The organism is Caulobacter sp. GW821-FHT12D05, from assembly GCF_058807295.1.
In genome coordinates, this window is the sequence record NZ_JBXAQO010000002.1 from 224,903 (window position 1) to 444,998 (window position 220,096).

Below are 220,096 nucleotides of genomic sequence, written 5' to 3' on the forward strand. Positions count from 1 at the left end.
AGGCCGCCGTGGGCGCCGCCGTGTTCAAGGTCGCCGCCGTCGAGAAGAAGCCCGGCAAGCGCTCGCCCGCCCCGCCCTTCACCACCTCGACCCTGCAGCAGGAAGCCGCCCGCAAGCTGGGCTTCAGCGCCCAGCGCACCATGCAGGCCGCCCAGAAGCTGTATGAAGGCATCGACATCGGCGGCGAGACCGTCGGTCTGATCACCTACATGCGTACGGACGGCGTGTCGGTCGAGCCGGAAGGCATCGCCGAGGCGCGCAGCGTGATCGGCAGCGTCTATGGCGCGCCGTACGTCCCCGAGACCCCGCGCTACTACAAGGCCAAGGCCAAGAACGCCCAGGAGGCCCACGAAGCCATCCGCCCGACCAGCCTGAACCGCAACCCCGGCTCGCTGCGCCTGGAGTCGGACCTGGGCCGCCTGTACGAGCTGATCTGGAAGCGCATGATCGCTTCGCAGATGGAAAGCGCCCGCATCGAGCGCACCACGGTCGACCTGGAAAGCAGCGATGGCCAGACCGGCATGCGCGCCACGGGTCAGGTCGTGCTCTTCCCCGGCTATCTGGCCGTCTATGAGGAGGGCCGCGACGACGAGGGCGACGAAGACAGCGCCCGCCTGCCGATGATCGAGGAAGGCGCCGCCGCCAAGGTCATCGAGGCCCGCGCCGACCAGCATTTCACCGAACCGCCGCCGCGCTATTCGGAAGCCAGCCTGGTCAAGAAGATGGAAGAGCTGGGGATCGGCCGTCCGTCGACCTACGCCTCGGTCCTGACCGTGCTGCGCGACCGCGAATACGTGAAGATGGACAAGCAGCGCTTCGTCCCCGAGGACAAGGGCCGCCTGGTCACCGCGTTCCTGGAGCAGTTCTTCAAGCGCTACGTCGAGTACGACTTCACCGCCGCCCTGGAAGAGCAGCTCGACCTGGTGTCGGACGGCAAGCTGGACTGGAAGCAGTTCCTTCGTGACTTCTGGAAGGACTTCCACGCCGCTGTCGGCGAGATCGCCGAGCTGCGCACGACCAACGTCCTGGACGCGCTGAACGAGGCCCTGGGTCCGCACATCTTCCCCGACAAGGGCGATGGCTCCAACCCGCGCCTGTGCCCGACCTGCGGCTCGGGCCAGCTGTCGCTGAAGACCGGCAAGTTCGGCGCCTTCATCGGCTGCTCGAACTATCCGGAGTGCCGCTACACCCGCCAGCTGGGCGTGTCGGAAGGCGACGGCGAGGCCGAGAGCGCCGACAAGGAACTGGGGGCCAACCCGGCGACCGGCCTGGCCGTGTGGCTGAAGAACGGTCGCTTTGGCCCCTATGTCGAGGAACTGGCCGCGCCGGACAGCGGCGAGAAGCCCAAACGCTCGTCCCTGCCCAAGGGCTGGATCGCCTCGGCCATGGACCTAGAGAAGGCCCTGCGCCTGCTCTCGCTGCCGCGTGAAGTCGGCAAGCACCCCGACGATGGCAAGGTCATCACGGCGGGCCTGGGGCGCTTCGGGCCGTTCGTGCTGCACGACGGCACCTACGCCAATCTGGAGAACGCCGACGAGGTGTTCGACGTTGGTCTGAACCGCGCCGTCGCCATCCTGGCCGACAAGCGGGCCGGCGGCGGACGTCCGCAGCGCGGCGCCGCGGCGGCTCTGGCCGAGCTCGGCAACCACCCCGAGGACGGTAAGCCGGTGCGCGTGCTGTCGGGCCGCTTTGGCCCATACATCAAGCACGGCGACACCAACGCCAACGTGCCCAAGGGCAAGGACCCGGCCTCCATCACCATGGACGAGGCCGTGGCCCTGATCGCCGAACGCGCCGCCAAGGGCGGCGGCAAGAAGCCGGCGAAGAAGGCGGCTGCGCCGAAGAAGGCCGCCGCTAAGGTTGAAGGTGATGCGCCGGCCAAGAAAACGGCCGCGAAGAAGCCTGCCGCCAAGAAGCCGGCTGCGAAGAAAGCCGCGCCCAAGGCTAAGGCGACCGAGACGACCGAGGACGGCGCCGCACCGTGGGACGACGAGGCCTAAACCTGTTCAGGCCCTAGGGAGGGGAGTACAGTTTCATCATGACGACGCTGGAACGTCCCCTGCCGCTGCATGTCGTGGTGTCCGCGCTGATCCTGTGCTGCGTGGGCGGCTTCGCCATGGGCCTGACCAACGCCATGAAGATCGATCGCGGCGGCCTGGAAACCTCCAAGCAGCCGCTGGCCGAGGCCTCGGGCGTGCCGGTCAAGGACGCCGCCCCCGCCCTCGCCTACGAGCCGCCGCCGGTCGAAAAGCCCAAGCCCAAGGCCGTCGAGGTCGAGACCGCCGAACAGGAAGCCCCGATCGCTTCCCCGGTCGTCGAGGCTCCGCCTTCGACACCCACGCCCGCCGCCGCCCCGGCCGCGGCGAAGCCCGCCGAAGCGCCGCCGCCTCGGTCGATCGAGGATCTGTACTAGGGTCCCTGATACTGCCCCATGTCTGGCCATGCCCCCGCAAAGCGCGGTAAGGCAGGACATGGCCAAACTTCGCCCGACTAAGACTTTCAAGCCCAAGCCGCCCGCCGGCCTGCCCGACCGCGATACGCTGATCGCGTTCCTGCGCGACGCCGGTGAGAGCGGCAAGGCCGACATCGCCCGCCACTTCGGCCTGAAGGGCGGCGACCGCCGCGCCCTGCGCGAGATGATCCGCGAGCTGGAGGCCCAGGGCGCCCTGGCCAAACGCGGGCGTAAAGGCTTCGCGGAAGCTGGCTCCCTGCCCCCCGTCGGCGTGGCCGACGTGGTCGACCGCGATGGCGACGGCGAGCTCTACGTCAAACTGACCAAGTCGGACGACGACGTCCCCAATGTCCGCCTGGCCCCGACCAAGGGCGAGGCCGCCGCCGGCGCGCCGGGCCTGGGCGACCGCCTGCTGGTCCGCTTCGAGCGCCTGGAGACCGGCGAGTTCGAGGCCAAGCTGATCAAGAAGCTGGGCCAGAGCGCTCACAAGGTGCTGGGCGTCATCCGCAAGCACCGCAAGGAAATCCGCGTCGAGCCGGTCGACCGCAAGTCCAAGGACGTGCTGGTCCTGGATCCCAGCGTCGCCCACGACTTCAAGGACGGCGATCTCGTCCTCGCCCAGGTCGGCACGCATGGCGGTCGTTATGGTCCCAAGCCCGGCAAGGTGCTGGAGGTGGTGGGCACGGAGAACGATCCCCGCGCCGCCTCGCTGATCGCCATCCACAGCCACGGCATCCCGACCGGCTTCTCCGAAGCCGCCGAGGCCGAGGCCAGGACCGCCGTCGAGCCGACGCTGACGGGTCGCGAGGACCTGCGGCATCTGCCGTTCGTGACCATCGACCCCGTGGACGCCCGCGACCACGACGACGCCGTCTTCGCCCACCTCGACGAGGACTCGACCAATGTGGGCGGCTGGGTGGTCTGGGTGGCCATCGCCGACGTCGCGGCCTATGTGCGCCCCGGCTCGGCCCTGGACCGCGACGCCCGCGAGAAGGGCAACAGCGTCTACTTCCCCGACCGGGTCGAGCCGATGCTGCCCGAGACTTTGTCGAACGGCCTGTGCTCGCTGCGTGAGAGCGAGAACCGGGCCACGCTGGCCGTGCGGATGGTGTTCGACAAGTCGGGCCGCAAGAAGGGCCACAAGTTCGTGCGCGGCCTGATGCGTTCGGCCGCCAAGCTGTCCTACGAGCAGGCCCAGTCGGCGATCGACGGCCAGCCGGACGACAAGTCCGGCCCGCTGCTGGAGCCGATCCTGCAGCCCCTGTGGGAAGCCTATCGGACGATGAAGATCGGCCGCGACGCCCGCTCGCCCCTGGCGATCGAGAGCGACGAACGCCGGATCATCATCCGCGAGGGCGAGATCCTGTCGATCACCAAGCGCGCCAGCCTGGAGGCCCACAAGCTGATCGAGGAGATGATGGTGCAGGCCAATGTCTGCGCCGCCGAGAGCCTGGAGGCCAAGCGCTCGCCCCTGATCTACCGGGTGCACGACACGCCCAGCCTCGAGAAGATGCAGAACCTCTCCGACTTCCTGCAGACGCTGGAGATCCGCTGGGACAAGGGCCAGGCCCCGCAGACCGCGCGCTTCAACAAGCTGCTGGACGAGACGCGCGAGGGCGCCAATGCGGCGATCATCAACGAGGTGGTCCTGCGCACCCAGATGCAGGCCCACTACAACAGCGAGAACATCGGCCACTTCGGCCTGAACCTGGCCAAGTACGCCCACTTCACCAGCCCGATCCGGCGTTATGCCGACCTGATCGTCCACCGGGGCCTGATCCGGGCCCTGGGCCTGGGCGACGACGGCCTCACCGATCAAGACATCGCCCAGATCAAGGACACGGCCGAGGTCATCACCCACGCCGAGCGCCGGGCCATGGCCGCCGAGCGCGACGCCACGGACCGCTACATCGCCGCCTTCCTGGCCGACCGGGTGGGCGCGACCTTCGCGGGCCGGGTTACCGGGGTCACCCGCTTTGGCCTGTTCATTAAGCTGGCCGACACCGGCGCCGACGGCCTGGTGCCGGTCTCGACCCTGGGCGAGGAGTTCTTCGTCCACGACGAGAAGCTGCACGCCCTGGTCGGCGACCGGACCGGCCAGCGCTGGACGCTGGGCATGAACGTCGAGGTCAAGCTGGTCGAGGCCACGCCCGTGACCGGCGGCCTGCTGTTCGAGATGCTGAGCGATCCGATGCCGGCCGATCCGAAGATGCCGCGTCCCAGGCTCGGGGCCAGGCGGCAGGCGGCGGTGAAACCGCGCGGCGGGCTGCCGAAGGGCGTGCGACGCGGGAAGCGGCGCTAGTTGAGATCAGATCCTCCCCCTAGTGGGGGAGGTGTCGGCTCGAAGAGACGACGGAGGGGGAAGAGGCAGGCTCAGCAGCACTTCCCCCTCCGGCCTTCGGCCGCCTCCCCCGCTAGGGGGAGGATCTACTTGGCCGCGATGGCCTCTTCCAACTTGTCCGCCATCATCTTCTGATCCGCGACCGACGGGTGCCAGTGGCAGGCGCCGCGGTCCATGTCGGTGATCCGCACGGCCTTGGCGCCGGTGCGGTCGGCGACTTCGGCGACATCTTCGGCAAAGGTGTCGCCAGCGATCAGGAACACCCGCGCGCTGGGCCGGCTGGTCTTCAGGCCCTGCACGAAGGTCACGTAGGTCTCGCGGTAGTCATGCCGCAGCGCCGCCTCGTCGACCCAGGTCTCGCCGGCGTGCAGCGGCGTTGAGAAGTCGTTGGTGCCCAGGCCGATGACGACCACGTCCGGCTTCCAGGCGTCGTTCGCCACGCGCGGCTCGGCCTGCCCCGGGATCACGCGCGGGAACAGGAACGGCAGCGGCTCGCCCGGCGCCACGCCGTTGTAGTTCCTGACCACGCCCCGGCCCGAGAAGGCCTCGATGCGGTAGTCGGCGTCCAGGCGACCGGCCAGGATCGGCCCGAAGGCCAGGCTGGTGTCGGTCAGATCGTGGACCTGTTGCTCCGTGCAATCGCGGGTGGTCGAGCGCACGCCGTAGCCGACCGTGTGGGAGTCGCCGATGAACTCGATCCGGCGCGGGCGGACGGGCGCGGGCAGCGCCCTGCCCTGCTCGACGAAGAACCCTTCGAACCGCGCCGAGCCGGTCTGGCTCTCGGTCAGCTTGTCCAGCCGCACCACGTGCGGGCCGGGACCCAGGTCGCCTAGCTTCAGACGGGTCTCGCCGGGATTGGCCAGCTCGGCCTTGCGGACGCCATCGACGCTGACGGCCAGGTGCTCGGCGCCGGGCTGAACCGCGATCTCGACCTCGGGACCAGTGAAGCGCCCCTCGAAATAGACCCCTGGCCAGCCGAAGTCGTATGCGCCCTCTGGCGCGGGCGCGACACGCCCCCCGATGTTCAGGGGCGTCTGGACCAGGGCGGCGGCGAGGAGAAGCGCGAGCATGTCCTCTTCTCAAGCGGGATGCGCGCTACGTCAAACCCCGCTATGGCACAGGCATGCGCGCAGAGATCGAACCCTTCCACGCCATCGCCATCAGCCGCCTGGCTCACCAGCTAAAGGCCGAGGGGCGCTCGATCATCCACATGGAGTTCGGTCAGCCCTCGACCGGCGCCCCCAGCAAGGCGATCGCGACGGCGCACCAGATCCTGGACGCCGAGGCCATGGGCTATTGGGAAAGCCCACTGCTGCGCGAACGCATCGCCCAGCGCTACCAGACGCTCTACGGCGTCACGGTCGAGCCCGAGCGGATCGTGCTGACCTGCGGAGCCTCGCCGGCGCTGGTCCTGGCCCTGTCCAGCGTGTTCACGCCCGGCGACCGCATCGCCCTGGCCCGCCCCGGCTATGTCGCCTATCGCAACAGCCTCAAGGCCCTGCACCTCACGCCAGTCGAGATCGCCTGCGGGCCGGAAGACCGCTTCCAGCTGACGGCCAAGCATCTGGCCGAGCTGGACCCCGCCCCGGCCGGCGTCATCGTCGCCAGCCCGGCCAACCCGACCGGCACGATCATCGCGCCCGAAGAGCTGGAAGCCATCGCCAAGGTCTGTCGCGAACGCGGCATCCGCATCATCAGCGACGAGATCTATCACGGCCTCAGCTACACCGGCCGCACGCCCTCGATGCTGGAGTTCGCGCCCGACGCCCTGATCGTCAACAGCTTCAGCAAGTACTTCAGCATGGCCGGCTGGCGGCTGGGCTGGCTGCTGGTGCCGCTGGGCGAGGACCTGGACCGAGCGCGGGCCTATGTCGGCAACCTATTCCTGACCGCGCCGTCGCTGTCGCAGCACGCGGGTCTCGCGGCCATGGACTGCATCGACGAGCTGGAAGCCCATATCGACGTCTACCGCGCCAACCGCGAGTTGATGCTGGACGCCCTGCCGGCCCTGGGTCTCCGCAAGATCGCCCCGCCGGACGGGGCCTTCTACATCTGGGCCGACATCGGCCACCTGACGGACGACTCGCTGGGGTTCTGCCAGCAGTTGCTGAAGGACACCGGCGTCGCCACCGCGCCCGGCGTCGACTTCGATCCCGTCGAGGGCAAGCACTTCATCCGCTTCAGCTTCGCGGTGTCGACGCCCGAGGTCGAGGAGGCCCTGCGCCGCATCACCCCGTGGTTCGCGGCGAGAGCGGCGGCCGAGTAGATCCTCCCCCGCTAGGGGGAGGATTTGAGCCCCCTACTTCTTCTCCAGATAATCCAGCGCCATGAAGACCTCGGCCTTCACCCCCGTCTCGAACACCGCCTCGTCCACATCGAAGAACGGCGAGTGGTTGGCCGGGGCCGTCGCCGCCGGCACGTCGGCCTTGCGGCCGCCCAACTGCACGAACACCCCCGGGACCTTCTCGGCGTACATCGAGAAATCCTCGGCCCCGGTCACCAGCGCCGCCTTGTCGTCGACCTTGCCGGCCGAGGCCTTTTCCAGGCTGGCCTTGACCCAGCCCGACAGCGCCGGGTCGTTGTAGGTCACCGGATAGGGCTGGCTGAAGACCGCCTCGGCCTTGGCGCCATAGCGGTCGCCGATGCTGGCCACCGTCTTCTGCACCTTGGCGACCAGGTCCTCGTGGCGGGCCTTGGAGAAGGTCCGCATGGTCCCCTCCATCTTCAGGTCCTCGGGGATGATGTTCTGGCGCATGCCCATGTTGATCACCGCGATGGTCACGACCGACGGCGAGGCGCCGACATCGACCTGGCGGGCGGCGATCTGGTTCATGGCCTGGATGATGTCGGCGGCCACGCTGGCCATGTCGACGCCCGCCCAGGGTCGCGCGCCATGGGTCTGCTTGCCCTTCACTGTGATCGTCAGCCGGTCGGACGAGGCGTAGAAGCCCTCGGGCCGGTAGTTCAGCTGATGGGCGTCGCCGGGACCGATGTGGACGCCGAAGATCGCGTCGACCTTGGGCTGGTCCAGCGCCCCGTCGCGGATCATCAGCTTGGCGCCGCCCTCCTCGCCGGCCTGCGGGCCTTCCTCGGCGGGCTGGAAGATCAGGACGACGGTGCCCTTGATGTCCTTCTTCATGCCGGCCAGCACCGTCGCCGTGCCCAGCAACATGGCCACGTGGGTGTCGTGGCCGCAGGCGTGCATGACGGGCACCGTGCGGCCTTCCCAGGTCGCCGTGACCTTGGAGGCGAACGGCAGGCCGGTCTTCTCCTCGACCGGCAGGGCGTCCATGTCGGCGCGCAGAGCCACGACCTTGCCGGGCTTGCCGCCCTTCAGGATACCCACGACGCCGGTCTTGCCGACGTTCTCGCGCACTTCGAAGCCCAGGGCTTTCAGCTCCTTGGCGATCAGGGCCGAGGTGCGGACCTCCTGGTTGCCCAGTTCGGGATGCTCATGGATGTCGCGCCGCCAGGCGATGACCTTGGGCTGGACGGCCTTGGCCGCCGCCTCGACCTGGGCCTTGGAAGGCGCGGCCAACGCAGGCGCGCCAACAGCCAGGCCGGCGACCAGCGCCAGCGTCGAAATCCGTCCGATCATGGTGAAGCCCCTCAAGAATACGCCCTGACGTTACGTCGGTCTTTCCAGGCCGCGCAATCGGTCTAACCTCGCCGGCATGACCCTGCCGCCGATCGACGCCAAATTCGACACGATCAACGACGGCGCCGTGCGCGAGACCGGCGCGACGATCACGCCCAAGCATGCGGCGACCGTGATCATCGTCCGCACCGACGGCCCCTCGCCGCGCCTCTTGATGGGCCGGCGCAACGGCGGCGTCGCCTTCATGCCCGACAAGTGGGTGTTCCCCGGCGGACGAGTCGACAAGACCGACTACGACGCCCCCAGCGCCAGCGAGCTGTCACCCGACGTCGCCGCGCGCCTGGGCCTCGAGCCCCGTCACCCCAAGCCTGCCCGCCTGGCCCGCGCCCTGGCCCTAGCGGCCGTGCGCGAGACGTTCGAGGAGACTGGCCTGCTGCTGGCCAAGGACGCCCCTGTACGGCCCGGCGCGGGGCCCTGGCGGCCATTCCTGGCCCAAGGCGCCCTGCCCGACCTGGCGCCGCTGTCCTTCGTCGCCCGCGCTATCACCCCGCCCTATCGCCCGCGCCGCTTCGACGCCCGCTTCTTCATGGCCCCCTCCGAGGCGCTGCTAAGCCTGGATCGCCGCCCCGACTGCGGCGAGCTGGACGAGATCGCCTGGGTCGACTTCCAGGAGGCCATGGCTCTCGACCTGCCCAACATCACCCGCTTCGTGGTGCACGAGATCGGCCAGAGGTTGGCGGACACTGGACGACCGGCTCCCTTCATGCGTTTCCTGAACGGAAAGCGGCATCTGACCCACCTCTGAGTGGGTCCCCCTTCTTTCTTAGAGGGGACTGGGGAGGAGATTCGCGAATGATCGGTACGATTCTGGCTTTGGCTCTGCAGGCAACGCCCGCACCGCCGCCATCGGACATCAACAAGCTCGCCTTTATCAGCGGCTGCTGGACCCTGACCCGGCCCAACGGCGCCAAGATCGAAGAGCAGTGGCTGGCCCCGGCCGGCGGCGCGATGATCGGCATGAGTCGCACGGTCCGCGACGGCAAGCTGCGCGAGTTCGAGTTCATGCGCATTTTGCCCGCCGCCGACGGCAAGCTGCAGTACGTGGCGATTCCCTCCGGCCAGGCCGAGGCGGCCTTCCCGGTGAAGGAGATCGCCGACAACGCCGTGACCTTCGAGAACCCGCAGCACGACTTCCCGCAGCGGATCCTGTATCGCCTGGTCGACAAGGACACCCTGGTGGCCCGGATCGAGGGCTCCGTTGGGGGTCAGGCCCGGTCGGCGGACTTTCCTTACAAGCGGTGTACCGCCGCCAATTGACTTTGAGCTGCCGATGAGTATGTTCCGCGCCTCTTATTTCCAACGCGCGGGAACCTGCGCGACCATCGCAGGGATTCGACCATGGCCAAACCGGCTTCCATCAAGATCCGCCTGAACTCGACGGCGGACACGGGCTTCTTCTACGTCACCAAGAAGAACGCCCGCACCAAGACCGAAAAGATGGTGCTGAAGAAGTACGATCCGGTCATCCGCAAGCACGTCGAATTCCGCGAAGGCAAGATCAAGTAAGATCGCTTCGCGCGCTACGACACACGAAAACGCCCGGCTAGCGATAGCCGGGCGTTTTTGATTCTGGCTGCCTACCGCCCGATCCAGAGCCAGCGGAAGAACGCGAAGCTCCCCCACAGGACGGTGACGATCAGCAGCACCGGTCCCACGCAGACGGCGGCGAACGCGCCCAGCATCGCGGCGGTCGATAGCCCGCCCGACAGATGTTCACTGGCCTGCGCGCCCAGCACGAACAGGACCACACAGGTCAAAATGCCCAGGACCAGCCATCCGGCCGGAAATGGATGCTTCTTGGCTCGAACTCTTGCTCTCATCACCACACGCCCTCCCGCATAGGATGCATACGGAGGATGTGCGACAGGAATGTTCGAGGTCCTAAAAAAGCGACCTAACTCTTGTTAACCACGCTGGACTGCCATCCAGGCAGTCAGGCGGCGTTGGTGACCGCCCGCTTGGCCAGCAGCGTCTGGGCCACGCCGAAGGTGCGTTCGTTGTCGACGTCGATGGCGTGGGCGCCGTCGGCCAGCACCACCGGCTCGACCTTGAGTCGGAAGCGGCGGCCCAGGCGCATCAGCGCCCCGCGCAGCGACAGCCGGCCCATCAGCAGCAGAGCCAGGTTGATCGGCCCTAGGGCCATGATCATCCGCATCGGCTTCTTGGCGAACTGCCCGCCGCTGCGGAAGCTCTCGGCCGCCGAGGTCGCGGCGGGGCCGGCGAAGGCGTAGAGATTGCAGTTCGAATAGGCGTCGTCCCAGAACTTGTAGAACCGGCGCTGGCCCTCGGGATGGGCTGCCAGGACGGAGGCTTGCGTCGCCATGGCCAGGGAGACGTCCGCCCCGCCCTCGAGCGCCGCCAACACCTCGGTCACCGCCCCTGGCGTCAGCAGGACGTTGTCGCCCGTGGTCACCAGGATCGGCATGTCGCCCACGCCCTCGACGGCGGCATAGACGCTGTCGGCCAGGTTGTTGGCGGCCGGGACGTAGTCGATCAGCAGCCTGCCGCCGTGCGGCAGCGCCGCGTCGATCAGGGGCGCGGTCCCGGGCTCGACCACGATGCGCAGGCGCGTCAGGCCCGGCGTCGCCGCCAAGGCGTCGACCACGTGGCGCACCAGCGGCGCGCCCTGGATCGGCACGAGGTTCTTGTTCACGACCCCGGCCGCTTCGGCCAACGGGTCCACCCTGCCCGGCCGCTGTCCAGCCAGGATCACGCCGACGAAGGGCTTAGGCAGCGACAAAGTCGAACGCCTTCTGCAGCAGGCCCTGGCGCTCCAGGCTCTCGGTCAGGATGGTCTCGATCAGCTGGGCGTGGCTCCAGCCCATCTGCTGGGCGGCCATCGAGATGGTCTTCTTGGACCACAGATTGCAGTTCAGGTTCACTTCCAGGAACTGGACCTCACCGGTGGCGAGGTCGAGGCGGAACTCGAAGCGGCCGTAGTCGAACGGCATGAACTCGCGCATCATTTCGCGGGCGCGGGTCTCGGCGGTGCGTTGCAGGACGCCGGCCTCCAGCGGCCGGATCTCGTAGGCCTGACCGCCGACCAGGTTGCGCTTCTCCTGATAGGTGCGCAGCTGGGCCGGGTTGATCTGCTCGACGATCTGGGTCGGCAGGATGAAGGGCTCGCCGTTCAGGGTGATGGCCGAGACCTCGATGTCGTGGCCCTGGACGAACGGCTCGACGATGACGTCATGGCCCTCTTCCTGGAGGGCGACCACCGCCTCGCGCACGCCGTCCCAGTCGAAGGCGTCGCCGACGCCCCAGCTGGCCGAGGAGGCGTTAGGCTTGATCACGAAGTGGTCGCCGGGCGGCAGCAGGGCCGGATCCAGCGGCGCGCCGCGGCGATAGACGGCCCACGGCGCGGTCGGCACGCCGCGCGCGACGGCGGCGCGCTTGGTCAGATGCTTGTCGTCCGACAGGCCGCGCAGGATCGGGCTGGCGCCCAGATACGGCAGGGCCAGGCGGTTGCAGAGCAGCGGCACCAGCATCTCGGAATTCAGGAAGCCGGCGCGGTTCAGCAGCGGGAACACGAAGTCGACGTTCGGGCGCTCGAACAGCACGCTGTACTCGTCGGCCACCATCAGGTTGACGCCGATGTCTTCCAGGGTCTCACGCATCTCGCAGTGATAGACCGCGTGCGTGCCGTCCTCGGGATGCAGCTCGCCCCGCCCCTTGGCGTGCTTGGCGATCAGCATGATGCGCAGGGCGCGCTTGGCCTCGAGCGGAAGGCTTCGCGGAGCAGCGTAGCGGGTCATCGGTTGCCTCCTGAGGCCCGGCGACCGACGGGCCCCTTACCCACGGCCGCCTGGATGACGAGGTTCCGAGCCTAAAAGCGCCCCGTGACGGGGGCGCTACGGTTTCATGGCAAGATGATAAGCCAGCAGCGCGCCGTAGCGGCCGCCACCCAGGCCCTGGCGGGCGGCGCGCTGGGGCATCAGAACGCCGGGCTTGCCGTTGCCCTCGATCAGCACCGGGCCGTCGGGGGTCAGGGCCACGTCCCAGCCGATCAGGGCGTAGTCGGAGAAGGCCTCGGCGTGGGCGCGGCGGACCAGGCCCTTGGCCGCGGCCCAGTCCGGCAGCTTGCGGCCGATGATCGTCGCGCCCGTGACCGGGTGCACGGCGTGGTCGCCGCCGCCATAGCCCTTGCAGGCCAGGCCCAGGGTGCCGATCGGCAGGTCGACGGCGCAGATCAGCCCGCCGGCCTTCATGTTGTCGACCCGCGCGCCGGCGACTGAGGCAAAGCGGAAGGTGGCGCTGACGGCCTCGGGCGCGCCGACCTCGTCGACCATGGTCACGATCCGCACGGTCGGCAGGGCGTCCAAAGCGAGGCCCAGCAGCGAGGGATGCGGCAGGACGCGATCCTGGACCACGAAAGCGCCTCGGCCACGCGGCAGGCGGGCGGTCAGGTCGGCGGCGTCCTTGACCTTCTCCAGCACCACGACGCCGTCGCCGCCCTCCCCGTCCGTTGGCTTGAGGACCAGGTCGCGGCCGGCAGGGTCGGCCTTTAGGTCCGGGCGGCCGTCGCGGACGATGGCCACGGTCCGGGGCGTCGGCAGGCTGGCCGTCTGGCAGCGGGCCTGGAAACGCGCCTTGTCGGCCAGGGCGCAGCGCGCGGTCCAGCCCAGCGGGTTGATGCGCTTGTTCAGCGCCGCGTCTTCGTAGCGCCGGATATAGTCGTCCAGCTGGCCCGCCTCGGTGATACGAAACAGCGCCAGGTCGTTGGGATCGGCGAAGCGGGCGCGGGCGATCTGGATGGCGCGCGTGCGCCAGGCCTCGTCCAGGCCGAACGCCTTCTGCACCTTGGCCGCGCGCCACGGGATCCAGGCCTTGAAGGCCAACCCGACCAGCGCGTCCAGCCCCGCCCGCAGCGGCCCGCGCCGGGTCTGGCGACGGGCGTAGTGCGCTGTCAGGCAGCGCGCCGACACCGGCGCGGTGACGCCGGGATAGATCCCGTACGCCTTCTTGAGAAAGTAGAAGCGGTCGTAGCCCATGCCATTCCCCCGGACGGGAAGGACTAGCGACCGCTTGTGACGATTCTAGAACGCCGTTCTAACAAGCTTGACCATAAACCAGCGGCCTGCACACGCCGTCGACATCGGCGGGCGGCTTAACGCCCGTGGCGGCGGCGATGGTCGGCGCGATGTCGACCGTATCCAGCGGCAGGACTCGCTCGTGCGGGGTCGCGCCCTTCCACCAGAACAGGATCGGCACGCGTCGGTCATAGTCCCAAGGGCTGCCGTGGGTGGAGACATAGGTCGCCCCCGCCGTCGCCGGCACGCGATAGGGCTTGAAGGCGATCAGGATGTCGCCCACCCGGCCCGGAAAGGCGCTGCGGCGCAGGCGCTCGGCGACCGAGATCTCTTCCGGATAGGCGTCGGCGGGCGCGGCTTCCATCGTCAGGATGACGTTGGAGTCGAAGGCTTCGGCCACGGCCGGGTCGCGCTTGATCAGGACCAGGGCGGCGGCGGTGACGCGGGCGCGATCGGTGATCGAGGGCGCCTTGCCGTCGGCCCCGACGACATAGACCTGGTCGATGCCGCCATCGGCCTTCAGCGGATCCCACGACAGGCCAAGGTCCGTGCGCAGCTGCTTGTTCAGCCCGGCGATCCACGGCTTGCCCAGGACGCGCTCGCTGTCATAGCCCTCGTCATGCAGGCGCTCGGCGAAGTCGGCGCCGCCGTGGTCGGCGGCCAGGACGACCAGGACCCCGCCCTTCACCTTGTCCAGGCCCTTGAGGAACGCGCCCAGGCGGTCATCCAGGCGAGCGATCTGGTCGCACATCTCCGGCCCGCGCGTGCCGTAGCGGTGGCCGATGAAGTCGGTGGCCGACAGGCTGACCGTCAGCACATCGACCTGCGGGCCATCGCCCAGGCCGTAGGTCTCGCGCAGGCCTTGAGCAAGCTCCAGGGTCGCCGCGTCGGTATAGGGGCTGGCATAGAGGTCGCGCTGCTTGCCGGCCTCGTCGGCCGCCGTCGGGATCGGCAGGCCAGCATGCCACTTGCGGTCGCCGGTCTGGTAGTCGGCCTCCAACGCCTTGCAACGCTTGGCCGAGTCCTTGGCGTAGTCCCAGGTGAACGGGTGCTTCTTGAGATCCGCCGCCAGCTTGGTGTTGAGGGCGGCGACGGGCTTGAGCCGCTCTTCCGCCGTCTGGCCCTCGCGGACATAGGTCGTGAAGCCAAAGCCCGGCTGGTACCAGAACTGGCCGTCAGCCCGGTGGCCCGACATGGTGATCGCGCCGCGATCCTTGCCCGAGACCCCGAACACCCGGCTCTTGGGTGAGACCTCTTTCAGCCAGTCGCCATAGGTGGTGGCGATCATGTTGGCGGGCGACACCGCCCTGCCCTTCGGGTCGTCCGCCAGGGTCACGCTGGGATCGGCCAGGCAGTAGACCGTCTTGCCCGTGGCGCGGTCGTACCAGTCATTGGCGCTGATGCCGGTCTTGTTGGGATGCTTGCCCGTCAGCAGGGTCGAGTGGCCCGGGCACGTCTCGGTGAAGGCGTGCGACTGGTAGCCATTCGGATAGACGATCCCGCTGCTCAACGTCGCCAGACCGCCAGTGAACTCCGGCCGGTGCTGGGCGTAGAGATTGGCGCTGAACTGGTCGACCGAGATGACCACGACCAGCTTGGGATCGGGTTTAGTCTCGGCCTGCGCGACAAAACCCATGGAAACGGCGGCGGCCATGACGCCGCAGGTAAGCATCTTCTTCATGCGAGCGATTTCGCCCGAACGCTTCATCCGTGCAAGGATGGAAGGGTTTCAGCGCGGAAATGTGAAGCTGGCGCCTGCTAAGCGGCCTTGCCGACCACCGCGTTCCGGCCCGAGGCCTTGGCCTGGTACACGCCTTCGTCAGCGCGCTTGAGCAGGGCTTCGGGCGTGTCGCCCTGGCCGATCGTGGCCGAAACGCCGACCGAGATGGTCACCGTCAGCAGCTCCTGACCGTGGGCCACCTTGAAGGGCGAGCCGGCGACGTTGTTGCGGATCCGCTCGGCGATACGCAGGGCGTCGGCCAGCTGGGTGTCGGGCATCACCACCACGAACTCCTCGCCCCCGAAGCGGCACGGCAGGTCGATGGCGCGGACGTTCGACGCCAGGCGCAGGGCGAACTCGCGCAGCACCTCGTCGCCGATGTCGTGGCCGAAGGTGTCGTTGATCTTCTTGAAGAAATCGATGTCGATCAGCAGGGCCGAGACCGGCTCGCCGCCCATGGTCGCGCGCTTGACCAGCGAGTCGAGCTGGCCGGTCATGTAGCGGCGATTGTGCAGGCCGGTGAGCTGGTCGGTGACGGCCAGCTCCAGCGAGTGATCCAGGTTGTTGCGCAGATAATCGGTGTAGCGCTTGCGCTGGATCTGCGTCTTGACGCGGGCCGACAGCTCTTGCGGGTCCACCGGACGCGACAGGATGTCGTTCACGCCGATCTCCAGCGCCTTGACCATGCGGCCGCGGTCGTCGGGATCGACCATGGCCAGGACCGGCAGCTGGCGAGTGCGCTCTTCGGACCGCAGCGAAGCGGTGAAGCGCAGGCCGTCGAAGCCCTTGGCCGAAGCATTGACGATGACCAGGTCGACCGGACCGCCGGCGCTGACCTTGGCCTTTTCGGGATCGCTCTCGATGACCGGGCGATGCTCGACGCCCAGCTCGGCGGCGATGCGCTGGGCTTGGCGTTCGTTGTCGTCGACCACCAGGATCCGGCCACCCAGGCCGTCCAGGCGGGCGGCGGCGCCGGCGATCACGCCGATGCGGCGGCCCGAGGCCTCGCGCTGGCGCAGTTCGTCGATGACCAGCTTGAAGCGGGTCAGGCTGCGCACGCGGGCGAACAGCATGACGTCGTCGATGGGCTTGGTCAGAAAGTCCGAAGCGCCCGATTCCAGGCCCTGGATGCGATCGGCGCGGCCGTCCAGGGCCGTGATCAGCACCACCGGGATGTGGCGGGTGGTCGGGTCTTCTTTCAGTTTGCGGCAGACGGTGAAACCGTCCATGCCGGGCATCATCACGTCCAGCAGGATGATGTCGGGCAGGTCCTTGGCGGCCATGGCCAGGGCCGTCGGCCCGTCCATGGCGGTCGAGACCTCATAGTACTCGGCCGTCAGCTTGGCCTCGAGCAGGCGGACATTGGCCTCGATGTCATCGACGACGAGGATCCGGGCGCTCATGCAGCGGGGACCTTGTCCAGCAGGCGCTTGATCACGTCCAGGAAGTGGACCACCGAGATCGGCTTGGAGATGTAGGCTTCGCAGCCGCCCTCGCGAATCCGCTCCTCGTCGCCCTTCATGGCGAACGCGGTGACGGCCACGACCGGGATATGCGCCAGGTCGTCGTCTTCCTTGAGCCACTTGGTGACTTCCAGCCCGGAAATCTCCGGCAGCTGAATGTCCATCAGAATCAAGTCGGGCTTGTTGTCGCGAGCAATGGACAGCGCCGACAGACCCTCGCGGGTCTGCAGGGTCTCGTAACCCTGGGCTTCGAGCAGATCATGAAAGAGCTTCATGTTCAGCTCGTTATCCTCCACGATGAGGACCTTCTTCGTCATCCTTACCCCGACCAAACGGTCACGTGACGACACATAGGGATTCGCGCCGTCTTCCAGAACCTGATGGCACGAATATCCTTAAGCCCGCGCTAATCGCGTTAAGACCCAACGATCCGAGATCATGGAACAGCAGTACTCCGACCTCCAGGCCTGCGCCATTTCCCCCGCCGCGCCGCTGGTCATCGTCGATGTCGACGAGGTGCTGGCCCAGTTCATGCGCGGCTTCGGCGCCTTTGTGGAACGCCATGGCTTCGAGCTGCGGGTCGACCGTTTCGCCCTGTTCCAGAACCTCTATCGGCCTGGAGAGACGGAACACCTCGATCTGATCGCGGGCAAGGCCCTGTTCGACGATTTCTTCCGCGACGGGGCCGACGACCTGATGCCGGCGATCGGTGCGGCCGACGCCCTGGCCGACCTGTCGACGCGCGCCGAGGTGGTCATCCTGACCAATGCGCCCGAGCACGGACGCCTGGCGCGGATCAAGTGGCTGAAAACCCACGGCTTCGACTATCCCCTGATCATCAACAGCGGCCCCAAGGGACCGCCCGCCGCCGAACTGTCCGATCGAACCACGGGCCCCGCCGTCTTCATCGATGACCTTTTGCCGCAGCTCGAATCGGTGGCTGAGAAGGCCCCGCGTGTCGGCCGGTTCCAGATGGTCAGCGACGAGCGCCTGCGCCCCTTCGCCCCCTCCGCCCCCGATCGTCACACGCGCATAGACGAGTGGCCCGCCCTGAAGGCGGCGATCGAGGAGCGTCTGTTCACATGATCCGCTTCGGCATCGATTTCGGCGGCACCAAGATCGAGGCCGCCGCCCTCGACGCGCAGGGCCAGTTCGTCGCCCGCGTCCGCAAGCCCAATCCGGGCAACTACAAGGACGCGCTGGAGGTCGTGGCCGAGCTTGTCAAGGACGCCGAGGCCATGGCCGGCGCGACCTGCGCGCGGCTGGGTATGGGCATCCCCGGCTCGATCTCGCCCCGCAGTGGCCTGATCCGCAACGCCAACAGCACCTATCTGAACGGCCAGCGCTTCGGCGAGGACCTGTCCCAGCGCCTGGCCCGTCAGGTGCGGCTGGCCAACGACGCCAACTGCCTGGCCCTGTCCGAAGCCGCCGACGGCGCGGGCGCCGGCGCGCATGTAGTGTTCGCCGTCATCATCGGCACCGGCTGCGGCGGCGGGGTCGTCGTCGATGGCAAGATTATCGACGGCCACAACGGCTTCGGCGGCGAATGGGGTCACATGCCCCTGCCCTGGCCCAAGCCCGAGGAATATCCCGGCCCCGAGTGCTGGTGTGGCCGCAAGGGGTGCATGGAGAAGTGGGTCTCCGGCCCAGCCTTCTCGCACGACGCGGGCTTCCCCACCGGCCAGGCGACCATGGACGCCATCCAGTCGGGCGACGCCTCGGCCGCCGCGGCCCTGGACCGCTATGTCGATCGCCTGAGCCGAGGCCTGGCCGCGATCTGCGACATCATCGATCCGGACGTCATCGTGCTCGGCGGCGGCATGTCCAACGTCGATGCCCTGTACGAGCGCCTGCCCGCCGCCATCGCTCCGCACGTTTTCTCGGACGTCTTCGAGACGCCAGTGAAGAAGGCCGCCCACGGCGACAGCTCGGGCGTGCGCGGCGCGGTCTGGCTGTGGCCGCCGGAGGCCTAGGGAGCCCTTCATGAAGTCCCTGTGCCGCGACTGCGGGTGGACGGGCGAGGCCAAGGTCTCGCGCTGTCCGTCCTGCGCCTCGCCGCGCGTGGTCTTCCACGAGGAACTGGGCACGCTGTCGATCGCCCACCTGGACTGCGACGCCTTCTACGCCTCGGTGGAAAAGCGGGACAATCCGGCCTTGCGCGACCTGCCGGTCATCGTCGGCGGCGGCAAGCGCGGGGTGGTGACCACCGCCTGCTACATCGCCCGCATGAGCGGCCCGCGCTCGGCCATGCCGATGTACAAGGCGCTGAAGCTGTGCCCGCAAGCCGTGGTTATCAAGCCCAACTTCGCCAAGTACAAGGAAGAGAGCCGGCGCATCCACGAGAAGCTGGACAAGCTGACGCCGCTGATCCAGCCGCTATCGCTGGACGAGGCCTGGATCGACCTGACCGGCACCGAGCGCCTGCATGGCGCGACGCCCGCCCAGATGCTGGCCCGCCTGCAGGCCGAGATCGAGCGCGACATCGGCCTGACCGTCTCGATCGGTCTGGCCCCCAACAAGTTCCTGGCCAAGATCGCGTCAGAGCTGGACAAGCCGCGCGGCTTCTCGGCCATCGGCGCCGCTGAAGCCCAGAGCTTCCTGGCGAACAAGCCCGTCAGCATCCTTCCGGGCGTGGGGCCGGCCACCGTCGCGTCCCTGGCCGAGATCGGCCTGAAGACCGTGGGCGACATCGCCGCCGCTGACCTGAAGCTGCTGGCCAATCGCCTGGGCGCGGGCGGCCTGCGCCTGCACCGCCTGGCCCACGGCCAGGACAGCCGAATGGTCGATCCCGACCAGTCGCGTAAGACGATTAGCGCCGAGACCACCTTCAACGACGACCTGCACAAGCGCGAGGACCTGGAGGACGAGCTGTGGCCCCTCTGCGAGAAGGTCGCCAAGCAGGCTCGCAAGGAAGGCGTGGCCGGCCGGGTGGCGACGCTGAAGCTGCGCACACCCGACTTCAAGATCCACACCCGCCGCCGCACCTTGGCCATACCGACCCAGACCGCCCGCACCCTGTTCCAGGTGGCCCGCGAGCTCTTGGCGGCCGAAAAGCCAGGCCAGCCCTACCGCCTGATCGGCGCGGGCCTGACCGAGTTCGTCGACGCCGAAACCGCCGGCGCCGACATGTTCGCGGACGAAGAGCGCCGCACGCTCAAGAACGAGACGGCCATCGACGCCCTGCGCGGAAAATTCGGCGCCGCAGCCGTGATTAGTGGGCGGGCACTAAAGGGGCGCTAGCCGAGTCGCGGACATCACCCCTTGCGCGGCGCATCGTCGCTAACCATTTGGGCCTTCCACCCACGGAACCGTTCGCGCGCGGTCTTCGCTCTCCCAAATGTGAAGCCGAATTCCTGGGCGTCCCTGTGCTAAAGCGGCGCAGGCGCGTCTCAGGCTCTTCCAATGCCGCCGCGTTTCCATATCTAATTCAGGCAGGCGGGTGATTTGCTCGCCAGGAGAGAACAAGTCGATGGCCGAGCGGAAGCAAGGCGGACAAAGCAACGGCGCTGGGTCGTCGGTCGTCACGGAAGTGAAGCCGAAGACGCAGAAGCCCTCGCTTTATCGAGTTCTGATTCTCAACGACGACTACACTCCCATGGAGTTCGTGGTCTACGTTCTCGAACGGTTCTTCAACAAGTCGCGTGAAGACGCTACCCGTATCATGCTGCACGTTCACCAGAACGGCGTCGGTGTCTGCGGTGTCTACACATACGAAGTCGCAGAAACCAAGGTCGCCCAAGTCATCGACTCGGCGCGACGCCATCAGCACCCGTTACAGTGCACCATGGAAAAGGACTGAGGAGCCTCCCCGTTGCCCTCTTTTTCGCGCCCCCTGGAAGAGTCCCTGCATCGCGCCGTCGCGTACGCCAACCAGCGTAAGCACGAGTACGCCACGCTCGAGCACCTTCTGCTTTCCCTGACCGACGACGAGGACGCCGCCGGAGTTATGCGCGCGTGCGACGTTGATCTCGCCGCGCTGAAGAAGAGCCTCTCGAACTATCTCGACGTCGAACTGGCCTCGCTGGTTGTCGACGACGACGAGGACGCCAAGCCGACCGCCGGCTTCCAGCGCGTGATCCAGCGCGCGGTGATTCACGTCCAGTCGTCGGGCCGCGAAGAGGTCACCGGCGCCAATGTTCTGGTCGCCATCTTCTCCGAACGCGAAAGCCACGCCGCCTACTTCCTGCAAGAGCAGGACATGACGCGGTACGACGCGGTCAACTTCATCGCCCACGGCATCGCCAAGAAGGCCGGCGCCTCCGAGACCAAGAACGTCAAGGGCGCCAGCGCCGGTTCGAACTCGGCCGAGGACGACGGCGAGAAGCCCAACACCAAGACGGGCGGCGAGGCTCTGGAAGCCTATTGCGTCGACCTCAACGAAAAGGCCCGCCAGGGCAAGGTCGACCCGCTGATCGGCCGCGCGAACGAAGTGGAACGCGCGATCCAGATCCTGTGCCGTCGCACCAAGAACAACCCGCTGCTCGTGGGTGATCCCGGCGTCGGCAAGACCGCCATCGCCGAGGGCCTGGCCCGCAAGATCGTCACGCACCAGGTCCCCGAGGTCCTGGAAGGCGCCACCATCTACTCGCTCGACATGGGCGCGCTGTTGGCCGGCACCCGCTATCGCGGCGACTTCGAGGAACGCGTGAAGCAGGTCGTGAAGGAACTCGAGAACCACCCGAACGCGGTGCTGTTCATCGACGAGATCCACACCGTGATCGGCGCTGGCGCGACCAGCGGCGGGGCTATGGACGCCTCGAACCTGCTGAAGCCGGCCCTGGCCTCGGGCAGCCTGCGCTGCATGGGTTCGACCACCTACAAGGAGTTCCGCCAGCACTTCGAGAAGGATCGGGCCCTGGTCCGTCGCTTCCAGAAGATCGACGTGAACGAACCGACGGTGGAAGACACCATCAAGATCCTCAAGGGTCTGAAGACCTACTACGAGGACTTCCACAAGCTGAAGTACACCGCCGAGGCCCTGAAGGTCGCGGTGGAGCTGTCGGCCAAGTACATCACCGACCGCAAGCTGCCGGACAAGGCGATCGACGTGATCGACGAAGCCGGCGCTGGCCAGATGCTGCTGCCGGAAAGCCGTCGCAAGAAAGTCCTGGGCGTCAAGGAAATCGAAGCCGTCGTGGCCAAGATCGCCCGCATCCCGCCCAAGTCGGTCTCCAAGTCCGACACCGAGGCCCTGAAGGAACTGGAAGCGGACCTGAAGCGCGCCGTGTTCGGTCAGGACGAGGCTCTGCTGCAACTGTCCTCGGCCATGAAGCTGGCCCGGGCCGGCCTGCGCGACGCGGACAAGCCGATCGGCTCGTTCCTGTTCAGCGGTCCGACCGGCGTCGGCAAGACCGAAGCCGCCAAGCAGCTGGCCCAGACGCTCGGCATCGAAATGATCCGCTTCGACATGTCGGAGTACATGGAGCGCCATACCGTGAGCCGCCTGATCGGCGCCCCTCCCGGCTATGTCGGCTATGACCAAGGCGGCCAGCTGACCGACGCCGTCGATCAGCACCCGCACGCGGTCGTGCTGCTCGACGAGATCGAGAAGGCCCACCAGGACGTCTACAATATCCTGCTGCAGGTCATGGATCACGGCGTGCTGACCGACAGCAACGGCAAGAAGGTCGACTTCAGGAACGTCATCCTGATCATGACCACCAATGCCGGCGCGTCGGACGCCCAGCGCCAGTCGATCGGTTTCGGCCGCGACAAGGTGGTCGGCGAGGAAGAGGCCGCCCTCAAGCGCCTGTTCACGCCGGAATTCCGCAACCGCCTCGACGCGGTGGTGGCCTTCAAGCCGCTGACGGCCGACATCATCCGCCAGGTCGTGCAGAAGTTCGTCATGCAGATGGAGGCCCAGCTGGCCGACCGGAACGTGACGATCTCGCTGACCGACGACGCGGCCGACTGGCTGGCCAAGAACGGCTTCGACGAACTCTACGGCGCCCGCCCGCTGGGTCGCGTCATCCAGGAGCACATCAAGAAGCCCCTGGCCGACGACATCCTGTTCGGACGCCTGGTGCGCGGCGGCCACGTCACCGTGGTGCTGGAGAACGGCAAGATCGCCTTCGAGATCGAAGGCACGCCGGATCCGAAGGCCAGCAAGACCGACGAAGCCGAACCGGCTTTGGCCGAGTAAGGCTTGCTTTCAGACTTGAGCGAAGGGCCCGGAGCGATCCGGGCCCTTTTCGTTTGGGTCGCGGGAAAATTGTGGACGAAACGAGAACAAACGATTAGCGTGTGTTCTATGGCAACGATCGCTTTCGACACGCTCAACGCTTCCAAACGGCTCCGCGAAGCCGGCATGGACGAACGCGCGGCGAGGCCGTCATCGAAATTATGCAGCAGACCACCATGCTTCCGGACATCAGTGATCTGGCCACCAAGACCGAGCTGCTGGCGACAAAAGCCGAGCTCAAGACGGACATCGCGCTTCTCCGTGCGGATCTCAGCGAAAAGATCCGCATGCAAGGCTGGGCGATCCTCGGCGGCATGGCGGTGCTGCTGGCGTTCTATACGGCGCTGGCCAAGCTGATCGCTTAGGCGCACCTAACGCCACCGTAACTTGATCCCGCTCCCCCGCCCCACGACAGTCGGGACGACTGAGGGGAGAGTTCGCATGAAGACGGTGCTCGCGGCCGCGTTTGGGGCCGCCTTGATCCTGCCCATCGCAGCCCATGCCGAGACGCCCGCCGGCCGCTTCGAGCCCGGCCCCTGCCCTTTCGAGACCGCGCCCGGCGAGAAGATCGACTGCGGCGTGCTGATCGTTCCCGAGAACCGCGCCAAGCCCGGCAGCCGATCGATCCGCCTGCCCGTCGTCATCCAGCGCGCTCGCACGGCGACACCGACCAAGGACGCCCTGATCTTCATGCCCGGCGGTCCGGGCGTGACGGCCATGGCCAATGCCCGTTCGAGCAAGGGCAATCCGTTCCTGGAGACCCGCGACCAGATCCTGGTCGAGCCGCGCGGCGGCCATGCCGCCCAGCCGGCGCTGGAATGTCCGGAGGTCGCCGCGGCTCGCGAAGCCCCCGCCTCCAACCCTCCCGCCGTGACCCGAGCGGCGACCGCCTGCCGAGCGCGCCTGGTCGCCGCCGGGGTCGATCTGGACGGCTACACCAGCGCCGAGACCGCTGATGACATCGAGGTCGCCCGTGCGGCCTTGGGCTACGACAAGCTGAACCTCTACGGCCTGTCCTACGGTGGCCGCCTGGCCCTGACCGTCCTGCGCCGTCATCCTGATAGCGTGCGCGCCGTGGTGCTCGACTCGCCGCTACCGCCGCATGTGAACTACGACGAGACCGCCACGGCTGGCCTACGCCGAGCGTTGAACCTGGTGCTGGATGGCTGCGCCGTCGACCCGGCCTGCTCGCGCGCCTATCCGAAGCTGTCGACCGATTTCGCCGCCCTAATCGTTGGCGCCGACCGCAAGCCGCTGATGATCGAGGGCCACCCCGCCCGCGGCGCCGAGATCGCCAACGCCCTGGCCGAAACCCTGGGCGATCAGAAAACAGCGCCCCTCCTGCCCCGCATTATCGCCGAGGCCGCCGCCGGCCGCACCGCCGAGCTCGCGCCCTTGATCACCCGCGCCAGGGGCTCGTCCAACTTCGCCTGGGGCCTGCGCCTGTCGGTCTGGTGCGCCGAGGAGATGCCGTTCGAGGATCCCGCCCGCGTCGCCGACCAGGTCTCGCCCCGCCATGGACTGGGCGGCGTCGACGTCCGCACGGTCGCGCCCGAAACTTGCCAGGCCTGGAAGGTCGCCCCCGCCCCGGCGGTCGAGAACACGCCGGTTAAGAGCGACGTTCCGGTGCTGATCTTCGCGGGCGCGCTGGACGCCAACACCCCGCCGGCCTGGGCCCAGAGCCTGCTGGCCGACCTGCCCAACGCCCAGTTCGTACTGATGCCCGGCCGCGCCCACGGCGCATCTTTCAACGCCTGCGCCGGCCGCATGACCGTAGCCTTCGTCAACGACCCGGCCAAGCCGCTCGACACGCGCTGTGTCACCCAGCTGCGCGGCCCCGACTGGAGCCTGTCGGCGGCGAAACCCTAGGTTCGCAGGTGCCGCTCGCCGGCGCGGATCAGCAGGCGCTCGGCGCGTTCGGCATCCAGGCCGGCAGGATTGAAGACTTCCAGACCGACCTCGGCCAGCAGCGTCTGGTCCGCGACGCCCAGGCGATGCTGACCCATGTTCCAGTCGCGGAACCTGCGACGCTCGGCCGGACCGTCAGCAAGGGCCTTCAGATCGGCGTGGCGTCTGTCCAGGGCGATCCGCGCGTAGGTCTCCTCGACGGCGGTCGCGGGGCCTTCCAACCACTGCAGGAAACAGCCCTCGCCCGCCAGCAGGAAGCCGGTGACGTCCACCAGGCGGTTGTTCTGGATCGAGGCGTTGACGATCGTCCGCACCGCCTCGCCGAAGTCCCCGTCGCCCGCGAAACGGCTGGCATAGATCAGGCGGCGCAAGCCTTTGCGGCCTTCCTCGAATTCAAGCATGGCTTTCCCGGGCCTGGCGTCGTCGCCGGTACCGCTAACGCGTCAAACGTTAAAGAGCGCCGAGCGCGGACGAAGACCGTTCCCGATGCGGGTTCGGTTTCCGTGCGGCTACAGCGCCGCCGAGATCTTCGCCGCCAGGACCTTCAGCTCTTCGACATCGGCCATGCCGCCTTCGCCATGACGCCCCAGGGCCGCGCCCTCGTAACGCGGGATGACGTGGAAATGCAGGTGGAAGATCGTCTGGCCGGCCGGAGCGCCGTTGAACTGGGTGACGACCACGCCATCGGGCTTCAGGGCCGCGACGACCGCGCGGGTCAGCTTCTGGGTCGCGGCCGTCAGGTCGGCCAGAACCTCGGGCTCGACCTCCAGCAGGTTGCGGGCCTGGCTGACCTTGGAGATCACCAGGGCGTGGCCGGGCGACTGCGGGAAGACGTCCATGAAGGCCAGGACCTTGTCGTCCTCGAACACCTTCACGCTGGGGATCTCGCCGCGGATGATCTTGGCGAAGATGTTGTCGGCGTCGTAGCGTCCGTCGAGGCTCATGGGCGTCTCCTTCTGGAGGACGGTCGTAGCAAACGGGGGGATGCGCGCAACCATGGATAACAAGCCCCAAGGCCTCACCGAACAGCAGCAGAAGTGGTTCGCCTCGGTCCGCGCCAATCTGGAGCGCGAGACCGGCAAGACGCTGGAGCAATGGGTCGAGATCGTCCGCCGCGAATGCCCCGAGACTAAACCTCGCGCCCGCACCGACTGGCTGAAGGCGACCTACGGCATCGGCGTGAACCGCGCCGCCACGATCTTCTCTGTCGCCTATCCCGAGACCGGCTGGGAGGACGCTGACGCCCTGCGCGCCGCGCTGTGGACCGACCCGGCCGGGGCCGCAATCCTGGAAGCGGTTGAGGCGGCGGTCGCCGACTTCGAGGGCCTGGTGACCGGCCAGCGCAAGGGCTTCACCGCCTGGTCCCGCAAATCCCAGTTCGCGGCCCTGAAGCCGCTCAAGGGCGGCCAGGCGGTGCTGGGTCTGGCGCTCACGCCCGACGCCTCCCCGCGCCTGCTGGAGCCCAAGAACGAAGGCTGGTCCGAACGCCTGAAGGCCAAGCTGACCCTGGCCTCGCCCGCCGAGGTCGACGACGCGGTCAAGGCGCTGCTGAAGGCGGCCTGGGAGCGGTCGTAGACTGTGGCGCCATGCCGCACGGTTAGCCAACGCGCTGTAAAGCTAGCGCGCCCATAGCTGCCGTCATGACGGCGCGCGCCTACACACCCTATTCGCAGCAGGCGTTCGAGAAGTACTACGCTCGAACCTATTCCGGTCACGTGCTGATGCGGATCGGCAGCATCGCCATGGTGGCGATGATCCTGCTGTATCTGAAGGCGATCTCGCCTTGGGTCGCGCTGGGCTGGTTCGTCGCTTACGTGTCGTCCGAAGGGGCGACCATGACCTGGTGGCGGCGTGTCGTGCCGCGCCTGGCCGGCGCGACGCAAGAGCAGTTCCGGGTCTTCCAGAACCAACTGATCGCCATCACGATCCTGATGACGTCGACCTCCTCCGGACCGCTTCTGCTCACCCATCCGACGACGAACACGGCCGTCGTAACCCTGGTGGTCGTCTCCGCCGGGATTCTGATGACCTGCGCCGCCCAGCACACCCTGACACGCAATATGATCCTGTGGACCGCGCCGGTCCCGGCTCTGGTTCTGCTCTACAGCGTGACCCGCCTGCAGTCGGGGGCGGAGGCCTGGGTCCTGGCGGCGCTGGGCGTGTGCTTCGTGGTCAATGCCCGCGACCTGCAGATCGCCAACGCCGTGTCCTATGAGGAGGTCATCCAGGACCAGCTCAACGCCGAGGAAGCCAACCAGGCCAAAAGCACCTTCCTGGCCACGGTCTCCCACGAGATCCGCACGCCGCTCAACGGCATCCTGGGCATGGCCCAGGCCATGTCGCGCGAGCCGATGACCGGCCATCAGCATGAGCGCCTGCGGGTGCTGCAGCAGTCCGGCGCGACCTTGCTGACCCTGCTCAACGACATGCTGGACATGGCCAAGATCGAAGCCGGCAAGATCCAGCTAGAACCCCTGGACTTCGCCCCCGAGACGCTGGGTCGCGATGCGTGCGACGCTTTCGGCGCCATCGCGATGGAGAAGGGCCTGACCCTGTCCTTCGAGACACGGGGGCCGCACGGCCTCTATCGGGGCGACCCGACGCGGGTGCGACAGATCCTCTACAACCTGATCGGCAACGCCGTGAAGTTCACGGATCACGGGCGCGTGGACGTGCGACTGGAATGCGAGGCGGCGGGGTTCACATTCGCCGTCGCGGACACCGGGGTCGGTTTCTCCGATACGGCCCGAGGCGCACTCTTCGAGAAGTTCAGCCAGGGGGACGCCACCACGACCCGGCGCTTCGGCGGCTCGGGCCTGGGCCTGCCGATCTCGCGCGACCTCGCCCGGCTGATGGGCGGCGACATCGCGGTCGCCAGCCGCCTGGGCGAGGGTTCCACCTTCCGTGTCGCCCTGCCTCTGCCCCGGGCCGCCCTGCCGGCCGCCACTCCCTTGACCACGCCGGCGGCCGAACGCCTAACCGCCGCGCCCGGCGAACGCCTTGTCATTCTGGTCGCCGAGGACAATCCGATCAATCAGCTGGTGTTGCGCAGCCTGCTCGCCGGCGCCGGGGTCGACCTGGAGGTGGTCGAGGACGGCCGCCTGGCGCTGGAGGCCTGGCGGCGGCGGGCCTTCGACCTGATCCTCATGGACATCAACATGCCGGTCATGGACGGGCTGAGCGCCACACGCGCGATCAGGACCGAGGAACATGCCGGCGCCCGCGTCCGCATCCCGATCATCGCCCTGACCGCCAACGCCATGGACCACCAGAAGCAGGACTATCTTGCCGCGGGCATGGACGCCCATGTCAGCAAACCGATCGACCTGACCACGCTGTTTGCCGCCATCGCCGATGTCCTGGCGACCGCGCCGGTCAAGCACGCCGTCGCCAGCTGAGACGTCAATAGCTTCACCCTAGGAACGGCCCTCTCTGGCCTTCGTTGGTCTCCGCGAAACAAGGAGATCCACAATGTCCAAGGAAGCCGATTTGGCCGCCAAGTTCTGGAAGGCCCTGAAGTCCGACCGCACCGTGATGCTGGGCCTACCCGATGTCGACGGCGGCCGCGCCCAGCCGATGACCGCCCTGATCGAGGGTGATCACTCCGGTCCGATTTGGATCTTCACCTCGTCGGAGACCGACCTCGTCCACTCGCTGAACAGCCAAGGTCGCGATGCCTTCATCCACTTCCAGGACAAGGGCCACCACCTGTTCGCTGCGGTCGACGGCCGCCTGCGGATCGACACCGACTACGAGACGATCGACCGCCTCTGGAACCCCTTCATCGCCGCCTGGTTCGAGGGCAAGGACGATCCCAAGCTGCGCCTGCTGCGCTTCGAGCCGGCCGACGCCCAGATCTGGCTGAACGAGAACAACCTGTTCGCCGGCGTGAAGATGCTGCTCGGGGCAGATCCGAAGAAGGAATACAAGGACAAGGTCGGCGAGGTTCGTCTGAACTAGCCCCTACTCGCGCTCGTCGCGGCGCGGATCCGGCGCATGGCGGAAGGGTGAGTACTCTTCCGTCAGCATCTCGATGTCGCTTTCGACCGCCGCGCGTTCCTGCGCCAGATAGCGGGCGACCGGTTCACGCAGCGCCGGGTCGGCGATCCAGTGCGCCGAGTAGACGGCGCTGGGCAGGTAGCCGCGGGCGATCTTGTGCTGCCCCTGCGCGCCGGCCTCGACACGCGGCAGGCCCAGCCGGATCGCGTGTTCGATGGCCTGGTAGTAGCAGAGCTCGAAGTGCAGGAACGGCACGTCCTCGGTGCAGCCCCAGTGGCGGCCGTACAGGCAGTCGCGGCCGATAAGGTTCAGCGCCCCCGCGATCCAGTCGCCGCCCGGCCGGCGGGCCAGGATCAGCAGCACCTTGTCGGCCATCCGCTCATGTAGCAGCGAGAAGAAGCGGCGGTTTAGATACGGCCGGCCCCACTTGCGGCTGCCGGTGTCCATGTAGAAGCCGAAGAACGCGTCCCAATGTTCCTCGGTGAGCTCATCGCCGGTCAGGGCCACGATCTCGAGCCCGTCCTGGGCGTCTCGGCGCTCGCGGCGGATGGTCTTGCGGCGGTTGGCCGACAGGGCCGCCAAGAAGTCGTCGAAGGTCGTGTAGCCCTGGTTCTCCCAGTGGAACTGCTGGTCCTGGCGCAGCAGCATGCCCCGCTCGCCCATCCAAGCCCACTCCTCCTCGACGGGGAAGGTCACGTGCAAGGACGAAGCGCCCATGCGGTCGCACAGGGTCAGGGCCCCGCCCAGCAAGGCGTTGCGGCCATCGTCTGGATCGACGTCCGGCCGCACGATCAGCCGCGAGCCGGTCACCGGCGAGAACGGCGAAGAGCATTGGAGCTTGGGGTAGTACCGCCCCCCGGCCCGCTCATAGGCGTCGGCCCAGGCGTGGTCGAAGACGTATTCACCCTGGCTGTGGGACTTCAGATAAAGCGGCATGACGCCGGCGACGGCGTCATTATCGTCCAGCACCGACAGGTGCTGCTGCGCCCAACCGGTGCGGGGCCCGACGCAGCCGCTGTCTTCCAGGATCGACAGGAAGTCGTAGCTGACGAAGGGGTCGCCGGTATGGGCGGCGCAGGCGTCCCAGGCGTCCTTGCCGATCTCGGCGATGTCGCGATGGACGCGAACCGCCGACTGGACCGAACTCACGCCGTGAAGCCCTCGAAGATCAGATTGTCGCAATGATCCTTCACGCCTTCCCACTGGTCGGGCGAGCGGACCGTCCAGGCGACGATCGGCATGCCCTTGGCGCGATATAGGTCAGCGCGCGGGCTGGGCAACATGTCCAGGCCCAGGGCCAGGAAATCAGGCCGCGCGATCTCGACCTGCTCCAGGGCCGCCAGCGACTTGCGCATTTCGGGGGCGAGCTTGCGGGCGCCCTCGTCGTTCCAGCTGTAGCTGTCCAGGCCGCGCAGGATCTGCGGGTGATGGTCGGCGAACCAGGCGTGCGAGTACGGGTTGAAGCCGATCACGGCGGTCGGACCATTGTGGTCGACCAGGATGTCGGTGACCCGCTTCTCCAGCGGACCGACATCGCCGAAGGGCGTCTTCAGCTCGATGAAGACCATGGCCCGGTGGCCGATCATCGTCAGCGTATCGGCCAGGGTCGGAATGGTCTCGTCCGTGCCTTTCAGGGCCATGGCCCCCAGCTCGGCGGCGGTGTGATCGCGCAGGCGGCCTTCCTGGCCGGTCATGCGTTCCAGGCGCTCGTCATGGAAGACCACCGCCTCGCCGTCGGCGGTCAGCTGGACGTCCAGCTCGATGCCATAGCCGCCCGCGCAGGCGGCCTGGAAGGCGGCCAGGCTGTTCTCCGGCGCCCCCTCGGGGGTCCAGAGGCCGCGATGGGCCACCGGCGGGTCGAACAGGCGCTCCCACGCCTCGCCGAAGACATCGGTCGAGGGGCGTTCGCGCGAGCGCATCAGGCGATCTCCACCACCGCATCGACCTCGACCGCGAAGCCGAGGGGCAGCTTGTAGACACCCACCGCCGAGCGGGCGTGGCGGCCGGCGTCGCCCAGGGCCTCGACCATCAGGTCCGAGCAGCCGTTGATGACCTTGGGGATGTCGATGAAGTCCGGGCCGGCCTGGACAAAGCCGCCCAGCTTCACGACGCGGACCACGCGATCCAGGTCGCCGTCGCAGGCGGCCTTCATCTGGGCCAGCAGGTTGATCCCGCACAGGCGCGCGGCCTTCTGGGCGGTCTCCAGGTCGACGTCGACGCCGACCGTGCCCTTGACGCCGCCATCGGCCGCGATCGAGATCTGGCCGGAGATGGTCACCAGATTGCCGGAGCGCACGAAGGGCACGTAGTTAGCCACCGGCGCCACCGGCTGGGGCAGCTCGATCCCGATCGCCTTCAGACGTTCCTCGACCTTCGACATGCACGCGCTCCCTTGAACTGGTGCGGCATGCTTAACGCGGTGCGATCAGGCGCAAAAGAAAAAAGCCCGGACCTTTCGGTCCGAGCCCTTCAATCCGGAATTCCGAGTGCTCTTAGCGAGCGGCTTGGAACTTCTCGACGGCGGCGCTGGCGCGTTCGTTCAGCGGCTTCACCGAGTCCTTGATCGAGGCCGAGACGATCTCCGAGGCCTTGCTGACCTGGGCGATGTAGGCCTCCAGAGCCGACTTGGCCCAAGCGGTCTGCAGTTCGACGGCTTCTTGGACGCTCTTGGCGCCGGCCAGCGACTTGGCGGCGGCGACCTGGTCTTCGACGGCCTTCTTCGAGTAGGCGAAGGTCTGGGCGCCCAGGGCTTCAGCGCCCTTGGTGGCGGCGGTCACCGAAGCGACGACGGCTTCCAGGTTCTTCTTCGAGTGGGTGTTGGCTTCAGCCAGAGCGGCCAGCGACTTCTCGACGCCGTCCTTGAACGCTTGGTTCGAAGCGGCGGTGTATTGCTCGACGGTGTTCTTGACGGTTTCGGCGGCGGCCATGGGAGTCTCCTGGGAGGAAGAAGGCGGGCGGGGCGGAACAAGCGAGCTGCAACTCGCCCATCTGCGCTTGGAACACCGCGGTTCTCTCATGTTGCAGTGCAGCAGTCAACAAATTTGTGCAGCGCACCATGACGCAACGTCAGCCGCCAAAGCTACAGCATTGGCGCCACGCGATTGATTTATTCGCGCCTGCGGCAAGATCGCTCACCAGTTGTTTACTTTAGCGAAAGGCCGCTTCCATCATGCTACTGGTCACGCGTGTAGCGGTGCGGAACCGCTTCCCAGTTCAAATGACGGACGCTGCTCGATGTTCGCCAAGCTTACCTCCGCCCGTTCCCTGCTAGCCGCCGCCGGCCTGGCCCTGTCGTGCCTGTTCGGTATGGCCGCACCCAGCGTTGCTCAAGCGGCCATACCGTATTTGCAGCTGAACGCTCAGGAACCGAAATACGCGGCGATCGTGATCGACGCCAATTCGGGTGAAGTCCTTTACGACAAAAGGGCCGACAGCCCTCGCTATCCGGCGTCCGTGACCAAGGTCATGACCCTGTACCTGACCTTCGAGGCGCTGAGCGAAGGCCGCCTGAAGCTGACGGACCGGGTCGTCATGTCGCCCCGCGCGGCGGCCCAGGCCCCGACCAAGATCGGCATCTCGCCGGGCGACAGCCTGTCGGTTGACGAGGCCATCAAGGCCATGACCGTGAAGTCGGCCAACGACGTCGCCGTGGCCATGGCCGAGCGACTCGCCGGCAGTGAGTCGCGCTTTTCCGCCCTGATGACCCTGCGCGGCCAGGAGCTGGGCATGCGCAATACCCGTTTTGTGAACGCCTCGGGCCTGCCGGACAGCCGCCAGATCTCGACCGCGCGTGACCTGGCCATCCTGTCGCGCGCCACCATGCGCGACTTCCCGCAGTACTACAGCTACTTCGCCGTGAAGGGCTTCTACTTCCGGGGCAACTACGTCAAAGGCCACAACCGCCTGCTGGACAGCATGGAAGGGTTCGACGGCCTCAAGACCGGCTACACCAACGCTTCGGGCTTCAACCTCGCCGGCTCGGCCGTGCGCGACGGTCGCCGCCTGATCGCCGTGGTCCTGGGCGGCCCCTCGACCGCCTGGCGCGACAACAATATGGAAGACCTGCTGCTGACCGGCTTCGACGTGATGAAGCGCCGTTCGCGCGGCGAGCGCACCAGCATTGCCGCCAATATCTACGAAGAAGAGCCCTCGGGCCCGATCGAGCGCCCCTCGACCGAACAGGGCGACGGCGACCAGGCCGGCCTGCGGATCGTGCTGACCGAGAACCCGCACCCGACCCCGGTGAAGGTCTCCCCCACCCTGCGCGACGCCAAGAAGGAAGCTCCCAAGGCGACCAAGAAGCCCAAGGGCGAATGGGGCGTGCAGGTCGGCGCCTTCAAGTCCAAGTCGCTGGCCAACGACCAGCTGAAGCTGGTGCGCGGTCGCTTCGCCAAGATGGTCGCCGAGGCCGAGGGCGCCGTCGAAGGCGCCGGCGGCACCTTCCGCGCCCAGTTCCAGGGCATGACCTCGGACGCCGCCCGCAGCGCCTGCTCGGCCCTGAAGGCCAAGCGCGTGCCCTGCATGGTGCTGCAGCCGTAAGGCTCTCGGACAGTCCAGAAACAACAAACCCCGGAAGGCCTGGCCTTCCGGGGTTTTGCTTTTCTAGCCCTCGGCGATGACTTTGCGGATCAGCCTGGCGATCCGCTCGACGCCCTCTTCGATCTGGGCGTCGGTCGGCAGTGAGTAGCTGAGGCGGATGGCGTTGGCCTTCTGGACCTCGGCATAGAACGGCGCGCCGGGCACGAAGGCCACGCGCTCTTCCTCGATGGCCCGGGCCAGCAGGGCCGCGCCGTCGATCCCTTCCGGCAGGTCGATCCAGACGAACATGCCGCCCTCGGGACGCGACCAGGTCACACCCTCCGGCATCACCCGCTCCAGGGCCGCCAGCATCACCCGCGCCTTGGCGCCATAAGCTCCGCGCAGACGGTGCAGGTGCTGGTCATAGCCTTCCGAGACGGCGCGGTGGGCGACCATCTGGTTGATCGTCGAGACGTGCAGGTCCGCGCCCTGCTTCAGCAGCACCAGCTTCTCGATCACCGCCTTGGGACCGCAGACCCAGCCGATGCGCAAGGCCGGCGACAGGGTCTTGGACAGGGTGCCCAGGAACATGGTGCGAGCGTTGTCGATGCCGCCCGAGCGGGCGATGTCCAGACTCAGCAGGGTTGGCGTCGGCTCGCCGATGAAGCGCAGCTCACGATAGGCGGCGTCCTCGACCAGGGTCATGTCCAGCGACGTGGCCATGTCGAGGATCGCCTCGCGCTCGGCCAAGGTCAGGCTGACGCCGGTCGGGTTGGCGAAGTCAGGGACGAAATAGCCCAGCGCGCCCGCCGGCAGGTCGGTTTCGCCGCCGCTCAGCGCCGCGTCCGGCAGGTCGCGATAGGCCGGCTGATAGCCGTTGAAGGCCTGCAGCGCGCCCAGATAGGTCGGACGGGCCACCACGACGGTGTCATCGGGGCTGACGAACAGCTTGCCGATCAAGTCCAGCGCCTGCTGCGAGCCGGCGGTCAGCATGATGTTGTGCGGCTCGCACGGCATGCCGTCGCGGGTCATACGCTCGGCGATCCACTGGCGCAGCGGCAGGTAACCTTCGCTGACCGAGTATTGCAACGCCTGCCGCGAGAGGGCCGCGTCGGTCAGGATGGCGTCGTAGCCGGCCTGGATCTGCTCGGCCGGGAACAGGCCGGGATCAGGGATGCCGCCGGCGAACGACAGGATGTCGGGCTGGTCCAGCAACTTGAGCAGCTCGCGGATCTCGCTGGCGCGGACGCGGCTCATGCGATCGCTGAAGCGCGCGGCCCACTCGGCGGCGCGGTCGATGGTCTGGGTAGTCATGGGGTGATCGAAGTCCGAACTTGAATGACGCTTGAGCCGCGTGCGGCGGCTCGCTCTGAACCAAAGGTTAGAGCGTCATACCGAGCAGGTCGGGCCGGACGACCGGCGGCGCCAGAAGCGTTCGCGATTGATCATGACCCTCTCCTAGCTCAGCTGCGGCGCTTGATCAAACGATCCCGCGCGGCATTCAGCTGGGCGGCCAGACCTTCGGTGCCGCCCTTGTCCGGGTGGGCCATCTGGATCAGGCGGGTGTAGGCCGCCTTGACCTCGGCCAGGCTGGCGTCGGCGCCCACGCCCAGGATGGCGCGAGCCTCGGACAGGCTGAGCTCGGGCTTGGGCGGCTGGACCATCTCGCGGCGGATCAGGGGCCGGCGACGGGCCTCGGTGACGCTCCACAGGCCGATGACGCCCAGCACGATGCCGGTGCCCCACGAGCCGCGGATCGTGGCGTAGGCGGCTCCAGCGAAGGCGGCGATCGAGGCCGCGCCCGCGCCCACCCGCCAGCCGTCGCCGTTCAGGAACCTGCGCCCCTTCGGCCAGAGCAGGAAGACGAGGATGGCCGCGCCCAGCAGCAGGTACAGCATCGCAACTCCGGATACGAAAACGGGCGGCAGGGTCGCCCCGGCCGCCCGCTCCTAGTCATGTAGCCGCTGGACTACTGCGCCGCCAGAAGCGTCTCGCCCGAATAGGCTGACAGGCCCAGGCTGTGCATCAGGGCGCGCAGTTCCTGGCGGGCCGCCAGATGCTGCAGCGACACCGGCACCGGACGCACTTGCGGCGACAGGTCGGCGATGGTCAGGCCGAACGGGAACAGCTCGCGATAGATGACGCGATCGCGCAGGCCGGGGCCGATGCGGAAGCCGACGCGCTTGGCGAGCGCCGTCAGACGGTCCTCCAGGCGCTTGCGGTTACGAGCTTCGGTGGTGGCGAGGCGGTTACGCAGCACCACCCAGTCCATGGCCTGGCGCTGGCCCGACAGGGCGCGCTGCTTGCGGCCTTCCCAGACGGTCAGCGAATAGAGGCTGGGCTTGGTCAGCTCCAAGGTCACCGGATCGACGGTGCCCAGCATGTCGAAGTCGACGAAGCTGTCGTTCATCGGCGTGACCACCAGGTCCGCGCGGCCGTGGGCCAGACGGGTGATGGCGCTGTCGCCGCCGGGGGTGTCGATCAGGATGAAGTCGCACTCTTCCGCCGCCTTGGCGAAGGCGGCTTCGAAACCCGCGACCTGTTCTTCTTCCGACTTCTCGGCCAGGGCGATGTCGTTGTCGCTAAGGGTCAGGGACAGCGGCATGGGCAGGTCCAGCTTCTTGCTGGCCGTCCAGGCGACGCGGTTCTCGAAGAACCGGCCCGAGGTGCGTTGGCGAAGGTCCAGGTCGAGGACGGCGACCTTGGCGCCGCCGTACAGCAGCGCGGTGACAAGGTGGACGGCGATGGTGGACTTGCCCGCACCACCTTTTTCGTTGCCGACGACGATGACGCGCGTTTCGGCCATGGCTCGATCCTCGATGCGTCGCGACTCGGCGCGACCTTGGACTGAAGGTTAACACGATGTTACCAGCGCCCTACCGGGTCAACCGGTTCAATCCACAGGCATAATTGTCGCACCCCCGACATTGTGTTCCCGCAAGGGATAGTGGACCTGAAAGGACCGCGAGGTCATAAGCCGGGCCTGTCCGCGTGGAGCCCTTCAGTATGAGCAGCCCGACCATCGTCCGCACCGTCGCCGAGATGCGCGAGCACGTGCGCGCCTGGAAGGCCGCCGGCCAGCGCGTGGCCCTGGTCCCGACCATGGGCGCCCTGCACGAGGGTCACCTGTCCTTGATCAAGATCGCCCAGCAGAACGCCGACCGGGTGATCGCCACGATCTTCGTCAATCCCAAGCAGTTCGCCCCGCACGAGGACTTCGACGCCTATCCGCGCGGCGAGGCCGTCGATGTCGAGAAGCTGGCCAGCGTCGACTGTGACCTGCTGTTCGCCCCCAACGGCGCGGAAATGTACGCCCCCGGCTTCGCCACGGCGATCAGCGTCTCGGGCGTCTCCGAACCGCTGGAAGGCGCGGCGCGCCCGCAGTTCTTTGGCGGCGTGGCGACCGTGGTGGCCAAGCTGTTCATCCAGAGCCAGGCCGACGTCGCCGTGTTCGGCGAGAAGGACTACCAGCAGCTGCAGGTGGTCAAGCGCATGGCCCGCGACCTGGACATCCCCATCGAGATCATCGGCGCCCCGACGGCGCGGGCGCAGGACGGCCTGGCCCTGTCCTCGCGCAACGCCTACCTGTCGGCGGACGAGCGCGCCGCCGCCGTGGCCCTGCCCACCGCGATGAAGGCCGCCGCGGCAGAAGTCGCCGCCGGCGGCCGCATCGACGAGGCCGAGCAAAAGGCGACGGCCGCCCTGAAGGCGGCCGGCTTTGGTCAGGTCGATTATGTGGAAGTGCGCGAAGCCAGCGACCTGTCGCGCCTGGGTCCTGGCGCGATCGGCGACGCCAAGGGTCGGATCCTGGTCGCCGCGTGGCTGGGCAAGACGCGGCTGATCGACAACATGGCCGTTGCGTAGTTAGATTGGCCTGAGGGCGATCAAGAGGCCGGCGATCAGGCCCACGAACAGCATCCCCACGCCCAAGGCGGCAAAACCGGCCTTCATCGTCATCCCTCCACAGTCCCCTGCGGCAAGATGACACTCGCCTCAGTTGCTGAAACGCTAACAGCTCGCCAGAAAGTTTTCTACCAGGCGCCCAATTCGCGGAGCTGCCTCGCCAGATCCGGCGGCAGGTCGGCGGCCTCGCTCGCGGTCAGGTCGGGCGGCGCGTCCTCGGGCTTGAGGTAGCGCCAGCCCTGGAAGGCCCGGCGCGGCTGGGGCGCGACGCGGATGATCGGCGGATCCACGGTCACCTCGCAGCGCGAGGCCGCGCCCTCGCCGATGGTGTCGATAGCCAGGATCGTCTGGCGGCACAGGATCTGCCCCTTGAACACCCGATACAGCGAGCCGCCGTCCAGGACCTCGTCGATCCGCTTGGGCGTCATGCGGGTGTGCATGACCCAGGGCTGGCTCTTGTCCTGGTGCCAGGCCAGGAGATCGTCGATCGTTTCGCAGCCGACGACCAGCTTGATGATGTGCAACGCCATGGGTCGGTAGATAGCGCGCCGGCCCAGCAAGGCAACAGGCGCTGATACACGGAGGTGACCTCCACGCTCGCCCGATGGGTGAAACCCGTCGACGTCCGCATGACAGCGTTATCCACTGCGGCCATCGCGTTTCTGTGGGGGCGCGAGGGGGGCTTCAGAGCCCGACACCGCCGTTACGGACGCCTTGTGGGGGGCCGTCCGCAGCGGCGGTTCTGTTTTGGGCGGAATGTTGGATCGCGGACGATCCGGCCCCATTATCCCTTCATGTCCCCACCCCGCGTCCGCGTCATCGATCTCGAGACCGCAGGCTCCGGCCCCAACGATGTCTGCGAGATCGGCTGGCAGGACGTCGTCCAGGACGCCGACGGCCGCTGGCGGCTCGATGACGAGCGCGGCGCGCACCTGGTCAATCCGGGCCACCCGATCCCGGCCGACACCATGTCGGTGCACCACATCTTGGACAGCGAAGTCGCCGACGCGCCGTTCTGGAAGGCTGTCGCGCCCGGCGTGCTGAAGCCCGAAGGCGGCGTCCTGGCCCTGGCCGCCCACCGCGCGGCGTTCGAGCAGCGCTACTGCACGCCCCGGCACACCGGCGGCGCGGCCTGGATCTGCACCTGGAAATGCGCTCTGCGGCTATGGCCGCAGCTGCAAAGCTTCTCCAACCAGATGCTGCGTTATCAGCGCATGCCCGAAGGCTTGGTCCACGAGCTGGGCCTGCCCGCCCATCGCGCCCTGCCCGACGCCTATGTCACGGCCCATCATCTGCGCGACATGCTGAACGAAGCTTCGCTGGAGCAACTGCTGGCCTGGAGCGCCGAGCCCGGCCTCCTACCCCGCGTGCCGACCGGGCCGGACCGGGGCAAACCTTGGCGGCGCCTGGACGACGAGGCCCTGCGCGCCTTCGCCCGCGAGCGCGACCCGGCCTTGCGTTTCAGCGCCGAGACCGAGCTGCGCCGAAGGGGCGAAACACTCGAGCCCGCCCCGGCCGAACCGGCGCAGCGAACCCTGCTCTGAAAACGCAAAAGCCCCCGCCGGCGAACCGGCGGGGGCCTTGAGGATGACGCTAAGCGTAGAAGCTTACGCGCCGCCCGGGAAGCGGAAGGGAACCTTCACCGAACCGGTCTTGGCGCCCATCGGCAGCTTCTCGGCGATGCACATGGCGGCCTTGTCGAAACCCTTACCGCCGGCGCTGTTGTCGACGACCTTGCAGTCCGACAGCTTGCCGTCGGCGGCATTGCATTCCAGCATCACCTGAGCGGCGTCACGGGTGTTGGCGAACTGCTGCAGGCAGCGGCCCATCTGGTCTTCGAAACCACCGGCGGCCGAAGCGGCTTGAGCGACGAAGAAGCTGCCAGCGATACCCGCGGCGAAAGCGATCGAGAGTTTCATACCCACCTAATTCCTTCTGGAAGCGAACCAAACTTGTGAGGATGGTTATCGCGCCTAAGCCCTAAGGAACGGCCAAGGTTTGCGGTTAATCATTTCCAAAAATGGTGAACGCCGGCGTAGGGCTAACGAGGGGCCTAACGTGGTGGTGAGCACGTCCCAAAAGGACTATGGTCTCGACCAGATCCGAACAGCTTGAATCCAGATCGTCGTCACCCCTCACAGGAGATGATCATGGCCCGTCTCAAGTCTCTGACCTGGCTCGCTCTGACGCCGCTGCTCCTGCCCATGCCGACCTCGGCGCAAGGGCCCGGTGAAATCACCTTCTACAGTCAGATCGCCTTCCGAGGTCAGTCGTTCACGGTGAACGGTCCTCGGGAGAACGCGCGTATCCCGTTCACCATCCGCAGCGCTCGGTTGGGTCGTGGGGGGCCTTGGGAGATCTGCACCGGCGCGCGCTACCAGGGTCGCTGCCAGACCGTCGACAAGGATCAGGGCAATATCGCCTGGACGGTCAACTCGGCCCGCCCTGCTCGCCAAGGCCCCGCCCCTCCCGGCCCGCCCGGCAACAACCAATCCCTGCGCGGCATGAGCGCCGAGTTCTTCCCGCAGCCCAGCGATCGCGGCGGCCGGGTTCCCACCTGTCGTCAGGCGACAGCGGCCTGCGCGGCCGAGGCGGCCGACCGCTTCTGTCAGGGACGCGGCTGGACCGCCGCGTCTTACGAACGACAAGAAACCGTGGCTGGTCGCGTGTATCTGGCCGACGTCCTGTGCACGCGGACGCGATAGGAGACCTGAATGCTGAAGCCGATCGCCCTGGGACTCGCGACGATCCTCGTCACGGGTTGCGCGACAACCGCTCCCTCCAAGGCGCCGCCTGCCCCTGAGGAGCACCGCGTCACCTATGGCTGTGATCGTGGACCCGACCTGACGGTGGTCTACACCGAAGGCCAGGCCAGCATCATCGGCTCGGATGGCACCGCCGCGATCGTGCTGCCGCAGAAGCCGGCGGCGTCGGGCGTCCGGTACGAGACGCCCACCCACTCGATCCGCGGCAAGGGCGACGAGGTCACCTATACCGTGGGCCGGATGGTCCCGATGACCTGCAAGGCGCGCTAGGCGCTGGCTTCAAGCCGCGCCAGCACCACGCCCTCACTGACCTGACCGCCGGCGACGACGGTCAGCTCAGCCACCACGCCGTCGAACGGCGCGGCCAGGGCGTGCTCCATCTTCATGGCCTCCAGCGTCAGCAGGGTTTGGCCCTTAGTGACCGCCTGGCCAGCCTCGACGGCGACCGAGACGATCTTGCCCGGCATCGGCGACAGGATCGCGCCGTCCGAGGCCGCGCCCTCGCCGGACCCGCCGACCTGGGCCTCGAAGTCGAAGGTCTGGACATCGCCGCCCTCGAACACCTGGATCGGACCCTTGCCGTAGGTGGTCGGCAGGCGGGTGACCTCGTCGAAGGTCGAGCCGTCTTGGTGACGGATATCCCACGACCAGTCCTCGCTGCCGCCGCCGATCAGGGCGACCTGCAGCGGCATGGCCTTGCCATCGGCCGACATCGGCAGATGCATCGGCGCGCGCGGGGCATTCATGCGGAAGCCCAGCAGCTTGGACGGCGCGCTTTCCCACGGATCGCGGCGGGCCTCGGCTTCCAGGAAGCTGTCCAGCCGCCAGCCGATCGCGGCCATGGCCAGCTCGTCGCTGAAGCTGCGCTCGACCAGCTCGTCCAGGCGGGCCTCGATGAAGCCGGTGTCGACGGCGCCGTCGACGAAGTCCGGATGGCTGGCGCACTTGGCCAGGAAGGCGGCGTTGGTCTTGACCGGCCAGACCTCGACCAGGGCGCAGGCCTCGGCCAAGCGCTGGGCGGCGTCCTCGCGGTCGGCGCCATGGGCGATCAGCTTGGCGATCATCGGGTCGTAGAAGGGCGTGACCTCGCCGCCCTCCTCCACCGCGCTGTCGACGCGGACATCGCCTTCGGGCAGGCGGAAGTGCTTGAGCTTGCCGGTCGAGGGCAGGAAGCCGGTGGCCGGGTTCTCGGCATAGAGGCGGGCCTCCATGGCCCAGCCGTCCAGGGTGATCTCGTCCTGCTCCAGCGGCAGGGGCTCGCCGGAAGCGACCAGCAGTTGCCACTCGACCAGGTCCTGGCCGGTGACCATCTCGGTGACCGGGTGCTCGACCTGCAGACGGGTGTTCATCTCCATGAACCAGATGCGGTCGGCGCGCAGGCCTTCCGAGGCGTCGGCGATGAACTCGACCGTGCCGGCCCCGACATAACCCACCGCCTGGGCGGCCTTGACGGCGGCGGCGCAGACGGCGGCGCGGGTGGCCTCGTCCATGCCGGGGGCCGGAGCTTCCTCGATGACCTTCTGGTGGCGGCGTTGCAGCGAGCAGTCGCGCTCGAACAGGTGGACGACGTTGCCGTGGGTGTCGCCGAACACCTGCACCTCGATGTGGCGCGGGCGGGTGACGTACTTCTCCAGCAGCACGCGGTCGTCGCCGAAGCTGGCGGCGGCCTCGCGGCGGCACGAGCCCAGGGCGGCCTCGAAGTCGTCGGCCTTGTCGACCTTGCGCATGCCCTTGCCACCGCCGCCGGCGACGGCCTTGATCAGCACCGGGAAGCCGATCTTGCTGGCCTCCGTGGTCAGGCGCTCGACCGACTGGTCCTCGCCCAGATAACCGGGCGTGGTCGGCACGCCGGCGTCGATCATCACCTTCTTGGCGGCGTCCTTCAGGCCCATGGCGCGGATCGCCGAAGGCGGCGGGCCAATCCAGACCAGGCCCGCATCGGTCACCGACTGAGCGAAGTCGGCGTTCTCGGACAGGAAGCCGTAGCCGGGGTGGATGGCCTCGGCCCCCATCTGTTTCGCCGCCGCCAAGATCTTCTTGGGATCCAGGTAGCTCTCCTTGGCCGGCGCCGGACCGATCAGGATCGCCGCATCGGCCTCCAGCACGAACGGGGCGTTCGCGTCGGCTTCCGAATAGACGGCGATCGTCCGCACGCCCAGCTCGCGGGCGGTGCGGATGATGCGTCGGGCGATCTCGCCGCGGTTGGCGATCAGGACGGAGGAGAGCAAGGCGGAACCTACATCTGGGAAAGGGTGAAGAGCATCAGGCCGCCCACCAGCACGCCGAACGCGGTCATGCTGAACAGCCAGACGATCATGGTCTTGAGCACGGCCCCGAAGATGCTGGAGCCGTAGCCGCCCCGCAGGGTCTGGAAGAGGTTGATGGGTATCCACAGCGACAGGATGGTCAGATAGGCCGCCTGCAGGCCGTGCGGCAGCACGAACAGCAGGGCGTAGGACAGGAACGCGAACGACAGCAGGTTCGTGGCCACGATCAGGTGGTCGTAGATGAAGTACTGGCGCTTGTTCACATAGACCAAGGCCAGGCTGAGGCCGACGATCGGCAGCAGCAGCACCGCCAGGCGGTGAGCCCAGCCGAACGTCACCAGCAGGTAGTAGTCCGGATTGGCCACGGCCTTGGCCAGGCCTTCCTGGGGCCAGTACTTGGACGTCTTCTTGGCCTCGTGGCCGCCGGTAGCGTGTTCCGGCGCGGCGTGCCCGGCGGCGGCCGGCGCGTTCTTGTCCGGCACGACGACGTTGAAGTGCTGACCGCCGACCTGGGCCTCGGCGATCTTGTTCGCGCCAGCCTCCAGCTTATCGGGGCTCTGGAAATCCAGACCCTGGATCTGCGCGGCGGCATTGGCGTTGCGGTTGTGCAGCCGGTCCAGAGCTTCCTTGCCGGCGTTGGGATTGTTCTGCAGGGCGTCGGCTTCCGCCATTTCCTTGGCGTAGCGATCCTCGGCCTTCTTGACGTCGTCGGCGTATTCGTCGGCGATCTTGGCCTTGTCGGCGCCCGCCTCCTTGAGGCCCTCGTCACGCTCGCTGGTCGCGTCCGCCAGGCGCTCCTTGCGATCGGCCGTCGCTTCCTTGCGGATCTCGTCGGCCTTAGTCTTGCGCCCCTGGGGCGTCATCAGCGCCTGGGCTTCCTTCTCCTCCTTCAGCTCCTGCTCGTGGCGGAAGGTGTGGATCGCGTGTTCGGCCGCGAAGATGAACAGCAGCAGGGCCACCAGGAAGGTGCGGAACGGCGGCACGTGCCGCACGATCCGACCTTCCATGTAGTCCTTGGCCAGCTTGCCCGGCTTGAAGAACAGCAGCGGCAGGGTGTTGGCCAGGCGACCGTCGAGGTGGAACATCCCCTCGATGGCCTCCCAGATCAGGTGCAGGATCGAGCGGTGATGGGTGTCGGAATTCTGGCCGCAGTCATGGCAGTACCAGCCCTCGAGCGTGGCCCCGCAGTTCTTGCAGGGCTCGCCCTTGTGGGTGAACGGCTTCTTCCGATGCCCGACCAGCCCGGCGGCCGAGTCCGCCGCCGCCGCTTCCAATTCAACGCCTGTAACCACCCCACGCCCCCTGATTGAGTCTATTCAGCCCAGGACGGTTTACGACGAGCCAGGAAAGCGCGCACGCCTTCTTGTCCCTCTTCCGACACGCGGCGGCGGGCGATGCGTTTGGCGCTCTCCTCGATCAGGCCCTTGTCGATTTTCTGGCCAGCGAAGTCGTTGACCAGGGCCTTGGCGTCACCGATCGCGCCGGGCGCGCAGGGGGCCATTTCCTCGATCAGGGCGTCGCGGGCGACTTCCAGGCTGGCGACGTCCTCGAACACCTCGTCGACCAGGCCGTAGCCCCAGGCGTCGTCGGCGTCGAACACCCGGCCGGTGGCGAACAAGAGCTTGGCCGTGCGCGGCCCCAGGGCCTGGATCACGTAGGGGCTGATGGTCGCCGGGGTCAGGCCCAGCTTCACTTCCGAGAACGAGAACTTGGCGTCGATCAGGGCGATGGCGTGGTCGCAGGCGGCCACCAGGCCAGCGCCGCCGCCAAAGGCCGGGCCCTCGACCAGGGCCACGGTCAGGGCTGGGATGTCGTGCAGGGCCTTGAGCATGTGGGCCAGGCCCAGAGCGTCGTCGCGGTTGTCGTCCTCGTCCCACTCGACGGCTGCGCCCATCCATTCCAGGTCGGCGCCGGCGCTGAACGCTCCGCCCACGCCGCGCAGGAACACCACCCGCACGCCCTCGGCGCCATGCAGGGTCTCGAAGGCCTCGCGCAGGCCGGCGATGGTCTCGGCGTTGAAGGCGTTCTTCTTCTCGGGCCGGTTGATCCACACGGTGACCGCGCCGTCGGGCGTGCTGTCGATGTGGACCAGCGGGGTCATCGCGTCGGTGTCGGTCACTTCAACGATGGGGTCGGCGATCGGGTTGGTCATGGCGGGTCCTTTTGAAGCGCTACATTCGGAAAACGCCGAAGGTCGTCTCCGGGATCGGCGCATTCAGCGAGGCCGAGATGGCCAGACCCAGGACGTCACGGGTTTGAGCCGGATCAATGATGCCGTCATCCCAGAGCCGCGCCGTGGCGTGGTACGGATTGCCCTCATCCTCGTAGCGCTGGCGGATCGGCGTCTTGAAGGCTTCGGCCTCCTCCGGCGTCCACTTGGCGGCGTCGCGGTGGACGGTGGCCAGCACGCTGGCGGCCTGCTCGCCGCCCATCACCGAGATGCGACTGTTGGGCCAGGTGAACAGGAAGCGCGGGCTGTAGGCGCGGCCGCACATGCCGTAGTTGCCGGCCCCGAAGCTGCCGCCGATCAGGACGGTGAACTTGGGCACCTCGGCCGAGGCGACCGCCGTGACCAGCTTGGCGCCGTCCTTGGCGATGCCGCCGGCCTCGTACTTGCCGCCAACCATGAAGCCCGAGATGTTCTGCAGGAAGATCAGCGGGATCTTGCGCTTGCAGGCCAGCTCGATGAAGTGCGCGCCCTTCACGGCGCTCTCGCTGAACAGCACGCCGTTATTGGCCAGGATCGCCACCGGCTGGCCCCAGATGCGGGCAAAGCCGCAGACCAGGGTCGTGCCGTACAGCGCCTTGAACTCATCGAACTGGCTGCCGTCGACAATGCGGGCGATGACCTCGCGCACATCGTAGGGCGCGCGGACGTCGGTCGGGACGATGCCGTAGATCTCTTCGGGATCGTACAGCGGCGGCTCGCCCTCGGTCAGGACCAGCTGGTCGGGCTTGGTGGTGTTGAGGTTCGCCACGATCGAACGAACGATCTCCAGCGCGTGCTCGTCGTTCTCGGCCACGTGGTCCACAACGCCGGAGCGACGGCCGTGGGTCTCGGCCCCGCCCAGTTCCTCGGCGCTGATCACCTCGCCCGTGGCGGCCTTCACCAGCGGCGGGCCGGCCAGGAAGATGGTGCCTTGGTTGCGGACGATGACGGTCTCGTCGCTCATCGCCGGGACATAGGCGCCGCCGGCGGTGCAGGAGCCCATGACGCAGGCGATCTGCGGGATGCCCACGGCGCTCATGCGGGCTTGATTGAAGAAGATGCGGCCGAAGTGGTCGCGGTCGGGGAAGACCTCGGCCTGGTGCGGCAGGTTCGCGCCGCCGCTGTCGACCAGATAGACGCACGGCAGGCGGTTCTGGGCGGCGATCTCCTGGGCGCGCAGGTGCTTCTTCACCGTCATCGGGAAGTAGGCGCCGCCTTTCACCGTGGCGTCGTTGGCCACGATCATCACCTCGCGGCCCGACACCCGACCGATGCCGCAGATCATGCCCGCGCCCGGGGCCTCGCCACCGTAGAGGTCGCAGGCGGCCAGCTGGCCGATCTCCAGGAAGGGCGAGCCCGGGTCCAGCAGGCGCTCGACGCGCTGGCGGGGCAGCAGCTTGCCGCGCGAGGCGTGGCGCTCACGCGAGCTCTCGGGACCGCCCAGGGCCGCTTCCGCGACCTTTGCGCGCAGCTCGTCGGCCAGGGCGCGGTTATGGGCCGCGTTACGGGCGAAAGCGTCAGCGGACGCGTCGATAACGGAGTTCAACTTCGGCATGACCGACGCTTAGCCTCTTCCACCCTATCCCGGAAGTCGTAGTTTTTTGGACCCCGAAGAGAAAGATTCCGGGCCAAATCCGTTCTCGGACATTTCGAGTTCGAGATCAACAGTTGCGCCTGAACCCGCCCCCGTGGTCAAGCCTGCCCGAACCAGCTAGCGTCCGCGCCGTGGAAACGCCCCTGCCCGACGACTCGGCCCTGGCGCGCCTGTTCGCCCGCGAGCGGCGCACCGGCGTGGCCACGTGGTTCTCCCTGCCTGGCGGGGCGACGCTGTTCGAGCCGGGCGAAGACGCCGACAATCTCTATTTCCTGAAGACCGGTCGCCTGGGCGCCTTCCGCCGGGAAGAAGGCCAGGAGCCGCAGTTCCTGGGCGTGATCCGTCCCGGCGAGCCGGCCGGCGAGATGGCCCTGGTCGGCGGCACGCCCCACTCGGCCCACATGGTCGCCCTGCGCGACAGCGAGGTCCTGGCCCTGCCTCGCGAGGACTTCTTCGAGGCGGCCGAGGAAGATCCGACCGTGATGCTGGAGCTGTCGCGGCTGATGATCCGCCGCGCCCGCCAGGCCCAGACCCATGCGGCGATCGGCGATCCCTCGGTGTTCGGCTTCATCGCCGTCGAGGCCGGCGCGGCCATCCGGCCGATCGTCGAGCGCCTGGCCCGCTGCATCGAGCACCTCGGCTACTCCGTCACCGTCGAGGGCGGCGAGTCCCTGCTGGCCCCGACCGAGTGGTTCAGCAATGTCGAGCGCGAGCACGACTTCGTCCTCTATGTCGCCGAGGCTGACGAGACCGCCTGGAAACACGTGGTCGGCCGCCAGGTGGACCGGCTGTTCCGGATCGGACGCGGCGACCGCGCGCCGCCCGCCAGCATTCCCTCATACGCCTCGGGACCTTTGCAGGCTCAGCGGCTGGTCGATCTGATCCTGCTGCAGTCGGCCACCGCCGCGCGCCCGGTCGGCTCGGCCGCCTGGGTCGAGGCCACCCAGGCCGCGCGCCTGTTCCATCTGCGCGAGAACGGCGTGGCCGACATGCAGCGGCTGGCGCGGGTGCTGACCGGCCAATCGGTGGGTCTGGTGCTCTCCGGCGGCGGCGCGCGGGCCTATGCCCATATCGGCGCGATCCAGGCGATGCGCGAGCGCGGCATCCCGATCGACTTCGTCGGCGGCGCTTCGATGGGTGCGATCGTGGCGGCCGGCATCGCCATGGGCTGGGACGACGGCGAGCTGGAGCACCGCATCCGCAAGGCTTTCGTCGACACCAGCCCACTGGACGACATCGCCTTCCCCCTGATCGCCATGACCCGGGGCGAGAAGGTCAAGGCGCGGCTGGACGAGCATTTCGGCACGGTCGACATCAGCGACCTGTGGCTGCCGTTCTTCTGTGTCTCGTCGAACCTGACCTCAGGCGCCTACCAACTGCATCGCACCGGCGACCTGCAGACGGCGCTGAGGGCCTCGATCTCTTTGCCCGGCGTGCTGCCGCCGGCCACCGAGAACGGCGCGGTGCTGGTCGACGGGGCGGTGATGAAGAACTTCCCGGCCGACGTCATGCGCTCGTTCCAGCTGGGGCCGATCGTCGGCGTCGACGTCACCCGTGGCCGCAGCATCACCGCCGAGGACGTCTATCGGCCGCCGTCGATCTGGAGCTGGATCGTCTCGGGCGAGTGGCGCAAGGGCCCGCCGATCGTGGCCCTGCTGATGCGCGCCGCCACGGTGACCACCGGCCGCGACCTGGCGGCCGCCCGCGAGGCCTCCGACGTGCTGATCACGCCCAAGCTGGAGGGCATCGACATCCGCGACTGGCGCGCCTTCGAGCCCGCCGTCCGCGCCGGCTACGTCGCCGCCAGCTTCGCGCTGGAGGGCCTGCACGCCCCGGTCACCGAGCTGCGCCGCCGACCCAGCCTCGCAGAGAAACGTGCCGGGCTCAGCCCCTCCGCGCGACGATGAAGAGCCGCTTGAACGGAAACAGCGTCACGCCGTCCTCGCGGCGTGGATAGTCCCGTGCCAGCCGCGCGCGCCAGGCGTCCAGGAACGGCGTCTTGGCCTCGTCCGGCAGGGCGTCTAGGTACGGCCGTAGCGTTGTGCCCATGGTCCAGTCGACGATCGGGTCCTGGCCGTGCAGGGCGTGCAAATAGGTCGTGGTCCAGATATCGACGTCCGGGCACAGCGGCGCCAGCCAGGCGTAGTAGTCCTCCGGCGCATTGGCGTGGCGCACGCCCTCGATGCCCGTCAGGTGCTTGGCCCACGGCCCCTCGGCCGCGATCTCGGTGAGCGTTCCCCGCCAGCCCAGGCCGTCGGCCACCGGCATCTGCACCGCCAGCACACCCCCAGGCGACAGGCTCTCGGCCAGGCGCGGGATCAACATGGCGTGGTCGTCCACCCACTGCAGAGCGGCGTTGCTGAAGATCAGGTCGGTCGCAGAATCCGGCGCGAACCCCTTGATATCGCCCAGGATCCACTCGACGCGCGTCTGCAGGGCCTTGGCTCGCTCCAGCATGTCGGGACTGGAATCCAGCCCCCTCACCCGCGCCTGCGGATGCCGCGCGGCCAGCAAGGCCGCCTGCTCGCCCAGGCCGCAGCCCAGGTCCCAGATGTCGAGCGGGTCCAGATCGCGCGGGATGGCGGTCAGCAGGTCAAACGCCGGCCGCTCCCGGTATCGGCGGTATAGAGCGTAGGTATCCGGGTCCCAGCTGGCCATGCGAATCCCTTCCCAACTGATCGCGCCAAGCCATGCAACCTGCGCCTATGTGAAGAATTCTTCCTATACGCGAAGATTCATCATACGGTTCGAGTCAGGTCTCCGACAGAGGGGCTACTAGGGAAGGATTCACGCGGTATGCCCACGCGCATTCACTTGGCGCCGAACGGCCCATCTGGCCCGGCCACCAACGTTCGTCGATTCAATTTCAACCGTCCCATCGCGGTCGGCGCGGCCCTCGTCCTGTGGGCGGCCATCCTGGTGGGCCTCAAGCTGCTGTCGGTCTGATCATTCGACGCTGCGACGTCGCGTCGCGCGCGGTTTCCTCTTTTCAACCGCGCGATCAGCCCCATATGCTGACTGTTGTGTTCAACCAACTGAAAGGAGGTGACCAGTGTCTCATTGTCTCCAACCGCGGTCGCAAGTCGTGACCTGGAGCCTTACGAGTGAGGTCTCCGCCTAGGCGTTGAACGCCCAAGGTTTCTAAGTCACGCGCTGCGAAAGCGGCCACGACGATGGAGGGCCGTCCCGAGCAATCGGGGCGGCCCTTTTTCATTGGCCTAGGCCCCGATCAGCTCGCGGCCGATCAGGAAGCGGCGGATCTCGTTGGTGCCCGCGCCGATGTCGTACAGCTTGGCGTCGCGCAGCAGGCGCTCGACCGGCCATTCCTTGGTGTAACCGGCGCCGCCCAGGGCCTGGATGGCTTCCAGCGACACCTTCACCGCGTTTTCCGACGCCATCAGGATAGCCCCGGCCGCGTCGAAGCGGGTGGTCTTGCCGGCGTCGCAGGCGCGAGCCACGGCGTAGACATAGGCGCGGGCCGAGTTCAGGGCCACATACATGTCGGCGATCTTGCCCTGCATCAGCTGGAACGAGCCGATGGCCTGGCCGAACTGCTTGCGGTCGCGGACATAGGGCAGGACGATGTCGAGGCACGCCTGCATGATGCCCAGCGGACCAGCGCTCAGCACGGCGCGCTCATAGTCCAGGCCGCTCATCAGCACCCCGACGCCGCCGCCGACCGGGCCCATGACGTTCTCTTCCGGGATCTCGCAGTCCTCGAACACCAGCTCAGCGGTGTCCGAACCCCGCATGCCCATCTTGTCCAGCTTCTTGCTGACGCTGAAGCCCTTCATGCCCTTCTCGACGATGAAGGCAGTGATGCCGCGGCTGCCCTCGCCGGTCTTGGCGTAGACCACCAGGGTGTCGGCGTGCGGGGCGTTGGTGATCCAGAACTTGGTGCCGTTCAGGACGTAGCGGTCGTCCTTCTGTTCGGCGCGCAGCTTCATCGACACGACGTCAGAGCCCGAACCGGCCTCGCTCATGGCCAGCGAGCCGACATGCTCGCCGCTGATCAGCTTGGGCAGGTAGCGCTGCTTCTGGTCGGGCGTGGCCCAGCGGCGGATCTGGTTGACGCACAGGTTCGAGTGCGCGCCGTAGCTCAGGCCCACCGAGGCCGAGGCGCGGGAGATCTCCTCCATGGCGATCACGTGCTCGAGATAGCCCAGGCCCAGGCCGCCGAACTCTTCCTCGACGGTGATGCCGTGCAGGCCGAGGTCGCCCATCGGGACCCACAGGTCGCGCGGGAATTCGTTGGTCTCGTCGATCTTGGCCGCGATCGGCGCGATCTTGTCGGCGGCGAAGCGGGCCGTGGTGTCACGGATCGCGTCGGCCGTCTCGCCCAGCGCGAAATCCATCGAGGGTGCGAAATTGGTCATCCTGGCTCTCCCATAGCACAAACGCCCGCCGGTCGTTGAGACCTGCGGGCGTTCTTGCTCAGTTTCCGCGAGGGAAGCAAAGAAAACTATTCTTCGTCTTCACCCGTTTCCGGACCGGCAAGGCGGCGAAGCAGAAGATAGGCCGAAACCACGAAGCAGATCGCGCCAATCATGCTGGCGCCATAGCCGAACAGCTTCACCTGGCCATCCGAGCCGGCGGCCACGGTCAGAATCCACAGGACGCCGCCGCCGAACAGGGCCAGGCCCAGGATGCCCAGGCTGATCAGCAGGCTGGTGTTGCCGAAACGCGGTTGCTCCGACTCGACCATCGGCACGTCCATCGGGTGCAGGTCGACCTCTTCGCTGGTCGAGAAGCCGCCCAGATTGAACACCGACGAAGCCGAGGCCGGGGCGCCGAACAGGCTGGGCTCGCTGGGGGCCGGCTTGGCGGCCGGGGCGAAGGCCTCGACCGGGGTCGGCTTGGCGACTTCTTCCACTTCGACCGGCTGCGGCGTCAGGCGGAACGGCGTGAACTCGACCGGCGCGGCCGCTGGGGCGTCCGTTTGCGAAACGGGCTCGACCGGCGTGGTGGTCGGCTCATTCTGGAACAGAACCGGCGCGGGCTCGGTGACGGCCGGCTGGGCCGGGGCCGGCGGCTCGGGCAGACCGAGGTCGTCCTGGCGGGCGACCAGCTTGGTCGTCGTGACCGGCGCGGCCGGCGGGGCGTCCGAGAGGATGGCCTCCAGGCGCGCACTGACGGCGGCGGCCGACTGTTCGGTGGCGGTCGGGCCGTCCTCTTCCGGGACAACCACGTTCAGCGGCAGGCCTTCTTCCCGCTCGGCGACGACGCGATCGCCCTCCGTGCGGGTGCTGACGGCCATCGGCGTCTGCTTCGGGATGGCGCAGCTGGCGTCGTAGTCGACCTTGGGACGCAGCACCGGACTGGGCGCGGGCACCCATTCGCCATTGGCCGGCGTCAGGAACAGGGTCTTTTCGGCCGAGCGGCGGCGGACCAGGGCGTCGATGACGATCCGTTCGCCCTCGAAGTCGGCCTTGCGCCACATCTCCATCGCGCACGCGGCTTGCAGCAGCGAGCCTTCGTTGATCCGGCGCAGCACGCCCGAGCGGAGGAAGTTGTCGAGACCGATATTGAAGGCGAAGCAGACCAGCGCGTCGAACTGGTTCTGGTTCAGCGGCGCGTAGGTGTGTTCGTTGACCGAGTGCGCGACCGAGATCAGGTCATACAGCAGCAGGGCCTCGGCGTCCTTTTCAGAGACGGAGGCGCCCTCGCGAGCGGTCAGGGTGTGGCCATAGCCGACCGTCCAGCGCCCGTCGGGGAGCTGCGCGGCCTTCTGACGGTAGCCTTCGAATCTCTTGATGAGATCGACGGCCGTCCGGGTGACCTGATGGCGCGGTTTCATCGCGGAGTTTGACCCAGTTTGAGACAGACGCGGATGCGTTCGTCTGTCTCGGCGCAAGGTCGGCGCCAGTTTCGCGGTCCAGGAGATATTTCGCCGGTTTTCAGCCCCCTCCCCGATCTTCCCCGCGAAAGCGGGGATCCAAGCTGGCTGTCAGGGTGTGGCTCGGCCTCGCCAGGATATCGGACTCGGCTTGGGTCCCCGCTTTCGCGGGGATGATCGGTGTTGGGACGTCAGTGCAGCAGCAACGACGCGATCAGCAGCACCGCGAAGAAGCCGGTGAAGTCCGTCAGGAAGGTCACGAAGATCGATGACGACACCGCCGGGTCGCGGCCCATCTTCTCCAGCGCCAGGGGCATCAGGATGCCGCCCAGCGCCGCGGTGAAGATGTTGGCGATCAAGGCCGCGCCGACGATGATCGCCAGCTTGTCGTGGTGGTCCGCCGGCCCGAAGAACAGATAGGTCGCCAGTCCCATGACCAGGGCCAGGCTGACGCCGTTGACCAGGCCCACCAGCAGTTCGCGCAGCACGATGCGGCGGGCGTTGGCCGTGGTCAGCTCCTTGCTGGACAGCGCCCGGACGGCCACGGCCAGGGTCTGGGTGCCGGCGTTGCCGCCCAGGGACGAGACGATCGGCATCAGGATGGCCAGGGCCACCAGTTGGGCGATCTCGGCCTGGAAGATGGCGACGCCGCTGACCGCCAGGGTGGCGGTGGCCAGGTTCAGCATCAGCCACGGCAGGCGCGACTTGACGATCTCGATCACCGAGGCGTCACGGCCGGCGTCGGACACACCGGCCAGGGCCAGAATGTCTTCCTGGGCTTCGTCGCGGATGACCTCGACGATGTCGTCAACGGTGATCTGGCCCACCAGGCGCCCGCCCGGCTCGATCACCGGGGCGCTGATCAGGTGGTACTTGTCGAAGATGTAAGCCACCTCTTCCTGGTCCATCTCGACCGGGATTTCGGTGACGGCCTCCATCAGCTCGGCCAGCGGCGTCTCGCGGCGGCTGCGCAGCAGGATGCTGATTGGGATGGCGCCGACGGGCTTGTAGGTCGGATCGACCACATAGACGTCGAAGAACAGCTCGGGCAGCTGATCGCCTTCCTCGCGGACGTGGTCGATCGTCTGGCCGACGGTCCAGAATTCCGGCGCGGCCAGGAACTCGCGCTGCATCAGGCGGCCGGCGGTCTCGTCCTCATATGAGAGGGTCGTCTCGATGGCCGCGCGGTCCACCTCGCCCATGGCGGCCAGCACCTGGAAGCGCTTGGTGTCGTCCAGGTCGTCGATGACGTCGGCGGCGTCGTCGGTGTCCAGCTCCTCCAGCGCGCGGGCCAGGGTCACGGACGGCGTGGCTTCCAGCACCTCCTCGCGGAGGTTCTCGTCCATTTCCGAGATGATCTCGCCCAGCGCCTCGGGATCCAGCAACGGGATCACGTCCTCGCGGTAGTCGGCGGTGAGGAAGCCCATCAGGTCGGCGACGTCGGCCGGCTCCAGCGCCGTGACCAGCTCGCGCAGGCGCTTCAGGTCGCCGCTGTCGACGGCGTCGATCACCATCTCGACGTATTCGGGATTGAGGGCGTAGTCCTCGCCTAGGGCGAGATCTTCCAGCTCCTCGGGAGTCTCAGACTTGGCCAGCGGGATGTCGTCCAGCACGTCGTCGGTCAGTTCGGCGGTGTCCCGGGTCATGGGGGCCTCCTGAGCTCTTAGAGCGCTGGGTTCGTGCTGATTGGTCCGATGAAGCGACCCTGAGGCGAAATCAGGGCCTAGAAACGATTAGAGCGCCCCTAGCGAGTCGGAAACCGATTTCGCCGGGAGCGCTCTATTCTGTGTTCAACACTGGTGCGGTCGAGAAGACTCGAACTTCCACATCTTGCGATACAGCGACCTCAACGCTGCGCGTCTACCAATTCCGCCACGACCGCATCGTGGTGAGGGGCGGCAGGTAGCAAACTGAATCGGATTTGGGAAGCCGGAAGTTCGCGTATGACGAACTTCCAGGCTGCGACGAATTAAGCACCGCCGGCCATGTAGTCGTAGACGTCGGCCGCGCGGGTCACCTGGATGGCGATGCGGTCGTCGCTGATCTGGATTTCGCCACGCGCGATCGGGTGGTTATTGGCCAGGATCCACACTTCGTCATTGGTCTTGGCGTCCAGCGGGATCACCGCGCCACGGCCCATGCGCAGCAGTTGCTGCATGGGGAGGATCGAGCGCCCCAGTAGAACGGAGATCTCGACATTGACGGCGTTGACCTGGCTCACGAAGTAAGACCCTTGAACTGACTCACGCGACCGATCGGGCCGCACCGTCTCGATCGCAAGATTAGGGCCACATGCTTGCTCTCCCGTTAAACGCTGAAAACACTGGGCTTCCGAGGATGGGGCGCGAGGACGCGGCGCCCGTGGGGTGGGCAGTTTCGACCGACTACGTGCCCTACCCGGCAGCCGTGGCCGCCATGGAGGCCCGCGCCGCCGCCATCGCCGACGGGACGGCGGGCGAGCTGATCTGGCTGCTGGAGCATCCGCCGCTCTACACGGCCGGGGTGTCGGCCAAGGCGACCGACCTGATCGAGCCCGAACGCTTCCCGGTCTTCGAGAGCGGACGCGGCGGGCAGTTCACCTATCACGGCCCCGGCCAGCGCGTGGCCTATGTGATGCTGGACCTGACCAAACGCGGCCGCGACGTGCGCGCCTTCGTGGCGGCGCTGGAGGCCTGGATCATCGACGCCCTGGCCGCCTTCAACGTCACCGGCGAGCTGCGCGACGGCCGGGTCGGCGTCTGGGTCGAGCGCAAGGGCGCCGGCTGGAGCCGCGAGGACAAGATCGCCGCCATCGGGGTGAAACTGCGCAAGTGGGTCAGCTTCCACGGCGTCAGCCTGAACGTGGAGCCGGACCTGGGCCACTTCAGCGGCATCGTGCCGTGCGGCCAAACCGAGCACGGGGTGACCAGCCTGGTCGACCTGGGCCTGCCGGTGACGCTGGATGAAGCGGATGCGGCGCTGAAGACCAGCTTCCAGAAGATCTTCGGGCCCGTCGAGGACGCGGCGTCTCCCGCCTAGATCACGACCTGCTTCAGCGGGTTGGGTCCGTAGCGGTTGGCGCCCTGCTCGCCGCCCATGACGCCCAGTTCGACGATCGCCCAGATCAGGACCAGGCTGAACAGGAAGTCCAGGAAGTGCTCGGGCTGCGGCCAGACCGCGACCACCGCCACCAGGATGAGTAGCGCCCACCAGCCTGAACGGCCGCGGTCATGCAGCCGCTTGGACAGCACGCAGGCGCCCGAGAACAGCAGGGCCGGATAGACCAGCCAGCCGGTCAGCCAGTGCAGGGTGTAGCCGGCGATGGCCTCGTACAGCACCGCCACGCCGACCAGCACGCCGGCCGCGATCAGGAACGGCGTGCGCGACAGCCTGCCGTTCGACGACAGGAACAGCTCCGCCCATTCGCTACGATCGCTCATGTCACTTCAGCTCCGACTCGTGTCGGCAATCTAGGCTTTCGGCGGCTCGGTCGAAAGAGCGGGTTCTGACGGGCTTTCAGCGCCCAGCACCAGCGGGTTCTTGTGCGCGCCGTATCCCGACGGCGAGGGACCGTAGCGATTCTCACGCTTCTGTCCCGGCAGGATCGCGTAGTCGACCAGCACGTACAGGATAAGCGCCACGCCGATCAGTGACGGCCACCGGGGTCCTTCGGGCTGGATCGTGAAGAACCAGGCAACGGAGCGCGCGATCAGGATCGCCAGCGAGAAGGCCGCGGGCCGGCCCCGGTCATGGCCCCGCTTCACCAGCAGGCCGGCCGACCCGAACAGAAACAGCCCGTACCAGACCAGGATCAGGCCCATCCTGATCGGAGCGGGCGTCCACGCGAAACCCAGGGTCCCGAAGAACCAGATCATGTTCAGCGCGACGCCGAACGCCCAGAATTCGGCGCGGCCGATCCGGCCCTTCCAGGAGAAGTAGACGTCCAGGACGCCGCTGATCGTGAGCCGGGTCATGCTCCTGCATGACTCAACTCAAGATGCAGCACAAGAACCGCTACGCGAACTCGACGAGCACCTCGTCGGCCGCGACCGGGTCGCCGCCCTTGGCGTTGACCGCTTTCACGACGCCATCCCGCTCGGCGCGGATGATGTTCTGCATCTTCATGGCCTCGAGCACGCAGACGACCTCGCCCTCGCGGACCTGCTGGCCGGCGGTGACGTCCATAGAGACCACCAGGCCCGGCATCGGCGACAGCACAAGCTTGGAGGTGTCGGCGGCCTGCTTCTCGGGCAGCTTGTCGTGCAGTTCGGCGTTGCGCGGGGTCAGGACCAGCACGCGGGCCTTGGTGGCGCGGTGGCGGATGTCGAAGCCCTCGGCGGCCGCAGCGACCTGGACCGTGAAGGCCTTGCCGTCCAGGGTCGCCTTGAACACCGGCTTGCCGGGACGCCAATCGATGTCGGTCAGCATCAGCGTACGGCCTTCGTCCAGCATCTCGACGGCGATGTCGCCCTCCCCGCTGACCTTCACGCTGCGCTTGGTGTGGCCCACGGCCACGATCCAGTCCGCGCGCGGCGCACCGGCCAGGCCCGAGGCGTACGATCGCGCGCGGGCGGCATAGACCCGCTGCATGGCCGCGCCGACGGCGGTCAGGATGTCCAGCTGTTCCGAGGTCGGCGCGGTCCCGTGGAAGCCTTCCGGGAACTCGTCCTTGATGTAGCTGGTCGCCAGATTGCCGGACCGGAAGCGGTCCTCGTCCATCACGGCCGCCAGGAACGGGATGTTCTGGCCCAGGCCCTCGATGTGGAAGTCCTCCAGCGCCCGTCCCATGCCGTCGATCGCCGCGATCCGGGTCGGGGCCCAACTGCACAGCTTGGAGATCATCGGGTCGTAGTACATCGAGATCTCGTCGCCCTCGCGGACGCCGGCGTCGTTGCGGATGGTGTAGGCGCCGTGGTCGCCCTCTTCCGGCGGGTCGTAGCGGACCAGGCGACCGATCGACGGCAGGAACTTGCGGTAGGGATCCTCGGCGTAGATGCGGCTCTCGATGGCCCAGCCGTTGATCTTCAGGTCCTTCTGCTCGAAGGCCATCTTCTCCCCGTAGGCCGAGCGGATCATCTGCTCGACCAGGTCCAGGCCCGTGATCAGCTCGGTGACCGGATGCTCGACCTGCAGGCGGGTGTTCATCTCCAGGAAGAAGAAGCTCTTGTCCTGGCCGGCCACGAACTCAACCGTGCCGGCGCTGTCGTAGTTGACGGCCTTGGCCAGGGCGACGGCCTGCGCGCCCATGGCGGCGCGGGTCGCCTCGTCCAGAAGCGGCGACGGGGCTTCCTCGATGACCTTCTGGTTCCGGCGCTGGATCGAGCACTCGCGCTCGAACAGGTGGACCACGTTGCCGTGCTTGTCGCCCAGCACCTGGATTTCGATGTGGCGCGGGCTCTCGATGAACTTCTCGATGAAGATGCGGTCGTCGCCGAAGCTGGCCTTGGCCTCGGCGCGGACGGCCGGGAAGCCCTCCTCGACGTCCTTGCGGTTCCAGGCCACGCGGATGCCCTTGCCGCCGCCGCCGGCCGACGCCTTGATCATCACCGGATAGCCGATCTGCTCGGCGATCGTCACGGCCTCGGCGGTGTCGGCGATCTCGCCGATGTGGCCGGGCACACAGGACACGCCCGAGGCTTGGGCGAACTTCTTGCTCTCGATCTTGTCGCCCATCGCCTGGATGGCGCCGGGGTTGGGACCGATGAAGACGATGCCCTCGTCGGCGCAGCGCTGGGCGAAGCCGGCGTTCTCGGACAGGAAACCGAAGCCCGGGTGCACGGCCTGGGCGCCCGTCTCCTTACAGGCGGCGATGATCTTGTCGGCGACCAGGTAGCTCTGGGCGGCGGGCGAAGCGCCGATATGCACGGTCTCGTCGGCCATCTCGACGGCCAGCGAACCGGCGTCGGCGTCCGAATAAACCACCACGGTGGCGATCCCCAGCCGACGGCAAGTTTTGATCACGCGAACAGCGATCTCGCCCCGGTTTGCGATCAGGATCTTCGAGAACATGGCAACTTCCGCCCGTATCTTTTGTGCTTTGCAGCACGGCCTATCAGGCCCACCCGGGTTTGCAAGCATGCCCTTACGGCGCTACACCTGCGCCCAGGCATGACACCGGTTACCGAGAGTATGGTTCCGTGATGTCCGCCATCGGGAGGAGACGGTCCATATGAAGGCGATTTTCCTGGGTTCGGCCTGCGCGCTGATCCTTGCCAACGCGGCTGTAGCGGCCGAACCGACGCTGCTGTTCAAGATGTCGGGCGACAAGGGTCTTGTGGCCGACGTCGCCGCCGGCGATCCCGTCCCCAACTTCGCCGACAAGGTCACGCCGATCGATGGCAAGGCCGGCAAGGGCTTCCACGCCGAGGACGACGGCATCGTCTCGTGGAACGCGCCCGGCAACATCCAGGCCCAGCGGGGCACCCTCTCCTTCTTCTGGCGTTCGGGCTATCCGGTCGGCGTCGCGCCGTTCGTGATCTTCCGCGTCGGTTATGCGGACCATTCGAGCTGGGACATGGCGTTCCTGCGCATCGACTGGAACGGCCACGGCTTCGACGCCTTCGTCACCGACAACGGCCTGGCGCGCACTCGCGTGTCGTTCAAGGTCGACAAGAACCCGGCCGCCGACGCCTGGACGCACCTGGCCTTCACCTGGGACGAGACGACCGGCGTCCAGCTCTATGTCGACGGCAAGCTGGCGGCCAAGAAGGAGACCAAGGCGGTCTATGACGCCGGTCTCGACCAGTTCGGCGTAGCCGGTCGCGTGATCGCCCCGCACCAGGTGCAGAGCCGCTACAACTTCACCCGTGGCGGCGACCTGGACGAGCTGCGCGTCTACGACCGCCCGCTGGCGGCCGACGCCATCGCCGCCCTGGCCCGCAACGAGGCCCCGGCCGCCGAAGCGCCGGTCCCGACCCTGGCCGATCCCGCCGTCCACGCCGCCTGGAAGCAGCGCTATGGCTGGAACCTCGCCTCCCCGCCGCTCCTGACCGACGCCAAGACCACGATCCGCAAGGTCGAGTTCGCCGACGCCAAGGACATCAAGGAATGGATGTGGCGCGCCAACGACGGCATCCAGGAGACCACCTGGCCCGGCGTCTACAACCGCTCGCGCCTGCCCGGCCGTGACGACTACTTCCAGCTGCCTGACTGGAACGTCTATGTCGACGGCGGCAAGGCCCTGACCCTGACCCTGCCCGACGAGCCGATCAACCGCCTCGAGATCCAGGGCCCGGCCTATGGCGACCTGACCTGGGCCGCCAAGGCCGGCGACAAGGGTTCCAGCGTCGGCGTCCGCGCCAAGGACCAGGCCCGCACCGTCAACACCCTGGCCCAGCCGCTGAAGGGCGGCGTCCTAACCTTCACCAATGTGGCGCAGGAGACCCCGATCCAAGAGATCTGGGCCTACAACGTCTCGGCCGGGGCCGAGCCGAAGGACGCCTTCAAGATGACCTACACGGTCCGCGCCGACGTGGCGCCGGACTATCTGAACCTGGCCGACCTGAACGCCTATATCGCCGGCCGCCACCCGGCGGGCGAGCGCGCCACCGTCGTGGCCGTTCCGGATGCCGCGCCGACCCGTCCGCGCCCCGCTGGCGACCTGAAGGCGCCGGGCCTGCCGATCGTCCACGTGCTGATCCCGTCGGGCTTCGGCGACGCGCCGGCCGGCAAGGCCCTGGCTCGCAACTGGGCCTATGGCTGGGAGAACGCCCGCGACGGCCTGGACGGCGTGGCGATCGACATCCCCGCCCTGCCCGGCGCGGCGGGTACGGTCATTCCGCTGAACATCCAGGTGAAGGATCCGATCTGGCCGGGCCGCAACATGATCGACGTCAGCGTCTCGGTGAAGGCCGGCGTGGCCCGCACCGTGTGGCTGGACATGCGCGACCGCATCATGACTGCCGACAGCCTGTACCTGACCATCGCCGCCGACAGCGCCGACTTCGGGCCCAAGGCCCTGGACGGCGCCAAGATCCGGCTGGTGTTGAAGGACCGCGACAAGGCCAAGGCCGAGCACATCGCCGACCGCCTGAACCAGGTGAAGGACAACTGGGCCTTCCTGGTCGAGGAGCACACCACCTCCAAGCGCCAGGGCCTGTATCGCCGCCTGTACGCCGACATCACCGACCTGCTGAAGGTCGATCCCGACAATCAGATCGGCCGCGAATACTGGGGCGACATCACCTATGGCAGCCAGGGCTGGCCGGCCTTTGATCAGCCCAAGCCGACCGACAACACCCCGCTGTGGGCCTACCGCCAGACGGAAGACCTGAAGCTGGTCAGCCAGTTCATCGACTGGTGGATCGACGAGCGCCAGTCCGACTTCGGCGACTTCGGCGGCGGCCTGTCGGACGACACCGACCTGCTGCAGCAGTGGCCGGGCGTGGCGCTGATGGGCGTTCAGCCCGACAAGATCACCCACTCGCTGAACCGCCTGACCGACGCGGTCTACAAGAACGGCATGTTCACCGACGGTCTCTCGACCATCGTGACCGACGAACTGCACGCCTATGAGGAGGGCATCAACTCCAACTCGGAGGCGATGTACGTCAACTACGGCGACCCGCTGGCCGTCGAGCGCCTGTTCACGACCGTGAAGGCCCTGCCCCGGGTGATCGACAAGAACCCGGCCGGCCACGTCCACTTCAACACCAACTGGTACAGCGGCAAGATCTCGTACCGCGAAGGCCCGTGGGAGTGGCAGAAGCCGTACTCGTTCGGCGTCGTCCACCCGTCGATCCTGATCAGCGACTACAACGGCGACCCGACCGCCAAGGCCACCGTCATCGGCCTGGCCGACGGCTACCTGGCCCACGTGGCCAAGGACGGCTCGTACCCCAACGAGATCAACTGGCGCACCGACGCCGAGCGCGGCGGCACCGTGCTGCAGGGTTCGGGCGCGGACGGTCCGTTCCAGGTGTTCTGGTCGGCCTATCGCCTGACCGGCGACGCCAAGTACCTGGCCCCGATCAAGTGGCGCATCGGCAAGGCCAGCATCCGCTCGCTGGGCAGCATCAATGACAACGCTCTGACCGAGCTGAAGCTGGGCGAGGCCAACAAGGACCAGATCGTCGCCTCGGCCAAGAAGGGCGGCAACGCCCTGGACCGTTATGCCGCCTGGAACCTGACCGGCGACAAGAGCTTCCTCGAGGACCTCTATGCCGACGAGATCCAGTGGAACGCCCAGCACATGTACATGCACACGGAAGGCCACTGGTGGTCGGACCGTGTGGAGCTGCCGTCCGACATCCTGCAACGCACGCGCCTGGGCGGCATCGCCAACAAGCGTAGCCAGATGACCCCGGGCCACGTGGTCAGTTGGCGCTTCGACAATGCCGACGGCACGGACATCGCCCTGCTGGTCAAGGACGCGACCAAGACCGGCTTCAAGGTCATCGCCTATAACCGCACCGACAAGCCGGTGACGGCGACCATGACCGGCTGGAACGTCGCGCCGGGCCAATGGAGCCTCGCCGAAGGCCTCGACGCCAATGGCGACGACGCCATCGACGGTTCGGCCTCGACCCGCACCGTCGCCTTCGAGCGCAGCCTGGGGACCAAGGTCACCCTGGCCCCGCGCCAGACGACGGTCATCGACATGAAGCTGGCCACGGCGGGCGACGATCCGGCCAAGCGCGCCGACCTGGGCATCGGTCGTGGCGACGTCGTGGTGAAGGGCTCGGCCATCACCGCCAAGGTTCACAGCCTGGGCGCCCAGGACGCCGCGGCGGCCAAGCTGGAGCTGGTCGATCAGGCCGGCAAGGTGCTGGCCAGCGCGCCGACCCCGGCCCTGAAGGCTCCGCTCGACCTGCTGCCCAAGACCGCTTCGGTGAAGCTGAAGATCCCGGCCGGCGTGAAGGCCCAAGGCCTGCGCGTCCGGATCGTGACCACACAACCGCAAAACACCGCCTTGAACGACGAGGTCGTCCTGCCATGAAGAAGACGTTCGCCCTGATCGCCGCCAGCCTCGCTCTGGCCGGCGGCTCGGCCCTGGCCCAGACGGCGCAGCCGCCGGTTCCAGTATCGCCCCCCTATTCCAGCCGCGTGATCACCCTGGCCGAGGCCAAGGCCGTGGTGGCCGCCGCCGAGGCCGAAGCCCGCAAGAACGGCTGGACCATGGTCATCACCGTGCTGGAGCCGAACGGCCAGCCGGTGCTGAGCGAGAAGATGGACGGCACGCAATACGGCTCGACCGAAGTCGCTCTCGGGAAGGCCCAGACCGCCGCCAACTTCCGCAAGCCCTCGTCCTACTTCCAGGACGCGGTGAAGGCCGGGACGCTTAACTCGATCTTCACCGGCGCCATGGCGCTGGAGGGCGGCGAGCTGTTGCTGGTCGACGGCAAGATCGTCGGCGCCATCGGCGTCTCGGGCGGCACGGCCGTTCAGGACGGCCAGGTCGCCCGCATCGGCGTGGCGGCGCTTAAATAATCTCCGTTTCCCCGGCGAAAGCCGGGGCCCAGATGCAAGAGCGCCCGCGTTCCGGACAGGATCGCGGGCGCTTCTGCGTTCGCCTCACAGCCATACGATCTGGGTCCCGGCTTTCGCCGGGAAGACCGGAATTATTGATCCGAGTGCTCGCGGGCGAACATCGCCAGGTAGCCCGCGATCATCTCTTCCTGCTCGGGCGCGATCAGGCGGGCGACGGCGGCAGCGAAGGTCACGGGCGCCAGGCCCGAGGCGCTGACCAGCTTGCCGTCGACCACCGCCTTGGCGCTGTCGACATACTGGTCGGCGCCCACATAGCCGGGAACCTGCTCGGCCAGCCACTCGGCGCCGTTCGAGGTGTGCTTGCGCCCGTCGAACAGGCCGGCATGGGCCAGGGCCGTCGTGCCGGCGCAGATGCCGGCCACCGGCTTGCCGTCGGCGAAGGCCTGGCGGATCAGCGCCGAGATCGCCGGGTTCTCGCCCTTGGCCCATTCGTCGCTGCCGATCAGGATGTAGACGTCCGCGTCGCTCAGCACAGGATCGTCGAAGCGGTAGTCGGCCGCCGCCAGCACGCCGCCGATCGAGGTCTCGGGATCGCCGGTCGGGGTCGCGACCTCGATCTGCACCTTCAGATATTCGCGCAGCAGCGCCAACACGGCGCCGGCCTCCCAATCGGCCCAGCCCGGCTGCAGGAATGCGACGGCGATGGTCATGGGAAGCTCCTAGCCACCTGTCCCTCTGGGACAGGCATTTTTAAAGTGGCGCGTGGCAAACGTCGAAACCGGCGTCCACTTTCGGCTGCCACGCGCTACCGGTTCAACGTTCGAACGCTTACATTGGCGTTCATGACAGACGCAGCCACCCTTTCAACCGCCGGTTTCGACCTTTCGCCGCCGACGGAGCCGGAACGCCAACGCCTGGAGGCCGATCTGACGGCAGAAGAGGCCCGCGTTCTCCTGCATCACGGCACCGAGGCCCCGTTCTGCGGCGGCCTGCTGGGCGAGAAGAACCCCGGCGTCTATGCCTGCCGCCTGTGCGGCCTGCCGCTGTTCAAGCACGAGACCAAGTTCGAGAGCGGCACCGGCTGGCCCAGCTTCTACGCCCCGTTCGCCGAAGACCACGTGCTGGGCATCCGCGACACCTCGTACGGCATGGTCCGTATCGAGACCCGCTGCGCCCGCTGCGACAGCCACCAGGGCCACGTGTTCCCGGACGGCCCGGCCCCGACCAAGCTGCGCTACTGCATCAACTCGGTGTCGCTGCAGTTCGTGAAGGATGGCGATCCCCTGCCTGACCCGCTGCATCGCGGCGACAGGATCGCGGCCTAGGGTTCCAGCCTGAAACCCCGGTCTCGCCCCAGCTTTTCTGAATTCCTATCGAATTGATATGAATTGAGTGAAGGGGCGGACCGGGCCTATCTGCGGATCGACGGCCCAGCCTCCGAGTTTCGCATGATGATGCCCGCCTCCTCCGCCTTCGAACCTTCGCAGCCCTATCGCGGCGACCGCGAGGACCCGCCGATCCTGATCGTGCCGGGCCTCTACAATTCCGGTCCCGACCACTGGCAGAGCCACTGGGAGCGCGAGCTGCCCGGCGCCGAGCGCGTCGACCAGCAGGACTGGGAGCGCCCGCTGCTGGGCGACTGGATGATCAGCTTGGCCGAGGCCGTCCGCCAGCGCCCCGGCGCGATCCTGGTCGCCCACAGCCTGGGCTGCGCCCTCGTCGCCCATTTCGCCCAGGTCACCGGCGGACGCGGCGTCGGCGGCGCCATGCTGGTCGCCCCGGCCGACGTCAATCGCGAGGGCCCTGCCGGTCGCCTGCTGGTCGGCTTCTCGCCCATCCCCCGCCAGCGCCTGCCCTTCCCCAGCCTGGTCGTCGCCAGCCGCGACGACCCATATGTCGAGCTCGACCGCGCCGAGGCCTTCGCGCGCGGCTGGGGGTCGGAGTTCGTGGACCTGGGGCGCGCCGGGCACATCAATGTCGACAGCGGCCACGGCGCCTGGATGAAGGGCCGTGGGCTGCTGCGAGGTCTAGTGCAGAAGGTCGAGGCGGCCGAGCGAGCGACTTGACAGGCAATATCGCCTGTCAGATGCTAGACAGGCAATTTTGCCTGCCAAGGATCTCCGTGTGGCGGTTCCCTCGCTCTATGCCGTTCTGACCGGCGACCTAATCCGCTCCACGACACTCTCGGTCGACACGCTGGCCGACGCGCGCGGCGTCGCCGCCGACGCCGCGGCGTACAGCCAGAAGGCCCTGGCCCTGCATCCGCTCGCGGCCCTGGAGTTCTTTCGCGGCGATGCCTGGCAGCTGCTGCTCGGCGATCCAACCCATGCGCTACGGACCGCGCTGGTGATCCGGGCGCAGCTACGCGCCGCGGCCGATGTCGACACCCGCATCTCGATCGGCCTCGGCACGGTCGACAACATCGACCACCAGCGCATCTCGCTTTCCACCGGCGAAGCTTTTCTGCTCTCGGGCCGGAAGCTCGACCGGATGACGACCTATTTCGATCTGACAGGCGACCTGCCGGACAGGTTCGCGCTCGTGCGGCCCTGGTTCACCCTCAACCTGCAACTATGCGGCGGCCTTGCCCGCTCCTGGACGCGGCGACAGGCCGAGGTCGTGGCCCACGCCCTGCTGATGACCGACGCCACGCACGAGGCGATCGGCCAGGCCTTGACCCCCCCAATCCGCAAACAGTCCGTGACCGACATCCTCGAGGCGGCCAACTGGCGCCTGCTTAGCGAGGCCTTGACCGTCTTCGAGAAGACGGATTGGCGCACCGGAGCGCCCGTCCCATGATGGCCGCTAAAAGCCAAGGCCGGACAGGCGCTGACGCCTGTCTGCATCAGGACAGCCTTTCCAGCCTGTCGAAGAGCGAACGCTGATGGACAAGACCCTCTTCGCCCTCACCGCCGCGCACATCCTGGCCGACTTTCCGTTGCAGCCGAACTGGATGGTCGAACGCAAGCGCAATCCGCTGATGCTGCTGCTCCACCTCGTGATCGTCGTGACGGTCGCCGCCGTGGCTCTGGGATCGGCGCCTTGGCTTCTGCTGGGCATTCTCGCCGGCACGCACTTGGCGATGGACGCAGTGAAGACCTACGTCCTCAAGGACAGGCTCTGGACGTTCGCCCTCGACCAGGCCGTCCATCTGGCGGTCGTCGCCAGCCTGGCCATCGCCTTTCCCACGACCTGGCGAGACGGGTTCTGGGCGCATCTGCCGGCGAACGGCCAGACCGTCTATCTCATCGGCCTTACCCTGCTGAGCGGCCTGATCGTCAACCTGCAGGTCGGGGCCATCGTCATCCGCAAGGCGACCACGCGCTTCGTCGCCCAGATCCGCAGCAACATCCGTGGCCTCAACCAGGGCGGCTTCTATATCGGCCTGTTGGAGCGGGCGCTGGTCATGTTGCTGGTCCTGATCAACCAGCCGGCCGGCGTCGGCTTTCTCATCACCGCAAAATCAATCCTGCGGTTCGGAGACGTGAAGGACTCCAAGTCACGCAAGGCGACGGAGTACATCATCATCGGCACGTTCATGAGCTTTGGCTGGGGCTTGCTGATCGCCGCTCTGACGCAGCTGGTGATCAAGCACTGGTCGCCGTAAAGGCAACCAGAAGATATGGTGCGGGCGGTCGGGGTCGAACCGACACTCCTTTCGGAACCGGATTTTGAGTCCGGCGCGTCTACCAGTTTCACCACGCCCGCAGGCTTCGCGTCGCCGCGAAGGGCCGCCTTCCTAGCAGGGGCCGAATACGAATTCCAGCCCGTGCTTAGTCTTCCATGCCATGCGGCGGAGAAACCGTCTCGCCGCCGGTCAGTTGGATGGCGGCGGTCTCCAGGTGGTCAAGCAGGCGCTTGAACATCGCCACCTCGCTGGGAGCGAGCCCCGCCAGCAGGGTCGCCTCATACGCAAGCGCCAGGGGGGCGATTTCGGCGAACAGGCGGCGGCCGGCGGCGGTCAGTTCCAGTGTGTGCGAACGGCGGTCCGAGCGGACCGTCGTGCGCGCCACCAGGCGGCGGACGACCAGTTCCTGGGCCGCGCGGCTGACCCGGACCTTGTCCATAGCCGTTCGACTGACGGCCGTGTGCTGGGTCAAGGAGCCCTCGGCCAGCACCGACATCAGCCGCCACTGCGGGATGGTCAGGCCGAAGCGGTCCTCGTAGGCCCGGGCGATCAGGCGGCTGACCGCCGCCGAGGCCGTGGCCAGGCGATAAGGAACGTAGTCGACGAGGCTTACGCCGGGTTCGGGCGCCTCGGATGCGCCAGGGGTAATCGGAGAGACCGTCGCGGTCATGTCCTTCCTTTCGTCCTCCCAGGCGTAGCCGCCTTATGGAGGAGCGGCCTTCGCCAGTCCGTTTCACGCTGACGACTCTGCCGAGCCCGCGCGTACTCTTGATTTGGGCGTCCCCCGTCCAAGGCTCAACGCCCCGACGAGTTCACTTGCACGAACAGGCACTTTCGCACGCCGCTTGGGCAGCGAATAGTCGTCTCGCCTTCCTGATTAGCGTTCTCATGCCCCCGGACGTGTTTTTCCGGGGATCAGTCGCGCTCGGAATAACGGACCTTGGGCTTGGGCAGCGGCTGGGTCTGCGTCAGGACCTTCTGACAGTCCTCGATCTCGCGCAGGCAGTTGGGACGGTTCCAGAAGTCTGAGAACTCGGCCACGGCCAGGCGCAGCAGCTGCATGAACTCCTTGTGGTCCAGGACCTTGGGGGCCTCTTCCTTGTGGTCGTCGTGGTGGCCGTGCCCATGGCCGTGATCGTCGTGCGGCTTGTCGGGCTTGGGGGCGTTGGCGATGACGACGGTCTGGGGCGCGACGATGGTGACGTTGCGGGTCAGGAGACCGATGGCCGCCGCGTCGTGCTCCTTCGAATCGCCGTGACCATGCGAATCGTGGCCGTGGGCGTCCTTGCCGTGACCGTGCCCATGACCGTGCTTGTCGCCGCCCTTGCCGTGGTCGTCCTTCTTCTTCTCTTCGGGCGGATCGCCCTTCATGGCCTTGCCCAGATGGTCGAAGGCCTTGGCGCAGGGACCGCCGAAGGCCAGCAGCGGGCCGACGCGCAGCTTGACCTCGTCGATCAGGTCCTGGGTCTTGACGATCAGTTCGCCTGAATGGGCGCTGGAGGCGGCCACGCACTTAGCCTTCACGGCCTCGTGGATGATCTTGGCCACGTCGCTCTGCTTCTCGCCCTTGTCGCCCCGGCCGGTCAGACGGCCGGCGAAGAAGGCCAGGCCGGCGATGGCCATGCCCGCCAGGATCAGCAGGAACACCAGGGTCGGGTCGAAGACCGGTATCGGCGTCTCGACCGGAAATTCTGACTGGTACACGGCGATCCCCCTGAGCCCCACACGTCGCGCCGTCGGCGGGCGCGCCCTATGGTTAACGCAACAGCGTTATCGATGCACGGCCAAGGTGCTCAGGATGGGCGATAAATGATGCTGGAGACGCGTTCGCCCGCGTTATAGCGCGACGGGCCGCCATAGACGGTCACCTCGCAGAGGATGTCGCCGCCCTCGTCCGAGGCCCAGATGTAGCTGCGCTCGACCTCGACATAGCGGCCGGCGGGCGAGATGCCCTCGAAGGTGTCGCCCCAGGGCACGATGCCGCGCAGGTCCTGCCAGCGCAGGGTCACGGCGCGCGAAAGCTCGTCGCGCGCCATGGCCTGGAGATCAGCGTCGGCCACCCTTAGCCTTCGGCGGTGTCGCGGAAATAGGCCTCGACCTCGCCCTGCAGCTTCAGGGTCATGGCGTTGCCCTTGCGGTCCACGGTCTTGCCGGCCGCGACCCGCACCCACTTCTCGCTGATGCAGTACTCTTCGACGTTGGTCTTCTCGACGCCCTTGAAGCGGATGCCGATACCGCGCTCCAGCAGGTCGGCGTCATAGTACGGGCTGTCCGGGTTCACCGAGAGGCGGTCGGGAGGCGTGTCGCTCATGGTCTTCAAGCTTTCAGTCTGGGCCACGGGCCCGTGTTAGCGGGCGGTCATAGCCACGAAACGCCGAAAAACCAAGTTGGGCGACACGCCGCCCTTCCCCCACCCCGATCGTCGCGCCTTGCAAGCAGGAGCCCCGAAAGGCGGCGCGGCGATCCTGGAGCTTAGTCCTGCTGGTCTTCCTTGACCGGATCGGCGGCCGAGACCGCACCATCGTTGTTGGTGTCGTGGTGGTTGAACATCCGCCAGCCGGAATAGTCGAACTCGGCGCGGGTGATGGCGCCGCTCTTGTCGCTATCGAGGACGCCGAAACGTACGTCGGCCTGGCGCAGCTGGCGAACGCGCTCCTCGTCCTTCTTTTCAGCCGTGCGCTCGTCCGTGGCGAGCTTCTTCTCCAGGCGGGCCTTGAACTCGCCCACGTACTCGGCCTGCGACAGCGAGCCATTCTTGTCGGCGTCGGTCTTGGCGAACTGGATGGTGCGGGTGGCGGCGAACTCGTCCTTGCTGACGACGCCGTCGCCGTTCTGGTCCTGCTCCTTGATGAAGGTGTCACGGGCGTGCGAGGCGGCGTGGGCCGAACCGGCGGCCAGCGAAGCCGCGATGGCCGCGGCGAGGATGATGCGGGTCTTCATGGCGTGTCGTCCTAGCGGAGGGATTCGAAGGTCAGGGCGTAGGTGTAGCTGTGGCCAGGCTGGCCGGCGGCCGCCGGGCCCAGGCGATAGCGGGTCTGGATGTGGTAGAGGCCCGAGTGGTCCGGCTTCACGGCGAAGCGCCCGTTGGCGTCGCTGGTGACGGTCTTGGGGGCCGGCTTGGCATCGGCGTAGCGATCTTCGGCGGCGACGAACTCGATCGCTTGGTTGGCCACCGGCTTGCCGTCGAACAGCACTTCGAACACCGCGTCCTGGCCGGTGACGATCTTGCTGGGGTGGGTGATCGCCTTGAACTCGATGCCCTTGCCGGTCGGGGCCAGGGCCGCGTCGCTGGGCGCGCCACGGGTGACATAGACCTCAGCGGTCGTCAGGCTCTGCATGTCGATGGCGTCGGCCGGTGCCTTGGCGCCTTCGAAGAACTCCCATTGCCCCTTGACCAGGGCGGCCTTGGCGGTGCGGCCGCCGCGCTGGCCGGTGGTGATGCGATAGGTGCCGGGCGCTTCAGTCGCGACCTCGAACACCGCCAGCTGGCGCAGATAGGTCGGGGTGATGGCGGTGCGCACGCCGTCCGGACCGACCACCGCATACGCGTCGGACTTCATCACCACCTCGGGCGTGAAGAAGCTCTCGGTGAAAGCCCCCTCCACGGTGACGATCTTGCGGTCCGAGGCGTCGAATACGGTCGGCAGCAGATAGGGCGAATGGGCCTGGGCGGCCGGAACAGCCAGGGCCAGCAGGAGCGCGCCGCCCAGCAGGCCAGCGCGGAGAGAACGGATCATCGGGAACACCCCAGGCGCCGCTCCAGTCGCGGCGACCTCGGCATATTGCGATTACTTCTGAGAATCAATTGCAAATAGCTTGACCAATGCCCCCACCGGCCTTAGGGCCATCGCCATAAGTTGCGATTAACTCGCAGAAGCACCATCGAGGGGATATCGATGTCTCGCCTGAAGTTGGCCGCCCTGGCGGCCGCCTCGACCGCCGCCCTGCTGGCCACCGCCGCCTACGCCGCCGACGCCAACACCGCCGCCGACTCGGCCGCCGAAGTCGACAAGGTCACCGTCACCGCCACGCGCTCGGAAAAGACCGTCTCGCAGGCCCCGGTGACCGTCAGCGTCATCTCGTCGGAAGAGATCGAGGACGGCCTGGTTCGCGACATCAAGGACCTGGTCCGCGACGAGCCGGGCGTGTCGGTGCGCAACGCCCCTGCCCGCTTCACCGCCGCCGGCGCCTCGACGGGCCGTGACGGCAATGCCGGCTTCAACATCCGCGGCCTGGAAGGCAATCGCGTGCTGATCGTCGTCGACGGCGTGCGCGTGCCCGACGGCTTCGCCTTCGGTGCCCAGTCGACCGGTCGCGGCGACTATGTCGACCTCGACATCCTGAAGTCGGTCGAGATCGTGCGCGGTCCAGCCTCGGCCCTGTACGGCGCCGACGGCCTGGCCGGCTCGGTCACCTTCATCACCAAGGATCCGTCCGACATCCTGAAGGGCGACCAGACGTTCGCCGGCCGCGCCCGCGTCGGCTACGCCTCGGCCGACAAGAGCTGGACCGAGAGCCTGGTGCTGGCCGGCAAGTCCGACCGCTGGGAAGCGCTGGTCGCCTATACCCGCCGCGACGGCGAGGGCCAGGAGACGGCCGGGACCAACGGCTCGGCCAACACCGACCGGACCACCGCCAACCCCGAGGACAACCAGTCCAACTCGGTGCTGGGCAAGGTGGTCTACAGCCCCAACGCCAACAACCGCTTCCGCCTGACCGTCGACCACATGGACCGCGACGTCGACTGGAACGTGCTGTCGGCCATCGCCAAGCCGCCGCTGGCCTCGACCAGCGTCATCGGCCTTACCGCCTTCGACCGGGTCAAGCGCGACCGCGTCGCCCTGGACCACCGCTTCGACAACGGCCAGGGCCTGATCAACGCCGCCCGCACCTCGCTGTATTGGCAGAAGAGCACGACCCGCCAGTTCTCGGCCGAGGACCGCTCGACCGCCGCCGACCGCACCCGCGACGCCACCTTCGACAACCGCGTGCTGGGCGCCGCCGTCGAGCTGCACAGCGTGTTCGACCAGGGCGCGTTCAAGCACGAAGTCGTCTGGGGCGGCGACGCCTCGATCACCCGCCAGAAGGGCACGCGCGACGGCACGGTGCCGCCGGCCGGCGAGACCTTCCCCGCCAAGGCCTTCCCGACCACGGACTTCACCCTGGCCGGCCTGTACGTGCAGGACGAGATCACCGCCGGCGGCGTGACTATCTATCCGGCCGTGCGCCTGGACTACTACAAGCTGGACCCCAAGTCGGACCCGCTGTTCACCATCGCCTCGTCGGGCCAGAGCGACACACACGTTTCGCCGAAACTGGGTCTGGTCTGGGACGCCACCGACCTGGTCACCGTGTTCGCCAACGTCGCGGCGGGCTTCAAGGCCCCCTCCCCGTCGCAGGTCAATACCGGCTTCGCCAACCCGATCTCGAACTACCGCTCGATCTCGAACCCGGACCTCAAGCCCGAGACCAGCAAGACCCTGGAGGCCGGCTTCCGCCTGCACCGCGGCGGCTGGCGCGTGGCCGTCACCGGCTTCACGGGCGAATATGACGACTTCATCGAGCAGGTGCAGGTGGCGGGTAACTTCACGCCGACCAACCCGGCCGTCTACCAGTACGTCAACCTGTCGGGCGTGAAGATCAGCGGCGCCGAGGCCAAGGGCTCGTTCGACCTGGGCTATGGCTTCACCGCCCGCGCGGCCGCCTCCTATGCCCGCGGCGCCTCGCGTTCGAACGGCGTCAACACGCCGCTGACCTCGATCGACCCGGTCAAGCTGACGGGCGGCGTCGCCTATCGCGCGCCGTCGGGCAAGTTCGGCGGCGACCTTTCGGTTATCCACTCGGACCGCAAGTCGGCCGGCCGCGCCGGCGTGTTGTGCACCGGGGTCGTCCCCGGCAGCTCGCCGCTGAACTGCTTCACCCCGCCCTCGTTCACGGTCGGCGACCTGACGGCCTGGTGGGCGGTGACGCAGAACGTCACCCTGCGCGGCGGCGTCTTCAACCTGACCGACGAGAAGTACTGGTGGTGGGCCGACGCGCGCGGCCTGGCCGACAACTCCACCGTCAAGGACGGCTACAGCCAGCCCGGCCGGAACTACAGCGTCTCCCTAGCGCTGAAGTTTTAACCGGAATGGAGGCGCGCGTGGGCCGGGAAGCCGCGCGCGCCGACATCCTTGCGGACAAGCGTCCCCGGCCCTGCTAGCTACGGCTCACACGTTTCTTCGGAGTCCGCATGCTGCGCCGTATGTACGACTGGGTCATGGGCCTGGCCGCTTCCAAACACGCTTCGAAGAGCCTCTTCGCGGTCTCGTTCGCCGAGAGCTCGTTCTTCCCGATCCCGCCGGACGTCATGCTGGCTCCGATGTGCCTGGCCAAGCCGGAAAAGGCCTGGAACTACGCGCTGATCTGCACGATCGCCTCGGTGCTGGGCGGGTGCCTCGGCTATGCGATCGGCTACTTCCTGCGCGACTTCGGCCTGTGGATGATGGCCGCCACCGGCCACGCCGGCGGCCTGGCCGAGTTCCAGTGCTGGTACGCCAAGTACGGCGTCTGGGTGATCCTGGCCAAGGGCCTGACCCCCATCCCCTACAAGCTGGTGACCATCGCCTCGGGCCTGGCCGCGTTCAGCTTCCCAGTGTTCATCGTCGCTTCGACCGTGACGCGCGGCGCCCGCTTCTTCCTGGTGGCCTTTATCATCAAGAAGTTCGGCCCGACCCTGCTGCCGATCGTCGAGCGTCGCCTGGCCCTGTTCGCCGGCCTTTTGATCGCCCTCCTTGTCATCGGCCTCACCGCCAGCCATCTCCTGGGCGGGGGCGGACATGGTGGAGCTTGCGCCGCATGACGAATAACGAAGACCACAAGACCGAAACGCTGGCCGCCACGCCTGTGCGCGGTCCCGCGCCGACGGTTGAAGCCGCGACGCCGAGCTTGATCGGCAAGGTCTATGACCTAGTCACGCGCCACTGGCCGCTGGTCGCTTTCCTGTCCAGCGCCCTGATGCTGGCCATCGCCCATTCGTTCGAGACCTTCGGCCACCTCGCCCCCTGCCACCTGTGCCTGAAGGCGCGGGAGGTCTACTGGGTCGCCGGGACCGTCGGTCTGATCGGCGTGATCCTGCAGCGCACGCCGCTGTGGGCGCGCCTGCGCCAGCCGGTGAACCTGCTGCTGGGCGCGATCTTCCTGTACGGTGCGGGCCTGGCGGTGTTCCACGCCGGCGTCGAGTGGAAGTGGTGGCCGGGCCCGACCACCTGCACCGGCAGCGGCGCGGCCAGCGCCGCCAACCTCTCGGCCATGCTGAACGGCACGATGCAGGTCAAGGCGCCGATGTGCGACAAGGCCGCCTGGGTGTTCCTGGGCCTGTCGATGGCCGGCTGGAACGCCCTGGTCTCGCTGAAGCTGGCCGTCTGGTCGGCGCTGGCGGGCCTGCGCAAGGCGGAGACGTTGTAATGACTCGCCCGGTTCCCCCTCGCCCCGGTCAAGGCGCGCTGGCCTCGCGTCTCGCCGAGATCCTGCGCGTCGACCAGGCCGGCGAACTGGCGGCCGTGCACATCTATCGCGGCCAGGCAGCAGTCATGCGCCATGCGCCGGGCCGCGAGCGCATCGCCGACCAGCTGAAGGAGATGGAGGGCCACGAACAGGTTCATCTCTCGCGCTTCAACGAGCTTCTGACCGAGCGCAATGTGCGCCCGACCCTGATGTCGCCGGTCTGGCGCGCGGCCGCCTTCGCGCTCGGCGCGGGCACCGCCCTGCTGGGCGACAAGGCCGCCCACGCCTGCACCGAGGCCGTCGAGACGGTGATCGAGAAGCACTATGCCGGCCAGATCGAAGAGCTGAAGGACCGTGATCCTGCACTCGCCGCCGAGCTGACCCAGTTCCGCGACGACGAGCTGGCCCACCGCGACCTGGCCATCGAGGAAGGCGCACACGAGGCGGCTGCCTATCCCTTGCTCACCGCCGTGATCCAGGCCGGCTGCCGCGCGGCCATCAAGATCAGCGAGAAGATCTGAAGCTTGGCGTTTGGCCCGGCCGGGCCTACCGATACGCCCCAATACGTCATCGCGTTGGGGAGTCGCCCACTTGTCCTTCCGTAACCTCGCCGCCTGCGCGGCGTCGCTGCTCGCGCTTTCCACGGCGGCTTTCTCGCCTGCTTGGGCGGCCGAGCCGCTCAAGACCAGCGAACTGTCGCTCGAGACCGGCGGCGCCATGCCCGCCGAGCAGCAGGCCCTGGCCTTCGACCACGCCGACCTGAAGTTCAAGATCCTGCCCGACAAGAAGGCGATCGAGGGTGAAGCCACCCTGACCTTCACGGCCAAGTCGGCGCTGAAGACCCTGGTCCTGGACTTCGACCGCGTGTTCGCGATCAGCAAGCTGACCGTCGACGGCAAGGCGGCCACCTGGACCAACCCCGAAGGTCGGATGACCATCAAGCTCCCCAAGGCCGTGGCCAAGGGCAAGGCCGTGACGGTGGTCGTCACCTATGCCGGCGTCCCGCTGGAGGCCAAGCGCGCGCCCTGGGACGGCGGCTTCGTCTGGAGCAAGACCGAGACCGGCGAGCCGTGGATCGCCACCGCCGTGCAAGGCGATGGCTGCGACATCTTCTGGCCCTGCATCGACTATCCGATGGGCGAGCCCAAGCTGGTGGACCTGCACATCACGGTTCCCGCCCCGCTGGTCGCCCCGGCCAACGGCGTCTTCAAGGGCATGACCGAGAAGGACGGCTGGCGGACCTACAACTGGCAGACCAAGAACCCCAACACCTACGCCATCGCCCTGGACGTCGGCCCCTACGAGGAGCTGTCAGGGACGTACAAGAGCCGCTTCGGTGACACCGTGCCGATGGCGTTCTGGTACCTGAAGGGCAATGCCGAGAAGGCCAAGGGCCTGTTCGCCGAGTTCACGCCGATGCTGGACTTCTACGAGCAGATGATCGGCCCCTACCCGTTCCGTGACGAGAAGATGGGCGTGGTCGAGACCCCGCACCTGGGCATGGAACACCAGACGATCAACGCCTACGGCAACAAGTACAAGAAAGAGATCTACGGCTTCGACTGGCTGCTGCAGCACGAGTTCGCGCACGAGTGGTTCGGCAACCAGCTGACCAACACCGACAACGACGACATGTGGCTGCACGAGGGCTACGGCAGCTACATGCAGCCGCTGATGTCGCAATGGCTGCACGGCGACATGGAATATATGGCGCGGCTGAACAAGATGCGCGTCGACAGCAAGAACAGGTTCCCGATCGTGTCGGGCAAGCAGCTGAAGGAAGACGACGTCTATAACGGCGACCGTGGTCCCGGGAACGACATCTACTACAAGGCCGCCAACATGCTGCACACGCTGCGGCAGCTGCTGGGCGACGAGACGTTCTTCAAGATCACCCGCATCGCCGTCTACGGCACGCCTGATCCCAAGCCGGGCAACTTCGCGCCGCACTATCTGGGCACCAAGGACTACATCAAGATCGTCAACCAGGTGACCGGCAAGGACTACGGCTGGTTCTTCGACGTCTATCTGTACGAGGCCGCGCTGCCCGACCTGATCCAGACCCGCGAAGGCGGCGACCTGGTGCTGAAGTGGAAAGCGCCGAAGGACAAACCCTTCCCCCTGCCCGTCGAGGTCAAGGTCGGCGACAAGCTGGTCACCGTGCCGATGGCCGACGGAACCGGCCGCGTGGCCGTGGGCGACACGGTTCCGGTGATCGTCGACCCGGCCTCGAAGATCCTGCGCCGCCCGCCCTATCTCGAAGAGTATCAGGCCTGGGCCAAGGCCCAGGAAGACGCCGCCAAGGCGGCCGAGGAAGCCAAGAAGAAGGCGGAAGCCGAGAAGAAGTAGGGTCTCGCTAACCCTGTCCATTCACCGAATGGCGCGACCTTCGCTGTTAGGACCGACACGTTCCTTCCGAAGGTCGCGTCTCATGTTCAAGCCCGTTCATTTCGTCACCGCCGCCCGCGTCACGCTGGTGGTCGGCTCCCTGGCGGTGGCCGTGCTGACCCTGGGTCCGTTCCAGGGGGCCGAGGCGATCTTTGGCCTGAACGACAAGGCTGCCCACGCGATCGCGTTCGGCGGCCTGCTGGCGGTCTCGTTCCTGGCGTTTCCGCGGATGCGCCGCAACGACCTGATGATCGCCGCCCTGGTGCTGGGCGCGGGTGTCGAGGTCGCGCAGGTCATCGCCCATCGCGACGGCAACATTCCCGACTGGCTGGCTGACGCCGCCGGCATCCTGACCATCTACGGCGCCAGCATGATCGAGACGGTCCGCAAGATGGCCCGCGAGCAAGGCGACCTGACCTTCGACCAGATCGCCGCTCTCGACCGTCGCCAGCCGCGCCGGCGTCCGCTCGTAGCTTTTGAGCCGACCATCGTCGAACCCGAAGCCGAGACGGGCGTCGTGCTCAGCTTCGCCGAACGCGCCGCCCGCCGATTTCCCGCGCGCTAGTTAGGTGATGCGCTTGACGCTGACCGGGTCGCTGCCCGGGAAGCTCTCTTCCAGACCTTCATCCAGCAGCGCTTCCTGACGGCTTTCGGATTGGGCGACCTTGCCGGCCAGTTGGTCGTGCTTCTCGCCGTCGGCCAGTGGACGCTTGGCTTCACGCGCGTGCGGCGCGTCGATGTGGCGATCTTCCGGACGGACCTTGCCTTCCGAAGCCATGTCGGCGGTGGACGCGGCCGTACCGTGGGTGAAGTGGCGCTTGTCGCCGTCTTCGGTGGTGTTGCGGTTCATGGGTAACCTCCCGTGGCTTTTGCCTCGGCTGTAAAAACCCATTGGTCGAGGTTCGGGTTGCATCGTTCAGCGCCCGACACATCCCATGTTGCGCCGCTGAAACATTTTCCGCGCCAAGCCGGAACCTTCGCCATAGCGCCGCATTTTATGGTGCAGCTCAGGCGGTCTGATCCCCTTCCGCCTCACAGCCACGGCCCGGGACGCCTCTCCTCAAAGATAGCCCGGGCCGTTTTGCTGTGTGGAGCGCTACGCCTCCAGCTCGATATCCCAGTACAGATAGTCCAGCCAGCTGACGTGCAGTCGGCCCGGTGGGAACCTTCGGCCCCGTTCCTGCAGCTCGTGCATCGACGGGCGGCGGGCGTGGTGAAACGGCTGCATGCCGGCTTCGCGCGGCGTGCGGCCGCCCTTGGCCAGGTTGCAGGGCGCGCAGGCCGTGATGATGTTCTCCCAGGTGGTCCGGCCGCCTCGCGAGCGGGGGATCACGTGGTCGAAGGTCAGGTCCTCGGGCGAGCCGCAATACTGGCAGCTGAAGCTGTCGCGCAGGAACAGGTTGAAGCGGGTGAAGGCCGGCGGCCGCTCCTGAGGGACGTACTGCTTCAGCGCCACGACGCTGGGCAGCCGCATCTCGAAGGATGGCGAATGGACGACCTGGTCGTAGCTGGCCACGACGTCGACACGATCCAGGAACACCGCCTTGATCACCTCCTGCCAGGGCCAGAGGGACAGCGGATAATAGCTAAGAGGCCGGAAGTCGGCGTTGAGCACCAGGGCCGGCATGCCCGACGGTGGACGCGTGAGGACCTGCATTAGAGCCCCCCTTCAAGGCGAACGTCGAAACGTTCAGCGCCTCGGCTGATTTGGTACGCGACAGGACTGAAGACGGGCCTCCTTCCTACGCAATTCTGGGAATCGCCATTCATCCCCGAACGCATGGAAAGGATGGGCCATGTCAGCGACAGAACCAAGACATCTCGCTGAAGGGCTTTAGAAAGGCGCGATCTCGCGTCTTTTGACGGCGCCGTAGCAGGCCCACAGCAGATGCGCGGCGACACCCCGGTAGGGCCGCCAAAGCTCCGCACGCTGATAGGCTTGTTTCTCGTTCGGCCGCACCTCGGCGCGGTCAGCCCAGCGCATGGCTTCCTGCAAGGCGACGTCGCCGCCGGGGAACATGTCCAGCCGCCCCTGCGTGAACATCAGATAGACCTCGGCGGTCCAGCGGCCGATGCCGGTGATGGCGGTCAGGGCGGCGATGGCCTCTTCGTCCGACAGGCCCGGCAAAGCGTCGAAATCGCAGGCGCCGGTGACGTGCGCCTCGGCCAGGGCGCGAGCATAGCGGGCCTTGGGGCGCGACAGGCCCAGAGTCAGCAGATAGGCGTCCTCGTGGCCGATCACCGCCTCGGGCGTCATGTCCGGCAGCCCCGCCTCGACCCGCGCCCAGATGGCGGCGGCCGAGGCCAGGCTGACCTGCTGCTGCACGACCATTTTCAGCAGACCGGGAAAGCCGCCCAGGCTGACGCGCCACTCGAACGAAGGGGTGACGGCCTCCAGCGCGGCCAGGGCCGGGTCGACGGCGGCCAGGTGCTTGCGAGCTTCCAGGAGGGCTTGGGCAGTCGGCGGAACGAACATCTGCCGCAAGGGACCCTGCCCCGCGGCCTCTGACAATCCGGAACTTGCTGAACTATCCGATCTGCGTGATCTCGACTTCGCCGCCGGGCGCGGGCGAGCTGTCGCCGACGGCCTTGCCCAGCAGGGCGCGGGCGATCGGCGCGACATAGGACACCGAGCCCTGGGCGGGATCGGCCTCGTCCTCGCCGACGATACGGAAGGTCTGCACGCGGCCGTCCTCGCGCTCGAAGGTCACGCGGTCGCCGAACTGCACGACGGTCTTGGCCGGGTCGCGTTCCATTAGCTGAGCGGTGGCGCGGCGCGAGGACCAGTAACGCAGGTCTCGCGTGGCGCGGGCCATGGCGGTGCGGTCGCCATCGGCGGCCCCACCAGCGCTCTGGGCGGCGCTGTACGCGGCGCGCGCGGCGGCCAGCTCGGCCTCGATCAGATCGAGCCCCTCGGGCGTCACCAGGTTGGGATGGGTTGAGATGGGGCGATCGGGCAGGTCCGCCGCGAAGGCCTCGCTGTCGCCCTCTTTCGTGAAGGCGACGCTCATCGGAAGAAGTCTTGGATCATGGAGAAAGCCTGGGACGCGCGACGGTGATGCGGCGTCGGAGGCCTAACGCGTCCTGACTTGGTTAGCTCCGTCTTCGGAGCGGTTCAAGCCGAACGCGGCGGCGGGCGGTTCCGGGGGATCAGAACACACGCCCGCCGTTCGCGAGCAATCGAACTTAGATGGCCACGCCGACGACGGCGGCGGCGACGCCCAGGGCGATCACGAGGAAGTAGCCGGCGGCCAGACGGTCGAAGGCGGTTTCAAAGGCGTTGAGCGTGCGTTGCATGACGATAGTCCCTCTCTTGTTGTCCTCGCCCCCAGCGGGCGATTGGCTGAACCAATCTGGACGATGCTTAGATAGCGCATATCTAAACGCCGTCAAGATGATCTTTACAGCGTTTGGATGAAATTTTAGAAAGGTGGGGTTAGAGTGAGGCCGATGAGCACCGCGACCGCCGAATCCCGCCCGTATCACCACGGTGACCTGAGCCGCGCTCTGGTCGACGCCGCACGCAAGATCCTCGAGACGGACGGCCCCGCCGCCCTGTCGCTGCGGGCCGTGGCGCGCGAGGCCGGAGTCAGTCCCGCCGCGCCCTATCACCACTTCAAGGACAAGGCCGAGCTGCTCGAAGCCGTCGCCCACGAGGGCTGGCACGAGCTGGACGTGGCCCTGTCGACCGCTCGCGCTTCGACCGAGGATCCCCGCGCGCGGATGACCAATCTGGGCGTGGCCTATGTCTGCTTCGCCCGCGACAACCCGGCCCTGTACCGCGTGATGTACGATCGCTCGCGCGACAAGGACGCCCTGCCCGACCAGTTGAAGGACGACGGCGCCTACTGCCAGGTGCGCAACACGATCGACGAGAATGCCGGCGGCGGCGTCAGCGAGATCGACCTGGAGCTGGCGACCATCGCCGCCTGGTGCGCCGGCCACGGCCTGGCCGAGATGATCGGCTTCAAGCAGTTCGCCCCGCTGAAGGAACTGCTGGGCGGCGAAGAGGCCTTCCTGCGCGCCGTGTTCGAGCACCTGGGGATGTTCGCGAAGTTCACCGACAAGGCTTGAGGCTCGCGTGAGCTTCGTCACCCGGTTCGCCCCGTCGCCGACGGGCTACCTGCATCGCGGCCATGCGTTTTCGGCGCTCACGGCCTTTCAGGCCGCGCGCGAAGCCGGCGGTCGTTTCCTGCTGCGCATCGAGGACATCGACGCCACCCGCTGCCGGCCGGAGTACGACGCGGCGATCTTCGAGGACTTGGCCTGGCTAGGCCTGGCGTGGGAACAGCCCGCCCGTCGGCAGTCCGAGCACCTGGCTGACTACCACGCCGCCATCGAGACCCTGCGCAAACGCGGCCTGGTCTATCGCTGCTTCAAGACCCGCAAGGAAATCGACATCGGCCGCGCGCCGCACGAGCCGGCGGTTCCGTATGTCGGCACGCCCCTGCCCGCTGACGAAGAGGTCCAGCGCCTAGAGCGCGGCGAGGCTTTCGCCTGGCGGCTGTCGCTGGCGGCGGCGCACGAGGCCTTGGGCGGGTTCGAGACCCTGACCTTCGTCGAGCAAGGCGCCGGCCCCGATGGCGAGACCGGCGTCATCCAAGCGCGCCCCGAGACCGCCGGCGACATCGTTCTGGCCCGCAAGGACGTCGGCGTCGCCTACCACCTGGCCGTGGTCCATGACGACGCGCTGCAAGGCGTCACCCATGTGATCCGGGGCGTGGACCTGTTCGAGGCCGCCCACATCCAGCGCCTGCTGCAGGCCCTGCTGGACCTGCCGACGCCGACCTACCGCCACCACGGGCTGCTGATGGGTCCGGACGGCAAGCGCTACGCCAAGCGCGACAAGGCTGAGACGTTGCGGGAACTGCGAGCAGCGGGCATGTCGCCCGAAGCCCTGCGGGCGGAACTGGGCTTCTAGCTTCCGCCGCCCGCCTGTTCGACCAGCTGGCTCATGGCCTTCAGGTAGCTGGCGAAGGCCGCCCGGCCCGCCTCGGTCAGGCGTACGCGGGTGAGGGGTTTGCGGCCGACGAAGCTCTTCTCGATGAGCACATACTCGGCCTCTTCCAGCTTGCGCAGGTGGACCGACAGGTTGCCTTGCGTGACCTCCAGCAGGTCCTTCAGCTCGGTGAAGTCGGCCACCTCGGCGCTGGCCAGATAGGCGACGATCCCCAGCCGCACCCGGCCATGGATGACGTCGTCCAGCCCGCTGATGTCGAACTTGCCGGCCACGATCGTCTCAGGCGGCCGGCCGCAGGGCCTGGCGCATCATGAAGAAGCCGGGGGCTCCCATCAGCACGAACAGGCCGAAGGTCGCGATCGCCAGATAGAGGTCCGCGCGGTGGATCAGCATCCCCATGGCCACGCCCGACACCAGCCAGCCAATGGCGACCAGCGCCATCCAGATCCGCTTGCGCAGCACGAAGATCACGTACCAGACCGCGCCCTGCAGGATGAACACCACCGCCGGATGGAACAGCCAATAGCGGAAGTCGTGGTTGCGCGCGGCGGCCGAGGCGAAGACCAGCACCAGCGCCAGGTTGGCGATGCCTGTCCCAGAGAAGGCGGCGTTGACGGCGCGGTTGGTGACGCCGCGCTGGGGGTTCTTGCGATCGATGATGATGACGATGGTCATCAGGATCAGGAAGATCGCCGTCGGCGCCCAGGCCATCACGATGTTCCCGGTGACCCCCAGGCTGATCAGGCCCTTCTCCTGGACGAAATAGCTCAGGGTCTGGACGCCATAGAGCACCCCGGCCGAGCCGTAGAGCGCGCCGCCGGCCACGCCCAGCCCGCCCCGCTCGTTGCTGCCCTCGGCCAGGCCGCGCAGGAAGGCCAGGTCGTCCTGAGCGGTCTTCAGCTTGTCGTTCATGGGCCTTGCCCCCTTCAGCGTCACATCATGACCGGTCACAGGATTCGTCCCAACAGCGGCGCGCGGCGCAGGACCATCGTCGTCAGCCAGCTCAGCGCCACCGCCCCGGCGAACACCACGCAGCCCTTGACCAGGCCGCCCCAGCTCTGCGGCAGCAGCAGGTAGGCCAGCCACGAGGTGAAGACGTAGTGGACCAGGTACATGCCGTAGGCGTTGGCCTGAAGGCTCTCGGCGACCGGGCCGGTCTTGCGGACGAAGCGCAGGAAGGTGGCCAGGGCCGCGAAGGACAGCGTCGCACAGGCCAGGGCGAAGCTGACGCTGCCGACCACGTCCAGGATGGCCCGGGGCGGCGGGTTGGGCGAGAAGGCCACGATCATGGTCCCCACGCCGCCGATGATCGGCAGGATCGGGGTCAGCTGCCAAAGCCACCAGCGCTTGGCCAGCTTGCCTTCCGGATCCGTCAGGCCATAGCCGACGCCAGCCGCGCCGACGGCGATCCCGGCCAGGAAGTAGACGAAGTAGTGGCCGATGCGGGCGGTCTGGAAGAGGAAGGGCCCCCACATGCTCCAGTGGCCGAACGGCGTGGTCATGGCCAGCGGCAGGTAGAAGAGGACGCTCAGCGCGACCAGGCCCCAGAAGAACCGGACCGGCTTGCGCTCAACCCCTTTGGCCAGGCCGCCCAGGGCGTCGATCACGCCGGGCGCCACGATGTGCATCGCGGTGACGATCGCGCCGAAGGCCAGCAGCACCCACAGGAACCAGGCTGGGCCGCTGGGCCAGAACGGCAGGTGGCTCCAGGCGTCCGCGAAGGCCGGGAGCGAATTGGCCCCGCCCGCCTGTAGCCATGCCGGATAATAGCCCAGCGGCGCCAGCAGCCCCACGCCCAGGATAAACGGGGCGCCCAGGCGCAGGACCCTCCCTCTCAGGAACCCGCCGTCACCCTTGGCCCGCAGGCCGTCGGCGACGAAGAGGCCGGAGATGAAGAACATCAGCGACATGAAGAACATGTCGTTGACCAGGGTGAAGAGGCCGAACCCTCCGAACTTCTGCGGATCGACCACCGGGAACGCCGTCCACAGGATCGGCTGGGCGTCGAACGCCTTCGGCGGCGGCGCGTACGGGTGGTAGGCCAGCGCTGTGTGGTGGGCGATCACCAGCAGGGTGATGAAGGCGCGCAAGGCGCCGATCGGGGCGTTGCGGCCACCGATCTGGGCGGCGGTCGAACGGTCGGTGGCGCTGAGTGGCGCGTGCATGGCTTGGCTCCCCTCTTCAGGTGGCCGCACCATGGATCAACAAGTTTGTTTTGTAAACTAGTCTATCGAACGATGATCTTTCGAGAGCGGTGGGAGCGCCCCCTACTCTCCCATTGTCTCCCTAGGCCTTGTGCCTAGGGCCCAGGGTTCAGCCGGTGCGGATTTACAGGAAGCCCCCACGCTGGCGGCGCTCGCCGACCAAGGCAGCGCCAAGCCGCGCCATGGATCCTGGGCACGAGGCCCAGGAAGACGATCGTGGGGTAGGAAGATGGAGGTCTTAGAGGACCGCTCAGCGCGTCCAGTACCGATACCGATAGGCCGGCTCGAAGCCCTCGTCGGCGTACAGCGCGATCGCCGGCGCGTTGTCCGCTTCGACCTGCAACCAGGCCCGCTCAGCGCCCAGCGCGCCCGCCTCGGCCAGCAGGCCCCGCAGCACACGCCGCGCCAGGCCCTTGCGGCGATGATCCGGCGTGGTCCGCATACCGAAGATCCCCGCGAAGCCGCCGCCAATCGCCGAGGCCCCGATCGCCGCCGGCGCGCCGTCGATATCCAGCCGGGCGAACCGCGCCGGGGCGGGGATGCGCCCCAGAGCCTCCAGTCGCTCGCGGCCGTCCTCGGGATCGCCGGCCGTGGCGGTGAATACCGCCTCGAACGTCGCATCCGGAGCGGAAGAGACGCGGAGGTCCTGATCCCCCTCCCCGCCTGTCGGGCCGAGCATGACCACCGTCTCCTTGGTGGCCGCGTAGCCCCGCGCCGTCAGGCGCTCGGCCAGGTCGGCTGGCGCAACGACCCCGTCGGTCAGCTTGAACCGCGCCGGCAGGCCTCGCGCCGCGAACCAGCCCTCGGCGGCGTCCAGCGCCGCCTCCGGGTCCCTGTCCGGCTCCCCCAACGGCCAGCAGGCATTGATCCGCATCGAGCGGCCGGACGAGGCGTTCAGCCGCCAGCCGCCCAGCCGGTCACGCTCACGCGCCGGCCAGGCGTCGTCGGCCAGGGGTTCGAGGAGGGCCGGGTCGATCACTTCTCGGCCAGCAGCTTCTCGACGATGCCGCGCGCTTCCGGACCCGACCAGTCGGCGGGCCCCGCCATGCGGGCGCGTTCGCGGCCCTGACGGTCATAGATCACCGTGGTCGGATAGCCGGCCGCCCGCGGCTCCATGGCGAACGACAGCTTATAGCCCGGGTCGCGATAGGTCTTCAGCGGCGGGTTGGCCGCCATTTCCTCGTTGATCAGGTTCAGGTCGCCGTCGCGGTCGACGCTGATCGGCAGCACGGTCACCGGCGCGGCTGCATAGGCGGCCTGCAACTTGGCCAGGGTCGGCATCTCGGCCTTGCACGGCGCGCACCAGGTCGCCCACAGGTTCATGACCACCACGCGGCCCTTGAAATCGGCCAGAGTCGTCGGCTTGCCGTCCAGGCTCGTGAAGACGGTGGTCGGCGCGGCGCGCGGCGTGGCGGGCACATCCAGCTTTACCAGCGTCCCTTTCTTGAATTCTGTGAGGTCGGCGGGTCCTGAGGGTTTGAACGAAGCGGTGGCGATGACGTATAGAACCGCCGCCACGCCGACGAGGATGACGCCGCCCAGCGCCAACCTCACAGGGTTGCGCTTCTTGGCCGCCGCCTCCGATTGGACTTCGCTCATATGACCGACAACGCCTCCGATACGCCCAAGGCCAACAGCCAGGGCCAAGCCATGTGGGGCGGTCGGTTCACGGCCAAGCCGGCGGAACTGATGCAGGCGATCAACGTCTCCATCAGCTTCGACAAGCGCCTTTGGGCGCAAGACCTGGCGGGTTCCCGCGCCCACGCGCGGATGTTGATGAACCAGGGCGTGATTTCAAGCAGCGATGGCGAGGAAATCCTCGGCGGCCTGGCAAAGATCCAGGACGAGATCGCCACCGGGACCTTCCCGTTCCGCGACGAGTACGAAGACATCCACATGAACATCGAGGCGCGGCTGCGCGAGCTGATCGGCGCGACCGCCGGCCGGCTGCACACCGCCCGCTCGCGCAACGACCAGGTGGCCGTCGACTTCCGCCTGTGGGTCCGCGACGCCGCCGACCGCTCGGCCGCCCAGCTGGAAGCGCTGCAGAAGGCCCTGCTGGCCCAGGCCGAGGTCTACGCCGACGCCCTGATGCCCGGCTTCACCCATCTGCAGCCGGCCCAGCCGGTGACCTTCGGCCACCACCTGATGGCCTATGTCGAGATGTTCGGCCGCGACGCCAGCCGCTTCCGCGACGCCCGCGCCCGCATGAACGAGTGCCCGCTGGGCGCCGCGGCCCTGGCCGGCTCGCCCTTCCCGATCGATCGCCAGCAGACGGCCACGGCCCTGGGCTTCGACCGCCCGACCGCCAACTCGCTGGACAGTGTCTCGGCCCGCGACTTCGCGCTGGAGGCCCTGTCGGCCGCCTCGATCACCGCCACGCACCTGTCGCGCCTGGCCGAGGAGATCGTGCTGTGGACGACGCCGATGTTCGGCTTCATCAAGCTGACCGACGCCTTCACGACCGGCAGCTCGATCATGCCGCAGAAGAAGAACCCGGACGCCGCCGAGCTGATCCGCGCCAAGGTCGGCCGCATCCTGGGCTCGCTCACGACCCTGACCGTCGTCATGAAGGGCCTGCCGCTGGCCTATTCCAAGGACATGCAGGAAGACAAGGTCCCGACCTTCGAGGCCTTCGACGCCCTGGAACTGAGCCTGCTGGCCATGGCCGGCATGGTCGCCGACCTGACCCCGAACACCGAAAACATGGCCAAGGCGGCCGGCGCGGGCTTCTCGACCGCCACCGACCTGGCCGACTGGCTGGTGCGGACGCTGAACATGCCTTTCCGCGACGCTCACCACGTGACAGGCTCCGCCGTAAAGGCGGCCGAGGGTCTTGGCGTCGATCTGGCCGATCTTACCTTGGAACAGTTCCAGGCGATCGAGGCCCGGATCACCCAGGACGTCTACGCCGTTCTGACTCCGGCCGCTTCGGCGGCCAGCCGCATGAGCTACGGTGGGACCGCCCCCGCCCAGGTCCGCGCCCAGATCGCGCGTTGGAAGGAAATCCTCGCATGAAGCTGCGTCCCGTCACCATCCTCGCGCTGACCGCCCTGGCCGTCACGGCCGCCGCCTGCGGCAAGCAAGGCGCCCTGGAGCGTCCGGCCCCGATGTGGGACCCGGCCAAGAAGGCCGCCTGGGAAGCTGAACGCCGCGCCGCCTCGGCCCAGGCCAACCAGCCGGCCCGCGCCGGCGGCGACCAGGAAGTCCGCGACCCGGCCACCAGCAACCGCACCATCCGCGCCGCCCCGCTGCCCGGCACCAAGGACCCGTTCGGCGGCCCGTCCGCCAAGGGCTTCCCCGGCGCCACGCCCAACTAAGAGACTCAATTGAACCACTTCGAGTACGGCCCCGAGGGCCTGGCCTGCGAAGGCGTGCCCCTGGCCAAGATCGCGGCCGAGGTCGGCACGCCCGTCTATGTCTACAGCCGCGCCACGCTGGAGCGGCACTTCACCGTGTTCCGCGACGCCCTGGTCGCCGCCGGCGTGGTCGACCCGCTGGTCGCCTACGCCGTGAAGGCCAATTCCAACGTCGCCGTGCTGAAGGTGCTGGGCGACCTGGGCGCCGGGGCCGACACGGTCTCGGAAGGCGAGGTCCGCCGCGCCCTGGCCGCCGGCATCCCGCCCGAGCGCATCGTCTTCTCCGGCGTCGGCAAGGCCCGTCGCGAAATCGAGTTCGCCCTGAAGACCGGCGTCGCCGAGATCAATGTCGAGTCCGAGCCGGAGATGAACCTGATCGCCCAGGTCGCCGCCGAGCTGGGCGTGCGCGCCAAGATCGCCTTCCGGGTCAATCCGGACGTCGCGGCCGGCGGTCACGCCAAGATCGCCACCGGCAAGTCGGAGAACAAGTTCGGCGTCTCGTTCGCCGAGGCCGCGCGCCTGTACGCCAACGCCAGCAACAACGCCGCGCTGGAGCCCATCGGCGTGGCCTGCCACATCGGCAGCCAGATCACCGATCTGTCGCCGATGCGCGAGGCCTTCAGCAAGATGCGGGGCCTGGTCGAGCAACTGCTGGGCGAAGGCCTGTCGGTCGAGCGCCTGGATCTGGGCGGCGGCCTGGGCGTCCCGTACTTCAACAATCCCGAACCGCCCTCGCCCGCCGATTTCGCCGCCATGGTGGGTGAGGTGACCAAGGGCCTGCCCGTCAAGCTGGCCTTCGAGCCGGGCCGGGTGATCGCCGCCAATGCCGGCGTGATGGTGTCGGAAGTGATCCACGTCCACGAGCGCCCGGAAGGCCGCAAGTTTCTGGTCATCGACGCGGCCATGAACGACCTGGTCCGCCCGGCCATGTACGACGCCTTCCACGACATCCGCCCGGTCATCAAGCGCGCCGGCGAGACCGTCTATGACGTCGTGGGTCCTGTCTGCGAGACCGGCGACACCTTCACCCGCGACCGCGCCCTGCCGCCGTTCGCGGCCGGCGACCTGGTGGCATTCATGTCGGCCGGCGCCTACGGCTCGGCCATGGCCAGCGAGTACAACACCCGGCCCCTGGTGCCGGAGGTGCTGGTCGGCGGCGATCGCTACGCGGTGATCCGCAAGCGGCCGACCTATGACGAGATGCTGGCGCGGGACCTCGTGCCGGACTGGGTCTAGCCCCAAAGAGAAAAGGCCCGCTCGATCGAGCGGGCCTTTTGCTTTTCCGGCTTAGTCCAGAGCCCCGATGTAGGGGAGCCCTCGGCTCTTGCCCTCGTCGTCCAGGCCGTAGCCGACCAGGTAGCGCGCCGGCGCTTCCCAGGCGACGAAGTCGGGCTCCATGCCGCGATCCTTGGGCCAGGGCTTGCGGGCGAAGACGGCGGTCAGCACTTCGCTGGCGCCGGCGTCCTTGACCAGGCGGGCGGCTTCCGACAGCGACAGGCCGGTGTCGAACACGTCGTCGACGACCAGGGCGCGGCGGCCGATCAGCGGACGCTGCAGGTCGGCGCGCACTTCGCAGCGGCCCGTGCTCTTGCGCTCGTCGTGATAGGAGGCCAGCCACAGGGCGTCGAACCGCACGTCGCGGCCGGCCTTGTAGAGGGCGCGGGTCAGGTCGGCGGCGAACCACAGGCCGCCGGTCAGCAGGCAGACCACGACGGTGTCGTTGTCGATGCGCGGCGCGATGGCTTCGGCCAGCTTCTGCACCCGCTCGGCGATCTCGGCTTCCGAGATCAGGACTTCGGGTTTCTTGGTGTCATTCATGATGTGCGGGTTCGTGAGAGTCTGCAGGGGGAGGAGCTTCCTCCCCGCTCTCATGTCCCGAGGGTTCCTGTCCAGCCGCTTCGTGCTCGGCGGGGGCTTCTTGTGCGCCACGCAGCGACAATTCAGGCTCGGCGCCGTGGGCTTCGGGCTTCTTCAGGGCGGTTTTCACCGCCTTGGCGGCGCCTGGCTCGGTGGCGAAGCCGATCTGCAGGTCCTTGGCCGAACGCGGCGGGTCCAGGAAGGTGATCGAGAAGTGGCGCACCTCGCCCGGCGGGATCTTGGCGTCGGCGGCGGCAGCCAGTTGGCCGGCGACGCGCTTGCTGTCCTTGCTGAGCAGCTCGACGCGCAGCGGCGGAGACAGGACAGCGTGTTCGGTGATGTTGCGGATCGAGCCGGTGATGGTGACGGCGGCATGGCCGTCCTGCATCGAGGGTTGGGCCTTGATGCTGGAGCGGTCGATGACCAGGCCCACGGTGTTCACCGGCAGGCCGACGGCGGCATAGGCGCCCGCCGAGCCCGGCAGGATCTTGACCACGTCGATGCGGAAGATCAGGGCGGCCACGACGACCACCGCCATGGCGGCGGCCATGCCGGCCCAGATCACGCCCGTGGCGGTGGCTTCGCGCAGGCGACGCTCGGCGTCGGCGCGGGCCCGGAAGACCTTGGGCAGTTCCTCGCCCGGCAGGGCGCTGACCGGCGGCTCCTCGGCCTCGGCGGCGACGCTCTCGGGAAGCTGCTCGGCGGACTCCAGCTGGCTGGCCAGGGTCGGCGTTTCGGGGTCGTCAAAGAGGTCGAGCGGCTCTTCGCTACGTGCGGTCCAGCTGTTCCCGCACGAGGCGCAACGCACGACGCGACCTGCCGCGCTCACCTTGGAGTCGTCGACGAAATAGCGGCTGGCGCACTCCGGACAGGTCAGTATCATGGCCGCGAATCGAACGCTCCCCACACACCTAAAGGGGGTCGCTGATTTTAACCCTGATGTCCAGAAACCCAAGTGACGCGCCTTGCGGATCGACACAGAACAGGGCGATGACGCCCTACCGGTGGTCCGCTTCGAAGGCGTCTCGATGCGGTACGGGCGAGCGCCCGAAACCCTAAGGGACATAAGCTTTTCCCTGGACCAGGGCTCCTTCCATTTCCTGACCGGCGCCTCGGGCGCGGGCAAGAGTTCGCTGCTCAAGCTGATCTATCTGGCGCACCGTGCGTCACGGGGTCGCGTCGAGCTTTTCGGGCGTGATGTCAGCCTGACCCACACCTCGGACCTGCCGTTCCTGCGCCGCCGGATCGGGGTGGTGTTCCAGGAATTTAGGCTGCTGGAACACCTGTCGGTGTTCGACAACGCCGCCTTGCCCCTGCGCATCCTCAAGCGCAAGCCGGCCACCTATCGCGAAGACGTCGCCGAGCTCTTGAGCTGGGTCGGCCTGGGCGACCGCATGCACGCCCTGCCCGCCACCCTGTCGGGTGGTGAGAAGCAGCGCCTTGCCATCGCCCGCGCCGTGGTCGACCGCCCAGACGTACTGCTGGCCGACGAGCCGACCGGCAATGTCGACCCGGCCATGTCGCTGCGCCTGCTGCGGCTGTTCGTCGAGCTGAACCGCCTGGGCACCACCGTCCTGATCGCGACGCACGACGAGGACCTGGTGGCCCGCGCCGCCCGTCCGACCCTACACCTGGACCAAGGCCGCCTCGTGGATGTGGGGGGCCGCAAATGAGCGAGTTCTTCCAGGTCGCCCGCTGGAAGCCCGGCCCGCTGCTGCCGCCGCGCGACAGCCGTGACGGGGCGCTGGTGTTCGTGGTCGCCGTGCTGTGCTTCCTGGCCTGCCTGACGGGCTTCGCCGCCCTGGCCGCCAACCGCGCCGCCCACGGCTGGACCAGCCAACTGACCGGCTCGGCCACCGTCGTGGTCCGCGCCCGCGCCAACGAGACGCCCGACAGCGCCGCCGCCCGCGCCGCCGAGACCCTGGCCGGCATCAAGGGCGTGGTCGAGGCCCAGGCCCTGACCCGCGAGAAGGCCGAGGCCCTGCTCGAGCCCTGGATCGGCAAGGAGGCCCTGGTCGACGACCTGCCGACGCCGCGCCTGGTGACCCTGGAGCTGGACCCCAAGACCCCGCCGACCGCCGACACCCTGGACCGCGCCCTGAAGGTCGCCGGCGTCGACGCCACGGTCGACGACCACAGCCGCTGGATCGCCGACATCCAGCGCGCCGCCAATCTGGCCCGCCTGGCGGCCTTGGGCGTCTTCGCCCTGATCGCCGCCGCCACGGCCGCCGTCATCGCTTTCGCGACGCGGGCAGGCCTGGCCGCCCGCCGCGACGTCATTGAGGTGCTGCACTTCTCCGGGGCCGAGCAAGGCTTCATCACGGGCCTGTTCCAGAACCGCTTCGCGACCATGGGCGCGCTGGCGGGCTTGCTGGGGGGCGCGAGCGCGGCCATCATCGGCGCCGTTGCACGCTATTTCGGCGGCGGCGCGGGGGTTGCGCCGGTTCTGCCGTTGGCCTGGATCGATCTGTTGGCCGCCCTGCCCGCGCCGGTGGTGGCGGCCCTGATCGCCGGCCTCTCGGCCCGTCTGGCGGCGTCGCGCATCGTGGGGGAGATGCCGTGAAGACCTTGGCCGCGCTCTTGATAGCGCTGATGATCTGGGGCTTGGGCCTGTTGGCCTTCACCGGCCGCGTGGACCAGTCGACGCCCGCGCCCGAACCGCCCACCGCCGACGGCGTCGTGGTGCTGACCGGCGCCTCGAACGTGCGCCTGGAGGCCGCCACCCGTCTGTTGGAAGAGGGCAAGGGCAAGCGCCTGCTGATCTCCGGCGTCAACCGCGAGGCCACCCGCGCCGACGTCCAGACCGTGACCAAGGCCGTCAAGCCGATCTACGACTGCTGCGTGGACTTAGGGTTCGCCGCCGCCAACACCGTGGGTAACGCCCGCGAGACCGCCGAGTGGGCCAAGTCCAAGGGCTATCAGAGCCTTATTGTCGTCACGGCCGACTACCACATGCCGCGCTCGATGCTGGAGCTGTCCGCCGCCATGCCCGGCGTGAAGCTGTCGCCCTATCCAGTGAAGACCGATCTGAACGCCCACCGCTGGTGGAAGACGTCGATCAGCGCGCGGCGGATGATCGTGGAATACTGCAAGTACCTGGCGATCCTGGGCCGCGAGGCGTTTCTAGGACTCGGCCCGAAAGAGAAGGCCGCCCCGGCGGCGAAGGAAGCGTCTTGATCTATCTGCGTTCGTTCCTGTTCCAGCTGTTCTTCTGGCTGTGGTCCATCGGGACGGCGGTCCTGATGATCGCCACCTATCCCCTGCCGCGCCGCGTCAACACCTGGTCGCTGACGACCTGGGCCAAGGGCCTGATCTGGGGCCTGCGCTGGTTGGCCGACGTCAAGGTCGAGGTGCGTGGCGTGCGACCGACCGGAAACGCCCTGGTCGCACCCAAGCACCAGTCGATGTTCGACGTCTTCAGCCAGTTCGCCCTGCTGCCCGACGCCTGCTTCGTGATGAAGAAGGAACTCTTGATGGTGCCGCTGTTCGGCTGGCACGGTCTGAAGGCCGGCATGCTGGTCGTCGATCGCGGCGGCCACTCGACCGCGCTGAAGAAGCTGGTCCGCGACGCCGTCGAGCGCATGAAAGAGACGCGCCAGATCGTGATTTTCCCGGAAGGCACACGCGGCGCCGTCGGCCAGCCCGGCGAGTACAAACCCGGCATCGCCGCGCTGTATCGCGAGCTGAACATGCCCGTCACGCCGCTGGCCCTGAACTGCGGCAGCCACTGGAACAAGGGCTTCATCGTCAGGCCGGGCACGATCGTCTTCGACTACCTCGAGCCCATCCCCGCCGGCCTGAAGCGCGGCGAGTTCATGCGTGAGCTGCAGACCCGGATCGACACCGCGACCAAGGCGCTGGAAGACTCCGGGATCTGAACGTGGATCAGGACAAGGTCGCCAAGGTTTTCGAGAACGGCCTCTCCGATCCTCGAGCGCATCTCGACAGCGCGGAACTGCTGCTTCTGTCGGGGCAATGCCTGGCCGCCACGCGCATCGTCCACACGATCGAAGGCTACGTTCTCAAGGACGGGTTTCAGTACGCGGACGCGGACTTTTCTCTCTTCGGCCAAGACCCCGAGGAAAAGAAACGTCCCTGGTCCGACCGCGCCAAGGACTCCCACGCCATCGTCAGCGAGATCGTCGCCTCCGCCAACGTGTCGGGCGAAATCATCGTCTTTCAAGTCTGGCTGGATTGGGCCGACTAGGCCTCGATCGCCTCGACCATCTTGAGCAGCCTTTCCATCGCATGATCGCGCACGCCGTCCTCGCGCAGGTGCAGGACGAGGTCGCGGAGATAGTCGATGTTCGGTCCCGACAGGCCGGTGGCCCCGGCGATCAGCGCCGCCTGCTGCTCCAGGGTCAGGGCCCCGGCCCACTGGCTGTGCTTCATGTCCGACAGGAAGACGAGCGCCGGCGCTTTCCCGCCACCGTCGATCTTCACGTCGCGCCAGGTCTCGAAATAGGTCTCGGTCGGCTGTTCGCGTTCGCGCAAGTAAGCGTAGACCGCCTCCCATTCGCTGGCCGCCACGCGATAGGCCATGCCGCGCACCGCGCCGCCAGGGGCCAGGCCCAGCACCAGGCCGGGGCGCTCGTAGGTGCCGCGGTGATGCACCGAATAGATGCAGAAGGCCCGTCGCCGACCGTGGAGCACGGCCGTTCTTCGGTCTATGAACGGGAACCCGGGCCGCCACATGAGCGATCCATATCCGAACACCCAGCGATCTTCGCTGTCGCCTGCCAAACCCATTCTCGATCCCGACTGGACGCGCCCTATACATGACCCATAACGACGCCGCCCCGTCCCGCAAAGCCCGTCGCAGCCGTCTATTCACGCCTTTCATCCTTGCCGCCCTGATCGCGGGCGGTTGGAGCTATGGCTGGTTCTGGCTGCGCGGCCAGGCCGAGCAGCGAATGGACGCCCAGGCGGCCGACCTGAAGTCGCGCGGCTATGACCTGTCGTGGAGCGCCCGCACCTTCCACGGCTTCCCGTTCCGCATGAATGTCGACCTGACGAACGCCCGCATGGCAGAGCCCACCGGCTGGGCCGTGCGCGCGCCGATCCTCAAGGGCGAGGCCGAGATCTTCGACCTGACCCACTGGGTGCTGGTCGCCGACCAGGGCGTGGTGCTGACCCGGCCAGAGACCGGCGACGTGACCATCACCGGCCAGGCGCTGCGGGCCAGCATCTCGCACGTCACCGAATATCCGCCGCGCATCTCGGTCGAGGGCGCCAAGCTGACCTTCACCCCTGCGGCCAACGCCAAGCCGTTCCAGCTGGTCTCGGCCGACAAGATGCAGTTGCACACCCGCTCGGGTCCCGACGACCAGGGCGCGGTGTTCTTCAAGGCCGACGGCGCCAAGACCGCCTTCACGGGCCTCCTGGGCCGCATCGCCCAGGACAAGACCGCGTCCATGCTGCTGGAGACCCGCCTGTCGCACGTCTCGCAACTGCGCGGCCGCAACTGGGAAGCCGCCGTCAAGCGCTGGAGCGAGGCCGGCGGCCAGATCACTCTGCAGCAGAGCCAGCTGCTGGCCGGCGACGCCGAGGGCAAGATCAAGTCGGGCGTGCTGTCGGTCGACAACCAAGGCCGCGTGACCGGCTCGCTGAACGCGGCGCTCAAGGAGCGGACCATGCCCGGCCAGCCGATCAGGACGCCGGAACAGGCCGTGGCGGCCGCCGCCCAGGCCATGGGCGCCGAGCCGGTGATCGAGGCCGACCTCAAGTTCCAGAACGGCCGTACCTATCTGGGCATCCTCGATACAGGGCCCGCGCCGACGGTTTACTGAACGAGCAACGATCGCCCATCACGCAATTTTATTCCCGCGAAGGCTGGCTATTGCGTGTTTCGCGGCAAAGACTATGGTCCCGCCTCCAATTTCGGGGAAGAACATGGGCAGCGACGCGACGGTGGCCACGCCGTCTCTCGAAGAGGTCCGATGGCGGCTCGACGCCATCGACACTGAACTCCTGAAGCTGCTGGACGAGCGCGCCGGCCTGGCCAGCGCCGTCGCGGCCGCCAAGCGCGCCTCCGGCGACACCGGCTTTGGCCTGCGCCCCGGCCGCGAGGCCCAGATCGTCCGCAAGCTGTTGGCGGCGCCGCGCACCGGCGCCAGCAACGCCCTGGTCATCCGCATCTGGCGCGAGATCATGGCCGACAACCTGGCGCGCCAAGGCCCGTACCACCTGGGCGTCTTTGGAGGCCGCGAGGCCGCCCGCACCGTCGAGCTGACCCGCCTGCGCTTCGGCACCGCGCCGCGCCTGTCGATCCTGCCCACCGCCCAGGACGCCCTGGCCATCGCTCGCACCCCCTGGGGCGTAGCCGTCCTGCCGCTGGCCGCCGACACGCCCTGGTGGGGCCGCCTGCTGGCCGAGCCCAAGCTGCGCGTGTTCGCCGCCCTGCCCTGCCTGGCCACCTGGGGGCCGCAAGCCGCCCTCGCGGTCGCCGAAGTCGAGGTCGAGCCCACCGGCGGCGACCAAACCTTCTGGGTCACGGATTCGCAGAAGAGCGCCGCCGCCATCGTCGAGGCCCTGAGCCAGACCGACGTCGCCGCCGAACTGATCGCCGACGCCGGCGGCCTGAAGCTGTTCTCGCTGTCGGGCTTCTTCCAGCCCAATGACGCGCGCCTGGCCCGCGCCCCCGGCGACCTTACGGGCGTCATCGGGGCTGCGCCCGAACAGTTCGACGTGTAAGAGACGCGCGTCTCTAGACTGAGTAACCCGATGACCACCGATCGCTTCGCCGCGCCTCGCCCTGTCCCGAAACCCGGCATCATGGACATCCATGCCTATGTCGGCGGCAAGTCGAAGGTCGAAGGCATCGCCCATCCGGTGAAGCTGTCGAGCAACGAGAACATCCTGGGCAGCAGCGACAAGGCCAAGGAGGCCTATCGCAACGCCGTCGACCGGATGCACATCTATCCGGACGGCAAGGCCGGCATCCTGCGCGCCGCCGTGGCCGAACGCTTCAAGCTGGAGCCCGAGCGCCTGACCTTCGGCGACGGCAGCGACGAGATCTTCGCCCTGCTGTGCCAAGTGTATCTGGAGCCCGGCGACAACATCGTCCAGGGCGAGCACGGCTTCGCCGCCTACGCCATCGGGGCCCGCGCCTGCCAGGCCGAGGTCCGCATGGCCAAGGAAATCAACCACCGCGTCGACATCGACGAGACGGTCAAGTGCGTCGACGAGCGCACGCGCCTGGTGTTCATCGCCAATCCCGCCAACCCGACCGGCACCTGGCTGACGGGCGAGGAGATCCGCGCCCTGCACGCGGCCCTGCCGCCGTCGGTGATCCTGGTGCTGGACGGCGCCTATTCGGAGTTCTGCAGCGACCCGCGTTTCGAGGACGGCCTGGATCTGGCCCGCACCGCCGAGAACGTGATCGTCACCCGGACCTTCTCGAAGCTGCACGGCCTGGCCGCGCTTCGGGTGGGCTGGGGTTATGCGCCCGAGCACATCATCGAACCGATCGAGCGCATCCGCCCGCCGTTCAACACCTCGATCCCCGGCCAGGAAGCCGCCGTCGCGGCCCTGTTCGACGACGAGTTCCAGGCCCGCTCCCTGGCCCTGGTCGAGCAGTGGCGTCCGTGGCTGGCCCAGCAACTGGGCGGCCTTGGCCTGGAAGTGACGCCATCGGCGGCCAACTTCGTGCTGGCCACCTTCCCGACCACGCCGGGCAAGACGGCTCGCGAGGCCGAGGCCTTCCTGGCGTCGCGCGGCTACCTGGTCCGCGCCGTGGCCAACTACAATCTGCCTGACGCGATCCGCGTGACCATCGGCCTGGAAGAGCAGAACCGCGCCGTCGTGGACCTGCTGGCCGAGTTCATGGGGCGCTAGATGTCGGCGCCGGGCATCCTCTACCCCAAGCTCACCGTCATCGGCTGCGGCCTGATCGGCGGCTCGGTGATCCGCGCCGCGCGTGAGCACGGCGTCGTCGGCGAGGTCACCGTGGCCGACGCCAGCGAGGCCAATCGCGCCCGCGTCGTCGCGCTGGGCATAGCCGAGCACATCACCGGCGACATCGCCGAGGCGGTGAAGGACGCCGACCTGGTTGTCATCGCCACCCCGGTGTTGTCGATCCCAGGCCTGGCCGCCGAGATCATCCCGGCCATGAAGGCGGGCGCCACCCTGACCGATGTCGGCTCGACCAAGGCCAATGTCGCCGAGGCCTTCCGCGCCCAGGACCTGTCGAAGATCTACGCCATCCCCGGCCACCCGATCGCCGGCACCGAGCAGTCGGGTCCCGACTCAGGCTTCGCCGAACTGTTCGAGGGCCGCTGGACGATCCTCACCCCGTTCGAGAGCGACGACGAGCACTACGCCGAGGCCGTCGCCACCCTGTCGGCCTTCTGGCGCGCCTTCGGGGCCCAGGTCGAGCTGATGGAAGAAAAGCACCACGACCTGGTGCTGGCCGTCGTCTCCCACCTGCCCCACCTGATCGCCTATACGATCGTCGGCAGCGCGGCCGATCTGGAGAACGTCACCGAGAACGAGGTGATCAAGTACTCGGCCTCGGGCTTCCGCGACTTCACCCGCATCGCCGCCAGCGACCCGACCATGTGGCGCGACATCTTCGTGGCCAACAAGGACGCGGTGCTGGAGATGCTGGGCCGCTTCACCGAGGACCTCCAGGCCATGAGCCGCGCCATCCGCTGGGGCGACGCCGACACCCTGCACGCCCATTTCACGCGGACGCGGGCCATCCGTCGGGGCATCGTGGCGGCGGGCCAGGAAAGCGCCCTGCCGAACTTCGGGCGCGACCGCGGGAAGCACTAGGCCCCGCGCTGGCCCCTCCACCGGCTGCGCCGGTCCCCCTCCCCCAAACGGGGAGGAGAGATGAAACTCGTCCACGCAGAACTCCTCCCTCCCTCCGCCCCGCTTGGGGGCGGAGAGGCCTGCGCGAGTAGGTCAGGCGGGGGCCTGTGCTGAGCCAACCCTTGTTACGGCATCTTGCGACTCCGTCATTTGTCAGACATATATTATCTACGTTGTGAGATTTGATCCCGACATACGGGACTACGCGACGTAGAGAGCTGAACCGGGAAAACCGGGAGCCTCGGGTTGGAAACATCAGGGGTGCGGCGGGGCCGGCCCTGTCTGGAGGTCCTCATGTCGCCGTCCAAGTTGGGCTGGAAATCGAGCTGCTCGTTGCTGGCCCTGGCAATTGTCGGCGCAATGGCCGCCACCACCAGCGCTCAAGCGCAGGACACCACCGTCGAAGAGGTGGTCGTCACCGGCTTTCGCGAAAGCCTGAAGAGCGCCCTGAACGTCAAGCGTCAGTCCTCGGGCGTGGTCGACGCCATCAAGGCCGAGGACATCGCCGACTTCCCCGACGCCAACCTGGCCGAGTCCATTCAGCGGGTGCCGGGCGTGTCGATCACCCGCGTCGCCGGCGAAGGTCGGACGATCACCGTGCGCGGTCTGCCGCCGAACTTCACCCGCGTGCGCATCAACGGCATGGAAGCCCAGTCGACCAGCGGCGCCACGACTAGCGACCGCGGCGCAAACCTGGGCCGGGGCTTCGACTTCAACACCTTCGCCTCGGAGCTGTTCAGCGGCATTACGGTGCGCAAGAGCGCCCAGGCCGAGGTTATCGAGGGCTCGCTGGGGGCCACGGTCGACCTGGAGACCGCCCGCCCGCTGGACCAGAAGGGCCTGACCTTCGTGCTGGGCGCGGCCGGCAGCTATACCGACCTGGCCAAGAAGGTCGATCCGCGCTTCACCGCCGTGCTGGGCAACCGCTGGAGCGGCGCGTTCGGCGAGTTCGGGGCCCAGGCGTCGTTGGCCTACAGCAAGCGTCGTTACCTGGAAGACCAGTGGGGCTCGGGCGGCTGGAACCCGGCCACGGTCGACGGCGGCTTCTGTACGCCCGTGGGCCGTCCGGTGCAGAACCCGGTCGACAACGCCGCCAACGGCACCGACGCCGCCAACTGCGCGACCGGCGTGCCGCGTCCGGCCGCCAATGACACCGTCTTCGACCAGGCCAACCGCTCGACGGTCTTCTTCCCCCGCCTGCCCCGCTATGGCCGCTTCCACCACAACCAGGAGCGCACCGGCGCGACCCTGGCCCTGCAATGGAAGCCGACCTCGCGCACGTCGCTGAGCTTCGACGCCCTGTATTCGAACTACGACGTCAAGCGCGAGGAGAACTGGCTGGAGGGCTTCTCGTTCGCCCGCGCCATCAGCCAGAACGGCAAGCCACAGACGGCGGTGCGCGAGCTGATCCTGCGCAATGCCGGGACCAGCCACACGGCGGGCGTCAACCTGGGCCAGACCGTCTATGACGTCGACTTCGCCCGCTTCGACGGCGTCGACGTGCGGTCCGACACCCAGCACGACGAGTTCCAGAACGTCTTCCAGCAGTACACCCTGGCGGGCACGCACGAGCTGACCGACAAGATCACGGTCAGGGGCCTGATCGGCTACTCGAAGTCGGACTACGACCAGCCGATGACGACGACGATCATGTTCCAGCGGCCCAACACCAGCATGACGATCGACTTCCGCAAGGACCGCGACCAGCCGACCATCACCCACGGCTTCGACGTCACCGACGCCAGCCTCTACAGCTTCGCCGCCCCCAATGCCGAGGTGCGGCTGTCGCAGATCTTCACGACCAACATCTACAAGACCATCGACCTGAACCTGGCCTGGGCCGTCGACGACGCCCTGACCGTCAAGGTCGGCGGCCACTATGACGAGTTCTCGTTCGACACCTCGGCGTTCCAGCGGGCCAACAATTTCCTGGTGCCCAGCTTCACCTCGGCCGAGCTGAAGAACCTGACCAAGGTGATCAGCGGCTTCGGTGGCCACGGCATCAATGCGGGGGTCTTCCCCAGCGCCTGGGCGACGATCGACTACGACAAGTTCGTCGGCAACCAGAACCTCTACAGCCAGACCGGCCTATACACCCTGGTCAACAATTTCGGCGGCATCCGCCGGGTGGACGAGAAGGTGACCTCGGCCTTCATCCAGGCCGACCTGCGCACGCAGATCGGCGGCGTGCCCGTGCGCGGCGACGTCGGCTTCCGTTTCGCCCGCACCGAGCTGGAGTCGCGCGGCTACCAGATCGGCCTGACGCCGCAGCAGGTCACGGCCGATCATAGCTACAACGACGTCCTGCCGTCGCTGAACGTCGCGGTCGATGTCACCGACAACTTCATCCTGCGCTTCTCGGGCGCCAAGACCGTGTCGCGGCCGGACCTGGGCTTCCTGACGCCCGGCGGCAGCCTGAACCTCACCGGCACCCCCTCGATCACCTCGGGCAACCCGACCCTGGACCCGATCCGCGCCTGGACCGCCGATGTCGGCGCTGAGTGGTACTTCGCCCCCGGCGCCATCCTGGGCGTGGGCTTCTTCTACAAGGACATCGAGACCTACGTTCAGAACCAGTCCCAGCAGCTGACCTTCCGCCAGACGGGTCTACCGCTGGCCCTGCTGGGCGCGTCGGGCGTTGATCCGGACAACACGCCGATCACCGTCACCCGGCCGCTGAACACCCCGGGCGGCCCGCTGAAGGGCTTCGAGGTCAACTACCAGCAGGCCTTCACCTTCCTGCCGGGCTTCCTGAGCCACACCGGCGCGCTGGTGAACTACACCTATGTCGACAGCCAGATCGACTACTTCCTGGCAGCCGGCGGCATCACCACCAACGACCTGATCGGCCTGTCCAAGAACGCCTACAACGCCACGCTCTATTACGAGGACAGCAAGTTCAGCGCCCGCGTCTCGGCCTCGTACCGCGACAAGTCGGTCGTGGCCCTGCCGGCCAACAACCCGTTGCAGGACATCGAGGGCTACTCGCCCAACCTGACCTTCGACATGGCCGCCTCGTACCAGATCGGCGAGCACCTCAAGCTGTCGCTGGAGGGCCTGAACATCCTGGACCGCTTCAACCGGCAGTTCATCGACTCCGACCGCGACAGCACCTTCGTCTACACCCACACCGGGCGGCAGTTCAGCCTGGGGCTGCAGTACAAGTTCTAACCTGCGGAGGACGGGTCTACGGGCCCGTCCTTTCCCGCCCTTTTTCCGAAATAAGGCCGCAACAATCGAGGCCCATTTCAGCGATCCAGGGACTTAACCCCGGGAAGGAAACCCCCTCTATGAGCCGTAAGCTCATCGTCGCGCTCGGCGCGCTCTCCACCCTCGTGGCCGGCGCCGCCCTGGCTCAAGACGGCCCGCCTCCGGGCCCGCGCCAGATGCCGGCTCCGGAAGACGTCTTCAAGCGCTGGGACACCAACAGCGACGGCGTCGTCGACAAGGCCGAATGGACCGGCGCCGGCCGTCCGGAAGACCGCTTCGCCATGATCGACGCCGACAAGGACGGCAAGGTCACCCTGGCCGAGCTGAAGACCGCCTTCGAACAGATGCGCGCCCGCCGCGCCCAGCAAGGTGGCGGCCCGCCTCCCGGCCCGCCGCCGGAAGCGCCGGCTCCGCAGAACTAAGCGCTCTCACCAGAGCCGCTACGAACGCCGCCCGATCATCTCGGGCGGCGTTTTCGTTTCCGGGCCCATAGATACCGGTAACAAAGATCGTGACAACGCTGTCGGAACTTCGCTAGCTTCGCCGCCAAGGCGCACTGTCGATGTGCCACGGAGGAAGCGTTGATGACCCGCCTGGCCGCTCTGTCGTTCGTCTCAGCGCTCGTACTGGCTGGCTTCGCCCACGCCGAAGACGCCCCCCGCCCCATCCGCCTGAACCAGACCGGGCTGGAAGCCAACGGCCCCAAGCGCGCCGTGCTGGCCGATCCGTCCAAGACGCCCCTGGACTGGACGCTGCTGGACTCGTCGGGCGCGACCGTGGCCCAGGGCAAGACCAAGGCGTTCGGCGACCACGCCGCCTCGGGCGAGCATGTCCACCAGATCGACTTCTCGAGCTTTCGCAAGGCCGGCGACGGCTATCGCCTGAAGGTCGGCGCGGCCGAGAGCCGTCCCTTCTCCCTGCGCGCCAGGCCCGATGGCAAGCTGACCAAGGCGGCCCTGTCGTTCTTTTACCAGCAGCGCGCCAGCGTTCCGATCGAGGCCCGCTTCGTCGAGCGGCCGGACCTGGCCCGTCCCGCCGGCCACGCCCCGGACAAGGCCACCTGCTTCGACCAGGCCGACGAACGCGGCCAGGTCTGGCCGGGCTGCGACTACACGCTGGACGCCAGCGACGGCTGGTACGACGCCGGCGACCACGGCAAGTACGTCGTCAACGGCGGGATCTCGGTCTGGACACTGGTCAACGCCTATGAGCGCGCGGCTGTCCTGAAGCGGCCCGCCGCGCTGAAGGCCCTGAGCGACGGCTCCCAGGCCCTGCCCGAGAACGCCAACGGCGTCCCCGACATCCTGGACGAGGCCCGCTTCGAGCTGAACTTCCTGCTGGCCATGCAGGTCCCCGACGGCAAGACTCTGCAGGTCCCGGTCGGCAAGCAGAAGCCGGTCGACGGCAAGCTGAAACTGACCGCCATCGACGCGTCGGGCATGGCCCACCAGAAGATCGCCGACCGCTACTGGACCGGCCTGCCGACCGCGCCGGCCGACGACAAGCAGGTGCGGTATCTCTACTACCCGACCACGGGCGCGACCCTGAACCTGGTCGCCGTCGCCGCCCAGGCCGCGCGGGTCTGGAAGACCATCGACCCGGCGTTCTCGGCCCGCTGCCTGGAAGCCGCCCGACGCGCCTTCGCCGCCGCCTTGCGCCATCCCGACATCTACCAGCTGGGTCCGTTCACCGGCTCGGGCGGCTATGGCGACGGCGACCTGACCGACGAGCTCTACTGGGCCGCCGCCGAGCTCTACGCCACGACGGGCGACGCGAACGCCGAGAAGGTGCTGCGCGCCTCGCCGCTGTTCCTGGCGACCGGCGACATCAGCTGGGGCTCGGTCGGCGCCCTGGGCACGATCACCCTGGCGCTGGCGCCAAATGGCCTGAAGCCCGCCGAGATCGCTCAGGCTCGCGCCAGCCTGACGGCCGCCGCCGGCCGCTACCTGTCCGACGACCTCGGCCAGGGCTATGGCCTGCCCTACGCCGCGCCCGGCTATCCCTGGGGTTCGAACAGTTCGGTGCTGAACCGCGCCATGGTGCTGGGCCTGGCCTACGATTTCACGGGCGAGATCGCCTATCGCTACGGCGCGGTCGACGCCATGGACTACGTCCTGGGCCGCAACCCGCTGGATCGCTCGTACGTCACCGGCTTCGGCGCGCGGGCGATGCAGAACCCGCACCACCGCTTCTGGGCCAAGCAGGCCAATGCCGCCTACCCCGCCCCGCCCGCCGGCGTGGTCTCGGGAGGGCCCAACTCGACCAGCATGGGCGACGACGTGGCCAAGACCATGAAAGGCCAGTGCAAGCCCCAGACCTGCTGGACCGACGACTATCGCGCCTTCACCCAGAACGAGGTGGCGATCAACTGGAACGCCCCGCTGGTCTGGGCTTCGGCGTTCCTGGACGATACTGCCCGCTAACGCTCAGCGACGGCGCGCGGCGGATCATCGTCCTGCGCCCAGGCGTAGGCGCCGACGCTGGCCGCCCCGCCCACGGCGATGGCCAGCATCGCGCCGACCGCCACCCAACTTGGACCCAGACTCCAGCGCTGAGCCGGCGGCGTGCTGCCGGGCGCCGCTTCATAGATCCAGCGATAGCCGATGGCCGGCACCGTCTCGATGAAGCGCGGCGCCTGGTCGTCGTCGCCCAAGGCCTTGCGCAGGTCGGCCACCGCCCGGTTCAGGGCGACATGCGAGCCCTGGTCGGGGCTCCAGACGGTCTCGATCAGGTGGTCGCGCGAAGCGGTCAGGCCGGGCCGTTCAGCCAGGGTCATCAGCAGGTCGAAGGTCCGAGGCTCCAGGCAGCTGGCTCCGCCCGGCGCCCGCACGCGGCGGGTTTCGACATCGATGGTGACGTCGCCAAACGCCATGCGAGGGGTTTCCGTCTGAACTGACACGCGACGATCGACTCCCATGACTTTGCGGCCGGCATCAGGGGAGCACTCTGCGGCGCAATTAGGTCCTTGCCTTACCAAACGACACGCAGCCCCAACCGCCGCTTGAGTACCGAGACGAGCCGGGCTAAACGGAGCGTCCCTTTGGCGGGCGTAGTTCAGAGGTAGAACGCAAGCTTCCCAAGCTTGATGTCGGGGGTTCGATTCCCCCCGCCCGCTCCAAGGCCCCTCCCCACACCGCGTTGACCTCAGCCTTCATCGAGCGCACGATCACTTCAAACAGACGTTTGGGGAGAAACGTGATGGCCGACGGCGAGGATCATCCGCGCGCCAAATTTCACGCGATGACCGACGGCACGCCCGAGGACTGGGGCATCATCGCCGGCGCGTCGGTGGAGTTCGGGCGCGAACTGCCAACCCGGCTGATCGCGCACCTGAACCTGTTGAAGGGCGACTGCGGCGGCTTCGCCATCGATCGCCTGGACCACAGCCTGCAGACCGCCACCCGCGCCCACCAGGCCGGCGAGGACGAAGAGTACGTGGTCTGCGCCCTGCTGCACGACATCGGCGACATCCTGGGTCCGCGCAATCACGCCGACATCGCCGCAGCTATTCTCCAGCCCTTCGTGTCGGAGCGGAACCACTGGATGGTGGCCCACCACGCGATCTTCCAGGGCTACTACTTCTTCCACCACCTGGGTCTGGACCGGGACATGCGTGACCAGTTCCGGGACCATCCGGACTTCGAGCACACGGCCAAGTTCTGCCACGTTTACGACCAGGAGGCCTTCGACCCGAACTTCAAGTCGATGCCCCTGGAAGCGTTCGAACCCATGCTGCAACGGGTGATGAGCGTGCCGAAACGCTCGATCTACCTGCGGGCGCCAGCGGCGGCTGAGTAAGGAGTAGGCTTACGCCTACTCCACCCGCTCGGCCTTGATGCCCAGCTTGGCCAGCTGCGCCTGGACGCTCTCCGGCCCCACCAGGTGGCCCGAGCCGACGGCGACGAAGCTGACGCCCGAGCCGGCCAGCTTGGTCTTCAGCTGCCTGGCCCAGTCCTCGTTGCGCTTGGTCAGCAGCAGGTCGTAGAGTTCAGGATACTTGCCCTTCATCTCCGAGACGAACTCGGCCTCCAGCGCGCTGGTGTCGCCGGCGGCCCAGGCCGCGACCATCTTGTCGATCTTGCCCACGCCCTCGTCGACGTCATCCAGGGTGGCGCTGAGGAAGTCGGCCTCGGTCTTGGCCGGCAGGTCGGCGAAGAAGCGGATCTGCTGATCGGGCGTCTCGAAGGCCTTCTCGGGCTTGCCGGCGGCGCGGACCTCCTTGGCCAGCACGAACTCGACGCCGCTCTTGGGGTCGTAGCCGGCCTTGATCACCGGGATCATCGACAGCGTCACCGCCGCCAGCCACGGGCGCATCATGTTCACGGCCTGAGGCGGAATACCGCTGGCCTGGGCCAGGTCGCTGGCCTTCTTGAACTTGTCGGGCGCGATCTTGCCCGACAGCGGATTGGCCGGGTCCATGCCGTACTTCATGACCAGGGGCTGCATCACCGCCGGGTCGTCCGAGCCGACGATCTCCAGGGTCAGGTCGCCGCTGTCGGCCAGGGCCTTGTCGATCTTGGCCGAGCGCCACTGGGTGTCGGGCTTCAGCACGTGGATCGTGCCGAACAGATAGATGGTCGAGTCCTTGTCCTTGATCGCCCACAGGGCGGGTTCGGCTAGGGCGGAGCCGGCGAAGCCCAGGGCGACGACCGAGACTAGACCTGCCGCGGCGCGGCGCAGATGACGAAGCATGGAATTCCCCGAATGACTTGAGGTTGAGAATTGGGCGGCTTGCGCGTCGGCGCAAGGACGATTGGCTATTTGAGGAAAGTCTCGACCGCCGCAGCAAAGGCCTGGGGCTGGTCCAGCATGATGAAGTGGCGAGCGTCGTCGATCCGCTTCAGCGTCACGCCCGGCAGGGCCGCGTAGGCGTCGGCATAGGTCTTGTCGATCGCCGCCGTCGGCGCGCCCATGGCCGGGTCGTACGGATAGAGCAGCGTCACCGGCGTCTTGATCGCCGCCAGCTCGCCGCGGGCGTCGGTGGTCAGCAGGTCGTACATGGCGCGGCCGACGGCCGACTGCGACGAGGCGACCGACCAGGCCAGGACCAGCTTCTGACCGTCCGGCGACTTGACGAAGCGCGGCGCGGTCATGGCCTGCTGGCCGGCGAAGGCCTCGGGGCTCATGGCGGTGACGCCGTCTCGCATGGCGGCGGCCTGCGGCTTGACGGTCTCGACCGTGGCGGCCGGCGAGAACAGCACCGCGAAGAACGGCAGGCTGTCGACGACCATCAACCGGCCGACATCCTCAGGATGACGGCGCGCCAGCAGCAGGCCCGTGAAGCCGCCCATCGAGTGGCCGATCACGGCTGGCGCCTTCAGGTGGTTGGCCTTGATGTAGCCGTCGACGGCCTCGACCAATGGGTCGACCACCGGCCCTTCGGCATTGCCGCCGACCGGCGCGCCGGCGAAGCCCGCCACCTGGACGACGTGGACGCGGTGTGTGGCCGACAGCTGCTTGACGGTGGCGTCCCAGACCGCGCCGGATGAGGCCAGGCCGGGGATCAGGACGACGTCGGGACCCTTGCCGGTGACGGTGACCGTCATCCGGTCGGCGGCGTGGGCATGGTTGCCGCCGAACACGCCCAGGGCGGCCAGGATGGCGAAGACGATGACGAACAGGTGGAAACGTTTGCGCAGCATGGGATCTTTCTCCCCCATAGGAACGTGCGGAAGTCTTCGGCGTCTTCAGGACGCCGATGGAGCGAGACGCTTTGTCGGATACTGTTTGGTCTAGGCGGCCAGGCCGCGACGCCAAGTGACGGCGAAGGCGATCAGCAGATAGACGGCCATCATCACGGGCACGGCGTCCCACAGAGTCATGACCGGCAGCAGGCCCAGCTTCCCGCCGGCCGCCCACAGGAACATCGCGCCCTGCAGGACCATGAAGCACAGCGCGCCGACTTCGGCCATGGCCTGTCGCATCAACTCGTCGCTGCGGATCCAGACCGAGATGTTCATGGCGGTCTGCAGCAGGAACAGCGCGATCAGGCCGATCATGGCGGCCGAGCCGACGAGCGCCGGAACCGTCTCGAAGGCGGTGCGGATCGCCACAGGCGTGACGATCATGACGCCGGCCAGCAGCAGCACGACGCCGTTCTGGGCGTAGAAGAACACCTGGGCCGGCGTCGCGGGGCGACCGCGCTCGGGATCCAGCTGCCGGCCCAGCGCCTTGCGGCTGGCGCAGACGGCCAGGACGCCCATGCCGATGCCGACCATGAACACGCCCAGCAGCGCGGCCATCAGATCTGGCCAAGCAGGGTTCCACTCCCCGAAGTCCGTCCAGCTGCTCAGCCAACGACCGAACAGATAGCCAAGCGGCGCGGCGGCGATACCGTACACCAGGCCTCGCACCAGGCGGTTGGATTGATAGGCCTTGGAAAATTGCGACACGAGGGTCATGGCTTTAGGCCTCGTCCTGGAAGATGGTTTCGATGGGTTGCCCGAACAGCCGGGCGATCTTGAAGGCTAGCGGCAGGCTGGGATCGTACTTGCCGGTTTCCAGCGCATTGATCGTCTGCCGCGAGACCTGCAGCGCCTCGGCCAGGTCCGCCTGACTCCAGTCGCGCTCGGCCCGCAGCACCTTGAGGCGGTTCTTCACTGGTAGCGCCTCCGGATGAAGGGCTGGGCCAGGCCGAACGACCCGCAGAACACCGCGAAGATCAGGTACAGCGGGAAGTGCGGCAGCACGCCGACGTTTTCCAGGAAACCCCAGGCGGTGGACAGCGACAGGGTGATGCCGATGCCCCACAGCATGGACTGCACCAGGATCGCGCGCTGGAACTCGTCGGTCTCCTCCACCAGGTACAGGCCCATGGCGGCGATCACGCCCATGACGGGGATGGCCGGCGCCACGCCCAGCAGCCACAGCAGCGGCCCCTTGGGGTTGTGGTTCTCGATGAACCAGAGCGAGGCGAACAGCACGACGACGTAGCTGGTCATGGCCGGAACGAAGCGGCGCAGGTAATTGCGGGCGGCGGGAGTCTGGCAGTTGCGCATGATCCCCTCCCTCAGCGCTGACGGACCAGCCACCAGCCGGCCCAGGCCAGGCCGTAGCCGATGGCTTGGGCGATCAGCAGCCCGGCCATGCCCAGGATCAGCCAGCCGGCCGGCTTGAGGTCGCCATACATCGCCGTGAGCCAGGCCGAGTCCGTGACCGCGCCGATCATCAGGGCCACGGCCGCGCCGGCCATGCCGCCCCAGAACCAGGCGAACTTGTGGGCCTCGCGGGCGGCCTCGTCGATCATGCGCCAGTAGATCGCCGTCAGCCCGGCCATCACGATCATCACGATGACCGTCCCGACCGCGATCACGGGCATCGGGATCTGGATTTCCAGACGGTTCGCCAGCGCGCCGCCAGCCCCGACCAGGGCGCCGAAGACCCCGCAACCGACCAGGATCCGCTGAGCGATCTCCTCCCGGCTGGTCTTACGCGCTTCGATCTTTTCCATGACAAGCCACCCCGTCTAAATGACAAGGACATTTGTCATTTAGGAGCGCACTATGTCAAGCATGGTTGTCATTTTGTCAGGCAGTATCGACTAAAGGACGGAGAAGCTTGACGTTTCAGGCGGCCTTGCGGCCCAGGAAGGGATCGACCGACAGCGACTCGCCGGTGACGCCGCGCCAGTGGACGGCCTCCAGGCGCTTGAGGGCGCGGCCCAGCATGCCGGGACGCGGGCGGCTGACGACTTCCCAGCCATAACGCGAGAAACGGTCGCCGAAATCGGACCAGCGGATGACCCGACCTTCGGCGTCCTGACGCCAGACGGCCTTGTCGCAGCCGGGAATACGCGCACACCGCTCCCAGGCCTCGACGCGGCCTTGCAGGATCAGGAACGGGTCTTGAGCAGTACGGGCCAAGGGGGCCTCCGTAGACTTTCCGCATCCTCCGCGTCGAAGCGAGACTGAGTCGCGCCCCGAGAGGACAAGGGCTAGAATTTGTGTAATCGCACCGACTGTCCACCAGATGTGGTGCGGCGGGTTGCCGCGCGACAAGCGCTGCGACAGCTCATTGGATCCTTCGAACGCTGTAGCCGCGGGCTTTCATCAGAGCCGGAAGCCCCTCGCCACCCGCCATGTGCAGGGCCCCGACGACCACCAGATCCGTGCCCCGCCCCTGCCGCATCTCGGCGTCCAGACGGTCGGCCCAGGCCAGGTTGCGGCGCTTGAGCAGGGCGTCGTAGAGCGCCGGGCGACCCGTCTTCATGCGATCGACCAGGCGGCTGCCCAGCCGGTTCATGTCGCCGCTCAGCCAGGCGCGCTCCAGGGCCACGCCATCACGCGGCGGGGTCAGCTGCTCGCGCGCGACGTCGTCCAGGTAGTCGAGCTCGGCCTGCTCGGGCAAGTCGGCGAAGATGCGCAGCTGCTGTTCGAAGGTCTCGAAGGTGGCGATCGGCTTGTCGGCCGTGCGGGCGCGCTGGGTCGTGGCGGAGTCGACGCCGCTGGCCACCGCCCCGCCCTCGCGGGTCATCGGCGCGACCGACAGCATCATCGCCGCCGCCCAGGGCCGCAGACGTTCGACACGCTCCAGCGGCACGCCGTCACGATCCAGCACCGGCCGCAGGGTGGCCAGGGCCGTCGGGGAGAGCTTCTGGGTCAGGGAGCGGTCCGCGTCGACGCCGTAGCGATCGAATAGGACCTTCACCTCGCTAGGCGGCAGATCGGCGCGGGTCTCGAACCAGACGCGGTCGGCGACGGCATAGGCGTGGTCGAAGGCCCGGGTGCGCCAGCGCACGTCCGGACGCAGCACGTGCATCGAACCGAACAGATAGACGACGGAATCCTTGTCGCGGACTTCCCACATCGCCGGGGCGGCGCTGGCAGCGCCAGCGCCCGCCATCCAGACGAGACCCGCCGCGATCGCCCCGCGCGACAGACGCCTCAATACGCCACTGAACATCTCTTCAAGGCCCGACCGAAACTAGGCCCCGAGATAAGCGCGACTCTGGTCAGCCGTTAGTGAACGGCCGCCGCGACATAACGACTCAGCTTAGCGGTCGATCAGCGCCAGGCCTTGAAATGCTTGGACAACTTCAGGCCCTGGCGCTGGTAGTGCGAGCCGCCTTCGCCATACAGCCGGGCCGGCCGCGAGGTCAGGGGTTCATAGACCAGCCGCGCGACGGTCTGGCCGTCCTCGAGCAGGAACGGCGTCTCGTGGCTGCGCACTTCCAGCACGCCCTTGGAGCCGACGGCGGCGGCCTCCTCCGTGCCGAAGCCCGGGTCGAAGAAGCCGGCATAGTGGACGCGGAACTCGCCGACCGACGGATCGATCGGGGTCATTTCGGCCGCTTCCATCACCGGGATCTCGATGTCGTCCTTGGAGGCCAGGATGTAGAACTCGCCCGGATCCAGCAGCAGCTCGCCGTGGCGAGCCTCCAGCGGCTCCCAGTAGTCGCGCGGGTCGTGGCCGTCCTCGTGGTCCAGGTCGACGACGCCGGCGTGGCGACGGCCGCGGAAGCCGACGATGCCCGTGTCGGACGTCAGGTCGACGCCGACGCTGCGGGTGGCCAGCTTGGCCGGCTCGCCGCGCTTGAGGCGCAGCTGGTTCAGGCGCGTGCCGGCCCGGACCAGCACCGAGAAGGTCTGCGGCGCAATCTCGATATAGAGCGGCCCGGTATAGCCGGCGTCGACATCGTCGAAGGCGCGGCTATGATCGGTCAGCAGGCGGACGAACACATCCACCCGGCCCGTCGAGCTCTTGGGGTTGCCGCGCGCGGACACCGTCATCGGCAGGGCCAGGCGCTCCTGGATCTCGGCGATGTAGACGCAGCCCTTCTCCAGCACCGCGCCCTTGGTCAAATCGAGCTCGTGCATGGCCACGTCTTTCAGGCGGTCAGGCACCTTGCGATGCAGGCCCGGCAGGAACGAGGCGCGGACCCGCCAGGCGCGCGCGCCCAGGCGCAGGTCCAGGCTGGCGGGCTGCACCTGATCGACGTCGAACGGCGTGGCCGAGGTGATCGCCTCTTCAGCGATCAGGTTTTCGATATTTTGGCAGGGCAGAATCCCTGCGGCATGGGCGTCGGTCATCGGCGCGACACTCGCCAAACCTCGCCCCAAAGGCAAGGTAAGACAGGCGCAAGCTCGCCCGTGACAATGTGTTTTTCGCCCGTGACAATTCTCCGGTCGCGGATGGGGCGTTGGCGCTTGACCAAGACCCCCTCGCCGCTCCTTATGCCGGCGGTTTTTACGCGTGAGATGAGGCAAGGCCCGTGGCCGAGGATCCAAAAGACTGGGACGTCGCGACGAAGCTCATTCGTGGGGGCATTGCGCGTTCGCAGTTCATGGAAACCGCCGAGGCGCTCTATCTGACGCAGGGCTTTACCTATGACAGCGCCGAGGGCGCCGACCGCCGGTTCGCCGGCGAAGACCCCGGCTTCGTCTATTCGCGGTTCAACAATCCGACCGTGAAGATGTTCGAGGACCGCCTGGCCCTGCTGGAAGGCGCCGAAGTCTGCCGCGCCCAGGCGACCGGCATGGCCTCGATCCATTCAGCCCTGATGGGCCTGGTCCGCGCCGGCGACCACGTGGTGGCCGGCCGCGCGCTGTTCGGCTCGTGCCGCTGGATCGTGTCGGAGTGGTTGCCGCGCTTCGGCGTCGAGACCACCTTCGTCGACGCCACCGACATTCGTGAATGGGAAGCGGCGATCCGTCCCAACACCAAGGCGGTGTTGATCGAGACGCCCTCGAACCCGGTGCTGGAAATCACCGACATCCGCGCGGTGTCGGAACTGGCCCACGCGGTCGGCGCCAAGGTCATCGTCGACAACGTCTTCGCCACCCCGATCTTCCAGAAGCCGCTGGAGCTGGGCGCCGACGTGGTCGTCTACTCGGCTACCAAGCACATCGACGGCCAGGGCCGCGTGCTGGGCGGGGCCATCCTGACCAGCGAGGCGATCAACGAGGAATTCTACCGCGACAGCCTGCGCCACACCGGCCCGTCGCTGTCGCCGTTCAACGCCTGGGTCATGGTCAAGGGCTTGGAGACGCTGGACCTGCGCGTGCGCCGCCAGACCGACAGCGCTTTTACCCTGGCCAACACCATGGCCGAGCACAAGAAGGTGCAGAAGGTCCTCTACCCCTTCCGCCACGACCATCCGGGCCACAACGTCGCCAAGTCGCAGATGACCGGCGGCGGCACCGTGATCGCCCTGGACCTGGGCTCGCGCGAAGCGGCCTTCAAATTCCTGAACGCCCTGGAGATCGTCGACATCTCCAACAACCTGGGCGACGCGAAATCCATGGCGACCCATCCGCCGACCACCACGCACCGCTCGGTGCCCGAGGAGCAACGTCCGTCGCTGGGCGTTACCGAAGGCGGCGTGCGCCTGTCGGTGGGCCTGGAAGGCGTCGAAGACCTCAAGCGGGATGTGATCCGTGCGCTCGATCAGGCGTGAAACCTCTCCCCCGATGCAGCGCATGCGTCGGCGTCGCGGCCAGGACGGCGCGGCCTATGAAGCGCGCACGCGCGACATCGTCGTGCGTGTCTTCCCGATCTACGCGGCCGAGGAATCCTCGCCCGAGCAGGGCCTGTATCTGTGGTCCTACACGGTCGAGATCGAGAACCATGGCCAGGAGACCGTGACCCTGGTCTCGCGCCGCTGGACGATCATCGACGCCTTCAACCGCGTGAACGACGTCGAGGGCTCGGGCGTGGTCGGCGAGCAGCCGGAGCTGAAGCCCCGCGAGGCCTTCCGCTACGTCTCCAACTGCCCCCTGCCCACGCCTTCGGGCGCGATGAAGGGCAGCTACGCCATGGTCACCGACGAGGGCGAACTGTTCGACGTCGAGATCCCGGAATTCTCGCTGCACCTGCCCGGCGCGGCGGCGAAGCTGAACTAGGCGCGGCGCTCTAAGCATACAGCTGACGCCGCCGTCCCGAACCGTCCGTAACCCAACTTTCCCGCAGAGAAATTCGCGCATTCCGCGATTCCGCGAGCGCGCCTTGAAATACAACCATAAGACAAACACATAACAAATACCGACTACGGTTGTTTCGAGACTTTCTCTTCGGGGGTGGGCGCGGCTCAGTAAGGCCTCGCCCTTTCAGTGGGCCGAGTGATGGAGTCCAGGGGGGATCGGCTTAGCCACGCCATCAAGGGTCGCGGCGTCTCAAAGATGATGGCCCTGGCGCTGGATCTCGACGTGCACGAAAGCGCCATCAGCCGGTGGCGCAAGGGCGGACCCATGTCGCTGGAGAATGCCGCGCGCATATCCGAGGTGCTGGACATCTCCCTGGACTGGCTGGTGCTGGGCCGCGGCGAGATGGACGCCCACACGGCCGAAAGCCTGGCCGTCGAGGAATTCGAGCTCGTCCAGATCGTCCGCAAGCTGCGGCGCACGGCCCTCGTTCACCTGCTGGCCCTGCTGGACGACATGACCCAGCCGCCGACTTGAACTCAGTGCAAGTTTAGCGCCCCGCGTTTGAACACCACGCAAGTCGCTCGATCTATTTTCCAAGATCGACTTGGAACAGAATTAATCATCGAAGAGATCGCCAATACCAAAGACAAAAAAGATGGTCAGGCGAAAAACGTCTCTCGATTTATCGACCAATACAAACCGGAGATCAAACAATGGCCATCTACACCATTCAAGTCTGGAACCAATCCAAGTTCCCCAAGAGCTACGTCGCCTTCATGCAGAGCCCGGTCGTCACGGGCCGCGGCGGCGATCCGGACATCTACGCCAACGCCTGGGCCACCTTCCCCAGCCTGCTGAACGGCGGCTTCGACTCCATCACCTACGAAGACGTCACCTACGCCTACTGGGGCACCGCCCCGCGTGAACTGGCGCCGAACACCTCGGTCGTCTGGGGCGGCGTGGCGCAGGTCAACACGGCCACCCGCGACACCATCGCCTTCGACGGTTCGGACTCCCTGGGCTTCGAGGCGGTGCAGAAGGGCGGCGCCATGACCGGCTCGTACCAGATCACCGCCACCACGGACTTCACCGCCGACAACAACTATGTCTTCGGCCTGGCCCGTCCGGGCAAGACGCCGCTGCCGACCCCGGTCGCGACGTTCCTGGCCCAACCGAACGACACGTTCAACATCACGCCCGTCGAGAAGTTCTACGTGGCCGACGGCGTCTACACGCCCGGCGCCGTGATCGACGTGTCGATGACCTCCAGCGACTACGCGGAGATCGATTTCACCGGCAAGCCGCAAACCACCGCGACGGTTATCCAAGCCGCCGACGGCAGCTTCTCGGTCGTCTACAGCTAAGGCCGCCGCGCGCGGTGTGACCCCACCACACGCCGCCGCGCCCGCCCTGGGGGCGGGCGGACCGCCTTCCGCCGAGGCCGGTCCGCCCTGCCTTCCCACCCTCAATTCAATTTCTTTTGGAGGTCATCATGCCCGCCATGAATGCCCCACTGCCGGCCTGCGTCACGATCGACGCCAGCCCCGATCCCGTTCTTGAGGAAATCAGGGACAACAACCCCGACGCCCAGGAGAACGCCGGCACCCAATCCGCCGTCGCCAATCTCCTGTTCTGTGGCGGCCCGCTGACCAGCATCGTCGGCCATGGCGCCGAAGGAGACATCGACACCTACAAGGCGACCGGTGAGTGCATCACCCGCTACAATCAGGCCGCATGGGGGCCCGAACTCGCGCACCTGAACGGCCACGCCACGTCCCTGATCCTCTATGGCTGCTGCGTCGGCGGCGGCGTAAACGGCGCGGCCTTGCTGCTGGCGATCGCCACCACGATCAACGCGCCGGTCTCGGCGCCGACCGGCATGCTCTATCTGGACGGTCACGGGAACTTTACGCTGCAGGCTGGCGCCGTGTGGAATACGGTTCAGCCCCCGCCCCCAGCCGCCGCCGCAGCAGCGCCCGCCCAACCGCCAGCCCCGCCGCCCGCGCCTCCGCAGCTCCCGCCATCAACGATGTCGCTTCCCAACACCTTCGTCGACACGACCTACACGCCGGCTCTGGGCCGCGACCAGAACTCGACGATCTCGCGGGCCATCGCCACCGAGGTGAACTGGAAGACGCCGTTCACGCCGCCGGGCGCTCCCCTGGCCAAGACGACCGGTAAGCTGAGGGTGGTTCTCAAGCCGCCTGGTGCGGCTGGCCTGCTGACCAAGACCTATCTCGTCCTGGCCGACCGGCTGCTGCAGGATGAGACGCAGCCGGAAATCTATTACGAGACGACCTCGAAATTCTACGATCTCGTCGTCTCGTTGAGGCAGAAATAGACGGCGCGCCGGCTGCCTGATCGGGCAGCCGGCGCTTCTTCTACGTCAGGCCGAAGCGGCCGCCGGTGGGTCCAGCTTGTACACCCGCGAGCAGTACTCGCAGGTCACGTGGATTTTGCCGTCGGGCTCGACCATGTCGGCCACTTCCTCGGCCGAGAACGAGTCCATCACCACGCCGATCCGCTCGTCCGAGCAGCGGCAGAAGGCGCGCAGCGGCTTTTCCTCCAGCAGGCGTACGCCGTCTTCGTTGAACAGTCGCCACAGCAGGGTCGGCGTCGTCACGGTCGGATCGATCAGCTCGTCCTCGCCGGTGGTCTCGAACAGGGCCTGCACGTGGGTCCAGGCGTCCTGGGTGTCGCCCCGGGCCTGATCGCCCGCGATGACCTGGATCAGGATGCCGCCGGCGCGCCACTTGGGACCCTCGCCCGTATCGACCTGGCCGACAGCCAGGCGCACGCGGGTTGGGGTCTGCTCCGACTGGGCGAAGTACTGCTCAGCGCACAAGGCCAGAGTCTCGCCTTCGATCGGCGTGACGCCCTGATAGCGGTCCATGTCAGCGCCCTGGTCCAGGGTCATGATGAACACGCCGCCGCCCAGCAGGGTCTTGGCGCCCGGACGCGTGAAGCCTTCCGAAGCCTTGGCCACCTCTTCCGGGTCGAACCGGCAATAGCCGCGCAGGCCGCCGCTGGTGTCGTAGTCGACCACGACATAGCGCACCGGGCCGTCGCCCTGGGCCTGGACGATCAGGCGACCTTCGAACTTCAGGCTCGAGCCGACCAGGGCCGCCAGCGCGCAGGCCTCGCCCAGCAGGTTGGCGACCGCCTCGGGATAGTCGTGACGGGTCAGCACCTCGTCCACGGCGGCGCCGAGACGGACCATGCGGCCGCGCACGGGCAGGCCTTCGATCTGGAACGCGGAAACGACGTCGTCGAGGACGCCGGGATTGGGAGCGATGTCGGTCATGGGGAGGCTAGATAGGGCCTCTTTTCAAAAAAGCGAGAGGAACCGCTATTTGACGCCGAACAGCCGCAGATCCACCGCCGCCGCCATGACCTTGTAGCCGGCGTCGCCGGGGTGCAGCCAGTCGCCGCTCTGATAGGCAGCGACCATCGTGTCGGGCTTGGCTGGATCCCGCACGGCGGCGTCGAAGTCGATCACCCCGTCGAACGCGCCGGAGGTGCGGATCCAGGCGTTGACCGCCTGGCGGACGGCCTCGGTCTGGGGCGAGAAGCTGCGATAGCCGCCCTGCGGCGTCAGGGTCGCGCCATAGATCCTCAGGCCCTGGGCGTGGGCGCGCAGGATGATCTGCTTGTAGGCCCCGATCAGGTCGTCCGCGTTGGCCCGCTCGCCATACTGCGGATTGAAGGCGCGGTTGATGTCGTTGATGCCCTCCATCAGCACCACGTCGGTCGCGCCGGGCACCGAAAGGACGTCGCGGTCGAAGCGCGCCAGGGCGCTGGGGCCTGAACGCTCGCGCAGCACGCGGTTGCCGCTGATGCCGACATTGACCACCGCCGCGCGGCCGGCCAGGCGCACGGCCAGTTGGTCGGGCCAGGACTGGTAGGCGCCCGGCGTCGAGCCCGCGCCCTCGGTGATGGAGTCGCCTAGGGTGACGATCACCCGGCGCGGCTGGACGGAGGCGACCTCGACCCCGCTGACGATCGCCCCCAGGCGCAGCGGCTTTTCGCCGAAACGCGTGGCGGTCGTGAAGTCGCCCTTGTCCGACAGCGTCTGCCTCAGGCTGTGGCTTGGGAGCTTGGTCTCCTCGGGCAGGTACAGGCTGACGGCCAACTCCTGCAGCGCCGCCACCGGCAGGTCGACGGGGTCGCTATAGAGCGGCGCGCCCGCATAGATGATCGCCTGGGCCTGGCCGCCGAAGGTCAGGGCCTTGCCCTCCCCCGCCGAGCCGTCGGCCTTGGCTAGCGCGACCACCGCCTTGCCGATGACGATGGGCGCGGTCCCGAACTCGTTGGAGAGCCGCACTCGCACCTTGGTCCCGGCTGCCGAGACCCGAACCAGTTGGCGGAGGGTGACGTCGGCGACGGTCGAAGGCCCTGAAGCCAGAGGCGGCGGGGTCTGTTGCGTGGCCGGCGGCGCGGGGGCCGGAGCCGGCGCGGGATTGGGCGCGGAAGCCGGCGGCGGCGCGTTCGGCGAGACGGGCGCGAAGCCCCAGGCGCCCAGCCAGCGGTCGGCGGCCAGGGCCTGGCTCGCCACGAGGCAGGCCGCCACACAGACGGCAGTGAAATGACGAGCCTTCATGGGTCCCCTCCGACTTATTGTTGGAAGGGACCCTAGCCGAGGCGCGCCAAGCGGCACCCCACTTTTTAGTCTTAGCCGATGGCCCCGAACGCCCAGGCCAACACGGACTTCTGGGCGTGGATGCGGTTCTCGGCCTCGTCCCAGACCAGCGAGCGCGGACCGTCCAAGACGGCGTCGGTGACTTCCTCGCCCCGGTGCGCCGGCAGGCAGTGCAGGAAGACGCCGTTGCCGGCCGCCAGATCCATCAGCCTGTCGTCGACCTGGTAGGGCTCCAACGCGGCCAGGCGCTCGTCATGGTCGGTGTCGCCCATCGAGACCCAGGTGTCGGCCACGACGACGTCGGCGCCCTTCACGGCTTCCTTGGCGTCCGTGCCCATGCTGACGCGGCCTTGCAGGCCCTCGGCGCGGGCCAGGTCGTGCAGGTCGGCGTGATAGACCGCCGGGCAAGCGATCTTCAGCTCGAAGCCCAGCAGCGGGGCGGCGTGGATGAAGCTGGAGCAGACATTGTTGCCGTCGCCGACCCAGGCGATCGTCTTGCCGGCGATCGGGCCGCGATGCTCCTCGATGGTGAGGATGTCGGCCATGATCTGGCAGGGGTGGCTCTTGTCGGTCAGGCCGTTGATCACCGGCACGGTCGACACCTGGGCGAAGCGTTCGACGTCGGCGTGGCTGTTGGCGCGGATCATCACCGCGTCGACCATGCGCGACAGCACCTTGGCGGTGTCCTCGATGGTCTCGCCCCGGCCCAGCTGCATGTCGTTGGACGTCGAGATGATCGCGCTGCCGCCCAGCTGGCGCATGGCCGCGTCGAACGAGAAGCGGGTGCGGGTCGAGTTCTTCTGGAAGATCATCGACAGCACGCGGTCCTTGGCCGGCGCGTCGGCGTCGACCTTGCCCTGCGGCCAGCCCTTGCGAGCGGTCTTGCGGGCGTGAGCGTCGTCCAGCATCAGGCGCAGGGTCGCGCCGTCCAGCTTCCACAGGTCGATGAAGTGCCGGGGGGTGGTCATCTTGGCCATATCCCTAACGGTTCCGCCCGCCCCGGTATCCGGAGCGGGCGGCTAGTGCTTGTTGTCGTTTAAGCCGAGGCCTTGGCGCGCGCGGTCTCGCAGGCCTTTTCCAGCTTGGCGATCGCCTCGCTGGCTTCCTCGACGGTCAGGTTCAGCGGCGGCAGCAGGCGCACGCAGTTGTCGCCGCCGCCGGCGATCAGCAGCTTCTCGTCGCGGGCCATGACCATGAACTCGCGGTTGTTCGGCACGACCTTGATGCCGATCAGCATGCCCTTGCCGCGGATGTCGACGATGACGTCCGGGAAGCGATCCTTCAGGCCGTTCAGCTGCTGGGTGAAGTAGCCGGCGACGGTCTTGACGTTGTCCAGCAGCGCTTCGCTGTTGATCGCGTCGAAGGCCGCGTTGCCGACCGCCATGGCCAGCGGGTTGCCGCCGTAGGTCGAGCCGTGGGTGCCGGGGGTCATGCCCTTGGCGCCCTCGTTCGTGGCCAGGCAGGCGCCGACCGGGAAGCCGCCGCCCAAGGCTTTCGCCACGCACATGATGTCCGGCTCGCTGCCCGGCGCCCATTCGTGGGCGAACAGCTTGCCGGTCCGGCCCATGCCGCTCTGCACTTCGTCGTAGATCAGCAGGACGCCGGCGTCGCGGGTGATCTGGCGCAGCTCCAAGAGCTGGGCTTCGGTCAGCGCGCGGGCGCCGCCCTCACCCTGCACGGGCTCGATGATCACGCCGGCCGTGGTCGGGCCGATCGCCGCCTTCAGGGCGTCGAAGTCACCGAACGGCAGCTGGACGAAGCCCGGCAGGCGCGGGCCGAAGCCGTCGAGGTAGCCGGCATTGCCCGAGGCGTTCACCGCCGCGTACGAGCGGCCGTGGAACGAGCCGTCGAAGCCGATGATGTCGATCCGCTCGGACTGGCCGTTGATCACGTGATAGCGGCGGGCGGCTTTCAGGGCGCACTCGATCGCCTCGGTGCCCGAGTTGGTGAAGAACACCACGTCGGCGAAGGTGGCTGCGCACAGCTTGTCGGCCAGCACTTCCTGCTCGGGGATCGTGTAGATGTTGGAGACGTGCCAGAGCTTCTCGCCCTGGGTCTTCAGCGCGTCCACGAGGACCGGGTGGGCGTGGCCCAGGCCACAGGTGGCGATGCCCGCCACGCAGTCCAGGTACTCTTCGCCCGTGGTCGAGAACAGGCGCGCGCCTCGGCCTCGCTCAAACGCCAGCGGGGCGCGGTTGTAGACGCCCATGATGTGGTGTTGTGCGGGGTTGGACGACGTCGCGGTGCTCAAGACCGGCCCTCCTAAAAGGAAAGAAGCCCCCGCACTGCAAGTGCGGGGACCGGAAGGCCGCAGGTTGTCGCCGTGGAACGAGGTCGTGTCAATCAAGGGACTGTGAAACGCCCTGATAAACCGGCGAAAATCTCAGCTCTTCAATCAGCTCTTTAGGCGGTAACCGGTAACAAACAGCCGCCAGCACCACAGGAACATCCCCACGGTCAGCAGACCGGTGGCGACGACGCCGATCAGGATCGAGCCGTCGGCATGGCCGATGAAGCCGTAGCGGAAACCGTCGATCAGATAGAAGAACGGGTTGAAGTGGCTGGCCGTGCGGAACGGCTCGGGCAGCTTGTCGACCAGGTAGAACGTGCCCGACAGGAAGGTCATGGGCATGATCAAGAAGTTGGTGACGGCGGCCAGTTGGTCGAACTTCTCGGCCCACAGGCCGGCCAGCACCCCGGCCAGGCCCAGGATCAGCGAGGCCGCGACGCCGAAATAGAGAACGGCCCACAGGTGGGCGACCGACAGGCCCGCGCCCGGCAGCACGCCGATGACGATGGCCGTGACCGCGCCGACCACGATGCCGCGCGTCGCCGCGCCCAGGGCAAAGCCCAGGATCTGCTCCAGCGCCGACAGCGGTGGCGTCAGGAAGTCGGGCGTCAGGCCCATCATCTTGGCCTGGATCAGCGATGAAGACGAGTTGGCGAAGGCGTTGTTCAGGATCGCCATCATGATCAGGCCGGGAGCCACGAAATGGCCGAAGGTCACCCCGCCCACGGCCGGCCGGCTGGAGCCCACGGCGACCACGAAGACCAGCATGTAGAGCAGCGTCGTGACCACCGGCGCGGCCACCGTCTGAGTCCCGACCTTCCAGAACCGGCGGATTTCACGCTGATACAGGGTGACGAACCCGGACCAGTTCCAGCCGTGGTAGTCGCGCGGCTGCGGCGGAATGACGCTGTTCGTCATGTCTCTCATAGGCTCAACCCGTTGTGTTGCTTGGCCATGTGCGCCCTGAGGGGCCATTCCGCAAGCTTGGGCTTGCCTGAATCAACATCTTGTTTCTGTGGACAGAGTCGTTGGCGCCTATTGTGCGCTTTAACACATTCTTTACGATATCTAGTAGGACGACCGCCGGCGGGGCGGTCCGATCACCACATGTAGGGGCGATGGGCGTGGGGACGCTCGTCTCTCCTAGGTAAACGGCGGAGACGGGTTATGAGCTGGACCGACGAACGAGTCTCGACCTTGAAGAAGCTTTGGCTGGACGGCCTGTCGGCCAGCCAGATCGCCAAACAGCTGGGCGGCGTCACGCGCAACGCCGTCATCGGCAAGGTGCACCGCCTGGGCCTTTCGGGCCGCGCGGCCCCCTCGCAACCGGCGCGTCCGGCCTTCAAGGCTCCGCGCCCGGCGCGTCCGGCCGCCCAGGCCATGCCCTCGGCCCCGCGTCGCGTGACGCCGGTCGAGGCTCCGACCTCGTCGGTTCCGGTGGCCTCGGCCCCGCCGTCGCTGCCGGCCTTCCGGCATGAAGAGCCGGGCTCGGCCACCGTGCTGACCCTGGGCGCGCACATGTGCAAGTGGCCGATCGGCGACCCGTCGTCGGAAGGCTTCACCTTCTGCGGCCGCCGCTCGTCGGAAGGCCCCTACTGCGTCGAACACGCCCGCGTGGCGTACCAGCCGCAGCAGACCAAGAAGAAGGGCGGCGCCACCGAGCTCGCCCGTTCGCTTCGCCGCTACATCTAAGAAGAACAAAAGTCTCTCAGGCGGCGGATCCCGGATGGCCCAAAAGGCCGTCCGGGATTTTCCATTTTGGGGGATCGCTCTAAGTAGGGGCGCATGACGGACCTCGCGCCGAACGATTCCAACGCGCCGCCCTATTCGGTTTCCGAGCTGGCCTTCGCCCTGAAGCGCACGCTGGAGGACCGCTATGGCTTCGTGCGGCTGCGCGGTGAGCTGTCCAAGGTCACCCATCACTCCAACGGCCACGTCTATCTGACCATCAAGGACGACAAGTCCGCGATCGACGGCGTCGTCTGGAAGGGCAATGTCCGAGGCCTGGGCGTGCGGCCCGAGCACGGGCTCGAAGTCATCGTCACCGGCAAGATCACCACCTATCCGGCCGGCTCGCGCTACCAGATCGTCATCGACAGCATGGAGGCCGCCGGCGTCGGGGCCCTGCTCGCGCAACTCGAGCGCCTGAAGGCCAAGCTGGCGAGCGAAGGCCTGTTCGCGCCCGAGCGCAAGAAGCCCCTGCCCTCGATGCCGGCAGTGGTCGGCGTCATCACCAGCCCGACGGGCGCGGTGATCCGCGACATCCTGCACCGCATCCGCGACCGCTGGCCCTGCCAGGTGCTGGTCTGGCCGTGCGTGGTGCAAGGCGACGCCGCCGCCGGCCAGGTCAGCGCGGCGATCCGCGGCTTCAACGCCATCGAACCCGGTGGCCCCGTGCCGCGCCCCGACATCCTGATCGTCGCCCGTGGCGGCGGTTCGGTCGAGGACCTGTGGGCCTTCAACGACGAGGGCCTGGCCCGCACCGTGGCCGAGGGGACGATCCCGCTGATCTCGGCCGTCGGCCACGAGACCGACACCACCCTGATCGACTTCGTCTCAGACCGTCGCGCCCCGACGCCCACGGCCGCCGCCGAGATGGCGACGCCGGTGCTGGCCGAGCTGCGCGCCCTGATCTCGGACTTCGACCGCCGCCTGGCCCGCTCGGGCGCGCGACTGATCGAGGACCGCCGCACCCGCCTGGTCAGCGCCGCCCGGGGCCTGCCCCGTCCGGATGACATTCTGGCTTTGGCCCAGCAGCGGTTCGACATCGCCTCCGGACGCCTGGACGCGGCCCTGCACCGCAACACCACCGTCCACGCCCAGGAACTGCTGAAGGTCACCGCGCGCCTGACGCCGGACGCTCTGCGCCGCCAGCATGCGACCAAGGCCGACCGCGTTGCCGATCTGGGCCGCCGCCTGGACCTGGCCGCCCGCCGCGTCCCCGATCGCGCCGCCCAGCACGCCCGCCTGCCCGCCCTGTGGCAGCGCCTGAACGCGGCCGGCGACCGCCGCCTGCGACGCGACGCCGACCGCCTGGCCAACCTGGAAAAGCTGCGCCAGTCGCTGAACCCCGAGCGTCCGCTGGAGCTGGGCTTTGCTTTGGTCCGCAAGGGCGACGGGACCCTGGCTCGCTCGGCGGCCGACCTGATCTCCGGCGAGCGCGTGAACCTGAAGTTCAAGAGCGGCGACCGTGACGCGGTGATCGACGGCGAAGGCGGCTTCGTTCCGCCGCCGGCGCCCACAGCAGCGCCCCCCCCCAAGCCCCGTCCCAAGCCGGCCACGCCACCGGCCGGTCAGGGCGATCTGTTCTGAGACGCCGGTTTGGCGTAAAGTGAGCCTATGAACGCTTTCGATCGTGATCTCGGTAAGGACGGCCTGGCCGTCCTGCACTATGGCGACGGCGAGTACGCCGTGCTCAGCCCCGGCCGCTTCGTGCTGTGCGCCATCACCAACAAGCAGATCCCGCTGGAAGCCCTGCGCTACTGGAGCCCCGAGCACCAGGAAGCCTATGCCGGCCCGACCGAAGCGCTGAAGCGTTGGCAAGGGGCCTGAGCCGCCGCGCGGTCCTCGCCGCGCTCCCGCTCTCCGCATCTCTGACGTCCATCGCGCGCGCCGCCGCGCCGGGCCTCACCCTGTGGGGCAAGTTCGTCCAGGGCGGCTATGCCGTCGGTCGCACCACGCCGCGCGCACTGATCGACGTCGACGGTCTGGTGCAGACCACCGCTTCGGCGAACGGCTGGTTCGTGATCGGCTTCGACCGCGACGCTCTGCCGGCCAGCAAGCTGACGGTGACCACGCCCGACGGCTCAGCCGTCGACGAGCGCACGATCGCGCCGGGCGACTTCGACATCCAGCGCATCGACGGCCTGCCGCCCGAGCAGGTCACCCCGACCGATCCCGCCCTTTTGGAGCGGATCACCGCCGAGAACGTCCGCAAGATCGCCGGCTTCGCCAGCCAGGCCGACCTAGAGGGGTTTCGCGACGGATTCATACTACCGGTTGTAGGCGCTCGCCGCTCGGCCCGCTTCGGCGGCCAGCGGATCCTCAATGGCGAGCCCAAGCGTCCCCATTATGGGGTTGACCTGGCCACCCCGGTGGGCACGCCGGTGCGCGCTCCGGCGGGCGGCGTGATCGCCTTCGCCGAGACCGGATTGCATTATGAAGGCGGTCTCGTTCTGGTCGATCACGGCCAAGGTCTGGTGACCGCCTATCTGCACCTATCGAAAATCCTCGTTCCCACGGGCACTTACGTCAAACAGGGCCAGCTGATCGCCGAGACCGGCAAGGAAGGCCGCGCGACCGGCCCTCACCTGTGTTGGCGCATGAAATGGCGCGGCCGCAACCTGGATCCGTCCATGCTGGTCGGCGCGGGACCTTTCCAAGCTTAAGTTTCCCCCCTGGCGCGAGTTAAAATCATTCGCTAGCTATGCCGCCGATCGGGATAGGGGTTCGTCGGGGGAACGGACGCCAAGGTTTCGGTCTTTCCGCAAGATCCTTGAGGAGGCGGCTCCCGCATGTCGGCGGCGCTGGAAAAGCTGCGCTTTCTGCTGGTGGACGATAACCAGCACATCCGCTCGATCGTTTCGGCCATCCTCAAGGGTGTCGGCGTCCGCCACATCCGCGAGGCCATGGACGGCGCCGAGGGGTTGCAGATTCTGCGCGACTGGCAGACCGACATCGCCATCGTCGACTTCAAGATGAGCCCGCTGGACGGGGTGCAGTTCACCCAGCTGGTCCGCAACTCGCCCGACAGCGTCGACCCGTTCCTGCCGATCATCATGCTGACCGGTTTCGCCGAGCGTCACCGGGTGTTCGAGGCGCGCGACGCCGGCGTCACCGAGGTGGTGGTCAAGCCGGTGACCGCCCGCTCGCTGCTGGATCGCATCAATACGGTGATCTACCACCCGCGGCCGTTCATCCGCTCGGCCGACTATTTCGGTCCGTGCCGCCGTCGCCGCGTCGACCCGCACCATCCTGGCCCCTTCCGCCGCGACGGCGAGAAGGACGCGGCTTCGGGGACGCTGGAGATCTAGGCCCCAGCCCCCGCCGCGCGTTCGCGCTCGGCCAGTTCCGCATAGACTTCGTTCGGCCAGCGCCTGTGGACCCAGAACCACTCGGCCGGGCGCTCGCGGATGCGATCTTCCAGGAAGGCGTTGATCATCCGCACGCCGGCCTCGATGTCGGCCGTGCGGTCGCCGGTGTTGGGCGGCACGATCGGATCGTGCACCACGGCCCGGAAATAGGCGCCCTTCACCCGCTGCACCGACATCGTCTGCAGCACCGTGCCAAAACGGATCGCCATGCGGGTCGGGGCCGGCGCGGTGCGGGCGTCGTGGCCGAAGAACGGGGCCGCCACGCCGCTGTTGAACTTCTGATCGTTCATCAGGGCGACCGACCGGCCCTCCATCATCCCCCTCAGCAGTTCACGCGAGCCGTCGCCGCCCTTGGGCGCGAACAGGCGCACGCCGTAGCGGAAGCGGCTGTCGCGGATGCGTTTGTCGACATAGGGATTGTTGGCCGCGCGATAGGTCATCTCGCAGGCGACGCCGCTGTCGACGATGGCGGCCGGCATGACCTCCCAGTTCGACAGGTGGCCCGAGACGAACACCACCGGGACCTTGTCCTGGGCGATCTGCGCCAGGCGTTCCTTGTTGATCACCTCGACCCGGCCGGTGGACGGCAAGATCTTGTCCATCAACGGGAATTCGGCGAACGAGCGGCCCAGCCCCTCCCACTGCTCCTCCAGGATGCGGGCGTGCCAGGCGGCATCCTTGTCCGGGAAGGCCAGCTTCAGATTGCGCGTGGCGACCTTGTGTGCCCCGCTCATCGGCCCGAACGTCTTGCCCAGCCAGCCGCCGAAGTCCGAGGCGCGGTCCACGCCCATCAGGCGCACCGCGCCGATAAAGAGGTCGAAGCCCAGGGCCTCCAACCGCCAAAGAAGGTCCTGAACCCAGGGCTGACGCTTATCCGACATGTGTCCTTACTAGGCTCGCACGCACGTATCGCGCAACGGCATCTCGCCCGGCACGCGACTTGCGGCTGTCGAACCAGGCCGTTCCGTTTCGGGACGGGTGGAAAAGCTAGGGGGCACGGCTTCCATGGGTAACGACATCGATACGCATCTGGGCAAGCGTCTGCGTCGCCGCCGTCGTCTGCTGGGCCTGACCCAGCAACAACTGGCGGGCGCTGTCGGCGTTCGGTTCCAGCAGATTCAAAAGTACGAGTGCGGCGCCAACCGCATCTCCGCCGCACGTCTGTGGCAACTGTCCGAGGCGCTGGAAGTGCCGGTTGGCTACTTCTACGACGGCCTGTCGGACGTGCGCCGCGAGACGGCCGGCGAGTCGGCCGAGGGCGGCGAAATGTTCGCGCGCAAGGAGACGCTGGACCTGATCCGCGCCTACTACCTGCTGGGCGAGCGTCCGCGCCGTCGTCTGCTGGACCTGGCCAAGTCGTTGAACGGCGGCGGTCCTGAACACGCCGACGCCTAAGTTGTCTGTGTGAGCTAGCGTACCTAGGGCGGGGGCGTTAAACCCCGCCCCATGACGCTCTCCGCTGATCGGCTCGCGGCGCTCGACGCCTTCATCATCGACCTGAACCGGGCTTCGGCCCAGGTGATCCTGCCGCTGTTCCGGGCCGACCACGGCCTCGAGGACAAGGGGGCGGGCAAGAACCTGCCGCGCGACACCCACGCGGCGTTCGACCCGGTGACCGAAGCCGACCGCGGCGCGGAAGCGGCGATCCGAAAGCTGATTTCGGAGCGCTATCCCGAGCACGGCGTGATCGGCGAAGAATACGGCGAGGACCGCCCGGACGCCGAGTTCGTCTGGGTGCTGGACCCGATCGACGGCACGCGCGCCTTCATCTCCGGCCTGCCGCTGTGGACCACCCTGATCGGCCTGCGCCATCAGGGCCGCCCCGTGCTGGGCTCCATCGGCCAGCCCTATGTGGGCGAGATCTTTGTCGGCCACGCCGGCGGCTCGCGCCTGCTGGCCCGTGGCCAGGAGACGCCGATCCGGGTGCGCGAATGCGCCGACCTGACCGACGCCGTCATCGCTACCACCGACGCCGACGCCTGCTTCGACGGAGCCGAGCGCGGCGCCTGGCTGCAGGTGCGCGCGGCCGCCAAGCTGGCCCGCCAAGGCTGCGACGCCTACGCCTACGCCATGGTGGCCATGGGCAAGATGGACATGGTGATCGAAGCCGGCCTGAAGTCCTGGGACATCGAGGCCGCCATTCCCCTGATCGAAGGCGCCGGCGGCATCGTCGCCAACTGGCGCGGCGAGCCCGTCGGCCCGAACGGCGGCCAGATGGTCATCTCCGGCGACCGCCGTCCGCTGGACGAGGCGCTGGTCAGTCTGAGACGTTCGGCGAAATAAGCGGTTCGCGCGGCGCGACGGGATCCACCGTCTCGTCGAAGGCCTGCCAGAAGATCGCCCGGCGGGGGTCGGTCTCGATCAGGATCTCGTGGAACGCGCCCGGGACTTCCACGTAGCGGCCCTTAGGGATGCGCCCCGCGATCGCCCGGGCGTCCGAATTCAGCACGCGGTTATCGAGCTCGGCCCCGACGATGGTCACCGGCGAGGCGATAGCCTCGACACCCTTGCTGGTCTTCAGCCAGCCGCAAGCCGAGATGGCGAAGTCCGCCCAGCCCCAGGTCATGCCGCCGAGCGCGATCTCGGGGTCGGCGCGCAGCTGGTTCTGGTAACGATCGTAACGCGTCTCGTCGTGGGTCAGGCCGTCGCCCTGAAAGGTCTGGACCAGCGGGTCGTAGGGCGCCGACACGTAGTCCCCGGCCCGGCCGATACGGGACATGGTCCAGGCCAAGGGCTTGGCCAGCCAGGGCGGCACGCCAGCCGTGTTGAGGCCCAGCATTGGCGCCGACAGCACCGTCGCCGCGAACCGCGTCTCGCCGTGGGCCAGGGCCAGCATGGTCAGGCAGCCGCCCATCGAGTGGGAGACGGCGATCCACGGCTTGGGCATCCGCGCCTCGAACGCGTCGAGCAGCGCCTTGTAGTCGGCGATGAAAGTCTTGAAGCCGAGGGCATGGCCCTTGAGGCGGTCGGGAAGGCTGCGGGCCGACAGCCCCTGCCCTCGCCAGTCATGCAGCAGCACGGCGAAGCCGCGTTTCAGGAGGTCCTCGACGACCTCGAAATACTTCTCGAGCGGCTCGCTGCGGCCCGGGCTGAGCACCACGGTGCCGCGAACCGGGCCGTCCGGGAAAAAGGTCGCGGCGCGGAGGGTCGCCCCATCCGCGCCGCTAAACCATTCAGCCTTACCGTGGTTGGGAACCGGAGCGTCTGGAATCGAGACGAGACGCGGTTCCTCTCCCATTCGGCTTAGCGCATCTTGGCGAACAGAGCGCCCATCTTGGGCTGCAGGGCCATGGCCGTGCCCATGTCCGACAGCTTCAGCTTGCCGGTCATGACCGCCATGGTCGGGTCCAGCGAGCCGGCGCCGATGGCCAGCAGGTCGTCCAGGCTGAGCGTCATGGTCAGGTCGGCCGGCTTGTCTTCGTTGGTGACCGCGCCGCCGTCGATGTGAATGACGCCGGCGTCCTTCAGATCGAACTTCAGGCTCTTGCCCAGGCCGCTGTCGTCGCCCACGGCGCCCTTGATGCGGTCGGTGACTTCTTGAATCGTGGCCATATGCGCGATCTCCCTCTGCGCGATGCGTTTGCAAAAAGCTAGACCGGGCCGCCCGGTTAAGTAAACACCGTTCAGACGACCCAGGGTCTATTTCTTCCCCTGATAGAAGGCGACCCTAGTCGGGGTTTTTGTCAACTTTACCCGTACGGCGCCCTGATGATCGGCGGCGAAGAAATACGGCATGCCGCCAGCCAACGGCAGCGGCTGAGTGCGGCCGTCGGCATAGACGGCCACGCCGGTCTCGGCCTTCAGGAAGGCAATCCCCGACATCTTCGGAACCATGAAGCTGGCGACGCCGGCGGCCTTGCCGATCACGGCGTTGGCTTCGTTGACCGTCGCCGTCAGTTCACGGACGTCGTACTCGGTCGCCGGCTTGAACTGGGTCTGGAAGTCCATGACCGAGCCCATCTTCCAGTCGGCCGGCACATCGAACACCATCGTCGGATCGCCGTCCAACTGAGCCAGGGTCGGCAGGCGCTCGAAGTTGCCGTCGGCCGTCAGCGGCATCGGCGTCTTCGCACCGTTCTTCTCGACCAGGGTCGCCTTCAGGTTCGGTATGGGCTTGCCGTCATGGCGGATCCCATAGCCCAGCCTGACCCGCGTGCGCTCGGCCGGTGGGATCTTCAGGTACTTGTCGAGGTACGAGAACACCTTGTTGGCGGGCGCGCTCTTCTCGGCCAGGGCCGGCGTGGCGGCGGTCGCCAGGACGGCAGCCAGGATCAGCGCCTTCCTCATTTCGGCTTCATGAACTTGAGGGTCATGCGGTCGCTCTCGCCGATCGCGTCGTACTTGGCATGGTCGAAGCCTGGCTCGGCCGGCTCGCCGCGCGGGGCCGACAGCCGCGTCGGCGGCAGGGTCCAGACGCCGAACGGGTGGTCCTTGGTGTCCTTGGCGTTGGCGTTGATCTCGCTGGCCGAGACCAGGACGAAACCCGCCTCCTTGGCCATCTGGATCACGTAGTCTTGCTGGACATAGCCGTCGGTCGCCAGCACGTCCTGCACCCGGCCCGGCTCGCCGCGATGCTCCTCGATGCCCAGGATGCCGCCGGGTTTCAGAGCCGCCAGGGCGTCCTTGAAGGCCTTTTCGGCGATGCCGCCGGCCATCCAGTTGTGCAGGTTGCGCAGGAACAGCACCAGATCGACCGTGCCCGCCGGCGCCACCGGACCGCTGGTCGGGCCGAAGGCGGTGAACTGCACGTCGCCATAGACCTTCTTCTTCTCGGTCAACTTGCGACGATAGCCCTCGGCGATCTCGGCCGCGGCCGGATCGGCGGGGTCGGTCTGCAGCAGCGCCTCATAGAGGTGACCCTTGGTGTCGGCCAGGTATGGGGCGAGGATGTCGGTGTACCAGCCCGCGCCGGGCCAGAACTCGACGACCGTCTGGCCGGGCTTCAGCTCCCAGAACTTCAGGGTCTCGACCGGATGGCGCCAGACGTCGCGCGCGCGGTCCTCGGGCCGGCGCCAGTCGCCGGCCACCACCGCCTCGATCGTCTTGGGTCCCGCCTTCTCGGCGGCCTTGGCCTCGACCTTGGCCGGATCATTCTTCTTGCCGCAGGCGGTCAGCCCCAGCGCGCTGACGCTCGCCAGGACTGCCCGTCGCGACCACGTGTGAGCTGGAACCATCATCCCCCCGACAACAGCTCCAGCCTGCCCCTCGACCTTGACCAAAGTCAGGCCGGCTTCTTGAAGCGCAGGGTCATGCGGTCGCTTTCGCCGATCGCGTCGTACTTGGTGCGATCGAAGTTCGGATTGGCCGGCTGGCCGCCCGGCGCGGTGCGCTTGACGGGCGGCAGGGTCCAGACGCCGAAGGGGTGATCCTTGGTGTCCTTGGGATTGGCGTTGATCTCGGACTTGGCGTCCAGCTTGAAGCCAGCCTTCTCGGCCAGGGCGATGACGGTGGCGGTGTTCAGATAGCCGTCGGCGCCGGCGTCCTTTTCCGAGCGCGGATCGGCGCGGTGATCCTCGATGGCCAGCACGCCGCCCGGCTTCAGCACGGCGAAGAAGTCGGCGAACACCTTGTCGGCCATGCCCGGCGCCTGCGTCCAGTTGTGGACGTTGCGGGCGGTGAGGACCAGGTCGGCCGAGCCCGGCGCGCCCAGCGGACCCGAGACCGGGCCGAAATTGGCGTACTGCGGCTTGCCGTACTTGGCGGCGTCCGAGAAGCGGGCCTCGAAGTCGGCGCGGCCCTTCTTGGCGCCTTCCGAGATCTTCGGGTTCGACAGGTCGGCGACGCCCGCGATGTAAGTCCCGCCGGTGGCCTTGGCGTACGGCGCCAGGATCTCGGTCCAGTAGCCGCCGCCGGGCGAGATCTCGATCACGGTCTGCTTGGGCTTGAGGCCCCAGAAGTCCAGGCTCTCGACCGGGTGGCGCGCGCCGTCGCGGGCGACGTCGCCGGCGGGACGGGTCGGCGAGGCGACGGCGGCCTTCAGCGCGGCGTCGGTCGAGGCGAAAGCGGCGGGCGCGGCCAGGGTGATGGCGGCGGCAAGCAACAGCATGTGGCGGCGAAGCGGCATGGGGGACGTGTCCTTCGGCGTAACGGAGGCCGCGACCTTAGCCGGGGGAACCGGTGCGTCAAACGATTCACGTTCTTTGACGAAACGGCCCCTTGAACCCGAAAATCCGCTCACCAATTAGTTTCACGAAGGCGCTGGAAACCCGGGCCTTCCGGACCACCTGGCGATGCCGATTTCGGGTCGCCGACGGGACGAACATCAAAGACCTTGCTTGATAAGAAGGATCTAGACCTATGCGTACGATCGACCTTTCGCCCCTGTACCGCTCGCTCGTCGGCTTCGACCGCCTCGCCGACCAGCTGGACGCCGCCGCCCGCACCGAAGCGGCCTCGGGCTATCCCCCCTACAACATCGAACGCACTGGCGAGAACGACTACCGCATCGAGATCGCGGTGGCCGGTTTCAAGCCGGACGAACTGACCGTCGAGGTGAAGGAAAACCTGCTGACCGTCACCGGTCGCAAGGCCGCCAACGATGGCGACGCCAAGCAGTACCTGCACCGCGGCCTGGCCGAGCGTAACTTCGAGCGCAAGTTCCAGCTGACCGACTACCTGATCGTCGAAGACGCCGATCTGTCGAACGGCCTGCTGTCGATCGCGCTGAAGCGTGAACTGCCGGAAGCCCTGAAGCCCCGCACGGTGGAGATCAAGACGACTGCCGCCTCGACCCTGATCGAAGGCGAAAAGGCCGCCTAACCGGCGGCCTCTGTTCCTGATCCCCCACACTCCCCTCTGAACTTGGGCGGCGCAGCGATGCGCCGCCTTTTTCATGTTCAGGGCAGTGAGAAGTCGAGGCCCTGGACCTGGTTCAGGTCCACGTCGCGGAAGCTGGCCTTGGCCACGCGGGCGCCGGTGAAGTCCGAGCCGCGCAGGTCGGCCCCGTCCAGCACCGCCTCGCTGAGGTCGGCCGTCTGGAGCATGGCGTAGCGCATGCGGGCCGATTGAAGGTTGGCCTGCGTCTGGCGCGTCGGTCCCAGCGGCAGCGGCGACAAGAACGCCTGGCGCAGATCGGCCTTGGTCAGGTTGGCGCCCGTCAGCTTAGCGCCGCGCAGGTCTGCGCCGCGCAGATTGGCCGCGCGCAGGTCGGCGTTCTGCAGATTGGCGCCCTGCAGCTGGGCGCCGGACAAATCGAGACCCACCATGCAGGCGCCCTTGGCGCTCATGGCCGTCAGGCGCAGCCCCTTCAGCTTGTTGCCCAGCGGACGCAGGTCCTCGCCGTCGAGACGAGCCGCCTGCCCTTCCTTGCCGCCGGTCTGGCACCAGCGCTGGTTGCCCAGGCAGCGGTTGTAGAGTTCCTCGGCCTTGCTCAGCGCCTCGCGGGTCACCGTGCCGACGGCGCCGTTCATGCTGGCGCCGCTGGTGCGTGCGGTGGAGGTGTCGACACCGGCCATGACCGCGCCCGACAGGTTCGCGCCCTCGAGGTTGCAGCCCTTGACGTCGGCGCCGTCCAGGATGGCCCCGACCAGATTGGCTTCCTTCAGGTTGGCGCCCGACAGCTTGGCGCCGCGCAGAGAGCAGTCGCTGAAGTCTGCCTTGAACGCCGAGACGCCCTCGAACTGCGAACCGTCCAGGGTGGCGCCCGAGAAGTTGACCTCGTCGACCTCGCCCTGGCGGGTCTCGTGGCGCATGGTCTCGAGGCCCTTGCGCGGGTGCGGAATGGCGATCTGGCCTTCGCGGAAGTCGGCCTGGGTCAGGTCGGCCTGGGCCAGGTTGGCGCCGCGCAGGCAAGCGCCGCGCAGGTCGGCGCGGACCAGCGAGGCCTGGCGCATGTCGCTCTTTCGCAGGTCGCAGCCGAACAGGCTGGCGCGATCCAGCTTGGTGCGGACCATGCGGCAATCTTCAAGGATCGAGGCGGTCAAGTCCGCGTCGGTCAAGTTCCGGAACGACAGATCTAGGCCCGACAGCTGCATGAAGCGTAGGGAAGCTCGCTTGCCCCCCTGCTTGCCGGTAACGAATTTCTCGTGCGCCGTTACGATCATGTCGAGCTCGGCTTGGCTCAGGCGTCGCCGCCCGGCCACGCTTTGCGCGGCGTTCATAACGATGGTCCCCGTTAGTGTTCTTTTGTGTGTTACGCGGACTGTAGCGGCGATGGACGAGCGAACCGTTAAGCCTGCGTCCGTTTGTCGCGAAAAATAGCAATTTCTCTCAGATCACGTCGTCCAATCCGCGCGCCGCCATGCGGATCGCGCCGGTTAGATCGACATCCTTGAGCTGGGCTCCCGTGAAGTTGGCGCGCGAGACGTCCGCCCCGGCCATCCGGGCCTGGCGCAGGTCGGCGCGCGCGAAATCGGCATTGGTCAGGATGGCGCCCGTCATGTCGCACGGCAGCGTGCGGTCGGCGGCGATCAGCAACGGCCCCAGTTGGGCGTCGCGCAGGTCCGAGCCCGTCAGCTTGGCGCCCTTCAACCGCGCGCCGCGCAGGTCGGCCCGGCGCAGGTTGCAGGCCCGCAGATCCGCCCCTTCCAGCTGGGCGCCCTGCATCTGCACGCCTTCCATGTCGAGGCCGTAGAACACCGCCGCCTTGGCCGAGAGGGCCGTCAGGTTGAAGCCGCGGATCGAGCGCAGATTGCGCAGGTCGGCCTTGTCGAACACCGATGGCTTGCCCTCGCCGCCCCCGGTCTCGATCCACTTGGCGTGGTCGGCGATCATCTGCTCGTAGGGCAGGTCCGAGACGCTGGTGCCCGACGGCTTGTCGGTCAGGGCCCCGTCCAGATTGGTGTCGTTGATGTTCCACGACATGGTCTTGGCGCCGACCAGGACCGTGTTGCGCAGGTCGGCCCCGGCCAGGTTGGCGCCCGATAGATCGGCGCCGGCCAGGTTCGCCCCGTTGAAATTGGCTTGTTTCAGGTTGGCGCGGACCAGCTTGGCGTCCTTCAGGATCGCGTCGCTGAAGTCGGCCTTGGTCGCCACGATGCCCGACAGGCGCGAGCGCTCCAGATTGGCGCCCGACAGGTTGGCGCCGCTGGCATAGGCCTCGCGCTGGGTCAGCTCGATGACCTTGTAGCCTTCCTTGCGGTCGGCGGCGGCGATCGTGCCTTCGCGCAGGTCGGCCTCGAACATGTCGGCGCCGGTCAGGTTGGCGCCGCGCAGACTGGAGCCGCGCAGGTCGGCGCGACGCAAGGACGCATCGGTCAGGTCCGCGCCCTGCATGTCGGCGCCGTAGCAGTTGGCGTTGTCCAGCTTGGTCTTGCGCAGGTCGCAGCCGACCATGATCGCGCCGGTGAAGTCGGCGTCGCACAGATTGCGGCCCGTCATCGACAGGCCCGACAGGTCGCAGAAAGCGAACACGGCCCGCGCCCCGCCCATCCGGGCGGACCACAGGCGGTCGTGCTTGGCGCAGATGACGTCCACGTCATACTGCGTCAAACGCTTATATTCCTGGGTGTTGGGCGCCGGCGCGCTCATGTTTGGCATGGAATCCCGTAGTGAGGGATCACCATGCGCAGACCAAAATTAACGCCGTGTTTCCAACGGCTTCCGGTAAAGCTTAACCGACCGCTGGCAGCGCTTCGGCGCGGCTTTCGTCCAGGTAGCGCGCGCCGGTCGGCTTCAACTGGGCGTCCAGTTCGATGACCAGCGGATTGCCCGTCGGAATCTCGACGCCGACGATCTTGTCGTCCGGCACGTTGAACAGGTGCTTGACGATGGCGCGCAGCGAATTGCCGTGGGCGGCGATCAGCAGGGTCTCGCCGGCCTTCAGGTGCGGGGCGACGTCGCTTTCCCAATAAGGCAGCACGCGGACCAGGGTCGTGGCCAGGCTCTCGGTCGACGGCAGGTCCGCGCCTTTGTAGCGACGGTCCTTGCTGAAGTCGTACTCGCCGCCCGGGGCCAGTTCCGGCGGCGGCACGTCATACGAGCGACGCCAGATGGTGACCTGGGCTTCGCCGTGCTTCTCGGCCGTCTCGGCTTTGTTCAGGCCCGTCAGGCCGCCGTAGTGACGCTCGTTCAGGCGCCAGTCCTTGGTCACCGGCACGAAGCTCTGCTTGGCGGCGTCCAGGGCCAGGTTGCCCGTGCGGATGGCGCGGGTCTGGACCGAAGTGAACATGTGATCCAGCTGGATGCCGGCGGCCGCGATCAGCTCGCCGCCCTTCTTGGCCTGGGCCTCGCCCTCGGCGGTCAGGTCGACATCGACCCAGCCCGTGAAGCGGTTTTCCAGGTTCCACTGGCTCTGGCCATGGCGGAGCAGGACAAGCGTCGGCATCGGGCTTCCTTATAGACTGGGGAGGTATGGGCGCGGGCTAAGGCCAGGCGGGCGCAGCGTCAAGCACGGATGCCGCGCCCTCTCCCGTCATGGCCTCTCCCCCGCCCCAATGGCCGTGCTATAGGCGAACCATGTCGGATCGTTTCTTCATGCCGCTGATGGGGCTTATCGCCCTGGCCCTGGTCACTTTTTCGCTCGTCTGGCCGCAAGGCGAAGGCGACCGCTCGTGGGGTCCGTTCGGCCACACGCCGGTGCAGCAGACGCCGGAGATGAAGGCCAAGCTGCAGCGCGAGAAGGACGCCGCCCAGCGTCGCGACGAAGCCGCCAAGAAGGCCGTCGAGGCCGCCAGCCAGATGCCGGACCAGGTTCCGCAATGAGCAGCTTTGACGCCGTCGCCGTCGGCCATCGCGTGCTGAGCACCGAGGCCGAGGCCCTCAACACCCTGGCCGAGTCGCTGGGCGAGACCTTCGTCCGCGCGGTCGAGACTGTGTTCGACGCCAAGGGCCGGGTCGTCTGCACCGGCATGGGCAAGTCCGGCCACGTGGCTCGAAAAATCGCCGCTACCCTGGCCTCGACCGGAACGTCGGCCATGTTCGTTCACCCCGCTGAGGCCAGCCACGGCGACCTCGGCATGATCGGCCCGGACGACGTGATCCTGGCGCTGTCAAAGTCGGGCGCGGGACGCGAGCTCTCCGACACCCTGGCCTACGCCAAGCGCTTCTCGATTCCGCTGGTCGCCATGACCGCGGTGGCCGACAGCCCGCTGGGCAAAGCCGCCGACATCCTGCTGCTGCTGCCCGACGCGCCGGAGGCTACGGCCGAGGTCAACGCCCCGACCACCTCCACCACTCTGCAGATCGCCCTGGGCGACGCGCTGGCGGTGGCCCTGTTGGAGCGGCGCGGCTTCACGGCCAGCGACTTCCGCGTCTTCCATCCCGGCGGCAAGCTGGGCGCCATGCTGCGCACGGTCGGCGACCTGATGCATGACGACGGCGAACTGCCGCTGATCGGCCTGGACGCAGCCATGCCCGACGCCCTGCTGGTGATGAGCGAGAAGCGCTTCGGCGCGGTTGGCGTCGTCGATGGCGCCGGCGCCCTGGCCGGCATGATCACCGACGGCGACCTGCGCCGGCACATGGACGGCCTGCTGACCCACACGGCCGGCGAGGTCATGACCAAGGGGCCCCAGACCATCGCGCCGGGCGCCCTAGCCGCCGAGGCGCTGAAGATCATGAACGATCGCCGGATCACCGTGCTGTTCGTGGTCGAGGCTGGTCAGCCTGTGGGCATCCTGCATGTTCACGACCTGCTTCGCGCCGGCGTGATCTAAGTCACAGCTGATTTAATCGAACTTTGTCATGCGAACGCGCTAGTCGCGCGGCGTTCGCGCGGCTAAAGCCACACCGTCTCAACTGAAGCGAGCTTTCGATGTTCTCCGCGCCCCGCGCCGATCTCGTTGCCAATACCGCCGCGTATGAAAACGAACCGCTGGTCAAGGCGACTGGCTTCCGCGAGTACGACGCGCGCTGGCTGTTCGGGCCGGAGATCAACCTGCTGGGCGTTCAGGCCCTGGGCCTGGGTCTGGGCACCTACATCCACGAGCTGGGCCAGTCGAAGATCGTGGTCGGCCACGACTTCCGCTCGTATTCGACCTCGATCAAGAACGCCCTGATCCTGGGCCTGATCAGCGCCGGCTGCGAAGTCCACGACATCGGCCTGGCCCTGTCGCCGACCGCCTATTTCGCCCAGTTCGACCTCGACATCCCCTGCGTGGCCATGGTCACCGCCAGCCACAACGAGAACGGTTGGACCGGCGTGAAGATGGGCGCCCAGCGTCCGCTGACCTTCGGCCCCGACGAGATGAGCCGCCTGAAGGCGATCGTGCTCGGCGCTGAATTCGTCGAGCGCGACGGCGGCAAGCTGATCCGCGTTCAGGGCGAGGCCCAGCGCTATATCGACGACGTCGCCAAGCGCGCCAGCGTCACGCGTCCCCTGAAGGTCGTCGCCGCCTGCGGCAACGGCACGGCCGGCGCCTTCGTGGTCGAGGCCCTGCAGAAGATGGGCGTGGCCGAGGTCGTGCCGATGGACACCGATCTCGACTTCACCTTCCCCAAGTACAATCCCAATCCCGAAGACGCCGAGATGCTGCACGCCATGGCGCACACCGTGCGTGAGACCGGCGCGGACCTGGCTTTCGGCTTCGACGGCGACGGCGACCGCTGCGGCGTGGTGGATGACGAGGGCGAGGAGATCTTCGCCGACAAGATTGGCCTGATGCTGGCCCGCGATCTGGCCCCGCTGAACCCCGGCGCGACCTTCGTGGTCGACGTGAAGTCGACGGGCCTCTACGCCACCGACCCGATCCTCCAGCAGTACGGCTGCAAGGTGATCTACTGGAAGACCGGCCACAGCTACATCAAGCGCAAGAGCGCCGAGCTGGGCGCCCTGGCCGGCTTCGAGAAAAGCGGCCACTTCTTCATGAACGGCGACCTGGGCTACGGCTACGACTGCGGCCTGACCGCCGCCGCCGCCATCCTGGCCATGCTGGACCGCAATCCCGGCGTGAAGCTGTCGGACATGCGCAAGGCCCTGCCAGTGGCCTTCACCTCGCTGACCATGAGCCCCAAGTGCGGCGACGAGGTGAAGTACGGCGTCGTCGACGACGTGGTGAAGGAATACCAGGACCTGTTCGCCGCCAGCGGCTCGATCCTGGGCCGCAAGATCACCGAGGTGATCACGGTCAACGGCGTGCGCGTGCACTTGGAAGACGGCTCGTGGGTCCTGGTCCGCGCCTCGTCGAACAAGCCTGAGGTCGTGGTGGTCGTGGAAAGCACCCAGTCGGAAGACGACATGCGCGCCCTCTTCCGCCAGGAAGTGAAGCCGCGCCTGGGCGACCGCGTCGGCAAGTACAATCAAGAAATCTAGGCAAGCGATCTAGGCGATAGCCCGAACCGGCTGGCGGAGCAGCGTCCTCAGCTTCTCCGCCGAGGTCCGGCGCGGATCGTTCAAATAGATCTCGTGGTGCAGCCCGGCCGGAACCAGGCCGTTGGCGGGCAGGAACCGCTTGTGCAGGGCCTCCAGCGCGGGGCCCTCCTCGTCGTACGATCCGACATGCAGGGCCTGGACCGACCGGCCTTCTTCCAGGCGCTGGAAGGTCACGCCCGCCATCGCCTTGCCCTTGGCCCGCGCCTGCTCGACGGCGCGCAAGGCGACCGGCTCATCGACGAAGTCCGGCGTCGCGATCATCATCCGCCACCGCCAGCGATCCTTCCGGCGGGCCACGAAGTCGTCCATGTCGTCGGCCCACCACAAGCCTTCCAGCGGCGGCACGACATAGTCGCGGCCCAGGGCGGCCTTGGCCATGAACTTCAAGGTGTAGGACGCCGTGTACAGGGTCTCGACGGCGGCGAGATAGGCCGGCGCGGCGTTGGGATCTCCCTCGCCCTCCACGGCCAGATAGTTCATCGGCGGCACGTCGACGATCACGAACCGTCCGCGCGGGGCGTTATAGAGCGCGGGCAGCGCCGCTTTCAGATCGATCTTTTCCAAGCGCACGCTCCGTCTCCTGTCGCGAGATTGGAGGACTGTGAGTCCTGAACCTGTCAGCAGCGTCCGTTCCAACGTTTTGCGACGACTAGCGCTCTCAGCGCGACAAGATCAGCATGACCTCGCAGGTCATGGTCCCGTCGGCGGACGACCGCTAGGGAGCGCCCATGACGTCCAGCCAGGTCCGGAAACCTCATCCGCCCGTCGGGGTGCTGTTGCGCGAGTGGCGGGCGGCGCGGCGGCTCAGCCAGCTGGACCTGTCGCTGGACACCGGCGTCTCGACCCGCCACCTGTCGTGCGTCGAGACCGGCAAGGCCCAGCCCAGCCGTGAGACCCTGGCTCGCCTGGCCGACGCCCTGGACATGCCGCTGCGCGAGCGCAACGCCCTGTTGCTGGCCGCCGGCTACGCCCCGCAGTACTCGGAAAACACCCTGGTCAAGCCGGCCCTGGAGCGGATGCGCGAGGCGATTGAGCTGATCATCGCCCATCAGGAGCCCTACCCGGCCTTCGTCATCAACCGCCACTTCGACGTGCTGATGGCCAACCAAGCGGCCCAGCGGGTCAACGCCCTGCTGATGCGGGGCCAGCAGAGTCCGCACAGCAACCTGCTGCGTCAGGTGTTCGATCCCGAGGACTTCCGCAAGGTGATCGTCAACTGGCCCGAGGTCGCCCAGAAGTTCCTGCGCCACCTGCACGCCGACATCGCCGCCGTCCCCTCCGACACCATCGCCCAGGCCCTGCTGGACGAGATGCTGGCCTATCCCGACGTGCCCGCCCGCTGGCGCTTCCGCGACGTGGAGGAAGAGCCCGCGCCGGTGCTGAACCTGATCTTCCAGAGCGACCTGGGTGAGCTTCGCTTCTTCGAGACCATCACCACCTTCGCCGCCCCGCGCGACGTGACCCTGGACGAACTGAGGATCGAGTGCGCCTTCCCGGCCGACGCCCACACCGCCGAGGTCTGCGCCCGGCTGGCGCGGGAGGCTCCGGCGGGCTAGACCGCGCCATGATCAAGCTCCGCCCTTCCCGGCCCGAGGACGGCCCGCGTGTCGTCGAGATCTGGGCCGCCGCCGTCGATGCGACCCACGACTTTCTGACGACCGAGGACCGCGCCGCGATCGGCCGCGAGGTCGAGGGTTTCCTGCCGTATGCCCCGATGACCCTGGCCGTCGACGACCGTGACCGGCCGCTGGGCTTCATGCTGATCGACAACGGCCACATGGAAGCGCTGTTCATCGATCCCGAGCATCGCGGGGCCGGCGTCGGCGCGATCATGATCGACTACGCCCTGGCCGTTCACCCGGCCCTGACCACCGACGTCAACGAGCAGAACGCCCAGGCCGTTGGCTTCTACGAGCACATGGGTTTCGAACGCACGGGTCGCTCCGAACTGGACAGCCAGGGTCGCCCCTACCCGTTGATCCATCTGCGCTTTGGCGCCTGAGCCGATTTCGGCTTAGCTGGGCGTCCAACCACAGAGTCGTCCATGCGCCGCCTGCTCACCGCCCTCGCCCTGATCCTGACGCCGGGCCTTGCCCAGGCCGCCCAGCCGATCCTGCTCAAGCCCGCCCGCGTCTGGACCGCCGAGAACGCCGGTCCGCCGCGTGAGGGCTGGGCCGTGCTGGTCAAGGACGGCAAGATCGCCGCCGTCGGACCCGCCGCCCAAATCGACGCGACCGGGGCCGAGGTCGTCGACCTGCCCGGCGCGACGGTGATCCCGGGCCTGATGGACCTGCACAGCCACCTCTTCCTGCATCCCTACAACGAGACCCTGTGGGACGATCAGGTGCTGAAGGAGACGCCGACCTACCGCACCCTGCGCGCGGCGGTACAGGCCAAGGCGACGCTGGAGGCCGGCTTCACCACCCTGCGGGACCTCGGCACCGAGGGCGTCGGCGCGGCCGACGTGCCGCTACGCAAGGCGATCAATGACGGGCTGATCCCGGGCCCGCGCCTGTTCGTGGCGACCAACGCCATCGTGGCCACCGGCTCTTACGGTCCGGCGCGCAAGAACTACAATCCCGAGGCCGAGCTGCCCCAGGGCGCGCAAGAGGCCAGCGGCGTCGCCGAGGTGGTCAAGGCCGTGCGCGAGCAGGCCGGGGCCGGCGCGGACTGGATCAAGGTCTATGCCGACTACCGCATCGGTCCCGACGGCTCGACCCAGCCGACCTTCTCGATCGAGGAGCTGAAGGCCCTGGTCGACGCGGCCCATTCCAGCGGCCGGCCGGTCGCCGCCCACGCCTCCAGCGACGAAGGCATGCGCCGGGCGGTGCTGGCCGGCGTCGACACCATCGAGCACGGCTATGGCGGCAGCGACGCTACCTTCAAGCTGATGGCCGAGAAGGGCGTGGTGTTCTTCCCGACCCTGACGGCGGTCGAGAGCACGTCGACCTATTTCGGCGGCTATGTCGCCGACAAGACGCCGCCGACGGCCGCCATGACCAATGCCGATCGCGCCTTCAAGCTGGCGGTGAAGAACGGTGTCACCATCGGTATGGGCAGCGACGTCGGGGTCTTCAAGCACGGCGACAACGCCCGCGAGCTGATCTGGCTGGTCAAGGAGGGCATGACGCCGGTCCAGGCGCTGCTGGCCGCCACGGCGGTCAACGCCAAGGTGTTGGGCCGCGCCGGCGACCTGGGTCAGCTGAAGCCCGGCTACCTGGCCGACATCGTCGCGGTCCAGGGCGACCCGACCCAGGCGATCGAGGCGACGAAAGACGTCGTCTTCGTCATGAAGGGCGGCCAGGTGGTGCGGCGGCCATGATGCGTGTGACCCCTCCCCTCCTGCTGCTCGCGCTCGCCGGTCCGGCCATCGCTCAGACCGACCAGGGCACGATGCAGCAGCACGACACCTTCCGCGACGCCGCCACCGCGCCGCTGGAGGACCTGAACCTCAAGCAGAAGTCGATCCCCGCGGTGCTGCAGCGCGCCGTCGCCGATCCCTACGACATGACCGGACTCTCCCGCTGCGAGCCGATCGCCGCCGAGATCGGCCGGCTGGACGCGGCCCTGGGTCCCGACCTGGATGAAGCCCCGCCACCGGACAACCGCTCCAAGGGCAAGAAGGTCGCTGATGCTGCCTACGGCGTGGGCGTCTCCGGCGTGCGCGACACGACGCGGGACGTGCTGCCGTTCCGCAACTGGATCCGCAAGCTGACCGGCGCGGCCAAGCACGACAAGGCAATCGCGAAAGCCATCCAGTCCGGCGGCGTGCGGCGCGGCTACCTCAAGGGCGTCGGCATGCGGATGAACTGCGCCCCGCCGGCCGCGCCCAGCTGGTTCGTACCGGTCGAGGTCAAGAAACCCACCGCCCCCGCCAAGGCGCCCAGCCTGTTCGAGAACTTCCTGGCCTGGTGCAACGAGACCCTTGCCTGGCTGAAGGGCCTGATCGGCTAGCTACTTCAGCATCGCCCGGACTTCGCCGACCAGCTTGGGACCGTCGAACGGCTTCATCACATAGCCCTTGGCGCCCAGCTGCATGGCCTGGACGATGCGGTCGAAGCGCCCGTCGCCGGTCAGCATCAGCACCGGAATGGCAGCGGCGTCCGATTCCTTGATGGTCTTCAGGGCGTCCAGGCCGCTCAGGCCAGGTATGCGCACGTCCAGCAGAATGGCGTCCGGCTTGCGAACGGCGATCGCCGCGATCAGCCGGGCGGCGTCCGGAAAGCCGACCACCTCCAGCCCGTCGCGCGCCAGAAAGGTCTCGATCAGCTCCAGCGTCGGCTCGTCGTCATCGGCGACGTAGATCAACGGTACGCTCTTGGACATCGATGGCCTGGACTCGTGTTCGACTCTGCATGCCGTTCGAGCGGTTGAAGCTCAAGATGGTTAAGGCGTCAAACCACGTTCTCAGGTTTCGCCCGCTTTCGGTCCGAGGCGCTTGGGTCCGCGCCGCCGGGCGGCTAAGGCTTGGCCATTGAAGGAGTCGTCATGCGCCTGCCCGCCCTTATCCTGGCCTGCCTCGTCCTCATCGCTTCGCCCGCAATGGCCCAGCGTCTGGACCAGACCCCGCGCGTGGCCGTGATCTCGGCCTTCCCGCCTGAGATCGGCGCCCTGAACGCGGCGACCAGCGAGCAGAAGACCTACGACGTCAACGGCGTGCGGTTCATGACCGGCAAGCTTGAGGGCAAGCCGGTGGTGGTGTTCCTGAGCGGCGTGTCGATGGTCAACGCGGCCATGACCACCCAGATGGCGCTGGACCGCTTCAACATCACCCGCATCGTCTTCTCCGGTATCGCCGGCGGCGTCGACGAGGGCCTGGACATCGGCGACGTCGTGGTCGCCGACCAGTGGGCCCAGAACCTGGAGAGCGCCTTCGCCCGCGAGACCGACAAGGGTTTCGAGGTCCAGTCGTTCATCCGCAACAGCGACCTGGCCAACTACGGCATGATCTATCCGCGCGGGATCGTTCTCCCCGGCGACGCCCTGGGCGCCCCGGCCCGCGTCTGGTTCCCGGCCGATCCGGTCCTGCTCGACACCGCCCGCAAGGTCGCAGCTTCAGTCGCCCTGCAACGCTGCGCCGCCGACAAGTGCCTGGTCCATCCGCCCAAGGTGGTGGTGGGCGGCAAGGGCGTCTCTGCCCCGGTGTTCCTGGACAACGCCGCCTACCGCAAATACCTGCGCGCGACGTTCGACGCCCGCGTGGTCGACATGGAAAGCGCCGCCGTCGCCCACGTGGCCCTGGTCAGCAAGACCCCCTTCATCGCCTTCCGCAGCCTCTCGGACCTGGCCGGCGGCGGCGCGGGCGCCAACGAGATGGGGACCTTCATGGCCCTGGCCTCGGACAACTCGGCGACCGTGGTGAAGGCTTTCGTGAAGGCGCTGGCGGACTAGCGAGCGTTACGGCAGATATTCCCGCCAAAGCTGCATTTGAGTTGCCTTTTCAACAAAGTTAAGCTTTGATGAACATCGTTCTTTGAGCGATGCCGGGGGGCAGCGGATGTCTGAGAAAACCGGAAGGGTGATCGCGATCAGCGGCGCGATCTTACTCGGCTTTGTGTTGATCGCCACGGGCTACAACGTCATCACGGACAAACAGACCTGCGGGCCGGGCAACGTGCCTGCTGGCGTCACGCTTTTCGCCAAACCCGGCAAGGACGGCAAAGACGCCAAGTTCGGCGCTAACGGGAAACTTTGTCTCGCCTGGCGACCAGAGCTCTATTTCAAGAAGGAACTGGCGGCCCGCAAGGTCCTGGAAGCCGATCTCAAGACGGCCCAGGAGATCGAGGACAAGGCCCGCCAGGGGATGGACGCCGCCGCCGCGGCGGAAAAAGCGGCCAGCGAAACCCGCTTCAGGACGGCCCAGACCGCACGACAACAAGCTCAGGCGAAGATCGCCGACTTCCCAACGTCAACAGATGTCTCAATCTTCATCGACGGCGTCGAGACGGGAGCGAGCTTCAAGGCTGAAGTGCCGGTTTCCGATACGCCCACCAAACCCGTGTGGGAGCCTGTGTGGATGCGCGCGCCTGAAGACTCCGCCAGCAACGCGGGGAAAGACTGGCGCGACCTGTTGCGCGGGATTGGCGAGGACGGCACGCGTCAGGTCAGCGTCGGCCTCGGCGATCATGGCGCCAAGCTGCCGCGTTCCGGCGCGGAAATCAGCAACATGAGGATCGCAGCTTTCGAAGGCCACTGGCTGATCGCGGGCGGCGCGGGTTTCCTCCTGCTCGTGATCGGCCTTTTCATGTGGGGCTGGAACACATCGCTGCTCCGGGCGACGATCAAGGACAGCCCGAACCCGCCTTTCAGCCTTGGCCGCGTGCAGATGGCCTGGTGGTTCCTGCTGACCTTGGGCGGTTTCATCTTCATCTGGCTGACGTCGGCCCAGTGGATCGGCGTCATGACCTCAAGCGTCCTGGCGCTGCTCGGGATTTCCGGGGTCAGCGGCCTTGCGTCCGTCGCGATCGACGCGGAGACGCCTCCACCGCCCCCTCCCGGAGATCCTGCCCGCACGCCGGAAACTTCGAGAGGTTTTTGGAAGGACATTCTCTCGGATGGGAAATCCATCGTCCTTCACCGCGTCCAGATGTTTACCTGGACGCTGATCCTCGGCTTCATTTTCGCCTGGTCGGTGGTCTGGAACTACGCATTCCCGACCTTCGATACGAACCTGCTGATCCTGGCCGGCATCGTGAACGGGGTCTATCTGGGCTTCAAGTTCCCGGAGAACCATAAGTAACGCTCTACCGCGTCCCGAACGTCCGATCGCCCGCGTCGCCCAGGCCCGGCACGATGTAGCCGTGCTCGTTCAGCTGAGCGTCCACCGCCGCCGTCCAGATCGGCACGTCGGGGTGGGCGGCCTGCAGGGCGTCGACACCCGGCTGGGCGGCCAGCAGGCAGACGAAGCGCAGGTTGGTGACGCCGGCGGCCTTCAGGCGGGCGATGGCGGCGATGGCCGAGTGGCCGGTGGCCAGCATCGGGTCGACCACGATGACCAGGCGGCCGGCGATGTCCTCGGGGGCCTTGAAGTAGTACTCGACCGCCTCCAGCGTCTCGTGGTCGCGATAAAGGCCGATGTGGGCCACGCGCGCCGACGGCACCAGGTCCAGCATGCCCTCGCACATGCCCAGACCCGCGCGCAGGATCGGGGCGAAGACCAGCTTCTTGCCGGCGATCTCATAGGCCGTGGTCGGGGCCACCGGGGTCTCGATCTGCACCGCGTCCATAGGCAGGTCGCGGGTGATCTCGTAGCAGATCAGGGTCGCGACCTCGCGCATCAGGGCGCGGAAGGTCTTCGTCGAGGTCTGCTTGTCGCGCATCTTGGTCAGCTTGTGCTGGACGAGCGGGTGGCTGACGACGGTGACCTGCGACATGGAAGAGCCCTGCTAGAGAATACCCTCCGGCCTTAAGCCAGTTGGTCCCCCACCGGCAAGGACCGGATGCGCTTGCCCGTCGCCGCGAAGATGGCGTTGCACAGCGCCGCCGGGGCCGGCGGATAGGCCGGCTCGCCCAGGCCCGTCGGGTTGTTGTCCGAGAGCTTGAAGTGGACCTCGACGTCGAAGGCGTCGGGCATGCGCAGCAGCGGGAAGTCGCCGAAGTTGCTCTGGGTCGTCGCCCCGCCCTCGAAGGTGATCTCCTGGGCCAGGGCCGCGCCCACAGCGTCCAGCACCGAGCCCTGCACCTGCTGCTCGGCGCCCTTGGGATTGATGATCTGGCGGCCGCAGTCGGCGGCGGCCCAGGCCTTGTCGACCTTCAGCGAGCCGTCCTTGACCGTCACCTGGATGACCACCGCCACATAACCCATGTGGCTGTAGTGGCAGGCCACGCCCATGCCCGTGCCGGCCGGTAGCTTGCGGCCCCAGCCGGATTTCTCGGCGACCAGATCGAGCACGCCGCGCATACGGCCGGTGTGGAAGCTGTCGCCCTTGCCCGCCTCGCCCAGCAGGCGCGGTTCACCCAACAGCTCGCGGCGGAAGGCGATGGGGTCCTTGCCGGCGGCCAAAGCCAGCTCGTCGGTGAAGCTCTGCAGCACGAAGCCGAAGGCGTTGTTGCCCGGCGCCCGCAGCGGCCCGGTCGGCGCGCCCAGCGGCATGACCGAGACCTGGACGCGGTAGTTGTCGACCGCCCGGCACGGGAACTGGGTGGCGTTGAAGCCGCAGCTGGGCGCGAACCGCTCGCCCTCGCCGAAGCTGACGAAGTGGTCGTTCCAGGCCACGACCTTGCCCGAGGCGTCCAGGCCGGCGGTCAGGTTGTGCCAGCCGCCGGGGCGGTAGAAGTCGTGCTGGATGTCGTCCTCGCGGGTCCAGATCAGCTGGACCGGGACGCCGGCCTTGGCCGCGATCGCGGCGGCCTCGACCATGTAGTCGTTGTTCAGCCGCCGGCCGAAACCGCCACCGCCACGCACAAGGTGGATGGTGATGGCCTCTTCCGGCACGTTCAGAGCAGCCGCGACCAGCTTGCGACCAGGTTCCGGGTTCTGGGTCGGGGCCCAGATCTCGACTTTCCCATCCTTGACCGAAGCGGTGCAGTTCTGCGGCTCCAGCGGCGCGTGGGCGATGAAGGGGTAGCTGTAGGCGGCGCTGACCGTCTTGGCCGCGCCCTTCAGAGCCGCATCGACATCGCCGTCGGCACGGTCCACACGCTGCGGCGTCCCCTTGGCCAGCTCGGCGGCCTTGGCGGCGAAGGCGGCGCTGCTCTGGGCCGAGGTTGGATGCTCCGCCCATTTGATCTCAAGCGCCTCGCGGCCCTTGCGCGCCGCCCACCAGCTGGTCGCGACCACCGCCACGCCGGGCAACAGGCCGTTCAGCGCCGTCCCGCCCTCGATCACGAAGGCGTCCTTAACGCCCTTGACCGCCTTGGCCGGCGCGAGGTCGACCGACGCCACCTTGGCCCCGAACACCGGCGCCTTGGCGAAGGTCGCGAACAGCATGCCCGGCACGCGGGTGTCGATGCCGTACAGCGGCTTGCCCGTGGTGATGGCGTCCAGGTTCTGGCTCTTGTGGCTCTGGCCGATGATCCGGAAGGCCTTGGGGTCCTTCAGGGTCAAGGTCTTGGGGTCCGGAGCCGGCAGCTTGGCGGCGTCCTCGACCAGTTCACCATAGGCCGCGCGGCGGGCGCCGGAGATCACAACGCCCCGCTCGGTCGAGCAGCTTTCCACCGGCACGCTCCAACGCGTCGCGGCGGCCTGGATCAGCAGCGCCCGGACCGTCGCGCCGACCCGGCGCAGGCCGTCATATTCCAGCGTCGTGGCCATGCTGCCGCCGGCCACCTGGCGGCCGTAGACCTTGGTGTCCGCGATCGCCTGCTCGACCGTCACGGCCGACCACTCGACGTCCAGCTCCTCGGCGATCAGCATCGGCAGCGAGGTCTTGATCCCCTGCCCCACCTCCGGGACCTTCGAAGCGATAGTCACCTTGCTGTCGGAGCCGATGCGGACATAGGCGTTGACCTGGGTCGCGCCGGCGGCGCTGCCCTCGGTCGCCATGGTGAAGCTGAGCATCAGGCCGCCGCCGGTCGCGGCGCCGCTCGTGAGCACGAAACGGCGGGTCGGGTCGCGCAGGATCTCGCCGTCCATCCTCAAGCCTCCACCTGGCCGGCGGCGACCTTGATCGCCTTCTTGATGCGGATGTAGGTCGCGCAGCGGCACAGGTTGCCGTTCATCGCCGCGTCGATGTCCTCGTCGGTCGGCTTGGGCTTTTCGGTCAGCAGGGCCGTGGCCGACATGATCTGGCCGGCCTGGCAGTAGCCGCACTGGGGCACGTCGATGGCCTTCCAGGCCTCCTGCACCCGCTTGCCCACCGGCGACTTGCCGACGCCCTCGATGGTGGTGACCTTCTTCTGGCCCACGCTCTCGACCGGGGTGATGCAAGCCCGGACCGGCGCGCCGTCCAGATGCACCGTGCACGCCCCGCACAGAGCCGCGCCGCAGCCGAACTTGGCCCCGACCAGGCCCAGCGTATCGCGCAGCACCCACAGCAGCGGCGTGTCGCCGTCGACGTCGGCGGTCTTGGTCTCGCCATTGATGCTGAGCGTGAAGGCCATGACGTACTCCGGTCCTCAAGGTTGCAGCGATCCTGCCTTAACGGCGCCGCTCGCGCGAGGACCGTCACATAAGTTTCACAGATAGGATTTGACGGGCAAATCCTTCCGTGGTTCCGGTGCGCCGCGCGCGATCCGTTCACGGACGAATGCGACTCCACAGCAAGGAAAGACGCTGATGCTGGGCTTGTTCAAGGCCGTCATGCCGAAGGAAGACGCCTTCTTCGACCTGTTCTCCGCCCACGCGCGGACCCTGGTCGCCGGGGCGCAGGCTCTGCACGACATGACCGCCGGCGGCGACGCCGTCGAGGCCGCCAGCGCGCGGGTCTACCAATACGAGGACGAGGCCGACGAGGTCACCCGCCAGGTGATGGTGGCCGTGCGCCGCAGCTTCATCACCCCGTTCGACCGCAGCGACATCCAGAGCCTGACCACCTCGCTGGACGACGCCATCGACCAGATGCGCAAGACGGCCAAGGTGGTGAACCTGTTCGAGGTGAAGAGCTTCGAACCGCAGATGCGCGAGATGACCCGCATCATCGTCGAGGCCGCCAAGCTGACCGAAGAAGCCGTCGCCCTGCTGCCCAAGATGCGCCTGAACGCGCAGAAGCTCAGCGAAATCGCCGTGCGCATCACCGAGATCGAGGAACAGTCGGACGTCATGTACGACGACGGCCGCAAGGCCCTGTTCCTGGCCAACAGGACCGGCGATCCGATGGCCTTCATCGTCGGCGTCGACATCTACAGCCACCTGGAAAAGGTCATGGACCGCTTCGAGGACGTGGCCAACCGCATCAGCGGCATCGTCGTCGAACAGGTCTGAGTCCCGTGGATCCCACGTTCATCATCCTGGTCTTTCTGGTCGTCGTCGCCCTGGCGTTCGACTTTCTGAACGGCCTGCACGACGCCGCCAACTCGATCGCCACCATTGTCTCGACCCGCGTGCTGTCGGCCAAGTGGGCCGTGATCTGGGCGGCGTTCTTCAACTTCATCGCTTTCCTGTTCTTCGGCCTGCACGTGGCCAAGATGGTCGGCTCAGGGATCGTCGACCCGCACGTGATCAGCGACCGCCTGATCTTCGCAGCGCTGATGGGCGCGATCAGCTGGAACCTGCTGACCTGGTGGGCGGGCATCCCCTCGTCCAGCTCGCACGCCCTGATCGGCGGCCTGGTCGGCGCGTCCATCGCCAAGGTCGGCGGCATCGGCGCCATCCAGTGGGCGGGCCTGGGCAAGACAGCGGCCGGCATCATCGTCTCGCCGACCATGGGCTTCCTGCTGGCGCTCGTTCTGGTGCTGATCGTCTCGTGGACCTTCGTAAAGAGCTCGCCGTTCTTCGCCGACCGCATCTTCCGCAAGCTGCAGTTCGTCTCGGCCGCGCTGTACAGCCTGGGCCACGGCGGCAATGACGCGCAGAAGACCATGGGCATCATCGCCGCCCTGCTGTTCGCCCACGGAGCCACCGAAAAGGCGGGCGAGATCCCGTTCTGGGTGGTGTTGGCCTGCCAGACGGCGATGGGCCTCGGCACCCTGTTCGGCGGCTGGCGCATCGTCCATACCATGGGCAGCAAGATCACCCGCCTGACGCCCATGCAGGGCTTCTGCGCGGAGACCGGCGGCGCGATCACGTTGTTTTTGGCGACCCATGTGGGCGTTCCTGTCTCGACGACTCACACGATCACAGGCGCTATTGTGGGCGTCGGCGCCTCGCGCCGGGTCTCGGCGGTTCGCTGGGGCGTCGCCAAGGACATCGTCACCGCCTGGATCGTCACCCTGCCGGCTGCGGCTCTGACGGCGGCGCTGTTCTATTACCTCGGGTTCTGGATGAAGTGACCGACGTTGGGGGGAAGCAGGACGGACGCAAGTCCGGAGGCGGCGGCGGCAAGCGCCGCCAGGTCGCCGCCCTGCCCTGGCGCGGCGAAGGCGAAGCCTTGCGCATCCTGCTGGTCTCGTCGCGCGAGACCCGCCGCTGGGTGATCCCCAAGGGCTGGCCGATGAAGGACAAGACCGACTTCCAGGCCGCCGCCACCGAAGCCTACGAAGAAGCCGGCCTGGTCGGCGTCATCGCCGAGCAGCCGATCGGCGAATACGAGTACCTCAAGAAGCTGAAGAGCGGCGCGGCGCGCCTTGTGAAGGTCGATGTCTTTCCGCTGGAGGTCGCCAGCGAGCTCGAGACCTGGCCCGAGAAGGGCCAACGCACCCTGGAGTGGATGGACCCGGTCGAGGCCGCCCTCGCCGTCCAGGAACCGCAGCTGCGCGACCTGATCGCCCGCTTCGCCGGTGTCGCGCTGCCCGAGGAAGAGCGCCCTGACCCGCATCCGGCCCCGACGCCCGTGCGCGTGGCCTTCCAGCGCCTGCGCCGTCGCGTGACGGCGCTCTGGGGTCGCTACCGCCGCTAAACACCCTGTGGACAAGTCGATCCGCGCGGCATAATGTTCTCATTATGTTCTTGCGCGGCGAGTTCCCATGCAGCTGTCCCTAGGCCTGGCCCGATCCCCGCTGGAAAGCGTGCGCGACGCCCTGCTCTGCGAGTTCGGTCCGCAGCGGCCGGTGGCGCGGATGGACCCGATCTCGCAGCTGGTGAAGGCCTCGATCAGCGGCCGCACCCAGGACGCCGTGTCGTGGGCCGCCTTCCTGCGCCTGCGGTCAGAGTTCAAGTGCTGGGAAGACCTGGCCCGCGCGCCTGTCGCCGCCGTGGCGCGGATCATCGACGACGTCACCTTCCCCGGCGACAAGGCCCGCCACCTGACCACCGCCCTGAAGATGATCGAGGCCAAGGTCGGCTGGCTGTCGCTGAGTCACCTGAAGACGCTGGAGGTCGACCAGGCCCGCTGGGAACTGCAGGCCCTGCCGGGCGTGGGCGTCAAGGTCGCCGCCTGCGTGCTGAACTTCAGCGACTTGGCGATGCGGTCGCTGGTGGTCGACACCCACATCGACCGGGTGGCCAAGCGTATTGGCCTGGTGGGCTCGGGGGATACAACCCACACCTATCACACGCTGATGGGCCTGGCGCCGGACACGTGGACGGCGGACGACCTCTTCGAGCTGCACTGGCTGATGAAGCGTGGCCTGGGCCAGATGCTGTGCCCCCACGAGGGACCGAAATGCGGAGCGTGTCCGGTGAAGGGCATGTGCGCCAAGGCCGGGGTGGGTCATAGCGCCGATGTGCTGGCCTGGCGGCCGCGAGGCTGAACCTGACACGAACTCATGCGCTGATCGGTGCATGACCATCCGCATCGGCACGGCCGGCTGGAGCTTCCCTCGCGATCTCGACTTTCCGGTCGAGGGCACGGGGCTGGAGCGCTATGCGGCGCGGTTCGATTGTGTGGAGATCAACTCCTCTTTCTATCGCCCGCATCAGCGGAAGACCTATGAGCGTTGGGCCGCCAGCACGCCGGCGGACTTTGGGTTTTCAGTGAAAGTTCCGCAGGCGATCACCCATGAGCGGCGGCTGGTCGGGGTCGACGACCTGCTCGCGCGGTTCCTCGACGAGACCGACGGCTTGGGCGGCAAGCGCGGCCCGCTGCTGGTGCAGTTGCCGCCGAGCTTGCGGTTCGAGGCCGAACGGGTCGGACCTTTCCTGGAGACATGGCGAAGGTTCACCGATGCGCCAACGGTGCTGGAGCCCAGGCATGCGAGCTGGTTCGCGGACGCGCCGGAGCGGATGCTGGCCGACTTCCAGGTCGCGCGCGTGGCCGCCGACCCGGCCGTGGTTCCGGCGGCGGCCGAACCCGGCGGCTGGCCTGGCCTCGTCTATCGCCGCTGGCACGGCTCACCGGTGATCTACGAGAGCGCCTATTCGGTGGAGACGCTGGAAACCCTGGCGGCGCGGCTGATCGAAGAGCCCGACACCTGGTGCGTCTTCGACAACACCAAGTTCGGCGCGGCGACGCGGGATGCGCTCACCACGCAATCCCTCGTGTCATCCCGGCCGTAGCGCAGCGAAGAGCCGGGACCCAGGGGGTCACCGTACTGCCGCTTGCCCCTGGGTCCCGGATAGCGCTACGCGCTTCCGGGATGACACATTGGGGGCGCCGATGAACCGTCCAAACGCCGAGATGATGGCCGCGCCCGAAGCCCTCGCCCGCTTCCTCGAGACCGGCGACGCGATCCTGCTGGACGGCGTGTTCTCCGACAACGACGTCACCATCCTCGAGAACTTCCCGCCGCACGTCTTCAACGGCCAGGCGGGCCTCGCCGAATGGAAGGCGTTGATGACCAGGCATGTCGGGGCGATCAACGACCTGCGCCACACGTTCGAGCCGCCGCAGGACTTCGGCGTCACCGGCGACACCGTCCACTTCACCCTGCCCACCCGCTGGCGCGGCGTGCGGGACGGCAAGGCCTTCAACGAGCTGGGCGGCTGGACCTTCGTGCAGGTCCGCGAGGGCGACCGCTGGCGGATCCGCTCGTACGGCTGGGCAGTCGTGGCGTTCGCCTGGGAGGCCTAGCGTTGATCGCTAAGCTCGGGCCGTCTTTCCTTCGGCTCGGCCCTGTAGATCCACATCGTCTTGCCATCGGCGAAGGTCAGATGAATCTCGCCATAGGATCTCATCCTGAGCGTGGCCGTCGTCACGCCCGGAGGCAGCTGGACGCCTTCGGCCCAGTCGTCGACGGGAAGCGGCGCCGCGGGCGCGCGGCAGCCCGTAGTGTCCGGAAAGGCAAAGGACAGCCTGTCTCCGCGCAGGCTGAAGTCACCCTGGCAGTTTTCCCACTGGCCGACCCGCCCACCGGAGAAGGCGAACCGGTACCGCTCGTGCCGTCCGGAAGCCTCCCGAATATCGCCGTACCACAACCCGTCGAGCGTCCATCGACCGCGTGGCATGCGCTCCCAGTTCGAAAGGGGCGTCAGCTGCAGGCCGCCGTCATCTCGCGGATAGAGGGCCACGCCGAAATAGGTTCCCCGCACCCTGTGGGCGCCCGAGGTCAAGGCGCTGCCCTTACAGGCGGGCGTCTCGTCCAGCGCCAAATGCAGGAACCCGAATGCCTGCCAGAAGCGTCCTGTGCAGCCGACCGCATCGTGGTAACGCCCCCGACGGAAGTGCGCCGTCGGCCGAGGCGCCGACCGGTCCGCCTTGGACCCAAGTAGCGCCCAGTCGCCTTCGACGGAGCGCGGCGGCCTGGGCAGGCGCGCCATCCGCAGGCTGTGATTGTCCGACGTCGTCAGCAGCAGGTCGTCGGACGTCAGGCGTTGGAACTTCACCGCCCGGCCGAGGCGCTCCCAGATCAGGTCGTCCAGCGCCATGCCGGACGCGCCTCCGTCCGCGTCGCGACAGGCCATGACCGTACCGGACATATCCTTGATCCGGATGCGCCCGTCGCGATGGGACACGTACTCGCCGCCGATCCTGTTGCAGCCCCCGCCAGCCGAGACCCACCCTTTCGCGAAGGCGATCCTGCCGCGATCAACCGGCTTTCCATCGATATGGGTCAGCCGCCAGGCCCCTTGGGGAGAACCGGCGACCGGCGGGATGAACTCACCCGACGCCAGCATCTTCCCGCCGGTCTTGTCCTTGCCGTCGTCCAGATAGCGCGGCTTCTTCTGCTGGCAGCCCGCCAGCGCCGTCAGGACGAGAATGGCAATAAGGAACCTTGAGGGGCGCATGGCGGAAATCTGCGCCCTAAAGTTGAACGAAGCCCTAGCCGCCCGCCAGTTCGGTGAAGGTCCTGGTCCCGATCGGGTAACGCTTCCAGTCGTTGAAGTCGAAGTGCCACCACTCTTCGGGATAGACGGTGAAGCCCTCGGCCTCCATCGCCTGGCGCAGCACCGCCCGCCGCGCGCGCTGGGCCGTCGTGCCGCCCACGAAGTCGGCATAGGAGCGCGTCGAGAACTCGTCGTAGCGGCCGGGCATCTCGACGGCCTTGCCGGTCTTCAGGTCGTACAGCGTCAAGTCCACCGCGCAGCCGCGGTTGTGGCGCGAGCCTTGGGACGGGTCGGCGACGAAGACGTGATCCTCGGGCGGGGTGGCGTCCCAGAACATCCAGGTGACGTACCAAGGGCGGTAGGCGTCGTGGATCAAGAGGCCATAACCCTTGGCCGCCAGCGCCTTGTGGATCCGGCCTAGAGCCTCGGCGGCCGGCCGCTGCATGTAGGCCGCCGGCTTCTCGTAGAGCGGGATGCCCATGAAGTTGTCGGGCGTGGCGTACCAGATGTCGAGTTTGATGCCCGGGTCGATAGTGGTGACGTCGACCAGGTCGGACGGCAGGCGATCGGTCTCGACCGGCGGCGTCGCGGCCAGGGCTCGTTTGCGCAGCGCCACCGGGTCGGCACGGACAGCTTTGTGGATGCGATCCCGCGTCTCCAGGCCGAAGTCGTGGAAGGCCAGGCTCTTGCCGTTCAGGCGCACCGCGCCCTTTTCCAGCACCAACTCACCGCCGCCCGCGATGGCGTAACGACCACCGCCCGCAGGCGTCAGCCGCGCGGGAGAAAAACCCTCGCCATCAATGTGCAGAGCGCCGTCCTTCTCGAAGACGGTGAATGGCGCGGCCTTGTCGCCGTACTGGCCGATGGCGGCCCACTCGGCCTTGGTCTGGCCGAACGCGGCCGGGGCCAGGAGCCCGGCGGCGGCGATGGACAGGAAGGATCGTCGAACCAGCATGCTCATCACCGCCCCCTGAAGGCCTATTTCATCGTCGGGATGACGAAGCTGCTGTCGCCGACCTCGCCCTCGGGCCAGCGCGCCGTCACCGTCTTGACCTTGGTGTAGAACTTCACGCCCTCGACGCCGTGCTGGTTGGTGTCGCCAAACGCGCTGCGCTTCCAGCCGCCGAAGGTGTGGTAGGCCACCGGCACCGGGATCGGCACGTTGATGCCGACCATGCCGACATTGACGCTGGCGGCGAACTCGCGGGCGGCGCGGCCGTTGCGGGTGAAGATGGCGACGCCGTTGCCGTACTGGTGCTCGGACGGCAGGGCCACGGCCTCCTCGAAGCTCTCGGCGCGGACGATCTGCAGCACCGGACCGAAGATCTCCTCCTGGTAGGTCTTCATGCCCTTCTTGACGCCGTCGAACAGCGACGGGCCGATGAAGAAGCCCTTCTCGAAGCCTTGCAGCTGGAAGTCGCGGCCGTCGACCACCAGCTCGGCGCCCTCTTCCTGGCCGATGCGGATGTAGTCGGCGATCTTGGCGCGGTGCTGGCTGGAGACGACCGGGCCGTAGTGGGCATCCAGATCGGTGGAGACGCCGACCTTCAAGGACGCGATCTCGGCGACCATGCGCTCGCGCAGTTCGTCGGCGGTATTCTTGCCCACTGGCACCACCACCGGCAGGGCCATGCAGCGCTCGCCGGCCGAGCCGAAAGCCGCCCCGGACAGGTCCTTTACGACCTGGTCCATGTCGGCGTCAGGCAGGACGATGCCGTGGTTCTTGGCGCCGCCCATGGCCTGGACGCGTTTCCCGTGCGCCGTGCCGGTCTGGTAGACATAGTGGGCGATGTCGCTGCTGCCGACGAAGCTGACCGCGCGGATCAGCGGATGGGTCAGGATCGCGTCGACGGCGCTCTTGTCGCCATGGATGACGTTCAGCACGCCGGCGGGCGCGCCGGCTTCCATCATCAGCTCGGCCAGTTTCACCGGCACCGTCGGATCCTTCTCCGACGGCTTGAGGATGAAGGTGTTGCCCACCGCGATGCTGATGCCGAACATCCACATCGGGATCATGGCCGGGAAGTTGAACGGCGTGATGCCCGCGCAGACGCCCAGCGGCTGGCGCATCGAATAGACGTCGATGCCGGGACCCGCGCCCTCGGTATATTCGCCTTTCAAGATGTGGGGGATGCCGCAGGCGAACTCGATAACTTCCAGGCCGCGCTGGATATCACCCTTGCTGTCGGCGATGACCTTGCCGTGCTCGGACGACAGGATCTCGGCCAGGCTGTTCATGTCGCGCTCGATCAGGCGCTTGAACTCGAACATCACCCGGGCGCGGCGCTGTGGATTGGTGGAGGCCCAGCCGATCTGCGCCTTGGCGGCGACCTGGACGGCGGCGTCGAGCTCGGCGTCGGTCGCGAACTGGACGCGGGCCTGGACCTCGCCGGTGTTGGGATTGAAGACGTCGCCGAAGCGGCCGGAGGAACCGGTCAGGGTCTGACCGTTCACGAAATGGGCGATGTCTCGCATGATGCGCTCCCTAACGCTGTTTTTTGGCGTCAATAGCATCCAAGGTTCGCGCAGTATCGCGCGAAATTCTACTCCGCATCCACATGGACGCGGCGGAACCGACCTTGCAGATAGACCAGCGGCTCGTGGTCGGGGTCGTAGCGCAGCTTGACCACCCGCCCGACATAGACCCGGTGGTCGCCGGCGTCGAAGACGTGGTGCGTCTCGCACTCGAAATTGGCCATGCAGCCAGGCAGGATCGGCACGCCGGTGACCCAGGTCTCGGTGTCGATGCCGGCGAAGCGGTCAGTGTCCTTCTGGACGAACTGGCGAGCCAGCGCCTGATGCTCGGCGTGCAGCACATTGACCGCCCAGCGGCCAGCGGCGTCCAGGGCCGGCAGGCTGGACGACTTCAGGTCGACGCAGACCAGCGCCAGCGGCGGGTCCAGCGACACCGAGGTGAAGGAATTGGCCGTCAGCCCGACCTTGCGCCCGTCCTCGCAGACGGTCGTGACCACCGTCACCCCGGTCGTGAAGCACCCGAACGCGTTGCGCAGGGCCCGGGCGTCGTGCTCGGCGCCCTCCCCCAGTTCGATCGTAACCGCTTTACTCATCACCTAAGCAGTGGGGCAAAGCGGAGCGCCCTTCAAGATCAGCCGTGCGCTTGGTCGATCAAAACGCCCGGTCGCGCGGCATCCAGGCCGAAGGTGACCGGCAGGTGGCGCACATGCGGTGTCTGCAGGCCCAGGGCCTTGGCGCCGCGCGCGACCGCCAGCTTGCCCAGAGCCGTGGGGCCAAAGCCGTTCTGCACGCGCGGGCTCATGCCCATGCGCCGACGCAGCACGCCGTTGGCATAGATCACATTGGCCCGCATCAGCGCCGGCGGGGTCATGAATTCGATCGAGATCGAGACGTTCAGCATCGGGCCGTTCTCGATCCGGTGCGGGGCGTTCTGCTTCCAGGTCACCATGTTGCCCGGCGTCAGCAGCACTTCCTGCGCGCCCTTGTCCCATTCGGGCTCGAAGGCGAACTGTTCGGCGGTTTCGCGCAGCACGATCTTCTCCAGGGCCAGGTCACCGACGTAAGGATCGGCCACCGGATAGACCCACACCTTCTTCTCGCCGCGGATCTGCCACAGCGACACCAGCGGCACGTCCAGATGGTAGAAGACCTGGGCGTTGGCGCTGGAGATCAGCATGCCGACATCGCGCTTGAAGGTCTTCAGGCCCGGGACGTGAGCCTCCTTGTCGGCGAAGATCTCGTCGCTGAGCGCGGCGTATTCCGGCACGTGGTCGTTGGTCTGGCGCAGGTTCAGCCAGATACGGCCGCTCTTGGCTCCCTCCAGCAGTTGGTCGCCGGTCAGATTGCCCGCCGAGCCCTTGCGCCAGGTGGTCCAGGCCTTGGGGTCCTCACCCATGGTGAAGACGCCCAGCTTGTCGCGCGGATACTGGTCCAGCAGGCGCGCCAGGCCTTCGTCGTCGAACATCGGACGCTCATGCAGGGCGTGCTTGAACATCAGGTTCTCGCGGCCGAAGGCTTTCGCCTTGTCCGCCGTCCAGTCGGTGATCACGCTCACGCGGTCCTCCCGTAGAAATGGATCTTGAAGGGTCCCCACCACAGGGTCTTGCCCAGGCCTCGCGCGGCGCGGTCCAGCCAGGCGGCGCGATCGCGGGCGCGGGTCAGCCACTTGAAGCCGGCGACGACGCCGAAGACGGCGGCCTGCCCCAGGCCGATGACCATCCAGCGGGCGACGCCGGCGTTGTCACGCGGCTGGGCGGCGGCGCAGTGCGCGGTCGGCCCCTGGCCATAGGCGAAGGCGCGCGGGATCGTATAGGCCAGGGTCATGCGGCTGGGCACGGGCTCTTCCCAGACCCAGGCCGCGGGCTCCCAGGCGAAACGCGCGCCGGCGGCCTGCATGTGGCCAAACAGCATGTCGTCCTCGCCGCCGATGTGGTTGCGCTCGACCGCGAACGGCGCGACCGGATCCGGCAGGGCCGCCCGGCGCATCAGGCTGTCGCCGCAGCCGTAATAGTGGTCCAGCACGCCGGCTTCGGCGGGGCCTTCGCGCGAGAAGAAGCGCTCCAGATAGTCGCGATGCTCGACGATGTGGTCAGGGGCGCGGGTCTTGACCGGACCGAACACGACGTCGGCCTCGTAGCGCGCCTGGGCCGCCAGCAGCGCCGCCAGCCAGCCAGCCGGAGCCTCCTCGTCGTCGTCCAGGAAGGCGATGAACTCGCCCGAGGCGCGGGCCATGCCGGCGTTGCGGGCGAAGGCGACGCCGGGGCGCTTTTCGTTGACGTAGATCACCGGGAACGGCGCGGTCTTGGCCAGGTCGTCGACCACCGGCTTGGCGGACGGGACCTGGTCGTTGTCGACGATCACCAGCTCCAGCGCGGCAACATCGACGCCAGTCTGGGCGAACACCGAGCGCGCCGCGACGGCCAGACCGTCGGGGCGTCGCTGGGTCGGGATCATGATCGTCACGCGCGCCATCAGGCCTCCGGGTGCTCTCCGCCACGACGCTGCGCCTTTGAGGCCACGGCCTCGACGAAGTCACGCACGCGGCCAGACATGGTCAGCTCGCTGCTGGCGATGGCGTCCATCCGCCGGCGCAGTTGGCCGACCGGCCCCGCGCCGTGCGCACCGGCCATGCTCCAGACGCTCTCCATCGACGACGCCACGCGCCCGCCGATGCCGGAGGCCGTCGCGGCCCCCTCACCGATCGTGATGCTCTTCAGGGCGTAGGACCGCTTGTAGTGGTCGTGGCCGGGACCCAGGTCGTAGCGGTCCAGGCCCAGCGCCGGCATGGCGGCGATGGCGCGCAGGAAGAAGATCTGCCCTGGCGACCAGGCGGCGTGCTCGGGGTTCATCGAAGCGAGCCACGGATGATAGGTGTGGCCCGAACGGACGCCAAAGTGACCGCCGACCAGCGTATCGCCGGCATAGAGGTTGATCATCAGACCGCGGAAGTCGCTGTCGCGGACCGAGAACAGGTCGGCCATCAGCTCGCGCGTCCAGTCGGCGCGCAGGAAGTCGTGCATGCCGGTGCGCAGCAGCTGCTCGCGCTTCCAGTCGATCAGTTGGTTGAAGGCGTCGCGCGAGACGTCACCGGCCACCAGGCGCACCGGCCCGACCTCGCGGTCCAGCTTGTTGTCCAGTCGGCGGTAGTTCTTGATCTTCTTGGGGCTCGCGGCTCGGACGGCCTCGAGATAGTCCTCAGCGGACGTCTCGGCCAGGTCGATGACATAGGCGGTGCGGTCGGTCTCGGGCGAGGCCGGGAAGACACCCTTCGGGTCGATCAGGCCGGTGTAACGGAACACCGAGACGTCGGCGGCACGCAGCACCTGTGCCAGATCAAGTCCCGCATCGGGACGGGCCACCAGGCCGTGATAGTCCGACAGCGGCGAACCGATCGGCCGCGCCAGGCCGCCGGGACGACGGTGGAACGGCAGGAAGCCCAGCGTCACGCCGTCGCGGCGAACCACGGCAACGCGTGCATCTTCACGAACTTTTCCAACGGCTTGGGTGAAATCGGGACCCAGCAGCGGATTACCGAACCCGGCTTGCGCGCCGGCCAGGCTCCGCCACAGCGCCACGTCATCAGCGCTCAACAGGCTCGGGTGAAGGGTCTCGACGTCGATCATGTCCACCTGTCCTACTCCGGCTCGGGTTAGGGAAAGATGGACCTCTCGCTGCAATCAGCGGGCCATGTGTGGGGAATCCGACGAAGCGGATACCCATTTATGCAATCGTCGTCTGGAACGTCGCTTTGATGATCTTTTCGAGCCAGTGCTGGTCGGTCTCGTCGAACGCCGCGAGCTGGTCGGAATCGACATCGAACACCGCGATCAGCTGACCGTAGGAACCGAAGACCGGCACGACAATCTCGCTCTGGGAGCGGCCGTCACAGGCGATGTGGCCCGGGAAAGCGTGCACATCCGGCACCAGCTGGGTCTGCCCCGTGGCCGCCGCCGCGCCGCAGACACCGCGCCCGTAGGCGATGCGCAGGCAGCCCAGCGTGCCCTGATAGGGCCCGACCACCAACTCGCGTTCCTTGGTGGGATCCACGACGTAGAAGCCGGTCCAGAAATAGCTGTCGAAGCTGTTGGCCAGCATCGACGCCACCGTCGCCATGCGCGCGGTGACATTGGGCTCGCCGTCCAGCACGGACGCGATCTCCTCGGCGACCTCGGCATAGCGGGTCGCCTTGTCGGCGGAGAGGGTGAGGTCGTTGAACGCTTCGGCCATGGCGCGGATATAGCGCAGGCGGCGGCCTTGGCAATTCCGCCGTGATACTCATATAGTTTGGGCATGAAGGTCACTTCGCCCGCGATGATCGAAGCGTTGGACGAGGCCCGCGGCGACAAGTCGTGGGACGAGTTCATCGCCACCGCGCGCCGTACGCGCGACGGGGCGATCATCGTTCCACGCCCCAAGGCCGAACAAGCTTCGGCTCGCCCCCAACGACGCGGCCTCTTTGGCCTCATGGCGCGCGCGGCCAGCCGCTAAGCTGTGACGTTCAGCTACAATCTGGTCCTGGCGCTTTTTCTGCTCGCGCCCGGATTTGCATTCGTCGCTGGGATCTACGCCACCGGCCGCTCGGCGATCCATGAAGCCTCTCCACCACCGCCCAACTCGATCATGGCCCTGGCGATGGTCACCGGCGGTTCCCTGGTCGCGCACACCGTCGCCGCCGTCATCTTTCTCCTGTGCCACGTCCTCAACACGTGGACGCGGTGGCATTGGCCGACGTTGGATCCAAACCCCTACTACCAGGCAAGACATCTCGCCGCCGCTGATGGGCTCGCGACCTCGGCGAGCTTCGCCTGGATCCTCTCCCTACTGACCCTGCTCTGCCTCGGGACCTACCTGGCCACCCGCGCCGTCATGAACAGCCCGATCGGGCGCAGCGAACTGATCGGCGGCGCGCTCTATGGCTGGTTCTGGCAGATCGAGAAGACGCAGGGCGCCTATGCCTACGTCCTGACCCAGTTCGAGAATGACTACGGAACCGTCGGCTATCAGGGACTGCTCGAATACGTGACCCTGGACGCCGAGAAGCAGATCTCGTCCCTGGTCCTGACCCGCGCCGAGCCCTTCAGCCTGACCGTGCGAGAAGATCGTCACATCCAGCGCACGCCCACCCCGCGCGCCGACAAGAAGCTGCGGGTCCTGCTGACCAAGGCCGAGATCAAGAACATCGTGTACACGCCGCTCGTGTTCGAGGACGACCAGGGCGTTGAGGCTGAAGACAGCGAGAGCGATCCGATCGTCAGGCTCGGCGGCGACTGACGCTATCAGCGCTCCAACCCACTTTTGTCTGACAATATTCTCAGCCTCCCGCGACCATGCTAGGCGTCGCTCAACGGTGCGATAACAGCGCCTTGAGGGAGTGAAGTCATGCGGAATGGCGTTGATCTCGGTTTGCTGGCCGCCCTGTCACTCACAGCCGCTCCGGCCTTCGCTCAGACAACAGCGCCCATTCCCGTCGCCATCACCGTCGACGCCGGCAAGCCGCAGGAAGAACTCCGGCCCATCTGGCGGTTCTTCGGAGCCGATGAGCCCAACTATGCGACCATGAAGGACGGGCGGAAGCTGTTGGGCCACCTCGGCGCGCTGAAGCCCAAGAGCGTCTACTTCCGCACTCACAACCTGCTCAACACCGGCGACGGGACGCCCGCCCTGAAGTGGGGCAGCACCAATGTCTATACCGAGGACGCCCAAGGCCGGCCGGTCTACAACTGGACCATCCTGGACCACCTGTTCGACACCTATCTGGCCGCCGGCGTTCGCCCCTATGTCCAGATAGGCTTCATGCCCAAGGCGTTGTCGACCAACCCCGAGCCCTACCAGCACGCCTGGCGGCCGGGCTTCGACTACAACCTGATCAGCGGCGGCTGGGGCTATCCCCCCAAGGACTACGACAAGTGGTCCGAGCTGGCCTACCAGTGGGTGCGCCACTGTATCGAGCGCTACGGCCAGGCCGAGGTCGAGACCTGGTACTTCGAGGTCTGGAATGAACCCAACGGCCCCGCCTACTGGAAAGGCACGCCGCAGGAGTTCCACAAGCTGCACGACTACGCCATCGCCGGGGTGCGCCGCGCCTTGCCGACGGCGCGGGTGGGCGGACCCGACGTGGCCGGCAGCGGCGGCCAGTTCATGGAGGACTTCCTCACCCACGTTACCGACGGGACCAACTACGCCACCGGGCAGAAAGGCACGCCGACCGATTTTCTGGCCTTCCACGCCAAGGGCTCGCCGAAGTTCGTCGATGGTCACGTCCAGATGGGCATCGCCAACCAGCTGGCCGGCATCGACAAGGGCTTTTCGATGATCGCCGCCCGGCTGGCGCTGAAGGACAAGCCGATCGTCATCGGCGAGTCCGACCCGGAGGGCTGCGCGGCCTGCCAGGGACCCAGCCTCAGCTACCGAAACGGCACGGTCTATTCCAGCTACACGGCCGCCAGCTTCGCGCGCAAGCACGACCTGGCCAAGCGGCGCGGGGTGACCCTGGACGGGGCCCTGACCTGGGCGTTCGAGTTCGAGGACCAGCCCTATTTCGCCGGCTTCCGGCAGCTGTCCAGCAATGGCCTGGACCTGGCCGTGGTCAATGTCTTCCGGATGTTCAGCCTGATGGGTCCGCGCCGCATCGAGGCGGTCAGCTCAGGCCAGATCCCGCTGGACGAGATCATGGCCAAGGGTGTGCGCGGAGCGCCCGACGTCGGGGCCCTGGCCAGCCTGGACAAGAACCGCGTGGCGATCATGGTTTGGAACTATCACGACGACGACGTGCCCGGCCCGGCCGCCGATGTCAGCCTGGACCTGAAGAACCTGCCCAAGGGCTTTTCGGGCGGGAAACTGACCCACTACCGGGTCGATCAGGATCACGGCAACGTCTACGGCGCCTGGCAGCGGATGGGCTCGCCGATGGCGCCGACCAAGGCCCAGTACGACGCGCTGGAAGCGGCCAGCGGCCTGGCCGTCATCGACGGCTCGCCGCCGACCTGGGCCAAGACGGGCGCGACCGTAACCTTCCAGCTACCCCGTCAGGGCGTGTCGCTGCTGGTGCTGGAGCGAAAGCCCTAGAACTCTTCCCACTCGCCCGGACGATTGCTCGGCTGCACCTTCAAGGCGCTGGAGCCCTGGACGTAGCGTTGGCGGAAGCTTTCGCGGGTCGGCGCGGCGGCCGGGCGCGGAGCCAGCGCGGCGGGACGACGCTCGGCGCGGGCCGGCATCTCGTGGACCACCGCCCCGACCTGGAAGCGGCCGATCAGGCGTTCCAGCTCGGCGGCTTCAGTCGAGAGGGCATGGCTGGCGGCGGTCGACTGCTCGACCATCGCCGCGTTCTGCTGGGTGACCTGGTCCATCTGGTTCACCGCCTGGTTCACCTCGGCCAGGCCGACGGCCTGTTCCTTGGACGAGGCGGCGATCTCGCCGACCAGTTCGTTGATCTCGGCCACCTGGGTCAGGATCTGCTCCAGGGTCTCGCCGGTCTCGCCGACCAGCTTCACGCCCTTGCCGACCTCGGCGGTCGAGGCGCTGATCAGGCCCTTGATCTCCTTGGCGGCGTCGGCGGAGCGCTGGGCCAGGGCCCGGACTTCCTGAGCGACCACCGCGAAACCACGACCGGCCTCGCCGGCGCGAGCGGCTTCGACGCCAGCGTTCAGGGCCAGCAGGTTGGTCTGGAAGGCGATCTCGTCGATGACGCCGATGATCTGGGTGATCGACTGCGAGGACTTCTCGATGCCGCCCATGGCCACGACGGCTTCTTTCACCACCGCGCCGCTGCGTTCGGCGGCGGCCTTGGCGCTGATCGTCACCTGACGGGCGCGCTCAGCGCCTTCCGAGCTGCGCTTCACCGTGGCGGTGATCTGGTCGAGGGCGGCGGCGGTCTGCTCCAGGCCAGCGGCCTGGCGTTCGGTGCGCTGCGAGAGGTCGTCGGCGGCGCCGCTGATCTCGGCGCAGCCGGTGCGGATGCTGCGGGCCGCGTTGAGGATGCCGGCCATGGTGGTCTGCAGGCTCTCGACGGCGGCGTTGAAGTCGCGCGGCATCTTCACCGCATCGCCCTGGAACTCGTCCTCGCGCATGCGCCAGATCAGGTCGCCGTCGACCAGGCGCTCCATGCCTTCGCCCAAGCTATGGACGGCCTTGGCCTGGGCGGCGGCGAAGGCCTGCGCCTCTTGCTCGTGACGCTGGCGTTGGATTTCGGCGGCGGCGCGTTCGGCCTCCTGCTCGGCCCGGCGGCGCTGGCCGTCGGCCAGGTCGTGGCGGAAGCCGTCCAGGGCGCGGGCGATGGCGCCGATCTCGTCGCCGCCGTCAACGCCGGGCACGGCCTCGTCATAACGACCGGCCGACAGCTTATCGACGCTGCGGGTCAGGCCCGTCAGCGGCTTCTTGACCAGAGCGGCGCTGGCGAAGAACAGCGCGGCCAGCACGGCGGCGGTGATCACCAGACCACCGACGAACAGGATCTTGGCCAGGCGATCAGCCGGACCGGTGATGGCGGCCACCGGCACGTCCATGACCAGAGCCCAAGTGGTGTTCAGGGCCGGGATCGGCACGGGGCGGACGATACGCGCCATCGGCACGCCGTCCTCGACCACGCCCTTGATCTCGACCGCCGCGCCGCCGGCCAGGACGGCCTTGACCTCATCGGCGCCGACGTCGCTGTAGGCTTGGGTGCGCTTGGACGCGTCGGGGTGGGCGATCCACTTGCCGCTGGGCGACAACATCATCACCCGGCCGCCGCCCAGGGGCTTCAGCTCGCCCAGGGTCTTGGAGACGCTGTCCAGGGCCATGTCCAGGCCGGCCGCGCCGATGAACTGGCCATGCGAAAACACCGGATAGACCACCGAGGTCATCAGCACCGACTTGCCGGCCACGTCATAAGAATAGGGCTCGACGACCGTCGACTTCCCCGTCTGCTTGGGCACGGCGTAGTACGGCTCGGCGTACTCGTTGCCCTGGTCCAGCGGCTGGAAGATCACCTTGCCGCCGTCGTGCACCCAGTACGGCGAGAAGTTGCCGGCCTTGTTCGAGCCCGAGGCGGTGTTGCCGGCGAACTCGGCGTCCTTGCCGTCGAAGGCGTTGGGCTCGGCCATGTACCAGCTGCCCAGCACCATTTCCGAGGACTCGGCGTTCGGCTTCAGCATCTGGACCACCGTGGCTCGGTCGCGCAGGCCCGCTTCGTGGGCCGCGCCGATCGAGACGGCCATCGACCGCGCGGTCGACTGCACCTTGCCGATATCGGCCTGCACGCTCTGGATCGCGTCGTCGGCGACGGCGCCGGCATAGCGGTTGGTCAGGCCCGAGACGATGGTCGCCGTGTGCGACGACACCGCGACCGCCGCGGCGATGAGCAGAAAGCCAATCGCGAGACCGGCGACCAGGATCAGTTTCCAGGCGATGGTCAACCGACGGAACGCTGTCATTTCAAAGGTCTCCGGCCGCGAGCGATGGCGTTAACCATCTCTTCGCGGCCGAATCCTAAAGCCCGCGTTAACTACGCTGTAAGCGCGCTGAACTGCGACAATCCGCGCGCCTTAGCGGCTTACCCTAGCGCGAGAAGCGGGCCTTAACTGGCGCGTAGGTGTCCCACACCTGTCCGTCGCTGACCGAGCGCAGCAGCTTGACGTACTCGGCATGACTCCAGGCCAGAGGCGTGGCGCTGTCGGTGCCCTCGCCGCGTGTGTAGGCATGCTGGCTGTCGGCCCCGACGCCGTCCCAGACCTGTTCGGGGATCAGCAGGCCGTCATTGGCGAACAGCTCCATGGCCTTGACGTAGGTGTCGCGGATCTTCTTGACCGCCGCCGCGTCGGGCTTGCCCGCGAGACCGGCCAGGGCCAGTTCGTAGTGGCCACGCTCGCCGGTGAAGATCGGCCACACCCGGCCGCGCTGGCCCGGCCGCATCTGGTTGTCGGCGCCGTAGTTGGCGCCGGTCTTGGTGTCCTCGCCATAGCCGTCGACGCCGTAGCGGCGGTAGCCCGGGAAGGTCCCGTCGACGCCCGGGAACTTGAAGTCGTAGCGGACGCGGTAGAGGTCCTCGAGCGCCTGATCGTCGATCTTGGGCAGGCTGGCGACAATGGCCGGATCGTCGGCGCGGCGCACGCCGTAGCGAACCAGCTCCAGGAAGCCGGCGTCCAGCATCTTGTCCTCGGGCACGGCCGCCTGGCCGTTGCGCTCCTCGACCGGGCTCTTGTTGTCGGCGTCCTGGTCGCTGTTGAGGCGCAGATAGTAGTGGCCGTCGCCGAACGATCCCTTGGTCGTGACCATGCGGGCCTCGACCTTGCCGGAGTAGTCGTCGGCGGTCTTGCGGTAGGTCTCGGCGGAAGCCTTGTCGCCTGCGGCTTCAGCGATGTCGCCGGCCACGACCAGGCCCGCGATCACGGCGGCGGTCGTCGAGGGCGAGTAGCCGCCCTGCTCTTCCCAGCGCTCCTGCTGGGTGAACGGCGGGGTGATCGTGCTGTGGTTCCAGCCCAGATCGACCTTGCCGCCCTTGACCAGGAAGTCGGCCGCTGGCTTCAGCATCTTGCCGTAGAAGGTCTTGAGGTCGGCGTCGGACAGCCAGCCCAGCTTCCACAGTTTCCAGCCCAGCATGATCGGCATGGCTGTCTGGTCCAGTTGGACGCCAACCCATTCGGGTGTGCCGTCCACGTGCGACTTCTGCAGGAACCAGCCGCCATCGCCCTTGTTGCCGGGTGTCTTTGGGCCGACCTGCACCGTCGGCAGATAGTGGAACGCCGCCAGCGGCGTGTCCTTGTCGCCCAGGGCCGCCAGGGCCATGGCGCACTGGTAGAAGTCGCGCGGCCAGACGGCCTTGTAGCCCGTCGAGGACTGGGTCGCGTCAACCGTGTCGCCCCACGGATTGGACAGCGAGGCGATCAGGGCGCCGGCGTGGGTGCGGTCCTCCTGGACCTTCAGCATCAGGGCCGAGGCTTGCAGCAGCTTGCCGCCGTCCTCCGACGCCTCACGCAGACGCGGCAGCTCGGTCAGCGAGGCCAGGTAATCCTCCCAACCCACCCGCGCGCCCTCGCCGTTGAACCGGGCCAACACCTCGGTATAGCCGGTCTTCAACGTGGCTGCGGCGGTCGTGTCGGCGGCCTTGGCGTCCGGGCCAAAGCCGATCGCGAAGTCGAAGGTCGCTTCCTTGGCGACTGCCGGCAGTTGGCCGGTCAGGACGATCGCACCCTTGGCCGAGGTCGTCGCAGCCTTCAGACCTAGCAGGGCGTCGTTGTCCTTCAGCACGCTAGCCGAGGCCTTGGCGAAGGGCTTGGTCCCCTTCAGGCTCAGGAACGCCTTGCCCTCAAAGGCCGTCAGCGCCGTGGTCGAGGCCGCGCCCGTATCGTCGCCGCCGGTGTTGGCCATGTGCGGCTCCAGCACCAGGGTCGGGGTCACCGGACCCTTCAGCGCCTTGATCGTCACCCGCACGAACAGGCTGTTGCGGTCGGGATCGGTGAAGATCCGCTTCTCGATGACGAAGCGGCCCTGGCGATCGGTGGTGGTGATCTTGTAGGCCGGCGACAGCGGACGGCCGGCGCTGTCTACATGCAGATATTCGGTCTTCGAGGTGGTGTCCGCGCCTTCGACCGCCAGGCCGGTGGCGGTCTGGACGGCGATGCGCATCTGCTTGATCTGAGCCTCGTGGATCAGCCCGTACATCGTCTCGGTCAGCACGCCGTCGGCGATCGAGAACCAGACCTTGGACACCGCCCCGGTCTTGCCGCCAGCCTTGTAGGCGCCGTCGACATAGGCCTCGTAGGACGCGCCGACGCCGGTCTTGGCGGAATAGGCCCAGGTGGAGGGAGCCGCCTGCGCGGCGCCGGCGGAGAACAGGGCGGCCGAGGCCAGGGCGATAGATTTCAGAGCGCGCATGGCGAGGACCTCGTCAGGCTTGAAGGAAAGAAGGAGAGCGGTCCTCGACCATGAAGGTCGCGGCGGCGGCGATCGCGAAAGCGACCGCGCCCAGGACGAGGGCCCAGATCGCCTCGCCGCCGAAGAAGCTCTTCAGCAGCAGGCCCAGCACCGTCGCCGCCAGCAGCTGGGGGATGACGATGAAGAAATTGAAGATGCCCATATAGACGCCCATCTTCCGCGCCGGCAGCGCGCCGGCCAGGATCGAGTACGGGGCCGACAGGATCGAACTCCAGGCAAAGCCCACGCCGATCATGCCGATCCACAGCATCCCCGGCTCACGGATCAGCAGGAAGGACAGCAGGCCTAGGGCGCCCAGCACCAGGCACACCGCGTGGCTGACCCGGCGGCTGGTGGCCTGGACCATCAGCGGGATCAGCAAGGCCGCCAGGGCCGCCACGCCGTTGTAGACGGCGAACAGCACGCCCACCCAATCCGCGCCGTCGTTATAGGCCTTCGACGTCGCGTCGACCGCGTGGAAGTGGACCGCCGCCACCGCCGGGGTCGTGTAGATCCACATGGCGAACAGGCCAAACCACGAGAAGAACTGCACCACCGCCAGCTGGCGCATGGTCTTGGGCATGCGGAAGAAGTCCTCCAGCACCTCGGAGAAGCCGTTGCGGGTCTTGCCCATGCGCTTGAGCCGCACGCCGACAATGCCCATGACGCCGAACGCCGCCAGCAGACCGGCCAGGACGTAGAGCTCCTTTTCCAGCCGTGCGCCCCACACCGTCACGGCCAGGGCCGCGCCGCCCAGGATGCCCAGGGCGGCCAGGCCGATATAGGCGTTGACCGAGGGCTCGGGCTCCTCGTGCGGGTTCCAGCTGGCCTCGGCCCGCTCGGCGGTCTCGAAGGCGTCCAGTTCGCCCGGGCTGTATTCCTTGGTCGTGAAGACCGTCCACATCACCGCCGCCAGCAGCAGCGCGCCGCCGACATAGAAGGCGATCCGCACCGCGTCGGGGATCTGGCCCGCCGGGGCGGTGTTGGCGACGTAAAACCCGTTGGTCAGGATCCACGGCAGGGCCGAGGCCAGTACCGCGCCCAGGCCGATGAAGAAGCTCTGCATCGCGTAGCCGGTGGCCCGCTGCTCGTCGGGCAGATTGTCGCCGACGAAGGCCCGGAATGGCTCCATGGTGATGTTGATCGAGGCGTCCATCAGCCACAGCGCGCCGGCCGCCACCCACAGGGTCGGCGAGTTGGGCATGACGAACAGCGCCAGAGTCGTGAGGATCGCGCCCCAGAAGAAGTACGGCCGGCGGCGGCCCAGGCGGCCCCAGGTTTTGTCGGAGAGATGGCCGATGATCGGCTGGACCAGCAGGCCCGTGGCCGGCGCGGCGATCCACAGGATCGCCAGGTGGTTCACATCCACGCCCAGGGTCTGGAAAATGCGGCTGGTGTTGGCGTTCTGCAGGCCGAAACCGATCTGGATTCCGAAGAAGCCAAAACACATGTTCCAGATCTGCAGGAAGTTCAGCCTCTGCCTGGCCATGGATCCTCCGCCCCGCTCCGACCGCCGGTTGCCCCGGCTGGTTCGCAAGTTTTTTCATAAAACTTCGTGGCGCGCATTTGCGCATGCGCCGCCGCGTGGCGCAACGGAAAATCCAGACTTGATTGAGGTTATGAGCAAACTCGCGATCGCACCTCGCGCTTCAAAATAGCAAAGCTTGCGGAATGATTTGCAGGAGTTTTCAGAGCAATTTTCGCCTCGCCCGGCTTGCCAACCCGATCGAACGGCGCCTTATGGGCCTCTGAAAAAATTTGCAGAAATCTTTGCATTAGGGGCGTTTCGAGTGAGCAAGGGGGCGACGCGACTGGAGGACCTGGCCAAGCTGGCGGGGGTCTCGATCTCGACCGCCTCGCGGGCCCTCAACGACAGCCCCGCCGTCAACAAGCGCACCAAGCAGCTGATCTGGAAGCTGGCGCGCGAGATGGACTACCCCTTCCGCCGCTACATGCCCGCTGGCCCGATCGGGGCCGAGGCGACCATCGCCATCGTCACCCCGCGCGTGCAGAGCCGCGACAGCGGCATGTCCGACCCGTTCTTTCAGGAACTTCTGGCCGGCGTCGGCGAGGCCGCCCGGGAACGGGGCTGCGACGTGATCCTCAGCCACATCGCCCCGGCCAATTTCGAAGACCTGTCGGCGGCCATGACCACCAGTCGGGCCGAGGGCGTGATCTTCCTGGGCCAGAGCTCGCTGCACGCGGCCTTCAACCGCCTGGCCGAGACCGAGAACCGCTTCGTGGTCTGGGGCGCCCAGTTCCCGGACCAGAACTACTGCTCGGTCGGCTCGGACAACGTCATGGGCGGCCGCCGCGCCACGCTTCACCTGCAGCGCCTGGGCCGCAAGCGCATCGTCTTCCTCGGCGACACCGAAGCGCCGGAAGCCATGCAGCGCCATCGCGGCTACCTCGACGCCCTGGAGCACGCCAAGCTGGGCGTCGATCCTGAGCTGATCGTCCCGGCCCACTTCGAGGTCGAGTCGGCCGAGGCCGCCCTCGACAGCCTGATCCACCACGGCGTGAAGTTCGACGGCGTCGTCGCGGCGTCTGACCTGATCGCACTCGGGGCTATGCGCGCCCTGAAGCATGCCGGCCTGTCGGTGCCGGGCGACGTCTCGGTCATGGGCTTCGACAACGTGCCCTTCAGCCGCTACGCCAGCCCGGCGCTCAGCACCATCGCCCAGGACACCACCAAGGCGGGGCGGCTGATGGTGTCGAAGCTGCTCGACAGCGGCGAGCGCGCCAGCCGGTCGGAGCGCGTGCCGACCGACCTGATCATCCGGGAAAGCTGCGGCGGCTAGGCTCGCCGCGCGATCAGACCCGCACACGGCGGCATCTCGCCTTCGCCGCCCAGGTTGACGCCGTCGACCAGCGCCCAGCCTTCGGGCAACGACCAGGTCGCCGCTTCAAAGCCCAGATTGAAGGCCAGCAGCAGCGCGCCCTCGCCCTCCCCGCGCTGGAAGATCAGCAGCGGGCTGTTGGTCTCGACGAAGCTGATCGCGCCGGTGCGCAGGGCCGGATAGGCGCGACGCAAGGCGATCAGGCGGCGAGCGATGTGCAAGGTCGAAGTCGGGTCGGCTTCCTGGGCGTCGACGGCCAGCGGCAGGTGCTCGGGATCCACCGGCAGCCAGGGCTCGACACCCGAGAAGCCGGCGTTCACCGCGCCCGACACCCACGGCATCGGCGTGCGAGCGCCATCGCGGCCAAGCGTCTGGGGCCAGTTGGCGATGGCTTCCGGATCCTGCAGGCGCTCGAACGGGACGTTGGCCTGGGGCAGGCCCAGCTCCTCGCCCTGGTAGACGAAGACGTTGCCGCGCAGGCCCATCAGCAGCAGCAGGCACATCTCGGCGAAGGCTTTGCGGTCGCGGCCCTCGGCCCAGCGCGACACCGCACGCGGGGCGTCGTGATTGGAGAAGGTCCAGGACGGCCAGCCCTCCCCGTCCCCGCCCGGCCACATGGCCGCGCCGCGCGGGATCATCTCGCCGGTCAGCTTGTCGGCATAGAGATAGAGGAAGCCGTAGGCGCTGTTCAGGCGATCGCTCCCGGCCGTGAACAGCTTCATCTCGCGATCAGCGTGGTCGCCGCCAACCTCCGCCACCGAGAACCGGCCGCCCGCCGCGTCGGTCAGCGCCCGCAGGCGGCTGAGGAATTTCGGAATGTCGGCGTGGCTCTGGTTGTTGATCTTGTCCTGGAAGTCGAACGGCCGCGTGCGCTTGCCGCCCGGCGGCAGCGGCGGGTTATCCGTGAACTTCGGGTCGTGCATCGAGAAGTTGATGGCGTCGAAGCGGAAGCCGTCCACACCCTTGTCGACCCAGAACTGGGTAACGGCCAGCAGGGCTTCCTGGACCGCCGGATTGTGCAGGTTCAGCTGCGGCTGGCTGCTGAGAAAGTTGTGCATGTAGTACTGGCCACGGCGGGCGTCCCAGGTCCAGGCGGGACCGCCGAACACCGATTGCCAGTTGCTGGGCGGGCTGCCGTCGATCTTGGCATCGGCCCAGACGAACCAGTCGGCCTTGGCGTTAGCGCGATCCTGGCGGCTTTCCGTGAACCACGGGTGCTCGTCCGAGGTGTGCGAGAAGACCAGGTCGATGATGATCTTCAGGTCCAGGTCGTGGGCCTTGGCGATCAGGGCGTCGAAGTCGGCCAGCGTGCCGAAGATCGGATCCACGTCCCGATAGTCCGAGACGTCGTAGCCGAAGTCCTTCATCGGCGAGGTGAAGAACGGCGACAGCCACACCCCGTCCACGCCCAGCGAGGCGATGTGATCCAGATGCGCCGTGATCCCCGGCAGGTCGCCGACGCCGTCACCGTTCGAGTCGGCGAAACTGCGCGGATAGACCTGATAGATGACCGCGCCGCGCCACCATTCGGCGTTCATCGACGTCTCCGCACCGGGGCGAACCAGAACCTGCACTGTCACTATCGTCCCTCGGAAACGCAAATCTTGTAGTCGAGCGGCGCAAGCTCGACGGAATAGCTGCCCGGTGCGACAGCCGTCGCGGCGCATGCGCCGTGCAGCGCCTTCCAGGCGACGGAGCCGTTTTCGACCGGGATGTTGGCCTTCAACGGCTGGTCGCCGGTGTTGAACACCGCGACGACCTCGGTCTTGTCCAGAATACGCGAAAACGCCAGCAGCCCCGGCTTGTCGCCGGCGACGCGGGTCACCTGGCGCCCCTCGCGCAGGGCCGGTGTGGCGACGCGCAACTTCGAGAGCTCGGCGATGCGCTGGTACAGCACGGTGTCGGTCTTGAACGCCGACATCGGCCCTTTAGCGCTCGAGCCCACCAGTCGGTTGTCGTTGTAGCTGGCGACCTGGCTGGGGAACATGTCTTCCCGCGAGTCCGAGTAGTCGCCGTCGCCGGTGAAGCCCTGCTCGTCGCCGTAATAGACGGTTGGCACGCCGCGCGCGGTCAGCATCAGGGCGTTGGCCAGGGTGACGCGGGCCAGCAGCTCGTCGTCGCTGATCGCCGGCTTGGCCTTGAGCACGAACCAGCCGATGCGGCCCATGTCGTGATTGCCCAGGAAGGTCGGCAGCTGGCGCGCGGTCGCCTCGCCGCCTTCGTAGACGGGATCGGCGGCGAACACCCTGGCCAAGCGGTCCGTACCCGTCCGGCCGATAGCGACGTCGGTCGCGGCCGACTGGAAGGCGAAGTCCAGCACCGCCGGCAGCTTGTCGACCTTCACATGCCGAGCCAGGGCTGCGACGTCGGGATCGAACACCTCACCGAAGATGTGGAAGTTCGGGATGCCCTTGGCCTTGGCCCGGGCCAGCATGGCCGGAACGAACGCCTGCCAGAACGCCGGCTCGACATGGCGGGCGGTGTCGATGCGGAAGCCGTCGACGCCGAACTCGTCGATCCACCGGCCGTAGACCTCGATGAAGCCCGCCACCACGCGGGGGTTCTCGGTGAACACGTCGTCCAGCGTCGCGAAGTCGCCCAGCAGCGAGCTCTCGCCCGCGAAGGTGCTGTCACCCCGGTTGTGATAATAGATCGGGTCGTTCAGCCATTCCGGCTTCTTGGCGTGCTCCTGCCCCGCCGGGACGTAGGGCGTATAGGTCCAGTCGGTCCGCCTGAGCTTGCTGAAGTCCTTGCCGTCGAAGCCGTCATTGATCGGCGCGCCTGCCACCCCGCCCTGGCGGACATAGGGATAATCGGCGACACCGCGATAGGCGCAGCGGCTCTCCGGACACTCTCGGTACTGGATGACATCGGCCGTGTGGTTCACGACGATGTCCATATAGACCTTCATGCCTCGGGCATGGGCCGCATCGACCAGGGCCTTGAAGTCGGCCTTGGTCCCGAGATGCGGATCCACGTCGGTGAAGTCGGTGATCCAGTAGCCGTGGTGCGCCGCCGACTCGTGGCCTGGCGGGCCCTGCACCGCGCGGTTCTTGAAGATCGGCGCCAGCCACACGGCCGTCGCGCCTAGGCCCTGGATGTAGTCCAGCCGCCGGGTCACGCCCTTCAGATCGCCACCATGATAGAAGCCTGCCCGCGTCGGGTCGAAGCCGTCGACCAGCGGACCCAAGGCGGGGCCGCCGTGGTCATTGGTCGCGTCGCCATTCTCGAAACGATCGGGCAGGACGAAATAGATCACTTCGTCCTGCGGCTTGCGCAGCCGATAGGACTGGGGAGCAGCCCACGCGGCCGTCGCCAGCGCGCTTACGGCCGTCACGGCCAGCAGCGTCCTGCGCCAAGGCGTCAAGGCCGACATCGCTCCCCTCCCGTTGGCGGCGACCTCAGGGATCGCCACTTGCAACTCTTTGCAAGAATTTGCAGAGCCGATCGCAAGTTGTCAATCCAGCTCATTGGCGAGATTTGCGGCGCTTTCGCTACGGAAAGCGCGATCTCAGTGGCACAAAGAAGCCACAGGCGGCGCGATTCCGCTGAGGACGCTGAGCTGCAAGCCGCTCGTTTGCGATTTTTTGGGTTGATTACAGCTCGTTAATTTGCAGTAGTTTGCACCAACGGCCAGCCGCACGACGTCAAACGCGCAGAGCCGGTCCAGGGAGGGAGACTCGATGAACACCCAATTCTCGCGCCGCCGTGCGTGGCTGATGGCCGGCAGCGCCACGGGCCTGGCGCTGGCGTTCGCCATGGCCGGCGCCGCTCAAGCGCAAACTGCCGCCCCCGCCGCTCAGGACGACAGCAAGGTCGAAGAGATCGTCGTCACCGGCATCCGCCGCGGCATCGAAGGCGCGATCTCGCTGAAGAAGAGCTCCAGCTCGATCATCGAAGCCGTCTCGGCCGAAGACATCGGCAAGCTGCCCGACGTGTCCATCGCCGAGTCGCTGGCCCGCCTGCCCGGCCTGACCGCCCAGCGCCTGGACGGCCGCGGGCAGGTCATCTCGATCCGGGGCCTGGCGCCCGACTTCACCACCGCCCTGCTGAACGGCCGCGAGCAGGTCTCGACCGGCGACAACCGCGGCGTCGAGTTCGACCAGTATCCGTCGGAACTGCTGAGCGCCGTCGTGGTCTACAAGACTCCCGACGCCGGCCTGATCGGCCAGGGCCTGGCCGGCACCGCCGACATGCGCACCGTGCGCCCGCTGGCCTATGGCAAGCGCGCCCTGGCGATCGGCGCCCGCTACGAGTGGAACGACATCGGCGCGCTGAACGCCGGCACCAAGGCCCACGGCAACCGCCTGTCGATCTCGTATATCGACCAGTTCATGGACGGTAAGCTGGGCGTCGCCCTGGGCTACGCCCACATGGAGTCGCCCTACCAGGCCGAGCGCTGGAATTCGTGGGGCTATCCCACCGACGCGGCCGGCAACCTGGTGATCGGCGGCGCCAAGCCGTACGTGCAGTCCAGCATGCTGAAGCGCGACGGCGTCATCGGCGTCCTGGAATTCAAGCCGACCGACAATTTCAGCTCGTCGCTGGATGTCTTCTATTCGGAGTTCAAGAACCACCAGATCCAGCGCGGCATCGAACTGCCGCTGGTCTGGGGCGGCGTGCCGCTGACCAACAGCCAGGCCTCGGCCGGCATGGTCACCAGCGGCGCCTTCAACGGCGTCAAGGGCGTGGTCCGCAACGATGGCAACGATCGTGACGCCACGATCAAGTCGGTCGGCTGGAACAACAAGCTGAACGTCGGCGACGACTGGACCCTGGTCAGCGACCTCTCCTACTCGAAGGTCGAGCGCACTGACCAGATCGTCGAGAGCTATGCCGGCACCGGCCGCTCGGGCGTCGGCGCGACCGACAACATGACCTTCACGATGAACAGTGACGGCGTGGCGATCTTCAAGTCGACCCTGAACTACGCCGATCCCAACCTGATCAAGCTGACCAGCTCGCAGGGCTGGGGCAGCGACGTCATCGCCGGCGGCCAGGACGGCTATCTGAACCAGCCGACCATCGAGGACGAGCTGAAGGCGGCCCGCTTCTCGGCGACCAAGGCCCTGGATGACGGCCTGTCGTCGTTCGAGGTGGGCTTCAACTACAGCGAACGTTCCAAGGCGCTGGTGAACGACGAGTGGTTCCTGCGCGTGAAGGGCTCGCCCGCCAGCGTCTCGATCCCGCAGTCGGCGATCGTCGGCACCACCTCGCTGGCCTTCATCGGCATCGCCGGCATGGTCAGCTACGACCCGTTCGCCCTGATCAAGAACGGGACCTACGACCTGGTCCGCAACCCGAACGCCGACGTGCTGGTCAAGAGCTGGGACGTCGAGGAGAAGGTCGCGATCGGCTATGTGAAGGCCAATATCGACGCCGCCGTCGGCAGCGTGCCGGTCACCGGCAACTTCGGCTTCCAGATCGTCAGCACCGACCAGAGCTCGACCGCCCTGGGCGCCTCGGGCACCGGCTCGGGCGTGACCCGCGCCAACCTGGCCGGCGGCAAGAAGTATGTCGACTTCCTGCCCAGCGTGAACCTGCAGTTCGCCCTGCCCAACGAGCAGAGCCTGCGCTTCGCCGTCGCCCGCACCCTGGCCCGTCCGCGGATGGACCAGATGCGCGCCAGCAAGACCTTCAGCTACGACCCGGCCAAGGCCGCCAACACCAACATCAACTTCTCGCCGTGGAGCGGCACGGGCGGCAATCCCGAGCTCGAGCCCTGGCGCGCCGACGCCTATGACGTGTCGTACGAGAAGTATTTCGGGCGTCAGGCCTACATCTCGCTGGCCGCGTTCTACAAGGACCTGAAGACCTACGTTTACGACCAGAGCGTGATCTTCGACTTCACCGGCTTCCCGACCGGCGGCGGCAATCCCGCTACGCGCCTGGGGCTGGTGACCACCCCGCAGAACGGCAAAGGCGGCGCCCTTAAGGGCGTCGAATTCGCCGCCTCGATGCCGGGCGCGCTGCTGACCCCGTGGCTGGACGGCTTCGGCGCGACCTTCAGCGCCTCGTACACCGAGAGCTCGATCCACCCGAACCCCGCCGACAAGGCCACTCCGATCCCCGGCCTGTCCAAGACCGTGGCCAACCTGACCGTCTATTACGAGAAGAACGGCTTCTCGTTCCGGGTCAGCGACCGCTATCGCTCCAAGTTCCTGGGCGAGGTCTCGGGCTTTGGCAACGGCCGCAACTACCGGATGGTCAAGGGCGAGTCCGTGGTCGACAGCCAGATCGGCTACACCTTCAGCGACGGCCCGATGGATGGCCTGTCGCTGCTGGCCCAGGTCAACAACCTGACCAACGAGCCCTTCGTCACCTACCAGAACAACGATCCGCGCCAGGTCATCGACTACCAGAACTACGGCCGCACCTTCCTGGTGGGCCTGAACTACAAGTTCTAAGCGCGTAAGCCTTCCCCAAAGCCTTTGGCGCCCCTGTCGGTCCTGCCCGACAGGGGCTTCTTTTTGCTTTGAGCCGGACTTTAAAAGCTCTCTTTAGAATTGAGCCTGATAGTGCGCGCCCATCAGGGGGAGCGCAGAATGCCGTTCAAGACCATCCGCATCGCCGTCCTGCTGGCCAGCGCCAGCGTGCTGACCGCCTGCGCCAGCCGCGACGAGGTCGCCGCCCTGCGCCAGCCGGCCCTGCCGCCGCTGGCCGTGGCCAAGGCCTCCCCTGCCCGTCCCTACTATCGTAACGTCGCCGTCCAGGCGGTCGAAGGCGCGCCCGAGTTCCGCTGGTTCGACGGCGGCGGCGTCATCACCACCCGCCCGACCCGCGCCGAGGTCACCACCGGCCTGAACCAGCACCTGCTGGGCGCCGAGATGCTGGCCCCCACGCGCCTCGACGCCGAGTACATGCTCTACACGACGTTCGAAGAGCTGCGCGGCCCCAATGTCTGGTGGGGCACCGACAAGTTGGCCTCCGCCCGCGTGACCTTCCGCCTGGTGCGCTGGCGCACGGGCGAGGTGGTGCGCGAGAAGACCGTCGAGGCCGGCTACAACGTCCACTGGACCGGCGCGACGCCCGAGATCGCCCGCGCGGCCATCGGCGGCGCCCTGGTCGGCATCGGCCTGGGCTACTACGTCAACCAGAACCACATCGTCGACATCTACGACGCCCCGATCGCCGGCGCGATTGGCGGGCTGGAAGCCGCCAGCATCGGCGGTCCGCGCCAATGGGGTCCGGGCTTCGCCAGCGCCTTCACCGCCGCCGTCGCCACCGGCACGGCCGCCGGTCGCTTCCAGGACCTTGAGGCCATGCTGGCCGGCGGCGCGATCGGCGCGGCTGGCGCGGCGGCGGGTCCCGTGCCCGTCCAGCGGCAGATCTCGTCGAACGGCGAGATCACCTCCGCCTTCAACGGCACGGCGCGCCGCGCCGCCGCCACGCGCGGCCTGATGGCCCTGGCGTTCGACATGTTCATGAACGACCTCAGCCGCGACGGCTCGGTGATCTACAAGACCGCCGTTTCGTGCCGAGCCCTGAACGGCGACGCCGGTCGCGGCCCCTACCTGGCCGAGACCGCCAACGCCTACGCCGTCGACTGCCCCGGCGCGCGCTACAACGACGCCAAGACCGCCAAAGCCTATCCGAGCCAGTTCTAGGGTTTCTCCAACCGCTCGGCCGCGCGGCGTTTGACCACGCGGAACAGCAGCGGCAGCAGCTCCCAGCTGAACGCCCCGATCGCGAAGCCGAACAGATAGGCTTCGCGCATCGGCGCCCAGGGGATCACAGGCAGGGCCGCCTTGACGAAGAACGCGGCCAGGATCACGGCGGAGGCCGTCGCGCAGGCCAGGCGGATAGTCAGCTCGCGCAGGTTCACACGCTCAGCCGGGCTTAAGGCGCCGATCTGCACCAGCCCATAGACGGCCACGCCGCCCAGTGCGCCCACGATCGCGCGCAGGCGGTCGGGATCGATGTCCATCGCGGCCTCCTAAGCCCGGGATCTTGGGATGACGGCGTCGGGACGTTCCGGTCTGCATCGCTGCCGCGACGGCGCCCGGAACGTCCCCGCCGTTAAGAAATGTGCCTATACGCGGCCCAAGAGTCGATCGGCTCCGAGGCCACATACGTCCGGTTCTGACGCCGACGCAGCGCGATCATGCTTCCATCGAGAATTGGAACAAAATAAGAACTTCTTATGCAAAGATGTGGATTTCCGGGAATAGGATATTGAATTCATTGAGTTTGGTAGGCCTGGAGGGACTCGAACCCCCAACCAGACCGTTATGAGCGGTCGGCTCTAACCATTGAGCTACAGGCCCGCGCGAATACGGTTGAGCGTACGCGAGAGCCGGCGAATAACATGAGCCGAACGCGGCTTAAAGCTCCGGTTCAGGTTGGGGCTGTCACCAAGGAACCATAGCGGTTCGGCGACGCTTCCCTGCGCTGGCCCGCCCTGGAGAAAGAACGATGACCAACACCGCTCGCCGCCTGCCTTCGATCGTCTTGCCCGCCCTGATCGGCGGCGCTCTGCTGATGGGCGCGGCCGCTCCGGCCCTGGCCCAGACCTCGACCGACGCGGCCTTCAAGGCCACGACCTTCAGCCTGTCGGCCTATGGCGAGACCCGCGTGGCGCCGGACATGGCCACCATCAATCTGGGCGTCCAGACCGACGCCCCGACCGCCGCCGACGCTCTGAAGGCCAATGGTGTGCGGATGAACCAGGTGATGGCCGCCCTGAAGAAGGCCGGCATCGCCGAGCGCGACATCCAGACCTCGAACCTGAACCTGAACGCCCAATATGCCTACGAACAGAACCAGCCGCCCAAGCTGACGGGCTACCAGGCCTCGAACCAGGTGACGATCACCGTCCGCGACCTGTCCAAGCTGGGCGCGGCGGTGGACGCCACGGTCAATGCCGGCGCCAACACCGTCAACGGCATCAGCTTTGGCCTGGTGAACCCACAGGCCGCCGAGGACGCCGCCCGCCTGGAGGCCGTGAAGGCCCTGCAGGCCAAGGCCGAGCTGTACGGCCGCGCCACGGGCTACAAGACCGTGCGCCTGGTCAATCTGAGCGAAGGCGGCGGCTACATGCCCGCTCCGCCGCCGATGCCGATGATGGCGTTCGCCGGCAAGCGCGAGATGGCCGACTCGACCAGCATCGCCGGCGGCGAACTGAAGGTCCGCATCGACGTCAGCGCGGTCTACGAAGTCTCGAAGTAAGCCCGCTAGCCTAGCAGCAGGCACGAAAAAGCCGCCGTCGGGGCATCCCGGCGGCGGCTTTGATGTTTCAGGCTAGAAGCCGGCCTTCTTGAACGCCCGCTCGACCCGGTCCTTGATCTCCAGCCCCGGCAGGGCGCGCTCGCCCTCCATGACCGCGACATAGGTCAGGTTGCGCGCCGGCTTGCCCGCGCCGGTCGGCACCGGGCCGATCGACCAGCCGACGGTGTTGGCTTCGGCGGCCGGGCTGGGGCAGCTGATGAAGCGGGCGGGCTTGCCCAGGCTGGCCTTCAGCAGAGCCTCGGCCGTGGTCTGATTGCCGTCGCAGTCGGGCAGGTTCCGCGAGCAGGTGACATAGCCGCCGCCGCGCCAGACCAGCTTGCCGTCGGCGTCGGCGATGACCACGCAGGTCGAGGGCGAACCGATCGACTTGCCGACCGCCTGGGTCAGGATGCTCTCGTCGACGCCTTCCGGCAGCTTGCCCGAGCAGGCCGACAGGCCGAGAGCCGCCAGGCCAACCAGCGCTACGCGCCGCATCAGGCGGCCTTCTTGATCTGGTTGCCGTCTTCCAGCAGCACGACGGTCGGGGCGTAGTTGCGCGCCTCTTCCGCGGCCATCTGGCAGTAGGTGACGACGATGACGAGGTCGTTCTTCTGCACCAGGCGGGCGGCGGCGCCGTTGACGCCGATCACCTTCGAGCCGCGCGGGGCCTCGATGGCGTAGGTGGTGAAGCGCGCGCCGTTGGTGATGTTCAGCACGTCGACCTGCTCGTTCGGCAGGATGCCCGAGGCGTCCAGCAGGTCGCGGTCGATGGCGATCGAGCCTTCATAGTCGAGGTCGGCCTGGGTCACCGTGGCGCGGTGCAGCTTGGCCTTGAGCATGGTGAGCAGCATGGCGGGGAAGCCTATCCCTTTGAATGGTTTGGGGTCTTCCGGACCGCCACACACAAGGCCCGTGAATACATGTCACGCATATAGCATGAAGCTTTCGCGGTTCAATCGCACTGCAACATGGCGACAAAGGTTAACACCGCGACTTTTTCGCGCTAGGGTTTCGCCGAACGCGGTTCGGTGGGGGAAACCATGCGTCACGGAAAATGGCTGGCGACGGCGGGAGCCGTCGCCGCGACCCTGGTCGCGGGGGCGACCTGGATCACCACAAGCAAGGCCCAGACACGGGACGCCACAGGCGCGCAGATCCCTGGCGCCGCCGCGCCGCGTCCGGTCCTTCGGCCTGGCGTCGCGGCCTTCGTGGCTCCGCCGCGCAGTCGCGTGGACTGGCAGGGCGCGGTCGGCGGCCTGCGGCAGTCGGGCGGCCTGGGCGAGAACCTGGGCGGCAATCTGAACCGCCAGCAGGTCGACATCACCGCCGTGCCAATCCTGCTGCCCACCGACGCCAAGCTGGCCGGCAATGCGCGGATCTACAGCTTCGGCGACTACTACACGATCACGGCCGACACGGCCGGCGGCGGGGTGTCGTTCAGCGGCACGACGACCACCGTGCCGATGCCGGCGACCAAGCCGCTGAAGATAGACAGCGGCCCCGAGCAGCTGACGGTGCAGCGCACGGTCGACGGCCAGCTGGCCAGCTTCGTGCGATACGGCGTGCTCTACACGGTGGAAATCCGCTGCGACGCCCCCAGCGATCCGCGCTGCGTCGACGACAACTACGTGCTGGGCCTGGTCGGCAAGACCACGGCCGTGGTGATGGGCAAGGCCGCGCGGCAGGCCGCCGGGCTGGGAGGTTGATCATGCGAGTCTCCCCGCTCCTTCTGGTCGCCGCCCTGGCGCTGGCCCCGCTGGCCGCCTGCGACGACACCACAAAGACCCCGGCGACCGGCGAGACGCCCAAGCCACCCTCGCCCGAGCCCGGTCCGCCCACGCCGGATGACTCGCCCGCCGACGGCGGGGCCGAGCAGCCGTCCAGCGAACCGGTGCCGCCCAGCCCCGATCCCGCGCCGCAGCCGGCCGACCCGCCCGCGCCTTCGCCGGCGAGCTTCGACCACGCGCCGGCCGGGGCGATCCCCGCCGGCCAGGGTCCGGGCTATCTGGACCGCACGGTCTGGTCGCCCAAGATGTGTTGGCCGATGCAGGAGGCCGGCTTCCCCAACTCGCAGGTCTATGGCCCCGGCGGCGGCATGGGTCCTGCCGGCAAGCCCAGCCAGTGCGATACGCAAAACTACACCCTGCCCTGGCATGACACCTTCTGCGAGGCGCGCTCACGGGCGAACCCGCTGTGCGCGGGCGCTGGCACGGGCCACCAGGGCCAGGACATCCGCCCGGCCACCTGCAAGAAGAACGAGCACTGGGCCGTGGCCGCCGAGGCCGGCACCATCACCGACATCGGGACCTACACCGTCACCCTCGTGGCCAAGGCCGCGCCGCACTACACCTACCGCTACCTGCACATGCAGATGTCGACCCTGGCGGTGAAGGAAGGCGACAACGTCGCCGTCGGCCAGAAGCTGGGCAAGGTGTCCAACGACTTCGGCGGCACGCCCACGACGATCCACCTGCACTTCGAACTGCGGGCGGGGGTCAGCGGCACGACGTCTGACGGCAAGGCGGTAGCGCTGCACACCTTCCTGCCGCCGTACCTGAGCCTAGCCGAAGCCTATCAGCGCAAGCTGGATGGCAAGGCGTGCGGGAGCTAGCGCTCCCGCGTCTCTGACCGATAGGCCCGAGGCGTCGTACCGACCTCGTCCTTGAAGGCGCGGTTGAACGGCCCGATGGAGGCGAAGCCGCAATCGAAGGCGATCTCCAGGATCGAGCGCCGCTCGTCCGGGCTGGCCAGCAGCGCCTTGGCGCGCGCGATCCGGTGGTGGTTGATCCAGCGGTTGAAGTTGGCAAAGCCCAGGGCGGCGATGCTTTGCGAGACGCGGTACTCCGGCTCGCCCAGGCGCGCGGCGACGTCGGCGATCTTCAGCTCGGGCCAGCTGTCGATGGCCTCGTCGGCCAGCAGCCGCTTGAGGCGCTCGGCCAGGCGGGCGTCGTCGTCGGTCGGAGCGCGGCGGGCCGCCTTCGCCGCCAGCGGATGACCTTGCCGGAACCAGACCGCGGCCAGGATGGCCACCAGCCCCACGACCGCGCAGATGGCCTTGACCAGATTGTCCTGGGCGGCGTCGGTCGAGGCCCGCAACCCCAGGATCGAGGCCGCCACCAGGACGGCATTGACCGCGACGAAGACGAACCGGAACCGCTTCTCGACAACCGGCAGGTCGCGCGCATAGCGCTGGAAGGGCTCGACGAAGGTCAACAACAGGGCCGCCGAACCGCTCAGAGCGTAGACATTGTCGGCGACGCGTCCGACGGTGCCTCCGGCCGGCGCCAGGACCGCCAGGCCGCCGCTGATCGCCACGATCAGACCGACGATGCTGGCCCAGCGGGCGTCCCGCTCCGCCGGATCGAACAGGGCGCGGGCGACCAGCCAGGCCCAGCCGCAAGCCCCGACGCCGATGGCCGAGAACGCCGCGCCGGCGTGGCCGCCGACAAAGCGAGCGAGGAAGTAGCAGACGAAGGACACGGTCGCGATCGCCACGCAGACCTGCAGCCGCCCGCGCGGCCGCCAGGGCCGCAGGCCCGCGATCGAAGCGCCGGATGTCGTGGCCGAGGTCATGAGCGCGAAACTGCCTCGCCTCGGAAATTATCTCTAGCCGAATTCCAAATCGGCGAGACCCCGCGCTCGCGTCGCCGCCATCCCTGCCGTCGGCCTCAGTCCGGAGGTCGTGTCAGGAGCTTCCATGTCGTCCCTATCGTTTCCCCAGAAGGCCCTGCGGGGGGCCAGCGTGCTCTGGTTCGTCGTCGCGGCCGTCGGCCAACTCGCCTTCATCGGCTTTATCCTGGCCTTCTACGGCGTGCGCACGGCGACCGGGAACTTCGCCGGCTGGAACGACAAGCCGCTGATCGACGGCTACATCAAGGGCGACGACCTGGGCAATGTGGTCTTCGCCGCCCACGTCCTGCTGGCCTCGGTAGTGACGCTGTGCGGTCTGATGCAGCTGGTCCCCGCCCTGCGCCGCAAGTGGCCGCGCCTGCATCGCTGGAGCGGCCGGACGTTCATGGTCATCGCCCTGTTCATGGCGCTGAGCGGCGTCTGGCTGGCGGTCGTGCGCGGCACCTACCTGTCGGTGATCTCGGCGGTGGCGATCCTGATCAACGCCGTGCTGATCCTGGTCTTCGTGGGTTTGGCCTGGCGGCACGCGACCAAGCGACGGTTCGAACAGCATCGGCGCTGGGCCATGCGGACCTTCATGGTGGTCAGCGGCGTCTGGTTCCTGCGGGTCGGCATCATGGGCTGGGTGCTGATCAATCGCGGCCCGGTGGGCATGACCAAGACCATGTCCGGCCCCGCCGACATCGCCATGACCTTCGGCAGCTACCTGATCCCGCTGGCGATCCTGGAGCTCTACGAGGCGGCCAAGCGCAGCGAGGGCGGCGTCCTGAAGACCCTGACGGCGGCCGTGCTGGCCGTGGCCGCCGCCTACACGGCGGCGGGCGTCTTCGGCACCATCGCCTTCATGTGGGGACCCTATCTCTAGGCGCCCACCGCGCTCTTCAGGAACGCCGTCATGTCGGCCAGCAAGGTCGCCTTGCGCCGGAACGGCCGGGACAGGGCCAGCACCGTCCCAGCGTGGTCGAGACCGGCATAGTGGCGCTCCTCGACCCGCGCCCCCGCCTCGCGCAGAGCCGCCGCCAGCTTGCGGGTGTTGCGCGGATAGACGGTGGTGTCCTTGTCGCCCGTGGCCAGGAACGCCGGCGGGGCGTCGGCGCGGGCGTAGCGGGTCGGCTGGGTGGCCTCGAGGTCGCCGGCCTCGCCGAACGTGCGGCGAGTGATCGGGCCGTCCAACGGCAGGAAGGCGTACGGACCCGACAGCCCCGCGAACGCCTTGACCGCGCCGGGCGCGACGCCGGCCGCCGCCAGGTAGCGCGGGTCCAGGGCCAGCATGGCGGCGTTGTAGGCGCCCGCCGAATGGCCGACCAGGACGAGGCGCTTGGGATCGCCGCCCAGCGCGGCGGCATGATCGATCGCCCAGCGGACCGCCTGCGCGCAGTCGTCCAGGAAGCTCGGGAAACGGACTTCCGGATACAATCGATAGTCCGGAACGATGGTCAGGAAGCCCTGGGCCGCCAGGGCCCGCGCGGCCCAACCATAGTCCTGGCGCCGGCCGCTGTCCCAGGATCCGCCGTAGAAGAACACCGCCACCGGCGCCGCGCCGTGAGCGGTCGGCGGCGCGTAGACGTCAATCCCGCCACGAGGACCGGCGGCGTAGCGCGAGCCGCGCCCCTCGACCTTGGCGGCGTCCTTGGGCGTGAGGGTCGCGAAGACCGACAGCGGCGAGCAGGCCGAGGTCAGCAGCGCCGCCAGCGCGGCAAGGCCCGCGCGCCGGGTGGTCACAGCTTGAACGCGCCGCTCTCGATCTTGGCGTGCAGGGCCTTGGTGATCTTCACATAACCTTTGGCCGGATCGCGGAAGTACAGCGGGTCCTTGGTCTTGGCGGGATCGAAACCCTCATTGACCAGGTCCATCTTGCGGTACTTGAAGGTGCCCGTGGTCTCGATCGCCTTTTGCAGGCGCACGAAGATCGGGCGGGCGTAGGTAGGCAGCTGCTCGTCGACGTGCTTGGCGAAGGCGACCATGTCGAACTCGCCCTCGACGACCAGCGAGGCCATGCCGGCCTTGCCGTCCAGGTCGCCGACCGGCACGCCGTAGACATTGACTTCCAGCACGCCCTCGAAGCCGGCGATGCGTTCGGACACCTCACTGGTGGCGACGTTCTCGCCCTTCCAGCGGAAGGTGTCGCCGATGCGGTCGACGAAATAGATGTAACCGTCGCTATCGACTTTCATCAGGTCGCCGGTGCGGAACCACGCGTCGCCCTTGGCGAAGACGTCGTGCAGCACCTTCTTCTCGGTGGCGGCCTTGTCGGCATAGCCGGTGTAGTTCGAGCGGGCGTCGCTGCCGATATGGCCGATGCACTCGCCGACCTCGCCGGGCGCCACCTCGATGCAGCAGCCATTGGCGCTGCGGACCGGGGTCTCGCTCTCGACGTCGAACTTCACGATCCGGATGTTGAACTTCTTCTTCAGATAGCCCGGGATGCGGCCGATCGCGCCGCGGCGGCCGTCGAAGTTGAACAGCGAGACATTGCCTTCGGTCGCGCCGTAGAATTCCAGCACCTCGCCGACCTTGAAGCGGTCCAGCATCTCGTTCCAGACGTCGGGACGCAGGCCGTTGCCGAAGATCATGCGCAGCTTGTGAGCGCGCTCCAGCTCGTGCGGCGGCTGGTTGGCCAAGTAGCGGCACAGCTCGCCGATATAGACGAACATCGTGCAGTTCTCGTTCACGACGTCGGGCCAGAAGTGGGTCGCCGAGAACTTCTTGCGCAGCACGATCGAGCCGCCGTTCAGCAGGCCCGCGCCCAGGGCGCAGAGGCCGCCGGTGGCGTGGTACAGCGGCAGGGTCACATAGATGCGGTCGTTCTGGTTGGCTCCGGTCGAGCCGGCGAAGCCGCGCATATAGAGCTGGGCGCGCATGTGGGTGATGCGCGCGGCCTTGGGCAGGCCCGTCGTGCCGCTGGTGAAGATGTAAAGCGCGGTGTCCTTGGCGACGATGCCGTCGCGAGCCGTCTCGCGGTCGGGACGCAGCTGGCTGCAGCTCTTCAGCGCCTTGACCAGGTCGCGCTGCTCGCCGTGGACGGGGCCCAGCACCCACTGGTGCATATGGCGCTGCAGCTGACCCTTCACGTCCTCGAAGCAGGGCGAGGTCTCGGGATCGACGATGCAGTGCATGGCCTGGGAGATGTTCAGGCAGTGCGCTAGCGCCGCGCCGGTCAGCTGGTTGTTGATCAGGGCGGTGGCCACGCCGACCTTCGACAGGCCGTACCAGATGGCCATGTATTCCAGCCGGTTGGGCATGAAGAGCGCCACGGTCTGGCCGCGCGTCAGCCCCTGCCCCTTGGCCCAATGGGCGTAGCGGTTGGCGATGGCGTCCAGCTCGGCATAGGTGACGGTCTTGCCTTCGAACGTGATCGCCTGGCGATCGCGCCACTTGTCGACCGCGGCCTCGAGGTCGTCGCAGATCAGGTTCGGGCTGTCGGGAGCAATGGACTTAACGCGCTTCAGCGTCCGGGACAGTCCCTTCAGGAACTTGATCTCCCGCTTGATCTTCTGACGCAAACGCATTCGTGCTCTCCCTTCAAACAACCATTGGAGAGCGCCGCGCGACGGGTCAAGACGCCGAGTGCTGCATCGCAAACCTTTCAGCGTTCTCGCAGAAAAGCTGGACTAGTCGGGAACCCGGAACCGCACCTCGCCACGCTTGGAGTCGATGGCGACTGTCTGGAATTTCTTCAGAATATCAATGCCGATGACGACAGCGGGCTCATCCCGAAAGCCCCAGTAGTCGAAGGTGTGAACCTGACCGATCAACAGTGGAATGTTCCGTAACGTCAGCTTTCCCAGCATCAAACGCGACACCACCGTCGCCCTCGCCGACAGGATCTGACCGGTCACGCTGCGCAGCTGCGTGTCGGAAAGTTCGCCCACGATCGCCTTGCCTTCGCGCGCCGCCTCCAGCAACGGCAGGTTGCCCACCGTGGTGGTCGAACCGGTGTCGAGGAAGGCGATCAGGCGCTGGTCGGGGATGAAGGCGTCGATCAGCATCAGGCCGCTGCGGGTCAGGCGCGACTTCACCGCGACGGTCTGGCTGTCGGCCAGCGGCAGGCCCTCGCCCACCGCCATCTTGTGACGCTGGAAATCGAGCAGCAGGCTGGCCCGGCCCAGCCACTCCAGGCCCAGCACGCCGTCCATGCGCAGCAGCGACCGCGGCAGGACCGACACCGCCATGTTCGAACGCGAGCGCTTGCCGACCGTCAGGCTCTGGACCCGCGCGGTCGCCACCGACTGGACGCCGGCGATGCTGTGCAGCTTGTTGGAGCCCGTCCGGACCAGGCCCAGCTGGTCGGCGAGTTCGGCGGAAATCACCGAACTGCTGGCCCCGGTGTCGACCAGGAAGTCGAACGGCCCCTGCCCGTTCACATACGCCTTCACCGTCAGGCGCTGCGCCGTGTCGAGATATTTCAGGGGATCGGGCGCGTCGCTGGCCTGGCCGAACGCCGCCTCGGGCGCGATGGCTCCGGCGGCGATCAGTCCCATCACGGCGCGACGCTCTATGTCGTCCATACACGTCCTCCCCGAGGGAGGACGCTATACGGCGGCGTGAGCCGGCGCCAGATAGCGCCGTTCACTGAGCGATTGGATCAGCCTGCGGCCAGACGACGCTGGTCGTCGCGGGCGGCCTTCAGCTTCTCGGCCACCAGGAAGGCCAATTCCAGGGCCTGCTCGCCGTTCAGGCGCGGGTCGCAGTGGGTGTGGTAGCGGTCGGCGAGATCCGTCTCCGAGACCGCGCGGGCGCCGCCCAGGCACTCGGTGACGTTCTGGCCGGTCATCTCCAGGTGGACGCCGCCGGGGTGCACGCCCTCGGCCTGGGCGATCTCCACGAAGCTCTTCACTTCGCTCAGGATGCGGTCGAACGGACGGGTCTTGTAGCCGGTCGAGGCCTTCAGCGTGTTGCCGTGCATCGGGTCGGTGGCCCAGACCACCGAACCGCCGGCGGCCTTGGTGGCCTTCATCAGGCGCGGCAGGCGGTCGGCGATCTTGTCCGAGCCGAAGCGGCCGTACAGCGTCAGGCGGCCCGGCTCGTTGTTGGGATTCAAGACGTCGATCAGGCGCAGGAGGTCGTCGCCCTCCATGGTCGGGCCGCACTTCAGGCCGATCGGGTTCTTCACGCCCTTCATGAACTCGATGTGCGCGCCGTCCAGCTGGCGGGTGCGCTCGCCGATCCACAGCAGGTGGGCGCTGGTGTCATACCAGTCGCCCGAGGTGCTATCGACGCGGGTCATGGCTTCCTCGAAGCCCAACAGCAGGGCTTCGTGGCTGGTGAAGAATTCCACCTGGTGCATGCCCGGATGGCTCTGGGGCGTGACGCCGATGGCGGCCATGAAGGCCAGGCTCTCGGTGATCTTGTCCGACAGTTCGCGATAGCGCGCGCCCTGCGGGCTGTCGCCGACGAAGCCCAGGGTCCAGCGGTGGATGTTGTGCAGGTCGGCATAGCCGCCGTTGGCGAAGGCGCGCAGCAGGTTCAGCGTCGAGGCCGATTGGCCATAGGCCTTCAGCAGGCGGTCCGGGTCCGGCACGCGCTCCTCGGCGGTGAAGTCCATACCGTTGATGATGTCGCCGCGATACGACGGCAGGGTCTCGTCGCCGATCGTCTCGATAGGCTCGGAGCGCGGCTTGGCGAACTGGCCAGCGATGCGGCCCACCTTCACCACCGGCTTGCCGCCGGCGAAGGTCAGCACCACCGCCATCTGCAGGATCAGGCGGAAGGTGTCGCGGATGTTGTCCGCGTGGAATTCCTTGAAGCTCTCGGCGCAGTCGCCGCCCTGCAGCAGGAAGGCGCGGCCTTCGGCGACATCGCCCAGCAGGCTCTTAAGCCGGCGCGCTTCACCGGCAAAGACCAGTGGCGGCATCTGGCGCAGCGTCTGCTCAACCCGTTCCACCGCACCCATGTCCGGATAGTCGGTGGGCATGTGCTTGGCGGGTTTGGCTCTCCAGGTCGCGGGGGTCCAGCGGGTGGTCATGACAGGCTCGATAACTGAAGGGGCGGCGTAGATACCGCGAAAGGGACGAAAAGGCAAAATCGTGCGGGACGATACCGCAGACCCGCCCGAAGTGGAAAATTCGTTGCGACGCTACTCGGATGCCGCGCTCGTTTTTTGCGCGATGCCGCAGGCGATGGCGGCAATGACGCCCAGCGCCATCCACCACTCCTGCCAGACGCCGAAGCTGACGCCGCCGATGACCAGGAAGGCCGTCAGGGTCGCGGCGGCCATCGCGCCGTCGCGGCGGTTCACCCCGACCCAGCCGACGATGCGGTACAGGATCCAGGCGAAGAACGCCGCCGCCAGGGCCGCGCCGACCGAGCCCAGCTCCAGCCACAGCTGCAGGGCGGCGTTGTGGGTGTGCAGCGGGATGCCCGGGAAGGTGCGAGCCGCGTCGAAACCCCAGCCGCGCAGGGCGTGGTCGACCGTCAGGTTGGCGGAATAGGCCCAGATGTTCAGGCGCGCGTCCCAGGACGGCGGGGCCAGCACGTGCAGCCAGGCGAACAGGCCCGAGCGCACGGCCCACAGGATGGCCATCGGCGCGAAGATGAAGATCGCCGAGACGATCGGGATCATGGCGCGGACGAACGGCTTGCCGATCAACCGCACACCCAGCCAGGCCACGCTCGCCAGCAACATGGCCGCGATCGGCGCATCGGCGCCGGTCAGGTGCGCGCCGACCAGGATCATCAGGGCGGTCAGGGCGATCAGGATGTTGCGTCCCCGGAACTTCCAGGCGTCCAACAGGCGCACCATCGGCCAGAACAGCAGCACCATGGTGTAGGTCCCCATCGAGACCTTCACCATCGCGATATCGGGCCTGACCGGATCGCCGGTCAGCTTGCGCAAGGCCTGATAGAGAGCGGCCTTCGACACGCCGTCCAGGAAGGTGACCAAGGCCAGCAGGATCACGCCGACCACCATCACCCGGCTGGCCAGGCGGGCCGAGCGCGTGGACATCCCACCCAGCGCGGCGTAGGCGGCCGCATAGAGACCAAGCTCCAGCACCAGCTTCAGGATCGTCAGATCCTCGAGGTCCTTGCTGCGCTTGAAGTCGCCCCAGTGCGGCGCGGCCGGGCTCCAGGCCAGGCTGATCGCCGCCCACAGCACCAGCGCCAGCAGGGCGAACATCGGCAGCACCGGCGGCCGCGAGCGCGCCAGGCCCGGCGTCGCCAGCAGGCCGACCAGGGTCAGCACCGTGGCCGACCCCAGCGGCGCCAGGTAGCCGACCAACGGCGTCATCACCATCAGAAAGACGGCCAGCCCCCCCAGCCAGCGCGTCCGTTGTTCGCCCCCCCAGGCGTTAGGTTGGGTCATCCAACCCCGCCGACTTCGACCGGGACGTACTTCTCGCGCATCGTGACCAGTTCTTCGGCCAGCGTCGGGTGGACCGCGCAGGTCGAGTCCCACTGTGGCTTGGTCACGCCCATCTTCACGGCGATGGCGGCCATCTGGATGATCTCGGGCGAGTCCGGGCCCACCACGTGGACGCCGACCACCTTCTGGTCGTCCTGCTTGACCACGATCTTCATCAGGCAGCGCTCCTGGCCGCCATAGAAGGTGATCTTCATCGGGCGGAACACGGCGCGATAGATGTCGACCGCGCCGAACGCATGGCGCGCCTGCGCCTCCGTCATGCCCACCGACCCGACCGGCGGCTGCGAGAACACCGCCGAGGCGACCATGTCGTGATCGAAGCTGGTCGGGTTGTCGTAGAACTCGGTCTGGGCGAAGGCCGCGCCTTCGCGGATGGCCACCGGCGTCAGGTTGATGCGGTCGGTGACGTCGCCGACGGCCCAGATGCTGGGGACGTTGGTCTTGGAGAACTCGTCGACGGCGATCGCGCCCTTGTCGTTCAACTTCACGCCGGCCTTCTCCAGGCCCAGGCCCTGGACGTAGGGCTCGCGGCCCGTGGCGAACATCACCGCCTCGGTCTCGAAGGTCAGGTCGCTGGTCAGGGTGCTGAGCAGCGTGCCGTCCTCTTGCTTCTCGATCGAGGTGTGCGAGCAACCCAGCACCACCTTGATGCCCTTCTTGCCCAGCTCGTCGGCCAGGTGCGAGCGGACGTCGTCGTCGAAGCCGCGCAGGATGTTGGCGCCGCGGTACAGCAGCGTGGTCTGCACGCCCAGGCCGGCAAAGATGCCGGCGAACTCGACGGCGATATAGCCGCCGCCGACGACCATGATGCTCTTCGGCAGCTTGGGCAGATGGAACGCCTCGTCCGAGGTGATGCCCAGCTCCGCGCCGGGGAAGTCGGGCTTCACGGGACGGCCGCCGGTGGCGATCAGGATCTTCTTGGCGGTGTAGGTTCCGGCGTCCTTGCTGCCCTCTTTCGGCAGCACCTCGACGGTGTGGGCGTCGACGACCTGGGCGCGGCCGTGCAGCAAATTGGCGCCGGCCTTCTGCAGGTTGGTGACATAGATCCCCGACAGGCGCGCGATCTCGACGTCCTTGTCGTGGATGAAGCCCTTCCAGTCGAACTGGGCGTTCTCGATGGTCCAGCCATAACCCTTGGCCGTCTTCAGCTGGCTGGTGACCTCGCTGGCATAGACCATGAACTTCTTGGGCACGCAGCCGCGGATCACGCAGGTGCCGCCGACCCGATACTCCTCGGCCACGCCGACCTTGGCGCCGCTCATGGCCGCCACCCGCGCCGCGCGCACGCCGCCCGAGCCGGCGCCGATGACGAAGAGATCGTAGTCGTAGTCAGCCATCACCGGCCTCCGGAACCTTAACTAGTCGGCTTATGTAGGACGTCAGGGAACGAGGCGCACCACACCCTGGTCGGTTCCGATCAGGGCTTCGTCGGCCAGGTCCAGGAACAGGCCGTGGTCGACCACGCCAGTGATGCTCTTCAGCGCCGCGGCCAGGGCCGCCGGATCGGCGATCACGCCCGAGGCCATGTCGTAGATCAGGTTGCCGCCGTCGGTGACCACCATGCCCCGGTCGGCCTGGCGCAGGCGCGGCGGCGGCAGGTCGAACTCGGCGGCGATGTCGGCCAGACGCCAGCTGGTGTGGACGTGGCCGAAGCGGACCACCTCGATCGGCAGCGGGAACTTGCCCAGGGCGTCGACCTTCTTGGCGGCGTCGGCGATGACCACGCAGCGGCTGGAGGCTTCCCAGACCAGCTTCTCGCGCAGCAGGGCCGCGCCGCCGCCCTTGATCAGGGACAGGCCCGGACCGACTTCGTCAGCGCCGTCCACGGTCAGGTCGATCGCCTTCACATCGTCCAGCGCCGCCAGCGGGATGCCCAGCTCGCGCGCCAAGGTGGCGGTAGCCTCCGAGGTCGGCACGCCACGGATGTCCTTCAGGCCGCGCGCGGCCAGCGCCTTGACGAACCAGGCGGCCGTCGAGCCCGTGCCCAGGCCCACCGTCATGCCGCTCTCGACGAGCTCGGCGGCGGCTTCGCCCGAGATGCGCTTCTGGTCGTCGGCGCTCATTTCTTGCTGTCCTTCTTGGCTTGCTTCAGGGCGCGGAACTTGGTCGCCCATCCGGCCTTCGTCGTCTGTTCGGCGCGCGACAGGGCCAGCGCCCCATCCTCGACATCCTTGGTGATCACCGAGCCCGAGCCGGTCATCGCCCCGTCGCCCACCCGCACGGGCGCGACCAGGGCGCTGTTGGAACCGATGAAGGCGCCCTTGCCGACATGGGTCTGGAACTTCTCGAAGCCGTCGTAATTGCAGAAGATCGTGCCGGCCCCGATGTTGGCCTTCTCGCCCACCGAGCCGTCGCCCAGATAGCTGAGGTGGTTGGCCTTGGCGCCGGCCCCGACCTTGACGTTCTTCACTTCAACGAAGTTGCCGATGTGGGCCTCTGGGCCGATGTCAGCGCCCGGACGCAGGCGGGCGTAGGGACCGATCAGAGCACCCTCGCCCACCGCCGCGCCTTCCAGATGGCTGAAGGCCTTGATCTGCGCGCCGGCCGCGACGCTGACGCCGGGGCCGAACACCACGAACTGCTCAATGACGGAGCCGCCAGCGACCTTGGTGTCCCACGACAGGTGGACGGTCTCAGGCGCGGACATGGTCACGCCGTCGACCATCAGGGCGTTGCGGCGGGCTTTCTGCCAGACGGCCTCGGCGGCCGCGAGCTCAGCCTGCGAGTTGACGCCCTGCACCGAAGCCTCCGGCGCGAAGGCCGCGCGGGTCACCAGCTTGCGGTCGTGGGCCAGGCCCACGACGTCCGTCAGATAGTACTCACCCTTGGCGTTGTCGTTGCGGACACTGGCCAAGATGTCGAACAGGACCGCGCGATCAGCGGCCAGCACGCCGGAATTGCAGTGCTTGACCTGCTTGGTGGCGAGGTCGGCTTCCTTCTCCTCGACGATGCGCAGCAGCACGTGGCCCGGCGCCAGGATCAGGCGGCCATAGCCGGTCGGGTTGGCGGCCTCGAAGCCCAGCACCGCGACGTGTGCGCCGCCCGCCAGCTGGTCGAACAGCGGCGCGATCACGCCGGCGGTGGTCAGCGGACAGTCGGCATAGGTGACGACCACGTCGCCGTCGAAATCAGCCAGGGCGTCCTTGGCGGCCAGCACGGCGTGGCCGGTGCCCAGCGGCGGGTCCTGGATGACGGTGGCATTGGGCCCCAGGCGCTTGCGGGCGTGCTCGCCCACTTGCGGGCTGTGCGCGCCCACAACGACGACGATCCGGTCGCAGCCCAGCCCCTCGGCGGCGTCGATGGCCAGGTCCAGCAAGGTCCGGCCGGCGACCTTGTGCAGCACCTTGGGCGTCGGGGACTTCATCCGTGTCCCCTGGCCGGCGGCCAGGATCACGGCGGCGCGCGGGCGGGACGGCGTGGAAGCGGAATCAGTCATGGGCCTGGGCGACTCCCCGAAGAGCGTTCAGCGTTGCATTAGCCGCGCAATTGGCGGAAAGGCCAGACCCATGAGCGAGCTTCATGACCTGAACGGGGCGACGATCGCCTTCGACCTCGACGGCACCCTGGTCGACACCGCGCCCGACCTGGTCGGGGCGCTGAATACCATCCTGGCGCAGGAGAACCTGCCGCCCCTGCCCTTCGACGACGTGCGGCTGATGGTCGGTCGTGGCGCCCGCGCTCTGCTGGAGCGCGGCTTCGCCGCCGCCGGTTCGCCCCTGGACGCCGAGCGCGCCCCGCCGCTGGTCGAACGTTTCATCGCCCACTACCTGACCCGCATCGCCCAGGAGAGCGCGCCCTTCCCCGGCGTGGTCGAGGTCCTCACCCAGTTGAAGGCCGCCGGCGCCAAGCTGGTGGTCTGCACCAACAAGTTGACCAACCTGTCGGACGCCCTGCTGGAAGCCGTGGACCTGCTGCCGTTCTTCGACGCGGTGATCGGCGCCGACAGCACCCCGGCCGCCAAGCCCGACGGCCGCCACGTCGCCGCCGCCATCGCGGCCGTCGGCGGCGACATCAGCCGCGCCGTCATGATCGGCGACAGCATCAACGACGCCCTGGGCGCCAAGAACGCCGGGGTTCCCAGCGTGCTGGTCTCGTTCGGCTACACCGAGGAACCGGTCGAGACCCTGGGCGCGGATCTGGTCATCCACAGCTTTTTGGATGTGCCCCAGGCCTGCATCTCGCTTTTGGCCTCTTGCCCCGCGCCGAACACCAGATTATAGACCCCCTCCTCTCGCGGATCGGTCCTCTTTAAGCGGACCTCTCCACACCGGCGGATGCGTAGCTCAGCGGGAGAGCACCTCGTTCACACCGAGGGGGTCACAGGTTCAATCCCTGTCGCATCCACCATTCCTTCCCTTTCTCGACATCGCGGATCGCCTGAGCCTATGCAGGCTCTGGAAATCCCTCCGCGCGTTCCCACTTCATCGAAGCCGGGAAGCCGGGATCAGAAAGGGTTGAACCGATGAGCACCGAAACCGCCATTCTTGCCGGTGGCTGCTTCTGGGGCGTGCAGGACCTGCTGCGCCGCTATCCGGGCGTGCTGAACACCCGCGTCGGCTATTCCGGCGGCGACGTGCCCAACGCCACCTACCGCAATCACGGCGATCACGCCGAGGCGATCGAGATCGTGTTCGATCCGGCGGTGATCAGCTATCGCCAGATCCTGGAATACTTCTTCCAGATCCACGACCCCAGCACCCGCAACCGCCAGGGCAACGACATCGGCCGTAGCTATCGCTCGGCGATCTTCTACACGTCGGAAGCCCAGCGTGAGACCGCCGAGGACACCATCGCCGACGTCGACGCCTCGGGCCTGTGGCCCGGCAAGGTCGTGACCGAGATCGCGCCCGCCGGCGACTTCTGGGAAGCCGAACCCGAGCACCAGGATTACCTGGAGCGGATCCCGAACGGATATACCTGCCACTTCATCCGTCCGGGTTGGGTCCTGCCCAAGCGGGCCGCCGCGACAGCCGGCTAGGCCTCGCAGGGAACCTGGGCTGGCGTCCGCGCCGCACGACGGCGCAGCGCCAGCACCAGGGCCACCGCTGCCAGCGCCGAGACGGCCGCATAGCCAGGCGCGCTGAGCGGGCCCATCTGGTCGACCAGCACGCCGCCAAACACCGCCCCGGCGGCGATCGCCACCTGGAAGGTCGAGGTCAGCAGGCCGCCAGCCAGCTCGGCCTGGTCCGGCGCGGCCGAGGTCGCCCAGGACTGGAAGCCGACCGGCAGCATGGCGAAGGCAAAGCCCCAGACCGTCAGGGCGACCGCGGTCAGCAGGCCGACATGGCCCAGCGTGACGATGGCCAGGGCCGAGACGCCCACCAGGGCCGCGCCGGTCAGCACCGCCAAGCGTGGATCCCGGCCAACCAGGGCCGCGCCCACCAGGTTGCCGAAGAAGCCCGCGACACCGAAGGCCAGTAGGGTCAGCGAGATCGCCTTCAGGTCCAGATGCGCCACCTGCTCCAGCACCGGCCGCACATAGGTGAAGCCGGCGAAGTGGCCCGAGATCACCAGCAGCACGCCGATCAGAGCGGTCGCCACGGCCGGCCGTCGCGCGACCTCGACCAGGCCCGCCAGGCGCGGGACCGACGTCGGGGCCAGGCGCGGCAGGGTCGCCAGTTGAGCCAACAGCGCGATCGCGCCGACGACGCCGGAAATGATGAAGGCCGCGCGCCAGCCCAGGGTGTCACTGACATAGGCGCCGATCGGCGCCGCCGAGACCGTGGCCACCGACACACCGGTGAAGATCAGCGACATGGCGCGCGGCATGGCGGCCGGCGGGACCAGGCGCATGGCCAGGGCCGCGGCCATCGACCAGAAGCCGCCCAGGCTGGCGCCCAGCAGCACGCGGGCCACCAGCAGGGTCGGCAGGTCCTTGGCGAATACGGTCAGGAGGTTCGAGACACTGAGCAGCGCCATCAGGCCCCACATCACCACCCGGCGATCGAAGCGCCCGGTCAGCACCGGCGTCAGCGGCGCGGCGAAGGCGCCGACCACGGCCGTGGCGGTCACCGCCTGGCCGGCCGCGCCGACGCTGACGCCCAGGTCGCGGGCCAAGGGCGTGAGCACGCTGGCCGGCAGGAACTCGGACGTGACGAGCGCGAAGACGCCCAGGGTCAGGGCGCCGACGGCGGCCCAGGCGGCGGGACGACTATCGTCCTGCTCAGCGGTTACTGAAGACATGAAAAACCCTCCGGATACTCGACCCCTTAAGTAGGATTCCGAAGGCGCGGCGCTCGGTCGCCCCGGCCCCGTTTTTCTCGGCGGAGGTCCAGAAGTTCTGGCTGGTCGCGAGTCGACTGTGTCGGCGCTGACGCCGACTGATACATTCGCAATACGAACGCGCCCGACGGCGTCCACAATCTGCCGGTCTAATGCGCCCGCCCGAGGGGCGGCGCGGAGACCGGGCAGTGAGCAACCTAGGCCAGCAGGCCGTGACCACGACATGGGCGCGACGTTCGGTCCCGCGACGGACGGCAAACGACGTGTCCGCGCGTCCACGCTCATGGTCTATGGTCGAGCCCATGACTCCGCAGACCGACACCTCGCCTGTCGCCGAAATCCTGCTGGTCGAGGACGACCTCGAACTGCGCAGCGAAATGACCGCCTATCTGGTCGACAACGGCCATGTCGTGCACGAGGCCGGCGACGTGCCGACCGCCCGCAAGATCCTGGCCGAGCGCGCGATCCAGGTGGCGGTGCTGGACGTCAACCTGCCCGGCGAGGACGGCCTGTCCCTGTGCCGCGACCTGGCCGGCGGCGAAGGCCCGGCCATCCTGATGCTGACGGCGCTGGGCGATCCCATCGATCGGATCCTGGGCCTGGAGCTCGGCGCCGACGACTATGTGGTCAAGCCGATCATGCCCCGCGAGCTGCTGGCCCGCGTGAAGGCCCTGCTGCGCCGCCGCCCGGCCGGCGCCACGGCCCGCAAGACCAGCGTCTACCGCTTCGCCGACTTCCGCCTGGACCTGGCCGCGCGCCAGCTGCAGGCGCCGAACGGAGCCATCCTGCTCCTGACTCGCAGCGAGCTGGCCATCCTGGGCGCCCTCTTGGACCGCGCCCGCCAGGTCGTGCCGCGCGAGGACCTGATCGCCCTGCTGCGCGCCGACGAGGCCGACGAGATGGGCCGCGCGGTCGACCTGCACATCAGCCGCCTGCGTCGCAAGATCCAGGACCAGACCGAGCGCGAGCTGATCCGCACCTATCGCGGCGTGGGCTACATGCTGGACGCGGGAGTGGTCGGGCAATGACCTGGAGCAAGCGCCTCAGCCCGCCTCTGTGGGCCCGTATCCTGGCCATCGTGGTCGGGGCCCTGGCCGCCGCCCAGGTGGTGACCCTGGTGCTGACGGTGTTCTTCCCGCCGGCCCCGCCCAGCCAGTACAGCCTGTCGGATATCGGGTCAGCCCTGCGCGGGGGCGACACGCCTGACGATCGCGACCGGCCTCTGGTGCTCAGCTTCGAGGACACCGCCCCCAGCCTGGCTAGCCCCGGCTGGGTGGTCTCGCCCGCCGCGACCCAGGACCTGGCCAAGTTGGTCGGCGCGACCGAGGCCGACGTGCGCCTGCTGTTCTACGCCCCGCCGCCCCTGGCCGGCGCACCGATGCCGCCGCCCCCGGCCCGCGCCGAGCAGGGTCATCCGCAGATGATCAATGTGGGCCAAGCCGGCGGCGCCGGCGGTCCACCGATGACCATGGGCGGCCCCGGCCGCATGCCGGGCGGCGGGCCGATGGTCCGCACGGGTCCGATGGGCCAGCCCGGCGGCGCCTTCCCGCCTTCGCAGCGCGTCTTCCAGCGTCCGTCGATGCCGCAGCAACAACAGATGTCCCGGCCCATGATGCGTCCGTCGGGTTCATTCCCGGACGGCGCGGCGGCGATCCGGGGTCCGAGCGCTTCGCCTGCGATGGGCGGTCAAATGCCAGTGGGTCGACCGGACGTCCTGAACGGTCCGGCGCGTGGGCCGATCATCCGCTCGCCGCTGGACGCCGCCGTCTTCGCCCGCCCCTCGCCGCGCTTCGTGTTCACCAGCACGGCGACGACCGAGACCCCGGCGCGAGCGCCAATGGCCGTCACGTCCGTCCCGCCACCCGCCCCGGTCGTCATCGCTCCCGCCGCCGCGCCACCGGTCGCCACGCCCGAGCCGATCGAGCCGGCGCGCCCAGCAGCCGAGACCTCGATCACCCGGATGCCGCGCGCCAGCCTGCCCAAGGCCGACACGCCGCTGCCCGCTCCCGTGGCCGAGCACACCCTGCCGCCGCCGTCCGTCGCCAGCGGCTTCAGCCTGGGCCGCGCGCCCTATGTCGAGGGCGAGTTCGTCGCCGCCATGAAGATGGACGACGGCCGCTGGGCCACCGTGCGTCCGCGCCCCGAAGGCTTCCCCAACAGCTGGCAGCGCCGGGTGCTGCTGTGGTTTGGCCTGTCGGTCGCCCTGATCGCCCCGCTGGCCCTGTTCGTGGCCTGGCGCCTGGCCGCGCCGCTGAAGGTGTTCGCCGAGTCCGCCGACCGCCTGGGCCGCGAGCCCTCGGCCGACCTGCCGCCGCTGTCGGGGCCCGCCGAGATCGGCAAGGCCGCCGACGCCTTCAACCTGATGCAGCAGCGCCTCAAACGCTACGTGGACGACCGCACCGGCATGATCCGGGCGATCTCGCACGACCTGCGCACGCCCCTGACCCGCATGCGTTTCAAGCTGGAGCGCGCCTCCCCCGCCCTGCGCCAGGCCATCGGCCGCGACATGGACCAGATGGAGGAGATGATCGCCTCGGTGCTGGCCTTCATGCGCGACGAGACCCACACGGCCACGCGCCAGGTGGTCGACCTGCGCTCGCTGCTCGAGGTGGTGGTCGACGACGCTCCCGGCGCCGTGAAGCTGGAGCCGGGCGTGGCGGTGCTGGCCGAGATCGACGTGGTCGGCGTCCAGCGGGTGGTCGAGAACCTGATCGACAACGCCCTGAAGTACGGCGAGCAGGCCAGCGTCAGCCTGACCGTCCGCGACGGCGAGGCCTTCATCGAGGTCGCCGACAAGGGCCCCGGCCTATCGTCCGACGACCTGGAGCGGGTCTTCCAGCCCTTCTACCGCAGCGAGGCCGCACGAGCCTCGGGCAAGTCCGGGGTGGGCCTCGGTTTGGCGGTGTCGCGCTCGACGATCCGCGCCCATGGCGGCGACCTGCGGCTATTGCCGGCCGACCAAGGGCTGGTGGCCGAGCTGCGCCTGCCCCAGGCCCGATCGCTGCGCGCGGCGGCCTAGGAGACCCGCTCGACCGGGACGGTGAACAGATAACCCGAGTGGCGGACGGTGCGGATCAGTCGCGCCCCGCCCTCGGCCCGCGCCAGCTTGCGGCGCAGGCGGCTCATGGCGACGTTGATCTGGAAGTCCGCCCTCTCCGGACCGACAGGCCCGCCCGGCGTCAACTCACGACGCGGCACCACCTCCTGCGGCTTGGCCACCAGCGTACGCAGCAGGTTGAACTCGGCCGGCGACAGGTCGATCGATCGCGCGTTCGGGTCGAACAGCTGGTGCGTCGCCGCGTTCAGCCGCCAGCCCTCGAAGCGGTAGCTCTCGGCGCGGGCCAAGTTCTTAGCCAACATGGCCGCCTCGCCGCGCCGGCGCAGCACCGCCCGCAGGCGGGCCAGCAGTTCGCGCGGCCGGCAGGGCTTGGCGACATAGTCATCGGCGCCGATCTCCAACCCGACGACGATATCGGCCTCGTCGGCCACGGCGCTGACCACGATCACGGCCGGCGCGGACGGGTGTTCGCGAAGCTTGCCGCAGACCGCCAGACCCTTTTCGCCGGGCCGCATCAGGTCGAGGATGACGGCGTCGACCTCGGTCTTGCTCAGGACCTGGTCCATCTCGCGCACGCAGGTCGCCTGGAGCACCTCCAGGTCATGGCGCGCCAGGAACTGGGCCAGGCTGGCCAGCCCTTCGGGATCGGAATCGACAAGCAGGACCCTGGACCGCATGGCCAAGGTCTAGCCGGCGCCTCGGGCGGAAAACTTGACCCGCTTGTATCGGCAGATCGCCAATTGTGGCGTGATTGCGGCTAGATCTTCCGCGCGGCTTCCTGGCACAGGCGCAGCAGCCAGGCGTTCGGCGAGTCCGGCCCGTCGGTGGCCCGCAGCACCGCCCCGAACGGCGTTGGCGGCGGGGCGTTGGGCGGCTCGATCATCGCCACCTTGCCCCGCGTGGCGGCCATCTCGGCCAGGCGGCGGGGCAGGATGCAGGTCATGTCCGAGCGGCTGACCATGTTCATGGCGCTGAACGAGTCCTGCACCGAGAACGGCTGATAGGGATTGTCGCCCAGGGCGTAGGTCTCGCCCCACGAGGTGATGCGGCGCAGGCCCAGGTGCCCGGCCGAGGTGCGGTCGGGATCGTCGTCGCCGCCCTTCACCCCCAGGCGCGGCAGGCGGGCCAGGGTCTCGTAGTCGACGCCGCCGGCCACGGCCGGATGGTCCTTGCGCAGCACCCAGACGCCGGTCTCCTCGAAGAGCTGGGTGTGGGTGAACCGGCCGGGGATCGCCTCGAAACAGCCGATGACCATATCCAGACTGCCGGTGTCGAGATCCTCGGTCATGCCGGCATAGAGGCCGCGGAAGTGGATCTGGATGTTCGGCGCCTGGGCCAGCACGCGCTCGGCGATCAGCGGCCCCAGGACGTAGGAGATGTAGGTCCCCGTCGCGATGGTGAAGACGTGGTGATCGAGCGCCGGGTCGAACTTCTGGGCGGTAACGGCCGTCTCCAGCAGCTTCAGGGCCGTGCGGGCGGTGTCGGCGATCTCCAGCGCGCGAGGCGTGGGGCGCAGGCCGGTTTGCCCCCGGATGAAGAGGTCGTCGCCGACCATCTCGCGCAGGCGCCGTAGCGAATGGCTGACCGCCGACTGCGACAAGCCCAGGCGCTCGCCGGCGCGCGTGGCGTTCTTCTCTTCCAGCAGGGTGACGAACACCCGGAAGAGATTGAGGTCGGCGGTTCTGAAATTCACGGCATTCATGGCTGTCGTGAAGACATATCATTTCCCTCATGACAGGCGGAGTCCTATTTCACCGGCGAAGGTTCGCGGCCCGAACGAACCTCGAGGATTCCCCAAAACCTATCTGTATGTGGAGCAGCGCGTGAGCGACGCTGAAGGTTACGAAGCTATCGCGGACGCCGAAGCGAACGCGGCCAACCGGCGGCGGAGCAGGACCCTGGGCCAGCGGCTGCGCTGGCCGCTGATGATCGGCGTGCCCGCCATCATCCTGATCGGGGCCGGCGTCGTGATGCTGACGGGCGGTAAGTCCGAGACCACCGACAACGCCTACGTCCAGACCAGCCGCACGGCGATCAGCACCAGCATCGACGGCCGCGTGGTCGAGATCGCCGTCCACGAGAACCAGCCCGTCAAGAAGGGCCAGGTGCTGTTCCGCCTGGATCCCGCCGACTACCAGGTGGCGGTGTCGGAAGCCGAGGCCGCCCTGGCCCAGGCCCGCTTCGACGTGCAAGGCAAGCGCGCGGTCTACGCCCAGCGCCTGGCGGATCTCGCCGCCATCCAGGAAACCGCCGCCTACGCCCAGCGCGAGGCCGCCCGCCAGCGCGACCTTGCCGCCGCCGGCGTCGCCACCAAGGCGCAGGCGGATGAAGCCCGCCACGCCGCCGACCAGGCCCAGCGCCAGATCGCCGTGGTCAAGCAGCAGGTCGTGACCGCCCTGGCCGACCTGGGCGGCGACGCCCATGCCGCCACCGAACGCCAGCCGGCCGTGCTGGAAGCCGCCGCCAAGCTGGAGCGCGCCAAGCTCGATAGCTCCTACTCCGCCGTGGTCGCCCCGACCGACGGCGTGGTGGCCAAGGTCGAGCAGCTGCAGGTCGGCGCCCGCGTCACCGCCTCGCAGCCGGTGTTCTGGCTGATCTCGGGCCAACCCTGGATCGAGGCCAACTTCAAGGAAGACCAGCTGGCCCACATGCGGGTCGGCCAGGCCGCGACGATCAAGGTCGACGCCTATGACAAGCCGCTGAAGGCCCATGTGGCCAGCTTCAGCCCCGGCACGGGCTCCAGCTTCGCCCTGCTGCCGGCCGAGAACGCCACCGGCAACTGGGTCAAGGTCGTCCAACGCCTGCCCGTGCGCCTGACGCTCGACCAGGCCCCGCCGGCCAACCTCAGCGCCGGCCTCAGCGCCAAGGCGACCGTGGACGTCCGGTCGGGCCGCCACGGATGACCCCCAAGGCGCTCCAGGAGGGCCAGGCCCGGGACGTCGCCAATCGCACGCCCATCACCATCTCGGTGATGCTGGCGACGATCATGATCTCGCTGGACACCACTATCGCCAATGTCGCCCTGCCCCACATCCAGGGCAGCGTCTCGGCGTCGGCGGACCAGATCACCTGGGTGCTGACCTCCTACATCGTGGCCTCGACGATCATGACGCCGCTGACCGGCTTCCTGACCGAGCGCATGGGCCGCAAGATGGTGCTGATCGTCTCGATCATCGGCTTCACCATCGCCTCCATGCTGTGCGGCGCGGCCCAGAACCTGGTCGAGATCGTCCTGTTCCGCCTGCTGCAAGGCCTGTTTGGCGCGGCGCTGATCCCACTGTCTCAGGCCGTGCTGCTGGACATCAACCCGCCCGAGCGCCACGGCCAGGCCATGGCCGTCTGGGGCGCCGGCGCGGTGCTGGGTCCGCTGCTGGGCCCGGGCCTGGGCGGCTGGCTGACCGACAATCTCGACTGGCGGTGGGTGTTCTTCATCAACCTGCCGATCGGCATCCTGGCCTTCTGCGGCGTGTTCTTCTTCCTGTCCGAGAAGAAGAGCAGCGAGAAGCGCAAGTTCGACACCCTGGGCTTCCTCGCCTTGGCCATCGCCATCGGCGCCTTCCAGCTGATGCTGGACCGCGGCCCCAGCCAGGACTGGTTCGGCGCGCGCGAGATCTGGATCGAGCTGATCATCGCCGTCATCGCCCTGTGGGTGTTCGGCGTGCAGCTGGCCACCGCTGAGAAGCCGTTCGTGGCCCGCGAACTGCTGGCCGACGGCAACTTCATCACCTGCTGCCTGTTCGGCTTCTTCATCGGCATCCTGCTGTACAGCACGCTGGCTCTGCTGCCGCCGCTGATGCAGACCCTGCTGGGCTATCCGGTCGCCTTCACAGGCCTGGTCTCGATGCCGCGTGGTCTGGGCTCCTTCATCGCCATGTTCGCGGTGGGCCAGTTGATGGGCCGGATGAACATCAAGCTGCTGCTCAGCATCGGCCTGGCCATCAGCGCCCTCTCGCTCTGGCAGATGAGCCACTACAATCTGCAGATGGACACCACCCTGCTGGTGACCTCAGGCTTCCTGTCGGGCGTCGGCACGGGGCTGATCTTCGTGCCGCTGTCGACCATCGCCTTCGCCAAGGTGATGCCACAGCACCGGGCCGAGGGCGCGGGCCTGTTCACCCTGATCCGCAACATCGGCTCGGCGGCCGGCATCTCGATCATGCAGGCCCTGTTCGTCAGCGGCATCGAGAAGCACCACGCCGTGCTGGTCGAGCACGCCCGGCCCGACAACCCGCTGTACCAGGCCTACATGCCGCACCTGTTCTCCAGCCAGGCCGCCATGGCCGCCTTCAATGGACTGATAGGCCGGCAGGCGGCGATGCTGTCCTATCTCGACGACTTCCGGCTGATGCTGGTGATCACCATCGCCTGCGCGCCGCTCATCCTTCTCATGCGTACCCCCAAGCCAGGGGCGAAGGCCGCCAATGTCTCCGACCACTAAGCTCATCGCCACGCTGCTGGCCGCGTCCAGCCTGACCGCCTGCACGACGGTCGGTCCGAACTTCCAGGCTCCCGAGGCGCCGAAGACCGTCTCGACGCTGGGCGCGGGCGAGACCGCTCCGGCGGCCGTTCGCCTCGACGCCGACGCGGCCAACGCTGGCCCGTGGTGGACGGCCCTGAACTCGCCCGAGCTGGACGCCGTCATCCGCCAGGCGCTGAAGGACAGCCCCACGCTCGCGGAAGCCGACGCCACCCTGGCGCAGTCGCAATCGGCCCTGGCCCAGGCGCGCGGCGTGGCCGGCCCGCAGGTCACCGGCAACGCCGGCGTCGCCCGCGAGCGCGCCAACCTGCAGGCCTTCGGCTTCACGGGTTTTGGCGACATCAAGCTCAGCAACCCGACCTTCAGCCTCTATTCGGTCGGTAGCGCGGTCAGCTATGATCTGGACCTGTGGGGCGGCAACAAGCGCCGCATCGAAGGCGCCACGGCGCGCCTGGAGGCCGAAGGTCGTCGCACCGAGGCGGCCTATCTGAGCCTGACGGCTAATGTCGCGATGCAGGCGGCGACCATCGCCACGCTACGCAGCCAGATCGCCAGCGTCGAGCAGATGATCGCCGACGATCAGGCCAATATCGACCTGATCCGCAAGGCCAACGCCCTGGGCGGTTCGACCAGCCTGGCCAAGGTCTCGGCCGCCAGCCAGCTGGAAGAAGACCGCGCCCAGCTGCCGGCTCTGCAAGGCGAACTGGCCGCCGCCCGTCACGCCCTGGCGGTGCTGGTGGGCAAGGCCCCGGCCGACTGGGCCGCGCCGGCCTTCGACCTTTCGACCATGGGCTTGAGCGCCCCGGTCCCGGTCGCCCTGCCCTCGCAGCTGGTGCGCAAGCGTCCGGACATCCTAGCCGCCGAAGCCGAGCTGCACGCGGCCACCGCCGATATCGGCGTGGCGACGGCCGACCTCTATCCGAACATCAAGCTCAGCGCCTCGCTGACCCAAGGCGCGCTGAAGCCGGGCGATCTGTTCTCTTACGACGCCAGCGGCTGGGATCTTGGCGCGGGCCTCACCGCCCCGCTGTTCGACGGCGGCGCCCTGAAGGCCCGACGGCAGCAGGCGCGCGAGGCAGCCCGCGCGGCCTCGGCTCGTTACCAGCAGACGGTGCTGACGGCGTTCGGCCAGGTCGCGGACGCGCTCTCGGCCCTGTCGGCCGACGAGACCGCCCTGGCCGCCCACGCTCGCACCGAGCAGCAGGCGAGCGAACGCCTGCGCCTGGCCAAGGTCGCCTTCGACAAGGGCGGCGGCACGATGCTGGAAGTGATCGACGCCCAGCGCACGCTCAACAGCGCCCGCTCGGCCCGCGCGCGGGCCGAGGGTCAGCGGCTCGTAGACGCTATCCGCCTGTTCGCCGCGACGGGCGCGGACTGGCGGACCAGCTAGTTATTCGGGAGCGATCGACGACCGCAGACGCTGAGCGACGTCGCCCAGCGTGATGGCGTTCAGGGAGTCGTTGACCTCCAGGACGCCTTGACCGTGCTGCTGCGACAGGTTGCCGGTGAAGTCGGTCAGGGCCGTGATGTGCTGGGCCAACAGGTCGACCGTATGCAGCTCCTGCATCACCGACAGGCGGTGCTCGTCCGGCACGACTTCCAGGATCTTGCCCAGCGCCACGTCCAGATGGCCGCAGGCGACGGCGGCCAGCGACATCTCCGACGAGATCGCCTTCAGCACCGTTTCCACGCTCGCAGGCGCCAACTTATCCGACATCATTACCCCCTGATTCCTGGGAGGGAGGTCAGCACGCGTCGCCCCACGGCCGCAAGGCCTTGATTTGTGCGGCGAATTATCGCGCCCCAGACAACTTCAGATGGCAGTTCGACGCAAGAGCTCGTCGCGGCGCTCGGCCATTTCCAGGCGCGTACGCTCCAGAGCGTCGCGCTCGGCCATCGACAGCAGGGCCTCGACGGTGCGGTTCAGGTGCTCGTGGATCACCCGCCGCGCTTCCTTCGGGTCACGGTCGCGCAGCGCGGCGACGACGCGGCGGTGGTCCTCGGCGAAGCCTTCCGGATCGGCCAGGCGCACCCGGCGCAGCTGGGCGCCGCATTCTGGGAACTGGCGACGCAGCGTCCAAATCTCCTCGACCGCCGCGACGATGGCGGCGTTGCGGGTGGCGTGGGCGACGGCCAGGTGGAAGTCGTGCTCCAGCCGCTCGCCGTCCTCAGCGCCCGCCAGGCTGGCCAGGTCGCGCGAGATGCGCTCCAGGGCCATGATCTGTTCGTCGCTGACGGCGGCGGCGGCCAAGGCGCAGGCCTCGCCCTCGAACAGGCGGCGCGCTTCGGTCAGCTCCAGGGCGCTGACCTCGGCCTCGGTCGCGTCGTCCTCGGGCTTGGCGCGGGCCGTGACATAGACGCCCGAGCCCTGGCGGGCCTCGACCATGCCCTGGAACTCCAGGGCGATCATCGCGTCGCGGATGGTCGGACGGCTGACGCCGAACGAGTCGGCCAGCCCCCGCTCGGACGGCAGGCGGTCGCCAGGGGCGTAGCGCCCCTCGGCGATCGACGCCGCGATGGACCGGGCCACCTGCTGATAGAGCTTCTGGGGGTCCGGCGCGCCGCGCATCGATCCTCGCTTGGATTCTACTGGGCTATTCTACCGCTTGGCCTGACCTTGGGAAGCCGACGTCTGACCAAGCCTGCGAACCTCGCTGGCCGCCAGCAAGAAGGCCCCTACGCCGTACAGCTGAGTGTCGTCACGACCGACCTGATCGGGCGCCACGCCCACGCGCTGCACCCAGCCCAGGCGGCCGTCCGGCTCGATCGCCGCGTCCAGGGCCTTCCAGCCCTTGTCGATGACCGGGCCGTACTTGGCGCGCGACAACAGGCCGTGGTTCACGCCCCAGGCCAAGCCGTAGACGAAGAAACCGGTGCCGCTGGTCTCCGGCGTCTTCTGCGGCTCCAGCAGCGAGACGGGCCAATAGCCCTCGGCGCCCTGCAGGGTCGCGATCTTGGCGGCCATCTGCTTGAAGGCCAGCTCGTACTTCGGACGGCTGGGATGGTTGGCCGGCAGGTCCTGCAGGATCCGCGCGAGGCCGGCGAAGGCCCAGCCGTTGCCCCGGCCCCAGAAGATCTTCTGGCCGGCGTCGCTGCGCCGCGTGATGAAGCGGCTGTCGCGGAAATAGAGGTGCTCGGTCTTGTCGAACAGATAGTCGTGGGTCGCCCAGAACTCGCTGTCGGCGTGCGCCAGATAGCGCTTGTCGCCGCTGACCTTGGTCAGGGACACCCAGGCCGGCGGAGCCATGAAGATGGCGTCGCTCCAGCACCAGCGGGCCTGGCAGTAGGGGTCGCCTTTCGCCGGCTTGGGCGTGAAGTCCAGCGAGACCTTGGACGGATCGGCCAGCACCGCATCGAAGCGGGCGCGGATCGGGGTCAGCTTGCTTTGATCGTGCGTGCGGCCGGCGGCCCAGACCCAGACCGCGCCGGTGGCGTCGGCGTCGGCGTGGCGCGGACGGTGGTCGAAGCCCCACTGCTCGGCCTCGCCGTGCTTGATCACGGCGTTGGCCAGGTACGGGTCCTGGGTCTGGTCGGCGAAGGTGTAGAGGCCGATGTAGAACGCCGCCTGGATCCAGTCGCGCGGCGCCTCGGTGTCCTTGCGGAACGAGGTGACCGGCACGTAGTCGAAATTGTCCATGTGGGCCAGCTGCCAGGCGGCTACCTTGCGACCGGCGGCGTCGATGGCCGAGACAGGCGCGCTGACCACGGCCGGCTTCTGCGCGGCCAGAGCGGGCGCGGCGGTTCCAGCCAGGATGACAGCCGTAGCGGCGGCCTTCAGGAGCGTCTTGAAGGTCATGTTGAGCGTTTCTTCCCGTACTTTTTTCTTAGGCGGCCGGACCAAGATCGTGGACGGCCAGCATGTCCATGTCGTCGAACTCGAGGTTCTCGCCGCCCATGCTCCAGACGAAGCTGTAGCTGGCGGTGCCGACCCCGCTGTGGATCGACCAGCTGGGCGAGAACACCGCCTCGCCCTCGTCCATGAACACCGCGCGCGGCTCGGCCGGCTCGCCCATCAGGTGCATGACCCGGCCCGGCGCCGCGTCGAAATACATGTAGATCTCGCTGCGCCGGCGATGGGTGTGTGGCGGCATGGTGTTCCAGACATTGCCGTCCTCCAGCTCGGTGAAGCCCATCACCAGTTGGCAGGTCTCGACAATGCCGGGACGGATCGCCTGGCGGATCACCCGGCGGTTGGCGGTGCCCGCCTCCCCCGCCTGGATCGTGCGGGCCTCGTCGCGGCGCACGCGCTTGCTGGGATAGCTGGCGTGGGCCGGATAGCTGACGAAGTAGAACTTGGCCGGATCGCTCGCCGCATCGCTCTCGAAGGCGACGCTCTCGGTCCCGCGACCTATGTAGAGGCTGTCGTGGCGAGCCATCTCGAAACGCTGGCCGTCCAGGGTGATCGCCCCCGGACCACCGATATTGATCACGCCCACCTCGCGGCGCTCGCAGAAGAAGCGCGAGGCCAGCTCCTTGTGAGTCGGCAGGACCAGGGCCGCCGTCGTCGGGGTCGCCGAACCGACCACCGCCCGCTCGATCTCCAGATAGGACAGGCCCTGCTCGCCCGGACGGAACAGACTGTCGATGACGAAGGTGTCGCGCAGCTCGCGCACCGTCATGCGGCTCATGCCCGCCCGATCCGTGCTCTCACGGTAGTCCATCTGCACGCTCATAAGCGGATCACGGCCTCGCATGGGGACGATCGATGACGCCGGCCGCCGACCCGCCCGGCGGTCGTTCGAAGGCGCACCCATCCCCCGTCTTGTGTGTGGTTGCTAAACTGACCTTACCAATTTCGACCCATCGCCGTAAAGCCTGAAGGACAAACGGTTTTTCTGTCCAACGTTGTCATTTACCCGCTCCAGCTTTTTCTGTTGGTCGATAAGGCAATAATTTCAATCGTCAGGCCACATTTCCGCCTCGCAACGACTCCGCTTGACAAGTGGCCTGACCAGGAGTCATCAGTTGGGCATACCAATTAGCCATCGGCTCGAACCGGTGAGCACTTAGCGCGGGGAATACCAGGTGATGACCAACATACGATCGCTGCTGCTTGCCTCCTCGGCCACCGCTCTGCTGGCGGCCGCCCCCGGCGCGGCCATGGCTCAGACCGCCTCGACCAACGACGGGACCCAGCTCGAGGAGATCATCGTCACCTCGACCAAGCGCGCCGAGCGCCTGCAGGACGTGCCGGTGTCGGTGACCGCGGTCACCGCCGACGTGCTGGATCGCAACAACGTCCGCGAGCTGGGCGACCTGGTGAAGCTGTCGCCGGGCCTGGTCATCAACTACGGCAGCCAGCCGGGCAATTTCAGCATCAACATGCGCGGCATCGGCACCTTCTCGAACGGCATCGCCGTCGAGTCGGACGTCGCGGTGGTCATCGACGACGTGCCGGTCGGCTTCCAGGCCGCCGCCTTCAAGGACCTGATCGACGTCGAGCGGGTGGAAGTGCTGCGCGGCCCGCAGAGCACCCTGTTCGGCAAGAGCGCCATCGCCGGCGTGCTGAACATCGTCACCGCCGCCCCGACCAAGGAGTTCTCCGGCAAGGGCATGATCCTGGTCACCGACGACGCCGAGAAGCGGATCGGCTTCACCGTCTCGGGCCCGGTCCACGGCGACGACCTGCTGATGCGCCTGACCGTCGCCAAGAGCGACTACGACGGCAACCTCAAGAACCTGACCACCGGCAAGAACGTCAACGGCAGCTCGGGCTTCACCGCCACCGCCAAGCTGGTCTGGACGCCGACCGAGAACCTGACCCTGAGCCTGGCTCCGCGCTACAACCACAATGTCAGCAGCTGCTGCGCCAGCGCGATCACCGAGCTGACGCCGGGCCTGTTCTACCAGGGCGCGCCGGCCTTCCCGGCCACCCTGACCCTGCGCGGCATCACCTTCGACAAGAACAACCACTTCGTCCGCGCCGACGACCGCATCGGCGGCGGCAATTCGGACGTTTTCGGCACCACCGCCCGCATCGACTACGACTTCGGCGAGGCTTCGGTCCTGAAGGGCCACACCCTGTCGTCGATCACCTCGCACGATCGCTGGAAGATGGTCGACTTCCAGGACATTGACGGCACCGACCAGCCGTTCCTGCTGGGCTTCCCGGTCGCCAGCCCGTCGGGGATCAACAGCGGCGCGCACATCGACGGCTATTTCCACGCCGACAGCTGGACCCAGGAGTTCCGCCTGACCTCGCCGGGCGACACCCGGTTCCGCTACGTGGCCGGCCTCTGGTACGCCAAGAACGACCTGGACCGCTATCTGAACCGCGGCCCGGTGCTGCAGCTGGCCCGCTACCTGGCCGAAAGCACCAACGAGAACTATTCGGCCTACGCCAACGCCACCTGGGACATCACCGACAAGCTGGCCTTGACCGGCGGCGGCCGCATCAACCGCCAGAAGATCAGCTACAAGTTCGACAAGACCATCTTCGCCAGCACAGCGATCGGCGCGGCCACGACCCACCAGCTGTTCGGCCGCTCGGACGAGGACGACGCCTTCACCGGCAAGATCGGCGCGCAGTACAAGATCACGCCCGACATCATGACGTTCGCGACCTTCTCGACGGGCTACAAGGGTCAGGCCTACGACCTGGTCAGCACCTTCGACGCGCGGATCGCCGCCCAGATGCCGGTGCCGCCCGAGACGGCCAAGAATTACGAGCTGGGCTTCAAGAGCAGCCTCCTGAATCGTCGCGTCTATTTCAACGCCACCGTGTTCCGGGCCGACTACAAGGGCTTCCAGACCTCGGTGACGTCGTTCCTGCCGGACGGCACCTTCCTGACCTTCCTCAACAGCGTGGGGCAGCTGCGCACGCAGGGCGTCGAACTGGACGCCGTGGCGCGGATAACCAGCAATTTCCGCCTGAACGGCGCCTTCGCCTACACCGACGCCAAGGTCGTCGACTTCCCGAACGGCCCCTGCAACAACGCCCAGCCGGCCACCAATGACCTGCCGCTGCAGCCGGCCGGCTACATCGGCAAGCCAGGCGAGTGCTACCGCACCCCGACCACCAACGGCCGCGTGCAGAACCTGGCCGGCCGTCGCCTGAACAACACCCCGAAGTTCAAGTTCAACATCGGCGGCCAGTACGACATCGAGCTGCCCGGCATGCCCTTCAAGGGCTTCGTCGGCGCGACCTATCGCTGGCAGGACGACGTCAACTTCTCGCTCAGCCAGGATCCGCGCACGATCCAGAAGGCCTACGGCATCGTCGACCTGAAGGTCGGGATCACCGACCGCGAGGGCCGCTACACGGTCTCGGCCTTCGCCAACAACCTGTTCGACAAGCGCTACGCCCAGGGCCTGGGCAACGGCACCTCGGGCTACAGCAACCCGGCCATCCCGACGGCCCAAGGCCGCACCTGGTTCCCCGGCCGCGACGCGTTCCGTTACTTCGGCGCCCGCCTCGACGTGAACTTCTAGGACCTCCCCTTTTTCATTCGGTCCCCTCCTGCGCGGCCGGGTTCCTTCGGGGATCCGGCCCGTTTTTTATTTGGCGGCGCTGGCCGCTCGCAGGGCGATCTCTTCCCGCTTGGCGGCCAGGCTCTCGCGGGTGCGCTCGATGGCCTCCAGTTCGGCGGTCAGCAGCAGGTTCTCGATCAGCCCGCCCAGGTGCGCCTGCATGGCGGCGCGGGCGGCCTTGGGGTCGCGGGTGCGCAGGGCCTCGACGATCTCCTGGTGCTCGTCCTTCAGCGGCCGCTTGCGCACGTGCCGCGCCTTTTCCAGCATCTGCATGCACAGGCGCGAGCGGTAGCGCAGGTCCCAGGTGTTCTCGACGATCCGGGCCACGGCGACGTTGCGCGTGGCGGCGGCGATGGAGATGTGGAACTGGCGGTCGGCCAGCTCGGACTGCTCCTTGGTCGCCGCGTCGCTGTTCATCTCGACGACGAGGGTCTCCAGATAGGCCAGCTCGTCGTCGGTGATCAGGGTGGCGGCCAGGGCGGCAGCCTCGCCTTCGAACAGGCGGCGGGCCTCGGCCTGCTCGAAAGCCCCGATGTCCAGGTCCTTGGCCGGCGGCGGCGGCTGGTCCAGGCGGACATAGACGCCCGAGCCTTGGCGGGCTTCCAAGAGGCCCCGCATCTCCAGGGCGATGACGGCGCGGCGGACGGTGGGACGGCTGACCCCAAACTCGTCGGCCAGGTCGCGTTCGGACGGCAGGCGATGGCCGGGCTGGAACGAACCGTCGGCGATCGACGCACTGATCGAGGCCGCCACCTGTTGATACAGCCGCGTGGAATCCGTGGACGGAGGGGTCGACATCGCAAACGCCGTGACAAGCGCCAAGAACGGCGCGTCCCACAGGACTAACGCCGGTTCGGCCGCCTCACAAGCGCCCGCGAGCAACTGGCCTTACCATGCACGCCGCTGAAAGACGGCGAGCGGCCGGAGGGTAAGGACTCCGGCCGCCATCGTCGTCCGCCCCGGGAGGAGGTCGGCGCAAGGTACGCAGCGCCTGTGGTCGACGAGCAAGGATCGAACGAAACGTCCGATCACGCCCGGTCAACTTAGCGAAACTGGCCAATCCTGCAATCAAAAATGGCCTGACCAATTTGTTCGATTTGTACGACCAATTTGGTAGCGGTCTCAGATTCAGGCCGCCTGGCGCAGGTTCCAGGGATGGGCCGGATAGAACTGGGCCATCATCCGGCTGACATAGTCCACGAGGCGCGGATAGCTTTCGGCCTCGCGGCGCAGGGGCGACTCAAAGAAGGGCGTCATGATCGCCGCCAGCATGGCGAAGGCCGTGGCGTCGACGCCGACCGGATGGCTGTCGCGCATCAGATAGGCCTTGTCCTCCAACAGCTCGTCCAGCGAGCGCAACGACAGGCTGCCCAGCCAGGTCACCTCTTCCCGCAGGTGCCGGCCGACGCCGACCGCGCGGACATTGGTCGCGATCGCCTCCAGCAGGCCGCGCCGCAGGTCGTCGCGCAGGTGCTCCGGCGCCTGGTCGAACCACCGGGCCGCGCCCTTGGCGAAATTGGCCTGATCCAGATGCCGGAAATAGGCCGACACCCAGCCCAGCTGGTTCTCGATCATCCGCTCGATCGCCCAGGCCTGGGCCCGCTCTTTCCCGGAGAGGCCCATGTCCAGATCGATGTCGTACTTCTGCTCGATATGGGCGCGGATGAAGGTGGAGTCGCCGATCGCCTGGGCGGCGTCCTCGATCCACGGCAGCTGCCCCTTGGGAGCGGTCTCGCGACTGCCCCTGGTCTTGCGATAGTTGAGACCGGCCATCATCAGCTGGACCTCGGTCTTGGTCACATAGGGGCTGATCTCGGGCAGCCCGAACCCGGCTCCGGCGGCGAACAGCGTGATCATCGTCCCTCTCCGATCTCGAATGTCGTGGTGACGACTTGCTACCGCCAGGCTACTGCCAGCATGCTGTCAGTAGCGATCAGCGATATGTAAGGCCATGAGACGCGCCGAACGCCTTTTTCAGATCATCCAGATCCTGCGCCGCAGCCGCGCGCCGGTGACCGCTGACGCCATCGCCGCCGAGCTGGAGACCTCCAAGCGCAGCGTCTATCGCGACATCGCCGCCCTGGTGGGCCAGCGCGCGCCGATCCGCGGCGAGGCCGGCGTCGGCTATGTGCTGGAGGCCGGTTTCGACATGCCGCCGCTCATGCTGACCCCCGACGAGATCGAGGCGGCTGTGCTGGGCGCGCAGTGGGTGGCGGGTCGCGGCGATCCCGTCCTGGCCAAGGCCGCCAGCGACCTGATCAGCAAGATCGCCGCCGCAGTGCCCGACCGCCTGCGGCCCTATGTGCTGGAGCCGGCGGCGGCCGCCTCCCCCGCCTGGAAGCCTCAGACCGACCGCATCGACGTCGCCCAGGTCCGCGCCTGGATCCACGCCGGCCGCAAGATCCGCCTCGACTATAGCGACGAGGCCGGGACGATCAGCGCGCGGGTGATTTGGCCGGTCACGGTGGGTTATCGCGAGACGGTCCGCATGATCATCGCCTGGTGCGAACTGCGCGAGGCGTTCCGAACCTTCCGCACCGACCGCGTGGTCGGCGCGCAGTTCCTGGACGAGCGCCACGGCAAGCGACCGGCGGTCCTGCGCGGCGAATGGGTCAAGTTCCGCGACGCGGAGATCGCCGCCTGGAAGCTGAAGGAAAAGGCCGACTGCTGACCGGCTTGCGCGACGGCCGCGCTCGGGAGCACTGTCCCCTCGGGAATTAGGGGACCTCCATGACATCGAAGATCTTTGCCTCGGCGGCGACGGCCGCTTTGCTGGCCTGTGCGACCGCTCACGCTGCCGAACCCGACTTCAGCGCCGAGCGCTTCCGCGCCCACGTCGCCTATCTGGCCGACGACCTGCTGGAAGGCCGCGAGGCCGGCACGCGCGGCCACGAGCTGGCCGCCAAGTACATCGCCACCCAGTTCGACCTGCTGGGCCTGAAGCCCGCCGGCGAGAACGGCGGCTGGTACCAGAGCGTCGGCCTAGTCGACACCTCGCTGGCCGGGGCGACGCCGACCCTGACGATCACCACCGCCAAGGGCGCCAAGACCTACGAGAACGCGAGCCAGGCGGTGCTGCGCGGCCCTGCCGTCGGCGGCTCGGCCCAGGTCACGGCGGACACGGTGTTCGCCGGCTACGGCATGACTGACGCGGTCGTGGGCATCGACGACTACAAGGGCCTGGACGTCAAAGGCAAGGTCGTGGTCGTGCTGCGCGGCGTGCCCAAGGGCATGAACAGCGAGATCGCCGCCCACCTCTCGACCCTGCAAGCCCGCTTCGCCGCCGAGCACGGCGCGGTCGGCCTGATTCAGATCTATGACGCGGCCTCGTACAAGGCCTTCCCCTGGAAGGCCGTGCTGCAATACGCCAAGGAACCGCGCACCACCTGGGCCGACAAGGACGGCAAGCCGTTCGACGACACCTATGGCCTGAAAGCACGCGCCACGGTCGACCGCGAGCCGGCCTACCAGCTGTTCGACGGCGCCAAGGGGACCTTGGACAAGGCCCTGGCCGACGCCGACAAGGGCGTGCGCCCCAAGGGCTTCCCGCTGAAGGCCAAGGTCGAGCTGAAGGTCACGACCCAGTTGCGGCGCTACGCCAGCCCCGAGGTCGTCGGCCTGATCGAGGGCTCCGATCCCAAGCTGAAGGACGAGTACGTGGTCCTGATGGGCCACGCCGACCACCTGGGCATCCGTCCCGACAAGCCCGGCGACAACATCTACAACGGCGCGCTCGACAACGCGGCCGGCACCGCGACCCTGATCGAGGTCGCCCACGCTTTCGCGACCTCTACCCCGCCCCGCCGCTCGGTGCTGATCATCGCCAACACCGCCGAAGAGAAGGGCCTGCTGGGCGCGGAGTTCTTCGCCCACCACCCGACCGTGCCAGCCGGCAAGATCATCGCGGGCGTCGACCTGGACGAGCCGATGATCACCTACGACTTCACCGACGTGGTGGCGTTCGGGGCTGATCACTCGACGCTGAGCGACTCGATCAAGCGGGCCGGCGCGACCATGGGCGTGACCCTGACGCCCGATCCGTCGCCGGAACAGGCGACCTTCGTCCGCTCGGACCACTATGCCCTGGTCAAGGTCGGCATCCCGGCGGTGATGATGGTCACCGGCTACCAGAACGGCGGCGAGAAGGCCTGGGCCGAGTACGAGGAAAAGCACTACCACCAGCCGTCCGACGACCTGTCGCAGACCATCCTGTGGAGCGCCGGCGCCAAGTTCGCCAAGCTGAACTACCTGATCTCGCGCGACCTGGCCGACGGCGACCAGGCCCCGCGCTGGTACGCCAAGGACTATTTCGGCGACGCCTTCGCGCCGAACGCCCCCAAGGCGCCCGCGCCGGCCAAATAGGCCCTCAGACTCCGTGGCGCTTGGCGAAGGCTTCGAAGAGGCCGGGCCAGGCCGCCACGGGCTTGTCGGGGGTGAAGCGCATGCCAAAGCCGTGGCCACCTTCCTCGAAGACGTGCATCTCGGTCGGCACGGCCTTGGCCTTCAGGGCTGTGAACATCACCAGGGCGTTCTCGACGGGCACGGTCTTGTCATCGGCCGCGTGGATCACGATCACTGGCGACAGCCCGGCGCGCACCTGCTTTTCGGGCGACAGCTCCAGGGCGCGTTCGGGCGTGTTGATCGCCGTCAGCAGCTGCTTGCGTGAGCCGGCGTGGGCGATGGCGGGGTCGGTGCTGATCACCGGATACATCAGCGCCGACAGGTTCGGCTTGGCCGGCAGTTGGTCGGCGGCGTCGATCGCCGTGTAGGTCGCCGCGTCGTAGCGGACGGTCAGGTTGGCCGCCAGGTGACCGCCGGCCGAGAAGCCCATGATCGCCACGCGGTCGGGCGAGAAACCCATCTCCGCCGCCTTGGAGCGGATGATGCGAATGGCCCGTTGGGCGTCCTGCAGCGGCGCGTCGCCACCGGCCGTCCAGCCATCGCCCGGCATGCGATAGAACAGCACGAAGCAGGTGTAGCCCCGGTCGTTCAGCCAGCGGGCGGTCTCGTAGCCTTCCTTGTCCAGCACCACGCGCTCATAGCCGCCGCCGGGGATCAGCATGACCGCCGCGCCGTTCGGCTTCTTCGGACGGAAGACCACTAGGGTCGGCTTGCGGGTATGGGTCTGGGCGCGGTCGCGCGGACCGCCGGCCACGGTGCGGTCGATGATCGCCTCGACCGCCGTGACGCCCTCCCCGCCCGGCGCGCCGTTGGGCCACAGGGTGATGACCTCGGTCGGGTCGGCCAGAGGAGTGTTTGTCTGCACGGGAGCGGCCTCCGCCTTGCGAGCCGCCAGGGATCCCAGAACGCCGGTGACGAAAGCCGCAAGGGCGCCGCGACGGTTCAGCATGGGATCAAAGCCTTCTGACGGGTGATTTGTCGGAGCAGACCCTAGAGCCAAGGAAACCGGTTTCCTAGTCCACTTTCCTAGCTCTGCGCGAAGCGGAGGTGATGCAGGACAATGCCGCTGGTGGTGGCGACGTTCAGCGAGTCAAAGCCGTTCGCCATCGGGATGCCGATGGTCCGCGCCTTGGCCATCACCTCGGGCGTCAGGCCGGGGCCCTCCGCGCCCAGCAGCACGGCGGTGCGCGGCGCGGGCTTGAGATGAGCCAGGATCTCGGAGGCGGCGGGGCTGAGCGCCAGACCCTCGAAGCCGGTCGCGGCCAGCAGCTCGGCGATGTCCTCGCCCCGCTCCAAACGCGCGGTGGGCGCCGACAGCACCGCCCCGACCGAGACGCGGATGGCCTTGCGGTACAGCGGATCGCAGCAGTCGGCGTCCAGCACCACCGCATCGGCCCCGAAGGCGGCCGCGTTGCGATAGATGCCGCCGATATTGTCGTGGTTGGCGATGCCGCACAGCACCAGCACAACCGCCCGCTCTGGCAGGCCGGCGAGCAGGTCTCGCGCAGCGACCGGCTCCGGCTTCCGGCCCACCGCCAGCACGCCGCGATGCAGGTGGAACCCGGCGATGGCGTCCAGCACGGCCTGGTCGGCAAAATGGACGGGCGTCTCGTCGGGCAGAGCTTCGAACACCTCCACCAGCTTGTCCCGCCGCTTTGGGTCGATCAGCAGCGAGACCACCCGCTCCGCCGCGTCGCGGACAAAGGCCCGCAGCACCGTCTCGCCCTCGGCGATGAACAGGCCCTCGCGCCCGACCAGATCACGCTCCTTGATCGCCCGGAACGGGGCGACGGCGGGATCGTCGGGATCGGTGACGACGCGATACTGGGGCAATGGATACCTCGGGGCTTAACGCACCCCTCGTATCGGTAGGATCGTCAGACCGCCAGCCAGGGCCAGCCCGGCGGCCATCAGGAAGAACAGGTCGAAGTTCACGTGGCTGGGTCCCAGGCTCCAGACCGCCAAGGCCGGCGCCAGGGCCTGGGGCAGCGTGTTGGCCAGATTGATGACCCCCAGGTCCTTGCCTGCATCCCGCTGCGACGGCAGCACCTGAGTGACCAGGGCGATGTCGACGGCGCAGAAGCAGCCCGCTCCGCAGCCATAGACCACATAGGCCGCCAGCAGCACCGTCCAGTCCGAGGTCAGGGAGAATACGATCATCGAGGCGGCGATGGTCAGGGCCGCGCCGAAGGCGAACAGCTTGCGCCGCCGCAAGCGGTCCGACAGCACGCCGCCGGCCATGGCGCAGATGACGTTGAATACGGTCGAGACGGTGGCCAGGATCGCCAGCCCCTCTTCGGAGCGATGCCCCGGGAACAGGCGCGGATAGTCCACCACGTCCTGCAGGAAGTAGAGCATGTAGCTCTGCACCAGGCTCAGCGCGACCAGCACCATGAACCGCCCTGCCCAGGCGAAGGCGAAGTCGGGATGCTTGCGCGGGCTGACCCACAGGCCCGCGATGAACTCGCGCAGATGGAACGGCGGCACGTCTTCCTTGGCCAGTGGCGGATCCTTCAGGCGCAGGACGAACGGCGCCAGGCCCAGCAGCAAGGCGATGGAGATCGCCGCATAGCGCTGCCACTCGACGACCAGCAGTCCGCCGATCATCACCGCGCCGAAGGCCGTGCCGATCGGATTCCCCAGGCTGAGGAACGCCGCGACCATGCCCTTCTGGTTGTCGGGCACCCGGTCGGGCATCACCGCCACCAGGGCCGAGAAACACAGGTTGAAGGTCAGCTGGAACAGGATCACGCCGCCGATCAGGGCCAGCGGCGTCTTGGCGTTCATGATCGCCAGATAGGCCAGCGAGGCGCCGATCGCACCGACCACCATCCAGGGGCGACGACGGCCGAAACGTGAGGTGGTGCGATCGCTGATCGCTCCGGCCAGCAGGTTGGCGATGCTGGCGACCAGAGCGCCCCAGAAGGCGACCTGGCTAAGCACCACCGCCTTGGACGCCGCGTCGATCGACTCGGCCTTCAGGGGCAGCAGCACCTGCAAAAGCGGCTGGAAAGATACGAAGGCGCCGACCTGCGCGAGGGTGTAGGCGGCGATGAAATTCGCCCGCACCGGCTCTTTTGGCCGGGCTCCGTCGTCAGGCGCCATCTCTCCTCCCCTGCACGGTCTAGCGCCGCGTCTTGGGCACACTGACCGCCTCCCCCTTACGGCACAAGGGGTCGCGTACGGTAAAGCAGGGAGTTTCCTTCTGTCGCCGAGACGCTCTAGTCTGAGCAAATGGGCGTGAATCTCAATGTAGTCGGGGCGAGCTGATGGCTTCGGTGACGATCTACGACGTCGCCGCGAAGGCGGGCGTCTCGATCAAGACCGTTTCGCGGGTGATGAACAAGGAGCCGAACGTTCGGCCCGCCATGCGCGATCGTGTGCTCGAGGCGGCCGGCGAGCTCGGCTACAGCCCGAATCTGTCGGCGCGCAGCCTGGCCGGTTCGCGCTCGTTCGTGATCGCCGTCTTCGTCGACGCGGCCCTGACCATCGACCACTGGCAGAGCGAGCGCGGCGCCGACTACCTGTCGCGCATCCAGCTGGGCGCGACCCTGGTCTGTCGCGACCAGGGTTATCACCTGCTGATCGAGCTGATCGACAACGACGGCCCGAACGTCCGCCAGGACGTGGCCGCCTTCCTGGCCGCCCTGAAGCCGGACGGTGTGATCCTGACCCCGCCCTCCTCCGACAATCCCGGCGTGCTGGAGACCCTGGACAGGGCCGGCACGCCTTACGTCCGCGTCGGTCCGGAAAAGGCCGAGGGCCTGGGGCCGCGCGTGCACATGGACGACATCGCCGCCGCGCGGGAGATGACCCAGCACTTGGCGGAGCTCGGCCACAAGCGGATCGGCTTCATCGTCGGCGAGCCGCGCTACGGCGCAAGCCAAGCGCGGCGCGAAGGTTATCTGGAAGCCATGAAGGCGCGCGGCCTGCCCGTGGCCGACAGCTGGGTGCGCCAGGGCGACTTCACCTTCCAGTCGGGGTTGGAGCAGGCCAAGGCGCTGCTGGCCCTGCCCGACCGCCCGACGGCGATCTTCGCCAGCAATGACGACATGGCCCTGGGCTGCATCGCCGCGATCGCGGAAGCCGGACTAATG

General features: G+C 67.7%; 221 protein-coding genes, 5 tRNA genes and 4 pseudogenes (2 of these 230 cut by a window edge). 107 read left to right on the plus strand and 123 right to left on the minus strand.

Annotated features, from left to right (window positions below; translation table 11 throughout):
- The 3 genes in view from topA to rnr are tightly spaced (at most 58 nt apart) and all read left to right on the plus strand, a layout consistent with a single transcriptional unit that may run on beyond the window.
- Positions 1-2,000, plus strand: the 3' portion of a protein-coding gene (gene topA / locus AC1RRR_RS08435; protein ID WP_492812170.1) for a type I DNA topoisomerase. The gene continues 697 nt to the left of window position 1, outside the view; the window shows 2,000 of its 2,697 coding nt (coding positions 698-2,697); its start codon lies beyond the left edge, outside the window; it ends in the stop codon at positions 1,998-2,000.
- Between the two features lie 38 nt (positions 2,001-2,038).
- Positions 2,039-2,413, plus strand: a complete 375-nt coding sequence (locus AC1RRR_RS08440; protein ID WP_492812172.1) for a hypothetical protein — start codon at positions 2,039-2,041, stop codon at positions 2,411-2,413.
- A 58-nt stretch (positions 2,414-2,471) separates the two neighbouring features.
- Entirely contained in the window at positions 2,472-4,754 is a 2,283-nt protein-coding gene (rnr, locus tag AC1RRR_RS08445; protein WP_492812174.1) for a ribonuclease R, read from the plus strand.
- Between the two features lie 125 nt (positions 4,755-4,879).
- Here rnr and AC1RRR_RS08450 read toward each other — a convergent pair whose 3' ends face one another.
- On the minus strand, positions 4,880-5,863 hold the full coding sequence (locus AC1RRR_RS08450; RefSeq protein ID WP_492812176.1) for an SGNH/GDSL hydrolase family protein: 984 nt from the start codon (positions 5,861-5,863) through the stop codon (positions 4,880-4,882).
- Between the two features lie 53 nt (positions 5,864-5,916).
- On the opposite strand from AC1RRR_RS08450, the gene AC1RRR_RS08455 reads away from it, so the two are divergent.
- Positions 5,917-7,059, plus strand: a complete 1,143-nt coding sequence (locus tag AC1RRR_RS08455; protein WP_492812178.1) for a pyridoxal phosphate-dependent aminotransferase — start codon at positions 5,917-5,919, stop codon at positions 7,057-7,059.
- A 33-nt stretch (positions 7,060-7,092) separates the two neighbouring features.
- Here AC1RRR_RS08455 and AC1RRR_RS08460 read toward each other — a convergent pair whose 3' ends face one another.
- Positions 7,093-8,391 carry an amidohydrolase gene (locus tag AC1RRR_RS08460; RefSeq protein WP_492812180.1) on the minus strand — a complete coding sequence of 433 codons (1,299 nt, stop codon included), beginning with the start codon at positions 8,389-8,391 and terminating at the stop codon, positions 7,093-7,095.
- Positions 8,392-8,467: 76 nt separating this feature from the next.
- Here AC1RRR_RS08460 and AC1RRR_RS08465 point away from each other — a divergent pair, with 76 nt between their 5' ends.
- The 3 genes from AC1RRR_RS08465 to rpmG all read left to right on the plus strand — a co-directional run bounded on the left by AC1RRR_RS08465 (position 8,468) and on the right by rpmG (position 9,957).
- The gene (locus AC1RRR_RS08465; RefSeq protein ID WP_492812182.1) at positions 8,468-9,196 is read left to right on the plus strand and encodes an NUDIX hydrolase; all 729 of its coding nucleotides are present in this window, start codon (positions 8,468-8,470) and stop codon (positions 9,194-9,196) included.
- 47 nt (positions 9,197-9,243) lie between these two features.
- Positions 9,244-9,708, plus strand: coding sequence for a DUF6265 family protein (locus tag AC1RRR_RS08470; RefSeq protein WP_492812184.1), 465 nt, complete (start codon positions 9,244-9,246; stop codon positions 9,706-9,708).
- A gap of 81 nt (positions 9,709-9,789) precedes the next feature.
- Positions 9,790-9,957, plus strand: coding sequence for a 50S ribosomal protein L33 (rpmG, locus tag AC1RRR_RS08475; protein WP_010920317.1), 168 nt, complete (start codon positions 9,790-9,792; stop codon positions 9,955-9,957).
- A gap of 71 nt (positions 9,958-10,028) precedes the next feature.
- Here rpmG and AC1RRR_RS08480 read toward each other — a convergent pair whose 3' ends face one another.
- The 7 genes from AC1RRR_RS08480 to divK all read right to left on the minus strand — a co-directional run bounded on the left by AC1RRR_RS08480 (position 10,029) and on the right by divK (position 16,981).
- Entirely contained in the window at positions 10,029-10,271 is a 243-nt protein-coding gene (locus AC1RRR_RS08480; RefSeq protein WP_492812187.1) for a hypothetical protein, read from the minus strand.
- Between the two features lie 113 nt (positions 10,272-10,384).
- On the minus strand, positions 10,385-11,191 hold the full coding sequence (locus AC1RRR_RS08485) for an NTP transferase domain-containing protein (RefSeq protein ID WP_492812189.1): 807 nt from the start codon (positions 11,189-11,191) through the stop codon (positions 10,385-10,387).
- Positions 11,178-12,206 carry a D-alanine--D-alanine ligase family protein gene (locus AC1RRR_RS08490; protein WP_492812191.1) on the minus strand — a complete coding sequence of 343 codons (1,029 nt, stop codon included), beginning with the start codon at positions 12,204-12,206 and terminating at the stop codon, positions 11,178-11,180. The genes AC1RRR_RS08485 and AC1RRR_RS08490 overlap by 14 nt, the downstream gene beginning before the upstream one ends.
- A gap of 96 nt (positions 12,207-12,302) precedes the next feature.
- Positions 12,303-13,442: a sugar-transfer associated ATP-grasp domain-containing protein gene (locus AC1RRR_RS08495; RefSeq protein WP_492812193.1), complete on the minus strand. Its 1,140-nt coding sequence runs from the start codon at positions 13,440-13,442 to the stop codon at positions 12,303-12,305.
- A 58-nt stretch (positions 13,443-13,500) separates the two neighbouring features.
- Positions 13,501-15,153: an alkaline phosphatase PhoY gene (gene phoY / locus AC1RRR_RS08500; RefSeq protein ID WP_492813524.1), complete on the minus strand. Its 1,653-nt coding sequence runs from the start codon at positions 15,151-15,153 to the stop codon at positions 13,501-13,503.
- An 86-nt stretch (positions 15,154-15,239) separates the two neighbouring features.
- Positions 15,240-16,604 (minus strand): PleD family two-component system response regulator, encoded by a 1,365-nt coding sequence (locus AC1RRR_RS08505; protein WP_492812195.1) that lies wholly within the window; start codon positions 16,602-16,604, stop codon positions 15,240-15,242.
- Positions 16,601-16,981, minus strand: coding sequence for a cell-cycle response regulator DivK (gene divK / locus AC1RRR_RS08510; protein ID WP_454716973.1), 381 nt, complete (start codon positions 16,979-16,981; stop codon positions 16,601-16,603). Before divK ends, AC1RRR_RS08505 begins: the two co-directional genes overlap by 4 nt.
- 121 nt (positions 16,982-17,102) lie before the next feature.
- Between divK and AC1RRR_RS08515 the strand changes: the two genes are divergently transcribed.
- The 7 genes from AC1RRR_RS08515 (at position 17,103) to AC1RRR_RS08545 (ending at position 24,714) form a co-directional block, all read left to right on the plus strand.
- Positions 17,103-17,750 carry a hypothetical protein gene (locus AC1RRR_RS08515; protein ID WP_492812198.1) on the plus strand — a complete coding sequence of 216 codons (648 nt, stop codon included), beginning with the start codon at positions 17,103-17,105 and terminating at the stop codon, positions 17,748-17,750.
- The gene (locus AC1RRR_RS08520; RefSeq protein ID WP_492812200.1) at positions 17,747-18,637 is read left to right on the plus strand and encodes an ROK family protein; all 891 of its coding nucleotides are present in this window, start codon (positions 17,747-17,749) and stop codon (positions 18,635-18,637) included. The genes AC1RRR_RS08515 and AC1RRR_RS08520 overlap by 4 nt, the downstream gene beginning before the upstream one ends.
- Positions 18,638-18,647: 10 nt before the next feature.
- Complete coding sequence (locus tag AC1RRR_RS08525; protein WP_492812202.1) at positions 18,648-19,904, plus strand: DNA polymerase IV; 1,257 nt, start codon at positions 18,648-18,650, stop codon at positions 19,902-19,904.
- A gap of 229 nt (positions 19,905-20,133) precedes the next feature.
- The gene (clpS, locus tag AC1RRR_RS08530; RefSeq protein ID WP_013079900.1) at positions 20,134-20,463 is read left to right on the plus strand and encodes an ATP-dependent Clp protease adapter ClpS; all 330 of its coding nucleotides are present in this window, start codon (positions 20,134-20,136) and stop codon (positions 20,461-20,463) included.
- Positions 20,464-20,475: 12 nt separating this feature from the next.
- Entirely contained in the window at positions 20,476-22,806 is a 2,331-nt protein-coding gene (gene clpA, locus AC1RRR_RS08535) for an ATP-dependent Clp protease ATP-binding subunit ClpA (RefSeq protein WP_492812204.1), read from the plus strand.
- Positions 22,807-23,006: 200 nt separating this feature from the next.
- Complete coding sequence (locus AC1RRR_RS08540; RefSeq protein WP_492812206.1) at positions 23,007-23,210, plus strand: hypothetical protein; 204 nt, start codon at positions 23,007-23,009, stop codon at positions 23,208-23,210.
- 76 nt (positions 23,211-23,286) lie between these two features.
- Positions 23,287-24,714, plus strand: a complete 1,428-nt coding sequence (locus AC1RRR_RS08545) for an alpha/beta fold hydrolase (protein WP_492812208.1) — start codon at positions 23,287-23,289, stop codon at positions 24,712-24,714.
- Here AC1RRR_RS08545 and AC1RRR_RS08550 read toward each other — a convergent pair.
- The gene (locus tag AC1RRR_RS08550; RefSeq protein ID WP_492812210.1) at positions 24,711-25,154 is read right to left on the minus strand and encodes a BLUF domain-containing protein; all 444 of its coding nucleotides are present in this window, start codon (positions 25,152-25,154) and stop codon (positions 24,711-24,713) included. The two genes, AC1RRR_RS08545 and AC1RRR_RS08550, sit on opposite strands and share 4 nt — an antisense overlap.
- 108 nt (positions 25,155-25,262) lie before the next feature.
- Positions 25,263-25,697, minus strand: coding sequence for an HIT family protein (locus AC1RRR_RS08555; RefSeq protein WP_492812212.1), 435 nt, complete (start codon positions 25,695-25,697; stop codon positions 25,263-25,265).
- A gap of 52 nt (positions 25,698-25,749) precedes the next feature.
- Here AC1RRR_RS08555 and AC1RRR_RS08560 point away from each other — a divergent pair, with 52 nt between their 5' ends.
- From AC1RRR_RS08560 to AC1RRR_RS08570, 3 genes are all read left to right on the plus strand, one after another.
- Entirely contained in the window at positions 25,750-26,328 is a 579-nt protein-coding gene (locus tag AC1RRR_RS08560; protein WP_492812214.1) for a DUF4287 domain-containing protein, read from the plus strand.
- A 65-nt stretch (positions 26,329-26,393) separates the two neighbouring features.
- Entirely contained in the window at positions 26,394-28,151 is a 1,758-nt protein-coding gene (locus AC1RRR_RS08565; protein ID WP_492812216.1) for an ATP-binding protein, read from the plus strand.
- A gap of 73 nt (positions 28,152-28,224) precedes the next feature.
- Entirely contained in the window at positions 28,225-28,713 is a 489-nt protein-coding gene (locus tag AC1RRR_RS08570) for a pyridoxamine 5'-phosphate oxidase family protein (RefSeq protein ID WP_492812218.1), read from the plus strand.
- 3 nt (positions 28,714-28,716) lie between these two features.
- On the opposite strand, the gene AC1RRR_RS08575 is transcribed toward AC1RRR_RS08570, so the two are convergent.
- The 4 genes from AC1RRR_RS08575 to AC1RRR_RS08590 all read right to left on the minus strand — a co-directional run bounded on the left by AC1RRR_RS08575 (position 28,717) and on the right by AC1RRR_RS08590 (position 31,679).
- Positions 28,717-29,934, minus strand: a complete 1,218-nt coding sequence (locus AC1RRR_RS08575) for a GNAT family N-acetyltransferase (RefSeq protein ID WP_492812220.1) — start codon at positions 29,932-29,934, stop codon at positions 28,717-28,719.
- Positions 29,898-30,671: a glycerophosphodiester phosphodiesterase gene (locus tag AC1RRR_RS08580; RefSeq protein ID WP_492812222.1), complete on the minus strand. Its 774-nt coding sequence runs from the start codon at positions 30,669-30,671 to the stop codon at positions 29,898-29,900. Before AC1RRR_RS08580 ends, AC1RRR_RS08575 begins: the two co-directional genes overlap by 37 nt.
- Entirely contained in the window at positions 30,671-31,132 is a 462-nt protein-coding gene (locus tag AC1RRR_RS08585) for a RidA family protein (RefSeq protein WP_492812224.1), read from the minus strand. Before AC1RRR_RS08585 ends, AC1RRR_RS08580 begins: the two co-directional genes overlap by 1 nt.
- Before the next feature lie 112 nt (positions 31,133-31,244).
- A complete protein-coding gene (locus AC1RRR_RS08590) occupies positions 31,245-31,679 on the minus strand; it encodes a phasin family protein (protein WP_454716986.1) in 435 nt (144 codons plus the stop codon).
- A 307-nt stretch (positions 31,680-31,986) separates the two neighbouring features.
- Between AC1RRR_RS08590 and AC1RRR_RS08595 the strand changes: the two genes are divergently transcribed.
- The gene (locus tag AC1RRR_RS08595; RefSeq protein ID WP_492812227.1) at positions 31,987-33,291 is read left to right on the plus strand and encodes a serine hydrolase; all 1,305 of its coding nucleotides are present in this window, start codon (positions 31,987-31,989) and stop codon (positions 33,289-33,291) included.
- A gap of 63 nt (positions 33,292-33,354) precedes the next feature.
- Here the strand turns inward: AC1RRR_RS08595 and AC1RRR_RS08600 are convergent, their stop codons facing one another.
- The 4 genes from AC1RRR_RS08600 to mipZ form a co-directional block, all read right to left on the minus strand.
- Positions 33,355-34,584, minus strand: a complete 1,230-nt coding sequence (locus AC1RRR_RS08600; RefSeq protein ID WP_492812229.1) for an aminotransferase-like domain-containing protein — start codon at positions 34,582-34,584, stop codon at positions 33,355-33,357.
- A gap of 75 nt (positions 34,585-34,659) precedes the next feature.
- On the minus strand, positions 34,660-34,719 hold the full coding sequence (locus AC1RRR_RS08605) for a hypothetical protein (RefSeq protein WP_106907314.1): 60 nt from the start codon (positions 34,717-34,719) through the stop codon (positions 34,660-34,662).
- Between the two features lie 14 nt (positions 34,720-34,733).
- Positions 34,734-35,168, minus strand: coding sequence for a J domain-containing protein (locus AC1RRR_RS08610; RefSeq protein ID WP_492812231.1), 435 nt, complete (start codon positions 35,166-35,168; stop codon positions 34,734-34,736).
- A 71-nt stretch (positions 35,169-35,239) separates the two neighbouring features.
- Positions 35,240-36,076 (minus strand): division plane-positioning ATPase MipZ, encoded by an 837-nt coding sequence (mipZ, locus tag AC1RRR_RS08615; protein ID WP_492812233.1) that lies wholly within the window; start codon positions 36,074-36,076, stop codon positions 35,240-35,242.
- 200 nt (positions 36,077-36,276) lie between these two features.
- Here mipZ and panC point away from each other — a divergent pair, with 200 nt between their 5' ends.
- Positions 36,277-37,134: a pantoate--beta-alanine ligase gene (gene panC / locus AC1RRR_RS08620; protein WP_492812235.1), complete on the plus strand. Its 858-nt coding sequence runs from the start codon at positions 36,277-36,279 to the stop codon at positions 37,132-37,134.
- Here the strand turns inward: panC and AC1RRR_RS08625 are convergent, their stop codons facing one another.
- The gene (locus AC1RRR_RS08625; protein WP_143324455.1) at positions 37,135-37,221 is read right to left on the minus strand and encodes a hypothetical protein; all 87 of its coding nucleotides are present in this window, start codon (positions 37,219-37,221) and stop codon (positions 37,135-37,137) included. It lies immediately after the preceding gene.
- 80 nt (positions 37,222-37,301) lie between these two features.
- Positions 37,302-37,703 (minus strand): DUF1489 family protein, encoded by a 402-nt coding sequence (locus tag AC1RRR_RS08630; RefSeq protein WP_492812237.1) that lies wholly within the window; start codon positions 37,701-37,703, stop codon positions 37,302-37,304.
- Positions 37,704-37,967: 264 nt separating this feature from the next.
- On the opposite strand from AC1RRR_RS08630, the gene AC1RRR_RS08635 reads away from it, so the two are divergent.
- Complete coding sequence (locus tag AC1RRR_RS08635) at positions 37,968-38,717, plus strand: DNA polymerase III subunit epsilon (RefSeq protein WP_492812239.1); 750 nt, start codon at positions 37,968-37,970, stop codon at positions 38,715-38,717.
- 63 nt (positions 38,718-38,780) lie between these two features.
- Here AC1RRR_RS08635 and AC1RRR_RS08640 read toward each other — a convergent pair whose 3' ends face one another.
- Positions 38,781-39,092, minus strand: a complete 312-nt coding sequence (locus AC1RRR_RS08640; RefSeq protein WP_291872229.1) for an energy transducer TonB family protein — start codon at positions 39,090-39,092, stop codon at positions 38,781-38,783.
- Between the two features lie 231 nt (positions 39,093-39,323).
- On the opposite strand from AC1RRR_RS08640, the gene AC1RRR_RS08645 reads away from it, so the two are divergent.
- Entirely contained in the window at positions 39,324-39,878 is a 555-nt protein-coding gene (locus AC1RRR_RS08645; RefSeq protein WP_492812241.1) for a hypothetical protein, read from the plus strand.
- 9 nt (positions 39,879-39,887) lie between these two features.
- The gene (locus tag AC1RRR_RS08650; protein WP_492812243.1) at positions 39,888-40,208 is read left to right on the plus strand and encodes an MliC family protein; all 321 of its coding nucleotides are present in this window, start codon (positions 39,888-39,890) and stop codon (positions 40,206-40,208) included.
- On the opposite strand, the gene AC1RRR_RS08655 is transcribed toward AC1RRR_RS08650, so the two are convergent.
- Genes AC1RRR_RS08655 through AC1RRR_RS08670 form a run of 4 tightly spaced genes read right to left on the minus strand, consistent with a single transcriptional unit; the run spans position 40,205 to position 45,969 of the window.
- A complete protein-coding gene (locus tag AC1RRR_RS08655; protein WP_492812245.1) occupies positions 40,205-42,166 on the minus strand; it encodes an acetyl/propionyl/methylcrotonyl-CoA carboxylase subunit alpha in 1,962 nt (653 codons plus the stop codon). The genes AC1RRR_RS08650 and AC1RRR_RS08655 overlap by 4 nt on opposite strands.
- Before the next feature lie 8 nt (positions 42,167-42,174).
- Positions 42,175-43,497 (minus strand): DUF3667 domain-containing protein, encoded by a 1,323-nt coding sequence (locus AC1RRR_RS08660; protein ID WP_492812247.1) that lies wholly within the window; start codon positions 43,495-43,497, stop codon positions 42,175-42,177.
- A 20-nt stretch (positions 43,498-43,517) separates the two neighbouring features.
- Complete coding sequence (locus AC1RRR_RS08665) at positions 43,518-44,357, minus strand: enoyl-CoA hydratase-related protein (protein ID WP_492812249.1); 840 nt, start codon at positions 44,355-44,357, stop codon at positions 43,518-43,520.
- Between the two features lie 19 nt (positions 44,358-44,376).
- A complete protein-coding gene (locus AC1RRR_RS08670; RefSeq protein WP_492812251.1) occupies positions 44,377-45,969 on the minus strand; it encodes a carboxyl transferase domain-containing protein in 1,593 nt (530 codons plus the stop codon).
- Between the two features lie 170 nt (positions 45,970-46,139).
- Between AC1RRR_RS08670 and AC1RRR_RS08675 the strand changes: the two genes are divergently transcribed.
- Positions 46,140-47,915 (plus strand): patatin-like phospholipase family protein, encoded by a 1,776-nt coding sequence (locus AC1RRR_RS08675; RefSeq protein ID WP_492812253.1) that lies wholly within the window; start codon positions 46,140-46,142, stop codon positions 47,913-47,915.
- On the opposite strand, the gene AC1RRR_RS08680 is transcribed toward AC1RRR_RS08675, so the two are convergent.
- A complete protein-coding gene (locus AC1RRR_RS08680; RefSeq protein WP_492812255.1) occupies positions 47,893-48,666 on the minus strand; it encodes a methyltransferase domain-containing protein in 774 nt (257 codons plus the stop codon). The two genes, AC1RRR_RS08675 and AC1RRR_RS08680, sit on opposite strands and share 23 nt — an antisense overlap.
- 138 nt (positions 48,667-48,804) lie before the next feature.
- Between AC1RRR_RS08680 and AC1RRR_RS08685 the strand changes: the two genes are divergently transcribed.
- Positions 48,805-48,954 (plus strand): hypothetical protein, encoded by a 150-nt coding sequence (locus tag AC1RRR_RS08685; protein WP_492812257.1) that lies wholly within the window; start codon positions 48,805-48,807, stop codon positions 48,952-48,954.
- Positions 48,955-49,043: 89 nt separating this feature from the next.
- Positions 49,044-49,129 (plus strand): annotated as a pseudogene (locus tag AC1RRR_RS08690) (hypothetical protein).
- Positions 49,130-49,226: 97 nt separating this feature from the next.
- Here AC1RRR_RS08690 and AC1RRR_RS08695 read toward each other — a convergent pair.
- The 5 genes from AC1RRR_RS08695 to AC1RRR_RS08715 all read right to left on the minus strand — a co-directional run bounded on the left by AC1RRR_RS08695 (position 49,227) and on the right by AC1RRR_RS08715 (position 54,119).
- Positions 49,227-50,384, minus strand: coding sequence for an isovaleryl-CoA dehydrogenase (locus AC1RRR_RS08695; protein WP_492812259.1), 1,158 nt, complete (start codon positions 50,382-50,384; stop codon positions 49,227-49,229).
- Between the two features lie 86 nt (positions 50,385-50,470).
- Positions 50,471-51,805 carry a lysozyme-family localization factor SpmX gene (gene spmX / locus AC1RRR_RS08700; protein WP_492812261.1) on the minus strand — a complete coding sequence of 445 codons (1,335 nt, stop codon included), beginning with the start codon at positions 51,803-51,805 and terminating at the stop codon, positions 50,471-50,473.
- Positions 51,806-52,035: 230 nt separating this feature from the next.
- Positions 52,036-53,490: a magnesium transporter gene (gene mgtE, locus AC1RRR_RS08705; protein WP_492812263.1), complete on the minus strand. Its 1,455-nt coding sequence runs from the start codon at positions 53,488-53,490 to the stop codon at positions 52,036-52,038.
- Between the two features lie 151 nt (positions 53,491-53,641).
- A tRNA-Leu gene (locus AC1RRR_RS08710) sits at positions 53,642-53,726 on the minus strand.
- Positions 53,727-53,813: 87 nt separating this feature from the next.
- Positions 53,814-54,119, minus strand: a complete 306-nt coding sequence (locus AC1RRR_RS08715) for a FliM/FliN family flagellar motor switch protein (RefSeq protein WP_492813525.1) — start codon at positions 54,117-54,119, stop codon at positions 53,814-53,816.
- 17 nt (positions 54,120-54,136) lie between these two features.
- Between AC1RRR_RS08715 and lipB the strand changes: the two genes are divergently transcribed.
- On the plus strand, positions 54,137-54,862 hold the full coding sequence (gene lipB, locus AC1RRR_RS08720; protein ID WP_492812265.1) for a lipoyl(octanoyl) transferase LipB: 726 nt from the start codon (positions 54,137-54,139) through the stop codon (positions 54,860-54,862).
- On the opposite strand, the gene AC1RRR_RS08725 is transcribed toward lipB, so the two are convergent.
- From AC1RRR_RS08725 to AC1RRR_RS08735, 3 genes are read right to left on the minus strand one after another with little or no spacing between them, the layout of a single operon-like run.
- A complete protein-coding gene (locus AC1RRR_RS08725; RefSeq protein WP_492812267.1) occupies positions 54,859-55,263 on the minus strand; it encodes a DUF805 domain-containing protein in 405 nt (134 codons plus the stop codon). The two genes, lipB and AC1RRR_RS08725, sit on opposite strands and share 4 nt — an antisense overlap.
- Before the next feature lie 30 nt (positions 55,264-55,293).
- Positions 55,294-55,797 (minus strand): DUF805 domain-containing protein, encoded by a 504-nt coding sequence (locus tag AC1RRR_RS08730; RefSeq protein WP_492812269.1) that lies wholly within the window; start codon positions 55,795-55,797, stop codon positions 55,294-55,296.
- Positions 55,798-55,837: 40 nt separating this feature from the next.
- Positions 55,838-57,832 (minus strand): acetyl-CoA carboxylase biotin carboxylase subunit, encoded by a 1,995-nt coding sequence (locus tag AC1RRR_RS08735; protein ID WP_492812270.1) that lies wholly within the window; start codon positions 57,830-57,832, stop codon positions 55,838-55,840.
- A 21-nt stretch (positions 57,833-57,853) separates the two neighbouring features.
- Between AC1RRR_RS08735 and AC1RRR_RS08740 the strand changes: the two are divergent.
- Positions 57,854-61,760 (plus strand): annotated as a pseudogene (locus tag AC1RRR_RS08740) (LamG-like jellyroll fold domain-containing protein).
- Complete coding sequence (locus AC1RRR_RS08745) at positions 61,757-62,251, plus strand: GlcG/HbpS family heme-binding protein (RefSeq protein ID WP_492812271.1); 495 nt, start codon at positions 61,757-61,759, stop codon at positions 62,249-62,251. Before AC1RRR_RS08740 ends, AC1RRR_RS08745 begins: the two are co-directional and overlap by 4 nt.
- A gap of 131 nt (positions 62,252-62,382) precedes the next feature.
- On the opposite strand, the gene AC1RRR_RS08750 is transcribed toward AC1RRR_RS08745, so the two are convergent.
- A complete protein-coding gene (locus AC1RRR_RS08750; RefSeq protein ID WP_492812273.1) occupies positions 62,383-62,961 on the minus strand; it encodes a type 1 glutamine amidotransferase family protein in 579 nt (192 codons plus the stop codon).
- Between the two features lie 132 nt (positions 62,962-63,093).
- Here AC1RRR_RS08750 and msrB point away from each other — a divergent pair, with 132 nt between their 5' ends.
- From msrB to AC1RRR_RS08770, 4 genes are all read left to right on the plus strand, one after another.
- Entirely contained in the window at positions 63,094-63,576 is a 483-nt protein-coding gene (msrB, locus tag AC1RRR_RS08755; protein ID WP_492812274.1) for a peptide-methionine (R)-S-oxide reductase MsrB, read from the plus strand.
- Positions 63,577-63,705: 129 nt separating this feature from the next.
- A complete protein-coding gene (locus AC1RRR_RS08760) occupies positions 63,706-64,317 on the plus strand; it encodes an alpha/beta hydrolase (RefSeq protein WP_492813527.1) in 612 nt (203 codons plus the stop codon).
- A 58-nt stretch (positions 64,318-64,375) separates the two neighbouring features.
- Positions 64,376-65,050, plus strand: coding sequence for a hypothetical protein (locus tag AC1RRR_RS08765; protein WP_492812276.1), 675 nt, complete (start codon positions 64,376-64,378; stop codon positions 65,048-65,050).
- Between the two features lie 85 nt (positions 65,051-65,135).
- Positions 65,136-65,858, plus strand: coding sequence for a DUF3307 domain-containing protein (locus AC1RRR_RS08770; RefSeq protein WP_492812278.1), 723 nt, complete (start codon positions 65,136-65,138; stop codon positions 65,856-65,858).
- Between the two features lie 16 nt (positions 65,859-65,874).
- Here the strand turns inward: AC1RRR_RS08770 and AC1RRR_RS08775 are convergent.
- From AC1RRR_RS08775 to AC1RRR_RS08805, 7 genes are all read right to left on the minus strand, one after another.
- Positions 65,875-65,959 (minus strand) — tRNA-Leu (locus tag AC1RRR_RS08775).
- Positions 65,960-66,024: 65 nt separating this feature from the next.
- Entirely contained in the window at positions 66,025-66,549 is a 525-nt protein-coding gene (locus AC1RRR_RS08780) for a MarR family winged helix-turn-helix transcriptional regulator (RefSeq protein WP_492812280.1), read from the minus strand.
- Between the two features lie 245 nt (positions 66,550-66,794).
- Positions 66,795-67,583, minus strand: coding sequence for a hypothetical protein (locus AC1RRR_RS08785; RefSeq protein WP_492812282.1), 789 nt, complete (start codon positions 67,581-67,583; stop codon positions 66,795-66,797).
- Between the two features lie 89 nt (positions 67,584-67,672).
- The gene (locus AC1RRR_RS08790; RefSeq protein WP_492813528.1) at positions 67,673-67,915 is read right to left on the minus strand and encodes a hypothetical protein; all 243 of its coding nucleotides are present in this window, start codon (positions 67,913-67,915) and stop codon (positions 67,673-67,675) included.
- Positions 67,916-67,941: 26 nt separating this feature from the next.
- Positions 67,942-68,190, minus strand: a complete 249-nt coding sequence (locus AC1RRR_RS08795) for a DUF3297 family protein (RefSeq protein ID WP_492812284.1) — start codon at positions 68,188-68,190, stop codon at positions 67,942-67,944.
- Between the two features lie 161 nt (positions 68,191-68,351).
- Positions 68,352-68,819, minus strand: coding sequence for an EF-hand domain-containing protein (locus AC1RRR_RS08800; RefSeq protein WP_492812286.1), 468 nt, complete (start codon positions 68,817-68,819; stop codon positions 68,352-68,354).
- Positions 68,820-68,830: 11 nt separating this feature from the next.
- Positions 68,831-69,616, minus strand: a complete 786-nt coding sequence (locus AC1RRR_RS08805; protein ID WP_492812288.1) for a DUF4198 domain-containing protein — start codon at positions 69,614-69,616, stop codon at positions 68,831-68,833.
- 159 nt (positions 69,617-69,775) lie between these two features.
- Here AC1RRR_RS08805 and AC1RRR_RS08810 point away from each other — a divergent pair, with 159 nt between their 5' ends.
- The 6 genes from AC1RRR_RS08810 (at position 69,776) to AC1RRR_RS08835 (ending at position 76,317) form a co-directional block, all read left to right on the plus strand.
- Complete coding sequence (locus AC1RRR_RS08810; RefSeq protein WP_492812289.1) at positions 69,776-72,004, plus strand: TonB-dependent hemoglobin/transferrin/lactoferrin family receptor; 2,229 nt, start codon at positions 69,776-69,778, stop codon at positions 72,002-72,004.
- Positions 72,005-72,111: 107 nt separating this feature from the next.
- Positions 72,112-72,720: a YqaA family protein gene (locus AC1RRR_RS08815; protein WP_492812290.1), complete on the plus strand. Its 609-nt coding sequence runs from the start codon at positions 72,112-72,114 to the stop codon at positions 72,718-72,720.
- The gene (locus tag AC1RRR_RS08820; protein ID WP_492812292.1) at positions 72,717-73,325 is read left to right on the plus strand and encodes a disulfide bond formation protein B; all 609 of its coding nucleotides are present in this window, start codon (positions 72,717-72,719) and stop codon (positions 73,323-73,325) included. Before AC1RRR_RS08815 ends, AC1RRR_RS08820 begins: the two co-directional genes overlap by 4 nt.
- Positions 73,325-73,885 carry a demethoxyubiquinone hydroxylase family protein gene (locus AC1RRR_RS08825; RefSeq protein ID WP_492812294.1) on the plus strand — a complete coding sequence of 187 codons (561 nt, stop codon included), beginning with the start codon at positions 73,325-73,327 and terminating at the stop codon, positions 73,883-73,885. Before AC1RRR_RS08820 ends, AC1RRR_RS08825 begins: the two co-directional genes overlap by 1 nt.
- A 70-nt stretch (positions 73,886-73,955) precedes the next feature.
- A complete protein-coding gene (locus tag AC1RRR_RS08830; protein WP_492812296.1) occupies positions 73,956-75,713 on the plus strand; it encodes a M1 family metallopeptidase in 1,758 nt (585 codons plus the stop codon).
- An 82-nt stretch (positions 75,714-75,795) separates the two neighbouring features.
- Positions 75,796-76,317 carry a VanZ family protein gene (locus AC1RRR_RS08835; protein ID WP_492812298.1) on the plus strand — a complete coding sequence of 174 codons (522 nt, stop codon included), beginning with the start codon at positions 75,796-75,798 and terminating at the stop codon, positions 76,315-76,317.
- Here AC1RRR_RS08835 and AC1RRR_RS08840 read toward each other — a convergent pair whose 3' ends face one another.
- The 5 genes from AC1RRR_RS08840 to AC1RRR_RS08860 form a co-directional block, all read right to left on the minus strand.
- Positions 76,318-76,602 (minus strand): hypothetical protein, encoded by a 285-nt coding sequence (locus tag AC1RRR_RS08840; protein WP_492812300.1) that lies wholly within the window; start codon positions 76,600-76,602, stop codon positions 76,318-76,320.
- Between the two features lie 246 nt (positions 76,603-76,848).
- A complete protein-coding gene (locus AC1RRR_RS08845) occupies positions 76,849-77,409 on the minus strand; it encodes an HNH endonuclease (RefSeq protein ID WP_492812302.1) in 561 nt (186 codons plus the stop codon).
- A 177-nt stretch (positions 77,410-77,586) separates the two neighbouring features.
- Positions 77,587-78,228 (minus strand): DNA-3-methyladenine glycosylase family protein, encoded by a 642-nt coding sequence (locus tag AC1RRR_RS08850; RefSeq protein ID WP_492813530.1) that lies wholly within the window; start codon positions 78,226-78,228, stop codon positions 77,587-77,589.
- 52 nt (positions 78,229-78,280) lie between these two features.
- The gene (gene greA / locus AC1RRR_RS08855; protein WP_492812303.1) at positions 78,281-78,763 is read right to left on the minus strand and encodes a transcription elongation factor GreA; all 483 of its coding nucleotides are present in this window, start codon (positions 78,761-78,763) and stop codon (positions 78,281-78,283) included.
- A gap of 175 nt (positions 78,764-78,938) precedes the next feature.
- Positions 78,939-79,049 (minus strand): hypothetical protein, encoded by a 111-nt coding sequence (locus tag AC1RRR_RS08860; protein WP_291872289.1) that lies wholly within the window; start codon positions 79,047-79,049, stop codon positions 78,939-78,941.
- A 153-nt stretch (positions 79,050-79,202) separates the two neighbouring features.
- Here AC1RRR_RS08860 and AC1RRR_RS08865 point away from each other — a divergent pair, with 153 nt between their 5' ends.
- Together AC1RRR_RS08865 and gluQRS are read left to right on the plus strand one after the other, a co-directional pair.
- Positions 79,203-79,826, plus strand: coding sequence for a TetR/AcrR family transcriptional regulator (locus AC1RRR_RS08865; RefSeq protein WP_492812305.1), 624 nt, complete (start codon positions 79,203-79,205; stop codon positions 79,824-79,826).
- A gap of 7 nt (positions 79,827-79,833) precedes the next feature.
- The gene (gluQRS, locus tag AC1RRR_RS08870) at positions 79,834-80,673 is read left to right on the plus strand and encodes a tRNA glutamyl-Q(34) synthetase GluQRS (protein ID WP_492812307.1); all 840 of its coding nucleotides are present in this window, start codon (positions 79,834-79,836) and stop codon (positions 80,671-80,673) included.
- Here the strand turns inward: gluQRS and AC1RRR_RS08875 are convergent.
- The 5 genes from AC1RRR_RS08875 to AC1RRR_RS08895 all read right to left on the minus strand — a co-directional run bounded on the left by AC1RRR_RS08875 (position 80,670) and on the right by AC1RRR_RS08895 (position 84,515).
- Positions 80,670-80,984 (minus strand): winged helix-turn-helix domain-containing protein, encoded by a 315-nt coding sequence (locus AC1RRR_RS08875; protein ID WP_492812309.1) that lies wholly within the window; start codon positions 80,982-80,984, stop codon positions 80,670-80,672. The genes gluQRS and AC1RRR_RS08875 overlap by 4 nt on opposite strands.
- Before the next feature lie 7 nt (positions 80,985-80,991).
- Entirely contained in the window at positions 80,992-81,624 is a 633-nt protein-coding gene (locus AC1RRR_RS08880; RefSeq protein WP_492812310.1) for a hypothetical protein, read from the minus strand.
- Between the two features lie 35 nt (positions 81,625-81,659).
- Complete coding sequence (locus tag AC1RRR_RS08885) at positions 81,660-82,877, minus strand: acyltransferase family protein (protein WP_492812312.1); 1,218 nt, start codon at positions 82,875-82,877, stop codon at positions 81,660-81,662.
- 289 nt (positions 82,878-83,166) lie between these two features.
- Positions 83,167-83,895, minus strand: coding sequence for a GNAT family N-acetyltransferase (locus AC1RRR_RS08890; protein ID WP_492812314.1), 729 nt, complete (start codon positions 83,893-83,895; stop codon positions 83,167-83,169).
- Positions 83,892-84,515, minus strand: a complete 624-nt coding sequence (locus AC1RRR_RS08895) for a TlpA family protein disulfide reductase (protein ID WP_492812316.1) — start codon at positions 84,513-84,515, stop codon at positions 83,892-83,894. Before AC1RRR_RS08895 ends, AC1RRR_RS08890 begins: the two co-directional genes overlap by 4 nt.
- Between AC1RRR_RS08895 and argH the strand changes: the two genes are divergently transcribed.
- From argH to lysA, 3 genes are read left to right on the plus strand one after another with little or no spacing between them, the layout of a single operon-like run.
- Positions 84,516-85,934 (plus strand): argininosuccinate lyase, encoded by a 1,419-nt coding sequence (gene argH, locus AC1RRR_RS08900; protein ID WP_492812318.1) that lies wholly within the window; start codon positions 84,516-84,518, stop codon positions 85,932-85,934. It begins immediately after the preceding gene.
- Positions 85,931-86,236 (plus strand): hypothetical protein, encoded by a 306-nt coding sequence (locus AC1RRR_RS08905; protein ID WP_492812320.1) that lies wholly within the window; start codon positions 85,931-85,933, stop codon positions 86,234-86,236. The genes argH and AC1RRR_RS08905 overlap by 4 nt, the downstream gene beginning before the upstream one ends.
- Positions 86,237-86,245: 9 nt before the next feature.
- The gene (gene lysA, locus AC1RRR_RS08910) at positions 86,246-87,511 is read left to right on the plus strand and encodes a diaminopimelate decarboxylase (protein ID WP_492812322.1); all 1,266 of its coding nucleotides are present in this window, start codon (positions 86,246-86,248) and stop codon (positions 87,509-87,511) included.
- 51 nt (positions 87,512-87,562) lie between these two features.
- On the opposite strand, the gene AC1RRR_RS08915 is transcribed toward lysA, so the two are convergent.
- A complete protein-coding gene (locus AC1RRR_RS08915; protein ID WP_454717037.1) occupies positions 87,563-88,147 on the minus strand; it encodes a phosphoribosyltransferase in 585 nt (194 codons plus the stop codon).
- Complete coding sequence (locus AC1RRR_RS08920; protein WP_492812323.1) at positions 88,086-89,039, minus strand: MJ0042-type zinc finger domain-containing protein; 954 nt, start codon at positions 89,037-89,039, stop codon at positions 88,086-88,088. Before AC1RRR_RS08920 ends, AC1RRR_RS08915 begins: the two co-directional genes overlap by 62 nt.
- A gap of 58 nt (positions 89,040-89,097) precedes the next feature.
- Between AC1RRR_RS08920 and ftsE the strand changes: the two genes are divergently transcribed.
- The 5 genes from ftsE to AC1RRR_RS08945 are packed head-to-tail and all read left to right on the plus strand — an operon-like array spanning position 89,098 to position 92,339.
- Complete coding sequence (ftsE, locus tag AC1RRR_RS08925) at positions 89,098-89,805, plus strand: cell division ATP-binding protein FtsE (RefSeq protein WP_492812325.1); 708 nt, start codon at positions 89,098-89,100, stop codon at positions 89,803-89,805.
- Positions 89,802-90,695: a cell division protein FtsX gene (locus AC1RRR_RS08930; RefSeq protein WP_492812327.1), complete on the plus strand. Its 894-nt coding sequence runs from the start codon at positions 89,802-89,804 to the stop codon at positions 90,693-90,695. Before ftsE ends, AC1RRR_RS08930 begins: the two co-directional genes overlap by 4 nt.
- Positions 90,692-91,309: a YdcF family protein gene (locus tag AC1RRR_RS08935; protein WP_492812329.1), complete on the plus strand. Its 618-nt coding sequence runs from the start codon at positions 90,692-90,694 to the stop codon at positions 91,307-91,309. Before AC1RRR_RS08930 ends, AC1RRR_RS08935 begins: the two co-directional genes overlap by 4 nt.
- Positions 91,306-92,010 carry a lysophospholipid acyltransferase family protein gene (locus AC1RRR_RS08940; protein WP_492812331.1) on the plus strand — a complete coding sequence of 235 codons (705 nt, stop codon included), beginning with the start codon at positions 91,306-91,308 and terminating at the stop codon, positions 92,008-92,010. Before AC1RRR_RS08935 ends, AC1RRR_RS08940 begins: the two co-directional genes overlap by 4 nt.
- Positions 92,011-92,012: 2 nt before the next feature.
- Positions 92,013-92,339, plus strand: coding sequence for a hypothetical protein (locus AC1RRR_RS08945; RefSeq protein WP_492812333.1), 327 nt, complete (start codon positions 92,013-92,015; stop codon positions 92,337-92,339).
- Here the strand turns inward: AC1RRR_RS08945 and AC1RRR_RS08950 are convergent.
- A complete protein-coding gene (locus AC1RRR_RS08950; protein WP_492812335.1) occupies positions 92,336-92,881 on the minus strand; it encodes a gamma-glutamylcyclotransferase in 546 nt (181 codons plus the stop codon). The two genes, AC1RRR_RS08945 and AC1RRR_RS08950, sit on opposite strands and share 4 nt — an antisense overlap.
- 29 nt (positions 92,882-92,910) lie before the next feature.
- Between AC1RRR_RS08950 and AC1RRR_RS08955 the strand changes: the two genes are divergently transcribed.
- The 7 genes from AC1RRR_RS08955 to AC1RRR_RS08985 all read left to right on the plus strand — a co-directional run bounded on the left by AC1RRR_RS08955 (position 92,911) and on the right by AC1RRR_RS08985 (position 102,579).
- Positions 92,911-93,921 carry a DUF2125 domain-containing protein gene (locus AC1RRR_RS08955; protein WP_492812337.1) on the plus strand — a complete coding sequence of 337 codons (1,011 nt, stop codon included), beginning with the start codon at positions 92,911-92,913 and terminating at the stop codon, positions 93,919-93,921.
- 103 nt (positions 93,922-94,024) lie between these two features.
- Positions 94,025-94,825, plus strand: a complete 801-nt coding sequence (locus AC1RRR_RS08960) for a chorismate mutase (RefSeq protein ID WP_492812339.1) — start codon at positions 94,025-94,027, stop codon at positions 94,823-94,825.
- Positions 94,826-94,855: 30 nt separating this feature from the next.
- Positions 94,856-95,968 carry a histidinol-phosphate transaminase gene (gene hisC / locus AC1RRR_RS08965; RefSeq protein WP_492812341.1) on the plus strand — a complete coding sequence of 371 codons (1,113 nt, stop codon included), beginning with the start codon at positions 94,856-94,858 and terminating at the stop codon, positions 95,966-95,968.
- Entirely contained in the window at positions 95,969-96,907 is a 939-nt protein-coding gene (locus AC1RRR_RS08970; RefSeq protein WP_492812343.1) for a prephenate/arogenate dehydrogenase family protein, read from the plus strand.
- Positions 96,908-97,240: 333 nt separating this feature from the next.
- Positions 97,241-100,117 carry a TonB-dependent receptor gene (locus tag AC1RRR_RS08975; protein ID WP_492812345.1) on the plus strand — a complete coding sequence of 959 codons (2,877 nt, stop codon included), beginning with the start codon at positions 97,241-97,243 and terminating at the stop codon, positions 100,115-100,117.
- A gap of 119 nt (positions 100,118-100,236) precedes the next feature.
- Positions 100,237-100,578 carry an EF-hand domain-containing protein gene (locus AC1RRR_RS08980; protein ID WP_492812347.1) on the plus strand — a complete coding sequence of 114 codons (342 nt, stop codon included), beginning with the start codon at positions 100,237-100,239 and terminating at the stop codon, positions 100,576-100,578.
- A 162-nt stretch (positions 100,579-100,740) separates the two neighbouring features.
- Positions 100,741-102,579 carry a glycoside hydrolase family 9 protein gene (locus AC1RRR_RS08985; protein WP_492812348.1) on the plus strand — a complete coding sequence of 613 codons (1,839 nt, stop codon included), beginning with the start codon at positions 100,741-100,743 and terminating at the stop codon, positions 102,577-102,579.
- On the opposite strand, the gene AC1RRR_RS08990 is transcribed toward AC1RRR_RS08985, so the two are convergent.
- Positions 102,576-103,028, minus strand: a complete 453-nt coding sequence (locus AC1RRR_RS08990; protein ID WP_492812349.1) for a winged helix-turn-helix domain-containing protein — start codon at positions 103,026-103,028, stop codon at positions 102,576-102,578. The two genes, AC1RRR_RS08985 and AC1RRR_RS08990, sit on opposite strands and share 4 nt — an antisense overlap.
- Positions 103,029-103,199: 171 nt before the next feature.
- On the opposite strand from AC1RRR_RS08990, the gene AC1RRR_RS08995 reads away from it, so the two are divergent.
- Both AC1RRR_RS08995 and AC1RRR_RS09000 read left to right on the plus strand, forming a co-directional pair.
- Positions 103,200-103,274 (plus strand) — tRNA-Gly (locus AC1RRR_RS08995).
- A gap of 80 nt (positions 103,275-103,354) precedes the next feature.
- Positions 103,355-103,954 (plus strand): HD domain-containing protein, encoded by a 600-nt coding sequence (locus tag AC1RRR_RS09000; protein WP_492812351.1) that lies wholly within the window; start codon positions 103,355-103,357, stop codon positions 103,952-103,954.
- 15 nt (positions 103,955-103,969) lie between these two features.
- Here AC1RRR_RS09000 and AC1RRR_RS09005 read toward each other — a convergent pair whose 3' ends face one another.
- The 9 genes from AC1RRR_RS09005 to AC1RRR_RS09045 all read right to left on the minus strand — a co-directional run bounded on the left by AC1RRR_RS09005 (position 103,970) and on the right by AC1RRR_RS09045 (position 110,184).
- Complete coding sequence (locus AC1RRR_RS09005) at positions 103,970-104,848, minus strand: TraB/GumN family protein (RefSeq protein ID WP_492812353.1); 879 nt, start codon at positions 104,846-104,848, stop codon at positions 103,970-103,972.
- Between the two features lie 65 nt (positions 104,849-104,913).
- The gene (locus AC1RRR_RS09010; RefSeq protein WP_492812354.1) at positions 104,914-105,816 is read right to left on the minus strand and encodes an alpha/beta fold hydrolase; all 903 of its coding nucleotides are present in this window, start codon (positions 105,814-105,816) and stop codon (positions 104,914-104,916) included.
- A gap of 72 nt (positions 105,817-105,888) precedes the next feature.
- Positions 105,889-106,557, minus strand: coding sequence for a hypothetical protein (locus AC1RRR_RS09015; protein WP_492812356.1), 669 nt, complete (start codon positions 106,555-106,557; stop codon positions 105,889-105,891).
- Between the two features lie 4 nt (positions 106,558-106,561).
- Complete coding sequence (locus AC1RRR_RS09020) at positions 106,562-106,756, minus strand: helix-turn-helix transcriptional regulator (RefSeq protein WP_291872351.1); 195 nt, start codon at positions 106,754-106,756, stop codon at positions 106,562-106,564.
- Positions 106,753-107,154 carry a hypothetical protein gene (locus tag AC1RRR_RS09025; protein ID WP_492812358.1) on the minus strand — a complete coding sequence of 134 codons (402 nt, stop codon included), beginning with the start codon at positions 107,152-107,154 and terminating at the stop codon, positions 106,753-106,755. Before AC1RRR_RS09025 ends, AC1RRR_RS09020 begins: the two co-directional genes overlap by 4 nt.
- Before the next feature lie 11 nt (positions 107,155-107,165).
- Positions 107,166-107,606, minus strand: coding sequence for a hypothetical protein (locus tag AC1RRR_RS09030; RefSeq protein WP_492812360.1), 441 nt, complete (start codon positions 107,604-107,606; stop codon positions 107,166-107,168).
- 115 nt (positions 107,607-107,721) lie between these two features.
- Positions 107,722-108,018: a hypothetical protein gene (locus AC1RRR_RS09035; protein WP_492812362.1), complete on the minus strand. Its 297-nt coding sequence runs from the start codon at positions 108,016-108,018 to the stop codon at positions 107,722-107,724.
- A gap of 148 nt (positions 108,019-108,166) precedes the next feature.
- Positions 108,167-109,042, minus strand: coding sequence for a TraB/GumN family protein (locus tag AC1RRR_RS09040; protein WP_492812364.1), 876 nt, complete (start codon positions 109,040-109,042; stop codon positions 108,167-108,169).
- Between the two features lie 116 nt (positions 109,043-109,158).
- Positions 109,159-110,184 carry a 2'-deoxycytidine 5'-triphosphate deaminase gene (locus AC1RRR_RS09045; protein WP_492812366.1) on the minus strand — a complete coding sequence of 342 codons (1,026 nt, stop codon included), beginning with the start codon at positions 110,182-110,184 and terminating at the stop codon, positions 109,159-109,161.
- A gap of 182 nt (positions 110,185-110,366) precedes the next feature.
- Between AC1RRR_RS09045 and metZ the strand changes: the two genes are divergently transcribed.
- From metZ to AC1RRR_RS09070, 5 genes are all read left to right on the plus strand, one after another.
- Entirely contained in the window at positions 110,367-111,551 is a 1,185-nt protein-coding gene (metZ, locus tag AC1RRR_RS09050) for an O-succinylhomoserine sulfhydrylase (protein WP_492812368.1), read from the plus strand.
- Positions 111,532-111,996 carry a Co2+/Mg2+ efflux protein ApaG gene (gene apaG, locus AC1RRR_RS09055; protein WP_492812370.1) on the plus strand — a complete coding sequence of 155 codons (465 nt, stop codon included), beginning with the start codon at positions 111,532-111,534 and terminating at the stop codon, positions 111,994-111,996. Before metZ ends, apaG begins: the two co-directional genes overlap by 20 nt.
- 219 nt (positions 111,997-112,215) lie before the next feature.
- Complete coding sequence (locus AC1RRR_RS09060; protein WP_492812372.1) at positions 112,216-112,551, plus strand: helix-turn-helix domain-containing protein; 336 nt, start codon at positions 112,216-112,218, stop codon at positions 112,549-112,551.
- A gap of 179 nt (positions 112,552-112,730) precedes the next feature.
- Positions 112,731-113,381, plus strand: a complete 651-nt coding sequence (locus AC1RRR_RS09065) for a hypothetical protein (RefSeq protein ID WP_492812373.1) — start codon at positions 112,731-112,733, stop codon at positions 113,379-113,381.
- A gap of 128 nt (positions 113,382-113,509) precedes the next feature.
- On the plus strand, positions 113,510-114,358 hold the full coding sequence (locus AC1RRR_RS09070; RefSeq protein ID WP_492812374.1) for a DUF4347 domain-containing protein: 849 nt from the start codon (positions 113,510-113,512) through the stop codon (positions 114,356-114,358).
- A gap of 45 nt (positions 114,359-114,403) precedes the next feature.
- On the opposite strand, the gene AC1RRR_RS09075 is transcribed toward AC1RRR_RS09070, so the two are convergent.
- From AC1RRR_RS09075 to AC1RRR_RS09095, 5 genes are all read right to left on the minus strand, one after another.
- Entirely contained in the window at positions 114,404-115,321 is a 918-nt protein-coding gene (locus tag AC1RRR_RS09075) for an Hsp33 family molecular chaperone (protein WP_492812376.1), read from the minus strand.
- Between the two features lie 45 nt (positions 115,322-115,366).
- A complete protein-coding gene (locus tag AC1RRR_RS09080; protein WP_492812377.1) occupies positions 115,367-116,617 on the minus strand; it encodes an SGNH/GDSL hydrolase family protein in 1,251 nt (416 codons plus the stop codon).
- Positions 116,618-116,688: 71 nt separating this feature from the next.
- Positions 116,689-117,624, minus strand: coding sequence for an ornithine carbamoyltransferase (gene argF / locus AC1RRR_RS09085; protein ID WP_492812378.1), 936 nt, complete (start codon positions 117,622-117,624; stop codon positions 116,689-116,691).
- 68 nt (positions 117,625-117,692) lie between these two features.
- Entirely contained in the window at positions 117,693-118,907 is a 1,215-nt protein-coding gene (locus AC1RRR_RS09090; RefSeq protein WP_492812379.1) for an aspartate aminotransferase family protein, read from the minus strand.
- Positions 118,908-119,051: 144 nt separating this feature from the next.
- Complete coding sequence (locus AC1RRR_RS09095) at positions 119,052-119,873, minus strand: ABC transporter permease (RefSeq protein WP_492812381.1); 822 nt, start codon at positions 119,871-119,873, stop codon at positions 119,052-119,054.
- 240 nt (positions 119,874-120,113) lie between these two features.
- Between AC1RRR_RS09095 and gcrA the strand changes: the two genes are divergently transcribed.
- From gcrA to AC1RRR_RS09120, 5 genes are all read left to right on the plus strand, one after another.
- Complete coding sequence (gcrA, locus tag AC1RRR_RS09100; protein WP_492812383.1) at positions 120,114-120,638, plus strand: cell cycle sigma 70 cofactor GcrA; 525 nt, start codon at positions 120,114-120,116, stop codon at positions 120,636-120,638.
- Positions 120,639-120,731: 93 nt separating this feature from the next.
- Complete coding sequence (gene xseA / locus AC1RRR_RS09105) at positions 120,732-122,258, plus strand: exodeoxyribonuclease VII large subunit (protein ID WP_492812385.1); 1,527 nt, start codon at positions 120,732-120,734, stop codon at positions 122,256-122,258.
- Between the two features lie 27 nt (positions 122,259-122,285).
- Positions 122,286-122,498, plus strand: a complete 213-nt coding sequence (locus AC1RRR_RS09110; protein WP_454717076.1) for a DUF2093 domain-containing protein — start codon at positions 122,286-122,288, stop codon at positions 122,496-122,498.
- Complete coding sequence (locus AC1RRR_RS09115; RefSeq protein ID WP_492812387.1) at positions 122,483-123,334, plus strand: M23 family metallopeptidase; 852 nt, start codon at positions 122,483-122,485, stop codon at positions 123,332-123,334. The genes AC1RRR_RS09110 and AC1RRR_RS09115 overlap by 16 nt, the downstream gene beginning before the upstream one ends.
- 126 nt (positions 123,335-123,460) lie before the next feature.
- Complete coding sequence (locus AC1RRR_RS09120) at positions 123,461-123,979, plus strand: response regulator (RefSeq protein ID WP_492812389.1); 519 nt, start codon at positions 123,461-123,463, stop codon at positions 123,977-123,979.
- On the opposite strand, the gene AC1RRR_RS09125 is transcribed toward AC1RRR_RS09120, so the two are convergent.
- Positions 123,976-124,920 (minus strand): lysophospholipid acyltransferase family protein, encoded by a 945-nt coding sequence (locus AC1RRR_RS09125; protein ID WP_492812391.1) that lies wholly within the window; start codon positions 124,918-124,920, stop codon positions 123,976-123,978. The genes AC1RRR_RS09120 and AC1RRR_RS09125 overlap by 4 nt on opposite strands.
- A 124-nt stretch (positions 124,921-125,044) precedes the next feature.
- Here AC1RRR_RS09125 and AC1RRR_RS09130 point away from each other — a divergent pair, with 124 nt between their 5' ends.
- Both AC1RRR_RS09130 and hisN read left to right on the plus strand, forming a co-directional pair.
- On the plus strand, positions 125,045-125,434 hold the full coding sequence (locus tag AC1RRR_RS09130) for a helix-turn-helix domain-containing protein (RefSeq protein ID WP_492812393.1): 390 nt from the start codon (positions 125,045-125,047) through the stop codon (positions 125,432-125,434).
- 51 nt (positions 125,435-125,485) lie between these two features.
- Positions 125,486-126,322, plus strand: a complete 837-nt coding sequence (gene hisN, locus AC1RRR_RS09135; protein ID WP_492812395.1) for a histidinol-phosphatase — start codon at positions 125,486-125,488, stop codon at positions 126,320-126,322.
- Here hisN and AC1RRR_RS09140 read toward each other — a convergent pair.
- The 5 genes from AC1RRR_RS09140 to AC1RRR_RS09160 form a co-directional block, all read right to left on the minus strand.
- Positions 126,297-127,277, minus strand: a complete 981-nt coding sequence (locus AC1RRR_RS09140; RefSeq protein ID WP_492812397.1) for an alpha/beta fold hydrolase — start codon at positions 127,275-127,277, stop codon at positions 126,297-126,299. The two genes, hisN and AC1RRR_RS09140, sit on opposite strands and share 26 nt — an antisense overlap.
- A gap of 5 nt (positions 127,278-127,282) precedes the next feature.
- Positions 127,283-127,591, minus strand: coding sequence for an SCP2 sterol-binding domain-containing protein (locus tag AC1RRR_RS09145; RefSeq protein ID WP_492812399.1), 309 nt, complete (start codon positions 127,589-127,591; stop codon positions 127,283-127,285).
- An 87-nt stretch (positions 127,592-127,678) separates the two neighbouring features.
- A complete protein-coding gene (locus tag AC1RRR_RS09150; RefSeq protein WP_492812401.1) occupies positions 127,679-128,326 on the minus strand; it encodes a DUF2987 domain-containing protein in 648 nt (215 codons plus the stop codon).
- Positions 128,323-129,216 (minus strand): class I SAM-dependent methyltransferase, encoded by an 894-nt coding sequence (locus AC1RRR_RS09155; RefSeq protein ID WP_492812403.1) that lies wholly within the window; start codon positions 129,214-129,216, stop codon positions 128,323-128,325. The genes AC1RRR_RS09150 and AC1RRR_RS09155 overlap by 4 nt, the downstream gene beginning before the upstream one ends.
- 44 nt (positions 129,217-129,260) lie before the next feature.
- Positions 129,261-130,103 (minus strand): class I SAM-dependent methyltransferase, encoded by an 843-nt coding sequence (locus AC1RRR_RS09160; RefSeq protein ID WP_492812405.1) that lies wholly within the window; start codon positions 130,101-130,103, stop codon positions 129,261-129,263.
- 233 nt (positions 130,104-130,336) lie between these two features.
- On the opposite strand from AC1RRR_RS09160, the gene AC1RRR_RS09165 reads away from it, so the two are divergent.
- Positions 130,337-130,798 carry an Hsp20 family protein gene (locus tag AC1RRR_RS09165; protein WP_492812407.1) on the plus strand — a complete coding sequence of 154 codons (462 nt, stop codon included), beginning with the start codon at positions 130,337-130,339 and terminating at the stop codon, positions 130,796-130,798.
- A 77-nt stretch (positions 130,799-130,875) separates the two neighbouring features.
- Here the strand turns inward: AC1RRR_RS09165 and AC1RRR_RS09170 are convergent, their stop codons facing one another.
- The 3 genes from AC1RRR_RS09170 to gpmA all read right to left on the minus strand — a co-directional run bounded on the left by AC1RRR_RS09170 (position 130,876) and on the right by gpmA (position 134,303).
- Positions 130,876-132,138 carry a pentapeptide repeat-containing protein gene (locus tag AC1RRR_RS09170; RefSeq protein ID WP_492812409.1) on the minus strand — a complete coding sequence of 421 codons (1,263 nt, stop codon included), beginning with the start codon at positions 132,136-132,138 and terminating at the stop codon, positions 130,876-130,878.
- A 109-nt stretch (positions 132,139-132,247) separates the two neighbouring features.
- On the minus strand, positions 132,248-133,507 hold the full coding sequence (locus AC1RRR_RS09175; RefSeq protein ID WP_492812411.1) for a pentapeptide repeat-containing protein: 1,260 nt from the start codon (positions 133,505-133,507) through the stop codon (positions 132,248-132,250).
- An 82-nt stretch (positions 133,508-133,589) separates the two neighbouring features.
- Entirely contained in the window at positions 133,590-134,303 is a 714-nt protein-coding gene (gene gpmA / locus AC1RRR_RS09180) for a 2,3-diphosphoglycerate-dependent phosphoglycerate mutase (RefSeq protein WP_492812413.1), read from the minus strand.
- A gap of 149 nt (positions 134,304-134,452) precedes the next feature.
- On the opposite strand from gpmA, the gene AC1RRR_RS09185 reads away from it, so the two are divergent.
- The 3 genes from AC1RRR_RS09185 (at position 134,453) to AC1RRR_RS09195 (ending at position 137,228) form a co-directional block, all read left to right on the plus strand.
- Positions 134,453-134,680 (plus strand): hypothetical protein, encoded by a 228-nt coding sequence (locus AC1RRR_RS09185; RefSeq protein ID WP_492813531.1) that lies wholly within the window; start codon positions 134,453-134,455, stop codon positions 134,678-134,680.
- Positions 134,677-135,633, plus strand: a complete 957-nt coding sequence (locus AC1RRR_RS09190; protein ID WP_492812415.1) for a KpsF/GutQ family sugar-phosphate isomerase — start codon at positions 134,677-134,679, stop codon at positions 135,631-135,633. Before AC1RRR_RS09185 ends, AC1RRR_RS09190 begins: the two co-directional genes overlap by 4 nt.
- Before the next feature lie 98 nt (positions 135,634-135,731).
- Positions 135,732-137,228, plus strand: a complete 1,497-nt coding sequence (locus AC1RRR_RS09195) for a phosphomannomutase/phosphoglucomutase (RefSeq protein WP_492812417.1) — start codon at positions 135,732-135,734, stop codon at positions 137,226-137,228.
- Positions 137,229-137,237: 9 nt separating this feature from the next.
- Here AC1RRR_RS09195 and AC1RRR_RS09200 read toward each other — a convergent pair whose 3' ends face one another.
- The gene (locus tag AC1RRR_RS09200; RefSeq protein WP_492812419.1) at positions 137,238-137,852 is read right to left on the minus strand and encodes a GyrI-like domain-containing protein; all 615 of its coding nucleotides are present in this window, start codon (positions 137,850-137,852) and stop codon (positions 137,238-137,240) included.
- Between the two features lie 164 nt (positions 137,853-138,016).
- Here AC1RRR_RS09200 and AC1RRR_RS09205 point away from each other — a divergent pair, with 164 nt between their 5' ends.
- Genes AC1RRR_RS09205 through AC1RRR_RS09220 form a run of 4 tightly spaced genes read left to right on the plus strand, consistent with a single transcriptional unit; the run spans position 138,017 to position 141,242 of the window.
- Positions 138,017-138,844 (plus strand): helix-turn-helix domain-containing protein, encoded by an 828-nt coding sequence (locus AC1RRR_RS09205; RefSeq protein WP_492812421.1) that lies wholly within the window; start codon positions 138,017-138,019, stop codon positions 138,842-138,844.
- 8 nt (positions 138,845-138,852) lie between these two features.
- Positions 138,853-139,290, plus strand: coding sequence for an acetyltransferase (locus AC1RRR_RS09210; protein WP_492812423.1), 438 nt, complete (start codon positions 138,853-138,855; stop codon positions 139,288-139,290).
- A gap of 42 nt (positions 139,291-139,332) precedes the next feature.
- Positions 139,333-140,610 (plus strand): metal-dependent hydrolase family protein, encoded by a 1,278-nt coding sequence (locus tag AC1RRR_RS09215; RefSeq protein WP_492812425.1) that lies wholly within the window; start codon positions 139,333-139,335, stop codon positions 140,608-140,610.
- A 5-nt stretch (positions 140,611-140,615) separates the two neighbouring features.
- The gene (locus AC1RRR_RS09220) at positions 140,616-141,242 is read left to right on the plus strand and encodes a hypothetical protein (RefSeq protein WP_492812427.1); all 627 of its coding nucleotides are present in this window, start codon (positions 140,616-140,618) and stop codon (positions 141,240-141,242) included.
- On the opposite strand, the gene AC1RRR_RS09225 is transcribed toward AC1RRR_RS09220, so the two are convergent.
- Positions 141,243-141,614 (minus strand): response regulator, encoded by a 372-nt coding sequence (locus tag AC1RRR_RS09225; RefSeq protein WP_492812429.1) that lies wholly within the window; start codon positions 141,612-141,614, stop codon positions 141,243-141,245.
- A 162-nt stretch (positions 141,615-141,776) separates the two neighbouring features.
- Here AC1RRR_RS09225 and AC1RRR_RS09230 point away from each other — a divergent pair, with 162 nt between their 5' ends.
- Together AC1RRR_RS09230 and AC1RRR_RS09235 are read left to right on the plus strand one after the other, a co-directional pair.
- Complete coding sequence (locus AC1RRR_RS09230; protein WP_492812431.1) at positions 141,777-142,679, plus strand: 5'-methylthioadenosine/S-adenosylhomocysteine nucleosidase; 903 nt, start codon at positions 141,777-141,779, stop codon at positions 142,677-142,679.
- Positions 142,680-142,785: 106 nt separating this feature from the next.
- Positions 142,786-144,027, plus strand: coding sequence for a hypothetical protein (locus AC1RRR_RS09235; RefSeq protein WP_492812433.1), 1,242 nt, complete (start codon positions 142,786-142,788; stop codon positions 144,025-144,027).
- A gap of 4 nt (positions 144,028-144,031) precedes the next feature.
- On the opposite strand, the gene upp is transcribed toward AC1RRR_RS09235, so the two are convergent.
- From upp to AC1RRR_RS09250, 3 genes are read right to left on the minus strand one after another with little or no spacing between them, the layout of a single operon-like run.
- Complete coding sequence (upp, locus tag AC1RRR_RS09240) at positions 144,032-144,661, minus strand: uracil phosphoribosyltransferase (RefSeq protein WP_492812435.1); 630 nt, start codon at positions 144,659-144,661, stop codon at positions 144,032-144,034.
- A gap of 32 nt (positions 144,662-144,693) precedes the next feature.
- Positions 144,694-146,862: a xanthine dehydrogenase family protein molybdopterin-binding subunit gene (locus tag AC1RRR_RS09245; protein WP_492812437.1), complete on the minus strand. Its 2,169-nt coding sequence runs from the start codon at positions 146,860-146,862 to the stop codon at positions 144,694-144,696.
- Between the two features lie 2 nt (positions 146,863-146,864).
- Positions 146,865-147,329 carry a (2Fe-2S)-binding protein gene (locus tag AC1RRR_RS09250; RefSeq protein WP_492812439.1) on the minus strand — a complete coding sequence of 155 codons (465 nt, stop codon included), beginning with the start codon at positions 147,327-147,329 and terminating at the stop codon, positions 146,865-146,867.
- Positions 147,330-147,504: 175 nt separating this feature from the next.
- Here AC1RRR_RS09250 and AC1RRR_RS09255 point away from each other — a divergent pair, with 175 nt between their 5' ends.
- From AC1RRR_RS09255 to AC1RRR_RS09280, 6 genes are all read left to right on the plus strand, one after another.
- Positions 147,505-148,149: a DUF47 domain-containing protein gene (locus tag AC1RRR_RS09255; protein WP_492812441.1), complete on the plus strand. Its 645-nt coding sequence runs from the start codon at positions 147,505-147,507 to the stop codon at positions 148,147-148,149.
- A 5-nt stretch (positions 148,150-148,154) separates the two neighbouring features.
- Positions 148,155-149,156, plus strand: coding sequence for an inorganic phosphate transporter (locus AC1RRR_RS09260; protein ID WP_492812443.1), 1,002 nt, complete (start codon positions 148,155-148,157; stop codon positions 149,154-149,156).
- On the plus strand, positions 149,144-149,722 hold the full coding sequence (locus tag AC1RRR_RS09265; protein WP_492813533.1) for an NUDIX hydrolase: 579 nt from the start codon (positions 149,144-149,146) through the stop codon (positions 149,720-149,722). Before AC1RRR_RS09260 ends, AC1RRR_RS09265 begins: the two co-directional genes overlap by 13 nt.
- Positions 149,723-149,789: 67 nt before the next feature.
- Entirely contained in the window at positions 149,790-150,515 is a 726-nt protein-coding gene (locus AC1RRR_RS09270) for an endonuclease III domain-containing protein (RefSeq protein ID WP_492812444.1), read from the plus strand.
- A gap of 31 nt (positions 150,516-150,546) precedes the next feature.
- Positions 150,547-151,260: a DUF72 domain-containing protein gene (locus AC1RRR_RS09275; RefSeq protein WP_492812445.1), complete on the plus strand. Its 714-nt coding sequence runs from the start codon at positions 150,547-150,549 to the stop codon at positions 151,258-151,260.
- 100 nt (positions 151,261-151,360) lie between these two features.
- Complete coding sequence (locus AC1RRR_RS09280; protein ID WP_492812446.1) at positions 151,361-151,774, plus strand: Cif family virulence factor; 414 nt, start codon at positions 151,361-151,363, stop codon at positions 151,772-151,774.
- Here AC1RRR_RS09280 and AC1RRR_RS09285 read toward each other — a convergent pair.
- From AC1RRR_RS09285 to AC1RRR_RS09320, 8 genes are all read right to left on the minus strand, one after another.
- Complete coding sequence (locus AC1RRR_RS09285; RefSeq protein WP_492812447.1) at positions 151,771-152,928, minus strand: META domain-containing protein; 1,158 nt, start codon at positions 152,926-152,928, stop codon at positions 151,771-151,773. The two genes, AC1RRR_RS09280 and AC1RRR_RS09285, sit on opposite strands and share 4 nt — an antisense overlap.
- 34 nt (positions 152,929-152,962) lie before the next feature.
- Entirely contained in the window at positions 152,963-153,928 is a 966-nt protein-coding gene (locus AC1RRR_RS09290; RefSeq protein ID WP_492812448.1) for a M15 family metallopeptidase, read from the minus strand.
- 17 nt (positions 153,929-153,945) lie between these two features.
- Positions 153,946-155,442, minus strand: a complete 1,497-nt coding sequence (locus tag AC1RRR_RS09295; RefSeq protein WP_492812450.1) for a CoA-acylating methylmalonate-semialdehyde dehydrogenase — start codon at positions 155,440-155,442, stop codon at positions 153,946-153,948.
- A gap of 68 nt (positions 155,443-155,510) precedes the next feature.
- Positions 155,511-156,035, minus strand: a complete 525-nt coding sequence (locus AC1RRR_RS09300; protein WP_454717113.1) for a flavin reductase family protein — start codon at positions 156,033-156,035, stop codon at positions 155,511-155,513.
- Positions 156,036-156,073: 38 nt separating this feature from the next.
- A complete protein-coding gene (locus AC1RRR_RS09305; protein ID WP_492812451.1) occupies positions 156,074-156,997 on the minus strand; it encodes a hypothetical protein in 924 nt (307 codons plus the stop codon).
- The gene (locus AC1RRR_RS09310) at positions 156,994-157,914 is read right to left on the minus strand and encodes a glycosyltransferase family 2 protein (RefSeq protein WP_492812452.1); all 921 of its coding nucleotides are present in this window, start codon (positions 157,912-157,914) and stop codon (positions 156,994-156,996) included. Before AC1RRR_RS09310 ends, AC1RRR_RS09305 begins: the two co-directional genes overlap by 4 nt.
- Entirely contained in the window at positions 157,914-159,065 is a 1,152-nt protein-coding gene (locus AC1RRR_RS09315) for a GNAT family N-acetyltransferase (RefSeq protein ID WP_492812453.1), read from the minus strand. Before AC1RRR_RS09315 ends, AC1RRR_RS09310 begins: the two co-directional genes overlap by 1 nt.
- A gap of 97 nt (positions 159,066-159,162) precedes the next feature.
- Positions 159,163-159,669, minus strand: a complete 507-nt coding sequence (locus AC1RRR_RS09320; RefSeq protein ID WP_492812454.1) for a GAF domain-containing protein — start codon at positions 159,667-159,669, stop codon at positions 159,163-159,165.
- Between the two features lie 57 nt (positions 159,670-159,726).
- On the opposite strand from AC1RRR_RS09320, the gene AC1RRR_RS09325 reads away from it, so the two are divergent.
- From AC1RRR_RS09325 to AC1RRR_RS09335, 3 genes are all read left to right on the plus strand, one after another.
- On the plus strand, positions 159,727-159,930 hold the full coding sequence (locus AC1RRR_RS09325) for a hypothetical protein (RefSeq protein ID WP_492812455.1): 204 nt from the start codon (positions 159,727-159,729) through the stop codon (positions 159,928-159,930).
- Positions 159,931-159,933: 3 nt separating this feature from the next.
- Complete coding sequence (locus tag AC1RRR_RS09330) at positions 159,934-160,713, plus strand: hypothetical protein (protein WP_492812456.1); 780 nt, start codon at positions 159,934-159,936, stop codon at positions 160,711-160,713.
- A gap of 108 nt (positions 160,714-160,821) precedes the next feature.
- Positions 160,822-162,507 carry a GH39 family glycosyl hydrolase gene (locus tag AC1RRR_RS09335; protein ID WP_492812458.1) on the plus strand — a complete coding sequence of 562 codons (1,686 nt, stop codon included), beginning with the start codon at positions 160,822-160,824 and terminating at the stop codon, positions 162,505-162,507.
- Here AC1RRR_RS09335 and AC1RRR_RS09340 read toward each other — a convergent pair.
- The 3 genes from AC1RRR_RS09340 to AC1RRR_RS09350 form a co-directional block, all read right to left on the minus strand.
- Complete coding sequence (locus AC1RRR_RS09340) at positions 162,504-164,852, minus strand: methyl-accepting chemotaxis protein (protein ID WP_492812459.1); 2,349 nt, start codon at positions 164,850-164,852, stop codon at positions 162,504-162,506. The two genes, AC1RRR_RS09335 and AC1RRR_RS09340, sit on opposite strands and share 4 nt — an antisense overlap.
- A 124-nt stretch (positions 164,853-164,976) precedes the next feature.
- Entirely contained in the window at positions 164,977-167,292 is a 2,316-nt protein-coding gene (locus tag AC1RRR_RS09345; protein ID WP_492812461.1) for a glucan 1,4-alpha-glucosidase, read from the minus strand.
- Between the two features lie 13 nt (positions 167,293-167,305).
- Positions 167,306-168,820 carry an MFS transporter gene (locus AC1RRR_RS09350; RefSeq protein WP_492812463.1) on the minus strand — a complete coding sequence of 505 codons (1,515 nt, stop codon included), beginning with the start codon at positions 168,818-168,820 and terminating at the stop codon, positions 167,306-167,308.
- A gap of 225 nt (positions 168,821-169,045) precedes the next feature.
- Here AC1RRR_RS09350 and AC1RRR_RS09355 point away from each other — a divergent pair.
- Positions 169,046-170,132 (plus strand): annotated as a pseudogene (locus tag AC1RRR_RS09355) (LacI family DNA-binding transcriptional regulator).
- On the opposite strand, the gene AC1RRR_RS09360 reads toward AC1RRR_RS09355, so the two are convergent.
- Both AC1RRR_RS09360 and AC1RRR_RS09365 read right to left on the minus strand, forming a co-directional pair.
- Complete coding sequence (locus AC1RRR_RS09360) at positions 170,129-171,772, minus strand: alpha-amylase family glycosyl hydrolase (RefSeq protein ID WP_492812465.1); 1,644 nt, start codon at positions 171,770-171,772, stop codon at positions 170,129-170,131. The pseudogene AC1RRR_RS09355 and the gene AC1RRR_RS09360 overlap by 4 nt on opposite strands.
- Positions 171,751-173,547: an alpha-amylase family glycosyl hydrolase gene (locus AC1RRR_RS09365; protein WP_492812467.1), complete on the minus strand. Its 1,797-nt coding sequence runs from the start codon at positions 173,545-173,547 to the stop codon at positions 171,751-171,753. The genes AC1RRR_RS09360 and AC1RRR_RS09365 overlap by 22 nt, the downstream gene beginning before the upstream one ends.
- Before the next feature lie 307 nt (positions 173,548-173,854).
- On the opposite strand from AC1RRR_RS09365, the gene AC1RRR_RS09370 reads away from it, so the two are divergent.
- Positions 173,855-176,578: a TonB-dependent receptor gene (locus tag AC1RRR_RS09370; protein ID WP_492812468.1), complete on the plus strand. Its 2,724-nt coding sequence runs from the start codon at positions 173,855-173,857 to the stop codon at positions 176,576-176,578.
- A 138-nt stretch (positions 176,579-176,716) separates the two neighbouring features.
- Positions 176,717-177,778, plus strand: coding sequence for a hypothetical protein (locus AC1RRR_RS09375; protein WP_492812470.1), 1,062 nt, complete (start codon positions 176,717-176,719; stop codon positions 177,776-177,778).
- A gap of 89 nt (positions 177,779-177,867) precedes the next feature.
- On the opposite strand, the pseudogene AC1RRR_RS09380 reads toward AC1RRR_RS09375, so the two are convergent.
- Both AC1RRR_RS09380 and AC1RRR_RS09385 read right to left on the minus strand, forming a co-directional pair.
- Positions 177,868-178,127, minus strand: a pseudogene (locus AC1RRR_RS09380) (hypothetical protein); the annotation flags it as partial.
- A 235-nt stretch (positions 178,128-178,362) separates the two neighbouring features.
- Positions 178,363-178,438 (minus strand) — tRNA-Ile (locus tag AC1RRR_RS09385).
- Positions 178,439-178,586: 148 nt separating this feature from the next.
- Between AC1RRR_RS09385 and AC1RRR_RS09390 the strand changes: the two genes are divergently transcribed.
- Positions 178,587-179,339 carry an SIMPL domain-containing protein gene (locus AC1RRR_RS09390; protein ID WP_492812471.1) on the plus strand — a complete coding sequence of 251 codons (753 nt, stop codon included), beginning with the start codon at positions 178,587-178,589 and terminating at the stop codon, positions 179,337-179,339.
- 72 nt (positions 179,340-179,411) lie between these two features.
- Here AC1RRR_RS09390 and AC1RRR_RS09395 read toward each other — a convergent pair whose 3' ends face one another.
- Entirely contained in the window at positions 179,412-179,873 is a 462-nt protein-coding gene (locus tag AC1RRR_RS09395) for a hypothetical protein (RefSeq protein WP_492812473.1), read from the minus strand.
- On the minus strand, positions 179,873-180,229 hold the full coding sequence (gene panD / locus AC1RRR_RS09400) for an aspartate 1-decarboxylase (RefSeq protein WP_492812475.1): 357 nt from the start codon (positions 180,227-180,229) through the stop codon (positions 179,873-179,875). The genes AC1RRR_RS09395 and panD overlap by 1 nt, the downstream gene beginning before the upstream one ends.
- Positions 180,230-180,406: 177 nt before the next feature.
- On the opposite strand from panD, the gene AC1RRR_RS09405 reads away from it, so the two are divergent.
- Together AC1RRR_RS09405 and AC1RRR_RS09410 are read left to right on the plus strand one after the other, a co-directional pair.
- Positions 180,407-181,084, plus strand: a complete 678-nt coding sequence (locus tag AC1RRR_RS09405; RefSeq protein WP_492812477.1) for a hypothetical protein — start codon at positions 180,407-180,409, stop codon at positions 181,082-181,084.
- A gap of 2 nt (positions 181,085-181,086) precedes the next feature.
- On the plus strand, positions 181,087-181,989 hold the full coding sequence (locus tag AC1RRR_RS09410; protein ID WP_492812479.1) for a M23 family metallopeptidase: 903 nt from the start codon (positions 181,087-181,089) through the stop codon (positions 181,987-181,989).
- On the opposite strand, the gene AC1RRR_RS09415 is transcribed toward AC1RRR_RS09410, so the two are convergent.
- The gene (locus AC1RRR_RS09415; RefSeq protein ID WP_492812480.1) at positions 181,986-182,951 is read right to left on the minus strand and encodes a helix-turn-helix transcriptional regulator; all 966 of its coding nucleotides are present in this window, start codon (positions 182,949-182,951) and stop codon (positions 181,986-181,988) included. The genes AC1RRR_RS09410 and AC1RRR_RS09415 overlap by 4 nt on opposite strands.
- A gap of 124 nt (positions 182,952-183,075) precedes the next feature.
- Here AC1RRR_RS09415 and AC1RRR_RS09420 point away from each other — a divergent pair, with 124 nt between their 5' ends.
- Positions 183,076-183,873 (plus strand): DUF2306 domain-containing protein, encoded by a 798-nt coding sequence (locus AC1RRR_RS09420; RefSeq protein WP_492812482.1) that lies wholly within the window; start codon positions 183,076-183,078, stop codon positions 183,871-183,873.
- Here AC1RRR_RS09420 and AC1RRR_RS09425 read toward each other — a convergent pair.
- From AC1RRR_RS09425 to glmU, 8 genes are all read right to left on the minus strand, one after another.
- A complete protein-coding gene (locus tag AC1RRR_RS09425; protein WP_492812484.1) occupies positions 183,870-184,730 on the minus strand; it encodes an alpha/beta hydrolase in 861 nt (286 codons plus the stop codon). The two genes, AC1RRR_RS09420 and AC1RRR_RS09425, sit on opposite strands and share 4 nt — an antisense overlap.
- Positions 184,727-186,517, minus strand: a complete 1,791-nt coding sequence (locus AC1RRR_RS09430) for a long-chain-acyl-CoA synthetase (RefSeq protein ID WP_492812485.1) — start codon at positions 186,515-186,517, stop codon at positions 184,727-184,729. Before AC1RRR_RS09430 ends, AC1RRR_RS09425 begins: the two co-directional genes overlap by 4 nt.
- A gap of 102 nt (positions 186,518-186,619) precedes the next feature.
- Entirely contained in the window at positions 186,620-187,516 is an 897-nt protein-coding gene (locus tag AC1RRR_RS09435) for an aspartyl protease family protein (protein WP_492812487.1), read from the minus strand.
- A gap of 77 nt (positions 187,517-187,593) precedes the next feature.
- Positions 187,594-188,973: a class II 3-deoxy-7-phosphoheptulonate synthase gene (locus AC1RRR_RS09440; protein WP_492812489.1), complete on the minus strand. Its 1,380-nt coding sequence runs from the start codon at positions 188,971-188,973 to the stop codon at positions 187,594-187,596.
- Positions 188,974-189,084: 111 nt separating this feature from the next.
- On the minus strand, positions 189,085-190,311 hold the full coding sequence (locus AC1RRR_RS09445; protein ID WP_492812491.1) for an O-antigen ligase family protein: 1,227 nt from the start codon (positions 190,309-190,311) through the stop codon (positions 189,085-189,087).
- Positions 190,308-191,708, minus strand: coding sequence for a glutathione-disulfide reductase (gene gor, locus AC1RRR_RS09450; RefSeq protein ID WP_492812493.1), 1,401 nt, complete (start codon positions 191,706-191,708; stop codon positions 190,308-190,310). The genes AC1RRR_RS09445 and gor overlap by 4 nt, the downstream gene beginning before the upstream one ends.
- Before the next feature lie 42 nt (positions 191,709-191,750).
- Entirely contained in the window at positions 191,751-192,434 is a 684-nt protein-coding gene (gene rpiA, locus AC1RRR_RS09455) for a ribose-5-phosphate isomerase RpiA (protein ID WP_454717153.1), read from the minus strand.
- Positions 192,431-193,807, minus strand: coding sequence for a bifunctional UDP-N-acetylglucosamine diphosphorylase/glucosamine-1-phosphate N-acetyltransferase GlmU (gene glmU, locus AC1RRR_RS09460; RefSeq protein WP_492812495.1), 1,377 nt, complete (start codon positions 193,805-193,807; stop codon positions 192,431-192,433). Before glmU ends, rpiA begins: the two co-directional genes overlap by 4 nt.
- A gap of 70 nt (positions 193,808-193,877) precedes the next feature.
- Between glmU and AC1RRR_RS09465 the strand changes: the two genes are divergently transcribed.
- From AC1RRR_RS09465 to msrA, 3 genes are all read left to right on the plus strand, one after another.
- Positions 193,878-194,591: a phosphoglycolate phosphatase gene (locus tag AC1RRR_RS09465; protein ID WP_492812497.1), complete on the plus strand. Its 714-nt coding sequence runs from the start codon at positions 193,878-193,880 to the stop codon at positions 194,589-194,591.
- 52 nt (positions 194,592-194,643) lie between these two features.
- Positions 194,644-194,718: transfer RNA gene (locus AC1RRR_RS09470), tRNA-Val, on the plus strand.
- Positions 194,719-194,833: 115 nt separating this feature from the next.
- A complete protein-coding gene (msrA, locus tag AC1RRR_RS09475; RefSeq protein WP_492812499.1) occupies positions 194,834-195,349 on the plus strand; it encodes a peptide-methionine (S)-S-oxide reductase MsrA in 516 nt (171 codons plus the stop codon).
- Here msrA and AC1RRR_RS09480 read toward each other — a convergent pair.
- A complete protein-coding gene (locus AC1RRR_RS09480; protein WP_492812501.1) occupies positions 195,346-196,554 on the minus strand; it encodes an MFS transporter in 1,209 nt (402 codons plus the stop codon). The genes msrA and AC1RRR_RS09480 overlap by 4 nt on opposite strands.
- 341 nt (positions 196,555-196,895) lie before the next feature.
- Here AC1RRR_RS09480 and AC1RRR_RS09485 point away from each other — a divergent pair, with 341 nt between their 5' ends.
- Together AC1RRR_RS09485 and AC1RRR_RS09490 are read left to right on the plus strand one after the other, a co-directional pair.
- Positions 196,896-197,621 carry a response regulator gene (locus AC1RRR_RS09485; RefSeq protein ID WP_492812502.1) on the plus strand — a complete coding sequence of 242 codons (726 nt, stop codon included), beginning with the start codon at positions 196,896-196,898 and terminating at the stop codon, positions 197,619-197,621.
- Positions 197,618-199,612 carry a HAMP domain-containing sensor histidine kinase gene (locus AC1RRR_RS09490; RefSeq protein ID WP_492812504.1) on the plus strand — a complete coding sequence of 665 codons (1,995 nt, stop codon included), beginning with the start codon at positions 197,618-197,620 and terminating at the stop codon, positions 199,610-199,612. The genes AC1RRR_RS09485 and AC1RRR_RS09490 overlap by 4 nt, the downstream gene beginning before the upstream one ends.
- Here AC1RRR_RS09490 and AC1RRR_RS09495 read toward each other — a convergent pair.
- Entirely contained in the window at positions 199,609-200,328 is a 720-nt protein-coding gene (locus AC1RRR_RS09495; protein ID WP_492812506.1) for a response regulator transcription factor, read from the minus strand. The two genes, AC1RRR_RS09490 and AC1RRR_RS09495, sit on opposite strands and share 4 nt — an antisense overlap.
- An 80-nt stretch (positions 200,329-200,408) precedes the next feature.
- Complete coding sequence (locus AC1RRR_RS09500; protein WP_492812508.1) at positions 200,409-201,353, minus strand: LysR family transcriptional regulator; 945 nt, start codon at positions 201,351-201,353, stop codon at positions 200,409-200,411.
- Positions 201,354-201,474: 121 nt separating this feature from the next.
- On the opposite strand from AC1RRR_RS09500, the gene AC1RRR_RS09505 reads away from it, so the two are divergent.
- From AC1RRR_RS09505 to AC1RRR_RS09515, 3 genes are read left to right on the plus strand one after another with little or no spacing between them, the layout of a single operon-like run.
- Positions 201,475-202,554: an HlyD family secretion protein gene (locus AC1RRR_RS09505; RefSeq protein ID WP_492812510.1), complete on the plus strand. Its 1,080-nt coding sequence runs from the start codon at positions 201,475-201,477 to the stop codon at positions 202,552-202,554.
- Entirely contained in the window at positions 202,551-204,089 is a 1,539-nt protein-coding gene (locus AC1RRR_RS09510) for a DHA2 family efflux MFS transporter permease subunit (protein WP_492812512.1), read from the plus strand. The genes AC1RRR_RS09505 and AC1RRR_RS09510 overlap by 4 nt, the downstream gene beginning before the upstream one ends.
- A complete protein-coding gene (locus tag AC1RRR_RS09515) occupies positions 204,073-205,518 on the plus strand; it encodes an efflux transporter outer membrane subunit (RefSeq protein ID WP_492812513.1) in 1,446 nt (481 codons plus the stop codon). Before AC1RRR_RS09510 ends, AC1RRR_RS09515 begins: the two co-directional genes overlap by 17 nt.
- Here the strand turns inward: AC1RRR_RS09515 and AC1RRR_RS09520 are convergent, their stop codons facing one another.
- From AC1RRR_RS09520 to kduI, 4 genes are all read right to left on the minus strand, one after another.
- Entirely contained in the window at positions 205,519-205,845 is a 327-nt protein-coding gene (locus AC1RRR_RS09520) for a DUF8776 family protein (RefSeq protein WP_492812515.1), read from the minus strand. It lies immediately after the preceding gene.
- A 96-nt stretch (positions 205,846-205,941) separates the two neighbouring features.
- Positions 205,942-206,697, minus strand: a complete 756-nt coding sequence (locus AC1RRR_RS09525; RefSeq protein WP_492812516.1) for a FadR/GntR family transcriptional regulator — start codon at positions 206,695-206,697, stop codon at positions 205,942-205,944.
- 30 nt (positions 206,698-206,727) lie between these two features.
- Entirely contained in the window at positions 206,728-207,924 is a 1,197-nt protein-coding gene (locus tag AC1RRR_RS09530) for a glycoside hydrolase family 88/105 protein (RefSeq protein WP_492812517.1), read from the minus strand.
- Between the two features lie 28 nt (positions 207,925-207,952).
- Positions 207,953-208,801 carry a 5-dehydro-4-deoxy-D-glucuronate isomerase gene (gene kduI, locus AC1RRR_RS09535; protein ID WP_492812518.1) on the minus strand — a complete coding sequence of 283 codons (849 nt, stop codon included), beginning with the start codon at positions 208,799-208,801 and terminating at the stop codon, positions 207,953-207,955.
- A gap of 355 nt (positions 208,802-209,156) precedes the next feature.
- Between kduI and AC1RRR_RS09540 the strand changes: the two genes are divergently transcribed.
- The gene (locus AC1RRR_RS09540; RefSeq protein ID WP_492812520.1) at positions 209,157-211,559 is read left to right on the plus strand and encodes a TonB-dependent receptor; all 2,403 of its coding nucleotides are present in this window, start codon (positions 209,157-209,159) and stop codon (positions 211,557-211,559) included.
- Positions 211,560-211,625: 66 nt separating this feature from the next.
- On the opposite strand, the gene AC1RRR_RS09545 is transcribed toward AC1RRR_RS09540, so the two are convergent.
- Together AC1RRR_RS09545 and AC1RRR_RS09550 are read right to left on the minus strand one after the other, a co-directional pair.
- A complete protein-coding gene (locus AC1RRR_RS09545; RefSeq protein ID WP_492812522.1) occupies positions 211,626-212,396 on the minus strand; it encodes a FadR/GntR family transcriptional regulator in 771 nt (256 codons plus the stop codon).
- A gap of 330 nt (positions 212,397-212,726) precedes the next feature.
- Complete coding sequence (locus tag AC1RRR_RS09550; RefSeq protein WP_492812524.1) at positions 212,727-213,455, minus strand: glutathione S-transferase family protein; 729 nt, start codon at positions 213,453-213,455, stop codon at positions 212,727-212,729.
- A gap of 94 nt (positions 213,456-213,549) precedes the next feature.
- Here AC1RRR_RS09550 and AC1RRR_RS09555 point away from each other — a divergent pair, with 94 nt between their 5' ends.
- Both AC1RRR_RS09555 and AC1RRR_RS09560 read left to right on the plus strand, forming a co-directional pair.
- Entirely contained in the window at positions 213,550-214,269 is a 720-nt protein-coding gene (locus AC1RRR_RS09555) for a helix-turn-helix transcriptional regulator (protein WP_492812525.1), read from the plus strand.
- Positions 214,270-214,328: 59 nt separating this feature from the next.
- The gene (locus AC1RRR_RS09560; RefSeq protein ID WP_492812526.1) at positions 214,329-215,960 is read left to right on the plus strand and encodes a M28 family metallopeptidase; all 1,632 of its coding nucleotides are present in this window, start codon (positions 214,329-214,331) and stop codon (positions 215,958-215,960) included.
- Between the two features lie 4 nt (positions 215,961-215,964).
- On the opposite strand, the gene AC1RRR_RS09565 is transcribed toward AC1RRR_RS09560, so the two are convergent.
- The 3 genes from AC1RRR_RS09565 to AC1RRR_RS09575 all read right to left on the minus strand — a co-directional run bounded on the left by AC1RRR_RS09565 (position 215,965) and on the right by AC1RRR_RS09575 (position 219,104).
- Positions 215,965-216,948, minus strand: coding sequence for an alpha/beta hydrolase (locus AC1RRR_RS09565; RefSeq protein ID WP_492812528.1), 984 nt, complete (start codon positions 216,946-216,948; stop codon positions 215,965-215,967).
- A 77-nt stretch (positions 216,949-217,025) separates the two neighbouring features.
- Positions 217,026-217,832 carry a TrmH family RNA methyltransferase gene (locus tag AC1RRR_RS09570; RefSeq protein ID WP_492812529.1) on the minus strand — a complete coding sequence of 269 codons (807 nt, stop codon included), beginning with the start codon at positions 217,830-217,832 and terminating at the stop codon, positions 217,026-217,028.
- A 15-nt stretch (positions 217,833-217,847) separates the two neighbouring features.
- Positions 217,848-219,104, minus strand: coding sequence for an MFS transporter (locus AC1RRR_RS09575; protein WP_492812531.1), 1,257 nt, complete (start codon positions 219,102-219,104; stop codon positions 217,848-217,850).
- Positions 219,105-219,268: 164 nt separating this feature from the next.
- Between AC1RRR_RS09575 and AC1RRR_RS09580 the strand changes: the two genes are divergently transcribed.
- Positions 219,269-220,096 carry the 5' portion of a LacI family DNA-binding transcriptional regulator gene (locus tag AC1RRR_RS09580; protein ID WP_492812533.1) on the plus strand. Its footprint extends 225 nt past the window's final position, so only the first 828 of its 1,053 coding nucleotides appear in the window; the start codon lies at positions 219,269-219,271; the stop codon falls past the right edge of the window.

Coding starts and splice junctions, on each gene's coding strand:
- AC1RRR_RS09520 (WP_492812515.1), bottom strand. CDS start 205,845: ATGTCGGATAAGTTGGCGCCTGCGAGCGTGGAAACGGTGCTGAAGGCG.
- glmU (WP_492812495.1), bottom strand. CDS start 193,807: ATGACTGATTCCGCTTCCACGCCGTCCCGCCCGCGCGCCGCCGTGATC.
- hisC (WP_492812341.1), top strand. CDS start 94,856: ATGACCACCGATCGCTTCGCCGCGCCTCGCCCTGTCCCGAAACCCGGC.
- AC1RRR_RS08630 (WP_492812237.1), bottom strand. CDS start 37,703: ATGGCGTTGCACATCATCAAGCTGGTCGTCGGCTGCGAAACGATCGAC.
- AC1RRR_RS09565 (WP_492812528.1), bottom strand. CDS start 216,948: ATGCTGAACCGTCGCGGCGCCCTTGCGGCTTTCGTCACCGGCGTTCTG.
- AC1RRR_RS08600 (WP_492812229.1), bottom strand. CDS start 34,584: ATGACTACCCAGACCATCGACCGCGCCGCCGAGTGGGCCGCGCGCTTC.
- AC1RRR_RS09560 (WP_492812526.1), top strand. CDS start 214,329: ATGACATCGAAGATCTTTGCCTCGGCGGCGACGGCCGCTTTGCTGGCC.
- AC1RRR_RS09025 (WP_492812358.1), bottom strand. CDS start 107,154: ATGCGCAACTGCCAGACTCCCGCCGCCCGCAATTACCTGCGCCGCTTC.
- AC1RRR_RS08730 (WP_492812269.1), bottom strand. CDS start 55,797: ATGACCCGGCTCACGATCAGCGGCGTCCTGGACGTCTACTTCTCCTGG.
- AC1RRR_RS09545 (WP_492812522.1), bottom strand. CDS start 212,396: ATGTCGACCCCTCCGTCCACGGATTCCACGCGGCTGTATCAACAGGTG.
- AC1RRR_RS09230 (WP_492812431.1), top strand. CDS start 141,777: ATGCGCCTGCCCGCCCTTATCCTGGCCTGCCTCGTCCTCATCGCTTCG.
- AC1RRR_RS09345 (WP_492812461.1), bottom strand. CDS start 167,292: ATGCGCGCTCTGAAATCTATCGCCCTGGCCTCGGCCGCCCTGTTCTCC.
- AC1RRR_RS09255 (WP_492812441.1), top strand. CDS start 147,505: ATGCTGGGCTTGTTCAAGGCCGTCATGCCGAAGGAAGACGCCTTCTTC.
- AC1RRR_RS08515 (WP_492812198.1), top strand. CDS start 17,103: ATGGAACAGCAGTACTCCGACCTCCAGGCCTGCGCCATTTCCCCCGCC.
- AC1RRR_RS09375 (WP_492812470.1), top strand. CDS start 176,717: ATGCCGTTCAAGACCATCCGCATCGCCGTCCTGCTGGCCAGCGCCAGC.
- AC1RRR_RS09465 (WP_492812497.1), top strand. CDS start 193,878: ATGAGCGAGCTTCATGACCTGAACGGGGCGACGATCGCCTTCGACCTC.
- AC1RRR_RS08525 (WP_492812202.1), top strand. CDS start 18,648: ATGAAGTCCCTGTGCCGCGACTGCGGGTGGACGGGCGAGGCCAAGGTC.
- AC1RRR_RS09235 (WP_492812433.1), top strand. CDS start 142,786: ATGTCTGAGAAAACCGGAAGGGTGATCGCGATCAGCGGCGCGATCTTA.
- AC1RRR_RS08540 (WP_492812206.1), top strand. CDS start 23,007: ATGCAGCAGACCACCATGCTTCCGGACATCAGTGATCTGGCCACCAAG.
- AC1RRR_RS08650 (WP_492812243.1), top strand. CDS start 39,888: ATGCTGAAGCCGATCGCCCTGGGACTCGCGACGATCCTCGTCACGGGT.
- AC1RRR_RS09140 (WP_492812397.1), bottom strand. CDS start 127,277: ATGGGAGAGGAACCGCGTCTCGTCTCGATTCCAGACGCTCCGGTTCCC.
- AC1RRR_RS08780 (WP_492812280.1), bottom strand. CDS start 66,549: ATGACCGCGACGGTCTCTCCGATTACCCCTGGCGCATCCGAGGCGCCC.
- AC1RRR_RS08930 (WP_492812327.1), top strand. CDS start 89,802: ATGAGCGAGTTCTTCCAGGTCGCCCGCTGGAAGCCCGGCCCGCTGCTG.
- hisN (WP_492812395.1), top strand. CDS start 125,486: ATGACGCTCTCCGCTGATCGGCTCGCGGCGCTCGACGCCTTCATCATC.
- AC1RRR_RS08725 (WP_492812267.1), bottom strand. CDS start 55,263: ATGAGCGATCGTAGCGAATGGGCGGAGCTGTTCCTGTCGTCGAACGGC.
- AC1RRR_RS09320 (WP_492812454.1), bottom strand. CDS start 159,669: ATGGCCGAAGCGTTCAACGACCTCACCCTCTCCGCCGACAAGGCGACC.
- AC1RRR_RS09010 (WP_492812354.1), bottom strand. CDS start 105,816: ATGGGGGAGAAAGATCCCATGCTGCGCAAACGTTTCCACCTGTTCGTC.
- AC1RRR_RS08850 (WP_492813530.1), bottom strand. CDS start 78,228: ATGTTCGTTCCGCCGACTGCCCAAGCCCTCCTGGAAGCTCGCAAGCAC.
- AC1RRR_RS09185 (WP_492813531.1), top strand. CDS start 134,453: ATGCCGCTGATGGGGCTTATCGCCCTGGCCCTGGTCACTTTTTCGCTC.
- phoY (WP_492813524.1), bottom strand. CDS start 15,153: ATGCTTACCTGCGGCGTCATGGCCGCCGCCGTTTCCATGGGTTTTGTC.
- AC1RRR_RS08685 (WP_492812257.1), top strand. CDS start 48,805: ATGCCCACGCGCATTCACTTGGCGCCGAACGGCCCATCTGGCCCGGCC.
- AC1RRR_RS08645 (WP_492812241.1), top strand. CDS start 39,324: ATGGCCCGTCTCAAGTCTCTGACCTGGCTCGCTCTGACGCCGCTGCTC.
- AC1RRR_RS09365 (WP_492812467.1), bottom strand. CDS start 173,547: ATGTCGGCCTTGACGCCTTGGCGCAGGACGCTGCTGGCCGTGACGGCC.
- rnr (WP_492812174.1), top strand. CDS start 2,472: ATGGCCAAACTTCGCCCGACTAAGACTTTCAAGCCCAAGCCGCCCGCC.
- AC1RRR_RS08840 (WP_492812300.1), bottom strand. CDS start 76,602: ATGAACCGCAACACCACCGAAGACGGCGACAAGCGCCACTTCACCCAC.
- mipZ (WP_492812233.1), bottom strand. CDS start 36,076: ATGGCCGAAACGCGCGTCATCGTCGTCGGCAACGAAAAAGGTGGTGCG.
- AC1RRR_RS09125 (WP_492812391.1), bottom strand. CDS start 124,920: ATGTCGGATAAGCGTCAGCCCTGGGTTCAGGACCTTCTTTGGCGGTTG.
- AC1RRR_RS09150 (WP_492812401.1), bottom strand. CDS start 128,326: ATGAGGAAGGCGCTGATCCTGGCTGCCGTCCTGGCGACCGCCGCCACG.
- AC1RRR_RS09155 (WP_492812403.1), bottom strand. CDS start 129,216: ATGATGGTTCCAGCTCACACGTGGTCGCGACGGGCAGTCCTGGCGAGC.
- AC1RRR_RS09440 (WP_492812489.1), bottom strand. CDS start 188,973: ATGACCACCCGCTGGACCCCCGCGACCTGGAGAGCCAAACCCGCCAAG.
- AC1RRR_RS08490 (WP_492812191.1), bottom strand. CDS start 12,206: ATGACCCGCTACGCTGCTCCGCGAAGCCTTCCGCTCGAGGCCAAGCGC.
- AC1RRR_RS09165 (WP_492812407.1), top strand. CDS start 130,337: ATGCGTACGATCGACCTTTCGCCCCTGTACCGCTCGCTCGTCGGCTTC.
- AC1RRR_RS08570 (WP_492812218.1), top strand. CDS start 28,225: ATGTCCAAGGAAGCCGATTTGGCCGCCAAGTTCTGGAAGGCCCTGAAG.
- AC1RRR_RS08565 (WP_492812216.1), top strand. CDS start 26,394: ATGACGGCGCGCGCCTACACACCCTATTCGCAGCAGGCGTTCGAGAAG.
- AC1RRR_RS09335 (WP_492812458.1), top strand. CDS start 160,822: ATGCGGAATGGCGTTGATCTCGGTTTGCTGGCCGCCCTGTCACTCACA.
- AC1RRR_RS08670 (WP_492812251.1), bottom strand. CDS start 45,969: ATGCCGAAGTTGAACTCCGTTATCGACGCGTCCGCTGACGCTTTCGCC.
- AC1RRR_RS08885 (WP_492812312.1), bottom strand. CDS start 82,877: ATGCACGCGCCACTCAGCGCCACCGACCGTTCGACCGCCGCCCAGATC.
- argH (WP_492812318.1), top strand. CDS start 84,516: ATGACCGACAACGCCTCCGATACGCCCAAGGCCAACAGCCAGGGCCAA.
- AC1RRR_RS09280 (WP_492812446.1), top strand. CDS start 151,361: ATGAACCGTCCAAACGCCGAGATGATGGCCGCGCCCGAAGCCCTCGCC.
- AC1RRR_RS09480 (WP_492812501.1), bottom strand. CDS start 196,554: ATGTCTTCAGTAACCGCTGAGCAGGACGATAGTCGTCCCGCCGCCTGG.
- AC1RRR_RS09390 (WP_492812471.1), top strand. CDS start 178,587: ATGACCAACACCGCTCGCCGCCTGCCTTCGATCGTCTTGCCCGCCCTG.
- AC1RRR_RS08915 (WP_454717037.1), bottom strand. CDS start 88,147: ATGAGAGCGGGGAGGAAGCTCCTCCCCCTGCAGACTCTCACGAACCCG.
- AC1RRR_RS09340 (WP_492812459.1), bottom strand. CDS start 164,852: ATGACAGCGTTCCGTCGGTTGACCATCGCCTGGAAACTGATCCTGGTC.
- AC1RRR_RS08980 (WP_492812347.1), top strand. CDS start 100,237: ATGAGCCGTAAGCTCATCGTCGCGCTCGGCGCGCTCTCCACCCTCGTG.
- AC1RRR_RS08970 (WP_492812343.1), top strand. CDS start 95,969: ATGTCGGCGCCGGGCATCCTCTACCCCAAGCTCACCGTCATCGGCTGC.
- gpmA (WP_492812413.1), bottom strand. CDS start 134,303: ATGCCGACGCTTGTCCTGCTCCGCCATGGCCAGAGCCAGTGGAACCTG.
- AC1RRR_RS08640 (WP_291872229.1), bottom strand. CDS start 39,092: ATGAAACTCTCGATCGCTTTCGCCGCGGGTATCGCTGGCAGCTTCTTC.
- AC1RRR_RS09250 (WP_492812439.1), bottom strand. CDS start 147,329: ATGGCCTTCACGCTCAGCATCAATGGCGAGACCAAGACCGCCGACGTC.
- AC1RRR_RS08845 (WP_492812302.1), bottom strand. CDS start 77,409: ATGCAGGTCCTCACGCGTCCACCGTCGGGCATGCCGGCCCTGGTGCTC.
- AC1RRR_RS09080 (WP_492812377.1), bottom strand. CDS start 116,617: ATGAAGGCTCGTCATTTCACTGCCGTCTGTGTGGCGGCCTGCCTCGTG.
- AC1RRR_RS09430 (WP_492812485.1), bottom strand. CDS start 186,517: ATGCGTTTGCGTCAGAAGATCAAGCGGGAGATCAAGTTCCTGAAGGGA.
- AC1RRR_RS09445 (WP_492812491.1), bottom strand. CDS start 190,311: ATGACCCAACCTAACGCCTGGGGGGGCGAACAACGGACGCGCTGGCTG.
- AC1RRR_RS08550 (WP_492812210.1), bottom strand. CDS start 25,154: ATGCTTGAATTCGAGGAAGGCCGCAAAGGCTTGCGCCGCCTGATCTAT.
- AC1RRR_RS09525 (WP_492812516.1), bottom strand. CDS start 206,697: ATGCGCGGCGCGCCGGACCCCCAGAAGCTCTATCAGCAGGTGGCCCGG.
- AC1RRR_RS09530 (WP_492812517.1), bottom strand. CDS start 207,924: ATGACCTTCAAGACGCTCCTGAAGGCCGCCGCTACGGCTGTCATCCTG.
- AC1RRR_RS09295 (WP_492812450.1), bottom strand. CDS start 155,442: ATGCGAGACATCGCCCATTTCGTGAACGGTCAGACCCTGACCGGTTCC.
- AC1RRR_RS08470 (WP_492812184.1), top strand. CDS start 9,244: ATGATCGGTACGATTCTGGCTTTGGCTCTGCAGGCAACGCCCGCACCG.
- AC1RRR_RS09410 (WP_492812479.1), top strand. CDS start 181,087: ATGCGAGTCTCCCCGCTCCTTCTGGTCGCCGCCCTGGCGCTGGCCCCG.
- AC1RRR_RS08790 (WP_492813528.1), bottom strand. CDS start 67,915: ATGGCGCGCGACGAGCTTTCGCGCGCCGTGACCCTGCGCTGGCAGGAC.
- AC1RRR_RS08610 (WP_492812231.1), bottom strand. CDS start 35,168: ATGCTGTACCTGCTGCTGGGCGCGGCCATCCTCGTCTTCCTGCTCTGG.
- AC1RRR_RS09060 (WP_492812372.1), top strand. CDS start 112,216: ATGGAGTCCAGGGGGGATCGGCTTAGCCACGCCATCAAGGGTCGCGGC.
- AC1RRR_RS09515 (WP_492812513.1), top strand. CDS start 204,073: ATGTCTCCGACCACTAAGCTCATCGCCACGCTGCTGGCCGCGTCCAGC.
- AC1RRR_RS08625 (WP_143324455.1), bottom strand. CDS start 37,221: ATGAAGGCCGGTTTTGCCGCCTTGGGCGTGGGGATGCTGTTCGTGGGC.
- AC1RRR_RS08835 (WP_492812298.1), top strand. CDS start 75,796: ATGTTCAAGCCCGTTCATTTCGTCACCGCCGCCCGCGTCACGCTGGTG.
- AC1RRR_RS09145 (WP_492812399.1), bottom strand. CDS start 127,591: ATGGCCACGATTCAAGAAGTCACCGACCGCATCAAGGGCGCCGTGGGC.
- AC1RRR_RS09175 (WP_492812411.1), bottom strand. CDS start 133,507: ATGAGCGCGCCGGCGCCCAACACCCAGGAATATAAGCGTTTGACGCAG.
- AC1RRR_RS09210 (WP_492812423.1), top strand. CDS start 138,853: ATGATCAAGCTCCGCCCTTCCCGGCCCGAGGACGGCCCGCGTGTCGTC.
- rpmG (WP_010920317.1), top strand. CDS start 9,790: ATGGCCAAACCGGCTTCCATCAAGATCCGCCTGAACTCGACGGCGGAC.
- AC1RRR_RS08815 (WP_492812290.1), top strand. CDS start 72,112: ATGCTGCGCCGTATGTACGACTGGGTCATGGGCCTGGCCGCTTCCAAA.
- AC1RRR_RS09195 (WP_492812417.1), top strand. CDS start 135,732: ATGTTCTCCGCGCCCCGCGCCGATCTCGTTGCCAATACCGCCGCGTAT.
- AC1RRR_RS09290 (WP_492812448.1), bottom strand. CDS start 153,928: ATGAGCATGCTGGTTCGACGATCCTTCCTGTCCATCGCCGCCGCCGGG.
- AC1RRR_RS09415 (WP_492812480.1), bottom strand. CDS start 182,951: ATGACCTCGGCCACGACATCCGGCGCTTCGATCGCGGGCCTGCGGCCC.
- AC1RRR_RS08450 (WP_492812176.1), bottom strand. CDS start 5,863: ATGCTCGCGCTTCTCCTCGCCGCCGCCCTGGTCCAGACGCCCCTGAAC.
- AC1RRR_RS08495 (WP_492812193.1), bottom strand. CDS start 13,442: ATGGGCTACGACCGCTTCTACTTTCTCAAGAAGGCGTACGGGATCTAT.
- AC1RRR_RS09095 (WP_492812381.1), bottom strand. CDS start 119,873: ATGAGAGACATGACGAACAGCGTCATTCCGCCGCAGCCGCGCGACTAC.
- kduI (WP_492812518.1), bottom strand. CDS start 208,801: ATGAGCGTGCAGATGGACTACCGTGAGAGCACGGATCGGGCGGGCATG.
- AC1RRR_RS09350 (WP_492812463.1), bottom strand. CDS start 168,820: ATGGCCAGGCAGAGGCTGAACTTCCTGCAGATCTGGAACATGTGTTTT.
- AC1RRR_RS09550 (WP_492812524.1), bottom strand. CDS start 213,455: ATGATCACGCTGTTCGCCGCCGGAGCCGGGTTCGGGCTGCCCGAGATC.
- AC1RRR_RS08455 (WP_492812178.1), top strand. CDS start 5,917: ATGCGCGCAGAGATCGAACCCTTCCACGCCATCGCCATCAGCCGCCTG.
- argF (WP_492812378.1), bottom strand. CDS start 117,624: ATGACCACCCCCCGGCACTTCATCGACCTGTGGAAGCTGGACGGCGCG.
- msrA (WP_492812499.1), top strand. CDS start 194,834: ATGAGCACCGAAACCGCCATTCTTGCCGGTGGCTGCTTCTGGGGCGTG.
- AC1RRR_RS08585 (WP_492812224.1), bottom strand. CDS start 31,132: ATGTCGAAGGTCGAGGAACGTCTGAAGGCGATCGGGATCGAGCTGCCC.
- AC1RRR_RS08985 (WP_492812348.1), top strand. CDS start 100,741: ATGACCCGCCTGGCCGCTCTGTCGTTCGTCTCAGCGCTCGTACTGGCT.
- AC1RRR_RS08560 (WP_492812214.1), top strand. CDS start 25,750: ATGGATAACAAGCCCCAAGGCCTCACCGAACAGCAGCAGAAGTGGTTC.
- AC1RRR_RS09485 (WP_492812502.1), top strand. CDS start 196,896: ATGACTCCGCAGACCGACACCTCGCCTGTCGCCGAAATCCTGCTGGTC.
- AC1RRR_RS09270 (WP_492812444.1), top strand. CDS start 149,790: ATGCAGCTGTCCCTAGGCCTGGCCCGATCCCCGCTGGAAAGCGTGCGC.
- AC1RRR_RS09205 (WP_492812421.1), top strand. CDS start 138,017: ATGACGTCCAGCCAGGTCCGGAAACCTCATCCGCCCGTCGGGGTGCTG.
- AC1RRR_RS09015 (WP_492812356.1), bottom strand. CDS start 106,557: ATGACCCTCGTGTCGCAATTTTCCAAGGCCTATCAATCCAACCGCCTG.
- AC1RRR_RS09030 (WP_492812360.1), bottom strand. CDS start 107,606: ATGGAAAAGATCGAAGCGCGTAAGACCAGCCGGGAGGAGATCGCTCAG.
- AC1RRR_RS09120 (WP_492812389.1), top strand. CDS start 123,461: ATGTCGGCGGCGCTGGAAAAGCTGCGCTTTCTGCTGGTGGACGATAAC.
- AC1RRR_RS09420 (WP_492812482.1), top strand. CDS start 183,076: ATGTCGTCCCTATCGTTTCCCCAGAAGGCCCTGCGGGGGGCCAGCGTG.
- mgtE (WP_492812263.1), bottom strand. CDS start 53,490: ATGACCCGGGACACCGCCGAACTGACCGACGACGTGCTGGACGACATC.
- AC1RRR_RS08960 (WP_492812339.1), top strand. CDS start 94,025: ATGGGCAGCGACGCGACGGTGGCCACGCCGTCTCTCGAAGAGGTCCGA.
- AC1RRR_RS08820 (WP_492812292.1), top strand. CDS start 72,717: ATGACGAATAACGAAGACCACAAGACCGAAACGCTGGCCGCCACGCCT.
- AC1RRR_RS09575 (WP_492812531.1), bottom strand. CDS start 219,104: ATGGCGCCTGACGACGGAGCCCGGCCAAAAGAGCCGGTGCGGGCGAAT.
- clpS (WP_013079900.1), top strand. CDS start 20,134: ATGGCCGAGCGGAAGCAAGGCGGACAAAGCAACGGCGCTGGGTCGTCG.
- panC (WP_492812235.1), top strand. CDS start 36,277: ATGAGCAGCCCGACCATCGTCCGCACCGTCGCCGAGATGCGCGAGCAC.
- AC1RRR_RS08635 (WP_492812239.1), top strand. CDS start 37,968: ATGTCCCCACCCCGCGTCCGCGTCATCGATCTCGAGACCGCAGGCTCC.
- AC1RRR_RS09310 (WP_492812452.1), bottom strand. CDS start 157,914: ATGGCGCGCGTGACGATCATGATCCCGACCCAGCGACGCCCCGACGGT.
- AC1RRR_RS09495 (WP_492812506.1), bottom strand. CDS start 200,328: ATGCGGTCCAGGGTCCTGCTTGTCGATTCCGATCCCGAAGGGCTGGCC.
- AC1RRR_RS08735 (WP_492812270.1), bottom strand. CDS start 57,832: ATGTTCTCGAAGATCCTGATCGCAAACCGGGGCGAGATCGCTGTTCGC.
- AC1RRR_RS09110 (WP_454717076.1), top strand. CDS start 122,286: ATGAACGCTTTCGATCGTGATCTCGGTAAGGACGGCCTGGCCGTCCTG.
- AC1RRR_RS08825 (WP_492812294.1), top strand. CDS start 73,325: ATGACTCGCCCGGTTCCCCCTCGCCCCGGTCAAGGCGCGCTGGCCTCG.
- divK (WP_454716973.1), bottom strand. CDS start 16,981: ATGACGAAGAAGGTCCTCATCGTGGAGGATAACGAGCTGAACATGAAG.
- AC1RRR_RS09540 (WP_492812520.1), top strand. CDS start 209,157: ATGACCAACATACGATCGCTGCTGCTTGCCTCCTCGGCCACCGCTCTG.
- AC1RRR_RS08750 (WP_492812273.1), bottom strand. CDS start 62,961: ATGACCATCGCCGTCGCATTCCTGCAGCCGGGCTGGGCCGATTGGGAG.
- AC1RRR_RS08505 (WP_492812195.1), bottom strand. CDS start 16,604: ATGAGCGCCCGGATCCTCGTCGTCGATGACATCGAGGCCAATGTCCGC.
- AC1RRR_RS08695 (WP_492812259.1), bottom strand. CDS start 50,384: ATGACCAATTTCGCACCCTCGATGGATTTCGCGCTGGGCGAGACGGCC.
- lipB (WP_492812265.1), top strand. CDS start 54,137: ATGCTTGCTCTCCCGTTAAACGCTGAAAACACTGGGCTTCCGAGGATG.
- AC1RRR_RS08545 (WP_492812208.1), top strand. CDS start 23,287: ATGAAGACGGTGCTCGCGGCCGCGTTTGGGGCCGCCTTGATCCTGCCC.
- AC1RRR_RS09160 (WP_492812405.1), bottom strand. CDS start 130,103: ATGCCGCTTCGCCGCCACATGCTGTTGCTTGCCGCCGCCATCACCCTG.
- AC1RRR_RS09490 (WP_492812504.1), top strand. CDS start 197,618: ATGACCTGGAGCAAGCGCCTCAGCCCGCCTCTGTGGGCCCGTATCCTG.
- AC1RRR_RS09435 (WP_492812487.1), bottom strand. CDS start 187,516: ATGGACGACATAGAGCGTCGCGCCGTGATGGGACTGATCGCCGCCGGA.
- AC1RRR_RS08770 (WP_492812278.1), top strand. CDS start 65,136: ATGGACAAGACCCTCTTCGCCCTCACCGCCGCGCACATCCTGGCCGAC.
- AC1RRR_RS09245 (WP_492812437.1), bottom strand. CDS start 146,862: ATGGACGGCGAGATCCTGCGCGACCCGACCCGCCGTTTCGTGCTCACG.
- AC1RRR_RS08810 (WP_492812289.1), top strand. CDS start 69,776: ATGTCTCGCCTGAAGTTGGCCGCCCTGGCGGCCGCCTCGACCGCCGCC.
- AC1RRR_RS09370 (WP_492812468.1), top strand. CDS start 173,855: ATGAACACCCAATTCTCGCGCCGCCGTGCGTGGCTGATGGCCGGCAGC.
- AC1RRR_RS09170 (WP_492812409.1), bottom strand. CDS start 132,138: ATGAACGCCGCGCAAAGCGTGGCCGGGCGGCGACGCCTGAGCCAAGCC.
- AC1RRR_RS08580 (WP_492812222.1), bottom strand. CDS start 30,671: ATGCGCTCGCGCGAACGCCCCTCGACCGATGTCTTCGGCGAGGCGTGG.
- spmX (WP_492812261.1), bottom strand. CDS start 51,805: ATGAAACCGCGCCATCAGGTCACCCGGACGGCCGTCGATCTCATCAAG.
- AC1RRR_RS08555 (WP_492812212.1), bottom strand. CDS start 25,697: ATGAGCCTCGACGGACGCTACGACGCCGACAACATCTTCGCCAAGATC.
- AC1RRR_RS08800 (WP_492812286.1), bottom strand. CDS start 68,819: ATGAAGACCCGCATCATCCTCGCCGCGGCCATCGCGGCTTCGCTGGCC.
- AC1RRR_RS08745 (WP_492812271.1), top strand. CDS start 61,757: ATGAAGAAGACGTTCGCCCTGATCGCCGCCAGCCTCGCTCTGGCCGGC.
- AC1RRR_RS09045 (WP_492812366.1), bottom strand. CDS start 110,184: ATGACCGACGCCCATGCCGCAGGGATTCTGCCCTGCCAAAATATCGAA.
- AC1RRR_RS08975 (WP_492812345.1), top strand. CDS start 97,241: ATGTCGCCGTCCAAGTTGGGCTGGAAATCGAGCTGCTCGTTGCTGGCC.
- AC1RRR_RS09065 (WP_492812373.1), top strand. CDS start 112,731: ATGGCCATCTACACCATTCAAGTCTGGAACCAATCCAAGTTCCCCAAG.
- AC1RRR_RS09005 (WP_492812353.1), bottom strand. CDS start 104,848: ATGCTTCGTCATCTGCGCCGCGCCGCGGCAGGTCTAGTCTCGGTCGTC.
- AC1RRR_RS08955 (WP_492812337.1), top strand. CDS start 92,911: ATGACCCATAACGACGCCGCCCCGTCCCGCAAAGCCCGTCGCAGCCGT.
- AC1RRR_RS08460 (WP_492812180.1), bottom strand. CDS start 8,391: ATGATCGGACGGATTTCGACGCTGGCGCTGGTCGCCGGCCTGGCTGTT.
- AC1RRR_RS08860 (WP_291872289.1), bottom strand. CDS start 79,049: ATGCAACGCACGCTCAACGCCTTTGAAACCGCCTTCGACCGTCTGGCC.
- AC1RRR_RS09000 (WP_492812351.1), top strand. CDS start 103,355: ATGGCCGACGGCGAGGATCATCCGCGCGCCAAATTTCACGCGATGACC.
- upp (WP_492812435.1), bottom strand. CDS start 144,661: ATGTCGCAGGTCACCGTCGTCAGCCACCCGCTCGTCCAGCACAAGCTG.
- AC1RRR_RS08990 (WP_492812349.1), bottom strand. CDS start 103,028: ATGGCGTTTGGCGACGTCACCATCGATGTCGAAACCCGCCGCGTGCGG.
- AC1RRR_RS09300 (WP_454717113.1), bottom strand. CDS start 156,035: ATGAGTAAAGCGGTTACGATCGAACTGGGGGAGGGCGCCGAGCACGAC.
- greA (WP_492812303.1), bottom strand. CDS start 78,763: ATGAGCGTCGCCTTCACGAAAGAGGGCGACAGCGAGGCCTTCGCGGCG.
- AC1RRR_RS08795 (WP_492812284.1), bottom strand. CDS start 68,190: ATGAGCGACACGCCTCCCGACCGCCTCTCGGTGAACCCGGACAGCCCG.
- AC1RRR_RS09395 (WP_492812473.1), bottom strand. CDS start 179,873: ATGCGGCGCGTAGCGCTGGTTGGCCTGGCGGCTCTCGGCCTGTCGGCC.
- AC1RRR_RS08880 (WP_492812310.1), bottom strand. CDS start 81,624: ATGAACGACAAGCTGAAGACCGCTCAGGACGACCTGGCCTTCCTGCGC.
- AC1RRR_RS08950 (WP_492812335.1), bottom strand. CDS start 92,881: ATGGGTTTGGCAGGCGACAGCGAAGATCGCTGGGTGTTCGGATATGGA.
- AC1RRR_RS08520 (WP_492812200.1), top strand. CDS start 17,747: ATGATCCGCTTCGGCATCGATTTCGGCGGCACCAAGATCGAGGCCGCC.
- AC1RRR_RS09555 (WP_492812525.1), top strand. CDS start 213,550: ATGAGACGCGCCGAACGCCTTTTTCAGATCATCCAGATCCTGCGCCGC.
- panD (WP_492812475.1), bottom strand. CDS start 180,229: ATGCTGCTCACCATGCTCAAGGCCAAGCTGCACCGCGCCACGGTGACC.
- AC1RRR_RS09075 (WP_492812376.1), bottom strand. CDS start 115,321: ATGACCGACATCGCTCCCAATCCCGGCGTCCTCGACGACGTCGTTTCC.
- AC1RRR_RS09130 (WP_492812393.1), top strand. CDS start 125,045: ATGGGTAACGACATCGATACGCATCTGGGCAAGCGTCTGCGTCGCCGC.
- AC1RRR_RS08680 (WP_492812255.1), bottom strand. CDS start 48,666: ATGGCCAGCTGGGACCCGGATACCTACGCTCTATACCGCCGATACCGG.
- gor (WP_492812493.1), bottom strand. CDS start 191,708: ATGGCTGACTACGACTACGATCTCTTCGTCATCGGCGCCGGCTCGGGC.
- AC1RRR_RS08480 (WP_492812187.1), bottom strand. CDS start 10,271: ATGAGAGCAAGAGTTCGAGCCAAGAAGCATCCATTTCCGGCCGGATGG.
- msrB (WP_492812274.1), top strand. CDS start 63,094: ATGACAGACGCAGCCACCCTTTCAACCGCCGGTTTCGACCTTTCGCCG.
- AC1RRR_RS09190 (WP_492812415.1), top strand. CDS start 134,677: ATGAGCAGCTTTGACGCCGTCGCCGTCGGCCATCGCGTGCTGAGCACC.
- AC1RRR_RS08665 (WP_492812249.1), bottom strand. CDS start 44,357: ATGACCAACCCGATCGCCGACCCCATCGTTGAAGTGACCGACACCGAC.
- rpiA (WP_454717153.1), bottom strand. CDS start 192,434: ATGAGCGCCGACGACCAGAAGCGCATCTCGGGCGAAGCCGCCGCCGAG.
- AC1RRR_RS08595 (WP_492812227.1), top strand. CDS start 31,987: ATGTTCGCCAAGCTTACCTCCGCCCGTTCCCTGCTAGCCGCCGCCGGC.
- AC1RRR_RS08440 (WP_492812172.1), top strand. CDS start 2,039: ATGACGACGCTGGAACGTCCCCTGCCGCTGCATGTCGTGGTGTCCGCG.
- AC1RRR_RS09215 (WP_492812425.1), top strand. CDS start 139,333: ATGCGCCGCCTGCTCACCGCCCTCGCCCTGATCCTGACGCCGGGCCTT.
- gcrA (WP_492812383.1), top strand. CDS start 120,114: ATGAGCTGGACCGACGAACGAGTCTCGACCTTGAAGAAGCTTTGGCTG.
- AC1RRR_RS08590 (WP_454716986.1), bottom strand. CDS start 31,679: ATGGCCGCCGCCGAAACCGTCAAGAACACCGTCGAGCAATACACCGCC.
- AC1RRR_RS09510 (WP_492812512.1), top strand. CDS start 202,551: ATGACCCCCAAGGCGCTCCAGGAGGGCCAGGCCCGGGACGTCGCCAAT.
- AC1RRR_RS08760 (WP_492813527.1), top strand. CDS start 63,706: ATGCCCGCCTCCTCCGCCTTCGAACCTTCGCAGCCCTATCGCGGCGAC.
- AC1RRR_RS08865 (WP_492812305.1), top strand. CDS start 79,203: ATGAGCACCGCGACCGCCGAATCCCGCCCGTATCACCACGGTGACCTG.
- AC1RRR_RS09285 (WP_492812447.1), bottom strand. CDS start 152,928: ATGCGCCCCTCAAGGTTCCTTATTGCCATTCTCGTCCTGACGGCGCTG.
- AC1RRR_RS08465 (WP_492812182.1), top strand. CDS start 8,468: ATGACCCTGCCGCCGATCGACGCCAAATTCGACACGATCAACGACGGC.
- AC1RRR_RS09275 (WP_492812445.1), top strand. CDS start 150,547: ATGACCATCCGCATCGGCACGGCCGGCTGGAGCTTCCCTCGCGATCTC.
- AC1RRR_RS08805 (WP_492812288.1), bottom strand. CDS start 69,616: ATGATCCGTTCTCTCCGCGCTGGCCTGCTGGGCGGCGCGCTCCTGCTG.
- AC1RRR_RS09315 (WP_492812453.1), bottom strand. CDS start 159,065: ATGATCGACGTCGAGACCCTTCACCCGAGCCTGTTGAGCGCTGATGAC.
- AC1RRR_RS08895 (WP_492812316.1), bottom strand. CDS start 84,515: ATGAGCGAAGTCCAATCGGAGGCGGCGGCCAAGAAGCGCAACCCTGTG.
- AC1RRR_RS09225 (WP_492812429.1), bottom strand. CDS start 141,614: ATGTCCAAGAGCGTACCGTTGATCTACGTCGCCGATGACGACGAGCCG.
- AC1RRR_RS09500 (WP_492812508.1), bottom strand. CDS start 201,353: ATGAATGCCGTGAATTTCAGAACCGCCGACCTCAATCTCTTCCGGGTG.
- xseA (WP_492812385.1), top strand. CDS start 120,732: ATGACGGACCTCGCGCCGAACGATTCCAACGCGCCGCCCTATTCGGTT.
- AC1RRR_RS08905 (WP_492812320.1), top strand. CDS start 85,931: ATGAAGCTGCGTCCCGTCACCATCCTCGCGCTGACCGCCCTGGCCGTC.
- AC1RRR_RS09070 (WP_492812374.1), top strand. CDS start 113,510: ATGCCCGCCATGAATGCCCCACTGCCGGCCTGCGTCACGATCGACGCC.